Consider the following 230,686-nt stretch of genomic DNA (forward strand, 5'->3'; position numbering starts at 1 on the left):
GAGTAGTAGCTTAAGTTAACCATATCCAGGGAAAAAATGCCTTGACTGAAAGCATTTTTATGGCACTGCTTAAGGGAATTCACCTTTCGAGTTGGCATTGGGAAGACATGATGTCCGAAAAATGTTCCGGTGAAGAGCCGTTATTTTTAATGAAGTGAGTGCAGAAGTTTTTTTGTTCGTGCACTAATAAGGGTGGTACCGCGATACATAAACCTCGTCCCTTTAGGGATTGGGGTTTTTTTGTGTTCATTTTTCAAAGGAAAATAAAGGAGGAAGAACTGATGCAGGAACGTTTACTAGAACTGCAGGAAGAAGCGTTGCAAAAAGTTGCCGCCGCTTCCGATTTAAAAGAACTGAATGAAGTCCGAGTTGCTTATTTAGGGAAAAAAGGGCCAATCACTGAGGTATTGCGCGGCATGGGTAAATTATCTGCCGAAGAACGCCCGAAAATCGGGGCACTGGCCAATGTTGTACGCGAAGCGATCGCCACAAAGATCGAGGAGAAACAAAAAGCGCTTGAAACTGCGGCAATCAATGCAAAGCTAGCAACTGAAACGATTGACGTCACACTTCCTGGACGTCCGGTTAACAAGGGGAATCTTCACCCATTAACACGTGTCGTGGAAGAAATCGAAGACTTATTCATCGGTATGGGCTATACCGTTGCGGAAGGTCCTGAAGTCGAAAGCGACTACTACAACTTCGAGGCGCTTAACTTGCCAAAAAGCCATCCGGCACGTGATATGCAGGATTCCTTCTACATAACGGATGAAATCCTGATGCGTACGCACACTTCACCCGTTCAAGCCAGAACGATGGAAAAACATAAAGGTCAAGGTCCTGTTAAAATCATTTGCCCAGGAAAAGTATATCGCCGTGATAACGATGATGCTACACACTCCCATCAATTCCAGCAAATTGAGGGCTTGGTCATCGATGAGAACATCAGCATGAGCGACCTGAAAGGTACGCTGGACGTATTTGCGAAAAAAGTATTCGGGCAAGACCGTGAAATCCGTCTTCGTCCAAGTTTCTTCCCATTTACGGAGCCTTCCGTCGAAGTGGATATTTCTTGCAAAATCTGTGGTGGTAAAGGCTGCAGCGTATGTAAACAAACAGGCTGGATCGAAGTGCTTGGCGGCGGGATCGTTCATCCGAACGTCCTTGAAATGGCTGGCTTCGATTCCAAGAAATACTCTGGATTCGCATTTGGAATCGGCGTGGAACGGATTGCCATGTTGAAGTACGGTGTGGATGACATCCGTCATTTCTATACGAATGATGTTCGATTCTTAAAACAATTCAACCATCATGAAGCTTAAATTTTTATTTTAAAAAGGAGGACCTACCATGTTTGTGTCATATAAATGGTTACAAGATTATGTTGACCTTTCAGGCATCAATGCTACGGAGCTAGCTGACAAAATCACGAAAAGCGGCATTGAGGTTGAAGGGGTGGAAAAGAAAAGTGAAGGGCTAAAAGGGGTCGTCATCGGGCATGTCATTGAACGTGAACAACATCCAAATGCGGATAAATTGAATAAATGCCAAGTGGATATCGGGGCCGAAAATCCCGTTCAGATCATCTGTGGAGCACCGAATGTCGATAAAGGCCAAAAAGTCGCAGTCGCTACTGTTGGCGCAGTCCTTCCAGGTAATTTCAAAATCAAGAAAGCGAAACTTCGTGGAGAGGAATCGCACGGGATGATTTGCTCGCTTCAGGAATTGGGTTTCGAATCCAAGCTCGTTTCAAAGGATTATGCTACAGGTATCTTCGTCTTCCCTAATGATGTGAAAGTAGGGAAAGATGCATTGGAAGAACTTGGTTTAAGTGATGAAGTGCTGGAACTAGGGCTGACTCCAAACCGTTCCGACGCATTGAGCATGCTTGGTGTGGCATACGAAGTGGCAGCCATTTTAGGCCGGGAAGTGAAATGGCCGGTTGTCGAGAAAGAAGAGGCAGCCGAAAAAGCAACTGATTATATCAGTGTCAAAGTTGAAGCGAAAGAAGACAACCCGCTATACATTGCTAAAATCATCAAGGATGTCAAGGTTGGACCCTCACCGCTTTGGATGCAGACTAGGTTGATGTCTGCAGGTATCCGGCCGCATAATAATGTGGTGGATATCACGAACTACATTTTACTTGAATACGGCCAACCGCTCCATGCCTTTGATTATGACCGCTTCGGTTCAAAGGAAATCGTCATCCGCAGAGCGAAGGATGCTGAAAAAATCGTAACATTGGATGAAGCGGAACGCACTTTGACAACTAACCATTTAGTGATCACAAATGGCATCGAGCCAGTAGCGATAGCTGGTGTGATGGGCGGAGCGGATTCCGAAGTGAAAAATGATACGACGAACATCATTATTGAAAGTGCATATTTTGCAGGTGCAGTAGTTCGTAAAGCTTCCAAGGACCATGGATTACGCAGTGAAGCTAGTGCACGTTTTGAAAAAGGTGTCGACCCGGCCCGTGTACGTGAAGCTGGGGAACGTGCTGCACAATTGATTGCACAATATGCAGGCGGAACAGTCTTACAAGGAGCAGCTGAAGTTGACGAATTGACAATGGAGCCTGCGGTCATTAGCATCACTCTTGAAAAAATCAACACACTTCTTGGAACTAGCATGACCGCATCTGTTGTGGAATCAATCTTCAAACGTCTGCAATTTGGCGTTGAACTTGTCAATGAAACGTTCACGATCACAGTCCCGACACGCCGTGGCGATATTACGATTGAAGCTGATTTAGTCGAAGAGGCTGCACGTTTATATGGATATGATAACATTCCCGCTACACTGCCGATCGGTGCTGCTACCCCAGGCCAATTGACTGACTATCAAATTAAACGGCGGAAAGCACGCCGTACACTTGAAGGAGCTGGCCTTTATCAAGCGGTGACCTATTCACTGACAAGCGAGGAAAAAGCGTCCCAATTCTCATTGGAAGCAAGGGAATCCATTCGATTAGCAATGCCAATGAGTGAAGAAAGAAGCCAGCTGCGTTTAAGCATCGTGCCTCAATTGCTGGAAGTCGTGAAATATAACAACGCCCGCCAAATTGATTCACTGGCACTGTATGAAATCGGTTCGGTATTCTTTAAGCGTGACGAACATGAACTGCCTGAAGAAAAAGAACATATTGCTGGGGCAATCACCGGCCTATGGGAGTCACATCCATGGCAAGGTGAAAAGAAACCAGTGGATTTCTTTGTAGCCAAAGGCGTGATCGAGGCATTATTCGACACACTTGGATTAGCTGATCAAATCAGTTACCGCCAAGCGGAAATCAACGACATGCATCCAGGAAGGACAGCGGAAGTACTATTGAATGGTGAAGTGATTGGCTTTATCGGCCAAGTGCACCCAACGGTCCAAAAAGACTTGGATATTAAAGAAACATACATTTTCGAACTTTCCTTAAAAGCATTGGCCGAAGCCGAAGTAGCGCCGATTGCGTACCAAACCATTCCGCGCTATCCATCAACCACACGCGATATCGCGCTCGTTGTGGATCAAGCTACGAAAGCCGGGGACATTCAGGATATTATTGAAGAAGCCGGTGGCAAACTGCTGAAAGAAGTAAGCATTTTCGACTTATACGAAGGTGAAAGAATGGAGGAAGGCAAGAAATCCATTGCCTACTCACTGAAATACTTTGACCCGGAACGCACTCTAACGGACGAGGACATTACAAAAGCACATGATAAAGTTCTTGAAGCCGTTAAAGAAAAAGCTGGTGCAGAACTAAGAGGATAAAACCAAAAAGACAGTTCCCTGAAATCATGGGGAGCTGTCTTTTGGGATTTAAGAGTTAATAGCGCAAACTCACGAGTATATGGCGTAAACCCGCGAGTAAATGGCACAACTCACGAGAAAAAGGCGGCTGATCCGGAAGGTCAGCCGCTTTCTTCTATTTATGATATTTTTGTTGATATAGTCGCTTCGCTTTTTCTGTGTTGGCGAAGTGGGTTTTCGTGAATTCGTGCAATGAATCGATTCCTTTTTCATGAATCAATCTTGCGGCCGCTTCATCGACTGCAAATCCGGCACCTTTGGGGATTTTGAATCCTGCTTTTTCACTAAGCAAGTCAAAGCGTTTGACGAATGCATATCGGGCAATGATGGATGCCGCTGCTACTCCAAGATGAATGCCTTCCGCTTTTGTGCATAGATAGGTGGCATTAGCCTGGAATAGTTCTTGGCCTTTGAGGTAATTGAAAAATACCTCTGGTTGAGCGAATTGATCAATAAGGACCGCTTCCGCTTGTTCAGGCTGGATTTTTTGCATGAGATGCTTGATTGCTTGGTTATGGAGGAGTGCCTTCATTTTTCCTTGTGACATTCCCTTTGCCTGCAGCGCATTATATTTCGGGTTGTCGCATGTAAGCAGGCTGAAGGGCACTACATCCTTGATCTGTTTGGCTATTTCGATGATTTGTGGATCTTTCAGATTTTTGGAATCCTGGACACCAAGTTCCTTCAATAGAGAGAGTTGCTCCTTTTTTGCATATACGGCTACGACGGTGATCGGGCCGAAATAGTCTCCTGTTCCGACCTCATCGGAACCGATCACTGACATGGTTCCGATATTGGCAGGCGGCGAATATCGATGGGCCTTGACGGATGCAGAGGATGCCGTTTTTTTCTTTGGAGCCGCAGCCGTGGTGCCTTTTTGCCATTTTCCCGCTTCTAGTTCGGCATTCTTACCTTGAAAAAGGACCTTCCCGGATTTATAGGCCGTAACCGTACATAGCGGCGGTTTTGCGGAAAAGATGCTCCCCGGCGGCAGCTTGGCGGCCAAGGATGAAGAATAATGGGATTTCATCGCCTTTATTTGTTCAGGACTGATAAGTAAAACAACATGGGACATAATGGGTTAGCTCCTAACTTCATTTTGTTTATTAGGTGATCTTCTTCCTAAATTCGCTTTCGTTTGACAAATTATTGAAGTTTTTATGCGAGAAATGACGATGTACTCTCTTTCGTGACGAAAAACTTCATGATATGATAGAATTAGGATTGTTTAGATTGGGGGCATCATTTTGTCAGACGATAAACGAAATAAAACAACAGTTGATATATACGGACAACCATATACAATCGTCGGCACAGAAAGCGCAAGTCATATGCGCCTGGTCGCTTCGATGGTTGACGAAAAAATGCGAGAGATCAGGATGAAAAATCCACACTTGGATACAAGCAAGCTAGCGGTGCTAACGGCCGTGAATACCATCCACGAATATATTAAACTAAAAGATGAATTAGACCAGCTTCAACTGGAATTAAAGAGAGAGAAGGACTGAGTACATGCTTGATTTAGCAATTCTGGCCATTCTTTTAATCGGTTTATTAATCGGTTTAAAGCGTGGCTTCATTTTACAAGCGGTTCATATGACAGGGTTCATTGTAGCCTTCATCGTCGCTTATGTATTTTACGGAGATCTTGCTCCCAATTTGAAATTGTGGATTCCGTTCCCAACGATGGGCGATTCCTCGACCCTTAATATGTTTTTCGACACAGTCGGGCTTGATACGGCGTATTACAATGCAATTGCCTTTGCAATCATTTTCTTTGCTGCCAAGATCCTTTGGCAAATGATAGGATCCATGCTCAATTTCATTACCCACCTGCCGATATTAAAGCAGCTGAATCGCTGGGGTGGAGGGATATTGGGTTTTCTCGAAGTCTATCTTATCATGTTTATTATATTATATATAGCTGCCATGCTGCCAATGGATTCCATTCAGAAACCATTAACTGGCTCATTTCTGGCAGAATCGATCGTGAAACATACGCCGTTCCTTTCCGAGCAAGTGAAGGAGCTTTGGTTTCATAATGTAAAACAATCTTAATGTAAGTATAAGAGGGCCTGCCTCCCTTTCTCAAAGTCCTGGATTCCTATACTTTGAACGGGGGAGGCCCCTTTTTATGTAGCAGCATGTAACTTCCCCCTATTTGATTCGAAAGTTAAGAACCTGACTGCTTGTACTTTACCTCCAAGAAAGGTATCTTAAAGAAAGTGAACAATGGACACCCTACTAATTTTTTTGGCGGTGAAATAAATGACAATGAATAAAAAAGATATCATTAAACTATTAGAAAAAATTGCAATATATATGGAACTAAAAGGAGAGAACCCGTTCAAGGTTTCAGCTTTCCGAAAGGCAGCTGGAGCCTTGGAAACGGATGACCGGAGCCTTTCGGCCATCGATGACTTTACCGCTTTAAATGGAATCGGGAAAGGAACGGCATCCGTCATCGAGGAGTATATAAACGAGGGGAAATCGACCGTGCTTGAAGAGCTGCAGGAGCAGGTGCCAAAAGGATTGATTCCGCTTCTTCAGCTTCAAGGTCTGGGCGGGAAGAAAATTGCCAAGCTTCATAAAGAGCTGCATGTCAATGATGTGAATGATCTTAAAATCGCCTGTGAAGAAGGCAGGGTCGCGGCACTAGCAGGTTTCGGCAAAAAAACGGAAGAGAAGATCCTTTCTGCCATTGCAGAGGTAGGTTCAAGGCCCGATCGGCTGCCCCTTGCCTTCATGAGGCCGATTGCGGATGATATTGAAACCGCCCTTGCTAACATGGAATACATCATCCGTTCTTCCAGGGCAGGCAGCATCCGGCGTATGAGGGAGACCATCAAGGACCTCGATTTCATCATCTCGACAGATCATCCAGAAGAAGTTAAGGATCAACTGCTTGCATTAACGGGGATAAAGCAGGTGATTGCGGCCGGTGATACAAAAGTGTCGGTCGTGCTTGATTATGAATATGATATATCTGTTGATTTCCGGATCGTGAAGGATCAGGAATTCATCACGACACTCCATCATTTTACAGGTTCGAAGGATCACAATGTGAGGATGCGCCAGCTTGCTAAAGATCGCGGCGAGAAAATCAGCGAATATGGGGTGGAAGTGACTGAAACCGGTGATGTATTGACGTTTGAAACGGAAGAACAATTTTATAATCATTTTGGACTTCCTTTCATTCCGCCGGAACTGCGTGAAGACGGAACGGAAGTGGAGCATTATGATGCTAATGAACCTCTCATATCTTTAGAGGCCATCAAAGGTGACCTGCATATGCATACCACATGGAGCGATGGGGCCCATACGATTGAAGAAATGATTGAAGCATGCCGTGCAAAAGGGTATCGGTATATGGCCATCACCGATCATTCGCAATATCTGAAAGTGGCGAACGGCTTGACCGCGGAACGTTTACGTGAACAAAAACGCATCATCCATGAACTAAATGAAAAATACGCTGACTTTACCGTTCTTTCAGGGATTGAAATGGATATACTTCCTGATGGGACCCTTGATTATGACGATGAGCTGCTTGCAGAGATGGACTTGGTGATCGCATCAATTCACTCAAGCTTTTCACAGCCTCGGGACACGATCATGGAGCGCTTGAAAACGGCCCTGAATAATCCGCATGTAGATATCATTGCCCATCCAACGGGAAGGATCATCGGCAGACGAACCGGATATGATGTTGATATCGAGATGCTGATCGAACTGGCACGAGAAACGAATACAGCCTTGGAATTGAATGCGAACCCGAATCGATTGGATTTGGCACCCCCCCATCTGCGCAAGGCACAGGAAGCAGGCGTTCCGATCGTGATCAATACGGATGCCCACAGCATCGACATGCTTGAACACATGCCTGTTGGGGTCTCATCAGCCAAAAAAGGCTGGATCAAAGAATCAACGGTTCTTAATGCAAGGGATACGGATGGATTATTGGCGTTTTTAAAGAGAAATGATTAACTATTTGCCCATAAATAAGGAGGAGCTTTAACTCCATGCATAATAAAGCTTTAAAGACATTGGAATTTCATAAAATAAAAGAACAATTAATTTCACACGCATCCTCATCGATAGGAAAAGAGAAGGCAGAGCAATTGATGCCTTCCACGGATTTTGAAGAGGTGTCGAGATGGCAGGAAGAAACAGATGAGTCAGCCAAGATCGTCCGGTTGAAAGGGAATTTGCCATTGGGCGGGATTTTTGATATCCGTCCGCATGCAAAAAGGGCACAGATTGGCGGAATGCTCTCACCGATGGAATTGATGGAACTTGCGAGTACGATTCGTGCCGGCAGGATCCTCAGCCGTTTCTTTGAAGAACTTGCAGAGCAGGAAATTGATGTTCCGCTTTTGGCCGAATATATCGATTCCCTTCATCCATTGATAGATTTACAGCAGGAAATAACGTATGCAGTAAGCGAACATGGTGAAGTGATGGATTCTGCCAGTGACAAGCTTCGTACCCTAAGAAACCAAATTCGGACGAACGAAAGCCGCGTCAGGGGAAAACTGGAAAGCATGATCCGTTCTTCCAATGCATCAACAATGTTATCCGATGCCATCATCACCATCCGGAATGACCGATTCGTCATCCCGGTAAAACAGGAATACCGGAGTGTGTATGGCGGGATCATCCATGATCAATCCTCATCAGGGCAGACACTGTTCATTGAACCGCAAGCGATCGTTCAGCTGAATAATGTCCTCCAGGAAACAAGAGTGAAGGAAACGCAGGAAATAGAACGGATATTGGTCGAACTATCGGAAAAAGTCGGTGCGTACACTCCTGAATTGCTTCATAATGTCAAAGTGCTTGCCCAAATCGATTTCCTTGTCGCCAAGGCGAAGTATGCAAAAGCGATTAAAGGATCCAAGCCGATTCTGAATAATGAAGGACGCGTGAAATTATTCAAAGCGAAACACCCGCTCATTCCAAGTGATGTTGTCGTGGCCAATGATATTTTTCTTGGTGATGAATTTACGACAATCGTCATCACCGGCCCGAATACAGGTGGTAAGACGGTTACCCTGAAAACAATTGGCCTCTGTACGTTAATGGCCCAGTCCGGTCTGCAAATCCCTGCGCTGGATGGATCCGAAACGGCTGTGTTTTCTTCCGTTTATGCCGATATTGGCGATGAACAGTCGATTGAACAAAGCTTGAGTACATTTTCTTCGCATATGGTCAATATTGTCGATATCCTAAAGCATGTCGATTATGACAGCCTTGTTTTATTCGATGAGCTTGGAGCGGGTACCGACCCACAGGAAGGTGCTGCTTTGGCCATTTCCATTTTGGATGAAGTGTATAAGCGCGGGGCACGTGTGATTGCAACGACACATTATCCGGAATTAAAAGCGTATGGGTATGATCGGGAAGGCGTCATTAATGCAAGCGTCGAATTTAATGTGGAAACCTTGAGTCCCACCTATAAACTTTTGATCGGTGTACCAGGTAGGAGTAATGCGTTCGAAATTTCCAAACGCCTTGGTTTGGAAGAAAGCGTGATAAACAGCGCCCGCAGCCATATAGGTGAGGATACGAATAAAGTTGAGAATATGATAGCGTCCCTTGAAGACAGCCGCAAAAAGGCCGAAGAAGAAGAACAGGAAGCCAAGAATCACCTGGAACAGGCTGAAATTCTTCATAAAGACCTACAAAGGCAAATTGGTGAATACCATGAAGAACGGGATGCGATGGTTGAAAAGGCAGCAAAAGAGGCAGCTGCAATCGTTGAAAATGCAAAAAGGGAAGCGGAAGCGATTATTGCCGACTTACGTAAACTGCGACTTGAAAAGCATGCCGATGTTAAAGAGCATCAACTGATCGATGCCAAAAAGCGGCTTGAAGAAGCAGCGCCAAAGGTGAAGAAAACATCAAATAAAGCGGCAAGGCCGCTGGATAAGAGCTTGAAACCTGGAGATGAAGTAAAGGTCGTAAGCTTCGGTCAAAAAGGTCACTTGATCGAGAAGGTTTCAAATAATGAATGGCAGGTTCAAATCGGCATCATGAAAATGAAGGTGAAGGAGTCTGACCTGGAATTCATCAAGGCCACAAAAGTAAAAGAAACAAAGCCCCTCACCACGATCAAAGGCCGCGATTATCACGTTAGCGTTGAACTTGACCTCCGTGGAGAGCGCTTTGAAAATGCAATATCAAGAGTGGAAAAGTACATTGATGATGCTCTTTTGGCCGGTTATTCGAGTGTCTCCATCATTCATGGTAAAGGAACGGGTGCACTTCGGTCCGGGGTCCAGGAATACTTGAAAAACCACCGCTCCGTCAAAAGGATTCGCTTCGGCGAGGCCGGTGAAGGCGGGACAGGTGTTACTGTGGTGGAATTTAAATAAAGGAAAGCGGTCACTCCGGCCATTCTGCCAAGCCGGGTGTCTTGTTACCATTCGGGAGTTGGACCATGGTGAATATGTGGGAAAATGAATATGTATATATAGCTGCTCGTTACAGTGTCGTTATTCTGTGCATGATTGTTTTTTTAGCCATTTTTGAACTTGTCACAAAGTACAAGAACTGGGAGGAAATCAAACAAGGAAACCTTTCTGTCGCGTTGGCAACAGGTGGTAAAATATTTGGGATCGCCTATGTATTCCAACAGTCCATTCTCCATCAGAATTCGCTTCTTACCATGATTGGCTGGGGCGTATACGGATTTGTCCTGCTATTGATCGGTTATTTCATTTTTGAATTTATGACTCCTGGATTTAAAATAGATGAAGAGATACAAAAAGATAATCGGGCAGTTGGATTCCTATCGATGATCATATCAATCGCATTATCTTTTGTCATCGGCGCAGGGATTTCTTAATGTCCTTCATGAGAGGGAGTAAGCTGTGGAGAAACTTGCAAAAGTCTTAATTGTTTGTTGCGGGATCTTTTTTCTGCTTGGAATCATTTATATGACATTCTTTAACTGAAGCGGCCATTATGCCGCTTCTTTTATTTGAGTTCCGATAAAAAAGATTGGGGTATGGAATGTATAATCGTAATGGTCAAATAGACTTTTCATATTGATACAAAAGATTGAAGAATTATCGCTTAATGCTTGACCGGCCATGCAAACGCAAATCTGTGACGGATGTGTATCAGAATTGGAATATATGAATGGGCGAATTTTAAGTGGTGCATCCAATATTCCCTATGGTCGGTATAGAACATATATCTCATCGCAGGGTCGTTATACTCTGAAATTCGGCAATTGTAAGAAAATGCCGATTGTATTATAATGAAAAGAGTATTGAGAATATTCAGAAGGAGGGGGCAAATGAGCAATAAGCCATGGCAAGCTATTTATCCGGAACAGATACCCGCTGTTTTGTCTTATGAAGATAAACCTCTTTATTCTTTTTTAAAGGAATCAGCCGAAGAATTCCCCGATAAAGTATCAATTCATTTCCAGGGAAAAGAATTAACTTTCCGGGAAGTGCATGAATCTGCTTTAAAGTTTGCTGCCTATTTAAAAAGTATCGGCCTTCAAAAAGGTGAACGCGTTGCCGTCATGCTTCCTAACTGCCCTCAGGGTGTCATAAGCTTTTTTGGTATATTGATGGCCGGCGGAGTCGTGGTTCAAACGAATCCAACCTATACTGAACGTGAATTAGAATATCAAATGAAAGATTCCGGAGCGAAAATAATTTTGGCAATGGATATTTTATTTCCCCGTGTAGCTGCAGTGGCATCAAGAACAGATATAGAACATATAATTGTAACCGCTATCAAGGAATATTTACCTTTTCCGAAAAACCTTATCTATCCTTTTATCCAAAAAAAGCAATACGGCATTGTCATCAATGTGGAGCATGAAGGGAATCATCATTTATTTTCCGAAATAATGAAACGAAAGATGACTGAAGAAGCCACTGTGCCGATCGATGTGGATAATGACCTTGCCCTTTTGCAATATACTGGTGGGACAACAGGCTTTCCCAAAGGGGTCATGTTAACCCATAAGAACTTGCTGGCAAATACGAAAATGTGCAATGCTTGGCTTTATAAAAATAAGCGCGGTGAGGAAAGGATCCTCGCGATTCTGCCCTTCTTCCATGTGTACGGTATGACTACAGTCTTGGTTCTTTCCATCATGGAAGGGAACACCATGATCATCATGCCAAAGTTCGATGTCGAAGCGACGCTTAAGACCATCCAAAAACAGAAGCCGACCATGTTTCCGGGAGCGCCAACGATGTATATCGGCCTCTTGAACCATCCGGATATCGCTAAATATGACCTTTCTTCCATCAATGCCTGTATTAGCGGTTCTGCATCATTGCCCGTAGAGGTTCAAGAGCAGTTTGAGAAAATTACCGGCGGGAAGCTTGTTGAAGGCTATGGACTTTCTGAAACCTCACCGGTGACCCATGCTAATTTCATCTGGGATCAGCCGCGTGTAAAAGGAAGCATTGGGCTGCCATGGCCAGATACTGACTCGGTGATTCTATCCCTGGAAACCTTTGAAGAGCTTCCCCCGAATGAAATAGGCGAAATTGCCATAAAAGGACCACAGGTCATGCAAGGGTATTGGAACCGACCGGATGAAACGGAAAACACCTTTAAAAATGGCTGGCTGCTTACAGGAGATCTGGGCTACATGGATGAGCAGGGGTTCTTTTATGTGGTCGAAAGGAAAAAGGATACAATCATTGCAGGCGGTTTCAATATATATCCACGAGAGGTGGAGGAAGTGCTATACGAGCATGAGGCCATACAGGAAGTGGTCGTGGCAGGTATTCCCGACCCTTATCGCGGTGAGACAGTTAAGGCCTATGTCGTACTGAAAAAAAATGCCAGGGCCACTGAAGAGGAATTGAATGAATTTGCCAGAAAGAACCTGGCTTCCTATAAGGTGCCGCGCAGCTATGAATTCCGGGATGAACTTCCTAAAACGACGATAGGAAAGATCCTGAGAAGGGTCCTTATCGAGGAAGAAAAGAAAAAAATATCCGAGGAAAGAAAAGAAGCTTAAACAAGCCCCCCTTTTAACGGAGCAGCGGAAGAGAGCTCCGTGTTTTGCAGAACGGCTGGACAAGCTATGGATGGGGGCTGTACAATGAACATAAGTGGAATGTCAGGACTCTTGAAGTTTTTGCTTGACAGTAAAAGGCCGTCATTTTATGATAGAAATATGAATGATTATTCATTCATTTTTCTGAAAGGGGACATCCAGTGAAAAGCAACAGACCAAAGTATAATCAAATTATTGAAGCGGCCGTTATCGTCATTGCCCAAAACGGTTACTATCAAGCCCAAGTATCCAAAATCGCCAAGCAGGCAGGCGTAGCGGATGGCACCATATATTTATATTTTAAAAATAAAGAAGATATCTTAATATCATTATTCCATGAAAAGATGGGTTCTTTTGTGGAACAGATCGAAGAAGAGATAAAAGGAAAGACCACTGCTTCGGATAAACTGCATGTGCTCATCCAAAGACATTTTAAAAACCTTTCAGAAGACGTGAATTTAGCAATTGTCACTCAGTTGGAATTAAGACAGTCGAATAAGGAATTGCGCCTTAGAATTAATGATGTGTTAAGAGGGTATTTAAATTTAATCGATCAGATCATTATTGAAGGAAAAGAGAACGGCGAATTCCTGCCTGATTTAAATAATTTACTTGCCAGGCAGATGATTTTTGGAACGATTGACGAAACCGTGACGACATGGGTCATGAATGAGCAGAAGTACTCTCTTCCTGACCTTGCATCAGACGTTCACCGCCTGCTGATTGGCGGCTGTGGCCTGAAAAGTTAACGATTTAAATAGGGGATGCCCAGCCATCCTCGAAAGAATCGATTAATCCTGCTTCCCGCTTATTAGGGAAGTGATACATATTGAATTTTCAAAAAAGTTTGACTAGGATGCCTGGAGGGATTGATATGGAATATCTTAAGCTTTCTGTCGAAAATCATGTGGCTTTTATAACGATTGATCATGCACCTGCAAATGCGCTTTCTTCGGCTATCATCGGAGAGCTTTCACAAGCCTTCGATCAAATTGGGGAAGACGAAGCCGTACGGGTAGTCCTTCTTCATGGTGAAGGAAGATTCTTCTCTGCAGGAGCAGACATTAAAGAGTTTACGGAAGTGGAAAACGGGAAAGCTTTCGAGAAGCTGACCAAGAATGGTCAATCTGTATTTGAGAAAATCGAATCTTTTCCAAAACCGGTCATTGCAGCCATCCATGGAGCAGCGCTTGGCGGAGGATTGGAGCTGGCCATGGCCTGTCACATCCGATTGGTCACCGAAAGGGCTAAACTTGGTTTGCCTGAGCTGCAGTTGGGCTTAATCCCTGGATTTGCCGGGACCCAACGCCTTCCTCGTTATGTAGGCATGGCAAAGGCAGCTGAAATGCTGTTTACAAGTGAACCGATTTCAGGTACCCAAGCTGTGCAATGCGGATTGGCGAATCATGCCTTCACGGATGAAGAACTGATTCCAAAAGCTAAAGAACTAGCCAATAAAATCGCCAAGAAAAGCCCACTGGCTTTAAAGTCGGCCATTGAGTTATTGAATTATTCTAAGCATGATTCCTACCATAAAGGTGTGGAAAGGGAAGCCGCCCTCTTTGGCCAAGCATTCGATACCGCTGATGCTCAAGAAGGAATCAGCGCTTTCATTGAAAAAAGGGAAGCTGTATTCAAAGGGAAATGATCTAAATAACTATTTTTATATATCATGCAGGATTTTGATGAAATCTGTAGAACAATACTATATATCAATAAAATTCATAATCTTCAAAACTCAAATCATTCGGGAGGTATTATCGTGAACATTTATGTACTGCTGAAAAGAACATTTGATACAGAAGAAAAAATTACACTATCCAACGGAAAAATTAATGAGGATGGAGCAGAATTCATCATTAATCCATACGATGAGTATGCGGTTGAAGAAGCGATCCAGGTACGTGATGCACAAGGCGGCGAAGTAACGGTTATTTCCGTCGGAACCGAAGAGGCTGAAAAGCAATTACGTACAGCGCTGGCAATGGGTGCTGACAAAGCCGTATTGATAAATATAGAAGACGACATAGAAAATGGCGACCAATTCACGACTGCCAAAATTATAGGTGAATACTTAAAAGATAAAAATGCCGATTTAATCATTGCAGGAAACGTAGCAATCGATGGCGGCTCTGGTCAAGTGGGACCACGCGTTGCCGAAATTTTAGAAATTCCTTATATTACAACCATTACTAAATTGGACATCGCAAATGGAAATGTAAGCGTTATCCGGGATGTCGAAGGGGACTCCGAAACGATCGAAGCATCCCTTCCATTGTTGGTGACAGCTCAACAAGGGCTAAATGAGCCGCGTTATCCTTCTTTGCCAGGAATCATGAAAGCGAAGAAGAAACCGCTTGAGGAATTGGAATTGGATGACCTGGATTTGGAAGAAGAAGATGTTGAGGCAAAAACAAAAACGATTGAAATTTACCTTCCTGCTAAAAAAGAAGCTGGAAAAGTATTGGACGGAGAAATCGGTGATCAAGTTAGCGAACTTGTACAATTATTACGCAGTGAAGCAAAAGTGATTTAATCTTAAACGGCACTTTTCAAAACAACACACACGACAAAAAAGAAAATAGAGCACAGGAGGTTTTTATAAATGGCTAGAAAGTTTCTTGTATTGGGCGAAGTTCGTGACGGTTCACTGAGAAATGTATCATTTGAAGCTATCGGTGCGGCTAAACTTGCTGCAGATGGCGGGGAAATCGTAGGTGTTTTAGTTGGTGACAGTGTTCAAAATTTCGGGAATGAATTGATCCAATATGGCGCGGACAGGGTCGTGGCAGTGGAAAATGATCAATTGAAACAATATACTTCAGATGGATATGCGCAAAGCTTGCTTGCGGTCATCGAGCAGGAAAAGCCAGAAGGGATTTTCTTTGGACATACGGCCCTGGGAAAAGACCTTGCACCTAAATTGGCTGGAAAGCTTGAATCAGGCTTGATCTCGGACGTTACATCCATTGAAGAAGAAGGCGGAAATATCGTTTTCACCCGCCCGATATATTCTGGTAAAGCATTTGAAAAGAAAATTGTTACGGATGGCGTGATATTCGCGACAATCCGTCCGAACAATATCGAACCATTAGCGAAAGACGAGTCCCGCTCTGGCGATGTTTCTACATTAAGTGTGGATATTAAGGATTTACGCACCATCATTAAAGATGTTGTTAGAAAAGCTAGCGAAGGGGTCGACCTTTCAGAAGCGAAAGTAATCATCGCAGGCGGACGGGGCGTGAAAAGTGAAGATGGTTTTGAACCATTAAAGGAACTTGCACAAGTTCTTGGCGGAGCTGTAGGAGCTTCCCGCGGAGCATGTGATGCGGATTATTGCGATTATTCTTTGCAAATCGGGCAAACGGGTAAAGTCGTAACACCTGACCTTTATATCGCCTGCGGAATTTCCGGTGCGATCCAGCATTTAGCGGGGATGTCCAACTCCAAGGTTATTGTTGCCATCAATAAAGACCCGGAAGCTAACATATTCAATGTAGCTGATTATGGAATTGTCGGAGACCTTTTCGAAGTCGTTCCATTACTTACGGAAGAATTCAAAAAACTAAAAGTTAACGCTTAAAAAAAGAGATATTACAGATAAGGGGCAAGACATTTGGCGAAAGCCGATACGTGTCTTGCCCCTTTATTTGGGCTAAGAGGCAAGGACTTCGGCCTGCATATTCATTCTTTTTTTGGACATCCTACCACTGAAGCAAAATATTAGCATCGGTTCGAGCAACAATGGTATACTGTCTTTAGTTATTTGAGTAAATTTGAGGAGGAAATATATATGGCTATTGTAAATGCAACTGACCAAACTTTCACAACAGATACTAGCGAAGGTGTTGTTCTTGTAGATTTTTGGGCTCCATGGTGCGGACCTTGTAAAATGATCGCTCCTGTTCTTCAAGAGCTTGATACTGAAATTGGCGATACAGCAAAAATCGTTAAAGTGGATGTAGATGAAAACCAAGAAACAGCAGGAAAATTCGGTGTGATGAGCATCCCGACATTAATCGTCCTTAAAGACGGTGAAGTGGTGGATAAGGTTGTTGGTTTCCAACCTAAAGAAGCACTTGCTGAACTTATTGCAAAACACGCGTAATAGTAAGATAGCTAAAAAAAGCTTCAAGTCTGCGGACTTGAAGCTTTTTTCACTATCTTGATATATAATGATGGTATAAATGGGAGAACAGGAGGCTGAATGCATGAATCAACAAATAAAGAATAAACTTGCCCTTCTTCCCGATCAACCTGGTTGTTATTTAATGAAAGATCGTCAGGGAACGATCATATATGTAGGCAAAGCGAAGGTGTTGAAAAATCGTGTCCGTTCTTATTTTACGGGATCTCATGATGGAAAAACATTTCGGCTCGTGAATGAGATTGAGGATTTCGAATACATCGTCACCTCATCCAATATCGAGGCTCTTATTTTAGAGTTGAACTTAATCAAAAAACATGACCCAAAATATAATGTCATGCTAAAGGATGATAAGACGTATCCTTTCATCAAGCTGACTGGGGAACGCCACCCGCGACTAATCATTACGCGAAAAGTCAAAAAAGACAAAGGGAAATATTTCGGTCCTTATCCGAATGCGTTTGCAGCCAACGAAACGAAAAAGTTGCTCGACCGCATCTACCCCCTGAGAAAATGCAATACTTTACCAGATCGCGTTTGTCTCTACTATCATCTTGGCCAGTGTCTGGCCCCGTGTGTATATGAAGTAGGGGAGCAGGAATATAAAAAAATGGTGGATGATATCAACCGGTTCTTGAACGGCGGGCATACTGAAATAAAAAAAGAACTGACAGAAAAAATGCTTGTGGCATCAGAAGAGCTCGATTTCGAGAGGGCCAAGGAGTTCCGTGACAAGATTGCCCACATTGATATAACGATGGAGAAGCAAAAAATGATGACGACCGATTTCATCGACAGGGATGTATTCGGTTTTGCCTATGATAAAGGCTGGATGTGCGTTCAGGTATTTTTTGTCCGGCAGGGTAAATTAATAGAAAGGGATGTTTCACTTTTTCCAGTCTACGATGAACCCGAACAGGAACTTCTTACATTCCTAGGTCAGTTTTACGAGATTACGAACCATTTTAAACCAAAGGAAATCTTGCTGCCTGAATCAGTTGATGCCGAAATGGCCGAAGGGCTGCTTGGGGTCAAAACGATTCACCCCAAAAGGGGGGCGAAAAAAGACATGCTTAAATTGGCGAATAAAAATGCCTCCATCGCCCTCCAGGAAAAATTCTCTTTGATTGAAAGGGATGAAGAAAGAACGATCAATGCGGTGGAAAACCTCGGGAACCAATTGGGTATCTACACTCCGCACCGAATTGAAGCTTTCGATAATTCCAATATCCAGGGAAGTGACCCTGTTTCCGCTTTAGTCGTGTTCATTGATGGGAAGCCGGAAAAAAGAGAGTACCGAAAATATAAAATCAAGACGGTCCAGGGACCTGATGATTATGAATCGATGCGTGAAGTGGTCAGAAGAAGGTATTCACGAGTATTGAAAGAAGGGCTGCCGCTTCCGGACTTGATCATCATTGATGGCGGAAAGGGACACGTCGAAGCCGTTCGGGATATTCTGGAAAACGAATTGGGCCTTGACATTCCACTTTCAGGCCTCATTAAGGATGAAAAGCATAGGACATCGCAGTTGATGATCGGAAATCCTCTTGAAATCGTACCCCTTGATTCACGGAGCCAGGAATTCTACCTATTACAAAGAATTCAGGATGAAGTGCATCGGTTCGCGATTACTTTTCATCGCCAGCTACGCGGCAAAAATGCGGTTCACTCCCAGCTTGATGATATTCCAGGAGTCGGGGAAAAACGAAGGAAACAATTATTAAGGCATTTTGGATCATTGAAGAAAATCAAAGAGGCAACAGTCGAGGAGATCATGGAAGCTGGTATGCCAAAAGGGGTAGCCGAGGGAATCGTTAGAAAATTACAAGAATAATCTTGCTACCGATAAATCACTATGCTATGATTAAAAGGAATTTTTAACTAGACAACTTAAAAGTGCTGATAGAGGTGCGGAATTCAAGAGTAAAAACCTGGAGAAGTATGAGCTTCCATGAAAGGTTTTGAAAGGGGATGACGCCGAAGGTAGACAAGACTCATACCTTGTCTTCCTGGTCCGACATTTAATAAATGGCGGATTGTCAGGGTTTATATCCTGGAGAGCTATCTCACTGTGTTTACAGTTTTAGATATGTGATCACAGCAATGAGATATTTCTCATTGCTTTTTTTATTGCCTAAAAAGTAGAGAGGGTGCATGAGGATGGCATTGATCGTTCAAAAATTTGGCGGAACATCCGTCGGTAGCGTAGAAAAAATCAAAAATGTTGCCAATCGGGTAATCGAGGAAGCGGAGAATGGAAATGAGGTAGTCGTCGTTGTTTCAGCTATGGGGAAAACAACGGACCAATTGGTTTCCATGGCCCGTGATATTTCCGGAACCCCGAGCAAAAGGGAAATGGATATGCTATTGACCACTGGGGAACAGGTAACGATTTCCCTGTTAACGATGGCATTGATTGAAGAAGGACATGAAGCCATTTCGTATACTGGCTGGCAGGCTGGCATGCAAACGGAATCCGTTCATGGGAATGCCCGGATTTTAAACATCGATGCTTCAAGGATCCAAGCTCAGCTTCAACAGAAGAAAATAGTGGTCGTGGCCGGTTTCCAGGGTAACGATGTAAATGGGGAGATCACTACCTTGGGGCGAGGCGGTTCCGATACGACGGCGGTTGCGATCGCTGCAGCGCTGAATGCGGATAGATGCGATATTTATACGGATGTAACAGGTGTTTTCACAACGGATCCACGCTACATAAAAGGTGCGCGGAAACTCCAATCCATTTCTTACGATGAAATGCTGGAACTTGCCAACCTGGGAGCGGGCGTCCTTCATCCAAGGGCTGTCGAATATGCAAAGAATTATCAAATTCCGCTTGAAGTCCGTTCAAGCATGGAGAGAGAATCAGGAACGATCATAGAGGAGGAAGCAACTATGGAAGAAAACTTAATTGTACGCGGCATTGCTTTTGAAGACAGTATTACGAGGGTCACAGTTTATGGTTTGCCCCAATCTCTTGGTGCATTATCCACAATCTTCACGACACTTGCGAAAAACCAGATCAATGTGGACATCATCATTCAGAGCATGACCGCCGAGGATACGACCAATCTATCTTTTTCCACAAAAAGTGAAGATACGGAAGCGGCATTGATCGTGCTGGAAAATAATAAAGTGCAATTGGGATTCGACCGGGTTGAAACGGAGAGCGGGTTGGCCAAAGTGTCCATCGTCGGATCTGGTATGGTATCCAATCCCGGAGTGGCTGCCGAAATGTTTGAAGTGATGGCCAATACAGGCATCCAGGTGAAAATGGTCAGTACATCGGAAATTAAAGTATCGACTGTCGTCAATGAAAAGGAAATGGTGAAGGCGGTTGAATCCCTTCATGAAGCATTTAAACTTGGTCAGCATGCAAATGTGCTAGCTTAAGTGCCAGGAGTCCAATAAAAAACAGACTTCCGGTAAAAAGGGTAAGTCTGTTTTAAGGGCTCATTAGATTGGATCTCTGGGATCCCATTGGATGGTGAATATCACTTTTTTTGCGCGGCGTTTGATTTCTTCCGTTGATTCGCTGAGGAATTTCTTTTGCAGTGAAAACTGCTCGGCAAGGAAACCGGCTTCGAGCTGGAAGTGACAATCAGGGTGTAACTCCAGGCGGCGGCTGATTATTTCACCCGTCAGGGATAATTCCATCTCGTGTTTCGTATACTTCAAGATTTCTAGATTGCCCCATCCAGCGCTTTGGAAAAATTCAATAACTTCCTGATCGCCATTCAATGGGAATTTTCTTGCTAATTGTTTACCTGCCCAATAGAGGATTTGATTGGAGTCTTTTCCGAGAATATCGTTCAATAGAACTTCTCTGATTAATTCGTACCCGAAAGCTGGAACTTTGAATTCTTCAGGTTGAATTTCTTCAGTTTGAATCTCTTCTTCTATCGCAGCAGCAATATTTTTTTTCATAATTTATCGCCTCTTTCTGTAAATCTATTATAAACGCATTTCTTTTGCAAATTATACTGTTTTTTATTTATTTAAATAACAATTGGAAAAAAATGAGAAATTATACCGGGATATTAATAGATTAATGAGTAATTTCTCCAAAATATGTGCTTGATAGATAAAAAAAAGTCAAATTAATCCAATAAAATCTATTCTGAAAAAGAGATTTCTTGTATCCGTTTTCTTGACGCACATAGAAGTCAGGAGTAAAATGGACATGTCACATAATTGTAAAGGAAGTATAGAGGAGTTTTTTGACTCTATACTGTATTTTCACGCGGAGATAAAAGGTAGCCACCAGATTATCTTTGCATGATTTTTCACAAATTAAGGGGGGGCACTTAGTGGCAAAGAATCGTGAGTTTGGGAATCGCAGGCTTCATTCACTTCTAGGAGTAATTCCAATTGGTCTATTCCTAATTTTTCATTTATCGGTAAACTTTATGGCAACAAAAGGAGAAGAAACTTTTAATGGGGCAGTTCATTTAATTGAGTTTACGCCCGTGAAAATTTTGGTAGAATGGGTCGTTATCTATCTACCGCTCATTTTCCATGCTGTGTACGGAATTTACATTGCCTTTACAGCAAAAAACAATTTAGGCAGATTTAGTTTCTTCCGTAACTGGATGTTCATGCTGCAACGCCTTACTGGAATCATAACATTGATTTTCCTTGTTTGGCATATATGGGCAACTAGAATTCAGGCAGCTATGGGTGCTGAAGTTAACTTTGACATGATGGCAGATATTTTCTCTAGTCCATTCATGCTTGTGTTCTACATTGTTGGTGTAATCTCGGCAATCTTCCACTTTGCTAATGGATTATGGTCATTTGCAGTGAGCTGGGGTCTGACAGTTTCACCAAGATCGCAAAGAATCATGACTTACTTTACATTGATCGTTTTCGTTCTTCTTTCTTATATCGGAGTTAGCGCAATTTTCGCTTTCGTATAAGAAGATAGAGTTCATTCATAAGTATTAGGAAAAACATAGCTTGGCTAATGGAAATAAGGGAGTGACAGAATTGGGTAAAGGTAAAATAGTTATCGTTGGTGGAGGTCTAGCTGGATTAATGGCTACGATCAAAGCAGCAGAGCTGGGACAACAGGTTGATTTATTTTCTTTAGTGCCTGTTAAACGCTCTCACTCAGTTTGTGCCCAAGGCGGAATTAACGGGGCAGTAAATACAAAAGGTGAAGGGGATTCTCCATATATCCACTTCGACGATACAGTTTATGGCGGAGATTTCTTGGCTAACCAACCGCCGGTTAAAGCGATGTGCGAAGCAGCACCATCGATCATCCACATGTTTGACCGTATGGGTGTAATGTTCAACCGTACTCCGGAAGGTCTTCTTGATTTCCGTCGTTTCGGTGGTACTCAACATAGCCGTACAGCATTCGCCGGTGCAACAACTGGTCAACAATTGCTTTACGCATTGGATGAGCAGGTTCGCCGTTATGAAGTTGAAGGCCTTGTAACGAAATATGAAGGCTGGGAATTCCTTGGAGCCGTTATCGATGATGAGCAAACTGCACGCGGTATCGTAGCTCAAAACCTGACTTCAATGGAAATCAAATCATTCCCTGGCGACGCAGTCATCATGGCGAGCGGCGGCCCTGGAATCATTTTCGGTAAATCAACTAACTCAATGATCAATACAGGATCAGCAGCTTCCATCGTTTATCAACAAGGTGTAAATTATGCAAATGGTGAGTTCATCCAAATTCACCCGACAGCAATCCCTGGAGATGACAAACTTCGTCTGATGAGTGAATCCGCTCGTGGTGAAGGTGGACGTATCTGGACATATAAAGACGGAAAACCTTGGTATTTCCTAGAAGAAAAATACCCTGCTTATGGAAATCTAGTACCTCGTGATATCGCGACTCGTGAAATCTTCGACGTATGTATGAACATGAAGCTTGGCATTAATGGAGAAAACATGGTTTACCTGGATCTATCACATAAAGATCCTAAATTACTTGATATAAAACTTGGCGGAATCATTGAAATCTACGAGAAATTCATGGGTGAAGATCCTCGTAAAGTTCCAATGAAAATTTTCCCTGCCGTTCACTATTCAATGGGCGGACTTTGGGTGGATTATGACCAAATGACTAACATCAAAGGTTTATTCGCTGCAGGTGAGTGTGATTACTCACAACATGGCGGTAACCGTCTTGGTGCGAACTCACTTCTTTCTGCAATCTATGGTGGTTCAGTCGCTGGACCGAATGCCGTTAAATATATTGAAGGCCTTGATAAAACTTCAGAATCCATTCCTTCTTCATTGTATGAAGGGTACGAAAAACAAGAACAGGAGAAATGGAATGATGTCATGTCTCTTGATGGTAACGAAAATGCGTACATCCTTCACAAAGAGCTTGGTGAGTGGATGACACAGCATGTTACTGTGGTTCGTTACAATGACAAGCTGAAAGAAACGGATAACAAGATTCTTGAGCTGATGGAACGTTACAAGAAAATTAACATCAATGACACGGCAAAATGGAGTAACCAAGGAGCAGCATTCACTAGACAGCTGCAAAACATGATGCAATTGGCTCGTGTAATCACAATTGGTGCCTTAAACCGTGACGAAAGCCGCGGAGCGCATTACAAACCTGATTTCCCGGAACGTAATGATGAAGAATTCATGAAAACGACTATGGCAACATTCAAAGGCTTGGATCAAGCACCTGAATTCCATTATGAAGATATCGATGTATCACTGATCGCACCGCGTAAACGTGACTACACAACGAAACACTAAAGAGGGGGAGCAAAAAAATGGTTGAAACTAAATCTGAGACTAAAACAGTCCGTTTTATAATCACTCGTCAAGATACACCGGATTCAGCTCCTTATGATGAGGAATTCGAATTAGCGTACCGCCCGAATATGAACGTAATTTCCGCTCTAATGGAAATTCGTCGTAATCCAGTAACTGTACAAGGCAAGCACACTACAGCAATCGCATGGGACATGAACTGTCTTGAAGAGGTATGTGGTGCTTGTTCAATGGTTATCAATGGTAAACCAAGACAATCATGTACAGCTCTTATCGATCAATTGGAGCAGCCGGTTCGCCTAGCTCCAATGCGTACATTCCCTGTTGTTCGTGACCTGCAAGTCGATCGCAGCCGTATGTTCGACTCATTGAAAAAGGTAAAAGCATGGATTCCAATCGATGGAACGTACAATCTTGGACCAGGACCTCGTATGCCAGAAAAGAAACGCCAATGGGCTTACGAGCTATCTAAATGTATGACTTGCGGTGTTTGTTTGGAAGCTTGTCCGAACGTAAACAGCAATTCAGACTTCATTGGACCACAACCATTATCGCAAGTTCGTTTATTCAATGCACATCCAACAGGTGCAATGAACAAAGCTGAACGTTTAAATACGATCATGGGTGATGGAGGACTTGCAAACTGCGGTAACTCACAAAACTGTGTGCAGTCTTGCCCTAAAGGCATTCCATTGACGACTTCTATTGCCGCGTTGAACCGTGATACTACGATCCAACAATTCCGTAACTTCTTCGGCAGCGATGAAGTTTAATAATGAACATGAAAGAACCTGTATCTTATGATATGGGTTCTTTTTTTTTGTTTTACATACGTAGTCTTGTTTGGTAAAGGGGGTTGAAGGGTGAAAGCGGCACCAAGCCAATGGTGAAGGAATTGGTTAATGATGTGAGCTTGATAAAATTAGCCTGCTTCCGATAGAAAATCCTTTTCATTATCGTTATTTTCTTATAAAATGAGTGAATAGTCATTCAATTCAGAAAGGGTGTGCACAAGTTGGGCAGATTATCATATATCGATAATATAACGGAGTGGATCAATGATTTTTCTTTTAAACATGAGATTAAGGTCCGCTTTTCGGAAACTGATATGTTTGGGCACTTGAATAACACGATTCCTTTTACTTATTTTGAGGAGGCTCGGATTGAGTATTTCAACAGTATGGGGTTCATGAAGGATTGGACTTCGGCTGAATGCGGGGAGATGCCGGTTGTTGCAAATTTACAGTGTGATTACCTGAAGCAGGTGTTTTTCAATGATCAGTTGACAATCCATGTGAAAGCTGACCATATCGGAAATTCTTCAGTGGACCTACATTATATGGGGACCAAACAAGATGGTTCACTTTGTTTAATAGGCAGGGGGACGATTGTACAAGTTTCCAAGACCACCGGAAAACCCGTACCTTGGACGGAAGAGATGAAGCGATCAATGTGGCATACAGAGATGCACATTCCTAAAAATATTTCCATTTAGACAAGTAAAAGAGTCACTCCATTGCCCCAGCCGACATACTATATCTTGACTAAATAGACACCCACTCCGGGTTTTATGCTGGTGAAGGCAAGGAGGGTAACATTACTTGAAGGAGAACGAATTCACTCATAAGCCACTACTCACCAAAAGAGAAAAAGAAGTATTTGAGTTACTAGTACAAGACAAAACAACAAAAGAAATCGCAGGTGAATTGTTTATTAGCGAAAAAACAGTTCGAAACCATATTTCGAATGCGATGCAGAAGCTTGGAGTTAAAGGACGTTCGCAGGCAGTCATAGAACTCCTTCGTATGGGAGAACTGAAGCTTTAATGTGTTAACTCTTAATACGTAAGCCTTATAAATATTTTCTCTCCCGTTTATTGGCAGCATATAAGGAAGGGCAAAGCAACTTGGTTGTTTTGACTTCTTTGGATGCTGCTTATTTTTATGTATGGGGTTTCATTATGATTCCAGGCAATCAATCTTGAAAATCATTTCACTTTCATCCAAAATGGTAGTATGATAAGTTTCATGAAGTGGGGAGCTGTGTGTATGGATGAAGAGAAGCAGGCGGCATATGTAGCCGATATCGAGAAGGAATTGCGCTATGTATCGACATGGCTTAAGCAAAGGGGAAGAGAAATTCTCCATGATTATAAAATTACCATTCCTCAATTCGTGGCTTTGCAATGGCTTTTTGAATCAGGCGACATGACGATTGGCGAATTGTCCACGAAGATGTTTCTCGCCTTCAGCACAACGACGGATCTGATTGACCGCATGGAGAAACATCAGCTTGTTCAGCGTGTCAGGGATGAAAAGGACCGGCGTGTGGTTCGAATTCACCTTCTTGAAGAAGGTGAACGGATTATCGAAGAAGTAATTAATAAACGGCAGCAGTACTTGAGTGGCGTGTTAGTCAATTTTAACGAATCTGACATCAGGTCCCTCAAAGGGATTCTAGCAAAACTACATCAAGAAATGAAAGAAAAATGAGGCGAGTTTTTTGAAACAACCGATAGGTATCATTGATTCAGGGGTAGGCGGCTTGACAGTAGCTAAAGAAGTCATGCGTCAGCTTCCAAATGAAAATATAATTTACTTAGGTGATACAGCAAGATGCCCTTATGGGCCGAGGACTAAAAAAGATGTACAAACCTTCACATGGCAGATGACGAGGTTTTTGATGAAGAAGGATATAAAAATGCTGATCATCGCTTGCAATACGGCCACTGCAGCTGTATTGGATGAGATCAGGGCAATCCTTCCGATTCCCGTTTTGGGTGTCATTCATCCAGGGGCAAGGGCGGCGTTGAAAGTATCTGATTCCTTGCATATTGGCGTCATTGGTACGGAAGGCACGGTAAAAAGCAAAGCTTATGACGACGCGCTTGCTTCCATCAATTCCGATGTGAAAGTAGACAGTTTAGCATGCCCGAAATTTGTCCCAATCGTGGAAAGCGGGGAGTTTCAAGGGGGTATCGTCAATAGGGTCGTGGCACAAACCTTGAACCCGTTGAAGAGAACGAAGATCGACACATTGATCCTTGGCTGTACCCATTATCCACTGCTGGGGCCTGTAATCTCTTCCTATATGGGGGATGAAGTGCAAGTCATTTCCTCTGGGGAAGAGACGGCCCGTGAGGCAAGTGTCATTTTGGATTACTATAAATTAATCAATAAAAGCAAGCTCCGTCCAGTTCATTGCTTTTACACAACCGGTTCAAGAGATATGTTTGGTTCCATCGCATCGAGCTGGCTCGGTATACATGTCAATGACATCGAAACAATTAAAATTGATCACTTATAAGACTTCCATTTGGAAGTCTTTTTTTCGGAGGGAAGAATGAAAATGTTCGTATATATCTGCAAGCCAGGATGGATATACCGCTAGAGAAGATGGAAGCCTGGAATGGCTTTAAGGGACAGAAGGGAATGGGAATTCGATTGTTCCAATCAGGATTTCCTGAAATCCCAATGAAGCTGACAAAGATGCATCAATACGGGCAAGATGCCGGGCTCCGTATAAGAGAGAAAAATAATTGGTCTATTTTCCCCTAGGGCTCGTATAAATAGGAGTACAAACTGTCCTAGGAGTGATTTTATGTCCAATAAATCAAAAGTAACAATGGTTGTGACCATTCTGGCATCTTCTGTTTGGCTTTCGGGCTGCGGATTATTTGGCGGTGAAGAGAAAAAGGAAATCGATCCACCAAAGGATGTTTCATTAGTCGAGGATGAATCTTCATTGAAAGAAACAGAAACGAATGGTGAGGAAAAGCCAGCGACTGATGGAGAAGAAGGCGCCGTTGAATCGAAAACGGTAAAGACGGAGTTATATTTAATCGATAAAAGCGGGTATGTGGTTCCACAGACATTGGAACTTCCTAAATCGGAAGCTGTCGCTAAACAGGCCCTTGATTACCTTGTCAGTAATGGACCGGTCACGGATAAACTTCCAAATGGGTTCAGGGCCGTCATTCCTGCCGATACCCAAATAAGCGTGAACATTAAAGATGGAGTGGCTGTGGCGGACTTTTCGCCGGAGTTCAAGAACTATCAGAAAGAGGATGAACTTAAAATTCTTCAAGCCATTACATGGACCCTTACACAATTCGACTCGGTCGATAAAATCCAAATGAGAATCAATGGAGAAGATATTTCCGAAATGCCGGTCAATGGCACACCGATAGATGAAAACATATCAAGGTCGTCAGGAATCAATATCGATACGAGTGATGTAGTCGACATATCCAATACAAAAGCACTGACCGTTTATTATGTAGGCGGTGACGAGGAGTACACGTATTATGTTCCGGTGACACGCAGGATCAGTGAAACGGTGTCTGATAATGTAACGGCAGTCATTCAGGAATTAACGAAGAGTCCTACGGGTTCTAACTTGCAAACAGGGTTCATGAGCGATGTAGCTTTACTTGACGAGCCTAAAGTGGCAGAAGGTAAGGTCAGCCTCAATTTTAACGAAAATATCCTTGGAAGCTTTAAAGAGAAAAAGGTATCACAAGAAGTCCTGGATGCCTTGGTCCTTTCTTTAACGGAACAGAAAGGAATTGAAAGCGTTGAAGTACAAGTGCAGGGCAGCGCAGATGTTCTTAATGAAGAAGGAAAGAAATTATCCGAACCAGTTGTCCGTCCAGAGAAAGTCAACACAGGCAGTTTTTAAAGAACCATATTATATTAGGAATAGCACAATGAGGCAGCCTGAAGCTGTCTCTTATTTTTTTGCTTCCAGAATTGAATGACCACCTTTAAGAGCCCATGTTGGATAAACTTAATTATTGCATTCGTTGAAAACTAATGCCCCTGCCAGGCAATTTCCGTATCGTGAGAAAGTTTTTACATAAATAATTTTTTAAAAGGGGAAATTACTTTTAATATTGCTATCAATGGGGGGACATTATGGATCAAAAGGTAATTCAGGCTGTACACATCTATGTATTGATCATAATGAATACAGGATTCATGGTACATGTCCTGCTCCTTCCCAATATCTTAACCGCGTCTCAACGCGACGCATGGGTAAGTGTCGCAATAAGTGTTTTTCCCTGTATCGTTTGGACGCTATTTATTTTTTATATTTATAAAAAGCTAGATAAAGAAGATATAATCGCTCTTCTAAAAAAATGGTCTACACCTATTGTTACATATATTTTCACGATAGCATTTGCGTTGTACTTTGTAATGAACGCCTTCATTACCGTCAAATTTACAGTGATTTGGGCAAAAGCTAATTACACTCATGACATACCGAACATCGTAGTCGTTAGCCTATTCACTTTTATTTGTAGTTTTGCAACATATAAAGGAATACGCACCATAAGCACTTTGGCTCTTCTGTTTCTTCCGTTCGTCACTTTTTTCGGGATATTTGTGGGGCTTGGGAATACGCCTAATAAGAATTACGAATTATTGTTCCCGGTATTTGAAAGCGGTTATCGCCATGCTCTAAATGGAATGTTGTATACGAGTGCAGGATATTTAGAAATGATCGTTTTTTTATTTTTGACTCCTTACCTGAAAGATAAGCTAAAAGCCAAGTGGATTCTATTAGTTGGTGTAATTTTAATCATGCTGACGTTAGGACCCCTCATGGGAGCGATTGCAGAATTTGGTTCTGTGGAAGCGGTGAAAATGAGGAATCCAGCATATGAACAGTGGAAGTTGTTAAGGTTTGGCTATTATATTACTCGACTCGATTTCCTTTCCATTTTCCAATGGCTTACAGGTTCCATGATTCGGATAAGTTTATGTTTATATATAGGATATAAATTAATCTCAAATGCAAAACATCAAAAGTGGATACTGCTTTCCTTATATTTAATGATTGTTTTTGGAACGCTCATCCATTGGGATGCCACTTCATTTTTTTATTTTATATACAAATATTTCTTTCCAATCAGTAGTCTGTTTCTCTTGAGTGCTGCAATTGTATTGTTATTCCTTATCATAAAAAAAGGAAAAGGTGAAACATTATGAGGAAGGGAAAATTGAATGGAACTCCTTCTTGCATTGGCCAAATCCAAAAATGGTTCGATCATTCCTCTGATGTTGATTTAAGAACAAAAACATTTGATCCTGAAGGTCGTTATTTGTTGGGGTTTTTATATGCGCCAAACTTAGTGGATATGCAATTTATCAATGAAGTGATACTGCCTACAATATCAAAAGCGATCCAAGAAAATGGGGAGTTAACAATTGATCGATTAAGCCATATTATGGAGATCGGCACGCTAAAAAAAGACTCCGATTTAAAAGCGGAAGTAGAAAGCATTCTTTTTTCAGGAGACCTAATCATCATTAATGAATCTACTAATGAAATTTACTATACACCATTAGCTAATTCCCCTAAGCGAAGTCCGGAAGAATCCAATATAGAATCATCCATTCGCGGACCTAGAGATGGATTTGTTGAGAATATATCGGATAACATGTCTTTAATCCGCCAAAGGTTAAAAACGTCAACACTTAAATGCATTGAATATACAGTCGGGGAAAGAAGTAAAACTAAAATTTTGCTGCTTTATATAGATGACATTATTAATCCCTCGATTCTTTTGGATATTAAAGAACGACTGGATTCATTAAAGGTCGATATCATAGTCAGTAGTTACCAAGTTGAAGAACTCCTATATGATACTCAATTTTCCATATTCCCTTTAATGGATTATATCGGTCGACCGGACTATGTTGTTGAATCCTTGAATCGAGGGCGCTTTGCCATCCTGGTGGACGGGAATCCGACATGCTTGATCGGACCGACCAGCATTAATCAGTTACTGTACGCTGCTGATGACGCACATGCAAGCTTTTTTTACATTAGTTTCATGCGCATCATTCGTATCGTCGCCTTATTTGTAGCGGTTACGTTACCTGGTTTTTTTATAGCGTTAGTTTCCTATCAATTCGACCAAATTCCCTTTTCGCTTCTCGCGACGATTTCAATCACGAGACAGGGATTGCCGATTCCTGCTTCGTTGGAGGCTTTCATGATGATCATATTGTTTGAACTATTTAAAGAAGCTGGTCTTCGCCTGCCTAAAGCTGTTGGTCCTACGGTTTCCGTATTGGGCGGGTTGATCATAGGTGATGCAGCAATTCGGGCAGGGCTGACTTCACCATCCATGCTTGTAATAATAGCTGTTACAGTTCTCGCAAGCTATACGTTAATCAATCAGAATATTGCAGGGAATATCGTTCTTATAAGGTTATTCATATTTGCGTGTTCAGCGTTTTTAGGCTTGTTTGGATTCTTCATGGGGATTTTCCTTGTCTTGATCATTGTGGTTTCCTTGGAAAGTTTCGGCCAGCCTTTTGTGAATCCACTTTCCAAGCCAAATAAATCGGATATGTTAAAGGTCTTATTCAGGCTTCCGTATGGGATGTTAAGGCAACGGAATCAAGCTATACAGTCCACTGATAATGAACCTCAAAAGGAGTCAAACAAATGAGAAAGCTAATTGCAGTCATGGTTATTGGCTGTCAACTTTTACTGACGACAGGGTGCTGGGGAATGAAGAAATTCAAGCCCAAACATACGGATCAGCCCTGGGGATCGATTATAAAGAGGGAGAATTCATCTTATACTTTCAAGCGTTGAATTTTGCGGATATTGCAAAACAAGAGGGGGCGGCTATATTACAAGAGAAATCTACCGTTGTCATTGGGGAAGGTAAAGGGGAAAGTATCGAGGAAGCATTTACCGATTTAGAACAACATGCCGCATTACCGCTTTATATCGGGCATATTAACTCCTTTATTTTAAGTGAGCGTGTAATTAAGAATAAAATGAAGGATTTCATTGAATATGTAGGGAAAGAGCCCTTATTGCGATACAATTCATGGCTGTTCGTTACGGACGAGGATATTAAAAAGGTATTTGACAGTGATAGTTTCTTTAATCTTCCTAACTTATTCACGATCACTCAAAGGCCAGAAACCGTTATTTATGAGAACTATTTCATTTCCCCGTTAAAATTCAGTGAACTGGTTTCAAAGTTTTATCAACCGGTCGGCTCCATTTTAATTCCCTCTTTGGTCATAAATGAGCATCATTTCTCAGAGGGCGGGAAAGGAAAGAAGATACCAACGTTGAATGGCGGCTATGTTTTATCAAAACAACAATATAAAGGATTCGTTAGTAAACAAGATTTGATTGGTTTGAAATGGGTTGAAAATAAGGCGACCGTGATGTTCTTTTCGCTGAACGAACAAAAGGTAAGTGTTGAAATCATGGACCCCAAAACAAACATCGTGGTGTTGGGGCAGCAAAAGAAACCTTTATATGATTTAGAAGTTAGAGCAAATGGAATTCTGAAACAAAATTTAGATAACGTTGATATGGAAAAAATCGAAAAAAAGGTAGAAATAAAAGTTGAGGAAGATATTTTGAAGACATTGGATGCAGGGGGGGGAATCAATACAGACCTTTTTAACATCAGCGAAAAGGCATACAGATACCATGTCAATAAGTGGGATAATAAAATGATTAATTCCTTTGATAAGACCTCAATAAATAACATGAAAATCAATATCCATATTGAACATAGTGAAAATTACAAACGTTAGATTACAAGTTTCGGCTTATTGCAGATGAGGGAGTTGTGTTAGACTTAACTTATCTGGTTGATTCAGCGGCCGTTGTGATCGTGAAAGGCAGCGCTGAATTCATCCGTTTGGAACTGGAGAAGAAGCAGCGTTTACATATAACGAGTTACAGCGAATTCTTTCTTAGCCCCAAAAAAGCTTCATGCTGATCAAATGAAAAAGGGTGAAATGAAAAATGAAGACAGTCATCATTGCAACGAAAAATAAAGGGAAGGCCAAGGAGTTCGAAAGCTTATTCTCTGCAAAAGGATATGAAGTTAAAACACTTCTCGATGTACCGGATGCTCCTGATGTTGAGGAAACAGGCACGACTTTTGAAGAAAACGCGATCCTGAAGGCAGAGGCCATTGCCCATCAGCTAGGCCACTTTGTCATTGCTGATGATTCCGGATTGATTGTAGATGCATTGGAGGGCCGTCCCGGCGTATATTCTGCGCGCTATGCTGGAGAGGCCAAGAGCGATGAAGCAAACACGGAAAAAGTACTCAGGGAACTGGAAGGCGTGCCGAAAGAGGAGAGAACGGCGAGATTTTATTGCGCCTTGGCACTAGCGTCACCTAACCAGGAAACGATTACGGTATCGGGAACGATGGAAGGCTTGATTACAGAACAGCCTTCAGGAACGAATGGATTTGGTTATGATCCCATCTTTTTTGTTGAGGAACAGGGAAAAACAAATGCCGAATTGACAAAAGAGGAAAAAAACAAAATCAGCCACCGTGCCAACGCATTGAGGGCTCTAGATGAAAAACTTGATCTATTTCTAAAAAGGGAAGAAGGAATGTGACGATGAAAGTGCTAATAATGAGTGACAGTCATGGCTTAACTCATGAAATCAGCATGATTGCCGAACGTCATAAACAAGAGGTTGCTGCCATGATCCATTGCGGTGATTCAGAGTTGGAAAGAAATGATCCTCACATGACGCAGTTCTTCGCCGTTCGTGGGAACTGTGACTATGATTCGGCATATCCGAATGATATTGTGGAGAGTATTGCAGGCAAGCGTTTCTTCCTTACGCATGGACACCTCTATAATATAAATATGACCTTGATGAACCTTTCTTATAAAGGTGATGAGACAGGGGCGGATATTATTTGCTTTGGCCATTCCCACGCTGCAGGCTCAGAATTGATTGACGGCAAGCTCTTCATCAACCCGGGAAGCATACGGCAGCCGCGTGGACGAAAAGAAAAAACCTATGCCATTTTGAATATCGGAAATGACCAACTTGAAATCATCTTTTATGACCTTGAAGGAAAAATCGTTGACGAACTAAGAAATGCTTATCGAATGGAATGACTTCATGTATTATAACCAGGAAGCGTTTTTACCCGCTTCCAGGTTCATAAAAAAGAAAAAACTTTTTATGAAAAACCGTTGACTTTCTTATGGTATCCTACTATAATAAGAAGTGTCCTAAGGGAACAGTTAAGGTAATACATAAGTTTTACCGCAACTTATATCATAAACGTCTCAGTAGCTCAGCTGGATAGAGCAACGCCCTTCTAAGGCGTCGGTCGGGAGTTCGAATCTCTCCTGGGACACTAACTTAGTGGATTTAAATCCCGCTACGAAAACCTTCTATATCGTTTAGTGAAACGGTCAGTATAACGGTCATGTAAGATATTACACCGTATATCGATTTATCCTACTAACAATATAGGAGGTTTTTTTGTATGACCAAAAGAAAAGAATTATTAGATGTTGAAGTAGAAATAAGTGATATATGATACCTTCGAATTGTTCGATAAAGTGTATTCCTCATTTTTTTCTGCAAACTTCATTTAAATACCATGATAAATATTGAATTAATGGTAGACGTGTTCTAAAACTCTTCAAAATTAAATATTACTAGTATTGCAATGAGTATTATATTAAGTTATAATAAGAATCACTGTTACGGTCTAAGTTCGAAAAGTGGCCGTTATACTGAACTGAAGAAAAATAGCGATATGTCTCAGTAGCTCAGCTGGATAGAGCAACGCCCTTCTAAGGCGTCGGTCGGGAGTTCGAATCTCTCCTGGGACACTAACTTAAAAAAGTCAAAACCTTCCAAGGTTTTGGCTTTTTTTTTCTTTTTTGAGCTGTATAAGTTAATGTGGGTAATTTCGATGCGTGTCCTTTTATGATGTTCGTATAACGATAAAGAAGATTTTTATTTCATATTTATCGCAGGTGGATGACCTTTAATGTCGAACTTGTTATAAATAAGGAGATGTTTAGATGAATAAAGATCGATTATTCAAGTTCATTCAAACTTCCACTCGGGGCAATTTTTTCTCAGTCGAAATAACCGAAGATGGAACTGAAGTGGTCCAATTAGCCAAGGAGTTAGAAAAAGAAGGAAGAATCAAGTTGAGGGAATGCACACGAAAAGAACAAGGTGTTTATCTGGAAGGACTACTTAAGTTTGTACCTAGCTAATACTCTTGATGAGCGCTGACGGAGGTATTTCATATGACAGAAAAAAGGCATCCGTGATCGGATGCCTTTTTTTTATATCTAATTCTATTTAATTTTTTTGCTTTCAGGTTGCTGGAGTAGTGAAAAAAACAGGAAAAACATTGACATAAATCAAACAAATTAATATTATGTTTATTATATTATAAACTTTATAGGGAAGTGTTTGTTTTATGAAGGGCGCTGAAATGTTTTGGAGTGCATCTCAGGATGAGCTTAAACAAGGGTATATCGAAGGTGAGAATCAATATGTTTGTTTGCTGTGCGGAAATGCAATTGAAAAGGGGATCGTATACCCGAAAGATGGGGTTCTTTATGAAGCGAAGAGGTATATGGGAATTCATATTGAACAGGCACACCGCTCCGTTTTTGAATATTTGATTGATCTCGATAAAAAACTTACAGGTCTGACAGACCATCAAAATCGCCTCCTCCGCCTTTTTTACCAAGGGAAGAATGATGCTGAGGTTCAGGAGGAAATGGGAATTGGGAGTCCTTCCACCATCAGGAACCATCGCTTTGTGTTGAAAGAGAAGGAGCGTCAGGCTAAGCTGTTTTTAGCCCTGATGGAACTTTTGAAAGATAAAGATGAACATGCTCCTGCATTTATCCCGCTTCATCAGAAAGCAAGGATGGTCGATGATCGTTATAACGTTACCGAGGATGAAAAGGTGACTGTGCTGAAAAAATACTTCCCTAAAGGCAGTCAGGATGCATTGAAGTCTTTCCCGCCAAAGGAAAAACAAAGACTGATCATTCTCCAAGAAATTATCAACCGTTTTGAAAAAGAGCGGAAATATGAAGAGAAAGAAATTAATCAAATATTGGGTGCCGTTTATCCTGATCATGTTCTATTGAGAAGATATTTAATAGAATATGGGTTCTTGGATAGAAAGCCTGATGGGAGCCAATATTGGCTGAAGAAATGAAGACTGGAGGAATGAAATATGGATCGTAAAAAAGAATTGAAGCAATTATATAAAGAAACGAAAGTTGAAGCTGGTGTATACCAAATCAGAAATACGGTAAATAATAAAGTCTTTATCGGAAGTACCAGGAATTTAAAGACGTTGAAGGGGAAACAATTTGAATTGGAAGTCGGAACAAATACGAATAAAGTGCTGCAAGGTGAGTGGAACGAATATGGGAAAGATGCTTTTTCTTTTGAGGTACTGCAAGTTTTGAAACCGAAAGAAACAGGATTTTTTGATGCTAAACGGGAATTGAAAAAACTTGAAGAAGAGTGGCTAGAAAAAATACAGCCATACGAAGAGCGGGGATACAATAGGATGAAATCCAACTGACTTATGCGCAGCCCTTAAAGATTCCCTGCTCCTGATTTACTTTTGAAACCATTCATTTTTATGGTAGGAGGGGAATTTGGGGATGGGTATCTAAAAAAAGGGTAGAAACTTAAGGCATTCTTCATTCATATAACGGTGTGTGTATGGGTGGATGTCATAAACCTATTCACGGATCCTTGGTTATTGGTGGTTCCTTTATCCCCTTGCACAAGGGAACTTCGGGTTTGAGTGGAAAGAAAAAAAGAATATAAGGACGGCTGAATTTGGGGGTGTTCGAAACAGCGAGTCATTTATGGCTCTTTTTTTTGCGTGAAGAAAATTAGGGGATCTCGCTTGTTGTTAGTTTTTAAATGGTTTAAGCTAGTAATGAGGGAGCTTTTTAAAAGGGGAAACCCATGGGGGACCTTCACTAAATATTTAATTTTAGGAGTTGCGAATGAAGAAAATAGGATGGACCATAACAGGGATAGGGACAATTGTTGCGCTGGGGGCCTTGCTTTATCCCATGAATGTTATTGATAAAACACTATGTATATATTTATTACTCGGCGGTGCAGGGCTAATGTTTGTCGGGTCTATGATCAGGGCTTTTCGGCTGCTGAAAAGATGATTGGATTTTAAGGTTAGGCAAAATTGTGCGATTAAGGTGATGACATGGAAAAAAACCAATTGAAATATGCCCAGCAGCATCTTGCTAATGAACGCACCTTCTTAGCGTGGATAAGAACGGTGATTGCAATAGTGGGGGTTGGTTTTCTTGCGACAAGCCTGCATTTCACGATTGGTGTGCATCGGGATGCCCGGATTGACTTCATCAGTATCGTGCTAGGGATGTTTGCGTGTGGATTGGGCCTGGTGATTACAGTTCTGGCGACATTCGGTTATCTTCAGAAGAAGCGGCAAATCAATGAAGGGACGTTCCGGCCTTCAAGTGCACATGTAATATTGATCGCTGTTTTTATGGTCATATTGTTATCGATGATCATTTTATATTTTATGTTCATAAAAGTTTAAAACTGTCCTGACTATATAGGACAGTTTTTTTAAACTTAGTCTTACATTATCACGGTAAGATTCCTTCCATTAATCAATGGCAATCAAAAAACGAAAGCTTGAAAATACTGTATTTCATTTTGGGCATGAAAGAATAATTAAAACTTTTCAAAAGCAATTTCATTCAGTATTGTATACGTCAGCCAAGGAATAACTTAGTTTTTACCGTAGGATGTGTATATAAGCTCCAAGGAAAAGTTCGATCAAGTTTTTTCTATTGCCTTCCTTTAATACTATTGATTAGCCACCTTCAGCTTGTGAATAAACTTCACATGGTCAATGCTTGTTTTAGACTCCTGGAAGCCCTTTGCTTTATTCATTTCGATCACGTTTTAAATATTTGTTTAATTTCCATTTTGTGAGATATGATAAAGAGGAACTAAAAGGAGGTCATCAAGATGGTGGATATCAAAAAAGGTGAAAGTTCTTTTTTTGTCGAAGAATCTGGCGAGAAACTAGCGGAAATCACATTCTTTAAATCAGGTGATGGTGAAATCACGGTCGATCATACCGTTGTTTCTGACAAGCTTCGCGGGCAAAAGGTAGGAAATGCCCTTGTTGAAAAGGTAATAGGCTTCGCAAGGGATGAAAAATTGAAAATTGTTCCGGTATGTTCGTTCGTGCAAAAACAATTTGAAAAACATGCAGAATACGGGGATGTATTGGCTAGATGAACCAGAGGGTTGGACCAGGGATGAGTAATATCACCTGTGTTCAGCCCTTTGTCATTTTTTCGATGATCTTCATCCCCGCTATTTGAGACAATCATTACTGGCTAAGTCTCGGGAAAATTTAGTGGAGAAGTTCGTTATCACTTCATAATTTTAATGGGGTATTTGACGGTTTTAAAAATTAAAAATTGAAAAAACTTTTTTTCGTAGAATGTGGTCATGATAGGTATGTAAGCGTATACAACAAATCTTTCAATTTAGAATTATCAAAAAATTTCAAAAAACCTGTTGACTACTACCTTAAATACACGTAAGATAATCACAAATACAAGACATCAAACATAAGCGTTTCGAAAAATATGAATAATGCGAAAAGCATTGAAGAGGATAAGTAGTCTTTTAAAAAGGCAGTCACAGAGAGCCGGGTAGCTGAGAGCCGGTATTGTCCCGAAAGATGAACTCACCTTGGAGTTTCAGCTTGAACGTCAGACTAGTAGGGCTGAACGGGTGCGTACCAGTACCCGTTACCAAAACAGAGAATAGTGTAGGCTATTCAAAGTGCGCATGGAGTTTCATGCGAAAAAGGGTGGTACCGTGGAGTGGCTCATCAAGCCTTTTCACCCCTTTAACTTGCTAAGTGCAAGTACATTTGGGGTGAAAAGGCTTTTTTGTATGCATAAAAAGCTGAAAATTCTGAATGTTAGGAAAACATTCAGTAGAAAAGCGAAGGAGGTTTTTACGAAATGACACAAAAGTCAGTTGTTGCTGATCGGAAGAGTGGAAAGACACATTATAGTGGAGCCGAATTTCTGCTGGATGCATTGAAAAAGGAAAATGTTGAAGTCATCTTTGGATATCCGGGAGGATCTGTATTGCCGATTTATGACAAGCTTTACAGTTCAGAACTTTTTCATATTTTGACAAGGCACGAACAAGGTGCGATACATGCAGCGGAAGGATACGCCAGGATTACCGGCAAGCCGGGCGTGGTCATAGTCACATCCGGTCCAGGGGCAACGAACATTGTCACCGGTTTGGCCGATGCGATGATTGACTCTTTACCGCTTGTGGTAATTTCGGGTCAGGTTGCTACCGGTGTAATTGGTTCGGATGCTTTCCAGGAAGCTGATGTACTTGGGATCACTACCCCGATTACAAAACATAACTATCAGGTAAGGAAGCCGGAAGACCTTCCGCGCATTATAAAAGAAGCTTTTTATATCGCTTCAAGCGGCCGTCCCGGCCCGGTATTAATCGATATACCTAAGGATATGGCCATTATAGAAGGTGAATCGACGGATAAGGAGCCAGAAATGGATCTTCCTGGCTATCAGCCGACGACCAAGCCTAATTACTTGCAGATCAGAAAGCTTGTTGAAGCCGTAAGCGGGGCGAAAAGACCGGTCATTCTTGCAGGGGCAGGTGTCCTGCATGCAAAGGCCTCCCATCTATTAAAGGAATATGTCGAGCAGCAAGGCATTCCCGTCGTCCACACTTTATTGGGTCTTGGGGGCTTTCCGGCGGAACATCCTCTCTTTATCGGAATGGGTGGTATGCATGGCTGCTATGCAGCGAATATGGCGTTATCGAAATGTGATCTATTAATCAATATCGGTGCAAGGTTCGATGATCGATTGACTGGGAATCTAGCGAAATTCGCACAGCACGCAACAGTGGCCCATATCGATATTGATCCTGCGGAAATCGGTAAAAATGTGCCGACAAAAATTCCGGTCGTCGGAAGTGCCAAGGAAGCACTGGCGGAGTTGATTGCACAAAATGGCAAGAAACCGGAAATTGATGTATGGACATCGCAGCTGACTGCATGGAATGAAGAGTTCCCATTGCGTTATACCCGTGAAGAAGGCGTACTGAAACCTCAGCGTGTCATCCAAATGCTTCATGAAAAGACAAATGGGGAGGCCATTGTTACGACGGATGTTGGTCAGCATCAAATGTGGGCGGCACAATACTATCCGTTTAACAAACCGAATTCATGGGTCACTTCCGGTGGATTGGGGACGATGGGCTTTGGCTTACCATCGGCTCTCGGAGCGCAACTGGCGAATCCGAAAGCGACGGTGCTTTCCATTTCGGGGGATGGTGGATTCCAGATGTGCCTGCAGGAACTTTCGGTCATTGCCGAAATGAAGCTGCCAATCAAGATCATCATCGTCAACAACGGGGCACTCGGGATGGTAAGACAGTGGCAGGAACTCTTTCATGATAACCGTTTCTCACACAGTATTTTTCAATCGCATCCCGATTTCGTGAAATTGGCCGATGCTTATGGCATTCCTGGATACAAAGTGACGACGGAGGAAGAGGCAAGCAACTGCCTGGATGAAGCGTTAAAGACTGATGGTCCAGTGCTGATTGATTTCCGTGTAAAACAAAATGAAAATGTCTTTCCGATGGTAGCACAAGGAAAAGGGCTTGATGAAATGGAAGGAGTTTAATCAATGAAGGGAATTCTTAGCCTCACCGTGAACAACAGGCCAGGCGTCCTGAATCGGATTACGAACCTGTTCACGAAAAGAAATTATAACATTGAAAGCATGACTGTCGGACCCTCCGAACAGGATGGCATTTCAAGGATGACCTTCGTGGTCGATGTTGATGACGAAGCTGTCATCGAACAGATCACCAAGCAATTGAATAAGCAGATCGATGTTTTGAAAGTGTTTGATATTACGAATCAATCGATTGTGGCGAGGGAACTTGCACTCATTAAAATAATGGTGACCACACAATCCCGAGCCGAGATTTATTCAGTCATCGAACCCTTCCGAGCGTCAGTTATAGATGTCAGTAAAGATAGCCTGACCGTTCAAATCACTGGGGAATCGGATAAAATCGAAGCCTTCATTGAACTGATCAAGCCATATGGCATCAAGGAATTGGCAAGGACAGGGACAGCCGCTATCCCGCGTGGAATGCAAATTGCACACGCTAAGAGCGCGACAATCGTATAAAACCAAAACAAAAAACCAAAAAAACAATGATGAAAAGGGAGATGTAATTATTATGGCAAAAGTATATTATAACGCAGAGGCAAACGAGAATTTCTTCAACAATAAAAAGGTAGCGGTAATCGGATATGGTTCACAAGGACACGCACACGCTCAAAACCTACGTGACAGCGGTGTAGATGTAATCATCGGAATCAGGAAAGGTAAATCATTCGATAAAGCGGTGGAAGACGGTTTTAACGTTTACACGGTGAAAGAAGCTGCTGAACAAGCAGACGTTATCATGAATCTATTACCGGATGAAACTCAGCCGAAAGTATACCAAGAAGAAATCAAACCGGTATTGCGTGCAGGTCAAGCGTTAATGTTCGCACACGGATTCAACGTCCATTTCAATCAAATCGTTCCTCCTGCAGACGTAGATGTATTATTAGTCGCTCCAAAAGGACCGGGACATCTTGTTCGCCGTACATATGAACAAGGTGCAGGGGTGCCGGCATTATTCGCCATCTATCAAAATGTAACGGGTGAAGCAAAGGAATTGGCACTTGCGTACGCTCGGGGAATCGGTTCTTTAAGAGCTGGCGGTTTGGAAACCACTTTCCAGGAAGAAACGGAAACGGATCTATTCGGAGAGCAGGCAGTACTTTGCGGCGGATTGACTGCGCTTGTGAAAGCTGGATTCGAAACCTTGACAGAAGCTGGATATCAACCGGAAGTAGCATATTTCGAGTGTTTACATGAACTTAAATTAATCATCGACCTTATGTATGAAGGCGGTATGGAAAACATGCGCTATTCCATTTCTGATACAGCTCAATGGGGAGATTTCGTTTCTGGACCACGCGTTGTGACGGAAACTACGAAAGAGTCAATGAAAGCGATCTTGAAAGACATCCAAGACGGTGAGTTCGCTAAAGGATGGATCTTGGAGAACCAAGCGAATCGTCCAGTTTTCAATGCAATCAATAATCGTGAAAACCAACACCAAATCGAAGTGGTTGGCCGTGAGTTAAGAAAAATGATGCCATTCGTGAAACCTCAACAAAAAGAGAAAGAAGTGGTAGCCGTTGCGAAAAATTAATATATTTGAAACTACACTTCGAGATGGGGAGCAATCAGCCGGTGTAAATTTGAATTTTACCGAAAAACTTGAAATTGCTTATCAGCTTGAAAGATTGGGTGTTGATATTATCGAAGCTGGTTTTCCGGCAGCATCCAAAGGGGATTTCAACTCCGTACAGGAAATCGCGCGCAAAATTAAAAACAGCTCTGTCACAGGGCTGGCGCGTGCTGTAAAAGGTGATATTGATGCAGCTTGGGATTCATTAAGGGGCGGCGCAGAACCAAGATTGCATACGTTCATCGCCACTTCGCCCATTCACCGGGAATATAAGTTGAAAATGTCGAAGCAGCAAGTGATTGAAAAGTCCGTTGAAATGGTTAAGTATGGAGCGGCGCGTTTTCCGATCGTGCAATGGTCTGCAGAAGATGCAAGCCGTACAGAACTTGACTATTTGGCTGAAATCGTTGAAGCGGTCATTCAAGCTGGTGCCAAGGTCATTAACATCCCGGATACTGTAGGGTATGCAGCTCCAATCGAATACGGAAACATTTTCAGGTACCTTCGTGAACATGTTCCTTCTATTGATAAAGTTAGTTTATCCGCACACTGCCATGATGATCTTGGAATGGCGACAGCCAATTCTTTGGCGGCCATCGAAGGCGGGGCTACGCAAGTCGAAGGCACAATCAACGGAATTGGAGAACGTGCCGGAAATGTGGCGCTCGAAGAAGTGGCTATGGCACTCTACATCCGTAAAGATTTCTATCAAGCGGGAACGGATCTTGTATTGAATGAAATTAAAAGGACCAGTGATTTGGTCAGCCGCCTTACGGGAATGCAAGTTCCTGCTAATAAAGCCATTATTGGTGCCAATGCATACGCACATGAATCTGGCATCCACCAGGATGGTATGTTAAAAGAAAAAACGACGTACGAAATCATATCACCTGAACTCGTCGGGGTTTCGTCCAATTCACTCGTTTTAGGAAAGCATTCAGGACGCCATGCTTTCAAAGAAAGATTACAAGAGTTGAACTTTACTGTAACGGATGAGGAATTGAACTCGTTATTCGTCCAATTCAAGGAATTGGCCGATAATAAAAAGACGATGACAGATGAAGATATCGTTGCCCTCGTGCTTGAAGAAAAATCGGCGGATATCAGTTTTTATGACATGGTTTCGTTACAGATTTCCCATGGTACACATCAGACGGCGACAGCTACGGTCACACTGAAAAAAGGCGATAATGAAGAGATTCAGGAAGCGGCTACAGGTGCCGGCAGTGTTGAAGCCCTATATAACACGCTTGAAAGATGTTTGGGCGGCGAGATCAGCTTGCTGGACTATCGAATTCAATCGGTTGGCGGCGGAATGGATGCTCTTGCCCAGGTTTTTGTGAAAATTGATTATAACGGAGTGGAAACAAGCGGCCGCGGTCTCGATCAGGACGTCTTGGAAGCATCCGCCAAAGCATATTTGAATGCTGTGAACCGAGTGATCATCATGAAGGAACTAGAAGAAAAAGCAGTATTACTATAGGAAGGGGAGATTTCGATGAAAAGGAATATTGCGGTGCTTCAAGGAGATGGCATCGGGAAAGAAGTAACAAGAGGCGCTGTAGAAATCCTCGAAGCCGTTGCCCAAAGATATGGACACGATTTTGAATTTCAGTATGGTGAGATTGGCGGCGGGGCCATCGATAACACAGGTTCACCCCTGCCGGATGAAACAGTGGAGATTTGCAAAAACAGCGATGCGGTATTATTAGGGGCCGTTGGAGGACCTAAGTGGGATGACCAGCCTGCGCACCTAAGACCGGAACGAGGTTTGCTGAAAATCCGAAAAGATTTGAATCTTTATGCTAACATCCGTCCAATCAGCTATTATTCCAGCTTGTCGGAATCTTCTCCTCTTAAAAAGGAATTCATTGAAGATGTGGATTTCGTGATTGTCAGGGAACTGACTGGCGGCCTTTATTTCGGAAAGCCAAGTGAGCGCGTCGAAAAAGAGGGGAAAGAAGCGGTTGTCGATACACTTTTCTATCAGAAAAGCGAAATGAAGCGCATCATTGAACTTGCTTTTTCATTAGCATCAGATCGCAAGAAAAAAGTAACATCCGTGGATAAAGCGAATGTCCTTGAATCCAGCAGGATGTGGCGTGAGACGGCTGAAGAAATTGCCAAGGACTATCCTGATGTAATTCTTGAACATATGCTTGTTGATAATGCAGCCATGCAATTGATCAAAAACCCGAAACAATTTGATATTATCGTGACGGAGAACATGTTCGGGGATATTTTAAGCGATGAAGCGTCGGTATTGACTGGCTCGCTTGGAATGCTTCCTTCCGCCTCTATTTCAACACAAGGACCAAATTTATATGAACCGATTCATGGCTCTGCCCCGGATATTGCGGGAAAAAACCTGGCCAATCCGATTGGGACGATTTTATCGGCAGCTTCCATGCTGCGTCTATCCTTTGGTTTGGAAGATGAGGCGAAAGCCGTTGAGCAGGCGGTGGAAACGGTCCTTGAATATGGTTTGAGAACTGGCGATATCGCAAATGGCCAACCGAATATTACGTCTACTTCAGAAATGATTGCAGAAATTAAAGCAAATCTTTTAGACCAGGAAGCCATTTCCAACATCATGGGAGCTTACGCATAAACTTCTTTCACGGCCTAATATTAGGCCGTGTTTTTTAAAAAAAATACAAGATTGATCGAGGTGGGATAAAGATGGGAAAGTCGATTATAGAGAAAATATGGGATCGCCATATTGTAAATGAAGAAGAGAATAAACCGGATCTAATTTATATAGACCTTCAATATATTCATGAAGTGACCTCTCCGCAAGCATTTGAAGGATTGAGATTAAAGGGGCGCACAGTCAGGAGGCCCGACCGCACTTTCGCGACGATGGATCATAATGTGCCAACCGTTAATCGTTATTTCATCGAGGATGATATTGCAAGGAAACAATTAGAGGCACTTGAGCAAAACTGTAAGGAGTTCGGTATCCGTCTTGCTGATTTAGACAGCCCGGATCAAGGTATCGTTCACGTTATCGGACCGGAATTAGGCCTTACACAGCCAGGGATGACGATTGTCTGCGGAGACAGTCATACATCCACACATGGTGCGTTTGGATCGATTGCGTTTGGAATCGGTACGAGTGAGGTCGAGCATGTTTTGGCCACACAGACCCTATGGCAAACAAAACCCAAAACATTAAAGCTTGAGGTTAATGGCAAGCTCGGTCATGGCGTGATGGCGAAAGATGTCATTTTATATGTGATTTCTAAATTCGGTGTCGACTTCGGTACGGGACATATCATTGAGTATTGTGGGGAAGTTTTCCGGAATATGTCGATGGAAGAGAGAATGACGGTTTGCAATATGTCGATTGAAGGCGGGGCAAGAGCGGGGCTGGTAGCTCCTGATGAAACAACTTTCTCTTATTTGAAAGGTCGTAAATATTTGCCGAAAGGAGAAGAGTTCGAGCGATGTGTGCAGGATTGGAAGTCACTTTCCAGTGATGAGGACGCTGTATATGACCAAGAAATCATTCTTGATGGCAGTCTGATTTCACCAATGGTCAGCTGGGGGACAAATCCTGGAATGGCTAGTGGAGTGGACGGAAGAGTACCTACCTTCGCAGAAGATATCATGGACCCTAAGGAACTGAATCGGGCCATTGAGTATATGGGTCTTGAGGAAGGCATGCCGATCGCGGAAATTCCCGTACAACATGTTTTCATAGGATCATGCACCAATTCACGCATTGAGGACCTACGGCAAGCCGCGGAGATGATCGAAGGCCAAACTGTTCATAAAGGGGTTCGGGCGATGGTCGTTCCCGGTTCACAAAGCGTCAAAAGGCAAGCGGAAGATGAAGGGTTGGATGAGATTTTCAAATCTGCGGGCTTCGAATGGCGTGAATCGGGCTGCAGCATGTGCCTGAGCATGAATCCTGACGTTGTTCCGGCTGGTGAGCATTGTGCCTCCACAAGTAATCGGAACTTTGAAGGCAGGCAAGGAGCTGGAGCAAGAACACATTTGGTCAGTCCGGCCATGGCTGCAGCGGCTGCCATTCATGGGAAGTTTGTCGATATCAGGAATTTGAAAAGAACTGAACAAGTCCATTAAGAATACGAATTAACCGGAGGTGCAGAGAATGGAACCCATTACTATATATAAAGGAAGAGCGGCAGCGCTTGACCGTAAAAACGTGGATACGGACCAAATCATTCCAAAGCAATTTTTAAAACGGATTGAGCGAAGCGGATTTGGCGAGTTTTTATTCTATAACTGGCGTTTTGATGAAAATGGGCAGGAACGTCCAGATTTTGAATTGAATCAGCCTCATAATCAAAACACGTCCATTTTAATAGCGGGAGAGAATTTTGGCTGCGGTTCTTCGCGTGAGCATGCCCCGTGGTCATTGAAAGACTACGGATTCGATATCATCATCGCTCCTTCTTATGCTGATATCTTTAAAAGTAATTGCATGAAAAATGGCATGGTGCCCATCGCTTTAACCCAGACTGAAGTAAACTATTTAATGGAGAGGGTTTCGGCACCTGATTATGAGTTGACGATCGACCTTCCCAATCAGACATTGAAAGATGGTCAAGGGTTTGAAACAAGCTTTGAAATTCATCCATATTGGAAGGAAATGCTCATCAAAGGCTGGGATGAAATTTCGATAACGCTTCAATATGATAAAGAGATTTCTGCCTATGAATCTCAAAGAAAGGCAGTATCAAGCATGTAATCGCAGAAGGTCATTTCCCGTTATCCTTTCATAATGGAAAGGATACGGGATTTTTTTTTTATCGGGGAAAGGCGAAAAGACGTTCATCAGGCATATAATTTTTTGTGTTTCCTGCTATTACATGCTAAACTGTTTCTCAAAAAGCGAACGGTGAGGCGGAAAATTGGATGGATGATGAGAATAACGAAAAGAAGGCCGGAGAAACCAAAATTATCTCCTTTCCAAATCTCGGTGAAAGGCTGATTGTAAAAGGACTGGATGAGCTTGGAAACAGAAACTTTAAAGCGGCAGCACGGCTTTTCAGCCAAGCCAGGGAGTATGAGCCCGAAAATGATGAAGTTTGCATGGGTCTCGTGGTCTCATTAGTCGAACTTGAGTATTACCAGGAGTCAAAAGAGTTATGCATAGAGATGCTGAATAAAGGCATCGGCGACTATTTTCAACTGATCAATATTTATTTGATGGTACTGCTGCAATTAGGCGAGCATCAGGAAATGGTCACGACGATCGAACTGCTATTTGAAGAAAGCCAAATTCCTTTTGATAAAGAGGAACATTTCGAAAAGATGCTTCAGTTCAGTAAAAGGGCCCTAGAAGATAAAAAAGAGGAGAAGGAAAGACAAAATCAGCAGCTTTCAGCGGAATTGGAAGAGGATGAACTTTTTGAAGGGAAGACGGATAATGAAATGCTTATGGTCATTTCAAAACTCACGAATATCAATATTCGACCATTCATCCCTCAAATCGAAGAATTTCTACAAAAAGATGAGGGACACCCTTTCTTTAAAACGATGCTCCTTAACATCCTAATCGACCAGGAATATAGCGAGGAAGTGTCGTTGAAGAAATTCAACCAATCAAAGTCGGTCATACCTAGGGAATTGAAAAGTTTGAAGGAGACGGACTTCTATAAGAATGTTACCGGACTGACCGAAGAGGAGATCAGTCAGGATAATCCGAGCTTATTTGAAATGGTCCATAGTTTGATTGAACGTCATTCTTTTTTATTGTTTCCTTTTGAACCCGGACCGGAAAGCTTTCCTGCATGGGCAGCAGCCTACCATGCCTTGGCGGAAGAATACATGACCGGGGAAGTTTTCATGGGGGAATTAGCCGACCTTTACCAGGCTGATGAGGAAAGCATAGCGGATATTCTTTCCTATATAAAAGAAATTGAAGAAATTTCTTATCCCATTATTTAAGCTATTGCTGTTGTAACAGATTAATCCTGTGGTATAATGTAGTGGTTGTAATGTATAATCGTCTAATTTTGACGATTTCCCAATATTTTTGGGTATATTTGAAGGATGACTTGTTAACACTTGCAAAGCATATTCATCCAGTGCTTATTATTGAAGTATATAGATTTTTGGAGGGAAACACATGTCTGTAAAATGGGAAAAACAAGAAGGTAATCAAGGCGTACTAACAATCGAAGTTGACGCTGCAAAAGTAAACGAAGGTTTAGACGCAGCTTTCAAAAAAGTAGTGAAACAAGTAAACGTACCTGGCTTCCGTAAAGGTAAAATGCCACGTCAAATGTTCGAAAAAAAATTCGGCGTAGAATCACTTTACCAAGATGCGCTTGATATCATTCTTCCAGATGCATATGCAAATGCTGTCGAAGAAGCTGGAATTCAGCCTGTTGATCGTCCAGAAATCGACATCGAGAAAATGGAAAAAGGCGAAAACCTGATCTTCACTGCAACTGTTACAGTTAAGCCTGAAGTTAAATTGGGAGATTACAAAGGTGTTGAAGTTGAAAAATTCAATACTGAAGTAACTGACGAAGATGTTGAAAACGAATTGAAAACTTTGCAAGAGCGTCAAGCAGAGCTTGTCGTTAAAGAAGAAGGACAAGTTGCTGAAGGCGATACAGTTGTTCTTGACTTTGAAGGATTCGTTGATGGTGAAGCATTCGAAGGCGGAGCTTCAGAAAACCACTCATTGGAAATCGGTTCAAACTCTTTCATCCCAGGATTTGAAGAACAACTTGTAGGTCTTGAAACTGGCGCTGAAAAAGATATCGAAGTTACATTCCCTGAAGAATACCATGCTGCTGAACTTGCAGGTAAACCAGCAGTATTCAAAGTGAAAATTCACGAAATCAAAACAAAGCAACTTCCTGAGTTGGATGATGAGTTCGCGAAAGATGTCGACGACGAAGTGGAAACTTTGGCTGAACTTAAAGAAAAAACAAAACATAAATTAGAGCATGACAAAAAACATGAAGAAGAAAACTTCATTCAAAACACTGTAATTGGTAAAGCTGTTGAAGGTGCAGAAATTGACGTTCCTGAAGCTATGATTTCAAATGAAGTTGACCGCATGATGAATGAGTTCTCTCAACGCATTCAATCTCAAGGTCTTAATTTAGAACTTTACTACCAATTCTCAGGTCAAGACGAGGAAGCTTTAAAAGCGCAAATGAAACAAGAAGCTGAAGGACAAGTTCGTACGAGCCTAACTCTTGAAGCGATCGCTGAAGTTGAAAAACTTGAAGCTACTGACGAAGATGTAGAAGCTGAACTTGCACAAATGGCTACTATGTACAATATGGAAGTTGACGCGATCAAACAAGCTCTTGGAAACTTAGAAGGTATCAAAGGCGATCTTAAAATTAAGAAAGCGATTGACTTCTTGGTAGAAAACAGCAAAACAGTTGACGCAAAATAATTTTTATAAAATAAGTAGATTAAAATATTTCCTTTAAAAAACAAGGCGCGAGTAATCGTGCCTTGTTTTATACATATTGAGAATTAGTGTAAATTTCAAATATCGGTTATTTCCTGATTGATTTTTTTTGGATTTCGGTGTAGATTAGTTCTAATACCGCATATACATATTTATACAGCAAATCCTGCTTTTAAAGATCCAAAGTTTTGGGCATACTGGTAAAGGGCAAATACATATTGATTGATTATTGTACTTATTTAACAACTCGGACCGTGAGCATTTTTGTTACTAAACTTCCAAGAACATGATAAAATGCAAAACATACTAGGGATTTTGGAATGTTTAAGTAGATGTGTGCCTATTTTTTTCATTACGATTGGGTACCGCTATGTAATAGAGTTGGAAGAGTATTTAAAGGGGTGAACGTACATGTTTAAATTTAATGATGAAAAAGGACAGTTAAAATGTTCTTTTTGCGGTAAAACACAAGAACAAGTCCGTAAACTGGTTGCTGGTCCAGGTGTCTATATTTGTGACGAGTGTATAGAACTTTGTACGGAGATCGTTGAAGAAGAGCTGGGCACTGATGAAGAAGTAGAATTCAGAGATGTCCCTAAGCCAATGGAAATCCGTGAAATTCTTGACGAATATGTGATTGGACAAGAACAGGCAAAGAAATCTTTGGCTGTCGCTGTTTACAACCATTATAAACGTATCAATTCCAATAGCAAAGTCGACGATGTTGAGCTTTCAAAAAGTAACATCGCCCTAATCGGACCGACGGGAAGCGGGAAAACCCTTCTTGCGCAAACATTGGCACGATTACTGAATGTTCCTTTTGCCATTGCGGATGCCACTTCATTGACGGAAGCTGGATATGTTGGGGAAGATGTCGAAAACATCCTACTAAAATTGATCCAAGCAGCAGATTATGATGTGGAAAAAGCGGAAAAAGGCATCATTTATATTGATGAAATCGATAAAGTTGCCCGTAAATCGGAAAATCCTTCCATTACACGTGACGTGTCTGGTGAAGGTGTGCAACAAGCTTTATTGAAGATACTTGAAGGAACGGTTGCAAGCGTTCCGCCTCAAGGTGGACGTAAACATCCACATCAGGAATTCATCCAAATCGATACGACCAATATTTTGTTCATCTGCGGCGGTGCCTTTGATGGCATCGAACCGATCATCAAACGCCGTCTTGGTCAAAAGGTCATTGGCTTTGGCTCTGACGTGAAAAAAGATGATGTTGCAGAAAAAGAATTGCTTTCCAAAGTCCTTCCTGAAGACTTGCTTCGTTTCGGATTAATTCCGGAATTCATCGGACGTCTTCCGGTAATTGCGACTCTTGAGCAATTGGATGAAGCTGCTTTGATTGAAATCCTTACACAGCCGAAAAATGCACTTGTTAAACAATATCAAAAATTGCTTGAGCTTGACGATGTTGAATTGGAATTCGAACAGGAAGCGCTAAGTGAAATTGCTAAAAAGGCAATTGAACGTAAAACTGGTGCTCGTGGTCTGCGTTCCATCATCGAAGGCATCATTCTTGAAGTGATGTTCGATCTGCCTTCACGTGATGATGTTGCAAAATGTGTAATCACAGGCAGCACGATTTCGAAAAATGAATCTCCAAAGCTCGTCCTAAAAGACGGAACAACCATCAAAGGACAAGAAAAGAAAACATCTGCTTGATAATAGTGAAAAGCAAGACTGCCGGTTCATCCTGGCAGTCTTTTTTCTTTGTCTTTTTCTCAAAATGTTGTTATTTAGGATAAAAACGCCAAAATTTTCATCGCGAAATTCTTGGATAATTTCTCCCTTCCAAAGGAGATACTAACAGAAATGAAAAACTAGGAGAGTGCAGGAGGGAATACGATGAATTGGACAGGATTGGCGTTGTTTATCCAGCTATTTTTTGGGATCATTATTGGATTGTATTTTTTGAACTTATTGAAAGGCCAGCGGACACAAAAAGTTTCCATTGACCGTGATTCACGAAAAGAGATGGACCAATTACGGAAGATGAGATCGATTTCGTTAACAGAACCATTGGCGGAAAAGGTTAGACCAAGCACATTTAATGAAATCATCGGTCAAGAAGATGGGATTAAGTCTTTAAAAGCTGCTTTATGTGGGCCGAATCCCCAGCATGTGATAATTTACGGTCCTCCAGGGGTAGGGAAAACGGCAGCTGCCAGACTTGTTTTGGAAGAGGCAAAGAAAAATGGCAAGTCCCCCTTTAAGAATTCGGCTGTTTTCGTTGAATTGGACGCCACCACAGCCAGGTTCGATGAACGAGGGATTGCCGATCCGCTCATTGGTTCTGTGCACGATCCAATCTACCAAGGAGCCGGGGCAATGGGACAGGCCGGCATTCCGCAGCCAAAGCAAGGTGCAGTCAGCAATGCTCATGGTGGCGTACTGTTCATAGATGAAATAGGGGAGCTTCATCCAATACAGATGAATAAACTTTTAAAAGTATTGGAGGATCGTAAGGTCTTTCTGGAAAGTGCTTATTATCAAGAGGAAAATCAAAATATTCCCACACACATCCATGATATTTTTAAAAATGGACTACCGGCTGACTTTCGGCTGATTGGGGCAACCACAAGAACGCCAAATGAAATCGCGCCTGCGATACGATCAAGATGCATAGAAGTGTTTTTCCGTGAACTTGACCGGGAGGAAATAATCAACGTGGCCAAGAATGCATCTGATAAAGTGGGGATCTCCATCAGTGAAAAAGGCTTGCAGTCGATTTCGGATTATGCCCGAAATGGCAGGGAAGCTGTCAACATGATTCAGACTCTTGCAGGCATATCAATTAATGAAAACAGGACGTTTATCAGGGAAGAAGATATAGATTGGATGGCCCATAGCAGCCAGCTTACCCAAAGAATGGACAGGAAAATAGAAGCGAATTCCAAAATAGGCCTTGTCAACGGTCTTGCAGTATATGGTCCCAACAGCGGAGCATTACTGGAAATCGAGGTAACGGTCATGGCTGCCTCTAATGAAAAAGGTTCGATAAATATTACCGGCATCGTTGAAGAAGAAAGTATCGGCGGCGGGAGCGGCAAATCGGTTCGCCGCAAAAGCATGGCAAAAGGTTCGATAGAAAATGTCATTACGGTTTTACGGTCGATGGGAGTGCCTGCCGATCAATTCGATATCCATGTGAACTTTCCAGGCGGAAGTCCAGTAGATGGGCCTTCAGCAGGAATTGCAATGGCGACAGGCATATACTCGGCCATATATAAAATCCCGGTTGATCACACCGTGGCGATGACTGGAGAAATAAGCATTCATGGCGGCGTTAAACCGATCGGCGGCGTCATTCCGAAAATCAAGGCGGCTAAACTTGCCGGGGCAAAGAAAGTGATCATCCCAGCCGAAAACATGCAGCCGCTTCTATCCGAAATCAAGGATATAGAAATCATTCCCGTTTCGAATGTAAAAGAAGTGCTGGATCAGGCACTGAAAAAAGAATTGATGTCGGAACAAATCCTTACAACCATGGACCTATCAAAAAAAGAAAGTGTATAAAGGAAATGCCCCGGCTAAAAAATAGAACCGGGGCATTTTAAGGACCATATTGGCCAACTTTACGTAAAAATAAACACGCATTCAGACGTGCTTTTTTATCTAATATTGGAGATAATAATGACAGTCGAAACGTGTTAAGGTAAACGAATAGACACTTCTATATAAATAGGATAGAATTGTTAAAAGGTTGAGAACATGGGTAAATAGTTTACAACGACGATACTAATTAGATGGAGGTGTCAGGAAATGACTGATAAAGAAATCATCGTCCCCCTCCTGCCGCTTAGAGGACTGCTTGTATATCCAACGATGGTACTTCATTTAGATGTAGGCCGAGATAAATCAGTGCAAGCCCTTGAGAAAGCAATGGTGGAAGACCATCTTATATTTTTGACGACACAACAAGATGTTTCGTTGGACGAACCAGGTGAAGAAGATTTATTTAATATGGGAACTTTAACAAAGGTAAAGCAGATGTTGAAGCTTCCGAATGGTACAATCCGGGTCTTGGTGGAAGGGTTGAACCGCGCAGAAGTCATTGAATTTTACGATTATGAGACACATTATGGTGCCAAGATTAAAATATATGAAGACAGTGATGAAAAGGATGCTGAACATCAAGCATTAATGCGCACACTACTGGATTATTTTGAACAATACATAAAAATGTCCAAAAAAATAACCGGTGAAACGTTTTCGTCCACTTCTGATATTGAAGAGCCTGGGCGATTGGCGGATATAATCGCTTCACATTTGCCTCTGAAATTGAAGGAGAAGCAAGAAGTGCTTGAGACCATTGATATGAAAGAGCGTTTAAGCCGTGTAATCGAGATCATCAATAACGAGAAAGAAGTTCTTTTTCTCGAGAAGAAGATCGGCCAGCGTGTTAAGCGTTCGATGGAACGGACCCAAAAGGAGTATTATTTACGAGAACAAATGAAAGCGATCCAAAAGGAACTGGGCGATAAAGAAGGAAAAACAGGGGAAATTGAAGTCCTCAACGAAAAGATTGAAGAAGCGGATATGCCCGAGCACATCAAAGAAACGGCATTAAAGGAATTGGACCGTTATGAAAAAGTTCCTTCGAGTTCAGCCGAGAGTTCCGTCATCCGTAATTATATCGAATGGTTGATTTCGCTTCCTTGGACCAAAGCGACCGAAGATGATTTGAATATTCATAAAGCCGAAAAAATCCTGAACCGGGACCACCATGGTTTGGAAAAGGTGAAGGAGAGGGTGCTTGAGTATTTGGCCGTCCAGCAATTGACCAATTCATTGAAGGGACCGATCCTTTGTTTGGCGGGACCGCCAGGGGTCGGGAAAACGAGCCTGGCTAAATCGATCGCTTCATCCCTGAATAGGAATTTCGTCCGTATATCTTTAGGTGGAGTGCGCGATGAATCAGAAATCCGCGGACATCGCCGCACATATGTAGGGGCGATGCCGGGACGGATCATTCAAGGCATGAAAAAAGCCGGAACGATCAATCCTGTCTTTTTACTGGACGAAGTGGATAAGATGTCAAATGACTTTAGGGGAGATCCATCTGCAGCGATGCTGGAAGTGCTCGATCCGGAGCAAAATCATAATTTCAGTGATCATTATATCGAAGAAACCTACGATCTTTCCAAAGTCATGTTCGTCGCGACGGCGAATAATTTGGGATCGATTCCCGGTCCTCTTCGTGATCGTATGGAAATCATTTCGATTGCAGGTTATACTGAGATAGAGAAACTTCATATAGCCAAGGATCACCTGCTGCCTAGACAGCTGGAAAACCATGGTTTATTGAAGACACAACTGCAAATCCGTGAGGAAGCTTTAACAAAAATCATCCGTTACTATACTCGGGAAGCCGGCGTTCGGAGTCTGGAGCGACAGCTTGCAAGCATCTGTCGGAAGACTGCAAAAATCATCGTGTCCGGAGATAAAAAGCGGGTCGTCATTTCTGAAAAGAATGTCGAGGAGTTTTTAGGGAAGACCATGTTCCATTATGGACAGGCGGAAGTCGAGAACCAAGTCGGTGTGGCCAACGGGTTAGCGTATACGTCTGTAGGCGGCGATACGCTGCAAATCGAGGTTTCCTTATCACCAGGTAAAGGCAAGCTGATCCTGACAGGAAAGCTTGGAGATGTAATGAAAGAGTCAGCCCAGGCTGCTTTCAGTTATGTCCGTTCAAAAACCGAGAAACTTCAGATTGATGCGAACTTCCATGAAAAATATGATATTCATATTCATGTCCCCGAAGGTGCGGTCCCAAAAGATGGCCCTTCTGCAGGCATCACGATTGCAACAGCGTTAATATCGGCCCTTACAAATAGGCCGATCAGAAAAGAGGTAGGCATGACAGGCGAAATTACATTACGCGGACGGGTTCTTCCGATCGGCGGGCTTAAGGAAAAATCTTTAGCTGCCCATCGCGCAGGACTTACGAAAATCATCATCCCGCAAAATAACGAAAAGGATATTGATGATATCCCGGAAAGTGTCCGTAAAGCATTAACATTTGTTCCAGTTTCACACGTCGATGAAGTCCTTGAGCATGCATTGGTAGGTGTGAACGAATGAAAGTGACGAGTTCAGATATTGTCATCAGTGCTGTGAAGCCTGAACAATATCCAAATACCCCAATACCGGAATTTGCCTTGGCAGGACGTTCCAACGTTGGGAAATCCAGTTTCATCAACAAAATGATCAATCGAAAAAACTTGGCGCGAACATCCTCTAAACCGGGTAAGACGCAGACCTTGAATTTTTATATCATAAATGAAGCACTCCATTTTGTGGATGTACCGGGTTATGGTTATGCAAAAGTATCCAAGACGGAGCGTGATGCTTGGGGAAAGATGATCGAAACGTACTTCACTTCCCGTGACCAGCTCCGCGCTGCGCTTCTGATCGTCGATTTGCGTCATCCGCCGACAAAGGATGATATCGCAATGTATGAATTCCTGAAGCATTATGACCTGCCCCGGATCGTTATTGCCACCAAAGCGGATAAAATTCCAAAAGGCAAATGGCAGAAGCACTTGAAAGTCACCCGCCAAACGTTAAATATGGAAAAAGAAGATGAATTGCTTCTATTCTCTGGTGAAACAGGCGAAGGTAAGGAACAAGCATGGGGCGTCCTTAAGAAATATATGTAAAAGAAAAGGGTATTCCGCATCTGGAATACCCTTTTTCATTTGGAATTCGTGAAAATTGCCAACAAAAAATTTCACTTTTTTCGAACCAAAAAATAAATGCCGATTGCCATCAGGGCAAATGGCCAAAACCTTTCGATGTTTGCAGTGGTTGTATCAACAAACCCGAAAGACGTTTTGATTTTATCATAGAATAATAAAGCGATCGAGATGATGAAGATTACCATGCCGTGAAACATTCCAGAATTTGTTTTGCGTGCCCGGAGAATAAATCCCAGCGAGATGATTAAAATAAAAATACCTATATTATCCGGCCAAATATCCAGGTTCTCTACGATGTGGAAGTGAGCCCCGAACCCCAGTAAGATTACGCCTGGCAGGATGGACTCATATTCATTACCGCTATAAGCCTGAATCAGGAAGGCGGCACCAACTATACATAATAAAGTGGGCCAGCTGAAAAAGCCTGGAAAGATTTCGATCTGGGAATGTTCAAGAAAAAAATAGAGCCCGAAACCGATTAAAACGATTCCTGGGAAAATACGCTGCGTTTTCATTTTATCCTCCTATGCAGTTCGATTACTTGAAGTTTTTTGCCATTTTTGATATGGTACTTTTGTACACAATGTCGAAATATGTATGTAACTTACAAAACCCGCTTAGACACCTTTTGTAGCAACTCAGGCGTTTTGGCTGTCTTTTCCATGGTAGCATACGTTTTCATAAACTGTTCATATTATTTGCGTGAAACCATTTTAGTACATGGTATAATAAATTTACATGAAAAATTTTGGGGGTGCAAAACAAAAGGATGCATATTCTAGCGGTTGGTATAAATTACAAAACTGCCCCTGTAGAAATTCGGGAAAAACTATCGTTTAACGAAGCCGAACTTGCCGAGGCAATGAAAGCTCTTAAAAATAAAAAAAGCATCTTGGAAAACATTATTATTTCAACATGCAACAGGACGGAAATATATGCGGTCGGTGACCAGCTTCATACAAGCAGGTATTATATAAAGGAATTTCTTTCGGAATGGTTTAATATCGATAAAGAGGAATTTTCTAAATATCTGTTCATTTATGAAGGCGATGGGGCAGTCGAGCATTTATTTTCAGTTACCTGCGGCTTGAATTCCATGATACTGGGAGAAACTCAGATTTTGGGACAAGTACGTTCAAGCTATCTGTTAGGGCAGAAGGAAGATACGATCGGCACCGTTTTTAACCATCTCTTCAAGCAAGCCCTTACATTAGCTAAAAAAGCTCATTCGGAAACCGAAATCAATACAAATGCCGTTTCCGTCAGCTATGCGGCAGTCGAGCTTGCGAAGAAAATCTTTGGAGGCCTGAGCGGCAAGAATGTCTTGATTCTTGGGGCCGGTAAGATGGGCGAGCTGGCCATTCAAAATCTTCATAGCAATGGCGCGGACAGCATTACAGTCATTAATCGTACCTTCCAGAAAGCGGTCGACCTGGCCGAGAGATTCAATGGTACGGCGAAACAGCTCCAAGAGCTGCAATGCGCTTTAGTGGATGCCGATATCCTGATTACTTCAACTGGATCAAAAGATCTTCTAGTAACAAGAGAAATGATGTCATTCATCAATAAGCTTCGTAAAGGCCGTCCTATTTTCATGGTCGATATCGCAGTGCCGCGTGACCTCGATCCAACATTGGGTGAGCTGGAAAATGTCTTCTTGTATGACATTGACGATCTTGAAGGGATCGTGCAAGCCAATATCGAGGAACGTAAAATAGCTGCCGAGAAAATAGAATTGATGATCGAATCAGAAATTGTGGACTTCAACCAATGGATTAATTTGCTTGGTGTGGTTCCCGTCATTTCTTCTTTACGGGAAAAATCCCTTTCGATACAGAAGGAAACGATGGAAAGCATCGAAAGAAAGCTTCCGCATTTAAGCGAACGTGACAAAAAAGTTCTGAATAAGCATACGAAAAGCATCATTAACCAAATGCTGAAAGATCCGATTCTTTATGCAAAAGAGCTGGCAGATGAGCCGAATGCAAAAGAGCAATTGAATAATTTCGTGAAAATCTTCCATTTAGAGGAATTGATTGAAGACCAGCTGGTCGCGGATGGAAAAGAACGGAACAGCACCAAGCCATCCCTATTGAATCCAGTTCCTGTCCAGTAATGAGGTAGATATGGAATTACTAATGACAAGATTGCATGAAGCCACTGTTTTGTTGTATGCCGTCAGTATGCTTTTATATTTTATCGATTTCCTTAATAATAACCAGAAGGCGAATAGGGTCGCCTTCTGGTTGCTTTCTATTGTTTGGGTACTGCAAACAATTTTTTTGTTTCTTTATGTTTTGAAAACGGGAAGGTTCCCGGTATTGACGATTTTTGAAGGCTTATATTTTTATGCATGGGTCCTCATATCGCTATCTTTAATCATTAACCGATTGCTAAGAGTCGATTTTACGGTCTTTTTTACGAATGTACTAGGTTTCATGGTCATGGCCATCCATACCTTCGCACCTGTTCAGATAGAATCTCAAGTGCTTGCACAGCGCCTGATTTCGGAGCTATTGCTCATACATATCACTTTTGCCATCCTATCATATGGGGCATTCACGCTTTCTTTCGTTTTTTCACTTTTATACTTAATTCAATATGATTTACTGAAAAGGAAGAAATGGGGGAAACGCCTTCTTCGACTCGGCGATTTAACAAAGCTCGAGCAAATGTCTTATGTCCTCGCGGTAATAGGTGTTCCATTATTAGTGGTCTCCCTTATACTGGGGATTCAATGGGCTTATATAAAAGTGCCTGGTGTATCCTGGCTGGACATGAAGATCATCGGCTCTTTCATTTTGCTTATCGCTTACAGCGTGTTTTTATACTTGAAAATTCGGAAACAAATGTATGGAAGGACGCTAGCCTTTCTGAATATTGGATCTTTCATGATTGTGTTAATTAACTTTTTCCTTTTCGGAAGCCTTTCAACATTCCACTTTTGGAATACATAGGAGGAAACTATGAGAAAAATAATTGTCGGTTCTAGACGTAGTAAATTAGCGATTACCCAAACGAATTGGGTTATCGCTCAACTTAAAGAGCTTGGGGTTCCTTACGAGTTCGAGGTGAAGGAAATTGTCACAAAAGGTGACCAAATCCTTGATGTAACACTTTCCAAGGTAGGCGGAAAGGGCTTATTCGTTAAAGAAATCGAACAAGCGATGCTTGATAAAGAAATTGATATGGCCGTACATAGTATGAAAGATATGCCTGCCGTGCTGCCGCAAGGCTTGACGATTGGCTGCATACCGCCGAGGGAGGACCATCGGGATGCGTTGATTTCAAAGAATCATGAAACCCTTTCCGAACTGAAGCCCGGTTCCATCATTGGTACAAGCAGCTTGCGCCGCGGCGCACAAATTTTGGCTAGAAGGCCGGACCTTGAAATTAAATGGATACGCGGTAATATCGATACCCGTCTGAATAAGCTGAAAACGGAAGATTATGATGCCATCATTTTAGCAGCGGCCGGACTATCCAGAATGGGATGGGAGCAGGACATCGTTACGGAATTTTTAGATGAGGATATTTGCATTCCGGCAGTTGGGCAAGGAGCACTTTCCATTGAATGCCGCGAAGACGACAAAGATCTGTTGGCGGAACTTGCGAAATTGACCTGTGAAAAAACGAAAAGAACGGTTGAAGCGGAACGTGCCTTTTTGGATAAAATGGAAGGCGGATGCCAGGTGCCGATTGCCGGATTTGCGGTGGCAAAAGATGATGGTTCCGTTTCATTGACGGCTTTGGTCGCTGCACCGGATGGAAAGGTGATTTATAAAGAAATGGTTGAGGGTGCCGATCCCGAGGCGGTTGGGCATGCTGCTGCCAAACAGATTAGCGAAATGGGCGGTAAAGAATTGATCGATCGCGTAAAAGAAGAGCTTGATCAGTAATGAATCCCGTTCAACCCCTTAAGGATTATCAGGTATTAATCACCAGAGGGAAAGGACAGGCAGATGGTTTAAAAGAGTCGATCGAGAAAAAGGGCGGAACGCCGCTCCTTGTACCATTGCTTGAGTTCACTCTTCCTGATCATATGGATGATGTAAGACAGCGGTTGGAAGATTTGCTTTCATATGACTGGATCATCCTGACCAGTCAAAATGGGGTGGATTTCTTCTTTAAGCTTCTTGGAAACAAGCCTTTAAAGCTTCCGAAAATAGCCGTGATCGGCTCCAAAACAGAAGCGGCCCTGAAACGACATGGATATGAGGCGGATTTCGTTCCGGCTCAGTTTGTTGCCGAAGGGTTCGTGGCGGAGTTCAATACACGGCTTGTTCCGGGGGCTCGCGTGCTGCTGGCAAAAGGAAATCTCGCAAGGGCAGTCATTGCGGAGGCGATCAATGATGCTGGTGCATCCTGTGATGAAGTGATTATTTATCATACAGTGCTTCCCCGAAGCAGTGAAAAAAAACTGGTGCATCTTATAAAGAACCATGAAGTCGACATCATAACCTTTACGAGTTCATCGACGGTCAATCATTTTTTACAAATCATGAAACGCCATGAATTGGATACATACATAGACCGGATCATCATCGCCTGCATCGGGCCGATTGCCGCTAAAACGGCTGAAAAACATGGGCTGTCCGTCGATGTCTGTCCAGATGTTTATACGACGGATGCCATGGTTGCGGCGTTAATACGCTTCATCTCGATTAGAAATAAAAAGGGAGGAACTTTAAAATGAATAACATTCCATTCAATCGCCATCGCCGCTTGCGTGCAAGTGCTGGCATGAGGGCGTTAGTCCGTGAAACACAACTGCATAAAGAGGATTTGATCTATCCGATCTTCGTCATCGACGGGGAAAATGTGAAAAATGAAATCAACTCCATGCCAGGCATCTATCAGCTATCCATGGATAATTTGGGGGCCGAAATGGATGAAGTCGTGAGTCTGGGAATTAAATCAGTCATTTTATTCGGTGTCCCTTTTGATCATGATAAGGACGAACAGGGCACAGGGGCTTTTCATCACAACGGACTTGTGCAAGAGGCAACCCGCTTTATTAAAAAGCAATATCCTGAAGTTATTGTCATTGCGGATACCTGCCTTTGCGAGTATACAAGCCATGGCCATTGCGGAGTCGTTGAAGGGGAAAACATCCTCAATGACGCTTCTCTCGACCTTCTTGCGAAAACGGCAATCAGCCAGGCTGAGGCCGGAGCCGATATCATTGCGCCTTCCAATATGATGGACGGTTTCGTTGCGGCCATCCGTACAGGTCTGGATGAAGCGGGTTATGAAGATATTCCGATCATGTCCTATGCGGTGAAATATGCTTCGGCTTTTTACGGCCCATTCCGGGATGCTGCGAATGGTGCGCCACAATTCGGCGACAGGAAAACTTACCAAATGGATCCCGCCAATCGCCTTGAAGCCTTCCGTGAGGCTGAATCCGATGTTGCTGAAGGTGCGGATTTCCTAATCGTGAAGCCAGCCCTTTCCTACATGGACATCATCAGGGACGTTAAGAATAACTTTAATCTTCCGGTTGTTTCCTATAATGTCAGCGGTGAATATTCAATGGTTAAGGCTGCTGCCCAAAATGGCTGGATTGATGAAAAAGCGATAGTGATGGAAATGCTGACAGGTTTGAAACGTGCAGGTTCCGACTTGATCATTACGTATTTTTCAAAAGAGGTTGCACGCTGGATAAACGAAGATAATCAATGATATAAAAAATATAACCTGTAATGGAAAAAGGGGATTGAATCATGCGGTCATATGAAAAATCGAAAAAAGCGTTTGCCGAAGCAAAAAATTTGATGCCAGGCGGCGTGAACAGCCCGGTACGTGCCTTCAAATCTGTGGATATGGATCCCATTTTCATGGAGCGTGGGAAAGGCTCAAAAATGTATGATATCGATGGAAATGAATATATCGACTATGTTCTTTCATGGGGACCGCTTATCCTGGGTCACACGAATGACCGTGTCGTGGAATCATTGAAAAAGGTAGCGGAATCAGGTACAAGCTTTGGAACTTCTACGCTGATTGAGAATGAACTGGCCAAGTTGGTCATTGAACGGGTGCCTTCGATTGAAATGATCCGGATGGTTTCTTCAGGAACCGAAGCGACGATGAGTGCACTAAGGCTGGCACGAGGCATTACAGGCCGTGATAAAATCCTGAAATTCGAAGGGTCCTATCATGGCCATGGCGATTCATTGCTAATCAAAGCGGGTTCAGGCGTTGCAACATTAGGTCTGCCGGATAGCCCGGGAGTACCGGAAGGCATTGCAAAAAATACGATTACCGTAGCATATAATGATCTTGCTGCAACCAAATATGCGTTTGAACAATTTGGCGAAGACATCGCTTGCATCATCGTAGAACCTGTTGCAGGGAACATGGGCGTGGTTCCGCCACAACCTGGTTTCCTCGAAGGCTTACGAGAAGTGACGACCCAGTACGGGGCGCTATTGATCTTTGACGAAGTTATGACAGGGTTCCGTGTCGGCTATAATTGTGCACAAGGTTATTTTGGCATCGTACCTGACCTGACGTGCCTTGGTAAAGTAATTGGCGGCGGCTTGCCTGTCGGAGCATTCGGAGGCAAGCGCGAATTCATGGAACAAATTGCCCCGAGTGGGACAATCTATCAAGCTGGGACATTGTCTGGTAACCCTCTTGCAATGACGGCCGGCCTTGAAACGCTGAGCCAATTGACTCCGGAATCCTATGATGAGTTCACCCGAAAAGGGGATATGCTCGAAAAAGGAATTGGGGAAGCAGCGGAAAAGTACGGAGTGCCACATACATTCAACCGTGCAGGTTCCATGATTGGACTTTTCTTTACTAATGAAGAAGTCATAAACTATGATACAGCTAAAACATCCGACTTAGAGTTCTTTGCTTCTTACTATAGGGAAATGGCGAATCAAGGCATCTACTTGCCGCCGTCACAGTTTGAAGGTTTATTCCTTTCCACTGCACATAGTGATGAAGATATCGAAAAGACCATTGCAGCGGCAGAAAAGGCTTTTGCCAAATTAAAAAAATGATGCAAGGCTTCATGAACTACCGCTAGATTAGATAATAATAAATTTGAACTGGCTACCATTTTTCCAAAGACTTTTGGAGAAAGGTAGCCAGTTTTTTTGAATTCAATCAGTAAATGGAAGAGACGAATCAAATGTTGAAGGCAGAATGAATTGGTAGAAGATCGGATTAATACGGAGGAAGGTAGAAATAATTGATAGAAGTCCCGAATGAAGATAGCCCGAAGCATCCCGGATTTTTCAGGTCGATTGATACTACCCAGCTTAATTTCAGCCTGAAATTGAATCTCCTTTTTTAAAAGGCTTAGGAAATATAAGGTGTATGGCAAATGAAATATTGGAATAATCAGCTTCTTTCCTTCATAGATTGATATTGGTATAGGTACCGTTTCCTGAAGCTGAAAGGAGGAGTTGTCTTGTCGCAAGAAAATGAATCGTATTTACGATTTTCTTTAGAGGAATCCGTTTGGTTCCAGAAGGGACAGGAAGTGGCTGAGCTATATTCCATTTCCCTTGATCCAAATGTGGCGATTCAAGAAAGTGATCAATATGTTTTTATACGAGGCTCGTTGGATTTAAGCGGTGAATACAAAGGCTCGCAAAATGGTGAAGAAGAGGAGTTCTCGCAGACCTTTTTGCCAAAAGCGGTTCAAAAGGTAGAGAGGCACCTCGATGGACTTAATGAGTTCACACACCGTTTTCCGGTTGATATAACGATTCCGAATAATCGGATTGCCTCATTGGATGAGGTCGATGTCTCGATTCAAAGCTTTGATTATGCCATGCCAGAGCATAACTGTTTGAAATTGCAGGCGGACCTTTTGATAACCGGAATCTATAATGATTCATATGTGGAAGAACGTTTCGATACCGAGCAGGAAGTTGGGGAAACAGAGGAACAGGAAGAAACGGATGGGGAAAATGAATCCTATATCCCATATGCCGCTGCAGTGCCGCCAATCCCGGATTTTCAGCCTGTTTTCCGTGATGAGGAGGAAGAAGAGTTATACGCGCCTTTTTCTGCAGAATCCAAACGAGTTTCTGAAGCAAACGAAGAGGAAGAAGAGGAACCGATTTATTTAAGCGACCAGCATAATGCCCCGGTTTTTGAAATGCCCGTTTCACCATATCCTGAAGAGGAGGAGTGGGAAACGGAAGTGCATAGAGAGGAAGAAGCTGTAGAGGAAGAGGTAATTGGCGATCCGCCTGACTCCACGGAAAAGGTACCTTCAATGGGTGAGGCGAAACTGGAGGAAGTACCAAGCAAGCAGGATTCCATGGAGATTCCTAAGGTGACATTGAGAGAAGAAGTAGTAGAAGAGCCAAATCATGCAACCAAGCATCAAAATGGCCCGGTTTCAAATTTAGAAACCGAGGATGTCATCAGGCAGGGAGAAGATGACGTTGCAGCGGGTCCGATCCTTAATGAGAATGTGAAGGTGGAGCAGGAAGAAGAATCCAATTCGTCCATTAGCGATCTATTCAAAAAGAGGGAAAGACCAGCACCTCCGGCTAAGGAGGGTAAGAATTTCAAAGGCAGGAAACAAGCCGCGGAACGTGATGATAAAGAAACGGCCGATCATGATGAAAAGCAGCCATCCATCATGGATTTATTCGGACGGAAACAAGAAGAAGAACTGGTAAGGATGAAGGTTTGCATTGTTCAGCAAGGGGAAACGCTTGATGATTTGGCTCAACGATATGATGTTACGGTTCAATCGATACTTTTCAGCAATGAATTGGAGTCGAATCAGAACGTCCATGAAGGGCAAGTCATCTATATACCGAAGGCGGTTGCATATAAGAATTGACCAGGACAGAGAGCAGAGCATATGGTCTGCTCCTGTTTTTTAGGTGCCAGAGGAATCGGATCGTTTAGTTTTTTTAGAGAAAGTGAGTGAGTCTCGTGAGGGAAAACGAGAATCAGCAGCCTGCCATTCGGGATCTGGACACGGAGACCGTATTGAAGGAATATGCCATGTATGTACAATATATTGAGGACTTCGGGCGTGTAAAAAAAGTATACAGTGATCGCGGTACATTTGCCTTGAAATCCATGTTACCGCAGAACGGCATTGATTTTATCAAGAATGTTCAAAAATTGTACCATCGCGGCTATAACCGGATCGTTCCCATTTATCAAACGATGGATCAGCGGTACGCCGTTCTCCATAATGGACGTTTGTATTACCTGATGCCCTGGCTCAATAATGAAAGGGACGGGGAGCGCGATGAGAAACATAAGCAAATGTTCAGGGAGCTCGCTCGGATGCATACACTTTCCGTTAAGGAAATACAAGTGGATATCGAGGAACGAGAAGCCCATTATGAGCGGACGCTTGATACCTGGAATAACGAGAAGGACTTTATCGATGAGTATATTGTCAGCTGTGAAAAGAAGTGGTATATGTCTCCATTCGAACTGACGGTTTGTTCTTTCTACACGGATATTTCACAGGCACTGAAATACTCGATCAAGAAGTTTGAAACCTGGTATGAAAAAACGAAGGATAGTGAAAAGGTTCGAACCGTGGTCACGCACGGAAAGGTTTCCATGAAGCATTTCGTTTATGATGAGCGAGGTTATGGCTACTTCATCAATTTTGAGAATTCGAATACGGCTCCGCCGCATTTCGATTTACTGCCATTTCTCGTTAAATCGGCCAGGACCTATCCTGTCAAATGCGATGACTGCGTTGACTGGCTATATAACTATTTTCGTTATTTTCCGTTGAAAGAAGAAGAATTGCTGCTCATGCAAAGTTATCTGGCATTCCCTGGGTCAGCTTTGGAATTGGTGAAGGGTTACTCCGATGGCAGGGGCCATCGTTCAGAGCTTGATAATGTTACACAACTGCAGCGGCAATATTGGCTTTTGAAAAATATTGAATACATGGTGATGAAAATCGAAGAAATCGAACAGCAGAAAAAGGCTGCTGCCGAGGCTGCCAAAGCAGAACAATCACCCCCAAGCTAAATATACATGATTGGATCATCTCCAGTCATGTATATTTTTTTGCTGTAAGGGAATACTTAAATCCAGTCGAAATACAAAGACATGGCTAGGAAAATAAAGGCGATTAGCAGGAGCATATCGAAGAAAGTCGGGAAAATCAGCGTACGTAATCCTTGGAACACGATAAAGGGGACGATGAACTGCTGGCAGACACCGCGGATTTTCTTCACCCAAGGCGGTAAAGTGTAGGGAGAATATCTTCGCTTCATATTATTACCTTCCTTTTTAGGACTTCTTATATTCTATGGGTGGGCAGCGGAAAAGGTGAAACAGCCGTCACATTCACTGTTCCTTGAGGATAAAATAAAGAAAATGAACTTGAATGGCATCAAATGGGATGATTCCTGAGAAAGTAAGCGAAAAGATGATTGACTGGGGCCCCATGTTTTTTGTACTATATACTATATGCATTCAATGATTTTACATATGAATATAAATCAATGCAAAGACCGGAAATAGTAAGATGAAATGCACTTTTCAGAGAGGAAACCAAATTGGTGCGAGGTTTCCAGGCAGCAGCATCCGAAGTCGTCCGCGAGCAGTCTTCGTGAACCTCTTAGTAGCGAAGGCCGGTGAAGAGCCGTTATCCGATTTGAGAGCCGAAAGAGATTGTTATCTTTTTCGGAAAAAAGGTGGCACCGCGAACAACTTCCTTCGTCCTTTTGTGATGATGGAAGTTTTTTTTATGCCCTAAAAGGAGGAAATGATATGGAAGAGAACCAAATTTCTATGCCGACTAAATATGATCCGCAGACGATAGAGAAAGGCCGCTACAAATGGTGGATTGACGGAAAGTTTTTCGAAACGACTGGTGACGATAAAAAAGAACCATATACGATTGTCATCCCGCCGCCTAACGTGACAGGTAAGCTTCATCTTGGCCACGCTTGGGATACGACGCTTCAAGATATATTGACGCGGATGAAGAGGATGCAAGGCTATGACGTTTTATGGTTGCCTGGCATGGACCATGCCGGTATCGCCACTCAAGCGAAAGTGGAACAGAAGCTTCGTGCGGAAGGCGTGAGCCGTTATGACCTTGGACGTGAAAAATTCGTCGAAGAGACATGGAAATGGAAAGAGGAATATGCGAGCCATATCCGTGAACAATGGTCAAAGCTCGGTCTTGGACTTGATTATACACGTGAACGCTTCACTCTTGATGAAGGGCTTTCAAAAGCTGTGCGCGAAGTATTCGTTTCGCTTTATAACAAGGGCTTGATTTATCGCGGCGAATATATCATCAACTGGGATCCATCCACGAAAACGGCGTTATCCGATATTGAGGTTATTTACAAAGATGTGCAGGGCGCATTTTACCATATGAAATATCCGTTGGTTGACGGATCAGGTGAAATTGAAATTGCCACCACCCGTCCAGAAACAATGCTTGGCGATACGGCCGTTGCTGTACACCCTGAAGATGATCGTTATAAACACTTGATCGGAAAAATGGTCCGCTTGCCAATCACAGGCCGTGAAATCCCGATTGTCGGTGATGATTATGTCGATATGGAATTCGGTTCAGGCGCGGTCAAAATCACTCCGGCTCATGATCCGAATGACTTTGAAATCGGGAACCGTCACGATTTGGAGCGCATCCTTGTCATGCATGAAGATGGCTCGATGAATGAAAAGGCTGGAAAATATGAAGGCATGGACCGCTTTGAATGCCGGAAACAAATCGTTAAGGACCTTCAGGAAGAAGGAGTACTTTTCAAAATCGAAGATCACCTTCACTCAGTAGGGCATTCAGAGAGAAGCGGTGCTGTTGTTGAACCATATCTTTCGACCCAATGGTTCGTTAAAATGCAGCCGTTGGCTGATGCATCTGTTGAGCTTCAAAAGGGAACCGATGAGGAAAAAGTTCATTTCGTACCGGACCGTTTCGAAAAAACGTACCTGCATTGGATGGAAAATATCCGTGACTGGTGCATTTCCCGTCAGCTTTGGTGGGGTCACCGCATTCCTGCATGGTACCATAAAGAAACGGGTGAAGTGTATGTAGGTCACGAAGAGCCTGCGGACGCTGAAAACTGGGAACAAGATACAGATGTTCTGGATACATGGTTCAGCTCGGCATTATGGCCGTTCTCGACTATGGGCTGGCCTGACAAGGACAGTGTCGATTTCCAACGCTACTATCCAACCGGCGCGCTTGTGACAGGCTATGATATCATTTTCTTCTGGGTATCGAGGATGATTTTCCAAGCACTTGAGTTCACGGGCGAACGTCCATTTGAAGACGTGCTGATCCACGGACTGGTTCGTGACGAACAAGGGCGCAAGATGAGTAAATCGCTTGGAAATGGTGTCGATCCGATGGATGTCATCGATCAATACGGTGCCGATTCCCTGCGCTACTTCTTATCCACGGGCAGCTCGCCAGGCCAGGACCTTCGTTATAGCACGGAAAAAGTGGAAGCGGTTTGGAACTTCTCCAATAAGATTTGGAACGCATCCCGTTTTGCTTTGATGAACATGAATGGCATGACTTATGACGAAATCGATTTAAGCGGTGAGAAGTCTGTAGCCGATAAATGGATCTTGACGCGTTTGAATGAAACGATTTCAAACGTAACCAGACTTGCGGACCGTTATGAGTTCGGTGAAGTGGGCCGTGTGCTTTACAACTTCATTTGGGATGATTTCTGTGACTGGTATATTGAAATGGCGAAGCTTCCGCTATATGGCGAAGACGAAGCAGCTAAGAAAACGACGCGCTCGATCTTGGCTTATGTACTGGATAACACGATGAGATTGTTACATCCGTTCATGCCTTTCATCACCGAAGAAATCTGGCAGAACCTACCGCATCAAGGTGAGTCCATCACTGTTGCCGCTTGGCCGGAAGTGTATGAAGGGTTGACGGATACAGCTGCAGCCGAGGAAATGAAGCTGCTTGTTGAAATCATCCGCGCCGTCCGTAATATCCGTGCTGAGGTGAACACACCGCTAAGCAAAAAAATCAATTTGATCTTAAAAGCGAAAGATGAGTCCATCCTAGGGACATTAAAGAAAAACAGCAGCTATATCGAGCGTTTCTGTAATCCTGAACAATTGACGATCGGAATCGAAGTCGAAGAACCTGCTCAAGCCATGACAGCTGTCGTAACTGGTGTAGAGCTAATCCTTCCGCTTACAGGACTGATCAATATTGACGAAGAAGTGAAACGTCTTGAAAAAGAACTCGACAAACTTAATAAAGAAGTTGAGCGCGTACAGAAAAAATTGGGCAACGAGGGCTTCGTTAAAAAGGCGCCTGCAAGCGTCATCGAAGAAGAGCGTGCCAAGGAAAAAGACTATAGCGAAAAACGTGACTCCGTAATCCACAGGATCAGCGAACTGAAACAACTGTAAAACAAAAGGATGAACCAGCTTGAAGCCGGTTCATCCTTTTTGTGTGTAATCGCTATTCAAGAAAAATACTCAGTTAGGACGATATTCTTCCTTTTATGAATGTAAGGTACTCCCGTACGATATTCATATCACTTAGTGCACTTAATGTCCGGCTGCCGACGACATCCTCGATTTCGTTGAGCATGGGGCTGCCATCTTCCGCATATATGAAATCGATACCGGCCAGGCCAAAATCAAACGACTCCACTACTCTTTCAACAAGGGCTAATTCAGAAGCAGTCAGCTCATATAGAGAAGCAGATCCTCCCAGTGTATAGTTTGCCTTGAAACTGGATGCGGATTCCCTAAGTACAGCAGCCTTCACTTGTTTCCCAATCACGAAGACGCGGATATCCCTTCCGAATAAGCCTGGTTTTTGAACGATCCAGTTTCCATCATTCAGTTCGGCAAGATCATCGGCATGCTCGATTAAATATACTTGTTTCCCGCCGCGGCCATGTGTTTCTTTAGCAATGAAAGGGAACTCCATGTCATCGGCACTCGGCCTTCCGTTACAATATACGGTATCTGCCATTGGAATCCCCAGTGAGGACAAATATTGATGCGTCTTTGCTTTGTCGTTCGCGATTTCCGATACGAAGGAGGAGTTGAAGCAAGCAATCCCCAGTTGCTCAAGTTGCTTTGTAAAAAAAGGGTCGATGGTCCGGACGATGGCAAAGTCCGGCAATGAAATGGGCTTTGTCCCATGTTCCACATACAACTCGTTGAAACGATGGCCGATTCTAAGGTCTTCCCGAAAGTGAAAGTGTAAATCAAGGTCAAGCTTACTTGCTTCGTCAAGCATCCAATCTATGTATCCCTTATTTTTCAAGGCATCCTCACGGTTATAAATCAACCAGCCTGTTTGGTTTTTCATCAGATGCACTTCCTTTTCCTAATTCTTTCAAGATATAATCGAACATGCTATCAGCGATGTTGATGCCTGTACATTCATAAATATTCAATAAATGCGAATTCGAATTCACTTCGCACAAAAGCGGACCTTCTTCACCGAACAACAAATCGACGCCAGCGAAGTCGGCACCGAGAATCTGCGCACATCGGATGGCAAGATGTGCTTCTTCACTAGTGGGCGTATATGGTGCAGCCTGCCCCCCGGCCGTCATATTAGCTCGGAAGTCTTGCTCGGAATGGCGTTGCATCGCTGCTATGACTTGATCGCCCACGACATTCACACGAATATCACGACCTTTGCTGTGCTCGATGAATTCCTGGAGTATAAATGGTTTGTGGCCAAGATTGCGGATCGTCTTCAGTAACTCATCCTCTGTTTGGATTAAATATACTTGCTCCCCAAAAGATCCGTATGCTTCCTTAACGATAAGGGGATACCCAAGTTCATTGCCGATTTGCATGAAAGCATCCATATGGACCCTTTCAATCCCTTCATACGTAAAAGGGGGAAATATGGTTTTCGGCATCGGTATGCCATAACCGGTCAATGCTTGATGTGTTTTGGCTTTGCTGTCGCAAATATCGATTGCTGTACTGCTGTTATATACTGGAATGCCCAGCAATTCCAAATGGCGCGCCAAATGAATGTCTTTATCCATGAACAGGACAAAATCAGGCAGCTTATCAAAGGCACCTTTTAGCAGTGGCACTCCTTTTTCGATTAAGGGAATGAGATCTGAATTGCGGATAAGGGTTGCCATGATACCTTTCCTTTCAGCAGCCTCTTTAATGAACAAAGCCAAACTCGAAAACTTATCATGCTGTAAATAGCCATTAACGACAATCCAACAGTGGAAATCTGAAGGTTTCATGGTAAAACACTACCTTTCATCTAGGTTAATCGTTCATATATTGATAAAATAATCTTAACGCATAAGAGCGGTATAAAGAAAGAGGAGGCTCAACGATAATGGTTACAACCATGAAAGAAATCAATCATTTTTTTGAAAGGCGCCAAGTTCAATTGGGCATGAATTTCGGCCTATCAAGGATGGAAGCATTGTTAACTGAATTAGGTGACCCGCACAAGCTGCTGAAATATATTCACATTGCAGGATCCAACGGGAAAGGATCAACACTGCAATATATTAAAGAAATCTTGCTTGCCCAAGGCATTCGGGTCGCTTCCTTCACTTCGCCTTATTTAATACGGATGAATGAGCAGCTGAAGATAAATGAGGATGAAATCGATGATAAGGATTTTATTGCTGTCTTCCGGGAGCTTTGGCCGATCATTCAAGAGATGGACACTAAGGGGAATGGTCCCACCCAGTTCGAAATTTTGACTGCGATGGCATTCTCTTATTTTAGCAAAAAGGAAGTGGATTTGGTTTTGATGGAAACCGGTTTGGGAGGCAGGCTCGATACAACGAATGTCATCCAGCCGTTTCTTTCGATCATTACCTCGATTTCTTTGGAACATACGAACATCCTGGGAAACACACTTGGGGAAATTGCTTTTGAGAAGGCGGGCATCATTAAAAGCGGGGCACCTGTCATCAGCGGAGTCACAGCCGGGGAACCAGCAAAAGTAATTGAAGAAAAAGCGTCGTCATTAGGCGTGCCGTATTACCAATTAGGCAAAGACTTTCATGTAGGCAAAATAAAGCAAAGTGAACGAGGGCAAAGTTTCTCCTTTTCGCTTTCAGACAGGTCCATCGAAAATGTGGAAATGCGGATGTTAGGCCGCCATCAAATGGAGAATGCGGCACTGGCCATCGCTGCTGTCACATTAGGAATGGAAAATATCGATGAAAAAAGCATACTTAAAGGAATAGGGGAAGCGAAATGGGATGGCCGCTTTGAAAAAATATCGGATGAGCCATTGGTGATCATAGATGGTGCTCATAATCCTGCCGGCATCGAGGTACTGAAGGAAACGCTTAAAGTGCATTACCCCGACTATAAGTACCGATTTGTATTCAGTTCATTTAAGGATAAAAACTATTCCGAGATGCTTCATGGACTGGAAACGGAAGCGTTGGAAATCATCATTACCGAATTCGACCATGAACGGGCGGCGGATGCGAAAACACTTTATGCAAAGTGCAGTCATCCAAATAAAAGTATAAACACGGATTGGCAGGCGGCAATAACGGAGGGAAGAAGGAAAACAGGAGGAAAAGAGATTCTTGTCATCACAGGTTCCCTTCATTTCCTTTCACTTGTGAGGGAGTTCCTAATCAGAGAAGATGCCTAAAGGGATGTGCCTTTATCGGCGGACTAATTAATTTTATCGAATGCAACGTTCAAATTGCACAAACGCCTAAAATTTAGGAAAGGGGCCTGCGTTCCTTTTCCATGTAAACAGAGTCCCTTGAAAAGAAAAAACTCTAATAGAGGGATTGATAACAAATCACCAAGTATATTTGTTAAAATATGTTTATATATTGATTCTATATGACTGATGAATAGTAGGATCTACTTAATAAAATAACGGGGGGAATGATAGTCATGAAGAACCGAAGTGATTATTACATAGCGGAAGGGACTTTTATATCAGGGTTGCAAAGAAAGGCAATCGAATCCTCATACACTATGTATAAATGATGGTTATCCATATCTATCTCTTTGTTTTGGGCTTAATTTTAGGCTCCTTCTTCAACGTTGTCGGTTTAAGTGTTCCGGCTGGTCATTCATTTGCGAATCGTCGCTCCGCCTGTCCTTCTTGCGGGCGTACATTGACATTCCTCGAGTTGATGCCGGTTATTTCTTATATGTTGCAAGAAGGGAAATGCCGTGGCTGTAAAACAAGGATTTCACCCCTTTATCCGGCAGTGGAAATGCTGACCGGTGTTTTATTTACCTTTGCCCCCATATTCCTTGGCTGGTCGTATGAACTCTTGATTGGCTGGACATTGATTTCATTATTTATGATCATCTTCGTGACGGATGTCGTCTATATGCTCATACCTGATAAAATCCTGCTTTTCTTTACGGTGATTTTTATCGTTCTAAGAGTCCCATTTCCGCTGTCGCCCTGGTGGGATTCAATTGTCGGGGCAGCGGTTGGCTTTAGCCTGCTGTTATTGATCGCTGTCGTGAGCAAGGGTGGCATGGGCGGCGGTGATATAAAACTATTTGCAGTGATTGGCTTTGTATTGGGAATGAAGATGGTGCTATTATCGTTTCTTTTTGCTTGTTTTTATGGGGCATTCCTTGGCATCATCGGATTGCTGACCGGAATCCTAAAAAAGAAAACACTTATTCCTTTCGGACCGTATATCGTTTTTGGGACATTGACTGCTTATTTTTGGGGGGATTCCCTTTTACATTGGTATGTAACTTTTTTAAGATGAGCTTAAAGGGCCATCCTGATGCAAGAGGAATTTGTCAAAAATCACCTGGACAATAGCGAAGTAGGGAACTATCCCCAAATGGCTGCAAGTGAAGATGACATGAAAGAGGAATGTATGTAATTGGTGAGAGACGATAGTGAGTGGTTCATGAACCAGAAGTACCGGTATCTGGAATTCCTGTTTGGTTACCCATATATGAATAGGGAAATTTGACGAAACCTATTAATGACAAGACGACAAAAGTCTTGTTATTTTTTTTTACCTCTATGTTAGGATGAACAAAATGATTTGGAGGGGAGGAAAAAAATTGGGCAAGCCGGAACAAAGCAAGGGTGTAACGATTAAAATAAATGGGGAAGAAAAAGTATTTCCAGATAAAAAGATTGAAAGTCAAGAGGCGGCGGGCAAGGAGAACGAACAGGAACACACAGATGAGAGTTTCGAATGGATACTCCCTGAAGATTCAATCGAAAACAAAATCGTATTGGTTCCGTCACCGCCGAAGAAGAAACTGCCGAAGTTCATCGGGTTTGGCACCAGTTCGCTGAAAAGCTCGGATAAAAGACCGTTCAAGACATTCATGATCGCTGTCATTTGTGCCGTTTTTTTTGGGTCGATTCTCGGCTTGATCGCCGTTAAAACGATCACAAAGGAAAAAGCCGAAGTATCTTCGGTCGAGACCCCGATTCCAACGGAAGCCACTGTGGAGGATAAGAAAGCGGCAGTGACTGAACCAGGAAACCAGCTGAAGACATTCCTTGTACAGGGGGGAGTATTCAGTAGCGAGGATGCAGCAAGGCAAATACAAAAGAAAATCATTGAAAAGCAGGTTCCCGCTGAAATTTTCAAATTGGAAGACAGCTATTATCTATTCTTGGGATCGGCAGAGAGTCTAGCTGCAAGTAAAGAGCTGGCCTTGTTTTTAAAGTCCTATGATGTGGACGTATTTTGGAAGGAAATCAATTTAGAAGCGGCTGGGACAAGCCAGGAAGATGAGAAAACCCTCGAAAAGATGAAAGCAGTTTATGCTTCGTTGGCAGAAACATCAGCAACAAAGCTTCGTGGAAAGGAAGGGACCGTAAACGAAGAAACCTTGAAAAAAAACATGGATGAACTGAAGGCGGTTAAATTATCGCCGGAGTTCTCGAAAATGAACGATGACCTGACTGCTGCCGCTAAGTCGATTGACGAATATGAGACTTCCAAAAATGAAGAAAAGCTTTTCCAGGCTCAAGAAAGTCTGCTTGATTTTTTATTGAATTTCCAAAACTTATCGAGTTAAGGAAAGAAAAAAGGGGGGCTGCCTAATAGGACAAGCTCCCCAATATGAAACCATCTATGACACCTTTTTTATTTTCCGGGAAATACTTACAGGCATTTGTCGATTCCTAGTAAACAATAATTGTGGATTGCAACATTATTTGATAGGATAGATATTGTATCTCCCTATGTAAAGAAAGGTGACTTTTATATTATGCAGCCATTGATTTTAGCTTCTTCATCACCACGTCGTAAAGAACTTCTACAATTTCTTCAAATCCCCTTTGAAAGCATGAATTCCAATGTCGATGAAAGTATTGATGAAAACATGTGTCCTGATGCAGCGGTGAAAGAACTTGCCTCCCGTAAGGCGGAAGCCATCGCAGCAAAGTTTCAGGAAAGCTGGGTGATCGGCTCGGATACCGTTGTTGTCCTTGATGGTGAGATATTGGGTAAGCCGACAAGCCGGGCGGATGGAAAAAGGATGCTGAAAATGTTATCTGGACGGACACATGAAGTATACACAGGTGTTGCCATCCTATTCGGCAAGAATCGCAGAGTATTCGCAGAAAAAACGGAAGTGACATTTTGGGAGCTGCCAGAAGCTGAAATCGAACGTTATCTGGATAGCGGGGAACCCTTTGACAAAGCTGGCGGCTATGGGATTCAAGGATACGGATCTCTTCTTGTCGAACAAATCAAAGGGGACTATTTCTCAGTCGTCGGGCTTCCGGTCTCAAGACTGGCCCGGGAACTTAAAGCGATGCAGGAAGAGTTAGGATAAGATAAGAAGATTTCGTCTGGCATCTTCCCTTTTCCAAGGAAGGGTTGGTCTTTTGAGCGAAAAAATGTTAATACGGGATTACCCGAAAGAAGAGCGGCCCCGCGAAAGGTTTCTCCAGGACGGGCCGCAAAGTCTCTCCAATCAGGAATTGCTTGCTTTGTTACTCAGGACGGGGTCAAGGGAGGAGTCAGTCCTGCAACTATCCGGCAGGCTCATCAATTCCTTCAAGGGCCTGCGCTTGCTAAAGGAAGCCTCTGTGGAAGAACTGACCGTGATCAAAGGGATTGGTGAAGCAAAAGCGATTCAAATCCTGGCCTCTGTCGAACTTGGCAGGAGAATTAACAATTTGAATGATCAAGACCGTTATGTGATTCGATCTCCCGAGGATGGAGCCAATTATTGCATGGAAGAAATGCGGTTTCTATCACAGGAACATTTCGTCTGTCTCTATTTAAATACGAAAAATCAAGTGCTTCAAAAAACCACGGTATTCATCGGCAGCCTCAATGCCTCGATCGTGCATCCGCGCGAGGTCTTTAAAGAGGCTTTCAAAAGGTCCGCCGCCTCTATCATCTGTCTTCATAACCACCCCTCCGGAGACCCCTCTCCCAGCAGAGAAGATATCGAAGTGACGAAAAGGTTAGTCGAATGTGGTAAAATAATCGGGATTGAAGTATTGGACCACATCATCATCGGGGAACATAAATATGTTAGTTTGAAGGAAAAAGGTTATTTATGACACTATCAAAATTTTTGACGATACGATATAATATTGTTTATGATTTTTAAAAGAGGAAACTTTTTCAAAGGGTCTTATTGTCAAAAAACGACAAATTATTATTTGAACTTATAAAAAGGCATTTTTGTTTACGAAAGGGAGATACCATAATGTTTGGAATTGGCGCTAGAGATATAGGGATTGATTTAGGAACGGCGAATACGCTTGTTTATGTGAAAGGAAAAGGTATCGCGGTACGTGAACCATCGGTTGTGGCTGTGCAAACAGATACAAAGCAAATCGTTGCAGTCGGAAACGATGCGAAAAACATGATCGGCCGTACACCTGGTAACGTGGTTGCCCTTCGCCCGATGAAGGATGGAGTCATTGCCGATTATGAAACGACGGCTACCATGATGAAGTACTATATGAAGGAAGCTCAAAAGAAGGGCGTATTCGGCAACAAGCCATATGTCATGATTTGTGTGCCTTCTGGAATTACGGCAGTTGAGCAGCGTGCAGTCATCGATGCAGCCAGACAAGCTGGAGCCCGTGACGCATATCCTATCGAAGAACCGTTTGCAGCAGCGATCGGTGCGGACCTTCCGGTTTGGGAGCCTACAGGAAGCATGGTCGTTGATATCGGCGGAGGAACGACGGAGGTGGCAATCATTTCCCTTGGCGGAATCGTTACAAGCCAATCGATCCGCATTGCCGGTGACGAAATGGATGATGCCATCATCGTTTACATCCGTAAGAACTACAATTTGATGATCGGTGAGCGTACTGCTGAAGCGATCAAAATGGAAATTGGTTCTGCTGGAGATACGGAAGGCGTAGAAAACATGGAAATTCGCGGCCGTGACCTATTGACTGGATTACCGAAAACGATCGAAATCACAGCTGAGGAAATATCCAAAGCATTAAGCGACACAGTTTCTGCTATTGTGGATTCCGTGAAAAACACTTTAGAGAAAACACCACCTGAATTGGCCGCTGACATCATGGACAGAGGCATTGTATTGACAGGCGGGGGTGCTTTGCTGCGCAATTTGGATAAAGTCATCAGTGAAGAAACGCAAATGCCGGTGATCATTGCTGAAAATCCACTGGATTGTGTTGCAATTGGAACGGGGAAAGCGCTGGACCACATTCATTTATTCAAGACTAAATCAAGAGATTCGCGATAAGCATTACTTCTCAAATAGGGCCGGCTCAACAAAAGGTGCAATTTTGAGCCGGTTTTCTTATGCTTTGCTGTTTAATTAAATCCATAGTGTAATTTTAAAACCATAGAGTAAATTTTAGATAGAGGTGTATCACCATGCCACAGTTTTTTAATAAAAAACTCCTTCTCTTGCTCGTTAGTATTATCGTTCTCGTGGCATTGATCGGTTTTTCATTAAGGGAGAGAGAAGAGTTGACTTGGCCGGAGCAATTCCTGAAAGATACGACAGGCTGGGTAGGAAATGTGTTTAATAAGCCAGTATCGGGTATAACAGGTTTTGTAGGGGGCTTAAAAGACCTTCAACATACATACGATGAAAACAAAAAATTGAAAGCCCGCTTGGATGAATATGTATTATTGAAAACGCAAGTCCAAGATTTAAAGGAAGAAAATGAAGAACTTCGCGATAACCTCAAAAAAGAAGATGACCTGCGGAAGTATTCGCCAACTCAGGCGACGGTCATTGGACGTAATCCCGACCGCTGGCATGAAATGCTGACGATCAATAAAGGGCAGCGTAATGGGGTAGAAAAAAACATGGCAGTCATCACGTCCAATGGGTTAGTCGGTAAGGTGAAATCAGCGACGGATTTCACGGCCTCGGTTCAACTTTTAAGTTCGATCGATAAAGCCAACCGTGTCTCAGCCATCGTTCAAGGCGATGATAAAGCATATGGCTTGATTGAAGGATTCGATGATAAAAAGAACCTTTTGCTGATGAAACGGATTCCATATGATAAAAAGATCAAGAAAAATTCATTGGTCATCACATCCGGTTATGGAGGGATTTTTCCGAAAGGCCTGCTGATCGGGAAAGTTGTCGATGTCAAAGTGGATCAATATGGATTGAACCAGACCGCATATATTGAACCTTCGACGGATTTTTATGATATTAATAATGTTATGGTCGTTCAGCGCGAAGTGGACGGTGCACCGAAAGAAAGTGAAGGGGAGGATGAAGCTGAGTGAGATATTTCATCCTTTCTTTTATAGCCTTGGTTTTTTTTGTTTTTGAAAGCATCTTCGCCCAGATGTTCGCTGGAGATGCATTCGGGGCCGATAAAATTGTCGTGCCCCATTTCATGATGATATTCGTTTTTTTCCTGACCATGTACGGGTCCAGGAAAATGGGTATGCTTTATGGGGCTATTCTAGGGTTAACTTATGATGTTGTATATACGGAAATCCTTGGGATTTACATGTTCCTGCTGCCTTTTCTTGCCTACTTGATATCGAAAAGCATGAAAATCCTGCAAAATAATATATTGGTTGCCTGCCTTACTGCACTTGTATTCACGGCAATTTTAGAGGTTGTCATCTTTCAGATGAATATCATCCTATCTTTTGCAGATATGGGATTTGGTGAATTTGCGGAACGGAGATTGATTCCGACGTTATTATTGAATCTAGCGTTCATTATCATCAGCTGCTATCCTTTAAAGAGAATGATTGAAAAGCTTGATTTGCAAAGAGAAACGGAATAACATTCCTGTGTCTTGAGAAGCAGGTGGGAAATGTATTTTCTCTTTTCCGTGTACGTAGAAAAAGGAAATTTGTTTTCCTATGTCGAATTATATTTCATTGAGGTGAAACAAACGTCATGAATAAAAGAATTCAGCAAAATGTGATGATTAAGGGAACAAAAGACGGGTTTATGCTTCATCTCGATGATTCTTGCTCATTTTCCGAATTGTTGAAAGAGTTAGAAGTGAAGCTTTCGGCAAACTATCAGTTTCAAGAAAATGACCCGTCCATTTCCGTAAAAGTACATACAGGGAACCGCTATCTTGATGAACAACAAGAAGAAAAGATTAAAGAGGTCATCCATAAAAAGAAGAAGCTTTTCGTCGATGAGATGATTTCGAACGTCCTGACGAAGGATGAAGCGAAACGATGGAAAGATGAAAACCAAGTGACGACCGTGACCAAGGTCATAAGGTCGGGACAGGTTTTTGAAGTTCCCGGAGACTTACTATTGATTGGGGATGTCAATCCCGACGGAACGGTTCGTGCGGGTGGCAACATATATATCATGGGACAGCTAAAGGGAATAGCCCATGCCGGTTATAAAGGGAATAATGAGGCCATAATAGCAGCCTCCGTCATGAAACCTGCCCAGCTGCGCATTGCCGGGCAAGTGAATTTATCTCCTGACCAATATACGAAATGGGGACATGACTTGGAATGTGCCTTCATGGATGAAGAAGAAAATATCATTATAGAAAAACTGCAAGTCTTAAAGAAATATAGACCTAATTTAAATAGATTAGAAGGGGGTCTCTAATCGTGGGAGAGGCAATAGTTATAACATCCGGAAAGGGTGGTGTCGGGAAAACGACCACCTCCGCCAATTTAGGAACATCTTTAGCTCTTCTAGGCAAGAAGGTTTGCTTGATTGATACGGATATTGGTCTTCGGAATTTGGATGTGATCATGGGATTGGAAAATCGCATCATCTATGATTTGGTCGATGTGGTCGAAGGGCGCTGCAAGATACACCAGGCGCTCATTAAGGATAAACATTTCGAGGATTTGCTTTATTTGCTTCCTGCTCCACAAAATAGTGATAAAACAGTGGTGAATGAAGAGCAGATGAGGAAACTCATAAGCGATATGAAGCCTGACTATGATTATGTCATCATTGATTGCCCTGCAGGCATAGAACAGGGCTTCAGGAATGCCATAGCTGGGGCGGATAAGGCAATCATCGTTACGACTGCAGAGAGACCGGCTGTCAGGGATGCGGACCGTATTATTGGCTTGCTTGAAAAAGAAGAGCATATTGAACCGCCTCAATTGATCATCAACCGGATACGCGGCCATTTGCTGCATGAGGATGAAGAAATGGATATCGATGGTGTTGCCGATTTTCTTAAGATTGATTTGATCGGCGTCATTCCTGATGATGACCAAGTCATTGTGGCAGCGAATAAAAAGGAGCCCATTGCCTATAATCCGGACAATAGAGTTTCGCTTGCCTATCGGAACATTGCGAGAAGGATCCTTGGTGAATCTGTGCCCTTGACTCCAATTGGCAGCGAACCAAAGGGCTTCATGTCCAAATTGAAAAAATTCTTTAGCGTGCGGTAAATCTATATTCTTTTGTCAGGAAGCGGGGAGCATTTGATGCCCTCGCTTTTTTTTATGCTTTTTGAAAGATAAAAAAGGCAAGCCGTATGCTGGCCTGCCTGATTTATATGCTAAAAATGCAGTGCGGGTTATCCGCGTCTTCCGCCTCTGCCGCCGCGTTTTGATTCAGTGCTGCGTTTAAGAGTCGATAAATTTTCTTCACTAGTCTTTAAAAAGCGAACCATTTTATCTTCGAAATTTTCCTTTGGTTGAAAATTACTTTTTGAACGAAAATCTTTAGAACGGCTATCCCCTTGGCGTGGTGGGCGTTTGGTATAAGAAGAGGTTTGCCCTTCGGGTCTATCTATAGCCTTTTTGATGGACAAGGCAGTTTTTCCGTCTTTCTCACTAATCACTTTTACTTCAATTTGGTCGCCTACTTTAAGATGGTCATTTACGTCTTTTACATAGCTATCTGCTACCTCACTGATATGCACAAGACCTGTTGAGCCTCCTGGTAATTCTACAAATGCTCCAAAATTAGTGATACCTGTTACTTTACCTTGTACTTTGCTGCCTATTTCGATTGACATAAAAAAATGTTCCCCCTCAGTAATGTTAAAACCACTTTATTATAACAAATTTCGGGGAACAATATCAATCTCAATTATTCGATTTGCTGAATCGATACCTGAATCCCCTTGGAAATTCATGAGTTTCCGGATGATTTTTCATTGGGGAAATTTTTTTCAGGGATGTGCAGAAAGAAAATCTTTTCTCCGTCATAGTCTGGACAAGTTGCTCATACGTTGTAATATAGCGCTTTGACAAGAGCAGGGGGGAAATCTGGAATGGATGATCGCAGGAAAGATATCCGAAATCGTATCGCCAAGAGACGCAAGTTCAATGATAAACCGGCAGTTGGCAGAAGTTGGACGGAGATCAACAATGAGGAACCATATGGGATTGATTCATATAACGGGTATTCCGAGAAAGATCATCCGCTCTTCAAGAAAGAATATTTTTTCTTTAAAATCCTTGCCAGTGTATGCCTGTTCCTGATTATCGCCGTGATGTTTAAACATCCTTCTGTGCGGCTGGACCCTGCCAGAAGTTTTGTCACGGAGAACATGAACAAGGAATTTCAGTTCGCTTCAATTTCCAACTGGTATGAAAGTGCGTTTGGTAAACCGATCGCTTTTTTACCGAATGAAGCCGATAAGGCAACTGTTGATTCGAATGAAGAATATGCAATGCCAGCCTCTGCGAAGATTACCCAAAACTTCGAGACGAACGGTGAGGGGATCATATTGGAAACGAGCAAAGGTTCAAAGGTCGAGGCAGTCAATGAAGGGGTCGTCATATTTGCCGGTGAAAAGGAGGGGATTGGAAAGACGGTCGTCATTCAGCATGCCAATAAAAGTGAATCATGGTATGGGCAGCTGGAAGGAATTGATGTGAAATTGTATGAGTTCGTTAAAAAGGGCAATGAAGTCGGACAGGTTACACTAAGTGAAGACGGATCCATGGGCAGATTTTATTTGGCGATAAAAGAAAATGATGCTTTTGTCGATCCTAAAAAGGTGATTTCTTTTGAGTGAATATGGGAAATTACTGTTTAAAATCAGGGTGCACCCGACATTGTGGCTTGTCATTGGAATTGCCATCCTCACTGCCCATTTCGTTGAAGTGATGATGCTGTTGCTCATCGTCTTCATTCATGAGATGGGGCATGCTGTCTGTGCCCAGCATTTCAAATGGCGGATAAAGTCAATCCAGCTGCTGCCTTTCGGTGGGGCTGTCGAGACCGAGGAGTACGGAAATAAGAGTCTGAAGGAGGATTTGGCGGTGGTGCTTGCCGGTCCGCTTCAACATGTTTGGCTCATTGGTGCAGCTTTTTTGCTCTATTTCTTTTCTATCATCCCATATGAGCTGTATCAGCCCTTTTTGTATATGAATCTCATGCTGCTGGTTTTTAATCTGCTGCCAATTTGGCCCTTGGACGGGGGGCGGCTGCTATTCATCGGTGTATCCCTATACTGCACCTTTCTGGAGGCGCAGAAACATACACTTCACTTTTCTGCAGTATTCGCTTTCCTGGCCTTTTTGACCTGGATCATTCTGGATCCGCTCAATTTGAACATCTGGCTCATCATCTTTTTCATAAGTCTCTCACTCGTCATGGAATGGCGGCAGAGGTATTATGCGTTCATCCGCTTTCTTTTGCAGCGCCATTACGGGCATACGAATGATTTGGCGAAACTGAAGCCGATCTCGGTGGATTCGCAAGAACCGATTTATAAAGTGCTGGAACTGTTTCAGCGCGGTTGTAAACACCCCGTCATCATCATGAAAAACGGGAAAGAGAGCGGCTCGCTGGATGAAACGGAAATCCTTCACGCCTATTTTTCCGAGAAAATGACAAACGGGAAAATCGGCGACCTATTATATTCTTATTAAATATGTTATCCTTTCTTCAAATTGAGGAGAGGATTTTTTTTGATGAAAAAAATGATCGCGAACCTAGCTTCACGCGAAAAAAGAGTGGCCGTACTGGAGAATGACGTTTTACGTAAACTTGAAATCATGCCGCCTCAAAAGCGCAGTACGGTCGGCAATATTTATCTTGGGAAAGTGACTAAGGTTTTACCTGGAATGGACGCCGTCTTCATTGATTATGGTGCAGAGAAGAATGGTTTTTTACACCGTGATGAAATTCCCTCTTTCCAGCTGACAAAAAAAAGGGATGGGCAAGCGTCCGTCGGTCAATTTGTCCATCAGGGAGAAAAGCTGCTAGTTCAGGTGACACGGGATGAAACGGGCACCAAAGGAGCTAAATTGACAGGGCTGATCGAGTTTTCAACAGAATCCCTCGTATACATACATGGAATAGATTATGTTGGTGTTTCAAAGAAATTAAAAAACGATGATCTTCAAAAGCAGTGGCGGGAAACGGCCTTGCAGTATAAAAATCCAAATGAGGGATTGATTGTCCGCACCTCGATGGAGAACGAAAGTGAATCGGCATTCCTTGACAGGTTAACTGGATTGCGGGAGCTCTATAAAGGGCTTGAAGTTAAGGCTGCTTCCCTCAAGGCCCCGTCCATACTCTATGAGAGGGACCCATACCTTGACATGATCATTTCTGAAATGTCGGGAACGGCGGCAGGGGAACTTGCCATCGATGATTCCGAGGCTTATCGGGAGCTGAAAAAGTGGATACAGGAAAACCGTAAGGAGTGGGCAATATCCCATATATCGGGTCCGAGGAATATTTTTTCCGAATGGAATGTCGAAGCCCAAGTTGAGAAGATGGCCAAGAAAATCGTTTGGCTTGAAAATGGCGGATATTTAATTTTTGAAGAAACGGAAGCTTTCACCGTAATCGATGTCAATTCAGGTAAGTTCACCGGCAAGGTGGCGAAGGAAGCTACATTGTTTGCGGTAAATCAGGCTGCGGCGAAAGAAGTCGCCCGTCAACTGAGATTGAGGAATATCAGCGGGATCATCTTGATAGATTTCATCAATATGGACGATTCGCGGCATGAGAAGGAAATCATCGATATCGTCAAAAAGGAAGCGGTGAGGGATGAGAAGCGAATCCAGGTCATCGGCTTTACGGAATTAGGCATTTTACAAATGACGAGAAAGAGAACCTCCCCCTCTTTAAGTGAAATGATGTCGGTACCATGCCCCGTATGCAGTGGAAGCGGTAAAATCGAGAGCCCGGAAACGGTGGCCTTCCGGTTGGAACGGGAACTGCTGGAACACAGGAAGACGGATGATGAAGCGGTCTGGGTGGAGGTCAGTAAAGCGGTGGCGGACGTGCTGCTTGGCGAAAAAGAATCATATCGGCCGACATTGGAGGAATTGATCGCTAAAAAGATATTCCTATCTTTTATCCCAGGTTCGAGGAATGCCTATTCCATCAAGCGCTTCGGAAGCATACAGGAAATCGGCCGGGCTTTCGAGTGAAGAGCGGGAATTCTAATAAATATATTGACAGCCTTTCCTGTTTCATGTTAGGATTTTAATGTTATGTTTGTAGCACCCGTGCTACAACCGCTCAACAACAGGTTTCAAGCTTTTGCCTTTCCGGTAAAACGCCTGTGATTGGCGAGTCTGAGACATTTAAGGAGGTGCAAGTATGTACGCAATTATCGAAACTGGCGGTAAACAAATTAAAGTAGCAGCTGGCGAAGCGGTTTACATTGAAAAATTAAACGCAGAAGCAGGCGAAACTGTTACATTTGACAAAGTTTTATTCGTAGGTGGCGAAGACGTGAAAGTCGGTGCTCCACTAGTTGAAGGCGCTACTGTAACAGGTACTGTCGAAAAACAAGGTAAGCAAAAGAAAATCACTGTTTTCAAATACAAAGCGAAGAAGAACAATCGTAAAAAACAAGGTCATCGTCAACCATACACAAAAGTTGTTATCGAAGCAATCAACGCGTAAGGGCTGATTCTAGGTGATTAAAGTTGTATTTGATGCTCCGCAGGAACGGATTGCTTCGTTCACCTTAAGCGGACATGCTAATTTTGCTAAAAAAGGTTCTGATATCGTTTGTGCAGGTGTATCGGCTGTTTCCTTCGGGGCAGTCAATGCGATCATGTCCTTAACGGACGTAGAGCCTGAGATTGAGCAAGGGAGAGAAGGCGGCTATCTTCGCTGCGTCATTCCGGGGAATCTTTCGCCGGAATCGGAAGGGAAGGTCCAGCTGCTTTTGAACGGCATGCTCGTATCGCTGCAAACCATCGAACGTGATTATGGTAAATACATGAAAATTATCCTCAACCAATAGGAGGTGGAACAAATGTTAAGATTAAATCTTCAGTTCTTCGCTTCGAAAAAAGGAGTAGGTTCTACAAAGAACGGACGTGACTCAATCTCCAAGCGTCTTGGCGCTAAACGTGCAGATGGTCAATTCGTATCTGGTGGTTCTATCCTTTACCGTCAACGCGGAACGAAAATCTATCCTGGTGAGAACGTAGGCCGTGGTGGAGACGATACTCTATACGCTAAAGTAGACGGTGTTGTTAAATTCGAACGTTTCGGACGTGACCGTAAAAAAGTAAGCGTATATCCAGTTGCACAAGAAGCATAATTGGCATCTTTGAACAGAGGCTGACTCAAAAGGGTCTGATTCCTTCTACAAGACACTATATACCGCGTCATTTTTAATAATGGTATGTGATATAGTGATGAAGGGGTCCGGCCCTTTATTTATACTATAGGAACGAACCAGCATTTTGCAGGAGACTTTAGTCATTAGTATAAGGAAAACAACCTCTGACTTACAAATGGCTCGCCAATAGGCGGGCTTTCTTAAACTTTCAGGGGGAAATTCAAGAATACTCATCCATCCGATTTGGTTAAACCAAATAGACACTCCTATTCAACTATAATATCTCCAATTGGTGCATAAATAAGGCCCATTCTCTTTTTTAGTTCAAATGGCTCTACCATCGTCCAAAGAACTCAGGGTGTGCGGCTGTATTTTTTGGACGGGGGCTTTCATGTGAAGGCATGTGAATCAAGCTTCATTTCCTGTTTGTTGTTTTTTTGATATACTGTACAAATGGAAGTATTCAACATGATAGAGCCGAAAAAAGTTTCTTTATCATAATTGAAGGTGTTAATAATGGATAAAAATTGGACGACTATTGAAACTCTGCGTCAAACCAGGCATGACTGGCTGAATAAAATTCAAATCATCAAAGGGAATCTGGAGTTGAACAGAATCGACCGGGTCAAGGGCATCATTGATGAAATCATTGTTGAAACCCAGAATGAAGCACGCCTTTCCAGTTTGAATTTACCTAAATTCACCGAGATGTTGTTGACGTCGAATTGGAATAATGGATCCTTTTATTGCGAATATGAAATCATTGATGTTTTTGAAGGCTCGACTGAGATGGACGGGCTGATGCATCGCTGGACAAACGATTTCTTTAAAATTCTTGATAAGAATCTGGATCCGTTCTTTGAAAATATACTGGCAGTTTCCATGTGTAAAAAAGAAGTGAGCGATATGCACTGTTCATTTCACATGCAAGGCAGGTTCGTTGATCAATCCCCAGTGATCGAGTTTTTGGAAAGTTCATTGACGGCCGAGCAATCAATTGAAATTCTCGATTGTAATGAGGATGAAATATATTTTAAGATGGATATTAACTTTTAGAGAAGTATACAGCAAGAAATGACTTGCAGAAAACAAGGAAGTGATAGCATGTTTGTCGATCAAACGAAAGTCTATGTAAAAGGCGGAGACGGTGGTAACGGGATAGTTGCTTATCGTCGTGAGAAGTTCATACCTAAAGGCGGACCTGCTGGCGGAGATGGCGGCAATGGGGCCAATGTTGTATTTGAAGTGGAAGAGGGCTTGCGCACATTAATGGATTTCCGTTATCAACGTCACTTTAAGGCACCTCGCGGAGAACATGGCATGTCCAAAAACATGCATGGTGCGGCTGCAAAGGATATGGTCATCAAGGTTCCACCAGGCACGGTTGTCATTGATGATAAAACGAAGGAAGTCATTGCTGATTTAGTTGAGCACGGGCAACGCGCCGTCATCGCCAAGGGTGGCCGCGGAGGCCGGGGAAATTCCCGCTTTGCCACACCTGCCAATCCTGCACCTGAAATCGCTGAGAACGGCGAACCGGGCCAGGAACGCGATATCATCATGGAATTGAAGCTGTTGGCTGATGTCGGTTTGGTTGGTTTCCCGAGTGTAGGGAAATCCACTTTGCTTTCCGTCGTATCCGCAGCAAGGCCTAAAATTGCCGAATACCATTTTACGACGATCGTACCGAACCTCGGAATGGTGGAAACGGAAGATCACCGTAGCTTTGTCATGGCCGATTTACCTGGTCTGATCGAAGGTGCTTCTGAAGGAGTGGGTCTTGGACATCAATTCCTGCGCCATATTGAAAGAACGAGGGTAATCATTCATGTAATCGATATGTCGGGTCTTGAAGGCCGTGATCCATATGAAGACTACCAAACAATCAATAAAGAGTTGGAAGAGTATAACCTGCGTCTGACTGAACGTCCGCAAATCATTGTTGCAAGCAAAATGGATATGCCGGACTCGGCAGATAATCTAGCGGCTTTCAAAGAAAGGCTGGAAGAGGATTATCCTGTCTTCCCGATTTCTGCAGTGACCCGTGAAGGGCTCCGTGAGCTTCTTTATGCCATTGCGGATAAAATCGAAGAAACGCCTGAGTTCCCTCTTGATCATGAAGAAGAGAATACTGGAATCCATCGGGTTCTATATAAACATACATCACAGTCTGAAGAATTTAACATTGAACGCGAATCCGATGGCAGCTTTGCCGTATCAGGATTCAAGGTCGAGCGTCTATTCAAAATGACTGACTTCACCCGTGAAGAGTCCGTACGTCGTTTCGCGAGACAGCTTCGTTCATTCGGAGTCGACGAAGGCCTTCGCCAAAAAGGTGCGACAAATGGCGATATCGTCCGTATCCTTGAATATGAATTTGAATTTGTTGATTGATTGTAAACCTGATGGCAGGCAAAAGGGGGCGTGCGGAGTTTGAATAAGGCCGATCAGAAATTTTTCCTCGTTCGAGAGGATGTCCTTCCCGAAGCGATGAAAAAAACGCTGGATGCAAAAGAAATGATTGAACGGGGAAAAGCAGAATCAGTTTGGGAAGCGGTAAAGCGAGTGGACCTAAGCAGGAGTGCATTTTACAAATACCGTGACACGGTTTTTCCATTTCATACAGTTGTTAAGGAAAAGCTGATTACACTGTTCTTCTATCTCGAAGATCGTTCTGGTACTCTATCGGAGCTCTTACGGCTCGTCGCCTCATCCGGTTGCAACATCATGACCATCCACCAAACGATTCCTTTGCAGGGACGTGCAAATGTCACCTTATCCCTTAATACGGGCGGGATGACGATGGATATTGATGATCTGCTTACTAAACTGCGTAAAATGGAGTTCGTCGAAAAAGTCGAAATCATTGGTAATGGCGCATGAAAACAGCCTGTACATTTCAGATGTACAGGCTGTTTTCATTTGTAAGAGGAAATTAACGATTAAGTATTGTAAAAAATCAGAAAATGGCATAACATAAACAGTAGATTTTCCGTGAGAAGGAGTTTATAATATGACATCAAAAATTGCATTTCTTGGACCAAAGGCAACATTCACGGATTTAGCGGTATCGCGACTATTTCCTAATGATATAAAAATACCGATGAACACGATTCCGGACTGCCTTGATGCTGTTCGGGACGGGGAAGTGAATCACGCGCTCGTGCCGATCGAGAATGCTTTGGAGGGTTCGGTAAATATAACGATGGATTACTTAGTCCATGAAGTCACATTACCGATGAAAGGCGAAGTGACGATTCCAATCCAACAGCATTATATGGTGCATCCGGATCATGCATATCCTGGTTTCAAACCTGATATGGTTTATTCGCATTCCCATGCCATTGCTCAATGCCGCAAATTTCTACATAATGAGCTAAGGGGCATTCCATATGAGTATGTCACATCCACTGCAGCCGCGGCGAAGATGGTGATGGAGAATCCCGATATCAATATTGCTGCGATTGCAAATGATATGGCTGCGGAAGAGTACGGTTTGACGATTGTAAAACAAAATATTCATGATTACGAACATAATCACACCAAGTTTATCGTCGTATCCAACAGTGAAGTCGACTATGAAGGGCATTTGACCGTTGAAGGGGACAAGAAAACGACCTTGATGATTCAGCTTCCTGCCGACCACTCAGGGCAGCTGCACCAAGTCCTTTCCGCTTTTTCCTGGAGGAAACTCAACCTTTCCAAGATTGAATCTAGACCATTGAAAACAGGATTGGGCAATTACTTCTTCATCATCGACATTGAAATGTCCCTTGATGATGTCCTCATACCAGGAGCGATCTCTGAGCTCGAGGCATTAGGATGTACGGTTTCGATCATGGGAAGCTATTCATGCTTTAAAGTCCAAACAGGTGTACCGCAACGATGAATGCTAAATGGTACAACGTCAGCTGAAGTTGTATACAATGAATAAGAAGGGTGCCCCGGGAGTATTTCCGGGGTATTCTTTGTGTTCGTTAAGGTTTGGATTTCGCATGTGTATCAAGTGCCTAAAATGATTGGCTGCCATTTGATGAATGATATTTTTTTGACTTAGAGGAAGATGGGCTGAAGTTTTTCATGATAAAAAGAGCCTATGATTCTGGAAGTAAAACAAACACAGATTGTGATGAACGCAAATACAATAAGTAAATCCCGTTAGGCGCCTGTGGAAATAGGAACAGTCATACATACGTTGATGACTAAATCAGGGAAGCACCTTTTTTATCGAAAATGGGGAGAGAGGGTGGTGGACGGCAGAGATGGATAATCAATTCAAAGAAACTTTCGGTTCTTGGATTCAGGCGATAGGAACTGTCATTTCTGCTATAGCGGGTACACCATCCGATATCTTGGACGAAGAATTTCGTACGAACTTGGATTTGATTGGAAATGAACTTCAAGCAACAGGAAATGCCTTATTGGCGGATGCAGAAGAAACCTGGTCACTGGATAAACTCGGGAATCAATTACAGGCAATCGGAAATTCGACGGTCATCTTAGGATTAGTCATTGAATTCGATGAAGTAACCAAACAGGAATTGATCATCAAAGGTAATTTGATCCAAGCGCTGGGCGGAGGTACCGCTTTGGCGGGGGCATACGAAAATCCGGATGAACCGGAGCAGGCTTTCAATGCTACGGGAAATTTGTTACAGGCGATTGGGAATTCGATGCAAGCGATAGGCGGAATTGAGGAACTTAAAAATAGTGTTTTAGAAAAAGACCAAGAAAAGGATCAAAAGGAAGAAGCGCAAGATAAGGAGGAAGATAAGAAGCAGGAAAAACAAAAATATCAATATCCTGATTTGGAAGAAAAGCCATCTGATGCTGAATTAATCCAAGCGACGGGAGGCTGGGTTCAGGCGGTCGGTTCCGTCATTAGTCTTATCGGGCAGTTGAGAAGTAACCAGGTAGAAAACTCTGGGGAAGGCAGCTCAAATGAAGGCAATTCCGATGATGAGTGAGAATGGCCAATAAAAAAATCCTCAAAAGATATGGCTTTTGAGGATTTTGAGTTTATTCAATCGACTAAAATGCCGGCATCCCTTAAAGCACGCTCCGCTTCGTCGAGCAGCTCTTCAGATGCTGCGCTCAGTGTATGGAGATGGATGCCGCTCGTCAGTTCCGATAAAAAAGATGCGTTCGTTGCCGTCACCCTTGAAAGGAACTGCTGGACTTCCTTCCGGCTGCTGACCATGATGGAAGCGGTTAGGTCGCCGTATACGGGGTGCTCGATTTTGACATCTTTAACCGTGATGCCGATATCCACGAGTAAATATAGCTCTTCTTGGGTCCGCGAAGGATCATGTTGGCAAGCGATAATCCTTTCCGGCTTTTGCGTGCTTCCCGTTTGTAAGTACAAATAGCCTTGGCTCGTGGCAATGATAGGTTCATTCCGCGCTTTCAGGAGGGTTATGTCACCAACGATAACCTGCCGGCTTACATTCGTTATCTGCGAAAGCTCGCTGCCCGTTACAGGCTCCGCGCTTGTTTGCAATAAATGTAAGAGTTTCGTCCGTCTTTCTTCCCCGAGTAATTTCTTTCTTTCCATAAACATTCACCTCTTTAATTACAAACATTCTAACACAGATTGTAGGGTTTTATCGAATGGCAGCTATTCCTTCGATGCATTCCGCCAACTTGTCAATGTCGTCGGCGGTCGTGTTTTTACCAAAGGAAAGGCGGACGAATTGATGGGCTTCCTCTTCGCTTTTCCCAATGGCCATCATCGTTTTTGAAGGATCCTGTTTACCGATTTGACAGGCGCTTCCCGTCGAAACAGCGAATCCCTTCCGGTTTAATTCCAGCATGATGTACTGTCCTTGCAATCCAGCGAAGGTCAGCGCCAGAATGTGAGGCAATTGCTCATTTTTTGCTTCGATGATTTGAAAATCGATTTTTCTTTCCGTAAGCCGTTGGATCAATTGCATCCTAAGTGTGGAAATCCGTTTTCGTTCATCTTCCATGATATCCCCCAATTTCTTGGCAGCGGTTATAAAGGAAGCGATTCCGGGAACGTCCACCGTTCCTGGTCTGAAACCATATTCATGAGTGATATTCGGTACCGAAGGCTTCAACCGATGGATGGCCGGGAAAATGACGGCACCAGTCCCTTTTGGACCATAAACTTTATGACTGGAAACGGATAGTCCATCACATGATGCAGCTATCTTCCCAAGCGGTAATTTAGCAAATGATTGGACACAATCCACATGAAAAAAAGCCTGGTGTTTTCGAACGATTTCACTTATTTGCTCGATGGGTTGAATGACCCCGATTTCCGAATTCACATGCTGGACAATGACCAAGCATGTTTTCTCCGACATACATTCCTGCAGATGTCCCATATCAACCCGGCCATCTTCCAAATGCTGTAAATAAGTAACCTCGAATCCTTCTTGTTCAAGTTTTGCCACGAAATTGGCAAGCGATGCATGTTCAGTTCGGCTTACGATCAATTGGTTCTGCCAGGAAGGTTTCGAAGCGATGAATGTTTCGATGGCAAGCATGTTGCTTTCCGATCCGCCGCTCGTAAAGATGATTCCTTCCTTTTTTATATTCAGCATGTCTGCGAGTTGCTGCCGTGCCATATCCAATAAACGTGCCGCTTCAGAGCCAACATCATGCAAACTGCTCGCATTCGCGAAAAACTTACGGGATGCTTGGCTGAATACGTCGAGAGCCTCCTCATCAATCGGAGTTGTAGCGGCATAATCCAAATAAATCAAGAAATCACTTCCATCCTTTAATCTTAAAAAACTCTTGATAATAGTTTAATAATGTGTAAATATAGTTGTCAAGACACCTGTCGTAAACAGGAGGAATGAAATAATGGTAAAAGCGGAAATCATCGTGATAGGCAGTGGGATTGCTGCCTTGAAAACGGCATTGGAAGCAAGTGAACATAAGCATGTGATACTCATCACAAAATCAAATATCCGTCATGGCAATTCTTATTTGGCCCAGGGCGGAATTGCTGCTGCAATGTCTGATCGTGACCGAGTATCCTTTCATAAAAAAGATACGCTGGCGGCAGGTCAGCGATATAACAAGGTGAAGGCAGTGGAAAAACTCGTCGAAGAGGCACCTTCGGTTATAGCTGAACTTATTGATTCTGGTATGCGATTTGACCATGATGATGACGGAACTCTTTTGCTTGGCATGGAGGGCGCCCACAGCGAACGAAGAATCCTCCATAGTCACGGGGATGCTACAGGAAAGTACATGATGGAACATCTTATAGGGTGCTTGAAAAAATCATCGGTTACTGTGATGGAGAATGTTGCTGCAGTGGAGCTGATCATCGGGAAAGATGATTCTTGCATAGGCGTCAAAACACTTGATAAGGCAGGGGAGCTTGGTGCCTATCATGCGGAACAGACTGTTTTGGCAACAGGCGGCTGTGGTTCCCTATACCATTTCACTTCAAATTCACAAACGGTTTCAGGTGATGGGATCGCACTTGCATTCAAGGCCGGTGCAAAAGTTCGTGACATGGAATTCATACAATTCCATCCGACCCTGCTTTTTGTGAATGGCAAAGCAAAAGGGCTGGTTTCAGAAGCGGTTCGCGGGGATGGAGCGAGATTAGTGACGGAAATGGGAAGGCCGATCATGGAAGATGTCCACAGCTTGAAAGATCTAGCACCGAGGCATATTGTTGCCCAGACGATTTTTTCTTATTTGCAGCGCGGTGAAAAGGTTTTTTTGGATATTTCGATGATTAAGGATTTTAAAAATCGTTTTCCGACTGTGAGCTCATTATGTGAAAAAAGCGGGCTGGACCTTCAAGTGGGGAAAATCCCGGTTGCACCAGGAAACCATTTTCTCATGGGAGGGATAGAAGTGGATGAATCGGGGCAAACCTCTGTACCATCTTTGTATGCAGTTGGTGAAGTGGCATGCACAGGTGTACATGGCGCAAACAGGTTGGCAAGCAACTCCCTTCTCGAAGGATTGGTTTTTGGGAATACACTAGGCCGTTACCTTGCTAAAGTCCCTGCAAGAGCGATACCGGAAGAAAAAGAACGGTCCATGAGTTTCAGTCAAATTTCCTCTCTACCTGATCTCACGACATTGCAGGAAAAATTAATGAACGAAGCGGGTATTGTTCGAAATGCAACGGGTTTAACTCGATTGAAGGGTTATCTTGAAACATTTAATATCGAAAAATTGCTGCATATGGAAGTGACGGCATTATCGTTACAAGAAATAACGAAAATCAATGCCATAATCGTGGCATGGCTGATTGCCGAATCCGCATTGACCAGAACGGAAAGCAGGGGCGGTCATTTCCGCAGTGACTATCCTAACGAAGATGACGCCAAATGGCTTGAAAATTCGGTTATCCTTGCTTGCACGGATGTAAAAAACCGAGTGAAAGGGAGACGAATATATGAATATATTGAAGCTTAAGCTGATGCTGCAACAATTTTTAATGGAAGATATCGGGGAATGCGACGTAACGAGTGATACGATTTTTGATAAAGGTGAACAAGGAACATTGACATTCATCGCGAAAGAAGGCGGGGTTTTTAGTGGGGGGGACGTCATCAAGACGGGATTTACGTTGTTGGATGAGCAAATCGAGGTTTTCCTTTTTGTTCAAGATGGCGAAGTTTTCGAAGAAGGACAGCAGCTTGCGAAAATGACCGGCGATATGGCCTCCCTTTTAAAAGGGGAACGGGTCGTTTTGAATTTAGTGCAGCGTATGTCCGGCATTGCGACACAGGCGCATAAAGCTGCCATGATTTTAGCGGGGACGAAGACGAGAGCTTGTGATACGAGGAAAACTACACCAGGCCTGCGGATGCTTGAAAAATATGCGGTCCGTTCCGGCGGGGCATTCAATCACAGATATGGTCTGTATGATGCAGTCATGATAAAGGACAACCATATTTCGTTCGCTGGATCCATAACGAAAGCGGTTCAAACGGTAAAATCTAAACTGGGACATACGACTAAAGTGGAAGTGGAAACGGAATCACCACAACAGGTGCTTGAAGCAGTTGAAGCCGGTGCAGATATCATCATGTTCGATAACCGGAGCCCCGAAGAAATCAAGCAACTGATTAAATTGGTTCCCGCCCACATCATAACTGAAGCTTCTGGAGGGATCCATTTAGACAATCTAGCCTCATATCGGGAAACAGGGGTAGATTATATTTCGTTAGGCAGCTTGACGCACAGTGTCAGGGCACTTGATATAAGCGCAAAAGTCAAAGAGCGTGAGGGGATATTGAAATGAACATATTGGAGATGGCTAAAACAGCAGGAAATGCCCTGCCTGAAAAGTATAAAACGATGACTAAGGAAGAGATGGAGAATCGGGTCCTTGACATTAAGAAACGATTGGGGAACCGTCTTTATATCCCAGGTCATCATTATCAACGGGAGGAAGTCATTCAATTTTCGGATTCAACGGGGGATTCACTTCAATTGGCCCAGCTTTCCGCGCAAAATCGCGAAGCGGATTATATCGTGTTCTGTGGCGTGCATTTCATGGCTGAAACGGCCGATATTTTGACGGAAGAAGGGCAGACGGTAATCCTTCCTGACATGCGTGCAGGCTGCTCCATGGCGGATATGGCGGATATTGAACAAACGGAACGGGCATGGAGAAAGCTTCAGGATTTATTTGGCGATACGATCCTCCCGCTAACTTATGTGAATTCCACCGCGGCCATCAAAGCTTTTGTAGGGAAAAATGGCGGGGCGACGGTGACGTCTTCCAATGCACAAGGGATGGTCTCGTGGGCCCTCTCTCAAAAAGAAAGAATCCTTTTCCTTCCCGATCAGCATCTTGGGAGGAATACCGCCTTTGACCTTGGAATTCCTTTGAATGAAATGGCTGTCTGGGATCCGCATAAAGGTGAATTGGTCTATGAAGGGGAACTGGAAGATCTTAAGGTACTTCTTTGGAAAGGACATTGTTCAGTCCATGAAAATTTCACTACGGCGAATATTGAAACGCTTAGAGCGGAACAGCCTGAAATGAATATCATCGTTCATCCCGAATGTCGCCGTGAAGTAGTCGCCCTGTCAGATTATGCGGGATCGACATCGTACATCATAAATATGATCGAAAAAGCCGAACCAGGCAGCTCTTGGGCAATCGGCACGGAAATGAACCTTGTCAAGCGACTTATCGCCAATAATCCTGACAAGAACATCATCTCGTTAAATCCGAATATGTGTCCATGTCTTACAATGAACCGGATTGATCTGCCTCACTTGCTATGGGCGCTTGAATCCATTGAAGAAGGGATCATCATCAATCCGATTAAAGTGGAAAAGAACATTGCGGATAATGCCATCCTAGCATTGAACAGAATGCTGGAGCGCGTTTGAGTCAGTGCTTTCTAAAAAATTTTGTAGCATAAGAAAAAGGGGGATTGGACCCCCTTTTTCTTATGTAATCGAAACAGCTTAGAAATTTAAAGGTTATTCGCTTTAAAAGTATTGCCTTCATTCATATCACCCGATTTAAATCCTTTATTGAACCACCGTTTTCTCTGTTCGGAAGTACCATGCGTGAAGCTGTCTGGCACCACGTACCCTTGTGCCCTTTCTTGGATACGGTCATCCCCCACACCACTTGCTGCATTCAAGGCCTCCTCAAGATCGCCTTCTTCAAGTAAATTCTCTCCTTGGACATGATGTGCCCAAACTCCAGCCAAATAATCGGCCTGTAATTCAAGTCGGACAGAAAACCTATTATATACGGTCTCACTGACCTTTGAACGATCGGGCATTTCCTTTTCCGTTGTCCCTAAAAGTGTCTGAACGTGATGTCCGACTTCGTGGGCAATGACATAGGCCATTGCGAAATCCCCGGGTGCCTGGAATTCTTGCTTCAACTCTTGATAAAAGCTGAGGTCAATATATAGTTTCATGTCACCCGGACAATAAAATGGCCCTACAGAAGAAGCTGCCGTCCCGCATGCCGATTCGACACTGCCCGAATACAGGACAAGGTTCGGTTCCTTATATTCCAGTCCATTTTTACGGAATTCTTCTGTCCAGACCTGCTCCGTTTCTGCAAGGACGACTGATACGAACTGCGCAAGTTCCTTCTCTTCATCAGTTTCGACATAAGTGCCGCCATTGTTCGATTCAGTGGAATTCAAGCTGCCTAGCAATTCGCTTGGATTCCCGCCAAGGAGCGTCATGATCAAGACAATCACCAATCCGACCCCTCCGCCGATTCCGGCCATGCCTTTTCCGCTCATTCCTCTTTTGTCCTCGACGTTCGTACTGCCCTGTCTACCTTTCCATTTCATTATTATTCCCCCCAGGGATGTAAGATAAGTACCTGAAGACAAAGCCTTAGGTCATTTACTTTCTTATACCCGGATTTCCCTGAGTTTAGACAGAAGCCTCAAAGAAGCGTCCCAGGAATGGAATTCAAAGGGGTGAATTTCCTTTTTATAGAGTATATTTCCTCTTAAATAAAAGTAGCTTCTATGTCCCTAAATCATTGATTTAATCATAAAAGTCATTTTTCACGCATAAGTTTTCATGATAAAAATAATAGCAATTCACCCACTGCTTCATAGAATATATGGACATATGCACAGGAGGGGTTAACAGCGTGAAAATTCATATAGTCCAAAAAGGCGATACCCTTTGGAAACTCGCCAAAAAATACGGCGTCAGTTTTGAAGAACTTAAAAAAGTGAACACGCAATTGAGCAACCCGGACATGATGATGCCCGGAATGAAAATTAAAATACCAGGGACATCCGGAGCTGTAATAAAAGAAACGGGTAAACCAAATGTGAATATTCAGCCTGGAATGAAAGAATCCCAAATCCAATACCCGCCTCAATCAGCACCTATGAAAGAGCAGCAAATTATGCAAAAACCACCCGTTAAAGAACAGCCGAAATTTCAACAACCGATAAAAGAGCAGCCAAAATTTCAACAGCCGGTAAAAGAGCAACCAATCATTCAAAAACCAGTAAAAGAGCAGCAAATCGTTCCACAGCCAGTTAAGAAAGAGCAGCAGATCGTTCAGCCAAAGCCGATCATTAAAGAAAAGCAAGTAATCGTTCCAAAAGAAGTGCCGGTGCCCATGCCAGTGATTCCGGAGATCGACATCAATAATTATTATATGGTCAACATGACTAATATGAGTGTGCAAAAGCCACCAGCACCACCACCATTACCAAAGAAAAAAGAAGAGCCTGCAGTAACCAAGAAGAAGAAGAAAAAGCCAGCTGTTCAGCCAGCCCAGGAATATAGTGAGCCGGTGGATGATTGTATTCCAGTAACGCCAATCTTGCCTGGAAGCGGTTATTGTATTCAGCCGCCACCTTGGGCACAAATGCAAGGCATGCAAGCACCATATCAAGGCGCACAAGGGTATCAGGCGGCTCCGGACATACAAGGATATCAAATGATGGAAGAGAGCTCTGACTTTTGGGGAGAATCTCCTGACATGCCAATGATGGATCAAGGATTCGTCCAAGGGGCGAGCATGAATGCAACAAGCCAGCAACATTATCCATATCAAGCCTCCGCACCGGTTCCGCACCATTACTATGGAGGGATGAATCAACAAGCTCAAGTAGCAGGTTCATATATGCAACAAGATTATGAGTCACCAGAATCGCCTACTTCATACAATCAAAACTTCCCTCAGCATTATTCCCAGCCTGCCGGTGAGGATGAGGAGGATTGCGGCTGCAATAAGGGGTTACTTGGAACGTATGGGCCGAATGTGAAGGGGCAATATCAAGGGAACAATAAAATGGATGCCAATGCACATCACCATCCAGATTATCACCAATATCAATCCGTCCAATCCCAGCAGCAGGCCCCGTACCAAGGGGTGTCACCGAAAGAGTCTCAGATGGGAATGGAGATGCCATTCCAATATGATGATGAGTCAGAAGAATCATTTGGCGGATTCATGATGATGGGCGGCCAAAACCCAGGTCAGGCAGGCATGATGATGGGCGGCCAGAACGGAGGCCAGCCAGGTATGATGATGGGCGGCCAGAACGGAGGCCAGCCAGGTATGATGATGGGCGGCCAGAACGGAGGCCAGCCAGGCATGATGATGGGCGGCCAGAACGGAGGCCAGCCAGGCATGATGATGGGCGGCCAGAACGGAGGCGGAGGCCAGCCAGGCATGATGATGGGCGGCCAGAACGGAGGCCAGCCAGGTATGATGATGGGCGGCCAGAACGGAGGCCAGCCAGGCATGATGATGGGCGGCCAAAATGGAGGCCAGCCAGGCATGATGATGGGCGGCCAGAACGGAGGTCAGCCAGGTATGATGGGCGGTCAAAACGGAGGTCAGCCAGGTATGATGGGCGGCCAGAACGGAGGCCAGCCAGGCATGATGATGGGCGGTCAAAACGGAGGTCAGCCAGGTATGATGGGCGGCCAGAACGGAGGCCAGCCAGGTATGATGTTCGGTCAAAACGGAGGTCAGCCAGGCATGATGATGGGCGGTCAAAATGGAGGTCAGCCAGGTATGATGGGCGGCCAGAACGGAGGCCAGCCAGGTATGATGGGCGGTCAAAACGGAGGTCAGCCAGGCATGATGATGGGCGGTCAAAACGGAGGTCAGCCAGGTATGATGGGCGGCCAGAACGGAGGTCAGCCGGACATGATGATGGGCGGCCAAAACGGAGGCCAGCCAGGTATGATGCCGGGACAATTTGGCGGTCAGCCGGACATGATGATGGGCGGCCAAAATGGAGGCCAGCCAGGTATGATGCCGGGACAATTCGGCGGTCAGCCGGACATGATGATGGGCGGCCAAAATGGAGGCCAGCCAGGTATGATGCCGGGACAATTTGGCGGTCAGCCGGACATGATGCGCGGTCGGCTCGGTGGTCAGCCGGAAGCTATGTTACCTGGACAAATGGGAGGCCAGCCAGGCCAATTCGGGGGCGTTCGTGCACCTGATACATTTGGGATTCCGACATATGTAGATGAAAGCGATGACTACTAATTATCAAGGAGACAGTGTTTTTAACACTCGTCTCCTCTCTTATTTAAATCGTAAGCCAAAGCATGTCCACCATATTCAAAGCAGTGTCTATTTATTAACTTTTGAAAAGGGTCATCCTATGATCCTTAAAGGATTCGACAGTTTTGAAAAATGGGATCGGCAAAGGGAATTGACTTCTTTGTTAAAACAAAAGGGATTCCATCAAACGTATTATATTCATCAGAATTTAATGCCCTTTCAATTTAAAGGGAAATGGTATGGCAGTATGGACTATTTTCCCCCGAGTAAGAAAAAATTCAGATACTCCAATCATAAGAACCGCTTAGAGGGCATTCAGCTACTGGAAAGATTCCATGATGTGTCGGAACATATCTCCATTAACGCCCCTGTGTTCAATCAATCAAAAAAGTGGAAAGAACGCTTATCATTATTTAAAAAGAACTTTTCTTATGTCCGCCAATATGTTTCCGAAGATATTATCAAGGAATGGATTAGGTGGGGGGAATGGTCGCTAGAGGGGTTTGATAAAAACCAGTCTTTATGGAATAAGGAAAAGAAAGTCATCATTCATGGAGATTGTGCACACCATAATTTCTTGCGGAGAGCGGACGGCACTTTGACGTTAATCGATTTTGACTTAATGGCGAATGCCCCGAGGTGCATTGATTATTTACAGTATGCAAATCGTATTTTGCCTCATTTGGATGATGCGGCCACCGAACTGTGGGAAGTTCCGCAATTGCAAAGGTATCAGTCAGACCTGGCCTTTTTATATGCTTTAACTTATCCTACCGATATTTTCCGTGAATGGAATCGTCTTAATAAAAGTTCATCCCAGCTTCATTCGGTCTGGAAAATGACCGTGGAAGGTTTTTCGAAGCGGATGGAGATGAATGAAAAACTGGCGGAAAGGATAACTTCCCTTAATAGGAATTAAAACGGGTTTTTGGCCGTATCTTACAGAGTACATTTCCCACTCGACACCCATGCTAATTATGAGCGGAATATAGCTCATTCTATTGCAATGGGAGGGTTATTGGTGCAGAAAATAAAATGGGCACATCCGCTTTGTACGGTATTGGCCGCCGTCAGTTTGGTTGGATGTGCTAATAATGATACAGCGGAAAATGAAAATATCACGAATGATACAGGGTACCATGAAAAAGATGCATTGGTACGCAACATCAATTATGAGAATATGGTGCAAGGTTTATACGATAAAGATGATGCATACAGTAAGAGTGACCGTAACTACCATGGACATGAAAGTAAACCGCTTAAGGCAAAATCTTCTTATTATAATTCTTATGAAGGCGCTTTTGCCGATGAAGTAAATGGTATCGCCAAGAAAGTGAATCATGTCATCGATGCCAGGACGATCATCATGAAAGATGAAATGCTGGTAGCCTTGCGTCTTGATGACTACAGCCAAGCAAATGGTGTTAAAGAAAGAATCAAGAAGGAAATCGGGCCCCTTACCAATGGCCGTACCCTTTATGTAACCACCGATGAAGGTGTCTATTTCAGGACGATGACACTTGATAACAATCTTCGGGATGGCGATACGAGGGAAATGATCATTTTGGATGCCAATGACATGTTCGATAACCTTAACATTCACGAAGATCACTTGAAATAATGAATGGGCTGACCCGATTTGGAGTCAGCTCTTTTTGATTTTTTTCTGGTTAATAATCCTTATTTGGGGTCAAACTACATAAAAAGTAAACGCCTTAAGAGGTGAATATATTGATTAATCAACTTAGAATCCAATTTTTCATGTCGCTTTTCATATTGCCGATTTGCTTAACCGTTTTTGCCGAAGAAACCGTTCAAAAGGAATATGATCCTATTGAAAGGAAGGTCATTCTTCAGCGTATGTATCTGGATGGCGAATTAAGTGAAGAGAAATTGACAGAAACAATTTGGTCGATGGAGGACTTTTGGTCAAAATATGAAGGATGGAAAGTGGTCGATCAAAATGAAGAGCAGATTGTCATGAAGAAAATTGAAAATGACATATCTCCTCTTTTAAAAGCGAACGGTTACCTTGGGATGAGGGAAGATGGTACGTTATCCATTTTTATCGGAAGGCCCGAACACGCCAAAATCATTCATACTTTCTACCAAATAGACATAGGTAAACTTGAAGCATACAAGCAGGAGGAACTCCAAAAAGGGATTCCGATCATGAATAAAGACCAATATAAACAGCTCATAAAAGAATATGAGCCATATTCGGTAAACTAGGATGGGATGGCACCAATCCTCCAGACTGTAGATAAACTAGATGAAAATCGGTTTGTCTACATTTTTTTTGGTTTGACAATTTGGACGTTGCCTCCAGGCACCCGCTTTCCCCCTCTGCGGTTCCAATCACCTTGTTAAAATTCAGATAGAACCCCCTTTGACTGTAATAAAACGGGATATCCTTCAATGTAATAGGCTTTGGGCCTGCTAAATAACTTTTAATGAACAACACCCCCTTTTTATGATAAAATGAGAGGTACAGCAAAATCAGGGAGAGAATTCATTTGTATGATTATATAAAAGGCAAGGTCGATTATATTGGGCCTGAATACATAGTTGTGGAAAATGGGGGGATCGGATATCAAGTGATGACACCGAATCCTTTTATTTTTTCCGCTCAAAACCAGAAAGAAATTCAAGTTTTCTTGTATCATTATGTTCGTGAGGATATGGCTGCATTATACGGGTTTCAGACTCGTCAAGAAAAGGCATTATTCACAAAATTATTGAATGTAACCGGAATCGGGCCGAAGGGCGCTCTAGCCATATTGGCTTCAGGCAAAGTTGATCAGGTGGTACAGGCAATCGAAAATGAAGATGAATCATTTTTGGTGAAATTCCCGGGAGTCGGAAAGAAAACGGCAAGGCAGATGATTCTCGATTTAAAAGGGAAACTTGAGAACATTATTCCGGATGCGTTTCCAAACTTGTTTAACGAAGGCGTCACGGCTGCACTCAGTCCAAATGGCTATACGGAGGAATTGGATGAAGCCATTCTTGCATTGAAGGCCCTTGGTTATTCTGAAAAGGAAATCCAAAAGGTCGCCAAGAAATTGCAGGCTGAAGATATGACGACCGAGCAATATATTAAGAAAGCATTGCAAATGATGTTAAGATAAGGAGTGGCGCAATGGAGGAGAGAATATTCAATCAGGAAGCCGATCTGAACGAACTGTCCTTTGAACAAAGCCTGCGGCCGCAAAACTTAAAGCAATATATCGGACAGGATAAAGTGAAAGCGAATTTAAGTGTATACATCGAAGCGGCAAGGATGCGTGAAGAAACGCTCGATCATGTACTTTTATATGGACCGCCTGGTCTTGGGAAAACGACGCTTGCCGTCATCATCGCCAATGAAATGGGTGTAAATATCCGCACGACTTCCGGTCCCGCCATTGAGCGGCCGGGAGATCTGGCGGCCATTTTGAGTGCCCTTGAACCAGGTGATGTCTTGTTCATCGATGAGATTCACCGTCTTCCGCGGGTCGTTGAAGAAGTGCTATATCCGGCAATGGAGGACTTCTGTCTGGATATTGTGGTAGGTAAGGGACCTGAAGCCCGTTCGATCAGGATCGACTTGCCGCCGTTCACCCTCGTAGGGGCCACAACACGTGCAGGCTCATTGTCTGCACCCCTCAGGGACCGTTTTGGCGTTTTGAGCCGCCTTGAATATTATACGGAAAACCATTTGACTGATATCATCATCCGTACAGCAAGAATCATGGATACGGAAATGGATGGTCAAGCAGCGGCCGAGCTTGCAAGAAGGTCAAGGGGCACCCCGAGAATTGCCAATCGGCTTTTACGGAGGGTCCGGGATTTCGCCCAGGTGCGCGGTGATGGTACGATAACGGCCGAGCTTGCCGATTATGCGCTTGAATTAATGCAGGTCGACCGTTTAGGACTCGATCATATTGACCATAAATTACTTAAAGGGATCATTGAAAAATTCCGTGGCGGACCAGTGGGCCTGGAAACGATTGCGGCCACGATTGGCGAAGAAGCACATACGATCGAAGATGTGTATGAACCATATCTGTTACAAGTCGGTTTTCTTCAGCGTACCCCAAGAGGCCGGATGGCAACACAGCTAGTTTATGAGCATTTCGGCATGGAGATGCCTGAATGATGAATATACCAAAGATGGTTATGATACTGGGTGTGATTATATTCGTGATTGGTTTTGCGATGAAATATATTCATCTCGGCAGGCTGCCGGGGGATATTTTTCTGAAAAAGGGGAATACGACGTTTTACTTTCCTATCGTTACATCAATCATCGTCAGTGTTGTGTTGTCCGCCATTTTTTATTTGATCGGCCGTTTTAAATAATGATTACAGCTTGATAGACACGTAAGGAAGTGGAACAGATGAAATTGGATATGTTTGATTTTCATTTACCTGAGGAACTGATTGCCCAAGTTCCTTTGGAAGATAGGGAAGCCAGCAGATTGATGGTGCTGGACAAAGAAACCGGTAAGCTACAGCATGATGTATTCAGCCATATCACGGAATATATCAAACCGGGAGATTGCCTGGTATTGAATGATACGAAGGTGCTTCCGGCCCGGCTATACGGCAGTAAAGAAGGAACCGGTGCAAAAATTGAAGTATTGCTGCTTAAGCAAGAGCATGATGATGTATGGGAAACGCTTGTGAAGCCGGCCAAACGGATTAAAGAAGGCTCGACAATCGTTTTTGGCGATGGTAAGCTGAGTGCCGTCTGTACAGGCGTGCTCGAGCATGGCGGCCGAATCCTTGAATTTAAATATGACGGCATATTTTATGAAATACTGGAGAAGCTTGGCGAAATGCCGTTACCTCCATACATCAAGGAACAGCTGGACGACCAGGATCGCTATCAAACGGTATATGCACGTGAACGGGGATCTGCAGCGGCACCTACCGCTGGCCTGCATTTTACGGAGGATTTACTCGAGAAACTTAAAGGGATGGGTGTGCACATCGCCTTCATCACGCTGCATGTTGGGCTTGGTACATTCCGTCCGGTAAGTGTCGACGATATTGACAGCCACGAAATGCATTCGGAATTTTATCAAATGACGGAAGGCACAGCCAGATTGCTGAATGACGTGAAAGGTAAAGGCGGGAAAATCATTACGGTCGGCACAACGTCCACAAGGACATTGGAAACGATTGCGTCCCGCAATGATGGGGTTTTCAAGGAAGAGAATGGCTGGACGAGCATCTTCATTTATCCTGGTTATGAGTTCAAAGGGATCGATGCGATGATAACGAACTTCCATTTACCCAAATCGACTTTAATCATGCTTATTTCTGCACTTGCAGGCAGGGAGCATGTCCTTCATGCCTATGAAACGGCAGTGGAAGAAAAATACAGGTTCTTTAGTTTTGGAGATGCAATGTTAATTAAGTAATATAAGAGTGTGAAGCTCTTGAAGGGAGTTATTGCGTTGACTGCAATACGATATGAGTTAATCAAAACATGTAAACAGACAGGGGCAAGGCTAGGCCGGGTCCATACGCCGCATGGTTCTTTTGAAACGCCGGCATTTATGCCGGTTGGAACGATGGCTACTGTCAAAACGATGTCCCCGGAAGATTTGAAACAAATGGGGGCAGGCATCATCCTGAGCAATACGTATCACCTATGGCTGCGTCCGGGGCATGAAATAATCAAGGAAGCCGGCGGATTGCATAAGTTCATGAACTGGGATCGGGCGATTTTGACCGACTCAGGCGGCTTTCAAGTTTTCAGTTTGAGCGAGTTCCGCAAAATTGAAGAAGAGGGCGTGCATTTCAGGAACCACCTGAATGGCGATAAATTATTTTTATCTCCGGAAAAAGCGATGGAAATACAAAATGCGCTTGGCTCCGATATTATGATGGCATTTGATGAATGTCCGCCATTTCCGGCGACTGAAGAGTATATGAAGAAGTCGGTAGAACGGACTTCGCGCTGGGCAGAACGCTGTTTGAAGGCACATGAGCGCCCGCATGACCAAGGGCTGTTCGGAATCGTTCAAGGCGGGGAGTTTGAAAATCTTCGCAAACAAAGTGCAAAAGACCTTGTCTCCCTTGACTTCCCGGGTTATGCTATTGGAGGACTATCCGTAGGGGAACCGAAGGATATCATGAACCGCGTCCTTGAGTTTACAAGTCCGCTTTTGCCAACTGACAAACCGCGTTACCTTATGGGGGTCGGTTCACCGGACTCATTGATCGACGGTGCACTCCGCGGTATCGATATGTTTGACTGTGTACTGCCGACGCGAATTGCGCGTAATGGCACGCTCATGACGAGCAATGGGCGGCTGGTTGTGAAAAATGCGAAGTATGCACGCGATTTCGGTCCAATCGATGAAAATTGCGATTGCCATGTTTGCAAGAATTATAGCCGGGCATATATCCGCCATTTGATTAAATGTGAAGAAACCTTTGGGATTCGCCTTACTACTTACCATAATCTTCATTTTCTGTTAAACTTGATGGAACAGGTCAGACAAGCTATTCGAGAAGATCGTCTTGGAGACTTTAGGGAAGAGTTTTTTGAGCAGTATGGTTTCAATGAACCAAATGCGAGAAACTTCTAATTCCATAAATATTTTAATGAACGAAAGGAGTGAATATACAAAATGGGTTCTTTAACACAAATACTTCCGTTGATTTTAATGTTCGTATTGTTCTATTTCTTATTGATCCGCCCGCAGCAAAAACGCCAAAAGGCTACGCAAAACATGCAAAGCAGTTTGAAAAAAGGTGATAAAGTTGCTACTATCGGCGGCATGCACGGAACAATCGATGCAATCGATGACTTGAAAATCGTCATTAAATCACCAGACGGCACAAAACTGACTTTTGACCGTGCAGCAATCCGTGAAATTACGGAAAGCGCACCGAATAAAGAAGTATCCGTATAAAACAAACGAAAACCGGGCCATGTGCCCGGTTTTTTTGCTGTGTTTTTTAATCGGTGCGGGAATCGGAACTCATGTTGACCCCAAGTACGCCGCCCATCATGGCCGTAATCACAAAACAGCCGTAGTATATCCATTGCTTGATGGTGAAAAGGGCATCGTGGCCTAAATATTGAAAAAGGAACACGACCAACAGATAAAGCATCCCAGTGCTCCCGCCAAGGAATAGTCCTTGCTTTTTCCCTTTGCCTCCTGAAATGAATCCACCAATGAACAGCGATAAAAAGGACACGATCATGATCACGTATGTCAGGGATGATTCCGTCAGTGATGTAAAACGAAGAAGGATGGAAACGATTAAACTAGCAATCATCGCTATGGCAAAGATGGAGCCTACGCCATAAATTACGGCGACACTCATTTTTTTAGTTTCGATGGGTATTCCTCCTTTTTGAAAGGCTGATACGTATAGCCTGTTTATGTGTTTGTACAAGCATATTCCCGATATCGAACCTTTAGACCACGTTTAAGGAGCTTCCCGCAAAATTAGAAAAGAATATAGAGTAATTTTTCAGTTCCCAAGCCATGCTATGGATGAAGGATGTGGTATTGAAGTGGATATCCTGGCTATTATTTTTAGAACAACAGTGATCTATCTAGTCATCTTAATCCTTTTTCGAATGATGGGTAAACGGGAAGTTGGGGAATTGAGCATTCTTGATTTAGTGGTATCCATCATGATCGGGGACATTGCTGTTCTATCCTTTGAAGATTTGGATAGACCATTCTTCAGGCAAATCATTCCGATGTTCGTTCTTGCTTTCATCCAAATAATATTGGCTTTCATTTCATTGAAAAGCATTAGATTTCGAAACATCGTGGACGGTACGCCGCAGATCATCATCAATCAAGGAAAAATAGATGAAAAAGCGATGCGTAAGCAACGATATACTTTCGATGATTTATTGACCCAGCTGCGAGAACAGGGAATTAATGATTTAAATGAGGTGCAATTCGCAATCCTCGAATCTACCGGGAAGCTTTCGATCATCAAGAATACTAAAGGCAAAAGGTCTAAAACCAAGGAAACACCTTATCCCCTTATAATTGACGGGGAGATACAGGAGAGGAATCTCGATAGAATTGGCAAAAATCATTTTTGGCTCCGGCACCAGTTGAAAAAGCTGGGAGTAACGAAGATTAAAGAGATTTCGATTTGTGGGTACATAGATGGCCAATTTTATATCGATAAAAATGAAACGAAGAAATGACCGAAGCCTTTTAATGCTTCGGTTCATTTTATTTCCAAGCGAATTTTGATAAAAAGCCGCCCACTACAGGAATCCTGATCAAATCCGCCTTTTTTATACTGCCGGTCATGAGCAGGAAAAATGTGAACAGCAGGATAACGACCGTCACGGAAAACAAAAGCCGTGGGCCAAGCGGCAGTGGGGAGAGCGGGAATTGATAAAGATAATAACCGCCCCATCCTGAGATTAAAGCAAGGACCAAAGCTGATATATAGCTGCGGAAATGAAGTGTGAAAGGAACGACCTTCAGCACGGTTGAAAAATGCAGGAAGGTAACGAGCATCGTACCGACAGCTATCCCGATGGCGGCACCCATGATCCCGAAACTTTCCTTTGACGCAAGCAGCCAGATCACACCGATTTTAAGGATGTTCCCAGCCAGGCTGTTGAACATTGCGGCCTTTGCAAGATCCAGTGCTTGCAGCATGGATTGCAGCGGATATTGAAAGTAATAAAGGATGAAAAAAGGTGCCAGGAATTTAATGAAAACAGCGGCATGCGAAGAGCCATACATGACTTGTAAAATCGGATCGGCAAAGATGAACAGAATGACGATAGCTAAACAGCCTGTGATAAAGGTGATTTTCAGGGCCTGCTGAAGCCTGTGTTCAACGAGTGAAAAGTTTCCGGTCGTACGGGCTTCACTCACTGCCGGGACAAGTGCCGTCGCCAATGATGATGTAACGAAAGACGGAAGCATGAGTAAAGGCAGTGCGTACCCCGTCAGCTCCCCGTATTGACTGGTGGCTGCGGCTGCGGTGACTCCGGCTATTGCCAAACTTTGGGCGACCACTATCGGTTCGAAAAACCACGAAACCGATCCGATCATCCTGCTTCCGGTGGAAGGAAGGGCAATCCCCATCAATTCCGTGAACGTTCCTTTTCCGGATTTGACATTCTTGAAGAAACCCTTTCTGAACTTAAAATGTTTCTTTATTTTAAAGCTGGTCAATAAGTAGAAGAGAGATACAAGTTCACCGATAATCGATGCGAACATCGCACCGGCTGCTGCATATTCAATTCCATATGGCAAAAAGGCCTTCGTCAGGACGGCTATGAAAGTGATTCTGGCCACCTGTTCGATAACTTGTGAGAAAGCGAAGGGCTTCATATTTTGCTTGCCTTGGAAATAACCTCGCAGTACGGATGAGACGGCGATGATCGGTACGATAGGGGCAATCGCCATGAGCGGCCATACCGTCCGCTCGTCAGTGAATAGGTAATCTGAGAGAACCGGCGCGAAAAGCAGCATCGCAGGAGTGAAAATCATCGATAGAGTGATGGTGCAGGCCAAAGAGACGACAAGGATTTTCTTGATTTTCCGCTCATCACCTCTGGCATTGGCCTCAGCCACGTATTTCGAAATGGCGATTGGCAGGCCTAACTGGGTTATATTCACGACGAGAAAGAGGGTCGGTAAAGCCATCATATATAAACCAACGCCTTCTTCGCCGATGAAGCGGGCGATGACAATGCGGTTAATGAAACCAAGAACCCTTGTAATCAGGCTTGCTATTAATAAAATCAGCGTCCCTTTTAAAAATTTGGACATTGAACTCCCTCCCTGCCTTCTCAAAAAAGCGGTTATGCTATACAATTATCTATATGCTTGTACTTGGACAAAGCATGACAAAAGTGTTTGTTTGCGTTCTAACAAATGATCGAAACCCTTCTAAGAAAATGCGCATTTATTTGAGAATCATTTTTACTGGAGGCAAAGTGATGGCAAAAAAGAATCATCCCTATCAAAGGTATTATCTAAAGGTACGTCCATTTTTGAAGAGCAAGCGTGAGGAATTCCAAATGGTCGGATTGAATGCCGTAACGGAGGAAGACATTTGGGGAACCTTAACCAAAAATAAATGGAAGCGGCCTCAGGAAAACATCCACATACATGAACTTGTCGCAGATATCGCGACATTTTCGAGCAACCAGTTCATGACCTTCCAAATGGTTGAAGCATATAAATCTCCAAACCTAATTGAGCCGCTTTCCGAAGAGGAACTGAAGGAACTTTTTAAAGAATAACGCAAAGATATACTTAAATTGACAGCAGTTTGTATATGACTCATAATAGATATGGTCATGCTTTTTTTGGAAAAAGCAGGGAAGCTTTGTCCTTTTTCTCAAGAAGCAATGGGTATGCAGTTATCATTTAAACTAAAAATGAAAGTTTTTTTAACTTCAGGAACAGGCGTATTATAGAAAGGGGCCTACTACATAATGGTAAAAAGAAGCAGGATCGTTGCGTTTTTTCTAATCGCATTATTGATTTTCGCAGCGATGGGGACGACTTCAAAAGGAATCCTAAAGGATATCAAGCTGGGTCTTGACCTTCAAGGCGGTTTTGAAGTGTTATATGAAGTAAAACCGCTGTCTGGGGAAAAGATCACCCCTGATGTCTTACGGGCTACAGTAAGCTCACTTGAGCGGCGTGTCAATGTTTTGGGCGTTAGCGAACCTAACATTCAAATCGAAGGGAAAGACCGGATCCGCGTTCAATTGGCTGGGGTCAAAGACCAAAACAACGCTCGCGAAATCCTCTCGACACAAGCTAAATTATCTTTCCGTGACTACAACGATAAGGAAATGATGACCGGTGCCGACCTTAAAGAAGGCGGCGCGAAACAAACGTTCCAGGATAATAAACCGGTTGTCGAAGTCACATTGAAAGACGTAAATAAATTTAAGGGCATCACTCAAAAAATATCCTCTATGCAAAGTCCGACGAATGTACTTGCAATCTGGTTGGATTTCGAGGAAGGAAAAGATTCCATTAAGGATACAGCCTCACAGGACAATATGATATCCGCTCCGGCTGTCAGTGAAGTGTTCAATACGAAGAAGGTGTACATTACCGGTCAATTCACGGTGGAAGAAGCGAAAGAGCTCGCAGCCCTTCTGAATGCAGGTGCTTTGCCTGTAGATTTAAAAGAAAAGTATTCCACTTCTGTAGGTGCCCAGTTCGGTGCAGGTGCACTGAATGATACCATTTTTGCAGGCATCATCGGAATTGCACTTGTTTTTATCTTCATGCTTGTGTATTACCGCTTCCCGGGATTCATTGCGGTCGTCACTTTAAGCATATACCTTTTCTTGACGCTATTAGTGTTTGATTGGATGAATGCGGTCCTTACACTGCCTGGTATTGCGGCATTGGTACTCGGGGTCGGGATGGCCGTCGACGCCAATATCATAACCTATGAACGGATCAGGGATGAATTGAAACTTGGCAGATCGGTTAAAGCGGCTTATAAAGAAGGTACCAAGAATTCACTTGCCACCATCACGGATGCCAACTTAACGACTTTGCTGGCTGCGGCTGTTCTGTTCTATTATGGAACAAGCTCGGTTAAAGGGTTTGCCACCACTTTGATCATTTCGATTTTAATGAGTTTCATTACAGCCGTCTATGGTACACGCCTCTTCATGAGCCTGTGGGTGAATAGCGGGTTCCTGGACAAACGTGCATCGTGGTTTGGAGTGAAGAAGAAGTACATTCACGATTTATCCGAGAAAATGGATTTAATGTCATTGCCAACACGCTTTGATAAAATCGATTTCGTCAAACACCGGAAAGTTTTTTATGGCCTTTCAATCGGTGTCACCATCATCGGGATCATTTTCCTGCTCGTCTTCAGATTGAATCTTGGGATTGATTTCACGAGCGGTACCCGAATCGAGGTTGCGTCCAAAGACGTCTTGACGACTCAGCAAGTCAAAACCGAAATGGAAAAGGTCGGTATCGACGCGGATGATATCAAGGATGTCAGGCTCGCCGGCCAAGACAATAAAAATGCTGTCGTTCGGACAGTCGGTGTCCTCGATAAGCAGGAAATCGCTGAATTGAAGGACCATTTCAAGAAGGATTACGGAGCGGAACCGAATGTCAGCACCGTATCACCGACTGTAGGAAAAGAGCTTGCTAAAAATGCCATGTATGCGTTAGCCATCGCCTCAATCGGAATCATATTGTACGTATCGATACGATTTGAATGGCGAATGGCCGTACCTGCCGTGGTCGCGCTCATACATGATGCCTTCTTCATCATCACGATTTTCAGCTTGCTCCGGCTCGAAGTGGATATCACCTTCATTGCTGCGGTTCTGACGATCGTCGGTTATTCGATAAATGATACGATCGTAACCTTTGACCGTATTCGTGAAAACTTGCGCTACAGCCGTAAAATCAAAACCGCTGAAGAACTTGAGAACATTGTGAACATCAGTATCAGGCAAACTTTGACGAGATCCATTAACACGGTCCTGACCGTTCTCATCACGGTCATCGCGTTGATGATCTTCGGCAGTGAAGCTATCCGTAACTTCTCGATTGCCCTGTTTATCGGTTTAATTTGCGGCGTGTATTCATCGCTATTGATCGCTTCCCAATTCTGGCTTGATTTGAAAATCAGGGAATTGAAGAAGAAAGGTCCGCTGAATACCGCGAAAGAAAAGAAACAAAGTCTTGAAGGACAAGTTTAATAGGTGAGAGGGGGCTGGCATGGTGCCAGCCTTCTTTTTGTTGGGTCAAACAGGGAATTACAGCCAATTATGAGTTTAAAATAAAATTGAAACTGGTATATTCGTTTTGTATAATGAGTAAGTTGAGGGGTGAATAAATGTTAAAGCCAAAAACCCGGTGGAACTTACGGACTGCCGATGAAAACAAAGTTGCTGTACTAGCTGAAGAGCTTCATATCACACCTTTGGTTGCAGCCCTGCTTGTGAATCGAGGCCTGGAAACGATTGAAAGTGCCCGATCATTTTTATTTGTAAAAAATCAAACTTTTCATGATCCATTTTTATTGAAGGATATGGATAAAGCAGTATATAGAATAAGAGAAGCCATTCAAAATGGAGAAAAAATACGTATTTTCGGTGATTATGATGCGGATGGCGTGACATCGACCACAGTGATGATGACGGCGCTGACGAGATTGGGGGCCGATGTTGACTTTTATATCCCGAATCGGTTTACAGAAGGATATGGTCCGAATCCGATGGCGTTCCGCCTTGCAGCCGAGCAAGGGGTGAAGGTGCTGATAACCGTCGATACCGGAATATCTGCAGTCGATGAAGCGAAACTTGCCGGCGAGCTTGGCATGGATTATATTTTGACCGACCACCATGAACCGGGACCGGAACTGCCTGAGGCATTGGCAATCATCCATCCTAAACTTGAGGACAGTGCCTATCCATTTAAAGAGCTTGCCGGAGTAGGGGTCGCATTTAAGCTGGCACACGCCTTGCTTGGGGAATTGCCTGAGGATTTGCTTGAGATAGCGGCAATCGGCACGATAGCGGATTTAGTGCCTTTACAAGGGGAAAACCGCGTCATTGCCGCCAAAGGCATCGAGCAGTTACGTTTGACGCGCCGCCCGGGACTTGTTGCCTTAATGAAAGTGGCGAATGTTCAGCAGGAAGCATTGAATGAAGAATCGATCGGCTTTGCGATGGCACCGCGGATCAATGCTGTCGGGCGCCTTGGAGATGCCGATCCCGCCGTCGATTTATTGATGTCACAAAGTCTGGAAGAAGCGATTGAACTTGCCAATGAAATCAATGATATCAATAAAGAACGACAGGAAATGGTTGCGGCAATGGCCAAAGAGGCGATTGCTGAAGTCGAGGAGAACTTCCCGCCTGAGTCCAATGGTGTGCTCATTATCGGCAGGGAAGGCTGGAATGCCGGAGTTGTCGGGATTGTGGCCTCTAAACTTGTTGAACGCTTTTACCGTCCCACGATTGTATTGAGCTATGACAGTGAAAAGGGATTAGCTAAAGGTTCTGCTCGGAGCATCGCCGGTTTCGATCTTTTTCAAAGTCTTTCCGCCTGCCGTGAATTGCTGCCGCATTTCGGTGGCCATCCGATGGCGGCTGGAATGACCTTGAAAATTGAAGATGTTCAGGAGCTCAGGGACCGCATGAACTTGATTGCGAAGGAACAACTGAACGAAGAGGACTTCACACCCATTACAAACTTGGACGGGGCAACGACATTAGCTGAAGTATCCATTCAAACGATTCAGGAAATGAGCTTGCTGGCTCCATTTGGGGTTACGAATCCGAAGCCGAAGATTTTGATAGATTCCGTCCAGCTTTCAAGTGTCCGCAAAATTGGTGCCAACCAAAATCACTTGAAGGTCCAGCTGGAAGATGGTGAAAATCACAAACTTGACGGAGTGGGCTTCGGTCTCGGCCATTTTGTCGATGAAATAGCTCCGCACGCTCAAGTCTCGATTATTGGCGAGCTTTCCATCAATGAGTGGAATAATATGAAAAAGCCCCAGATCTTTGTCCAGGATGTCTCGGTAAACCATTGGCAGTTATTCGATTACCGCGGCAAGGGACAGGCAGAGAAGTGGCTTGCCGACATCCCTGTACAAAACCGGAAAATCGTCATTTTCTCGGAAGATATTTATCGCAGATACCCATTTTTGCAAAACCATCCAGATCTTGTTCATATCAAGAATGAACTGGATGCTGAGCAGCTCGACTGCTTCGAAGGTCATTTGGCGTTTATGGACATGCCGCCGTCCAGGGAATATTTGAAACGGGTGATTGCCAATAAGATCCCTTCGCGTATCTACGCTCACTTTTTCCATGAACAGGATCATTTCTTAAGTACGATGCCAACAAGGGATCATTTTAAATGGTTCTATGCCTTCCTTGCCAAAAAGGGTCCGCTGGACGTGAAAAGATACGGTGATGACCTGGCCAAATACCGCGGCTGGTCAAGAGATACAGTGGATTTCATTTCTAAGGTGTTTTTTGAGCTTGATTTTGTTACAATAGATAATGGGTTAATTATGCTCACAACCAATGCGAAAAAACGCGATCTCAGTGAATCTGAATCGTATACAAGAAAGAAAGAGCAATTTGAGCTTGAACAAGAGCTTGTTTATTCTTCCTATCAGCAATTATTCGATTGGTTCAATCATTATTTAGTTCATGAGGCAACAGACCTTGAGGAGGAAACAAAGCAATGGATTTAAAGCAATATGTAACAATTGTGCAAGACTGGCCAAAACCGGGTATTGTCTTCAAAGATATTACAACATTAATGGATAACGGCGCAGCTTATAAATACGCAACAGACCAAATCGTCGAGTACGCACGCGATAAGAATATCGACTTGGTGGTAGGGCCTGAAGCACGCGGATTCATTATCGGATGTCCAGTCGCATACTCATTGGAAGTGGGCTTTGCGCCAGTGAGAAAAGAAGGAAAACTTCCACGTGAAACGATAAAAGTCGAATATGGCTTGGAATATGGCAAGGATGTATTGACAATCCATAAAGATGCCATCAAACCGGGACAGCGTGTCCTGATCACGGATGATTTGCTTGCTACCGGGGGAACAATCGAAGCGACGATCAAATTGGTTGAACAGCTTGGCGGAATTGTAGCAGGGATTGCATTCCTTATTGAATTGACCGACTTGGATGGTAAAGATAAACTGGACGGCTATGATGTTTTGACATTAATGAGCTTTTAATAAACGAGAGCACTCCTACGAGGGTGCTCTTTTTCTGTTTTCACTCATTTTAGCTGGATTTTGTCGAATTTCCAGTGAAAAAATGCACTATTCTTAATAAAATACACGTTTAACTCTTTACATCCTTGCCTTTTTTTTCGATAATAGTAATAATAAAGAGTTTTTCTGCTAATAAGTTTATTTGCACTTTTATCCGTTTAAGCGGATTTATTTTTTTTCGCAAAAATTGTCACGTTTTGCAGAATAAAGGGAAGTGCTACCAATCATACTCAATCCGGATCATATCCGGTGGCAGTTAAAGTGGGGTTAAGGTGATTAAATGGCTAATGATCAAATATTGACTGCCGAGCAGGTTGTGGAACGGGCCAGCTTATATCTTCAGCCGGAAGAAGCTGAATTTATCCATAGAGCGTTTAAGTATGCAGAGTATGCTCACCGAGAACAATTCCGTAAATCGGGAGAGCCGTATATTATTCATCCGATTCAAGTGGCGGGCATTCTGGCTGATCTTGAAATGGACCCTGCAACCATTGCGGCAGGTTTTTTACATGATGTTGTTGAAGACACGGAGATCACTTTGAAGGATATTGAAGAAAATTTCAGTCCTGAAGTCGCCATGCTTGTGGATGGCGTGACCAAATTAGGTAAAATCAAATACAAATCACAGCAGGAGCAACAGGCGGAAAACCATCGGAAAATGTTCGTGGCGATGGCCCAGGATATACGGGTCATCTTGATCAAGCTTGCTGACAGACTGCATAATATGCGGACATTGAAGCATCTTCCGCAGGAAAAGCAGAGAAGGATATCGAATGAGACGTTGGAAATCTTCGCACCGCTTGCCCATCGTCTTGGAATCAGCACGATTAAATGGGAACTGGAAGATACTGCACTAAGGTATTTGAATCCTCAGCAGTATTACCGGATCGTCAACCTGATGAAGAAAAAGCGTGCAGAACGTGAAAAGTATCTGGAAGAAGTCATTGATGAAGTGCGTAAAAACGTTGAGGAAGTCAACATTAAGGCTGACCTTTCAGGCAGACCGAAACATATATACAGCATTTATCGAAAAATGGCTTTGCAGAATAAGCAGTTCAGCGAAATTTACGATTTGCTTGCAGTTCGGATCGTCGTCAATAGCATTAAAGATTGCTATGCCGTTTTAGGGATCATCCATACATGCTGGAAGCCGATGCCTGGCCGATTCAAAGACTATATCGCGATGCCGAAGCCGAATATGTATCAATCGCTCCATACAACGGTGATCGGACCGAAAGGCGATCCGCTGGAAGTGCAGATCCGTACTTCCGATATGCATCGCATTGCCGAGTTCGGGGTTGCCGCGCACTGGGCTTATAAAGAGGGAAAAGATGTCGGGGAACAGCCTTCACTGGAAGAAAAATTGACATGGTTCCGGGAAATTCTTGAATTCCAGGATGATGCGACTAATGCCGAGGAATTCATGGAATCCCTTAAAATAGATCTTTTTTCAGATATGGTATTCATTTTCACTCCAAAAGGCGATGTCATCGAACTGCCATCAGGTTCCAACCCGATTGATTTCGCTTACCGGATCCACTCGGAAATCGGTAATAAAACGATTGGTGCCAAGGTGAACGGGAAAATGGTACCGTTGGATTATAAACTGAAGACTGGCGACATCATAGAAATATTGACATCGAAGCATTCATATGGTCCTAGTCAGGATTGGCTTAAACTAACGCAAACATCCCAAGCGAAAAATAAGATCCGCCAATTTTTCAAGAAGCAGCGCCGCGAAGAAAATATCGAAAAAGGCAAAGAGCTTGTTGAAAAGGAAATCAAGGATATGGAGTTCGACCTGAAGGAAATCCTGACTGCCGAGAATATCAGGCGTGTTGCGGATAAATTCAACTTCCTGAATGAAGAGGATATGTATGCAGCAGTCGGATATAACGGAATAACAGCCCTTCAGGTAGCTAACCGCCTTACCGAAAAATGGCGTAAGCAGAAAATGGTCGAGCAAGAAGCGGATATTTCTGAAGCTGTAGCCGATCTGAAAACCTTCTCCAATACATCTAAAAAACGTGACTCAGGCGTACAGGTTCCGGGGATCGATAACCTGCTAATCCGTTTATCACGCTGTTGCAACCCAGTTCCAGGGGACGAGATCGTTGGTTATATAACCAAAGGCCGTGGAGTTTCAGTTCATAGACAAGATTGCCCGAACCTGGATAGCGGGGATGCCGATCATCGCCTTGTACCGGTTGAATGGGAAAGTACGATTAATGAACGCAAGGAATACATCGTTGAAATTGAAATCAGCGGCTATGACCGTCGCGGCTTATTAAATGAAGTGCTGCAAGCCGTCAATGAAACCAAGACCAACATTTCAGCGGTCTCGGGTAAATCTGACAGGAATAAGGTGGCGACCATTCACATGTCGATTTATATCCATAACATTGCCCATTTACAAAAAGTCGTCGACCGCATAAAACAAATTTCAGATGTTTATTCCGTCAGAAGGATAATGAACTAAGGAGTTTTTATTGCCATGCGAGTAGTATTACAACGTTCCAAAGCGGCAAAAGTCGTTGTCGCAGGCCAAGTAATCGGGCAAATCGACAGCGGGCTCGTCCTGTTGGTTGGTGTCACCCATGGGGATACCAACGATGACGCCGCCTATTTGGCGGATAAGATAGTCAATCTAAGAATATTTGAAGATGAAAATGAAAAGATGAACCATTCACTATTGGATGTGGGAGGTTCGATTTTATCAGTTTCACAATTCACCTTATATGGCGATTGCCGTAAAGGCCGTCGACCTAACTTCATGGACGCCGCCCGTCCTGAAGAGGCGAATGAATTATATGAAGCATTTAACGAGGAACTCCGCAAGAAAGGCGTCCATACGGAAACAGGTCAATTCGGTGCCATGATGGATGTCCAGCTAACTAATGACGGTCCCGTTACATTAATACTTGAAAGCAAAAAATAACCTGCTGCGGCAGGTTTTTTTGTTGGGGTAAGTGAGAAAAGCCAGCTTCGATGTGAAGCTGGCTTTTCTGAACTTTATTTAAAATAACGCGCCAATCCGTTATAGATGGCCGATGTGATTTTTTCTTGATATTCATTCGATGTTAACGTCAGTTCTTCCACTGGATTGCTTAAATAACCTAGTTCAATGAGTGTGGCCACCCGTTTATTTTCACGGATAACATGAAAATTCCCGTAACGTGAACCCCGATTGGGCACCTGCATGGTAGAACCGAGCGAATTGGCCAGTGTAGCCGCCAATGCATGCTGATAGTCATGATAGTAGTATGTTGTTATCCCGCTGGTGATCTGGTCCTTGGTGCTATCATAATGGAGGCTGATGAAAGCATCCGCGTTATGTATATGTGAAGTGCTGACCCGGGAAGGGAGTGGAACATAGGTATTTCCGCTTCTGGTCAGGATCACCTTAGCTCCTGCCGCCTGAAGCTTGTCCCGCAGCAATTCTGCCGTTCGAGTCGTCAGGTTTTTCTCAAGTGTTCCACCGACGCCGATTGTACCGCTATCCCTGCCGCCATGGCCGGGATCGATCACAATGGTTTTATCCTTTAAGTATTTCTCAACGCCAGGCCGTTGGATCTGCTCGGGATTCCCTTCAATCGTCACGATCCATCCAGCCACATAAGCTGTTTTTCCGCCCTTAAGTTTAATGGAATACCAGTCGCCTTCCATTCCTGATGCGGAGAACGTTTCACCTGAATTGACCTGCTTTACAATCTTTGAGTTGCCATCAGGCTCGCTTCTAAGGATTGTACCATCATGAAGGATGGTAATCTTGTTTCCTTTTACATCAACTTTCTTTTCCTTCGCCGTTTGTTCAACATTCTCTTTTTCCAGGTACCAACTCACGACCCAGCCCTTTTTTGAACCGGAGAGCTTTATCTGTGTCATATTTCCCTTTGTTTGCAGGACGGCGTAAGTCTCATCCTTGTTCACCGAACCGATGACCTTACTTGAGAGGGAGGCTTCTTTCCTGACATTTAAACCCGTAGCGGTCACCCTTGCAGTGGCGCCTGCCGTCTCATTTTTTAGGACATCATTATCTTCGCTTACTTGTATGTAAGGTTCAGCTACCCAACCGCGGGCTCCTTGGAAATCAATTTCAGCCCATTCATTTTCAACCCTATAAACGGTCACTGCCGTATTTTTATTCAGCTTTCCGAGCGAGGCACTACTTGTCGATGGTTCCGAACGGACATTGAGCCGGTCCACCAATGTAACCCCGGTTTTTACGGATCGATTCGTTGTTTTTTCCTTCGTTGAATCTTTCTTCGCTGCATTTCCTGATGTGGCGGGAAGCTTCAAGTAGTCAGATGAGACCCAGCCTTCGATATCCGCCGTTTTGGCTTTTATCCAATTTTCATTCTTTTCAATGATGTCAACTGCCGTTCCTTTACTCAAGGACCCAACCGTTTGAAAGGTAGTGCCGGGACCTGTACGGACGCGGACGGAGCTGCCTGTTATCACGCCTTGTCCTGCTTCTTTCTTGACCTGAGTGGAATCAGACCCCGTTTGTTTCTCCACCAGCCAATTGGCAACCCATCCCGTTTTGCCGACGCCGATCCGGATTTCGATCCAGTCTCCATCCTCATTCAGAATGGGATACGATTCCCCTTTTTCCAGTTTTTTTACGATAGGGAAACTGAGGCCTGCACCTTCACGGACATTGACGACTTGGGTCGTCACGATATTTTCTCCTTCATCTTTTCCAAAAGCGTGATGCATGGGGAAAATCGCTGAGAATATCAGCATCAGTGTCAGGCCGAATAAACCCGATTTTTTCTTCATAAGTTGTCTCTCCCTTTTAATGTCTATATGTATGTATTCTCGTTCAATGAAAATTTCCCTCTTTCCTTGTGCAAAAAACATTTTTTTTAGGAAAGAATAGAGCGTATATAACTCTAGGAGGGAACCACATGAAATTCAGCGAAAAAGATCAAACGAGCTTAAGCGGGGGCAATCAAGTACTGGGTGTCGATTTTCACGATTTCATTCAAAAGGAACAAAGCGCAAACCTTGTTGAATTGGCATCCGAATTCGGGGTCAATGTCCGGACAGTGAAAAATTTGAAAAAACGTTTGAACCAATAAAATGCGACAAAATCCTCAGTCTGCCTTGACATTTGATGTTAACGTCCGTATGATTATAAAATATCAGACTTATTACTGCAATAACCAATGATGGAGAAGAGTAATTAAGAAACACATGAAAAGAGAGGAAATGCCGAGGCTGAAAGCATTCCACATGATGACTTAATGAAAGAACCCTCCGTAGGCTTCACTCCGAACGGATTTACTTAATAGGAGATGGACGTAAAACAGGCGTTAACTGTTCTTGAGCGGGGGCACTTTTTTTGTGCTTCAACTAGGGTGGCACCACGGGATATCCAAACTCTCGTCCCTTGTAACGGATTAGTTACAAGGGGCGGGAGTTTTTTGTTTGGAAAAAATCAGTATAGCGCCGTAATAGAAATGGCGTCTTGCTTTAAAGGAGGAAACACACATGTCTATTCAGATTCCTAGAGGTACCCAGGATTTATTGCCTGGCCAAACGGAAATTTGGCAGTATATCGAGAACACAGCGCGTGAGATTTGTCACCGTTACCAATATAAAGAAATCCGCACACCGATTTTTGAGCATACGGAATTATTTCTACGTGGTGTAGGGGATACAACCGATATCGTACAAAAAGAAATGTACTCATTTCAAGATCGCGGTGAAAGGAACCTGACCCTTCGTCCGGAAGGCACCGCATCGGTTGTACGGTCATATATCGAGAACAAAATGTTCGGGTGGGCCAATCAACCGGTCAAGCTTTATTATATCGGGCCGATGTTCCGTTACGAACGTCCGCAAGCAGGCCGGTTCCGCCAGTTCGTTCAATTCGGCATCGAAGCTTTAGGTAGCAAGGATCCCGGAATCGATGCAGAGGTCCTGTCACTTGCGATGAACCTTTACAAGGAACTTGGTTTGAAAAAGCTGAAACTTGTGATCAACAGCCTTGGTGATAAGGAAAGCCGGACAGCGCATCGCAATGCGTTAATCAAACATTTCGAACCACGCATCGGCGAGTTTTGCGGCGATTGCCAAAACCGCCTCGAAAAAAATCCTTTGCGTATCCTGGATTGCAAAAAGGATCATGATCACGAATTGATGAACACGGCTCCTTCCATCATTGAATATTTAAATGATGAATCCCGTATTTATTTTGAAAAGGTGAAACAGCACTTAACCGATTTGGAAATCGATTTCGTCGAAGATCCGACACTAGTGCGGGGCTTGGATTACTATAATCATACCGCATTTGAAATCATGAGTGATGCAGAAGGCTTTGGCGCCATCACTACCCTTTGCGGAGGCGGCCGTTATAACGGGCTGGCTGAAGAACTTGGCGGACCGGAAACACCGGGAATCGGCTTTGCACTTAGCATTGAACGCCTGATTGCTGCCCTACAAGCAGAAAACATCGAGCTTCCGATCAAAAAGGGAATTGACTGCTATCTTGTCTCATTAGGTGAAACGGCCAAGGATTATACCGTCAAACTTGCCCATCAATTGCGGAATGCCGGTTTCACTGTCGAAAAAGACTATCAAGACCGTAAAGTGAAAGCACAATTCAAATCAGCCGACCGCCTCGAAGCAAGATATGTGGCGACACTCGGGGATGATGAATTGGCAAATAATAAAATCAATGTGAAGTTCATGGAAACCGGTGAACAAGTCCAAATGGATCTTGCTACATTCGTTGAACAATTCAAAAAGCTACAGGCTTAAGGGGGAAATACCATGTTTGGCAGAACATACTTCAATGGTGAAGTGACAGAAGCAGCTATTGGTGAAAAAGTAACATTAAAAGGATGGGTACAAAAACGCCGGGATTTGGGCGGGGTCATCTTTATCGACCTTCGTGACAGAAGCGGAGTCGTCCAAGTCGTTTTCAATCCTGACATCTCGGCAGACGCGCTGGCCACAGCCGAAAAAATCCGTAATGAATACGTCCTTGATATCCAAGGAACGGTCATCAAACGTGATGAAGCGAACTTCAATCCGAACGTAACAACAGGGACGGTCGAAGTTCAAGCTGAAAACGTTACAATTTTAAACGAAGCAAAGACCCCTCCATTCATCATTGATGAAAGAACGGATGTATCAGAAGACATCCGCTTGAAATATCGTTATTTGGACCTGCGTCGTCCAGCGATGTTCGAAACGTTGAAAATGCGTAACCAAACAACAAAAGCGATCCGTGATTACCTGGACGGAGAAGGCTTCCTTGATATCGAAACACCTATCTTAACGAAAAGTACACCTGAAGGAGCACGTGATTATTTAGTGCCTAGCCGTGTACACGAAGGTGAGTTCTATGCACTTCCGCAGTCACCGCAAATCTTCAAGCAGCTATTGATGGTATCCGGTTTCGAACGTTATTATCAAATTGCCCGCTGTTTCCGTGATGAAGACTTACGTGCTGACAGACAGCCCGAATTCACGCAAATCGATATTGAAACAAGCTTCATGAGCCAAGAGGATATCATTAACACCGCTGAAAACATGATGGCTAAAGTGATGAAAGACGTAAAAGGATTGGATGTAACACTGCCATTCCCTAGAATGACATACAATGAAGCGATGGGCCGTTACGGTTCCGACAAACCGGATACACGCTTCGGAATGGAACTGAAAGATGTTTCCGAAATCGTCAAGGACAGTGATTTCAAAGTGTTCACAGGCGCTGTCGAAAGCGGCGGACAAGTGAAGGCGATCGTCGTTAAAGACGGAAATGCGGATTATTCCCGTAAAGATATTGATGGATTGGCTGAATTTGCAGCGATTTACGGTGCAAAAGGCCTTGCATGGCTGAAAGTGGAAGAAGACGGCGTAAAAGGGCCGATCGCGAAATTCTTCGCAGAAGATCAAGAGCAATTAGTATCCGCAGTCGAAGCAGAAGTGGGCGATCTAATCTTATTCGTCGCGGATAAGAAAGGCATAGTCGCCGATGCACTTGGAGCACTTCGCAACAAGCTTGGTAAAGAAAGAGGCTTGATCGATCAAAGCAAATTCAACTTCCTATGGGTGACGGACTGGCCATTATTTGAATATGACGAAGATGAAGGACGCTACTATGCAGCACACCATCCATTCACAATGCCATTCCGTGAAGACATGGACAAATTGGAATCAGACCCAGCAAGCGTCCGTGCACAAGCATATGACCTTGTCTTGAACGGCTACGAACTTGGCGGTGGATCACTGCGGATATTCGAACGCGACGTTCAGGAAAAAATGTTCAAAGTACTTGGATTCACCGAAGAAGAAGCAAACGCACAATTCGGCTTCCTGATGGATGCATTCGAATACGGAACACCTCCACACGGCGGGATCGCCCTTGGACTGGACCGCATGGTCATGCTGCTCGCGGGCCGCACGAACCTTCGCGACACCATCGCGTTCCCGAAAACAGCAAGCGCAAGCGACCTGCTCGTTGACGCACCAAGCACTGTAAGTGACAAGCAATTGGCTGAACTTAACCTAAGACTAGCTGCACTTAAAAAGTAATTCATTTGGCAAAAATATGAAAAAATACCTAGGTGTTTTTTCTTGAAACAGAGTTAAGCATTATGATATGATGTCTTCAATAAGTAAGAGTCCTGATGTGTTCGTTCTTTAACCTATAAGTTTTGACCGAACACTTATAGTTACCGGGAGCACTAGTTTCCTGGCCGCGTAAAAGCCTCCTTCGAAGAGGACTTACAAACGCGAGGAACCGAGCACCCACCTGCGGAGAGCGGGTTCAAAACAAAGGCGTAAACGGCACAATTGGGACTTTTACACTTTACAAAGCAACTCATGTTAAACAACATGGGTTTTTTTGTGCGTCAAAAAAGTGAATCCACGAGTAAATACCCCAAACTCACGAAAAAACTAAAAAACCATCGAATAAACTTCAAATATTCTCAATTAAGTAACATTCCGCAATATAGATTCGTAAATTATAGTAAGGTTGAGCAATAGTCAGCCAAGGATAGAAAGTAGTGAGGGCTTTGAAAGATTTATTGTATGCAAAGAGGATGGAAATGCTTCAATTGGTGGAGCGGCTAGTGAATATAGATAGTGGTTCTCATACGAAAAAGGGTATTGATGAAATTGGATCGATTTTAAAAACGAAATTTGAAAGTCTGGATTTTATTGTGAATACCGTTGAGCAACAGAATTATGGCAATCAGCTGGTCATCCAGCATCGTGATGCGCAACAACCGCATATTCTGGTCGTCGCCCATATGGATACGGTCTTTCCGGAAGGCACAGCGCAAAAACGTCCTTTTAATGTGAAAGGAAGTCGGGCATACGGTCCTGGCGTAGCGGATATGAAGTCCAGTTTGGTTGAGCTTTTTTATGCGATCCTTTGCTTGAAACAGACGGGGCAGACAGGCTATAAGCATATCCAAATCGTTCTTAATAGTGATGAGGAAATCGGATCTCCTTCGTCCGCTTCGCTCATATCGGAAAAAGCGGCCAATAAGAAGTTCGCGTTAATTCTTGAACCGGCTAGGACGGATGGATCGCTTGTCACGGCAAGAAGGGGCTGCGGTCAGTTTAAAGTGGATATCGTCGGGGTGGCCGCCCATTCAGGAATCGAACCGGAAAAGGGACGAAGTGCAATTGAAGAATTGGCCCATAAAATCATCGCCTTACACCGATTGAATGATCAACAGAAAGGAATCAGCGTCAATGTCGGCATGATTGAAGGAGGGTCCGCTGTCAATACGATCGCTTCCCATGCGGCTGCTTTTGTGGATGTGCGGATTTCGGAAAAAAGGCAGGAAGGCATCATTCTCAAGCAACTGAAAAAAATCTGTGCCGAAACCTATATTTCAGGAACGAAAACGACATTAAGCGGGAAAATGGACCGGTCTCCCATGGAAAAGAATGAGAAAACGAACTTGCTTTTAGAGACGATCCGTCAGGCTGGGAAGGAAATCGGCATCGAAATCACGGATACGGCCACGGGTGGAGGTTCGGATGCTTCCATTACGTCAGATTTGGGAATCGCGACAGTGGATGGACTCGGGCCAATTGGAGGCAATGCACATAGTGAAGAGGAGTATTTGGAAATTCCAAGCCTGACGGAAAGGACCCTTCTATTGGCAACCGTCATTCAAAAATTATCAAAAATGACCTAGTGCACCAATTCCGATTAGACTGCTCATATTTCGCTTGTCATTAATGATGTTTATGATATATTGTTAATTGGGAAGCTAAATAAGAACAGAATTTATTGGAGTTGAATATATATGCTGCATCAGTTTTCACGAAATGAATTGGCAATAGGCAAGGAAGGAATCGATATACTGAAAAACACGACCGTTGCTGTCCTAGGTGTTGGAGGCGTTGGTTCATTTTCAGCCGAAGCATTGGCACGTACAGGGGTAGGACGTATTATTCTTGTGGATAAAGATGATGTCGACATCACAAATGTAAATAGGCAGATCCATGCCCTATTATCAACAGTCGGTCAACCGAAAGCCGAATTGATGAAAAACCGCATTCAAGACATTAACCCCGACTGCGAAGTGATCGCGCTTAAAATGTTCTACACGGAAGAGACGTTTGAAGAATTCTTCAGTTATGGCCTGGACTATGTCATTGATGCATCGGATACGGTCATTTATAAGATCCATGTGATGAAGGAATGCCTGAAACGGAATATCAAGGTGATTTCAAGCATGGGGGCCGCTAATAAGATGGACCCGACGCGTTTTCAAATTGCCGATATTTCCAAAACGCATACCGATCCGCTTGCCAAGGTCATTCGTACTAGGTTGCGTAAAGAGGGCATAACAAAGGGAATTCCCGTTGTTTTCTCCGACGAGAGCCCTATTGTCATTCGTGAGGATGTCCGGAAAGAGGTCGGCAATGATGAGGCAAAAATCCGTAAAGCGCAAATGCCTCCGTCCTCGAATGCTTTCGTCCCATCCGTTGCGGGCTTGATTGCAGCAAGCTGGGTGGTCAATGATATATTGAAAGACATTGAAGTTCGCCGTGTAAACGATTGATAAAAAGCAACTGACTCTATAATGGGTCAGTTTTTTTTTGTCGAATAGTAGATATTCCTTTTAATAACTTTTTTATCCATATCATATAGACGGGGTCGAAAGAATGAGATAAACTATTTTCAGAATATTATTTTTATTCAGATATTCTATTCGTTTAAAAAGAACACACAAAACAAGGGGGTTTCAAATGAAGAAGAAAAAGCTAGCAGGAGTGTTTCTATCACTTTCATTGGTTGCAGGGGCGCTGGCAGGTTGTAGCGGCGACTCGAAAACTAGCAGTTCAGGCGGAGGTTCATCCAAATCGGGTGACACGATTAAAATTGGGGCCAACCTTGAATTGTCCGGAGGTACGGCATCATTCGGCCAATCGGCCGCAGATGGTTTGAAACTGGCCATCGATGAGATTAATAAAGAAGGCATCGACGGTAAAAAACTGGAAATCGTTAAGGTTGATAATAAATCAGATGCAGCGGAAGCTACAAGCGGTTCGATCAAGTTAGTCAGCCAGGACAAGGTTGTGGCTGTAGTCGGATCTGCAACAAGCACGAATACATTGGCACAGGTTCAAGTCGCTCAAGATAATCAAGTTCCTCTACTCACACCAACTGCAACAAATCCCGACATTACAAACAAAGCTGGAAAATTAAATGATTATGTGTTCAGAACTTGCTTCATCGATCCATTCCAAGGTACGGTGGCAGCCAATTTCGCATCTGACGAAATAGGGGCAAAGACGGCTGCGATCTATGTGGATAGCGCAAGTGATTATTCTAAAGGACTGGCCGCGGCTTTTAAAAAAGCGTTCACTGCCAAGGGCGGTAAAATCGTGGCAGAAGAAGCTTATGTAACGAAAGATACTGATTTCCGCTCTACATTGACACGTATCAAATCAGCAAAACCGGAGTTCGTTTTCCTTCCTGGTTATTATGAAGAAGTCGGATTGATCTTGAAACAGGCACGTGAAGACGGCATAGACCTTCCATTCATGGGCGGGGACGGCTGGGATTCCCCGAAGGTCGTTGAAATCGCCGGAGCGGATGCTTTAAAAAATACCTATATCACGAATCACTATTCCCCGGAAGATGAAGAGGCCAAAATCCAGGATTTCGTTGCAGCCTTCGAAAAGGAATACGGTAAAACACCGGATGCCTTTGCCGCACTTGGCTATGACACTGGGTACTACCTGGCCGATGCCATCAAGAGATCTGGAGATGCTTCCCCTGAAAAAATCAGACAAGCATTGGAAGATGTCAAAGATCTTCAATTAGTTTCCGGAACACTGAACCTTGATGAAAACCATGATCCGATCAAATCGGCGACCATCCTGGAATATGTAGATGGCAAACAAACGTTCAAGACAAAAATCAATCCATAATACCTTACGTGGATAGGGGGCAAGTTCCCCCTATTCTATATTCACTTAAAAAACACCTTAACGGGGAGAGTGCAATATGGAACTGATTCAGCAATTGGTAAATGGGATTTCACTCGGAAGCATTTATGCTTTGATCGCGCTTGGTTATACGATGGTATATGGAATCGTCAAGCTCATAAACTTCGCCCATGGAGACGTATTCATGGTCGGTTCATTTGTAGGGTTTTACGCCATTACCGTAATGGACTTATCCTTCATCCCGGCTTTATTGCTTTCGATGGTCACATGTGCCGTCTTTGGCGTTTTAATTGAACGCATTGCTTATAAACCCCTTCGTAATGCAACACGGATTGCGGCCTTGATAACGGCCATCGGTGTTTCCCTTCTCATAGAAAATGGGCTGATTTACATCCGGGGCGCCCAGCCGGAAGCCTATCCAAATAATGTCCTTCCGATGGATAAACTCGATATATTGGGAGTTTCCATCAGCAGTCAATCGATATTGATCTTATCTGTTTCCATCATATTGATGATCATCCTACAATTCGTTGTCCATAAAACCAAAATCGGCAAAGCGATGCGCGCCGTTTCATTCGATTCCGAAGCGGCAAAGCTGATGGGAATCAATGTGAATAATACGATTTCAGCCACGTTCGCCATAGGTTCTGCACTGGCAGGGGCGGCTGGTGTCATTTTTGGAATCTACTATATTAAAATCGAACCATTGATGGGTGTCCTTCCTGGCCTTAAAGCATTTGTTGCAGCCGTCCTGGGCGGCATCGGCATCATTCCGGGAGCGATGGTCGGCGGTCTGCTGCTTGGAGTGATCGAAGCTTTGGTCAGTGCAGCCGGTTACTCATTATGGCGCGATGGTGTGGCTTTCGTCGTACTTATCTTGATTTTGATTTTCTTGCCGCAAGGACTGTTCGGTAAAAATAAAAGAGAAAAAGTATAGGGGAGACATGGCGATGACTACTTTAAAGAATTCAAAGGGTTTTTGGCTCTCGATCGTGCTCGCACTTATTTTTTTCGGAATCATGCAGTACACCATTACAAACGGTATCCTTAATCCATTTTATATCAACACGCTCATGTTCATCGGCATCAATATCATGCTGGCGACAAGCCTTCATTTAATCATTGGAATAACAGGACAGTTCTCGATCGGACATGCAGGTTTTTTAGCGGTGGGGGCCTATGCTTCCGCAGTCATCACCATGAAGCTGGAACTTCCTTTCATCCTGGCTATTGTGGCAGGGGGCGTCATCGCCGCAGTTGCGGGTATGGTGATCGGAATTCCCAGCTTGCGTCTGAAGGGGGATTATTTGGCGATCGCTACGCTTGGATTTGGGGAAATTGTCCGGATCGTCCTTTTGAATATTGACTATGTAGGCGGGGCAAGCGGGATGCAGGTATCCCATCTGACCACTTGGCCATGGGTCTTTGCCTGTGTCATGATCACCATCTTAGTCATAAGGAATTTCACCAATTCGACTCACGGGCGTGCATGCATATCCGTAAGGGAAGATGAAACGGCGGCGGATGCGATGGGAATCAATACGACCTATTATAAAGTGGCGGCTTTCGTCATCGGAGCTTTTTTTGCCGGAATTGCCGGATCGCTTTATGCCCATAATTTTTATATTATCCAGCCATCGAATTTCGGTTTCCTGAAATCCTTCGATATACTGATTTTCGTCGTACTTGGCGGTCTTGGCAGTCTTTCAGGCTCGGTTTTGGCCGCAATCCTCCTGACGATCGTGACGACATTCCTTCAGGATTATCCGGAAACGAGGATGATCATCTACAGTCTTGTCCTGATCCTGATGATGATTTTCCGCCCGCAGGGTTTAATGGGAACAAGAGAAATCACATCATTGTTCAAACATAACAAAACGAAAGGGGGCAAAAAGGATGGAAGCCACAATACCGTTGCTTAAAGTAGATTCGGTAGGTATCCGTTTTGGCGGATTGAAGGCGGTATCCGATGTGAACGTCGAATTATTTCCAGGGGAACTAGTAGGCTTGATCGGACCGAATGGAGCTGGGAAAACGACCTTCTTCAATTTATTGACGGGTGTGTATGTCCCGACAGAAGGAACGATTGCCTTGAACGGGGAAAATCTTAATAAGCAGCCGCCATATAAAATTACCCGGAAAGGGATTTCGAGGACCTTTCAAAATATTCGCCTCTTCAGTGAGCTATCCGTGATCGATAACGTGAAGGTTGCTTACCACTCGCTTGCCAAGCATGGAATTGCAAGCTCCATATTCCGGGTGCCGGGACACTTTTTTGGGGAAAAGGAAATGAATGAAAAGGCACTGGAATTTTTGAAGATATTCAACCTTGACCACTTTAAGGATGAAAAAGCGAAGAACCTTCCATACGGACAGCAAAGGCGGCTGGAAATTGCCCGTGCTCTTGCCGCCAATCCGAAACTTCTTTTACTGGATGAACCGGCAGCCGGGATGAACCCGCATGAAACGAAAGAATTGATGAACCTCATCGCTTTTATCCGGAGGGAATTCAATCTTACCGTTTTGCTCATCGAACATGATATGTCATTGGTCATGGGGGTATGCGAACGAATTTATGTCCTTGATCATGGACAGCTTATCGCTCATGGAAAACCGGAAGAAATCCGCAACGATCCAAAAGTTATCGAGGCATATTTAGGGGAGGAGGTTTCCTGATGCTGAAAATAGAGGACATCAATGTTTATTATGGAAATATCCAAGCGTTAAAAGGGGTTTCCATGGAGATAAACGAGGGGGAGATCGTGACTTTGATCGGGGCGAACGGAGCGGGAAAAAGCACGTTGCTCAAAACGATATCCGGCCTGTTGAAACCAAAGCAAGGAAAAGTTCTGTTCGAAGGCAATCCGATCGGAGGGAAAGCTGCCCAGTCCATCGTGAAAATGGGCATATCCCATGTACCTGAAGGGCGCCGTGTCTTTGCTAACATGACGGTTGCCGAAAACCTGGAGCTTGGGGCCTATTTGCGAAAAGACAAAGAGAACATTAATAAAGACATGAAAAACGTCTATGAGTTATTTCCGAGACTGCTGGAGAGAATCAAACAGCAGGCTGGCACGCTTTCAGGCGGAGAACAGCAGATGCTTGCAATGGGCCGGGCTTTAATGGCAAAACCGCGTTTATTATTGCTCGATGAACCGTCGATGGGCCTTGCACCGCTTTTGGTAAAGCAAATATTCAACATCATCCAGGAAATCAGTGAGTCCGGCACGACGATCCTTTTGGTCGAGCAAAACGCCAACCTTGCTCTATCCATTGCAGATCGGGCTTATGTCGTTGAAACGGGCCGAATCGTCCTCTCGGGCAATGCCGATGAGCTCACTTCAAGTGAAGAAATAAAAATGGCCTATTTAGGAGGCCATTGAACCGCCGTTTGGCAGTTTGAGTGTGTAGACAAAAGGAGTATTATGTTGTTAAGTAGCATTGTTGTTTTTCAGGCATTAAATAGGGGAACGTCCGATATTTGGACGTTCCCCTTCTTATTCCATTAAAAGCTGCGTTTCGCTGCCCAAGCTCCTTGCATTTTACTTAGGAATACAATTTGCCCAATATGATATGCGTCGTGCATGGCTAAACTCTTCAATTCAAGCACTAATGAATGATCTTCTCCTGGGACCTGTCTATACAAATCTTCATGTTCTGATTTTGCTAGTATTTTTCCAAGTTCACGATGAACATAAAAGTATTCTTGTTTTGTTTCCTTCCAATTTTCTAACGTCTCAGTTGGTAATCGAAATGTAGAATCATTATTATCTGCCTGTGGTTCATTCGCTGTTTCACCAAGAAATCGCACTAGGAATCTTTTTTCATAGAAAAGTAAATGACAAACTAATTCCCAAATGGAATTCATTGCCCCGTCAGCCGGTTTCCAAATTGCCTGTTCAAAAGTGATATCCTCTAGCACTTTTTCAAGTGGTGGAAACCAGTCCTCTTCATCTAAGCAGCTTGCCCATTGCTGTAACAAAAGTGTTTTTACATCCATTTTCTATCCCCCTCATTTAATTTCCTTTGGTCAAAATTCATTTGCGCATGGCAGATAGCTCACTAATTAAAGTGTCATGCCAATTCCTTGTTCAATTTGCATTTGGAAAATTCTGATAATATCAGTTTATCATACGTTGTGTTAACTAAGAAAGAACAACTATCTAAAACAAACGCCATTTGGCGGCTTTTTGATTGATATGCATAATATGCAGGGAGATAAAAGCAGGGGATATTCATGCATGATTTTATACATCCAGTATAGTATTATTCAATTTTGATATAGGAATTAAGACTAAAAAACAACAAAAAAACTGGGTTTAATTCCCTATCAATATACTTGTATTTTGGTAAAAATGTAATTAATAGGATGAGGAAAATAAGAAAATGAATAAATTTTTTTCAGCAATAATTAAAGAATTTACAATATCAATATAATTAAATTATCAGTTTTTTCTGATTATATCTGCTGTTTTCTCAATATTTAAAATATATAAAGATAAAAATGATATAGTACTCCCTGTGAAAAATATCCTATTTACCGAAATCTTCTCACAATTATTGTATAGACGGAATGAAAATTATGCGGTAAACTATTTTTCGAAATATTAATTTAATTTGAAACATTTCATCTAATCAAATTTTTCTGAGGCATCTTGAATAAATATGCATGCATCAGAGCTTGATTACAAAATGGGGGGATTATTTATGAAAAAGAAAAAGTTAGCAGGTGCATTTCTTTCTCTAACACTTGCTGCAGGAGTGCTGGCTGGTTGTTCCGGCTCGGGTTCATCAGAAAAATCAAGCGGGGATGGAGATACGATCAAGATCGGTGTCAACCTTGAATTATCTGGCGGAGTAGCCTCATATGGACAATCGATTGCAGAAGGCCTGGAGCTTGCTACTGCAGAAATCAATAAAGAAGGCATTGATGGTAAAAAAATCAAACTAATAAAAGTCGATAATAAATCTGAAGCATCTGAAGCGACAAGCGGAGCGATCAAGCTGACATCACAAGATCAAGTTGCGGCGATCGTCGGTGCAGCGACAAGCACGAACTCGATTGCACAAGTGCAGATTGCCCAAGATAATAAAGTGCCGGTCATCTCACCATCTGGTACAAGCCCTGAAATCACTTTCAGCAAGGATAAATTGAACGATTACATTTTCCGGACAAGCTTCATCGATCCGTTCCAAGGGACGGTAGCTGCGAATTTCGCCACTAAAGAAATCAAAGCGAAAAGTGCAGCCATCTATATTGACAGCGCAAGTGATTATTCAAAAGGGTTAGCCGCAGCCTTTAAAGAACAATTCGAAAAAAATGGCGGTAAGATCGTGGCTGAGGAAGCTTACATTGCGAAGGATACTGATTTCCGTTCCACATTGACTCGTTTGAAATCGGCAAAACCTGATTTCATTTTCCTTCCTGGTTACTATGAGGAAGCTGGTCTGATCGTGAAGCAGGCACGCGAAACTGGTCTTGACGTTCCATTCATGGGCGGCGACGGCTGGGATTCTCCTAAGCTAGTTGAAATTGCCGGTGCAAAAGCTCTAAATAACACGTTCATCACGAACCATTATTCTTCAGGTGACCCTGATGAGAAAATTCAGAATTTTGTGTCAGCGTTTAAAGCGAAGTACAAAGATAAATCCCCGGATGCATTTAACGCTCTAGGATATGACACAGGATACTTCCTTGCAGACGCGATTAAACGTGCTGGTTCAGCGGATTCAGAAAAAATCAAAGAAGCGCTGGAAAAAACGAAGGACCTTGAGCTTGTAACAGGTACATTCACATTGGATGAAAAACATAATCCAATCAAATCGGCTACCATCCTTGAATTTAAAGAGGGAAAACAAGTATTCAACACAAAAATCAATCCTTAATTTCGGAGAAAAACTCCAACATTTCGCCGGCCCTTCGTCAATATGAAGGTGCTGGCGAATTCTCATTTTCAAAGCATACCAGGTCGCTGAACTTCCCCATTATGGAATGAAAAGAGTCTGGACTAATCACTCATAAAATTAGATTTTCAAGGAGAGTCGAACATGGAATTGATACAACAGTTAATAAACGGGGTTTCACTAGGAAGTATTTATGCCCTTATCGCTCTCGGATATACGATGGTTTACGGGATTGTTAAATTGATAAACTTCGCACATGGCGATGTATTCATGGTCGGCTCCTTCGTTGGGTTTTACTCGATAACGGTTCTTGATCTGTCATTCATTCCCGCCCTATTAATCTCGATGACGGTCTGTGCGCTGTTTGGGGTTTTGATCGAGCGTATCGCGTACAAGCCATTGCGTAATGCAACACGTATTGCGGCACTTATCACTGCGATCGGTGTTTCCCTTTTGATCGAATACGGATTCATCTACGTCCGCGGTGCACAGCCGGAAGCTTATCCGAATGATGTATTGCCGACAGAAAAGTTCGATATTTTTGGAGTTTCCATCAATAGTCAATCCGTTTTGATTTTTGGAGTGGCAGTCGTTCTAATGATCATCCTACAAATCATCGTTCATAAATCAAAAATAGGAAAAGCGATGCGTGCCGTTTCCTTCGATGCGGATGCAGCTAAGCTGATGGGTATTAATGTCGATAACACGATTTCTGCCACCTTTGCAATCGGTTCCGCATTGGCTGGGGCAGCAGGCGTCATTTTCGGTATTTACTATATTAAGATCGAACCGCTCATGGGTGTGCTTCCGGGATTGAAGGCATTCGTTGCCGCCGTACTTGGAGGGATCGGGATTATACCGGGCGCGATGGTCGGTGGCTTATTGCTAGGTGTCATCGAAGCTTTGGTCAGCGCCGCCGGTTACTCATTATGGCGTGATGCTGTAGCCTTCGTCGTACTGATTCTTATCTTGATTTTCATGCCACAAGGCTTATTCGGTAAAAACAAAAAAGAAAAAGTATAGGGGAGACAAAGCAATGACTACAATTAAGCGAGCAAAAGGTTTTTGGCTCTCGATTTCACTATCATTGATCTTTTTCGCCGTAGTTCAAGTGTTAATCGGCGGCGGATCGCTAAATCCTTTTTATCAAAATACGCTCATGTTCATCGGAATCAATATCATTCTGGCAGCGAGCCTGCACTTGATCATCGGGATAACCGGGCAGTTCTCCATCGGGCATGCCGGATTCCTGGCAGTCGGTGCCTATGCTTCAGCCGTTATGACGATGAAGCTGGAAATGCCATTTTATGCGGCATTGATAGTCGGCGGTTTGGCGTCAGCATTGGCCGGATTGATCATCGGAATTCCAAGCTTACGCTTAAAAGGTGACTACCTGGCGATTGCGACCCTCGGTTTTGGGGAAATCGTCCGGATCATGCTTTTGAATATCGATTATGTCGGCGGGGCGAGCGGCATGCAGGTTTCCCATTTGACCACTTGGCCGTGGGTATTCGCTTCCGTCATCGTTACGCTCATCGTCATCCGGAACTTCACTAGCTCGACCCATGGCAGGGCCTGCATATCGATCCGCGAGGACGAGACGGCTGCCGATTCGATGGGAATCAACACGACGTATTACAAAGTTGTCGCGTTTGCCATCGGTGCTTTTTTTGCCGGTATTGCCGGAGGGCTTTACGCTCATAACTTCTATATCATCCAGCCATCGAACTTCGGATTCCTGAAATCATTCGATATTTTGATCCTAGTGGTACTTGGCGGCCTTGGAAGTCTTTCCGGTGCCGTATTGGCCGCGATATTACTGACGGTAGTCACGACATTCCTGCAGGATTATCCGGAAACGCGTATGATCATCTACAGCCTTGTGCTTATCGTGATGATGCTCTATCGTCCGCAAGGTTTAATGGGGACAAAAGAATTAACATCCATGTTCAAACGTAAAGGAGGAAGCAGCCATGAAAAAAATAAAAACACCGCTGCTTAAAGTCGATTCAGTCGGCATCCAGTTCGGGGGGCTTAAAGCCGTTTCTGATGTTAACGTCGAGTTATATCCAGGAGAACTGATTGGCTTGATCGGGCCGAACGGCGCTGGAAAAACAACTTTCTTTAATTTGCTGACAGGAGTTTACGTCCCGACGGAGGGCACCATTTCCTTGGAAGGTGAGAACTTAAGAAAACTGCCTCCATATAAAATCACGCAAAAAGGAATCAGCCGGACATTCCAGAACATTCGCTTATTCAGTGAACTATCCGTAATCGATAATGTTAAAGTGGCCTATCATTCGCTTTCGAAGCATGGCATTTTAAGTTCGATCTTCCGCATGCCGATCCATTTTAAAGGCGAAAAGGAAATGGATGAAAAGGCGATTGAATTCCTGAAGATCTTCAACCTTGATCAATATAAGGATGAAAAGGCGAAGAACCTGCCATATGGTAAACAAAGGCGTCTGGAAATCGCCCGCGCACTTGCAGCCAACCCGAAACTGCTTTTGCTGGATGAACCGGCTGCAGGGATGAATCCCCAGGAAACGCACGAACTCATGAACCTGATTGCCCTCATCCGTGAGAAATTCGATTTGACCGTTTTATTGATAGAACATGATATGCCGCTCGTCATGGGTGTTTGCGAACGCATATATGTACTCGATCACGGACAACTGATCGCTCAAGGAAAGCCAGAGGAAATCCGTAACAATCCAAAAGTCATCGAGGCCTATCTGGGCGAGGAGGTTTCATAATGTTAAAAATCGAGGACATCAACGTCTATTATGGAAACATTCAAGCCTTGAAAGGGGTCTCGCTTTCTATTAATCAAGGCGAAATCGTGACCCTTATCGGGGCGAACGGAGCCGGGAAAAGCACGATGCTGAAAAGCATTTCCGGCCTATTAAAACCAAAACAAGGGAAGATCATCTATGAAGGGCAATCCATCGGCGGAAAAGCAGCACAATCCATCGTGAAAATGGGCATCTCCCATGTCCCTGAAGGCCGGCGTGTCTTTGCTAACATGACGGTTGAAGAAAACCTTCAGCTTGGTGCTTATTTACGCAAAGATAAGGCCGGCATCAAGCAGGATATGGAGAAAGTCTATGAATTATTCCCGCGTTTGCTAGAGCGCCTGAAACAGCAATCCGGAACCCTTTCCGGCGGGGAACAGCAAATGCTCGCAATGGGCAGGGCCCTCATGGCCAAGCCCCGGCTCCTGTTATTGGACGAGCCATCGATGGGACTCGCTCCATTATTGGTGAAGCAAATCTTTAACATCATCGAAGAAATCAACAAAACAGGTACGACGATCCTGCTTGTCGAACAAAATGCCAACTTAGCCCTATCCATCGCGGACAGAGCCTATGTTGTCGAAACCGGCCGAATCGTCCTATCAGGAAAATCAGAGGAACTGACCGCAAGCGAAGAAATCAAGAATGCCTATTTAGGTGGACATTAAACCGTTTTATAGAAATGGACTGCAGGCAAACCCGAGGAAATCGGGTTTGCCTGCAGTTTTTTTTGAGGAATTGTTGATTTCAGAAATCCCCTCCCTTTCCGCTGACTGTCTGCCGAGCCACATCAAAGCAAGCGGCTGTGGTGTCTCGGCAACCCAGTAATTCGGCAGGAGTGTCGCAAATTTACTCAATCTAGTGTTTCATCCTTATAAAAAGTAAAATGCATGAATTCGGGGGGAGATACTTCGGCACCCTTTTTTGGACAAAAGTGTTTTTATCTGAATAAGTTGATTGGAACGGAAGGTACGAGACTCCTGCGGGAAAAGCGAGTCAAAGGGAGACCCCACAGCCACATACGCGAAGCGTCGAGGAGGCTCCCGGACCGCCCGCGGAAAGCTAGTGCCTGGAGCGGAAATCAAAGTTTTTTGTATTTTAAATAAGTTATCTTTACTAGATAAAAAGGTTAGTAAATCCAAATCAGACGGTATACAATCTAGTTAGGAATAATAGTAGAATTGGTTCATGATATAACCTCATCGATAGCTATTCTTAATCATATTTTTGGAGTGATTGTATGCACAAACTTATTCAGGTTTTATTGCCGGTATTACTGCTGTTTATGATTCTGCCAATCTATCAGCCAAATGCTGCATCTGCAGAAGAGACCCCGCAATCTGATGGTGTCATCGTCAAATATAAAGAGACGGACGATGAGCCGATCAATGAGTTGATAGAGAAGGTGGAGGTTCCTAAAGGGGAAACGACCGACAACGTGATCGAGGAACTCGAAGAACAGAAGAATGTCGAATATGCAGAACCAAACTATCTTTTCAAGAAGATGGAAAGCCCGAACGATCCAGCTTACATAGACCAATGGCATCATAAAAGGCTTGGTACGAGTGCAGCGTGGACAAAAACAATGGGATCGAAGGAATTGATCGTGGCAATCATTGACGACGGCATCGACCGCAACCACGAAGATTTAAAGGGGAAGATCGTCAATGCCTATGATACGATAAAAAATCGGAAGCATATCGTACCAAAAGGGGCGCATGGAACGCATATCGCAGGCATCATTGCCGGTTCTGCGAACAACGGCATAGGCGGAACGGGCGTTGCCCCGAATGTTAAATTAATGCCGATCAATGTCTTTGATGGAGAGTATGCCGATACGGCAGATATCATTGAAGCGATACATTATGCCGTTCAGCAAAAGGCAAACATCATCAACATGAGTTTAGGAGACACCAGTTATTCGGAGGCCTTGAATAAGGCCGTCCAGGAAGCCTATAAAAAAGGCGTACTGATCGTCGCCGCTGCCGGGAATGAAGGGGATATGGGGAAAAAAGTACAGCGTGTGTACCCAGCCGCATTCAGCCACGTCATTTCCGTTGCTGCCACTGACTCAAGGGACAGGCGTCCCAGTTATTCCAACTACCATTCAACAGTCGATATCGCGGCCCCAGGGGATGATATCCTTTCAACCTTGCCATATGGTAGATACGGCTGGATGAGCGGAACATCGATGGCCACGCCGATGGTGGCGGGTGTAGCGGCACTGATTTGGTCCAATGAACCCAAACTCAACAAAACGGAGGTCGAATACCGCCTCTATGATTCAGCGGTGGACCTAGGTGCAAAAGGGAAAGATATATACTATGGAAACGGGCGGGTCAATGCCAAAAAAGCACTCGAGATGAAGACGCTGACCAAACCGGCCGTGACCGCGATATCCGATAAGGACACCAAAATCAATGGGAAAATCCCAACTGATTTTAAAACGGGGACCGTCTCCATTTATACAGCTAACAAACAACTCGCCACAGTGAACATCAACGGCGAAAAAACGTTTACGGCGACAATTGCAAAACAAACGGCCGGCACGATCATCTCTACTAGGCTAATCGATAAATCGGGAAATAAAAGTATACCCGTTTCATTTAAAGTGGCAGATAAAACGGCTCCTGCAAGGCCGTCCGTAAATACGGTAGGTGACAATACCGTTAAAGTAACCGGCAAAGCGGAAGCGGGATCATCCGTCACAGTAAAAGCCGGCAGTACGATTCTAGGCAAAGCAAATTCCAACAGCGCAGGGAATTTCACCGTAACGATGTCAAAAAAACAAAAAGCCGGAAAAGTCCTATCCGTTACAGCAACCGATAAAGCAGGAAATGTCAGCTCAATCAAAACCGTGACCGTCGCAGACAAAACAGCACCAAGTAAACCGACAGTCAACACGGTAACGACAAAAACGACAAAAGTAACAGGCAAAGCAGAAGCCAACTCCACGGTATTCATCAAAGCATCAAAAAAAGTGATCGGCTCTGCCACAGCAACGGCAAAAGGCACATTCTCGGTTAAAATCCCGAAGCAAAAAGCCGGGCAGAACCTATATATCCATGCCAAAGACAAAGCGAAAAACGTAAGCGAATCAAGAAAAGTAACCGTCAAAAAGTGATAGAAAAACAAGAACAGCTCCCATACTCAAATTGGGGGCTGCTCTTATATCAATCTCTATTTCCGTACATCAATTCCGTGCTACGGCTGTAAAGTTCAATGATATTGCCGAAAGGATCTTCACCATATAGTAAATAATAGGGCTTGTTCTCCCAAGTATTCCATATATCGCTTCGCTTTCTTCCGCCAGAAGCAGCAATATCATCAGCCAGCTTTTCGATATCATCCGCTATTAAGCAAATATGGAAAAAGCCCTCATAACTGCGACTCTCACCTTTAGGCATCCTCGGCTCCACAAACTCAAAAGCTCAATCCCCACTCCATTATCCGCCATCAAATGGGCATTACGCATCTTTTTTAACATCATCACCAAGAAGATCATTCGTCATATTATGTTTATTCTCCGCACCTGCATTAAACGAATAGGGACCCGCCAATAACCTGAATCCCAACACCTGCTCATACCACTTGATCGCAGCATCAAAATCAGATACAGCCAAGCCTATATGAGTAATTGACGTCATATGTATCCCCCCTGATAATAAAATACCCTAGTAATGTTAGGGGCAAACGGCATCTTTTTGGACAAAAAAAAGAAGCAATAGCCAATATTGCTTCTGGTTTACATATATCGACTTCATGAAATTCTTTAAATCTCACCCTCTTCAAGCCTCCTATTATACTCAACTTTACTAATTAATCCCTTGGCATTACAAGTAAGGCAATCTGTATAAATATCGTAAGCACCTGTACCTGCACAAACATGGCATTTAACATGAGTTTCCGGTATATCCTTATGCATGAATGAAAAAACTTTTCCAATATACTGAAGAATAATCATTCCCAAAACTCCTTTTTTTTCTATCATACAACTAAAAAGAGCGAAGGAAACAGGGAATACAATAACATTACTTAAAACAAATAAAACCATAACATAGTTTACATGGGGTTAAAAAATGGGCTGACAAAAAAAGAACATCCATAAAGATGTCCTTTAATATGTCATTACTTCATTTTTCTTAAAATCCATACGTAAGCCACTATTGAAATCCCCACAGAGACTGCTGCCATTATGTAAATGCTTATATACCCGAAAAGATAGCCGATTTGTCCGAAGAGGATGGCACCGAAACCGATTCCAAGATCAAAGAAGGAATAGAAAGTGGCATTGGCCATGCCTTTTCTATTTCGGGCAGCGTGTTCAAGAGACCACGCTTGAAGAGCCGGTTGGACAGCACCGAATCCAATGCCATAAAGTATTGCTGCCAAATACAGAATCATGTTACTTGGCAGCCAGGCTAGCAACAGCATCGCCACTGCGATAAAAACAGTGGACGGAATGAAGACAGCTTGATGTCCTTTTTGATCATAGATCTTTCCAGCAAACATACGTGTGAAAATAAGCGCTAAAGCGTAAAGAAAAAAGTATCCTTGAATACCTGTCAGACCTTTTTCGATTGTATAAAGCGGTAAGAAGGTAGCAGTCCCGCCAAAAGTTACCGTAATGAAAAAAACAAGAACGGACGGGGCGACAGCGCTTTTTTCATAAATGTCATTCCTATTAGTACTAACTGGGGCAGGAACATGATCCACTTTTTTATACGTAATGGTTGAAGCCATGATCCAAGCTGCAAGAATTAATACTCCGCAAAATAAAAACAAATGTTGAAAGGTTAAAACATCCGCTAAGAAAAGACCGAATGAAGGACCAAAAGCCATCGCCAAATTACCCGATAAAGTGAAGTATCCCATTCCCTCACCCCGACGCTTTGCCGGGATAAGGTCGGAGGCAATCGTACCTGATGCCGTGGTCGCATATCCCCAGCCAATCCCTTGTACGATCCTTATGGCGCATAGAAGGAAAATACTCATCATAAATCCAAACGAACCAATCGATACAGCCAAAAGGGCTAGACCGAACAAGAAAACAAAACGCCTGCCTTTTATTTCCAAGGCCTGTCCAGCAAAAGGGCGGACAATCAGGGCAGAAAATAAAAACATCCCAGCAACCAACCCAATATACCGTTCATTCCCGCCAAGCTCCTTTACAAAAAGCGGAAGGGTCGGGGAAGTAATCTGAAAGGATAAAAAAACAAAAAAGTTAGCCAAGAAAATCATAATAAAATCACGCGACCAGATTTTATTAACAACCGGAAGCTCTTCTTTTAACAAAGGTACACCCATAACAGCCATCCTCCTTAATTGATAGTAATTATCATTCTCATTTTACTAAAGTTATGGAGAACAATCTATAAAAATTAAGTGATCATCTTAAATCTAAGTAATATTGACTAATAGTTAGCCCGTAAAAAATTTAGTAGAAACAAAAAATCGGGATGGAGTTCACTTTATATTCAGGAAACACAACACTCATGGTTTTATAGCGGATTTTCCATTAAAACATGTTCCTGCCTAAACAGAACCTTATGTAGAGCGGAAATAACTTAGAGTAAAAAACAACCATGCAGTTCTAATGGAAATTAATTAACAAGAGGATTATGGTAAAACTGTCGGATATTTGGGAGAGTTGTTAAGAAATCGTGTCATTATTATGAAATTTTAATTAAGGACCTTTTATTTACCATATATAAGGTATATTATTTGGGAAATGAGAGATTAAAGGAGTTAATTATGGGTAGATTTACAGAGGCTGTAATGGAGAGGGTAGAAGATTCTCTACATAATAGGAAGAAACCTATGGTTGTTAAATTAAATTCCGAACAACTTGATGAATTTATACGAAAATTCCCTGATGACGGAGAGTTTTTTGGTTTAAGCTATCACATTCAAGATGATAAGACGGTCACTTTTAACTATAATTCAGAGGGCAGACTTCTGGAAGTATTGAATTTGGTTAAGTGATTGCTGTTTTGAGTATCCAGTAGAAATGCTGGATTTTTTTGAAATAAAAAATCTTAATGAAATTTAGTGCGATCAAAGTCGAATGATGTAGAAGATAAAACAGCATCTGTGCAACCGACAGTAAATTTTGAAGCAGTACAAACGACAATAGTAAATGGCAAAGCGGAATAATCGTGGCTTTTACTCCAGAAACTCAAAAACCTCAATCCACACTTGATTATCCACCATCAAATGAGCATTACGCATTATTTTAACAGTATCACCAAGAAGATAAATCTTCATATAATGTTCATTCTCCATACTTGCATCAAACGAAGGAACCCGTCAATAACGTGAAACCCAACACATTCTCAGACCATTTAATCGTAGCATCCAAATCACACTGCCGATCCAATATAAGTAATTGCTGTCATATGTATCCTCTCTGATAATAAAATACCCTTTCAAGGTGAGGGACAAACGGGCACCGTTTTGGACAAAAAAAAGAAGCAATAGCCAATACTGCTTATAGATTACATATCGACCTCATGAAATTCTTTAAATCTCAGCCTCTTCAAGTCTCTTATTATACTTAATTTTACTTATTAATGCCTTGCATTGCAGGTAAGACAATCGGAATAAATATCGTAGGCATCTGTACCTGCACAAACACGGCATTTAACATGGGTTTCCGGTATATCCTTTTGCATGAATGAAAAAACTTTTCCTATATGCTGCAGAATAATCATTCCCAAAACTCCTTTTTTTCTATCATACAACGAAAAAAAGAGAAGGAAACAGGGAATACAATTACCTTACTTAAAACAAATAAAACCACAACATAGTTTACATGGGGTTAAAAAATGCGTGATAGGTGTATTGTTTTTTTTGTTGGGAACTTTTAAAAATAGACCTTGTGCTTTTTGAGAATACGATAACTGTTCTATAAGATCATTTCATTTTTTCATAATGAAGGACAAAAAACGTAGAAACTAGGTGCGGAAAATTTTTAATAGATGTACCAAGTTATTAAGTAAGTTATTAAGACACGCAGAGAGAAGTAATATAAAAAGCCCCTGATTCCAGAACAGGAGCTTAACCTTTAATAGCTATTAGATATCATGGAATGGACAATGGGGGGTGATAGAGTCGAGAATAAAAGTTTAGTCATTAATTAACTCTCTAGTCCAAGTTATACTTTTTTTCTTAATACTTGCAGGCGTTCCAACAGCTAAACTATTCGGTTCAATGCTCTTGCTAACCGTGGCACCAAACCCTATTACGCTGTTATTACCAATGTAAGCACCTTTCCAAATTCTACAACTGTTCCCCAACCATACGTGGTTACCAATATATATATTAGATGCTTTATTTGTTCTTTTATTATTTTCTAAAGAAATTATACTATGTGAATCAGTAGTTCTTATTTCTATATTGCTTGAAAGCATGCAATCTTCACCTAATTCAATATATTTTCCCTCCCCGGAATATATTTTTGCTCCTCCTATGGTCGTTTTGTCCCCAATCTTAATCTTTCCTGATGTTTGTGTAAATGATATATTAGTATTATTAACTTGGCATTTTTTACCAATTGATAAATCGTGATCATTACCAATAATTAATATAGAACAATTTCTTAAATCTGATAGATTTCCAATTTTTATAGAGTTATTGTTCCCCACAATTTCTATTTTTGTTTTTAATAAATAAGCCCCTTGAAAAGATACCTTATTGTTAATTCCTTTATTTTTTAGTTTAACTCCGTAACAATTATATATTCTTGATGCTAATTTATTAAACGTACTATTATTTCGAAAATTTTTTAGTGATTTTGTTATCAAAATAGACATCCCCTTATTATTGAGTTATTTTAATTATAACCACAAAAAGATAAAACTGTTGATAATTTATTGATATGGATAAACTTTTGCCAAGTTTCGAAAATGCAATATGAGGGATTATTGCTTTCTTCTTGATTTGTAGTGTACTAAGCTATTAGTATTATTATTACTACGCTCTTTCTTTCACATACTATATGTATACTAAAAGTCGAAAACTATAGAAGTGTGCTTGTTTTTTTCTTTTGATTAAACTGTTGTCCATAATAAAACCCACTAAGAATTAAATTAGTGAGTTTTTATGCATTAATAGTATCTTGGGGTATCGTCATAAATTACAAGACCCGAAATCACAAGACTAATTGGATTATTAGTATTATTTTTAATAGTTAGTCCTCTACTATCTCTATAAAAACAAACTTTTCCTAAAGCGTCGGTTTTAGAGAATATGTTATCACCATTCATTATGATTTCCCCTAGTACATGTTTGTGAATAAAACTACACCTGTCACCGTGACTGTGCTTTATTGCAGTTAATTCAGAATACTTATAATAGCCATCAACATCGAATAGATGAAATGGTTCTGATGGATTTAATAAAATGTCGCCGTTAACTTTTATTAAGCATTGTTGATCAATTAGTTTGGTAGCATCTTTATTTATAGAAGTTTTTTGCAAGGGGACTGCTTCATAGAGAAAATTAATATTATTTGTTATATATTCCCTTGTGATTTTAGAGTTCTGTGAAACGTATACCTTCGATGGGGGAGATAAATTATCGTTTTGTTGAACAGTTTTAACATCAACAACTACATTTTTTGATGCTATACCTATCTCAATGGCATCTTTTGATGAATGTCCAGAAATAATGTTATTTGATAAATTCAATCCGTTTATTGAATCGATAGTAAAAATTGCCTTCAATCTTTCACTACTTTGATATCCAATTTCTGTTGGATTCGTTACTGTTTGTTTAAATTCATTGTTTATAATTGTGACATTATTAAATACATAGTTCCCAACACCTATGTTTTCAATAACTGATTTATTGGTAGCGAACCTAATTGCAGGGTATTGGTATGGACCTAAATTTGTATTTAAGGTTTTACAATTTTCAATTAATATATCATACATTACAGGTTTCACAATCCAAGAAGTACCATTGCCCGTAGTTGCTTCTATTTTTTCGTTTACGAATTGTATGAAATTACGATTGTAGTTAGATGCTAAAATATTTTTTATGGTTACACTTTTCAAATAAGAATGTGCAGTTAAAAAACAATTAGATGAAATAACACTTGGTGAATCCGAACCTCTTGCGGTAATATTTTCGATTACCACGTTTTCGCAATCATACAGCATTACGCCATGATCTCTCTCTTTATTAACCCCTCGAATCATATTTCCGTTCGATAATCTAAATCCCTTTCCGATGTTCTGAACGTTATTAGCGAGATTTAGATATCCTGCAAAGTGGTAACCTTCACAATCTTTGTTAGTAAAGTTTGAAACTGCTATGTTCTCACAGCAGTTGAAATAAGCAGTTCTTTCACATGCTCTTTCACAGTATACACTGGAAATGATCGCGTCTTTAACTTGTTCGAACATAAATAAATTTGAACCATTAGCTTGAGAATATTGTTCTTTTTGTTCTGGAGTATTAATTAAAGAAATATTATTGAAATATAAATTTGAATGGCTATTTTCAGAAGTTATTTGTTCTAGCATATTACCTGTGCTTGTTATATAAAATCCAGTTTGAACATTATTGAAGTGTATTGAATTGAAATAATTATTTATGGGACCAAAACCACGTAAAGTAAAACTCGTCCTAGCACCACTTATATTGATATTATTAAAATATGAGTCTTTAATATATCCATAAATTAAAGTTGAACCTCGGGTATCTCCTGAAGGGCTAGCATCAGTAAAATATTTAATATTATCAAATGAACAATTACTTATAAATACATCACTACGAAATAGGGCTCTAGTATTAGTAGTATTAGTAACAGAAGAATTTGATTTTATTGTTGCTTTTGATAATACAAATCCATCCTCCATTATAATTGATACGTCTTTTGCAAATTCTATCGTTGTATCCTTTATACTCTCACCGACTATTCCTTTTATTTTTATGTTTTGAGGAAGCTTATTTATAATGTAATGCCCTTTTGGAAAGTAAAGGATATTGTTTTGAGAAATCGCTTGTAATATAGCTAAACTATCGTCAGAAACTCCATTACCAATAGCACCAAACGTTTTGACATCAATCACAACATATCCTCATTTATAAGTAAATAAGAAACTCTGCTCTTTTTTTTTGTAAACATAAAACCATTCCTTTTTCTAATAATTATTTGATTTAATATACAATATTAAAAATACTCTTCATTTGCTTGTACTTTCTTATGATTTCAAACCTTAAATTATAAATGACTGATTTTTAAATTCCTCGATTTAATTCAACCATTACTAAAGTCAAAGAAAATTCAGTTTGGAAGTTATAACTAGTAATTACATATGAAAATAGCTTGAGAAAACAGGGAAAGGAGATAGGAGATAGGAAGAAATAACAAGAGAGAGAAGCGATAGTACAAAGTTCGAATTGTGAAAATAAGGATAGTTAAGAAGCGATATTCATGAACACTAAAATATTTTTTATACAAAATCTGATATATTTTTTTAGTAAACATCATATCAACGCCACAAAAAGTGTTGCTGGGTGATGTAGAAATTTTTTTGTAAATGCTGCAAAAAAAAATAAAACCAGAATATTGAATTAAGTGGATTATGTAGGACAAAAAAATGGAAGTATTTGAGTAATAAAGAGGGGATTAGCTAAGCTAAATTTACATTTAAGTTGAGTTGGAAATATTGAAAGTAGTATATAGGAGACATAAAGAATCTGGTTAATGGTACTAGATTACATTTATCTATTAATAAAAAAGGAAAAGGGGGTAAATTCTCTTTTCCTCCTTTAGGTTAAGGGTGTCAATTAAAGATCAAAATGAAGTAGTATCATACAGAAGAACATTTTTTAACTTGAATAAATTCACGTATTTCCTCTTTTGAAATACCAGCCCTCATAAGATCCTGCAAAATATCCATCCACTCATCATCCATGTCTACTTGATCATACAGCAAAGCATCAACCTTTATACAAAGGATTCTGGCGATTTTTTCCAAAACTAAAATAGTAGGGTTTGTTTGAAGGTTTCTTTCCAGGGAGCTTATATAGGATTTGGCAACGCCAGATTTTGTGGAGAGTTCACTAATTGACATTTTCCTTTCTTCCCTAAGCGACTTAACTCGGTAACCTATCATTTGACCACACCTAACCATTAAAATGAAAAATATAAATGATTTAAAAACTATTTCTTACAGTTTACACATTTTTCTTTTATTTTTAATGATAACTAGGCACTAAAATACTTGATAGAATAATATATATAATCGGATTTTCCTTTTTTGGTAGGCATTTAGTTAGGTGGGTTTGTGGTAAATTTTGTTAAAATACACAAACACCTAACAAAATATGGTAGTGGGTGTATACTTAGGTTAAATAAAATTTCAGGGAAAAATATTCTGGAAAATGAGTTATTTACATGCCATTAATCCATTATTTGATATTTAGAATTTTTTTCCTTTGTATTGCCGTTTTCTTTTTTGTAAAATTACTTTTGCATTTGTAAAGTATTCTTTCATTGTAAGTTTCATGTAAATTTCCTTGAAAATACATATAAATAGGTAATATTATGGTATAATGCAATAGGTCATTTTTAACATATCAGGAGGATGAAATGGAAGAAACTATTAGTATTAAAGATATTTTTAAAACTTTAAAGAAACGTTGGAAGTTAATCATGCTGCTGACATTAATTGCCGCGTTGATTAGTGGCACGATTTCTTATTTCTTATTAACACCTGTTTATCAATCTTCAACCCAAATCCTGGTTAATCAGAAACAATCGGAAAACCAATTGGACTCTAACCAAATCCGATCAAATATTGATATGATCAATACATACAGTGTGATCATTAAAAGCCCTGCCATTTTGGAGAAAGTCATTGATAAGCTTGAACTAGAGCAAAGCGTAGATCAACTTAGTGAAAAAATCACGATTAATAGTCAAGAAAATTCACAAGTTTTCTCCTTAGCGGTTCAAGATAGTAATCCCTCAGAGGCAGTAGAAATTGCAAACACAGTTTCTGAAACTTTCCAAAAGGAAATCAAGGATATCATGAACGTCGACAATGTTAGCGTACTAGCCAAGGCAGAAATAAAGGATGATCCAACTCCTGTAAAACCTAATCCATTATTGAATATCGCAATTGCGGTTGTGGTAGGATTGATGGCTGGAATGGGCTTAGCATTCATACTAGAGTTTATGGACAATACGATTAAGGACGAGGATGATATTGAGAGACTCCTAGAATTACCTATACTTGGATCGATTCAAAAGATTACACAGGTACATAATAAAGGATAATCCGGATAAGATGCAGTATGAAAGGAAGCGGGATTTTTGAGAAGTAAAGATAAAAAACAGGTGAACTTGATTGCACAGACAAATCCTAAGTCACCTATTACTGAACAATATCGATTAATTAGAACGAACATTCAATTTTCCTCAGTTGATAAAGACATACAAACTATTGTGGTGACTTCATCAGAGCCTAATGATGGTAAATCGACCACAGCTGCCAACCTCGCTATCGTATTGGCACAGGAGGATAAAAAAGTTGTGCTTGTGGATGCAGACTTAAGGAAACCATCGGTTCATTATGCCTTTAGCCTTAGTAATATAGAGGGGCTTACGAGTGTGTTAACTAAGAAAATGAGCATAGAAAAAGCACTCATGAAAACGAATGTGCCTAACCTGGAAATTTTAACGAGTGGACCGATACCGCCCAACCCTTCGGAATTATTGAATTCCAAAGCGATAGAAACAACGATTGATGTATTAAAAGGAATGTATGATTATATCATTTTTGATACACCGCCGGTTCTTGTGGTGCCGGATTCTCAGATCGTAGCCAATAAATGTGATGGCGTGATCATGGTAGTGGCGAGTGGCAAGACAAACAAACAAAGTGCAGTTAAAGCAAAGGAGCTTTTAGTGAAAGCTAATACATCCTTGCTTGGAGTTGTTTTGAATGGTGTTGAAACGGATAACAGCAATTATTATTACTATCAATCTTAATAAAATAAAACAATTTTCGACAAAATAACACCCTGTTTAATGGCAGTTTTATATGCTACTATTAGTCAGGGTATTAATTCCTATCTGAATTCTTAGTGATTAAGCCTATTATCCCATGAAGGAAGTGTGTGAAAATTGATTGACATACATTGTCACATTCTCCCAGGAGTTGATGATGGATCCGCTGACATGAAGGAAAGCTTGAGCATGGCAAAGAAAGCGGTAGAAGCAGGAATCACCCATATTTTTGCCACGCCACATCACTTAAATGAGAAATATGTAAATGTTAAAAGTAACATCATTGACCGTACAGTGCGACTAAATGAGAGTTTACAACAAGAAAACATTCCCCTAACCATTCATCTCGGACAAGAAGTTAGAATACACCGGGACATATTTACTTCACTTGAAAAGGAAGAAATCCTAACGCTGGACGATAATGACACGTATTTACTGCTAGAGCTCCCGACTGGGAGGGTTCCTACATACACACAAGAAGTGATTTATGAGTTGCAGCTGAAAGGAATCTCGCCGATTATCGTACATCCAGAGAGAAATAAGGAATTGATAACGAATCATAAACTATTATTTGAATTGGTCCAGGAAGGAGCGTTAACTCAACTTACCTCTGGCAGTATCATCGGAAACTTCGGTAAAGGTATTCAATCATTTTCAAAAAAGATAATTGAACATAATTTGGCTCATTTTATTGCAACAGATGCCCATAATATAGGCTCTAGAGGGTTCACGTTACAACATGCCTATGAAACAATCACAAAGGCATATGGAATACAACGTACATTTTATTTTAAGGAAAATGCTGAACAGCTATTAAAGAACCAAAATCTTACTGTTGAAAAACCAGTGCCATTCAAAAAGAAAATTTTAGGAATCTTTTAGATTGATTGTCAGGAAACGCTTTCATTATTATAAAAAAAATTTGCCTTCGTGTAAAGTTTTAGGGTTTATTGTTACTGAACGACCAATAGTTCGACTACAAAAAGCCCTTAGATTATAAGAGTATTTATAAAAATAGAAAAAAACATAAACAGCATATTTCATTCTTATATTAACAATGATAAGCATGTGAAATAGAATACAATACATGAAAACAGAATGTAATAGAGAGTAAATCAAACAATATTAAAAGGGGGAAATGTGGTTGGCCTACCGAAAACGATTAACACTTCTGGCCCTATTAGACTCATTAATAGTATTATCGGCCATTTATGTAAGTTATTTATTCTTATATCCGTATTTGGAAATATTTAAATTACCAACGCTCTTAGTCACATCAGTTTCTCTATTACTTAGCCATCATTTCTTTGCTTCTATTTATAAACTGTATAAGAAGGCCTGGGAATATGCAAGTATTAGGGAGTTACTGTCCATTGTCAAAGCCGTAAGCCTATCGGTAATTACTGTTATCTCCATCCAGTTAATGGTTTTTCAAGATGTTTATGTAAGAGCAATGGCATTGACGTGGATGATGCATGTCATCCTAATTGGCGGATCCCGTTTTTCATGGAGAATGCTGCGTGACCGCTTGATAAATAATCAAAAAGAAACCAGGAACACATTGGTTATTGGGGCGGGATCTGCTGGAACCATGGTTGTACGTCAACTTCTTAATAATCATGATACGGAACTTAAACCAGTCGCGTTCATTGATGATGATCCGAAAAAAGATAAGCTAGACATCTTAGGAATCCCGGTTGTGGGTAATTCTAAACATATTCCTGAAATGGTGGGGAAATTCAATATTGATAATATTGTCATTGCGATTCCCTCTTTAAGTAAGAAAGAATTGAAGGTCATCTTTGATGAATGTGTAAAAACGAATGCAAAAACGCAAATCATGCCGATGATCGAAGATATTATGTTAGGGAAAGTAGCCGTTAATCAGTTTAAAGAAGTGGAAGTAGAAGATCTTTTAGGAAGAGAACCCGTTGAATTGGATATAACCAGTATATCTGAATATGTAACAGGCAAGACAATCCTGGTTACTGGGTCTGGGGGCTCAATCGGTTCGGAGATTTGCCGTCAAATATGCAGATTCTCACCGGGCAAACTTATTCTTTTAGGACATGGGGAAAATAGTATTTATCAGATTGATATGGAACTGAAAAAGTTATATGCCGATCAAATTGAAATCATACCTGTTATCGCAGATATTCAAGACCGAGATAGGATTTTTGAAGTGATGGAAACCTACAGACCTGATGTTGTTTACCATGCTGCTGCACACAAACATGTTCCACTTATGGAATACAATCCTCGTGAAGCAGTTAAGAATAATGTTTTTGGTACAAAGAATGTTGCAGAAGCGGCAGATACTTTTGGTGTAGGTGCTTTTGTGATGATTTCATCTGATAAGGCTGTAAACCCAACAAATGTTATGGGATCAACCAAGCGCATTGCTGAAATGATCATACAGCAGTTAGCTAAAAATAGTTCAACAAAATTTGTTGCGGTTCGTTTCGGAAATGTTTTAGGCAGCAGAGGGAGTGTCATTCCTTTATTTAAAAAACAAATTCAAGCCGGTGGGCCAGTAACGGTCACCCATCCAGATATGACAAGGTATTTTATGACTATACCTGAAGCGTCCAGATTGGTCATTCAGGCAAGTTCTTTGGCTCGAGGTGGAGAGATTTTCGTTCTTGATATGGGTGAACCTGTTAAGATTGTTGAATTAGCAACAAACCTTATCCAGTTATCAGGTTATTCCATAGAGGATATTGGGATTGAATTCTCAGGAATACGTCCTGGTGAGAAAATGTATGAAGAGCTATTAGGGGAGAAAGAGGTTCATAGTGAAGCTGTGTTTCCTAAAATCTTTATAGGAAAAGCAGTACTGGAACAGGAAGAGGAAATTCATTATCTATTAAACTCATTTGACGATTTTTCCATAACAGAACTTAAAGAATTTGTTATAAATTTAGCAAATCGAAGAAAGAACAAAACTTTCTCAGCAGCAGTAAAATAGCCATAAGGAGGACTAACAAGTGAAAAAAATCACAAAAGCAATCATTCCGGCAGCCGGATTGGGTACGCGTTTTTTGCCTGCTACAAAGGCAATGCCAAAGGAGATGCTACCAATTGTTGATAAACCAACGATTCAGTACATAGTGGAGGAAGCTGTTGCATCAGGAATCGAAGATATTATAATAGTAACTGGAAAAGGAAAACGTGCAATTGAAGATCATTTTGATTTCGCTCCTGAACTCGAACAAAATCTAATGGCAAAAGGAAAAGTAGAGTTGCTCAATAAAGTACAATATTCCACTAACCTTGCTAATATCCATTACATTAGACAGAAAGAACCAAAAGGATTAGGTCACGCTGTATGGTGTGCACGTAAATTCATTGGGGATGAGCCATTTGCCGTACTTTTAGGTGATGATATTGTTCAAAGTGAAACGCCTTGCTTAAAGCAGTTGATTAATCAGTTTGAGGAAACAAACAATTCAATTATCGGAGTTCAAACCGTATCTAAAGAAGAAACAAACCGCTATGGGATAATAGATCCAGCTTTTCAAGATGGACGACTTTATCAAGTTGAAAACTTCGTTGAAAAACCAGTCTTAGGAACTGCTCCCTCCAATTTGGCAATAATGGGAAGGTATATTCTCACTCCTGAAATCTTCAGTATGCTTGATCAACAGGAAGCTGGTGCAGGAGGGGAAATTCAATTAACGGATGCGATTCAACAGTTGAACCAAATACAGCAAGTTTTTGCATATGATTTTGAAGGTAAAAGGTATGATGTTGGAGAAAAAGCTGGATTTGTGAAAACTACGATTGAGTTTGCTCTTCAAAATGAAAACATTAGAGATGAAATCATTGCTTATTTAAAAGAAGTAGTCCAAATTGGTGAAGGTACATTAGTTGAAAATTAAAATATTTATATTTAATCCGTGAATTTCAAATGAATAAAAAGAAGGAGTAATATAATGAAAAAAGTTTTAGTAACAGGTGCAGCTGGATTCATAGGTTTTCATCTTTCAAATCGCTTATTAAAAGAGGGTTTTAAGGTAATTGGCATTGATAATTTAAATGATTATTACGAAGTGAACTTAAAATACTCTCGGCTTGGATTACTCCAAGGACATGAAAACTTTACTTTTGAAAAGGCTGCATTAGAAGACAAAGAAGCAGTAGATTCGGTATTTTCTAATTACAAACCTGAAATTGTAGTTAACTTAGCTGCGCAGGCTGGGGTACGGTATAGTTTGGAAAATCCCCAAGCATATATTGAATCTAATATAGTAGGGTTCACTAATATTCTTGAAGGTAGCCGTCACCACAAAGTGGATCATTTGATTTATGCATCATCAAGCTCTGTATATGGCGCAAATACAAGTTTACCATTTTCAGTACATGATAATGTAGACCATCCAATTAGTTTATATGCTGCTACTAAAAAAGCTAATGAATTGATGGCTCATACCTATAGTCACCTTTATGGTATTCCAACTACCGGTTTAAGATTCTTTACTGTATATGGTCCATGGGGCCGACCAGATATGGCGTTATTCTTATTTACTAAAGCCATTATCACTGGCGAACCAATCAAGGTATTTAATAACGGTAATATGATGAGAGACTTTACATATGTTGACGATATTGTTGAAAGTATTTATCGTTTAACATTAAAAACACCGGAGCCGAACCTTGAATGGAACGGAAAAAAACCAGACCCCGGAACAAGTTATGCACCATATAAGGTTTATAACATTGGTAATAATAACCCAGTGAAATTAATGGATTTCATTGAGGCAATCGAAAGTAAACTAGGTATTGAAGCTAAGAAGGATTTCTTGCCTTTACAAGCAGGGGATGTTCCTGAAACATATGCAGATGTAGAGGATTTGTTTAGGGATATAAACTTCCGTCCAAAAACTTCTATTGAAAATGGTATTAGTAATTTTATAGATTGGTATCTAGAGTATTACAAGATTAACAAACAATGATTTATTTGATTTTCGAAAGGGTGTTTACGTGAAAGTTTATCCAATAATCAAGAGGTCCTTAGACTTTATACTTTCATTTACTGCAATGTTTTTTCTCTGGCCAATCTTTATAATTTTAGCAGTAATAATAAAAATAGACTCTAAGGGACCGATATTCTTCAAGCAAAAACGTGTAGGAAAAAACAAAGAGCATTTTCATATACTTAAATTTAGAACAATGAGGTCAGATACACCAAAGGATATGCCTACTCATTTGTTACAGAACCCAGATGCATTTATAACTAAAAGTGGAAAGTTTTTAAGGAAAACAAGTCTTGATGAACTACCTCAGATTATTAATATTCTAAAAGGAGATATGAGCATTATAGGCCCTAGACCTGCTCTATGGAATCAGTATGATTTAATTATCGAAAGAGATAAGTATGGCTCTAATGACATATATCCTGGCCTGACAGGTTGGGCTCAAGTAAACGGTAGGGACGAGCTACCTATAGAAGTTAAAGCGTCATTTGATGGAGAATATGTTGAAAAAATGAGTCTTTCATTTGATATAAAGGTCTTTATTAAGACAGTATTTAGTGTGCTTAGAAGTGAGGGAGTTAAAGAGGGGAGTAGTGAAGTAAAAACTGAACTTAAGAAAAAAATTAATAGTTAAAGTATTGTAGGGGGGAATTATGCTATTAGTTACAGGTATTACAGGGCATACAGGTAGGTATTTTCTACAAGAACTAGTGAAAAATAACTACAAAGACCCAATAAGGTGTATTGTAAGAAAAAATAGTAATGTTGAGTTATTAAAAAGAAGTGGTCTTGATATTGAAATAGTGGTCGGTGACTTGAACGATGAAAATTTCACAAATGAAATTATGAAAGATATTCACACAGTAATGCATATCTATAATATTCATCATTCTCCTAGTATAATACAAGCGGGTATTGCTAATAAAATAAAAAGAGCAATCTTAGTCCATACCACGGGTATTTATTCTAAATTTAAAGATGCTTCAATTGAATATATAAAGATAGAGAAAGAAGTAATAGAATTAGCCAAACAAAGTAGATTGAATTTAACTATATTGAGACCTACAATGATTTATGGTGACATGTGTGATCATAATATGAGTAAGTTTATAAAAATGATAAATAAAATGAAAATATATCCATTAATCGATAGTGGGAAAGGGTTAATTCAGCCTGTAAATGCTAGAGACTTAGGACAAGCATATTATAATGTTTTAATGAACCCTGAATTAACAAGTAATAAGCAATACAATCTGTCTGGGGATAAGCCAATTAGCATAAAAGTAGCACTTTCTATGATAAGCAATAAATTAAATAAAAAAACATTATTTATTCCTGTTTCATTAAAGTTAAGTTCTTATACTGCAAGCGTAATCAAAATTCTATCTCTTGGTAAAATAGATATAGTTGAAAAAGTCCTACGGATGGGAGAGAATCGGGCTTATAGTCATGAGTTAGCCACAAAAGACTTTAACTATACTCCAATGGATTTTGAAAAAGGAATAGAAATGGAAATAAATGAGTTTAATAATTAAGAGAATAAATAACACTAAAAATGAAAGTTGGCCTCTTTTATGAAAGTTATGATTTTATCAAGTTACGCTCCTACTTTGTTCTATTTTAGAGAAGATATGATGAAAGCAATGATTAATAATGGCCATGAAGTGATAGCAGCTGCTCCTGAACCAGTGGAAGAATGGGGGCATAAATTCAAAGAGCGTAATATAAAATATGTTTCTATTCAAGGAATAGAGCGTACTGGGACGAATCCAGTAAAAGATATTAGTGGTTTTTTTTCAATTCTTAAACAAATAAAAAAGGAAAAGCCAGATAAAGTTTTTGCTTATCAAGCAAAAACTATTATTTACGGTTGTTTAGCAGCTAAACTCGCAGGAGTAAAAGGGATTTATGCCCTAATGGGCGGGCTTGGTTCTGTATTTCGTAATAATGGCCAAAAAAGTTTTGCAAGAGATATTCTTAAAATAGAGTATAAATATGCTTTTAATGTCTGCGATAAAGTCTTTTTTCAAAACAAAGATGATTGTAATGAGATAATTAAGGCGGACTTATTAAAAAAGAATAAAATAATTATGATTAATGGCTCAGGTGTTAATTTAGATAAGTTTACAGAAAAAAACATTCCTGATAATCCAGTATTTTTATTCGTAGGAAGAATCATAAGGGATAAAGGAATAATTGAATACACTGAAGCTGCAAAAATAGTGAAAGAAAAATATCCTGAAGCAAGAATTCAGATATTAGGCTATTTTGATACAAATCCAACTGCAATTAAAGAAGAAGAGATTTATGAATACGTAAATAAAGGAGTAATTGAGTATTTAGGATCTTCTGATGATGTAAGGCCGTTTCTTGAAAAATGCTCAGTATATGTTTTGCCTTCTTATCATGAAGGAACACCTAAAAGTGTACTTGAAGCGATGGCTACGGGTCGCCCTATAATAACAACAGATGCTCCTGGTTGTAGAGAAACAGTAGTTAATAATACTAATGGTTTCTTAGTTCCAGTAAAAAACGCCAATAAGCTTGCTGAAAAAATGATTTGGATGATCGAGCATAAAAAAGAAGTTGAAAGAATGGGACAAGAAAGTCTCAGAATCTGTAAAGAAAAATTTGACGTAAACAAAGTTAATGAAGTGATATTAAAAACTATGGATTTATAAAATAAAATATTTCTAAAAGGGAAGGTAATCAATGAGTTTATATGAGGAAATAAAACAAAGAAAAGAAAAAATATCAGTTATTGGACTTGGTTATGTAGGTATGCCACTAGCGATATCATTTGCGAAAGTTACAGATGTTATCGGTTTTGATATTTCAAAAGAAAAGGTACAAAATTATTTAAATGGAATTGATGTTACTAAAGAAGTTGGAAACAAAGCGATAGAAGAAACTAAAGCATTACTTACATGGGAAGAAAAGAATTTAAGAGATTGCAAGTTTCATATAGTTGCTGTCCCAACTCCAATAAATTCAGACAAAACACCTGATTTAAAGCCTGTAATTGGAGCTAGTAAGACAGTTGGAAGAAACCTTACTAAAGGATCAATAGTTGTATTTGAATCGACTGTATATCCTGGTGTAACAGAAGATATATGTGTGCCTATATTAGAAGAAGAATCAGGATTAAAATATGGTGTGGACTTTAAGGTTGGTTACTCTCCAGAAAGAATTAATCCAGGTGATAAAGTACATAGACTTGAAACTATTGTAAAAGTTGTTGCTGGGATGGATGAAGAGTCACTAGGTGAAATTGCTAATGTTTACGAAATGATAATTGAAGCTGGGGTGTATAGAGCTGAAAGTATTAAAGTAGCAGAAGCAGCTAAGGTTATTGAAAATTCTCAGAGAGATATTAACATTGCCTTTATGAATGAGCTATCTATTATTTTTAATAAGATGGGGATAGATACGAAATCAGTTTTGGAAGCAGCTGGTACAAAGTGGAACTTCTTGAATTTTTCTCCGGGTCTTGTAGGTGGACACTGTATTGGTGTTGACCCATATTACCTGACCTATAAAGCAGAAGAAATGGGATACCACTCTCAAATTGTTCTTTCTGGTAGAAAAATTAATGATGATATGGGCAAGTATGTTGCTGAAAATACAGTGAAAAATTTGATTAAAGCTGATAAGCAAATTAAAGGTGCAAAAGTAGCTATTTTTGGCATTACTTTCAAAGAAAACTGTCCTGATGTAAGAAATACAAAAGTGATAGATATAAAATTGGAATTAGAGGAATATGGTATTGATGTAAAAGTAGTAGACCCATTAGCAGATAAAGAAGATTTATGGCATGAATATAGAATTAATCCTTGTGATATTAATGAAATAAAAGAAATGGATGCTTTGATTTTTGCAGTACCTCATGAAGAATTCAAATCTTTGAATATTAAAGATATTAGGAAAATGTATTGGAATCATAAACCGGTTTTAGTTGATGTTAAAGGAATGTTTAATAGAAAAGAAGTGGAGAGTGAAAACTTTTTATACTGGAGACTCTAACTAATTATTTGTTTAACGATCTTTTGGTGAATTATATTAAAATTGGTTTTAAAGTATTAACTTATACTACAATTATCTTTTTTTAGGGGCCATTGTAATATGGCCCTATCTTAATTTGACTATTGATTTAAATAGTCAATATTGGGTTTTAAATTATTTTTTATGAAAATCAAAAGGAAAAGTTTGAAAAAAGGAGAGTTTATATGAAAGTACTCCATATTATTAATAATCTAGGTTCTGGTGGTGCAGAAAAACTAATAGAAGAATCTTTGCCATTATTTAATAAGATTGAAGGAGTAAAAGTAGATGTTTTACTACTTACAGACGATAATAATGTTTTTCAGAATAACTTAAATGAATTTAATGTAAATGTATTACCTTTAAAAAAAGTATATAGTCCATTAAATATATTTTATATAAGAAATTTTATTATTAAGGGGAAATATAATATTGTTCATACTCATTTATTTCCAACAAATTATTGGACATCGATTGCTTCAAAATTAATATTTAAAAATAAACCTTCGTTTATTACTACAGAACATAATACACATAACAGAAGACGAGAAAAATTCTATTTTAGATATTTAGATAGAATTATATATTCAAATTATTCTAGAGTAATTTCTATTAGTCAGAAAACTCAGGAAAATTTAACATCCTGGTTGGACTCTAAACAAAAAAGTTTCGAGAAATATCTCGTGATTGAAAATGGAATTAATTTCGAAAAATTTCACAAATCAAAACCTTATCTTAAATCACAAATCAATGAAAAATTCAATGAAGAAAAAATATTAATATGCATGGTAGGGAGCTTTTCAAAACAAAAAGATCAAATTACGTTAATTAAGGCAATGAAAGGTTTATCAGAAGATGTACATTTATTGTTAATAGGAGAAGGATCTTTAAAAGCTCAAAATGAATATTTGGCAAAAGAATTAGGAATAGAACATAGAATACACTTTTTGGGATTTAGAAATGATGTTGCCAGAATTTATAAGACTTCAGATATAGTTGTACTCTCTTCAAAGTGGGAAGGTTTTGGATTAGCTGCAGTTGAGGGAATGGCTACTGGAAAGCCAGTAATAGCAAGTGACGTTACAGGTTTAAAGGAAGTGGTAGAAGGAGCGGGGATTTTGTTTAAGAAAGGTGATAGTTTAGATCTAGCTGAAAATATTAATAATCTAATTATCAATGGGGAAGAATATAACAAGGTTTCAGATAAGTGTTTAAAAAGAGCTAGTAATTATAGTATTGAAAAAATGGTAGAAGGTTATATGAATTTATATTTAAAGGTATGACACTACAAATTAAATTATATTTTTGAATGGCTAAAAAGAATGGTTGCATTTCTATATAATACTTTAAATGACAGGTTAAGAGATGAGTAAAAAGAAAAATAAGGAGAAATTCAATGTACAAAAAAGTTAAAATACTACATTATGTCCCTGGGTTTGATCATGGTGGGATAGAATCACGATTGATTGATTGGTATAAAAACATAGATAGGGATAAAATACAATTCGATTTAATCAAATTAACGCCAGATACAGAAAATCCCCTTATAGTAAAATTTAAAGAATTAGGAGGTAAGGTATATACTCTACCAAAATTTTCACCTAAGACATACTTCAAATACCAGAAAGAGTTAAAAAAGTTCTTTAATGAACATGATTATAATGCAGTACACTGTCATTCACCAATAACAGGACACTTTGTTCTCCAAAGAGCTATGAAAAGTGGCATTCCTATAAGAATTCTGCATTCAAGAACAACTCAATTTAATAGTGATAGTTCTTTCATACCTATTAGAAATTATTTGAAAAAATTATCGACTATTTATGCAACAGACTATTTTGCCTGTTCAAAAGAAGCTGGTACTTGGTTATTTGGTGAGAAAGCTATACTAGATAAGAAAGTTAAAATCATAGATAATGGAATAGAGGCAGAAAATTTTATTTTTAATAATAATACTAGAATGAAACTTCGAGAGAAATTAAAACTAAATAATAACTTTGTAATTGGAAATGTTGGGAGATTTTCAACTGTTAAAAATCATTCCTTTATGATTGATATTTTTAATGAGATATGCAAAGTAAATAAGAATTCTATATTAATGCTTTTAGGTGACGGGCCAACTGAAGAAAATATCAAGGCAAAGGTTAAAGAATTAAACTTGGTTGATAAGGTACTGTTTTTGGGTAGGCAAACGGACGTTGAAAAATATTTGCAAGCTATGGATGTGTTTTTATTTCCATCTCAATTTGAAGGTTTTGGTACAGTTGCTATAGAAGCACAAACTGCTGGTTTAAGGTGTATAGTATCCGATGGAGTACCTTTTTCAGTTGATGTTACTGATTTAATTGAACATTTACCATTGTCCATTGGTCCTGAAAAATGGGCTGATAATATATTACAATATTCAAAAGGTTACAAGCGCAATAATATGTATGAAGAAATAGTTAGAGCAGGGTTCGATGTTAAAAGTACTATAAAGTTCTTAGAGAAGTTTTACTTATCTGATCTTTGAGTGTATATTAACCTAGGTTAATATACAGAAAAAAAGCACCAGCATTTTATACAGGTTATCTTAATTGGATTTTTTTATTTATGGAAGAAAATCTCAAAAAAATATACTCAAAGCGTAAATTTTGCAAATTGCTTAAAGGATTTAATTATGTGGGCTGGAAAATAAAAAATGAATTATAAACAAAAATTATGATTTAGCTGTTTTGCGATGGAGGATTATATGTTGCGTTTTCTATACTTTATAAATTTCAATTTTTTAAACAAAAATAATGGTAATAGGTCTATTAAGAAAATTAAATATATTATACTAAGAAAGATTGCAAATCTTTGGGTAAACCTTCTCTATAGATTACCATTTAAGTATAAAACGATAGGTATTAATAATAATGTTAAAAGACAAAATAAAGTTATCGTTTCCCTTACAACATTTCCAGCTAGAATTGACGTTATCTGGATAGCTATAGAATCACTTCTAAGACAGACATATAGACCAGATGAAATAATATTATGGTTAGCAAAAGATCAATTTAATGGGTTAGATAACTTACCTAAAAAATTAATTGAACAACAAAAAAGGGGATTGAGCATTCGTTTTTGTGATGAAGATTTAAGGTCACATAAAAAGTATTACTATGCTTTTAAGGAATATCCAAAAGACATCATTATAACAGTAGATGATGATGTTATTTATCCAAAAAATACGCTGGAGGTCTTAATAGAGCTAAATAAAATTTATCCCAACAATATCTGTTGTAATCGAGCTCATTTAATAAAAATGAAAAAAGATAAAACGATAGAAAGTTATAAAAAATGGACTCATAATCCTACTGGTTTTATAGGCCCTTCAAAATTATTATGCCCTACAGGTGTCAGTGGTGTACTTTATCCCCCAAATTCAATTGATTTAGAAGTCTTTAATAAAGATAGTATTAGGAGTCTATGTTTCTATGCAGACGATCTTTGGCTAAAAATAATGTCATTGAAAAATAATACTAGTGTAATTAAATCATCCAACTTTTCCTATGATCTTTTTACAATTGAGTCTAGCCAAAAGGAATCTCTAGGAGAGATTAATGTTGCTGGAAACAAGAATGATGAGCAACTTAAGTCAGTATTAAATAAGTATAATGTACCTTTTGATTGAGTTTTCATGAAAATCAACAATAGTGAGATACCCTCATTATTGTTGATTTTGATATTAACTTGTGTGTTCAAATGATATTTTTTCTCTGCTAAGGTTATTGATGTCTAGGAAGAGATTAAAAAATTAATTATAATTAACATCTTTTCTAAAGAAATATATATCAATAGGTTAGATAAGTTAAATTTTCAATTTCACTAAGGCAGAATATACTGTTTAATATTTAAGTGATCTAATTTAATTAAGAAGAAATGAGAAATAAAAGTTACTAACGGTGCAAATGGTCACGACTGTTTTTCGGGTAGGAGATAAAACACATGAATAACAATTTAATTAAAAAATTTCTTTCTTTTTCATATGGTAGTTTTTTAGGTCTTATTATTGGATTTATTACAACGATGATAACAACAAGAATATTGCAGCCAGAGGAATTCGGTAAAGTTTCGATGTTTACTTTAGCAATTAATATATCAATGATATTTGCTATTTTTGGCACGGATCAAGCATTTGTCAGGTTTTTTTATGAAGAGGAAAAATCTAAAAGAGGCGGTTTACTATATAATTGTTTGAAACCAGTCTTCTATTTAACTTTATTTTTACTTCTGACATTTTTATTCTTCCAAAAAAAATTATCTCTAATGTTATTTGGGGAGTACAATAGTATAGTTGCAGTAATGTTGGCGTTGGGGATTGTAGTACAGATTCTATACAGGTATGCTTCCTTGGTAATTAGAATGCAACAAAAGGGGCATTTATTTTCTTTAATTGAGTTATTAAATCGTATATTTACATTCATTTTAATTATAATGTTTTACTTAATAATGGGCCCTACTTTTGAAATAGTTGTATATTCAACAGTGTTTACCTTTTTATTACTTACTATTTATCTAATATATAATCAAAAGAATATCTGGAGTTTTAAGTACTTTTCAGAGAATTCTTTAAAGCATAATAATAAAGATATACTTAAATATAGTTATCCACTAGTCTTAACAACTCTAATTACATGGCTTTTTGAAGCGTTTGATAAAATTGCTTTAAGACAATGGGCGGATTTTCAAGAATTAGGGTTATATTCTTCCGCTTTCAAAATTGTAGCTCTACTTACAATTTTCCAGAAGGTCTTCGCAACTTTTTGGACCCCAGTAGCATATGAATCTTTTGAAAATAACCCCAAAAACACGATGATTTATAGTAACGTATCAAAAATAGTTACTTTCTTAATGTCTATTGTAGCAATAGTAACGATCATGGCTAAAGATTTAATTGTAGTTTTACTTGGGCCCGAATATCAAGAGGCTAGTAAAATTCTTCCTTTTCTAGTTTTTATGCCATTGATGTATACAATTTCTGAAACAACTGTATTAGGTATAAATTTTTATAAAAAGCCTAAATGGCATATTGTAATAGCGGGTGTTTCTTGTATATGTAATATAATAGGGAATTGGGTATTGGTTCCACAATTTGGAGGGTTAGGAGCTGCACTTTCTACAGCTTTCTCTTTTCTTGTGTTTTTTATGTTAAGAACACATATTTCTCTAAAATATTATAAAGTGAATTATGGACTAGGGAAGTTATATACCTCAATTGTAATTGTTACTATAGTTAGTAGTCTTGCAACTTTTAATGATAGGTTTTTATTTAATTTGGTTTTTGGAGCTATTTGCATTATTTTTTTAGTTTTTCTATATATTAAAGATATAAAGTATATATACGCATTAAAGCGGACTTAATATCCGGTAATATTAGCCGGATATTAAGTCCTAAATAATAATGTTTGAAGTTCGTCGTAAGTTTTCAGATTTCTTTTGTGAAAAGACGATATTTGTTTGCTAAAACTCTATGGGGTATAAACACAACAAGGAACTATAATATAAGTGGTTCTGTGGAACGTGATTAATTTTGAGTATTGTATTTAGATTTTTGGTGGATAGCTTCTTATATAAAATTTATTAAGTACGAAACAAGATGATAAATTAGGATTCTAAAAAGGAATGGTACAATGTTTTTTCTATTAAGTTTACTCAACGTACTTTTATATTTAATAATTGGAAAGACAGCAGTGATTTTTTCATTTATTTCAATAATTATCTTATATAGAAGATATAAAGGGGGAACATTGAGGGCATTTTTGCCAATAATAATATTCACATCGGCATTTTATAATATTAATCTAGTATCTAATTTTTCATTGATGGAATTGTGTTTGATTATATATATTTTAATTATATTTATAAATACTTTATGTAAAAACTATAAAGTAAATATATTAGTTTTCTTACTTGCTTTATCCTCTATCGTATTTATTTTAATAGGTGTTATTTTATCACTAGATCCTATAGAGAGTTTTAAGAATACATTAAATTTAATTCTTTTTATTTTAGTTATACTAGTTACATTTCTATATGTTGATAATAATCCTACGATTAAAAAAGAAGAGGTACATAGTTATACAAACATGTATTTATCAGTTTGTATTTCTTTGGCAATTGGTTTGGTTTTTCAATATTTGTCTTTTGGTATATTCAATATAAAATTGGGGGAAATTTTTACTTATTCCGAAAGAACGATTTTCAATCTATATTTTATTCCAAAAAGTACACTTTCTGCATTCGTTTGTAGCGGCGCTATTATAATGTTAATAAGATTATATAAAAATTTCGAATTGCGAAGTTTTATAGTTTTTAGTTTATTATTATTCGCAAATATTATAAACACTTCTCGAACTGGCTTAGTTGTATTAATACTAGTTTTTACTTTATATGTAATTATGAATACTAAATATATTTATAAAAATTATAAATCTTTCCTATTAATATTTATATTAATAATAAGTTTTTTTGGAGCTTCTCAATTGCTTTTAGAAAGTAGAACATCTACAGCTTTACTTGATGATAATGGAAGATTTGATTTAATATTTAACTCTAAGGAAGTAATATATGATAATTTAATTTTAGGTATAGGTTCAAGCTGGCCCGATTTACATAAGTATGGGATTACTATGGAAATTCATAACTTTGTAATTCAATATCTACTACAAATGGGAATCATAGTTACAATATCTCTATTATTTTTATTATTTTACATTCTAACCAAGATTTTATATTCAGATTACTTTTATGTTGTTTTATTTGTTTGTCTAGTGGGGGCATTTTACACTTATTGGCATAATTCCTTATTTATTAATCCTATAATAATAATTGGAATCATCTGTACAAAAAGAAATTATAAGTTGTTATAAATCTATATTAAAAAATAATATAATGTAGTTATTGTTAACTTTATTCAACTTTAATATACTTATGATCAATTCTATAAAGTGTAAGTGTAATACTTCATCATGAAATTTGCATAATAAGATAGGTCGAAATCAAATAGACCTAGTTATAAACTGATTGAGGGAGGAACTCGTATTTTAATGTTTTCTTGATAAATAGTTCCATTCCTTATTTGATTTGTATCAAATAATTTTTTCCGTTGGGAGTATGGAGGATAATTGTACTCTTTCGCAATATAGTATAATGTCTAATTATACTATTGTTGTTTTAGTAAGATAGCTACTTAATGGTGTTAAAATTAAAAAGCTTGTCTATATTAGATATTCTATACTAAAAACTTGATATTTCATTAGCATTACAGGACAATTTTCTGATTGGGATCCAACTTGTACAGAAAATTGTCTTGAGATTTTTTAGTTATAGCATCTTATATTCTAGTTATTGAGATGACCAAATCAGGTTTTTCAGACTAAGATTAGGCATCAAGGAGATTTTAGAAATACTATTAAAAAAATAAACCTTTTTTTATTTAGTAAAGTTTTATTTTATTCACTCAAGTATTAACTCTTAATCCACTTTCCATATATATTAGTTACAAACCAAGAAGTATCGTTAGCTTTTTTAACTGTTACTTTACTACCCATACTGGATAGTGTCAAAGTTGTTGAATCAAATGGAAAGAATGATTGGCCATCTTTACACTTTATAATATAAGAAAAATTTTCTTCGTTGATAAATGTGATTTCTTCATTGTGCATTTTAGTTGCATCTAATATTTTTGTAACCGGAGTTTGTGCTCCTTTGTTTGAAAAAATAGTATAAAAATCGTCATCGAACATAACGGGACCTGATTCTGTATCTACTAATTTATGAACTTTATTTTGATCAATAACCATGCAACTTTCATCTAACATCTGAGCGAACTTGATAGTGCCATTTATTTTTTTTGTATTACATAAAATGAAATTTTTTGCTGGGTTTTTGTTTGTAATGTCATTTACTATGATTGCCTTCTTTAATGGATCCTTCCTTGAATGAAATAAGATTAAATCATTAAATTCTACTCCACCTAAATGATAAGTGTTTGGTGTTGATGAATTATTTGGGTCAAATAAAGATATAGCAGCATTACTTTCTAAGTATTGCCCCTTTTCAACATTAGGATATAATAATTTAAAATTATTAAAAGTTATTTTTAATCCAACATCATACCATCTATATAGGCGTATACCGTTTTTGAGATTATTTTTTGTTTGACAATTATTTAAGATTATTTCTCCTTTTAGGTTTTTTATGGCAACCCGATTAAAATAGTTTCCACCCTGATTTCCTGTGAAATTACTCATTAATGTTTCAAATCCATATAATCCACCTTCGGTTATGACATTATTCATTGTTATTGAAACGTTTTTTATTGGTGATTCATCCTTATCACCAAATAAAAGCCATAAACAAAAGAATACTCCCCGTTTACCGTTACTCTTTAAAATAATATTATCAAAGACTATACCTTCTAAAAACATGGTATCATTGTCAGGTTCAAAATCTATACCTGCTTGTGGGTCTGCACCTGTTGAGTTATTGAATTGACTGTTCTGCACATATAACCCTTTAACACTACTCACTGTTAGTCCATTTCTTCTATTGTCATCACAGATTACATTATTAATCCATGTGTTTCCCGAGAATCTAGTACCTTGCATAGGAACAGCACCGATATATATTCCATCTCCCCAACACTCGATTACTTTCGCGTTTTGTATTTTTACGTTAGTAGTACCTTGTAATGTAATTCCGTGCCCCCACTCTCCTGAAGTTCCTATATGACTATATTTATCACCTATTATAGAAAGGTTTAATAATGTAACATTAGAAACATCTTTAATGAATAATATATTATATTCTTTTAACCTAGATGGATTTTTAATAAAAATAGCACCTTCTTCAAATTCTAATATTGAATTACTTTTGACAATAATATCCTCTTCAATGTGATATTTTCCAGTTTTAAAGATAAACTTTCCATTTCCGTTAAATAATAAGTTATTGATATTCGTACTATCATTACTAGTGCCAGTGGGTTGTATTACCTTTACTGAATTTGGGTAATTATTTTCTTTTGATTTCTCGTTAATATCTTTTAATATATCTAATCGTTGGAATATCAAGTTATCCCCCTCCTTTTTGACTGTATAGCCAAAAAAGAAACCAAAAATTAAAAGTAAACTAGTCCATAGAAAATTTCTTCGTTTCAAGCTCTTTCTCTCCCTTTTATTTTGTTTTATTAACTATGTAGATTTGAGGATAGCTAAATAAAAAAAATTCAATTTAATCTAATGATATACCTTCTTCTATTAAACACTTAGTTTTAGTTTTTTTGTTAAATGAATGATAAAAAGTTAAAAGTTCTAATATTGAATTATTTATTTTTCCTAATTAATATATTATAGCTTAAGGTTTATGATGAAGGATTTTAGATTATAATCCAATATTCCTTAATCCGAAAGCTTGAAAAATATATTGAGACATAATTTAAACTCATGCTATGATTACAAACAGAGTTATAATGGGGTAGTTTAAGGGGACAAAATAGATAACTGAATTTAGTAATATTGACTTATTAAACTTAATCTAGCAATCACTTATACTCATTTTTCACTAGGTATTATAGTATATTTGAATACCTTGAAATCTCTAGTTTTAATTTTAATTTTAAGAAATAGATCTGTTTTTATAAAAAGGAGAAGATGATGAATAATAATTACGAGGTCGATTTGTCTATTTTACATAATGAATTAATATTATTACTGGAATTAACTAATGGAAATGATACAGTAACGATTGAAGAAGAATTACTTTTAAATATAGACTGGAACAAATTTCTACAGCTGGCAAGGCATCATCGAGTTTTCCCATTAATTTATTCAAAGATAAATAAGATAAATAACGAATTTATTCCTTCTCATGTAGTTCAAACTCTATATCAAGATTATAAAATAAATACTATAAAAATGCTTCAACTAAGTGGGGAAATGGGGGAAATAAGCAAATATTTTTCTGAGAATTCTATAAATCTCCTTTATTTAAAAGGTCCAGTAATTGCTAATGAAATATACGGTGACATTTCTCTTAGAACTTCTAAGGATTTAGATATTCTTGTTGAAAAGAAAAATTATAATAGAGTTGAAAAACTACTTTTAAATCTTGGATACGAGAAGGAAGAACATTCAAAAACATTTATTGATTGGAAATGGAGGAAACACCATGAGGCATTCTTTCATCCAGAAAAGAAAATTCAGATTGAAATTCATTGGCGACTTCATCCTGCACCCACTAAAGAACCGAGTTTTAATGAAATGTGGAAACGAAAAAGAGAGAGTAAATTGACTGGTCATCCAGTCTATTATCTAGGAAAGGAGGATTTATTTTTATATTTAGTTGCTCATGGTTCCAGGCATGGATGGTTTCGACTTCGATGGTTGGCGGATATCGACCAAATGGTAAGAAAAGATGAAAGTACAAACCAAGATAAAATAATTATAAAAAAGTTTCAATATTACCATTTGGGAAAACAAAACGATCTTTTAATAGGACAAGCACTAATACTAGCCTCTCTATTGTTAAAAACCCCAATTAGTAAAGATAAACATACATATACAACAGGGAAAAAATCTAGAAAGTTAGCAAATTTAGCTATAACTAATATAGTAGAAATAGGGAATACAGAATTTGATTATATAAAAGAGAATATGAATAATGCCCAAGGAAATCATTTTTGTTCAAAAATTCGAAAATCTCTCTCTTTTAACCTTTATAAATTTTCAATAAAGTCAAAAATACAGAAGGTAATTTTTATTCTTACATTATTAACTCCTAGTTCTAAAGATATAGATACAATAAGGCTGCCTAAACCCCTATTTTTTTTGTATTATCCTTTACGTCCATTTTTGCTGATTTGGAGAAAGATTAGTAAAAATGTTAATTAGGGTTATGAGGTAAAAACGGGATGGGGAATACTATATGAATTTACATTTTAAGTCTTAAAAGTGAAATGTTGAGGTAGTGAAATAATTTAGACAAAACACCAAATGGGTATGCATATTCATACCCATTTGGTGTTTTCTTAAGAAAAAAATTAATCTAGCCCTTCAGTGGAAAAAGCTTTTCTTTAATTAATTGACTATCCTAGTTAAATCGAATCATATTAATGGTTTTTAATAATAAGCTTACTTAAAGGATATAATTGGAAATGTAGAATAAACCCAAAATTATTGGATCTTTCTTCATTTACGTTTTATATTTCTAAACAAAATGTTCTCACATGAAGAACCATTTTTTGCTTTAAAAACTTGTTGACATAGTCATAAATAGGTGGTAATTTTAGCTTATGTAATTCGTTATAAAGAACAGGGCGTTCTCAAATGAGATATAATGGTTGTCAATATTATACCGATTGTAAAAATCATCAGAAGATAAACAGTAGTACATTTAAAATAGAATATTATTCAAAGTGAATTTATTTATATAAAAAATTGTATATCCAGATCAAAGATATTTGTTGATGAATTCATGAAGAAAGGATGAATATAAATGCCTCTATTTCTAATGAAAGAAGTATGGACACCTTTAAAATTAGTTGGTGTGAAATTTTTTAAGTCAGATGATAGTAGTATTTTCATCAAGGTAATGAACCAACGGAGGAGAAAGATCAAGTAATAATAGTAATTATACTGTATTTTTATCTTGAAAATGTGAATTTATTGGTGGTGGATTTAACACCAACCATACATAAAGAAACGATCAGGAGGAAAACATGAGTGCTATAGCCGGTATTTATCATTTTAATGAAGAGCCTATGAATCTTCAATATTGCCATAATTTGATGACGGCTTTACAAAAGTACCCTTCTGATTCAGTCCAAATGTGGCATTCAGAAAAGGTTTTTCTCGGTTGTCATGCTCAATGGATCACGCCTGAATCTGTTGGGGAGCAGCTCCCGCTATATGATTTTGAAAGACAATGTACGATTACTGCTGATGCCATTATTGATAATCGTGATGAGTTATTCCAGAGGTTACAAGTGAAGCCATCCGATCAAAAGGGCATGACGGATAGTGAACTGATTCTCCTCTCCTATTATAAGTGGGGGGAAGATGCTCCCAAATTCTTAGTAGGGGATTTTGCTTTTGTCATTTGGGACGAAAAGAAACAGAAGTTGTTTGGGGCAAGGGATTTCTCAGGAAGCAGAACCCTTTATTACCACCAAAATCATCAGAAATTTACCTTTTGCACTACCATGGAACCGCTCTTGTCATTACCTTTTATTGAAAAAAAGTTGAATGAGCAGTGGCTTGCTGAGTATTTGGCTGTATCGGGAATGATTGATGCAGTGGATTCTTCATTAACGCCGTATACAACCATAAATCAGATCCCGCCATCTCATAGCTTATCAATAGAGAACAATAGGGTAAATTTAAAACGATATTCCTATTTAACTCAACGGGCTAAGTTAAAACTTAAATCTACTGAAGATTACATAGAAGCATTTCAAGATGTCTTCAAGGAATCTGTTACATCTAGATTAAGAACGCATCGGAAAGTTGGCGCCCAGTTGAGCGGTGGGTTGGATTCCGGGGCTGTTGTTGGCTTTGCTGTGAATCAATTGCAGCGGGAAAACATGGCACTTCATACATATAGTTATATTCCTCCCGAAGATTTTAAAGATTTTACTCCTAAATACTTATTGGCTGATGAGCGGCCTTTCATCAAATCGACGGTAGGATATGTTGGCGGCATTATTGATCATTATTGTGACTTTAAGGGGAAAGATTCCTATTCTGAAATGGAAGAATTTCTCGACATCATGGAGATGCCTTATAAGTTTTTTGAAAATTCTTTCTGGTTGAAAGGGATGTTTGAAAAAGCGAATGAGGATGACATAGGTGTTTTGCTTAATGGAGATAGAGGAAACTTTTCAATTTCCTGGGGATTCCCGTTGGAATATTACTCCCTTCTATTAAAAAGGCTAAAGTGGGTTCGACTATATCAAGAGTTGGAACAATATAGAAATAATGTTGGCGGATCTAGATTGCGAAAGGTGAAAACAATTGCGAGAATCGGCTTTCCAATCATTGATCGGATCTTCCCTGAAGGCACTCCATATAAAATTCCTTCCTTAATCAATCCAAGATTTGCAGAAGGAATTGGCGTATATGACAAATTTAAAGAATATGGCATGGATGAAACAGGCTGGTATTCGAATTCGGATATTTTTAATGAAAGAAAAAAGCATTTTGAAGATATCTTTCAATGGAATGCTGGGAACACGCTTTCCACCAAACTCTCATTAAGATATAAGTTGTGGAAGCGAGATCCGACGAATGATATCCGTGTTATTCGCTTTTGCTTATCTCTCCCGGAAAGTCAATATGTACAGAATGGGATGGATCGTACCCTGATTCGAAATGCTACAGTGAATTTCTTACCCGATAAAGTAAGGTTAAACCAACGATACAGGGGTGTGCAAGGTGCTGATTGGGTTCACAGAATGCTGCCCAAATGGGAAGCATTCACAGATGAGTTGGAGCAGATGAGAGCAGATAAAAAAGCATTAGAATATCTAGATATTCAAGCAATTAACAAAGCACTAATAAAGATTAAAGAAGGGGCTAGGCCAGAGTACGCCCCTGATCCTGATTATAAGCTTTTAATGCGTAGCTTAATCGTATATCGATTTTTAAAAAAATTTCATTAAAAGGAGGTGATTAGTATGAAAAAGGAATGGAAAAAGCCTGAATTAGAAGTTCTTGATGTTAATCAAACAATGCTTGGAACAGATGGTGATTACACAGATGCTGCATTTCCAGCAGGCACGCCTAAAGGTGACATAACTTTTAGTTAAACTTTGTACGCAACAAAGTCTGTTAGGTTTCCCCTAAGCCCCTATTTATCCAGTTAATAGGGGTATGACTTCAAGAAGTATTAAACATTAGACCTATTAAGAGACGTTATTTATGTACGGGGGTTTTTATATGATCGGTATCAAAACAAGGACTGTTTATGAAGCGTATGGTTTAACCGTCTCAAGTGATATAGCTTTGCCTGAATTGCTTCCTATTAATATAATGGATGATAAAACGGATATCGCTATCGAAAAAGCTGATCTTCATACATTATGGTCAGAGCATTCAGTTCCTGATGATGATTTTGTCATTAAGAAAGACTGGATTATGTTCCATGTTTCCAATACGGCCATTTTCTTGATCCAAGGCGGTAATAGAATAGAATTTTGTCCAATTGATGCGGCACAAGAAGATGAGATTCGGCTTTATATCCTCGGAACTTGCATGGGTGCCATTTTGATTCAAAGAAATATCCTTCCTATACATGGAAGTGCGGTAGCCATAGATGGAAAGGCATATGCGATTGTTGGTGATTCTGGTGCTGGTAAATCCACTCTTGCTTCAGCTTTTTTAAAAAGGGGCTATAAGCTCATGAGTGATGATGTCATACCAGTAACATTGAATAATGAAAATATACCCATTGTAACACCTTCGTATCCACAACAAAAATTATGGTTGGAGAGCTTAAATCATTTTGAAATGGATTCAAATAACTATCAGCCACTCATTGTTAGAGAAGATAAATTCGCTGTTCCTGTTCAAGATCAATTTATTACCGAACAACTCCCGCTTGCTGGTGTATTTGAATTGATCAAGGGTGAAAATGCCGAGATTGAAATTAAGCCAATACCATTTCTTCAAAGATTTTATAAACTGTATCATCATACATACCGCAATTTTTTTATTCAAAGATCTGGTTTGATGGACTGGCATTTCAACACTTCTGCCAAAATGATTAAGAAAATTGAGTTTTTCCAATTACGTAGACCAACGAATCGTTTCACGGCTCCGGACTTATCCGAAATAATTTTACATGCATTAAAAAGGGAGGAAAGTGTTCATGAATATCAATAAACTTGATACAAAAAATCTATATAGTCAAAGTCCAGGAAACATAGTAAGTGACATGGATGGGGAAAAAGTCATGTTAAGCGTTTCTAACGGTAAATACTATAATTTAGGTGAACTGGGCGGGGAAATCTGGGAGCTGATGAAGGAACCCATTACGATTCAAGCGTTAGTTACAACCTTACAGTCCCAATACAATGTCGATCAAACCGATTGTAAAGAGCATGTCACGGACTTTTTAAGTCAATTGCTGGAACAAGGCTTAGTCAGCATCCATTCCTAGTATCATGAATCTTTAGTCTAGGAGGCTAAAACAATGAATATCGTTAAGAAAGCTCAGACTTTTTTAAAATTAAATCTCAAGACAAAGCTGCTGTATATCGAAGCCTTTTTACATTTAGGCCGAGCCCGCTATCTTAAAAGCATTTCCTTTGCAAAAGTTGCCCCAACACTTGGTGAACAGATGAAAGAGTCATCATATGAATTGAATGCAGCGGATAAAGAGAGTTTAGCAAATGTATCGCGGGCTATAAAAATTATGAGCCGCTATACCATTTGGGAAAGCCAGTGTCTAGTAAAGGCAATGGCGGCTATGAAGATGCTCGAAAAACGAAAGATTGATAGCACTCTTTACTTAGGTACAGCAAAAGATGAGAATGGAGGGCTCATTGCACATGCATGGCTGCGCAGTGGACCTTTTTATATAACGGGAGCTGAAGTGATGGATAGGTTCACTGTTGTTTCTATGTTCTCTAAAGAGAATGTAATTAAGGGTCTTAAAGAACAAGAGTCTAGTTAACGGTCTTAACACATTCAATTTTAACCCAATAAACCCTCCAAGGTCCAGGAGTCCACGCCTCATTACCTCACCCATACTTTCTTCATTGTGAATAATACTCTTAGAAAAGTGAATACCCAATACCTTTCCTTCCATTTTCGCGCTTTACCACCGGTAACATGGAGGAAAACGACTAAATATGGACTGTGAATGGAGGATATGGTGATGAAGCATCTGTTACTTTTTACAAAACGAATACATGACTATTCGGGAAAAATATTATATATCAATCTTGTTTGTATGATACTAATAGGTTTTTTGGAAAGTGTAGGGATTTTCTTATTGGTTCCATTGATTGGATTGACCGGTGTAATGGATATAAAAACGGATGAAGTGCCTTTCTTAAGCTGGGTTAATGAATTATTCATCGGAATGCCGGAAACGCTCAGCCTTTTAATAATACTTGGCGCTTATGTGTTATTAATGGTGGGGCAAAGTATTTTTAAGCGGAATCAAACAATCTTGGGAGTGAAAATCCAACAAGGTTTTGTTAGAAAGTTAAGGGACGAGGCGTATGGAAGTCTTCTGCAAGTCAATTGGGGATTTTACTTGAAAAAGAGGAAATCCGATATTATCAACATCATGACAAATGAAACCTTCAATGTAAGTGCAGGGATAAATTTGTTTTTACAGTTCATTTCCTCCCTTATTTTTACTTTCATTCAAATCGGCATAGCTTTTTATTTATCTGTTCCAATGACGAGTTTTATAATAGCCTTTGGGTTCATTCTCATTTTATCGTCACGGAAATTTGTGAAAAAGTCTCAGTCTATTGGGAAGGAAACCTATCAATTAACACAAACCTATTTAGCGGGCATGACAGATCACCTTAACGGAATGAAAGATATAAAAAGTAATTCACTAGAGGAATCTCATTTGAATTGGTTTCTGTCTTTAAGTGAGAGAATGGAAAAAAACAGAATCAAGTTAACGACTTTAAATACTACCTCCCAAATGATCTTCAAAATTGTATCTTCAGTCTTAATTGCCATTTTTGTATTTTTTTCGATAAAGATGTTCATGGCCCAGCCAGCACAATTAATGCTGATTACGGTTATTTTTTCGAGATTATGGCCAAGGTTTACTAGCATTCAATCTAATTTAGAGCAAATAGGATCTACGCTACCATCTTTTAAAGCGCTGTCGGATTTACAAAACCAATGCAGAGATGCAAGAGAGTTATATGAATGCGATTATAAAAATATCAAGCCTATTGAAATTGAACAAGGGTTGGATTGCCGTAATGTTTATTTTAGTTATGATCAAAATAAGGACACCTATGCACTTAAAAATATACACATACACTTACCATCCAACCGCATGACCGCTATTGTAGGGAGATCTGGGGCCGGTAAAAGCACCTTAATCGATATATTAATGGGATTGAATCATCCTGATAGGGGCGAAGTCAGAATAGATGATATCCCCCTTACTAATGACCGACTATTATCGCTGCGCAGGTCCATAAGTTATATCCCGCAGGATCCTTTTCTCTTTAATGCAACAATAAGGGAAAACCTGCTGATCATTGACCCAGATGCAAGTGAGGAATCCATATGGGAGTCTTTGGAGTTCGCAGCAGCCGCTGATTTTGTCAGTAAGCTTCCACAAGGTCTGGATACACTCATCGGTGATCGGGGTGTCCGACTGTCAGGGGGGGAAAGGCAGCGTCTAGTATTAGCCAGAGCGATTTTACGTAAACCGGCCATCCTGGTTTTGGATGAAGCGACAAGTGCATTGGATACCGAGAACGAAGCGAAGATTCAATCGGCTATTGAAAGATTAAAAGGAAAAATGACCATCATCGTCATAGCTCACCGATTATCGACGATTCGCAATGCCGATCAAGTTTTGGTCATGGATCAGGGAGAAATCATTCAGGTCGGTGAATATAACCAGCTAGCGAATGAAAAAAGAGGGATGTTTAGCAATTTACTAGGTATCCAAATGGAATCAAGTGTGTAAATTTTTATTGAAGTTCTCGAACCAGTCAGGTTACAGCCATATTATGGTTTGTAATGCTGGCTTTTTTTCTTAGGGGAAATATTTTAAATCTGAATCAATGAGCGTACTGATTGAAAATATTATATTTTTCTGGAATAACAATTGCGAGATTAGTATAGCGGTTATCTCTCTGTTTTTAATTAAAGTACTTTAAATAAAACGCATTATACCAGTGTTTTCCCAATCTAATGTCGCTTTTTGATGAACGATGTTGAAAAATGACATAAAAAAACGAATAATATTATGAGCTATTATTACGTTTTTAAGTATAATTAACATAAATATAGTTTTAATTAAGGAGAAATTTTTTAAGGGCATGATGGTTTATTTAGTACCATGTAACTAGGGAATCGAAAGACTTTTTCAAGAGATTTATTAATTTATTAATCTTGGAAGAATAATAAAAACTAATGTGAAATATTCTTGAGAAAGGCAAACCTATTGAAAAGTAGGGACGCAAAATTACAGGTCTAAGGCTTGCTAAATGCTAAGACGGCTGTGTTACCACAAGTTGGGTGGGATTTGTCATGGAAGCTAAAAAAGAATGGGAAGAATGGGTTTACCTTATGTTAGAGGCTAAAAATCTAGGATTATCTATTGAAGATGTGCGAGAGTTCATCAAGGGAAAATGAACTGGAAAAAGCAAATCAGGGGATAAAAATTACGTTAGGGAAGGCTGTTAAACAGTCTTCTTTTTTATTTTTATTATCGGAAAAATTGCCGTAAAGGTATCTATAATAAAGAACATGGGGACAATAATAAAAATACAACCTAATTGAGAGGGATTTTTATTATGGATGTACTAAATGCTTTTATGAAGGGGTTATTATGGGGCACTTTATTAAGTGTACCGTTATGGTTGTCATTTTTCGGTTGGATAAAAATAATCATGAATTTTATAAAGTAAGCGCTTAATTAAAATTTTACCTAGGCAGGATATAACATGATAATCATAGAATTTAGTTAATATACATAATGCGTTAGTCATAACCTTCTATACGTTTAAGAAATATAGCCTATAAAAAAATAGTTAATAATACTTAAATATTATTGGTTATGTGCCGATACATTATAGAGATCAAGCAAAGGGACTTCGCAAAGGGCGATGTCAGATAGCTGCCATCAAAATAGAAGGAGATTATTTGATGACAAAAAACAAATTCATTACGTTCGAGGAAGTTTATGAAAAGAAACAAAGAAGCAAGAAAATTTTTGTTGGGACTTATTTTACTATTATTTTAATTTTAATTTCATTAATGACTTTTTTTATGGGGCAATCATAATTTGTGGTATCGAAGGGGCTGAGGAATCGGTCCTTTTTTATTTTTTATCCACTCATATTGACTAGTAGTATTCACTCCTACTGAATATTTCGAAAATGTTAATTTTCAGTAACTTTTCGTTTATATAGTAGATTCCGCTTGCCAATCCCTACTATAATAAAAGAGCTATATTCCTTATTTTGAAAAAAGATTTGGGACAACTTATGAAATGGTGGAGTGGGAATTTCAAATGGATTTTTTTGATATTTTAAAAGACACTTTTGCAAAAGGTGAGTTTGGACAAGATGTTACTGTAAATGAACTTGTGGAGGAGATTAAGGAGAAATTAAGCGGGATCATTGAACAACCTGATAGTATATGATTCGTAAGATACTTCATCCATATTCTGATCGTTTCATGGGCGATGGTCATCTTCCTTTTTTCCTCGCAGACGTATGAGGAGCAAAGCATAACCCCTTTTATAGCACAGTTCAATACTCCATATTGGAATGATAAGCTATTTCATTCTTGTATGGAGGGGGCAGGGACTCTAGTCCTTGGCCGTACCCTTAGCAAGACGACATGCTGGACACGTTAGCGGTTTGCTAAGAATCTTCTTTTCTCTTTTCTTGTTTCGTTAAAGAAGGTGGCATTCAATTCGATACATATAATTTATGAGCATGTTTATTACATGCTTTTTTTCGTTTTCTTAATATATAAGAATGATAACCTGTGAAAAACTAAGATTCTTATAGGCGTCTTTTGGCGGGTATTCTTCTGGTATAGAAGCTTGTATTATTTTTCATGGACGAGTGGTTTAAAAAGCTTTCGAAGCTGCAATTTCCGATTCTGGAAGATTAAGTGCAACATCGTCGCCTTATAATTTTATTGAATATGAATGTTAAGACTTTTCCGAATGATGTAGGCCGATTCTAAATAAGGTGAAGAACTGGAGTCTGGATAAGGTTGGAAGGCAGCATAAATCGGCCTATGAAATACCAGAGTTACACAGGTCTTCAATTATCGCTATAGGGCGTTTACTTTGAAACAAGATTGCCATGTCGTAAGAGAAAAAGGCGAATGCTGTTTGTTATGTGATATAAGTTTAAATAGATTCCTCTCCTTTTTCATGTTCAAGTTTATTTTATTGAAAAGGGAGAGGCGCTGCTCTCGTATAATGCCGAATGGATTTACTTCTCATGAAACATATTTCATTCTTGAACGATCACTGATGGCTTTCAGAATAAACATTTTGTCCTGTGTGCTTAGCATAGCCCAGCTGCCTGCTTTGATTTTCATTTAAATACACTCCTTTTGTTTAGGTTGATTTATGATTGTTGATGAATGTTGGTTGTGGAATTCCGGGTCCAAAGAATAATTGAGTCTAGTGATGAAGGGGCAAGGGGAGATGGAATATTCTGCTCATATTAGATTATACCGTCTTTTAATGCCTAATAAACAACAAAAATTCCAACAAATCTCTACATTTGGTGTTCGTTTTTTGTCAGAATATTGGACGGGGAAAATGAAAAAGCTGTCAGGATGCGGGTCCGGACAGCTCTTACATTTTTCTTATTTAATGGATAATTGTTCTTTTAATTCGGATTGAACCTTTTCTTTTTCTTCATCCGACACGATATTATAGTAGACTCCGTCGATTTTCGTTCCATTTCCTGGAATAGTTGCTTGGGTAATGCTTTTGCTTGCTTCCCTATAGTTCTTTTGGATGTCCATCATGTCATCAAACGTCAAATTCGTCTGGATATTTTTACTTAATGCATCGAATACATCATCGTATTTCGTCAGGGATGAAAGGCTTGCACCTTCCTTGATGACAGCCTCTATGATGGCGCGTTGTCTGGATTGACGGCCATAATCACCATTCGGATCTTCATATCTCATTCGCGAATATTTAAGCGCATCTTCTCCATTTAGATTAATGCTTCCCTTTGCAAAATGGACGCCTTCATAAGTGAAGTCCAGATCGTTTTGAACGGTCACGCCGCCGACTGCGTCAACGATATCCTTAAAGCCTTCCATATTGATCTTCATATAATAGTCGATTGGGATATCAAGGAAGTTTTCAACGGTATCCATGGACATTTTCGCGCCGCCGAAGGCAAATGCATGGTTGATTTTATCCTGTGTACCATGGCCGACGATCTCGGTCCGTGTATCACGCGGAATGCTTAGCATTTTGACCGATTTCTTTTGTGGATTGACTGTCAAGACGATCATTGTATCTGAACGGCCTTTGTCGCCATCACGTTCATCGACGCCAAGCATGAGCATCGAGAATGGCTCCTGGTCTGATAGTGCAAGGTCTTTCGTTCGTTTATCCGTGGTACGGTCTATTGGTGTATGCATCGTGTCAACGGTTTTTGTCAGTGAATTCCATACGGAGTAGGCAAAGGCTCCCCCAGCTAGAATGAAAAGTAGGACAATTATCCCAACTACCTTCAGCCATGTCCGTTTCTTTTTCTTCTTTTTTTCATGTCTCATATTTTACTTCCTTCCTCTTTTTCTAACCACTTCATCTATTATATTTAATTTCATAGTAAAAGAATAGTATATTTTACTATTTTATAATACCTTTTACATATTTTGGTGTGTCATTTGTTAATAAGTTAAACAAAATGAGGGGATAGGACGTTTGATCGATTAAAATTTTAATTTAGTTACTGATTGAGAAAATTGCACTTTTTTCGTTGTTGGTTATGTAATTTGGCCTAGGGTTTACTTTTTTGTTTACATCCAGAAATATTGTGCCGACGGTAAGTTTTGTCATTACCATGTTTATGTGTGTTTATGATGATCTCGAAAGGATTCAGCGACTGATTGTGTCACTTTATTTTATAGGAAGTTGAAAAATTGGGTTGGCCATACAAATATCAAAAACAGTACCTGCTTTTAGCGGTTCGTCATAAAGATTCCGAGGTCATTTTTTTACAAGGAGAAAAGTGTTTCAATCTAATGAATATGACCAGTCAAAATGGATTTGCTTAATTTTTAAAAATGGATGGAGTGTTCCTTTAAAATGGGTGATAAGGAAAGTCCCTATTAGAAAGAAGGCGCATATATATGCAGTACGGATATCCCTAAAGAATAAATGAATATGGGAGGCTAAAGAATAAATGGAATATTCAACGGAAAGTTCAGCATACGAAAGTGATGTAACCGAAAGCCCAACAAACGAGAGTGAATCAGTCGAAAGCTCATCGTACGAAAGTGAATCAGTCGAAAGTGAATCAACCGAAAGCTCATCGTACGAGGATGAATCAACGGAAAGCTTAGCAGAGGAGGATGAATCAACGGAAAGCTTAGCGGACGAGGATGAATCAGCGGAAATTTTAGCAGACGAGGATGAATCAGCGGAAAGCTTAGCAGAGGAGGATGAATCAACGGAAAGCTCATCGTACGAGGATGAATCAGCGGAAATTTTAGCAGACGAGGATGAATTAACGGAAAGTTCTGCGGACGAGAGTGATTCAGCGGAAGGCTAATCTGGTTTAACAAATATTTAATTTAGAAGATTCCTTTAAAATTGGGTGATAAGCAAAGTCCCTTTTAGATATGCAGTACGGATATCCCTAAGGATAATATATATTGGAGGCTAAAGAATAAATGGAAAATTCAACGGAAAGTTCAGCGTACGAAAGTGATACAACGGAAAGCTCAACATACGAGAGTGATACAACGGAAAGCACAACATACGAGGGTGAATTAACGGAGAGCTCATCGTACGAGAGTGAATCAACGGAGAGCTCGTCGTACGAGAGTGAATCAACGGAAAGCTCATCGTATGAGAGTGAATCAACCGAAAGCTCATCGTACGAGAGTGAATCAACGGAAAGCTCATCAGATGAAAGCAGCTCAACGGAAAGTTCAGCAGATGAAGGGAGTTCAACTGAAATCCTTACCGATGCCGCAGATGAAACGGAAAATTCTACTGAGGCTGAAGAGACTGGCAGTCCTCGTCGTGTGAATGTATTTAAAAAAATGTGGCTGGAAAATATGATCAAAGCTTCGAAGGGTATCTATAAAGAAGAAGAGTGACCACACAGGTACAGCAACTAAAATGTTGTTGTGCCTTCTTATGAAAAGGGACATGCCGCTAGCAGCGGTGATTGACATATCGTCTTACTAAGTACGTGCATACATTAACCTGAATGAAAATGCTGAAAAGATTTCGACCGGGACAGATTGGCCAAGCCAGGATTCAAAGGGAATGCAGCCTAAGCGTTCCGGTTTCTAAAAAGAACTTGCCGGAGCGTTGGACTGACAGTTGTACATACTGCCTGTGAATGATTTTAGCGATATAAGTTGTTTTTACGGTCACCAAATGATATCTAAATGGTCAATAAAACTAGAACTCCCTGGGTTTATTCATCTAGTTGGGATTTTAATAGAAGTAAGTTTCGAAATTAGGAATCTTGAATGTGCCGAAATGGAATGTAGCTGTACACTTTTCGATGAAAGTTGGCAATGGTGATGGTGGATGCTGAAGGGGAGGCGTTTTTTCTCAATAGGGGCATGTTAAAAGTTTTCATTTTCTATAAAAAAACTCCGGATCTGAAGTGATCCGGAGTTATTTTTTCTTCTCGATATTTTCATAGACCGAGGCAAGGGCTTGTTCAAATTTCCCGCTCTTTTTCGGTTTGTAATATTTTTTGCTGCGCAGTTTGTCCGGTAAGTATTGTTGCTTCACCCAGCCATTCTCGTAGTCATGCGGATAAAGGTAGCCGATGCCTCGTCCGAGATCTGCGGCCCCTTTGTAATGGGCATCCTTAAGATGATCCGGTACATCTCCGCTATGGCCGCTGCGAATGTCGGATAGTGCTGCATCAATGGCGGCAATGGCCGTGTTTGATTTGGGTGATAGGCATAGCTCGATCACTGAGTTGGCAAGTGGAATCCGGGCTTCGGGGAAACCGAGTCGTTCAGCGGCTTCGACTGCAGCGAGGGCCCTGGGACCAGCCTGCGGATTGGCAAGGGCTATGTCTTCGTAAGCGATGACTACCAAGCGGCGGGCAATGCTGACAAGATCACCGGCTTCGACCAAGCGCCCCAAATAATGAAGGGCTGCATTCACATCACTGCCGCGAATAGATTTTTGGAAAGCCGACAGAACATCATAATGGGCATCTCCATCCTTGTCATGTGAGAAGCTTTTTTTCTGCATGCATTCCTCGGCAATTTGCCGATCTATATGAATGGTTCCGGATCCATCGGGTTCGGTGGAAATGACGGCGAGCTCAAGAGCGTTAAGGGCACTGCGGACATCTCCGTTCGAAGCGGTCGCGAAATGGGTAAGTGCATCAAGTCCGACATCGGTTTTATGCGCACCAAGCCCCCGTTCTTCATCATGAAGTGCCCGTTCCAGGGCTTTGGTTATATCATTGGTTTCCAATGATTTGAGCTCGAAAATCTGGCACCGGCTTCTGATGGCCGGATTGATGGCATGATAGGGATTGCTGGTCGTTGCACCGATCAAAGTGATCATCCCGTTTTCAAGATAAGGCAATAGGAAGTCCTGTTTCGCCTTATCAAGTCGATGAACCTCATCAAGCAGCAGGATCACTTTCCCGGACATCTTGGCCTCCGCTGCGACGATTTCCATATCCTTTTTATTATTGGTCACCGCATTCAGCGTCCGGAAAGCAAACTTCGTGCTTCCGGCAATCGCACTTGCAATCGATGTCTTGCCAATTCCCGGCGGACCATACAGGATCATGGAAGAAAGCTGTTTGGCTTTCACCATCCTTGCGATAATTTTTCCTTCACCGACCAGATGCTCCTGCCCGATGATCTCATCAATCGACCGAGGCCGCATCCGGAAAGCAAGCGGTTTTATATTCATTGCGCACCTCTCCTTTGTATATAAAATATCACAACTGATGGGGGAAATGCGCTGATTATGCTGTAAAAGAAGTCGAATTCGATTATGGAAGTTCCTTTGGGGATATAATTTATGCTGTAAGGTTGATAAATCGACCTATCCTTCTTATGAGGGAATTAAATAGACTCTGCCTTTAATCTGGCCGAAATGTGAGCATCCAGGGAAATATCCAAATAGGTACGGCAAATCCGCTTTCTTGATCGCCGCTCAGGGGGTACATGCACTTTCTCATTTTTCCTACCTCTCCAATTAGGATAATTTGACAAATGGAGGGCGGGTGAATGCATTTCCGGCGGGAATATGCTATAATTTCATAAGAATTTAGAAACGGATAAATAATTTGAGGTGTATATGTATGAAGATATCTACTAAAGGCCGTTATGGTTTGACGATCATGATCGAGCTTGCTAAACATTACGGGGAAGGCCCGAAGAGTTTGAAATCGATTGCCCAGACGCATAATCTGTCGGAGCATTATTTGGAGCAGTTGATTGCGCCGCTTCGTAATGCGGGGTTGGTGAAGAGTGTCCGCGGTGCGTATGGCGGGTATATCCTGTCTAAAGATCCTCAGGAAATTACTTCGGGTGATGTCATTCGTGTATTGGAAGGGCCGATTACCCCTGTTGAAGGAATTGAGGATGAGGAGCCGGTTAAGCGCCAGCTTTGGATCCGGATTCGCGATGCTGTGAAGGATGTATTGGATAATACGACGCTTATGGATTTGGCGAGCTATAAGGATACGGGTGAAATCGATTCTTATATGTACTATATTTAAGTGATTAGCAATGCGCCTATTATGTAGGCGCTTGCGTTTTTTAATGGAGGCGACAAAAAAGTGGACAGAATATATTTAGATCATGCTGCGACATCACCGATGCATCCGAAGGTGATCGATAGGATGATGACAGTCATGAGCCATGACTTCGGAAATCCGTCGAGCATTCATGCTTTCGGGCGGGAGGCGCGCCATGTTTTGGATGAAGCGCGTTCGAGTATTGCGACGAGCATCGGAGCTGGGCGTAATGAAATCATTTTCACGAGCGGTGGAACCGAGGCTGATAATACGGCGATCGTTGGTGTTGCGAATGCTTATAAAGAAAATGGAAAGCACATCATCACGACGGAGATTGAGCATCATGCGGTTTTGCATACATGCCAATACCTTGAGAAGTCTGGCTTTGAGGTCACATATTTACCTGTGAATGAAGCGGGGCTTATTTCAATTGCCGATTTAAAGGCCGCATTGCGGGACGACACGATTTTGGTTTCGGTCATGTTCGGCAATAATGAGGTTGGAACGATCCAGCCGATTGCTGAAATTGGACAGCTGCTCAAGGGGCATCAGGCCATTTTTCATACGGATGCGGTTCAGGCATATGGTTTGATCTCTATTGACGTTCGTGAGCTGGGTGTGGATTTGCTGAGTGTATCCGCGCATAAAATCAACGGTCCCAAAGGAATCGGCTTTCTTTATGTGCGTGAAGGCTTGAAGCTGAATCCGCAATTATATGGCGGGGAACAAGAACGCAAGCGCCGTGCTGGTACGGAGAGTGTTCCGGCCATTGCCGGTTTTTCAGAAGCCGTGTCCATTGCACAAAGCACGATGGAAAAGAAAAAGGAGCAATACAAGCGATTTAAAGACGTATTGCTTGCCGTCTTTGATGAGGCGGATGTAAAATATGAAATTAACGGATCTATGGAACAGTCACTGCCGCATTTGCTGAATGTCAGTTTTCCGGGTACGAATGTGGAATCGATGCTCGTCAATATGGACTTGGCAGGTGTTGCTGTATCGAGCGGATCTGCTTGTACTGCCGGATCAATCGATCCGTCGCATGTGCTTGTGGCGATGTTCGGGAAAGATTCGGAGCGGACGAAGAATTCGATTCGTTTCAGCTTCGGTCTGAACAATACGGAAGAGGAAGTAAGGCAGGCGGCTGAAACCACCGTGAAAATCGTTAATAGATTAGTGGGAAGATAATTCCCGCTTTAAATAAATGAGGTGACAGAATGAAAAAAGCACCACAGGACACCCGCGTCGTCGTGGGAATGTCAGGAGGCGTGGATTCTTCTGTGTCAGCCCTGCTATTGAAGAATCAAGGCTATGATGTGGTCGGGATTTTCATGAAGAACTGGGATGATACAGATGAAAACGGAGTTTGTACGGCAACGGAAGATTACAATGATGTAATTGCCGTATGTAATCAAATCGGCATCCCTTATTATGCGGTCAATTTCGAAAAGCAGTATTGGGATAAAGTTTTCACTTATTTCCTGGATGAGTATAAAGCGGGCCGTACCCCGAATCCGGATGTAATGTGCAATAAGGAAATCAAGTTCAAGGCCTTTCTTGAACATGCCGTAAGCCTAGGTGCCGATTATGTGGCTACAGGACATTACGCACAGGTTGAATACCGTGATGGCGAATACAAAATGCTTCGCGGTGTCGATAATAATAAAGATCAAACGTACTTCTTGAACCAGCTTACTCAGGAACAGTTGGAAAAAGTCATGTTTCCGCTTGGACATATTGATAAGAAGGAAGTCCGTGAAATGGCGAAGGAAGCGGGCCTTGCCACGGCAACGAAGAAGGATTCTACAGGGATCTGTTTTATCGGTGAACGCAATTTCAAAGAGTTTTTAAGCAATTACCTCCCAGCTCAGCCCGGTGATATGGTCACGATGGATGGCAAGGTCATGGGCAAGCATGACGGTTTGATGTATTACACCATCGGTCAGCGTCACGGTCTAGGGATCGGCGGCAGCGGCGAACCTTGGTTTGTTGCGGGAAAAGACTTGAAACGCAATGTTTTATATGTGTGTCAAGGTTTTGATAATGATGTGCTGTATTCCAATTCCCTTCGTGCAGTGAACGTCAGCTGGGTAGCGGAACATATACCGGCCGGTGAATTTACATGTACGGCAAAGTTCCGGTACCGTCAAGAGGATAGCGGTGTGAAGGTGAAGGTATTGGAGAACGGTGATGTCGAAGTCATCTTTGACGAGCCAGTCCGCGCGATCACGCCTGGACAAGCAGTCGTATTCTATGATGGTGAAGTGTGCCTTGGCGGCGGTACGATTGATGAAGTATTTAAAAAAGGTGAAAAACTGACTTACGTAGGGTAAAATAAGCATGTCCCCAGCTGTGTTTGCGGTTGGGGACTTCTTTTGGATTGCGGGTGTACCGCCTGAATTCGACCATTGGCTTATGCTATACTTTTTAATATAAAAATGGAGTGTGAATGGATATGGATAAGAATCAACAAGGAATTGAATTTATGCAGCAAGGGAAATACGAAGAAGCGGCGAAAGTTTTTAATGAGGCGATCGAGGAAAATCCGAATGAGCCTGTTGCGTACATAAACTTTGGGAATGTATTGACTGCCGTGGGAGAAACGGAAAAAGCGGTCAAATTTTACAAAAAGGCGATTGAGCTGGATGAAAATGCAGCGGCCGCTTACTATTCATTAGGAAACTTATATTATGAATCCGATTCTAAACTAGTCGAAGCGAAGGATATGTTTGAAAAGGCAATCCGTTTAGGACTGGATAACAGCGATGCTTACTTCATGCTTGGATTGACATTGATGGCGTTAGATCAACCGAAGTTGGCGATGCCTTATTTACAGAGAACGGTGGAGCTGAGCCCTGAGGACGTTGATGCGAGATTCCAATATGCGCTTTGTCTTGCCAATGCGGAATTGTATGATGAATTGATCAATCAACTGAATTTAGTAGTGGAACAGGATCCGGGCCATGCGGATGCTTATTATAATTTGGGCGTTGCGTTTGCAGGGTACCGTGAGGATGCGCAAGCGGCGATGGATTATTTTGATAAGGCTTTGGAAGCACAGCCAGACCATATGCTTGCTGCGCATGGAAAGAAACTGTTGGAAGAAATGAATGCCGAGTAAATAAACGGCATATGCATGGAAAGGTGGGGAGAAGCGTTGAGCCAGCAAGATTCGTTGGATTTGTTTTCAGAAGAGAAAAAGTTCATGAAAGGAAGTCATTTAGTGACGATCTTTCATAATGAAGAAAACATGTACTCGGTTGTTAGAATTCGCGTGCATGAAACGAATCTGAATTATGAAGAGAAGGAAGCGGTCGTGACAGGTTATTTTCCAAGGATGCATGAGGATGAGATTTATATTTTTTATGGGGCCATGAAGGAACATCCTCGTTTTGGCCTTCAATACCATGTCGAGCATTTCCGCAAGGATCTGCCTCAATCCAAGGAAGGAATCGTCAGTTATTTATCCGGTGACCTTTTCAAGGGCATTGGGAAAAAAACGGCTGAAAGCATTGTTGAGACACTGGGTGAAAAGGCAATATCAAAAATTCTGGCTCAGCCTTCGCTACTTGATGATATCCCGAAGCTATCCGGAGAAAAGGCAAAGGGGCTCTATGATACATTGGTCGAGCATCAAGGTCTGGAGCAGGTGATGATTGCCTTGAATCAATATGGCTTCGGTCCCCAGCTGTCGATGAAGATCTATCAAATGTATAAGCAGGATACGATCACGATGGTTCAGGGAAATCCGTATAAGCTCGTTGAGGATATTGAAGGGATTGGTTTTGGACGGGCGGATGAGCTTGGGCACCAGCTGGGCATTTCCGGCAGCCATCCCGATCGGATCAAGGCTGCGTGCTTGTATACGCTTGAATCACAATGCCTTCAGGACGGAAATATCTACATAGAAGCCGAGCAGCTATTGGAGGCCGTCAAACGTCTGCTGGAAGAAAATAAACGGGACCGCATTGAGTTCACGGACATTTCCTCGGAAATAATCGAATTGACGCAAGAGGGGAAAATAGTTGTCGAGGATCAACGAATTTATCCGCCTTCGCTATTCTATTCGGAAAAGGGAATCGTGATGAACATCAAGAGACTGCTTGCCCAAACCGAGTATGAGGACCAGTTCCCGGAATCGGAGTTCTTGCTGGCACTTGGGGAGCTGGAAGAGCGGCTGGGTGTTTCCTATGCACCGGCCCAAAAGGAAGCGATCCAGACAGCCCTGCAATCACCCATGTTGATCTTGACGGGCGGACCTGGTACCGGTAAGACGACAGTCATCAAAGGCATCGTTGAGCTATATGCAGAGCTGCATGGCGTATCCATGGACATTAACGATTATAAAAAAGAAGGAAGCGATCCATTTCCATTCGTACTTGCTGCCCCTACTGGCCGTGCAGCGAAACGAATGGCCGAGTCGACTGGGCTCCCTGCTGTCACGATCCACCGTTTGCTCGGGTGGAACGGGAGTGAAGGCTTTTCCTATGATGAGGATAATCAGCTGGATGGCCGCATCGTGATCATCGATGAGGTTTCCATGGTGGATACGTGGCTGGCCCATCAATTATTTAAAGCTCTGCCGGAAAATGTCCAAGTGATATTGGTTGGTGATGAAGACCAGCTGCCATCTGTTGGCCCTGGGCAGGTTTTAAAGGATTTGCTTGCATCGAACTGTGTACCGACAGTCAGCCTGGAACATATTTATCGTCAAGCTGATGGCTCATCGATCATTGAATTGGCCCATGAAATCAAAAAAGGCAGGCTTCCGGATGATGTTGCGAAACAGCAGGAAGATCGCTCGTTCATTCGCTGCCAAACAGGCCAAATCCCCCAAGTGATCGAGAAAGTGGTTGCCAATGCGAGGACGAAAGGCTTCACGGCCAAGGATATACAGGTGCTGGCTCCCATGTATAGAGGGCCTGCGGGGATTGATGCCCTGAATAAAATGCTTCAGGAAGTGTTCAATAGCAATGCGAACGAAAAGCGGCGGGAAATAAAATTCGGAGATGTGATATATAGAACGGGGGATAAGGTGCTTCAACTGGTGAACCAGCCAGAGGAGGGTGTCTTTAATGGCGATATGGGTGAAATCGTGTCCATCTTGTTCGCTAAAGAAAATACCGATCATGTCGATAAAGTAATCATATCGTTCGAGGGCATCGAAGTGACTTACACGAAACAGGACTTGAACCAGATTACACATGCCTATTGCTGCTCCATCCATAAGTCGCAGGGAAGCGAATTCCCCATTGTCATTTTACCGGTAGTGAAAAGTTATTATCGGATGCTACGCCGTAATTTATTGTATACGGCGATAACCCGCAGTAAAAATTTCTTGATCCTTTGCGGTGAAGAAGATGCATTCCGTATAGGGATCGAGCGTAATGATGAGATGCGCCGGAAAACGACTTTGCGTGAAAAGCTGCAAGAGATATTGAGTGAAGAAGAAATGCCTGTGGAAAAGGGTGAAGTACATCAACCATCAAGTTATCTTGATATTCTCATGCATGCCGATCCGATGATCGGGATGGAGAATGTTACGCCATATGATTTTATGTAGCTGGTTCTATTTGATGAATTTTGTTTAAAGTTCATGGTTTTGGTGGAACTATAGAATATAACTTATATGTGGAAGAGCAGGGGGGATTTGATGAAAAAAGGTTGGATTATAGGGATAGTCATTGTCGTTTTACTGGTCATTTATGGGGCATCTTCGTACAACGGCCTTGTAAGTGCCAGTGAAGACGTCGACAATAAATGGTCACAGGTGGATAATCAATTAAAACGGAGAGCCGATTTGATTCCGAATCTTGTCGAAACGGTGAAGGGGTATGCTTCGCATGAAACGGAAGCCATTAAAGCGGTGAGCGATGCACGCTCGAAGCTGGCTGGTGCCAATTCGACCGAAGATGCGATTGCAGCCGATCAAGAATTGAGCGGGGCCTTGAGCCGCCTTTTGGTGGTTGTGGAGAACTATCCGGATTTAAAGGCCAATGAGAACTTCAAGGGTCTCATGGATAGTTTGGAAGGAACGGAAAATCGGCTGACGGTAGCCCGGAAAGACTATAATGATGAAGTGACCAACTATAATAAAATGATTAAACGCTTTCCGAAGAATATGATGGCAGGAGCGTTCGGATTCGATGCCAAACCATATTTCGAAGTGACCGATCAAGAAAAAGAAACGCCAAAGGTTGATTTCGGGAGCGATAAATAATGAAAAAACTCGCTGTGTTTGCGCTATTCTTCATTCTCACGTTCAGTTTAGCAAACGTGGCCGCAGCACAACCTAACATTCCTGAACCAGTTGGGGATATATATGTTCAGGACTTTGCCGGAGTCCTGAGTGAAAAGGAAAAATCCGAGCTCATCGAACTTGGGAAACGATTGGATGATGCCACAAAAGCACAAATTTCCGTTTTGACGGTTGATTCGATGGAAGGATCTGAAATCGAGGAGTACTCGGTCGAGGCATTGAGAGCATTCAAGCTTGGGGATGCCGAGCTGAACAATGGAGTCCTCATAGTGCTGGCCATGGAAGAACAGAAAATCCGTATTGAAGTGGGGTACGGATTGGAAGGTGCCATTACCGATATCAAATCTGGACAGATTTTGGACAATGTGGCCATCCCTGAGCTGAAAGAGGGTAGATATGATGTTGCCCTGACGGAGACCTATAAGGCCGTATATAACGATGTCACGAAAGAATACAACCTGGGTGACGAGTTTTATCAAGATCTCTCCGTTCAGCCCGAGTCGGAAACCTTTCAGCCATCAGGTTTACAGATTTTCCTGATCATCATCGTTGTCATCATCGTATTCATCCTCGATGCCAAGTTCTTTAAAGGATTCTTCCTACAAACGCTAATCAATATCCTTTTGATATTCATCAGTCGCGGTGGCGGCGGAGGCCGTGGAGGCGGAAGCGGCGGTCCACGGGGCGGCGGAGGAGGAAGTTCCGGTGGCGGAGGTGCCAGCAGGGGATGGTAAAGCAGTGGGTCTGACCGGGAAACCGGTCTTTTTTTTATGCATTCCCTGTATTTCCGGAAGTTGGACCAACAATGGAAAACCTTTCAGCACATCTATTTTCTTTAGGAAAGAGATAATAAAAATGTTCGGAAAGGCGGGATGACCTTGCGGACGTTTTCTTTATTGAAAGGAATGCCGGTTTTTACAATCAAAGGAGACAGAATCGGCACGGTCCACGATTTATCAATTTCTGAAAGGGGACAGGTAACAGGGCTGGTCGTTCATCAACAAGCATTGTTCAAAAGGGCTTTTCATTTGAAACTTGACGATATTTCTTCATTCGGTCCAGACGGGATCGTGATCAGGCAACAAGATTCCACCTTAAATAAAGTGCCTGCGGATTCCATTTGCCTATCGAAGGACGAGTTATTGGGACGCATGCTTTTTTCGGAAATGGGCGAAGAACTCGGTTTACTGCAGGATGTATATTTCAAGGAGAAAATGGGCACGATTATAGCGTATGAAACAACGGATGGGTTTTTCTCTGAGTCGACAGTGATACAATCAAAACAGCCGCCTGCATTAGGGAAGGATACCATCATTGTTTCAGTTTATGAACAGTGAGGTGTCCATTTTGGAAATTAAATGTCCGAATTGCCGCAGTAAAGATGTTGGGAAGATTGGCGTAAATCAATATTATTGTTGGAATTGCTTTATTGAAATGACTCTATCCGAAGGGCTCATTAATACGCATCAGGTCGAGGAAGATGGAAGTTTAAGCTCATTGGACGATTTGTTTGAGGAAAACGACCGCCGCTTCAGTATGTAATTAACGGAAGAGGTGTTTGCAATGGCTAGACGTTCACGCAATACGCTAATGAATATGGGTTCGGACTTGATGAACTCGAAGATGGTCAAACGGAACATGAAGAAAATACGCAAAAGATTAAAATCATTATTATAGCAGGAATGGGTGTCCTGAATTAATGAGGGCACTCTTTTTTATGTATGAAAACCTTCCGCCTTTCGAAGAATAAATGAGCGGGAGGTGTTTATTGTGAGTATTCGTTTAAAGTGGTTTTATCGCCTGGGTTTTTTATTGCTCTTATTTTTCGTTATCTATATTTTTATGAAACTTAAGCCCATGTGGGGACCTGCCGTAACTGTATGCGTGACAGTACTGCTGCCTTTTTTGATCGGTGCGTTCATCAGTTACTTGCTGCACCCTGTAGTGGAATATTTAAATGAGAAAGGGATGAGTCGCTGGCTTTCGATTACGATCATCTATTTGTTGTTTTTCGGAGGGATCGGCTTTGCTGTTTATAAAGGGATTCCCGTGATCGTCAGCCAGGTTCGCGAGCTGTCGGAAAGCGTGCCGGAACTGGTTGAACAGTACCAGGGCAGGATTGATAAGCTCAATCATCAAACGGCGGCATGGCCGTTCGGCATTCATGAGAGATTCGAAGAAGGCGTCACCTTATTCGAAGGCTGGCTGAAGCGCATTCCTGAAAAGGCAATGGAGTATGCAATGAAGATGATTGATTTCATCGTCCTGATTGCGTTGATTCCATTCATTGCTTTTTATATCCTGAAAGATTTCACCGTGCTAAAAAAGATGGCATGGTATATGACCCCGAAAAAATGGCGCAAGCAGGGACGGGCATTCGTTCGTGATGTGGATGCGTCGCTTGGCGGCTATATCCGCGGACAAATCATCGTTTGTGTCGTGATCGGTTTGATTTCCTCGCTGCTCTTCTGGATCGTCGGAATGGAATATCCGCTTCTATTGGGGGCGATAATCGGGATAACGAATGTCATCCCGTATTTCGGGCCGATTATCGGGGCCATTCCTGCAGTGGTCATCGCCGCGACCATGTCGGTTAAAATGGTGTTGATCATCGCGGCGATCGTGCTCGTACTTCAATTTCTTGAGGGAAATATCCTGTCGCCGTTAATAGTCGGTAAAAGCCTCCATATGCACCCGCTGTTCATCATGCTTGCGTTATTGGCCGGAGGTGAAATAGGCGGTATCGTGGGCATGGTTATTTCGATTCCCATCTTGGCTGTGCTGAAAGTTTTTGTACTTCATGCCCGCGTTCACTTTAGAAAGAAGCCGCCGCTTATTGACAAATAAAAGTCTTGTGAATATAATCCATTACATAAGATAATTCGTTGAAGGATGAAGTATGCTGAAAACCATCTAAAAGAGAGGGGTCCCCCAGGCTGAAAGGGACTGCCAGGTGAAGAGCAGCAGAAAGCTAGTCCTGAGAGCAGCTAATACCTGCCGTCATGCCGCGTTAAGGCTTTTATGAAGGTGATGGGCCTGGGTGAATTCCTGCGTCCATAATCAGGGTGGTACCGCGAGTCAACTCTCGTCCCTGTTTTTGGGATGGGGGTTTTTTGTGTGCTCAAAATTACATAATTTTAAAAGGAGGATATATATATGAAGTATTTAACTGGTGCTCAAATCCGCCAAATGTATTTAGATTTTTTTAGTGAAAAAGGCCATACCATCGAACCAAGTGCGTCATTGGTTCCCCATGAAGATCCATCATTGCTTTGGATCAATTCCGGGGTGGCGACGTTAAAGAAATATTTTGATGGACGGGTGATTCCTGAAAATCCAAGGATTACAAATGCCCAAAAGGCCATCCGTACGAACGATATTGAAAACGTGGGGAAAACGGCACGTCATCATACGTTTTTCGAAATGCTCGGAAACTTCTCCATTGGTGAATACTTCAAAGAAGAAGCCATCACATGGGCTTGGGAGTTTTTGACGGATGAAAAATGGATTGGCTTCGACAAAGAGAAATTGGCTGTCACGATCCATCCTGAAGATGATGAAGCATTCGAACTATGGAATAAGAAAATCGGCGTTCCTGCTGAAAGGATCATTCGCCTGGAAGAAAACTTCTGGGATATCGGGGAAGGTCCAAGCGGCCCGAATACTGAGATTTTCTATGACCGCGGGCCGGCATATGGCGATGATCCGAATGACCCGGAACTATATCCAGGCGGGGAAAATGAACGTCATCTAGAAGTCTGGAACCTTGTGTTCTCTCAATTCAACCATAATCCTGATGGTTCTTACACACCGCTTCCAAAGAAGAATATCGATACTGGCATGGGGCTTGAACGTATGGCTTCCGTCGTGCAAGATGTGGCGACGAACTATGATACAGATTTATTCATGCCGATCATCCGGGCAGTCGAAGAGATTTCCGATGTGAAGTATGGTGTTGATACAGAAAAAGATGTTGCATTCAAGGTCATTGCCGACCATATTCGTACGGTAGCATTTGCAGTAGGTGACGGGGCTCTTCCATCCAACGAAGGCCGCGGTTATGTATTGCGCCGTTTACTCCGCAGGGCGGTTCGATATGCTAAGCAAATCAACATCCATCGTCCATTCATGTTCGAGCTTGTGACGGTCGTGGGCGAAATCATGAAAGACTTCTACCCTGAAGTCCTTAAAAATAAAGAGTTCATTGCAAAAGTAATCAAAAATGAAGAGGAACGCTTCCATGAAACTCTGAATGACGGACTGTCCATCCTTTCTGAAGTCATTAAAAAGGAAAAGGAAAAAGGCGGTACAACCATTCCGGGCAGTGATGCATTCCGTTTATATGACACATACGGTTTCCCGATTGAGTTAACGGAAGAATATGCAGAAGAAGAAGGCATGACGGTCGATCAAGCCGGATTTGAAAAAGAGATGGATGCACAGCGTGAACGTGCCCGTTCAGCGCGTCAAGATGTGGATTCGATGCAAATCCAAGGCGGGGTATTGGGCGATATAAAAGTTGAAAGTGAATTTGTCGGCTATGATCAAGTAGCTGTCGAAGCCAAAGTTGCTGCCATCGTAAAAAATGGCGAGCTTGTAACGGAGGCACAAGAAGGCGAAGAAGTTCAAGTGATCCTGAACAAGACTCCTTTCTACGCGGAAAGCGGCGGACAAATAGCCGATACAGGAACGATGGCCAGTGAATCCGCAAAGGTTGATGTCCATGATGTCCAAAAAGCTCCTAATGGCCAAAACCTGCACCGTGTAACAGTTACTGCCGGCACATTAACAGCAGATTCCGATATCGTTGCTGCGGTAAATCAAGAAAACCGCATCCATATCACGAAAAACCATACTGCGACACACCTTCTGCACCAGGCGTTGAAGGATGTGCTAGGTACACATGTCAACCAAGCTGGTTCACTCGTACAGGCTGAGCGCCTTCGCTTCGACTTCTCTCATTTTGGCCAGATAACGGCGGAAGAGATTGAAAGAATCGAAACGATTGTAAATGAAAAGATTTGGCAAAGCTTACAAGTGAATACGGACTATAAAAACATCGATGAAGCCAAGGCTATGGGCGCAATGGCCTTGTTCGGCGAAAAATACGGGAAGATTGTCCGTGTCGTTCAAATAGGCGATTACAGTCTAGAACTTTGTGGCGGTGTCCATGTCCCGAATACAGCGGTAATCGGCTTGTTCAAAATCGTTTCCGAAAGCGGAATCGGTGCAGGGACTCGCCGTATAGAAGCGGTAACGGGTGCCGGGGCATACAAATTGATGACTGAGCAAATCGGTGTCTTGAAAGACGCGGCTGCTAAATTGAAAACGAACTTGAAAGACGTACCATCAAGAATTGAAACGGTACTGGCTGAAGTGAAGGATCTTCATCGTGAGAATGAAAGCCTTACTGCAAAATTAAGCAATATCGAAGCAAGCAGCCTAGTTTCTAACGTAAAAGAGATAAATGGTGTTCAAGTATTGGTGGCAAAAGTTCAAGCTACCGACATGAATAATCTGCGTGCCATGGCGGATGATTTGAAACAAAAGCTCGATTCTGTCATCATCGTATTAGGTTCGGCCCAAGGTGATAAAGTCAATTTGATTGCCGGGGTGACCAAGGATTACATCGATCGCGGTTTCCATGCCGGGAAATTGGTCAAAGAAGTTGCTTCCCGTTGCGGCGGCGGCGGTGGCGGACGTCCTGATATGGCCCAAGCCGGCGGTAAAGACCCTGAAAAATTGGATGCAGCACTTAATTTTGTTGAAGAATGGGTCTTATCGATTTCATAATCAATGGAAAGTGTTGTACAATGTAGGTAATAGTGGATTCTGGACGCTGAGGAGAGGTGCATGTTAATGAGTTCCTTTGATAAAACGATGAAATTTAATTTTCCCGAAGAACCATTCGAAAGAGATGTACAAGAAGTATTGTCTCAAGTATATGTTGCACTTCAGGAAAAAGGTTATAACCCGATAAACCAGATTGTCGGTTATCTATTATCTGGTGACCCGGCCTACATCCCGCGCCATATGGATGCTCGGAACATTATTCGTAAACTTGAACGCGATGAAATCATCGAAGAATTGGTTAAGTCGTATCTTAAGAACCATCGAGAGGAATACTAATGCGCACAATGGGACTTGATTTGGGTTCAAAAACCATCGGCGTCGCCTTGAGTGACGCGATGGGTTGGACCGCACAAGGATTGGAAACGATCAAAATTAACGAAGCTGGAAATGACTTTGGCTTTAAACGCCTCAATGAAATCATAAAAGAGCATGATGTTTCTAAAATTGTCCTCGGTTTACCTAAAAACATGAATGGGACTGTTGGACCGCGAGGCGAGATCAGCCAAGATTTCGCTAAACGATTAGAAAACAAATTCAAGCTGCCGGTGTTTCTCTGGGATGAACGGTTGACAACTATGGCGGCTGAACGTGTCCTTCTTGAGGCGGACGTGAGCCGAAGCAAACGCAAGAAAGTCATTGATAAAATGGCAGCTGTCATGATCCTGCAAGGATTCTTGGACAGACAAACAAATTCAATATGAGGTGAATACTAATGGAACACGGTGAAAACAACATTACAGTAGTAGATGAAAACGGAAACGAGCAGCTTTGCGAAATCCTTTTCACATTCGATTCAGATAAATTCAACAAATCTTATGTACTTTACTATCCGATGTCTGCAGACGATGAAGAGGAAGAAATTGAAATCCACGCTTCATCATTCGTACCAAGCGAAGATAATAAAGATGGTGAACTTACACCGATCGAAACAGAAGAAGAATGGGATCTTGTCGAAGAAATGTTGAATACATTCCTTGACCAAGAAGAAGCGGAAGAAGAATAAGATTTAAAAAAACCGGCCTCTAAAGGCCGGTTCTTTTTTTAGACAAAAGGAAGAGCGGATGCCTGGAAAGGAATTCAAGTTCAAATTGTCCAAGCCGTTAAAAAGGTCGTTTTTTTCATTTGTGTTCCAAAGACTCCTTATCTTTTCTTTGCGAATAAAAGCATAAAAGTAGCGAGCGGACCCAAAAATAATGATAGCAAGAACCAATTCAACGCGTTCTATTTTTACCTTGGGCAAGTCCGGCGTTTATGAGTGCCAATGTCCCCCAACCTACAAAATAAGAATTATCCAACTCCTTCACACCTTTCTTTTTCTCAAATGATTATGGCATTCCTACATGAATATGTGTGTCATTGCCCGAAATGCCTATAAACAATTAGCGCGTATTGTTTTAAGCGGAAGAAATAAGATATCACTATTTTCCTATTAAATCACACCAGTATATTGACAAAACTAGTGCGTTTTTGCCATAAATAGAGTATTGATGAATGGAGTTTTGCAAAAAACATGTAATTATTTGTTGATTTTAGTATAATGTTCGAAGCGAAGATTAATTAGAGAAAGCATCATCTAGAAACCATTCTGTGGTTGGTGTGTGTTTGCAGGGGGAATGAAAATGGATGAAAAAGATAAAAATCTATCTAAAAAGGAACATATCCGAATGAAATTGTTAGAACAGCAAGGAGAAGCCAAGCTGGTTCGTAAAATCATCATGATTACGATTGCTTCGCTTATTTTACTAATTGGGGTAGTTGGTCTTGTAGGCTTTTTATATATCAACTCAGCCATGAAGCCAGTCGATCCGGATGATGACACCATCAAAAAAGTGAAAATTCCAATCGGTTCTTCGGTAAACGGAATTTCAACACTGCTTGAAGAGCAGGGGATAATCAAGGACGCACGCGTATTCAAATATTATATTAAATTCCGCAATGAATCCGGTTTCCAGGCAGGTGAATATAAATTATCACCTTCCATGCCAATTGAAGATATCGTCACTAGCATCAAAACCGGGAAACTCATGAAGGAAGCTGCAATGAAGATCACGATTCCTGAAGGGAAGCAGCTTATCCAAATTGCCGATATCATCGCTGTAAAGACGGGTGAAGATCCGAAAAAGGTCTTTAAGAAATTGAATGATAAGAAGTTCGTAAATTCCATGCAAGAGAAGTTTCCGCAGCTTTTGACCTCGGAAATTGAAAATGAAAAGGTTTTATATCCGCTTGAAGGATACCTTTTCCCGGCTACTTATGATTTTTATGAGGAAAAACCTACCCTGGAATCGATCGTCATCGAGATGCTGAAGAAAACCGAAGAAACATTGCAGGCTTACGAGAGCCAAATGGACAAGAACGATTATTCGGTACACCAGATGCTGACTTTCGCTTCGCTTGTTGAAGAAGAGGCGACGGCTCAAGTCGATCGCGGAAAAATAGCTTCCGTCTTTTACAATCGCATGGAGGAAGGCATGCCGCTTCAAACGGATCCGACCGTTTTGTATGCGAAGGGTTCACATAAGAGCAGGGTGTATTATAAAGACCTTGAGGTGAAATCCCCTTATAATACGTATAAGAACAAGGGGCTGCCGCCAGGCCCGATTGCCAATGCCGGAACGACATCGATCGATGCGGTACTGAAACCTGAGAAAACGGATTATCTGTACTTTTTGGCAACACCTGAAGGGGAAGTCCTTTACTCTAAGACCTTGGATGACCACAATAACAAAAAGGCAGAGCATATTTCCAATAAATAAATAAAAATAGCAAGGAGACTGTAGGGGGAGAGATATTACTTTCCCCTTGTTTTTATGGTAGAATAGTACAAGTGAATTTTTGATCCGATTCTAAATCGGTGACGTAACTCGGCGAATGCCGGGTTTTATTTTGAAAGATAAGGAAATGTAGATCGTCAAGCATACTTGTTTCAGCTCCTTGTGAAGAAATGGTCCAATCAATTTTTTCATGTTACTGACCAAGCGCTTTTGTTTTCCTTATAAATGGAGGAAACGTTTTGAACGGAAAAATAGAACAATATCTTCATTCCTTAATTCCGGAGCGTACGGGTTTGCTTAAGGAGTTGGAAGATTTTGCGATGGAAAATAATGTGCCGATCATGGAGCCTGAGGGCATTGAGGTGCTGCTTCAGATTTTAAGGCTTCATCAGCCAAAGGCGATATTGGAAGTTGGTTCGGCAATAGGCTATTCGGCCATCAGGATGGCTGAGACCCTTCCGGAAGCCCGAATCGTCACACTTGAACGGAATGAAGCCCGTATCGAGCAGGCAAGGGCTAACTTCAAGAAAGCGGGACTGTCGGAAAGGATCACCCTCATTGAAGGGGATGCCCTTGAAGCGGGACCGAAAGTGATGGAACACGGTCCGTTTGATATCATCTTCGTTGATGCAGCTAAAGGGCAGTACAAGCGATTCTTTGAACTCTTTGAACCATTCCTTGCCGATGCTGGCATTATCATTACTGATAATGTTTTATTCAAAGGCTTGGTTGCCGAAAACATTGAAGAAATGGAAATGACGAGAAGAAAGCGAGCTCTTATTAAAAAAATCAGAGACTTTAACATCTGGTTACATGACCATCCCAACTTCGATACCGTAATTTTGCCGATTGGTGATGGTGTGGCCATCAGTAAACATAGAGGTGACAAAAATGAAAAAGCCTGAATTACTTGTGACTCCGACAAGTGTCGATCATATATCAGAACTCATTGATGCTGGCGCTGACGCCTTTGTCATAGGTGAACAACGTTATGCGCTAAGGCTGGCAGGGGAGTTCAAACGTGAAGATGTAGAGAAGGCGATTGAGATTGCACATGCCGCGGGCAAGAAAGTGTACGTATCCATGAACTCCATTTTCCATAATGAAAAAGTGGACGAGCTTGAAGGGTACGTCGCGTTCCTTCAAGAGGCTGGTGCCGACCGGATCATATTCGGTGATCCCGCAGTCTTGATGGCTGTTCGCGCCGCGGCACCTGATATGCCCCTGCACTGGAATACAGAGATGACGGTAACGAACTGGTACACATGTAATTATTGGGGGAAACGCGGTGCTGTCCGTGCCGTTGCTGCCCGTGAGATAAGTCTGGACGAGATAGTGGAAATGAAGGAAAATGCCGAGGTGGAGATCGAAGTCCAAGTGCATGGCATGACATGCATGTTCCAATCGAAGCGTACGCTCCTTGGTAATTACTTTGAATACCAAGGCAAGGCATTGGAAGTGGAGAATCGGAAGGAACATAGAAATATGTTCTTGCATGATAAGGAACGTGAAAATAAATATCCGATTTATGAAGATGAAAATGGTACACATATCATGAGTCCGAATGATATGTGCATGATCGATGAACTTCAGGAATTGATTGAAGCGGAAATCGATTCACTGAAAATCGAAGGATTATTGCAAACACCGGAATATATCATTGAAATGACAAAGTTATATCGGGAAGCGATTGACGTATGTGCAGAAGACCCTGACCGCTATGATGATGTGAAAGCGGAACTTTTTGAAAAAGTCAAAGCGATTCAGCCGGATAACCGTGAGTTGGATACAGGATTCTTCTTTAAAGAATCGGTTTATTAAAGAAAAGGGTAAGAGAAAGAGGAGGAATAGCCTTGAATGCTATTGCTGATAAAATTTCCAAGATCGTTGATGGAAAGAGAGTCATTGTAAAAAAACCGGAATTGCTGGCTCCTGCCGGCAACCTTGAAAAATTAAAAATTGCCGTCCATTACGGCGCGGATGCCGTGTTCATCGGCGGTCAGGAATATGGCCTTCGTTCCAATGCCGGCAACTTCACGTTTGAGGAAATGAAGGAAGGCGTCGAATTCGCTAATAAATATGGTGCTAAAGTATATGTAACCACAAATATCTTCGCACATAATGAAAATATAGATGGTCTGGATGAATACCTGGAAGGTCTTCAGGAGGCTGGGGTTCATGGTATCATCGTCGCCGATCCATTAATCATCGAAACCTGTAAAAGGGTCGCTCCGAACGTCGAGATCCATTTAAGCACGCAGCAATCATTATCAAACTGGAAGGCTGTTCAGTATTGGAAAGAAGAAGGCTTGGAGCGGGTTGTTTTGGCACGTGAAACGAGTGCTGCTGAAATCCGTGAAATGAAGGAGAAGGTCGATATCGAAATCGAGGCTTTCGTTCATGGGGCCATGTGCATTGCCTATTCTGGTCGCTGCACCCTTTCGAACCATATGACGGCTCGTGATTCGAACCGCGGCGGCTGCTGTCAGTCTTGCCGTTGGGATTATGATTTATATGAGTGGGATCAAGACGGGGAAAAGGCTTTATTCGATAAAGAAGATGCTCCATTCGCAATGAGTCCAAAAGACTTGAAGCTGATTGAATCACTGCCAGGCATGATTGAAATTGGCATAGACAGCTTAAAAGTCGAAGGAAGAATGAAATCGATTCATTATATTGCAACGGTTGTCAGCGTCTATCGTAAAGTGATTGATGCGTATTGTGCAGATCCCGACAATTTCAAGATTAAACAAGAATGGCTGGAAGAGCTTGATAAGTGTGCGAACCGTGAGACGGCATCATCGTTCATGGAAGGGGAAATTCCTGGGTATAAACAGCAAATGTTCGGGAATCATACCGTAAAGACTCGCTTCGACTTCGCAGGATTGGTGCTTGATTACAACGAGGAAACTCAAATCGTCACCATGCAGCAACGTAATTTCTTCAAGCCTGGGGATGAAGTCGAGTTTTTTGGACCGGAAATCGAAAACTTCACTCAAAAAATCGGTACGATCTGGGATGAGTCAGGTAAGGAGCTGGAGGCAGCCCGCCATCCGCTTCAAATTGTCCGCATTCAAGTAGATAAAAGAGTTTATGTGAACAATATGATGCGGAAGGAGAATTGATATGACAAGAAAGAAACCAGTGGTCATCGGAGTTACCGGAGGTTCGGGATCAGGTAAAACAAGTGTTACCCGTTCCATTTTTGAATTTTTTCAAGGACATTCCATCTTGATGATCGAACAAGATTATTACTATAAAGATCAAAGTCATCTTCCTTTTGAAGAGCGCTTGAAAACGAACTATGATCATCCGCTTGCATTTGATAATGATTTGTTAATCGATCACATCAATGCATTGCTGCGCTATGAAACGATAGAAAAACCCGTCTATGATTATTCGATCCATACGCGTTCGGAAGAAGTCATCACAGTTGAGCCCCAGGATGTCATCATCCTTGAAGGGATACTTGTGCTCGAGGATGAGCGGCTCCGGGATCTGATGGATATGAAGCTTTATGTTGATACGGACGCAGATTTGCGGATCCTTCGTCGGATGACCCGTGATATTAAGGAACGCGGCCGTTCCATAGATTCCGTCATCGAACAATACATCAGTGTCGTCCGTCCGATGCATAATCAGTTCATAGAACCGACGAAGCGTTATGCCGACATCATCATTCCTGAAGGCGGTCAGAACCATGTGGCGATTGACCTTATGGTGACAAAAATTCAAACAATCCTTGAACAAAAGTCTTTTTTGTAATAACATAGCATAAATAATGATAGGTGCCATTTTCCTCCGTTTATTTAAATAATCCCATTTATTTATTGGGAAAGACTGGACAAATGTTGGAAAACGCAATACTCTATTCTTGATACAGATCGAACCGGCTGCACACCGCAGTCGGTTTATATACTAAGGAACGGATTGTTTCTTAGTATCGAAGCGCGTACTTTTTAAGGCGCGCCATTATATATTCTGACTCGATTTAAGGGTTAAGCACTATATAGTACATAAACTTGTCACAGCGAAAGCTTGCTGTAAAGAATTTGAAGGAGTGAAGGGTTTTGGCAATTGAAAAAGAATATCCAATGACTAAAGAAGGTAAGTTAAAGCTTGAACAGGAACTGGAACAGTTAAAAACGGTTAAACGTAAAGAAGTGGTGGAAAGAATCAAGATTGCCCGCAGTTTTGGGGACCTTTCCGAGAACTCAGAGTACGATTCCGCAAAAGAAGAGCAGGCTTTCGTTGAAGGACGCATTACAACAATCGAAAACATGATCCGTAATGCAAAAATCATTGAAGGCGATGATTCGAATACAGATACAGTTTCATTAGGTAAATCGGTTACATTCGTGGAACTTCCAAATGGTGACGAAGAAACATATTCCATCGTAGGGAGCGTTGAAGCGGATCCATTCGAAGGGAAAATCTCCAATGATTCCCCGATCGCGAAAAGCCTGATAGGGAAAAGGGTCGGCGACAAGGTATCGATCATGACACCTGGCGGCGAAATGAGCGTGAAGATTGTATCCATCGACTAAATAAAAGCAAAAGAGGGTGTCCATAGGGCATCCTCTTTTTTATCAAAAAAGTGCAGCGTTAAATTTGTTCTAAATTGTTTAAAAATTCGCACCTCGTCAACAATGGTTACGAGGTGTATTTTATGAAAAAGAAACGAATGAAGTTGCTGGCTCTTTTTTTGACCACTTTCATGCTGATGCTCATAGGCAGGCTTGCCTACATCCAACTTGTATCGACTGAATCTTTTTCAAAGCATGACGTGAACCTGTTAGAAGCAAGCGTGAATCAGCGTTCACAGATCTTAAAGATCGATGATGGACGCGGAAAGTTTTATGACAGGAATGGAGAACCGCTTGCACATGAAGAAATCCCGACGCTCGTCCTATTTCCATTTTTAAAAAAAATGACATGGCCCATAGATGAAGTGGCCTCGATAATAGGCAAATCGGAAGCGGAGTTAAAGCGGGCGATAGAACAAGCGGATGAACCATTCGTATTTGGCGGAGACAAACCGATCGAGTTGACGTCCAGCCAATCGAAGGCAATCAATGAATTGAAGATACCCGGGGTCTTTGCCGTGAATGAGAAATTATATCATGATCAAACCCCTGCAGCGCAATTGATCGGAACGACGAATATATCAGATGCGGAAAAGAAAAAACGTTATCCGGACATGAATTTATCTCCTGAAACGAAAATAGGCAATACGGGACTGCAAAGGACCTTCGATGAGTTCTTGCTTTCCGCTGGTGAATCGAAGCTCGTTTTTCACGTGGACGCCAGTGGAGGCCCAATGTTCGGCGTCGATGTTAAATATGTGGAACCTGCAAATCCGCTTTACCCGGTGAAGGTCGTGACGACGATCGATAAAGAAATTCAGGAGCAAGCGGAGAAGCTCGTCGATGAACGCGGGATAAAAAAGGGCGGTCTCGTCCTGATCGATATTGAAAAAAGTGAAATCGTCGCAATGGTATCCCGTCCGGCGCTTAATGTAAAAGATCCGAATGGAGAAGGGGCCGTCAACATGATGCTGACCCAAAAAACGCCGGGTTCCGTCTTTAAAACGGTCACGGCAGCAGCGGCCATCGATTATGAAGCGGTTAGTCCCTCAAGGACTTTTAATTGTAATTTGACGATAGACGGCAAAACGGATAAACAGAGGGAACTGGGCATGCTTAATTTTGAAAATAGCTTTGCCCAGAGCTGCAACAGGACGTTTGCCGAATTGTCACAGGAAATAGCCGAAAAGGATCCGGAATTTTTGGACAAATATGCAAAAATGTTAGGTCTTGTTGGTGAATCGGGCTGGCAAGGGGACGTCTATCACACTGAAGTCACTCAATTGCATCATGAACAAGCCGGAAAGGTCTGGCATGATGACGAATTAAAAAAAGATCCTAAAATGATTGCCAAAACAGCAATTGGCCAGCAGGATGTCCAAACGACACCGCTCGCGATAGCGAATATGATGGCAACGATTGCCCGCGGCGGCCAGAAGGAACAGGTCAAAGCCGTTTCCAGGGTCGAATTTAACAATGGTACGACCGTAGTCGATTTTCCCAATCAAAATATTGGCGGCGAGAAACTGTCTCCATATACAACGATGAAGATGCAGCATCTTCTTAGGAAGGTCGTGACGGAAGAGAAAGGGACGGGCGCTTCCTTGAGGGATTTGCCTGTGGAGGTCGCCGGCAAGTCCGGAACAGCTCAGACCAATATCGAAAAAGGGCAGCTGAATAAATGGTTTGCGGGCTACTTTCCATATAAAAATCCTAAATATGCTCTTGTAACCGTAAGTTTTGAAACGAAGGAAAACAGTTCCAGCATGACGCCTCTTTTTTCAGATATTGTAAAAGTCCTGTACTCCAAGGACCAGGACAAAAACGAGAATTGACGAAAAGTGTAGGAAACCCTTCCCTTCTATCTCTGGCTAAATCATGTTAAAATGAGGCAGTAAGAAATGGTAAGGGAGGAATGGACCTTGGGCTCACGTTTTAATCAGAGAGATCAAAAAAGAAAAGTAAATAAAATATATAATATTGCAATCACCATCGTTTCCATTTTAATCGTCATTGTCGCAGTCTCGATTTTCTTAAGTGATGATGGCACAGATTCAAAGAAAGCCACGACTGAACCAAAGCAAATCGCCGATACAGATTCGGGGAAAGTGGCGGACAAGCCTGCTGGCAAAGAAGAAGAAACGGATTCTGAGAAGGAAGACGCAGTAGGCGATAGTGAAGCAACAACAGAAGAAGAAAATGCAGTAGAAGAAGATAGTAAAGCAACGGAAGAAGATGCAGAAGAGAAGGCTGAAGATGGAGCAGATCCAGAAAAAGCGGGAGATGCCGAACTTGTGGAAATGGAAGGCAGCGGAGATGGCAATGTTGCGGCAACCTATACGAGTGAGAGCTGGAAACCTGTAGGAACTGAACAATCCGGGGAGCACACTACAAGCTTTGACAAGGGCTCGGTCGATTGGAATGAAATGAGTAAAGCCATTGCAAGCGGGGCTGGAATCGATGAAAGCAGCATGAAGCTATGGTGGCTGCAAAACGGCGGTTCGTCAAGCACGGCAATCGGTACCGTCTCTGAAGGCGATAATCCTAAAACCTACCGCGTTTATATTGAATGGGTGGACGGATCAGGTTGGAAACCTGTAAAAGTCGAAGAGCTGAAGACAAACGATAAAAGATAATGGTCAACTGTATTAACGAAAAACCCCCGAAAGGAATTCCACTTTTCGGGGGTTTTTCATGGTCATCACTTTTTTGCTTTAAAGTGGACGACTGCGCTATAAAAACGTCTGCCTTCATCACTTACGTACATTTGGTGTGATACCGATTCAACCTGAAGCATGATCGCTTTATTGATTTCAATTTGTGATTGGATTTTTTCTTCCAGATTCTTAATGCTTTCCGCCTCGAAAAATTCTATTTTATCTTCGAATAAATTCAAGTCGAGTTGAAAACTCATGACATTTCCCCTCCAACATTTAGATACTGTTAGTTTAACACCATTTTGGGCGAATCTGAACCGAATCAATGATTTGCCTAAAAACAAGAACTGTTTCTGTGTTTATTTCATATTATGCTTATAGGTTTTATTATCTTATTATAAAAGGTGATTAAAAATGGGCAGAGAATTTATAGATTTATTTGAAGAATGGTCGAAAACGTATGATGATACGGTTGGTGGACACGATATGGAGTATCGGGAAGTTTTTAAACATTATGATAACATATTGGATAGCGTCACGGATCGGGTTCATGGCCATGTGCTGGAGTTCGGGGTAGGTACCGGGAATTTGACGGAAAGGCTTTTGAAGAAAGGCCTGAAGGTATCGGGAATAGAACCTTCACCTGCGATGCGGGAAATAGCGGTAAGCAAGCTGGACGGAAAGACAGAAATTGTGGATGGCGATTTCATCGATTTTCCGGAGCCGGAACAGGTTGATTCGATCGTGAGTACGTATGCGTTTCATCATTTAACAGATGAAGAAAAAGAAAAAGCGATAGCCAACTATGGAAAGTTACTGAATACTGGTGGTAAAATAGTGTTTGCGGATACGATGTATCAATCAAAGGAAGCGCATGAACAAGCGATTCAAGATGCAAGGCAGGCAGGCTTTCATAATTTGGCGAACGATTTGCAAACGGAATACTATACTACGATTCCTTTTTTGGAAAAAGTGCTTGAAGCAAATGGATATAGGGTGAATTTCGAGCGCTGCAATCAATTTGTCTGGATTATGGAGGCGGAAAAATTATAGGAAGAGGTTTTTACTAATGAAGGTAGCCATAATCGGAGCAATGGAAGAAGAAGTTACGATTTTACGTGATAAATTGGAAGGCTTGGAGCAGGTGACCATTGCCGGTTCCGAGTTCAATACAGGCAAACTGAATGGTGTCGAGGTCATTTTGCTTAAATCGGGAATCGGTAAAGTGAATGCAGCAATGTCCACTGCGATCCTGTTAGAAAAATTCAAACCGGATGCGGTCATCAATACTGGATCTGCCGGCGGTTATCATCCAGCACTTAATGTAGGGGATGTGGTCATATCCTCGGAAGTACGCCACCATGATGTCGATGTGACGATTTTCGGATATGAGTACGGTCAAGTCCCTCAGCTGCCTGCAGCTTTCACTCCGGATGAGAAGCTTTTCGCAATAGCGGAAGAAGCGGCTAAAGAAATCGAGGATATACAAGTGGCAAAAGGGTTGATCGTGACGGGGGATTCTTTCATGAATGATCCTGACAGGGTTGAATTCGTAAGAGGGAAATTCTCCGATTTATATGCGGTGGAAATGGAAGCGGCAGCCATTGCACAAGTAGCCTTCCAATTCAAGACACCGTTTGTCATCATTCGTTCTCTTTCGGATATCGCAGGTAAGGAGTCCAATATTTCCTTTGATAAATTCCTGGAAACTGCGGCTCTTCATTCAGCGGCACTGATTTTGAAAATGGTTGAAAAAATGAAATAAATGGTAAGTGATCAGCGGAAGCTTTTCTGCTGATCATTCTTTATTGCATAATTCTTATTAAGTTGGTAGGATAACTATGAAAGGATGTCCTAATATGAAAGTCTTTCAAAACATTCATGAGTTGATAGGAAAAACACCGATGATGGAAATCACCCATTTCCCTCTTCCGGATGAGGTCCGTATCTTTGCCAAACTGGAATACTTTAATCCGGGGGGCAGTGTGAAGGATCGGCTTGGCCAAGAACTGTTAGCCGAAGCGTTACAGACAGGAAAGGTGAAAAAGGGCGGGACGATCATCGAACCGACTGCTGGAAATACAGGGATTGGCTTGGCGTTGGCTGCGATAAACAGTGGAGTGGACGTGATATTTTGCGTTCCGGAGAAATTCAGTGCCGAGAAACAGGAATTGATGCGTGCCCTTGGCGCGAATGTGATCCAGACCCCGACAGAGGAAGGAATGACAGGAGCAATCGCAAAGGCTAAGGCGCTGCTGGCTGAAATTCCGGGATCATATTGTCCCCAGCAGTTCGCCAACCCATCCAATCCTGATGCCTATTATAAAACGCTGGGACCTGAAATATGGGAACAGATGGAAGGCGATGTGGATATGTTTGTAGCCGGTGCCGGGACGGGCGGGACATTCATGGGAACATCGCGATTTTTAAAAGAAAAGGATGCTGCTGTCAAAACGGTCATAGTCGAACCAGAAGGATCGATTTTAAACGGCGGCAAGGCAGGACCCCATAAAACAGAGGGGATCGGGATGGAATTTTTACCTGCCTATATGGATGAAACGTATTTTGACCAAATCCATACGATAAGCGATCGTGACGCTTTCCATATGGTAAAGGAATTGGCGATTAAAGAAGGCCTCCTTGTCGGCAGTTCTTCCGGTGCGGCATTTGCAGCAGCCATGAAAGAAGCAGCAAAGGCTCCAAGGGGGACGAATATCGTCGTCGTTTTTCCGGATTCCAGTGAGCGATACTTAAGCAAAAAAATTTATCAGGGAGGTTTATAAAATGAGAAAAAAAACACAATTGATCCATGGCGGCATTTTTGGCGATGAAAAAACAGGAGCGGTTTCGGTGCCCATTTATCAAGTGAGCACCTATAAACAGGATGGTCCGGGGAACCATCGTGGATATGAATATTCCCGTACGGGCAACCCAACCCGCCATGCCCTAGAGGAATTGATCAAGGATCTCGAAGAAGGAAAAAGAGGTTTCGCCTTCGGATCAGGAATGGCAGCGATGACCGCGGTCATGATGCTGTTCAGCCAAGGTGATCATGTATTGATGACCGATGATGTTTATGGAGGGTCTTTCCGGGTCATCACTAAAGTGCTTAACCGTTTCGGAATCGAAGCTACGTTCATCAATACGAGTGACATAGAGTCGATCGAAAAAGAGATAAAGGACAATACGAAGGCATTGTTCATTGAAACACCGACGAATCCATTATTGAAAATCACCGATTTGGAAGAAGTATCGAAAATAGCCAAAGAAAACGGCATCCTCACCATTGTGGATAATACCTTCAGTACGCCATACTGGCAAAATCCGCTTTCACTTGGAGCTGATATCGTGCTTCATAGCGCCACGAAGTACCTGGGGGGACACAGCGATGTTGTAGCGGGTCTTGTCGTGGTGAATGATGAGAATCTTGGCAATGACCTTCATTTCATCCAAAACTCTACAGGAGGCGTGCTAGGGCCCCAGGATTCATGGTTGCTTATGCGTGGCATTAAGACGCTGGGAATCAGGATGGAAGAGCATGAAAAAAATACATCTGAAATCGTCCGTTTCCTATCCGGGCATAAAGATGTTTCGAAAATCTATTACCCAGGTCTTGAAAACCACCCAAATCACGATATCGCCAAAAAACAATCGCGTGGTTTCGGCGGTATGGTTTCATTTGATGTCGGCAGTGCCGAAAAAGCCGAATCGGTTTTGAATAAAGTGAAATTCTTCACGCTTGCGGAAAGTCTGGGGGCAGTGGAGAGCTTAATTTCCATTCCGGCCTTGATGACACATGCTTCCATTCCGGCTGAGCGACGTGCAGAGCTTGGAATAACGGATGGGTTGATTCGTATTTCAGTGGGTCTGGAAGATGTTGAAGACTTATTGGAAGACTTGGAACAAGCGCTGCAAGGATAATCGGAGAGGAACCGCTTCATAGCTGACTGCCATTATTTACACCCTGTCATTTGGAATAAATATGGTAGAATGAGATATCGATATCTTAATAGCTTGAAAGAAGGTGGAATGGCATGAAAAACCGCAAAAAACAAACGGTTGCACTGCTGCGTTCGAAAATGGTCGATTTTAAACAATTTGCGATCACTTTGTTATGTGTGGGTTCGTTCTTCTATTTAGGAACCATCCTTCCCTCTGGCGACAAAGCGTTGATTGGCACATATGTCTATATGGGAGCGACAATAACGTTCCTGGGCATGTCCATAGTTTTTTTCTCATTATCCAAAAAATACAAAAAGATCTTGGCCGAAATGGATGACCAAGACTCTTTACAATAATAAAAGCAAACCTGATTCTTGAATGGAATCAGGTTTTTTTGTTTTTCTAACGCTTTTGCCTGTATAGGGGCAGATGTATCATGCTATTTGCCTTTTTAGGTGAAAATGGCCCTTGAAAATGGGGAAAAAGGTGGAAATTTCAAAAAAATAGGCAAAAACCGTTTACAAAAATCATATTTGTGGATATACTTACCAAGTAATAAAAAATATTCCAAAGGAGGTCGAAGAAAATGAAATTGTATCTATATGGAGTCGCCACGATTAGCCGGTCCGTTTCAATTGACAATCACATAACATTCGACCTGTGCCAAGCGGAATATTTCTAAAGCAATTTGGCTTTATTAATCATTCAGACATTGCGGCCGCAGGGAGAAGTGTTTTATCCTGCGGCCTTTTTATATTTTCTAAAAAACCCGCCGCAGGAGGACGTAACTTTCTGCGGCCTTTTTATGCCTTTTTGTTGGGCCGCTCCCTTAAAGGAGGTGATATTATGACACTGAATATGCTTTTTTTCACAATCACGATCAAAATGAAAAAAATGACTGCAGAGGAATGTTTGCAGCAGGAGAGAATCCACAAGATTCGAGAAGAACATCTGGATAAAGCGTTGAAACATCGTCCTTTTTTCTAAAAAATATATATATGAGGTTGGTATTCCGTTCATAAAAAAATTAAGAAAGGTGGAGGTTAATATGGTGAACTTGTTATACGTAAAAGGAGAGAAGCGTTGTTATTGGCAGGAGAAGGATACCGGCTAACGGATCTGCCGGTGCAACCCAAGTATTTGTCATGGTTTGTATATATGTAAGCGGAAAAGGCATTGGAGACGAAGGTGTGGTATATGGCGCTGCTTAACTCGGAACTGCAACGTTGGAAAAGAATATGTAAATGGAAAACTCGGCACTCGGGCCGAGTTTTTTCTTTGCCTGAATCAGCAGCAAGGACCTGATCCTCCAAAACCAAATCCACATCCCGGCAACCACCAAAACCCGAAAATGAGCAATAAAATCAGGAGGACAATAAACAGGCCATAACCAAAGCCGTAACCGGACCCGGACCCTGCATAACAAGGAGCAGGAGCCGGATAACCATAGCTGCATCCGTATGGTCCATAGTCATATCCCATCGAAAAACCCCCTTTCCGTTAAAAATTCCCTATCATTATATGAACCTTTTCCTTCGTTCGTTTGGGAATACATCCAGGCTGGTTTGAACATTTAACACGATTCATGATTTCTTTTAGTGGGACAGACACGAACAAGCCCACAGTTGCATAGGTATGAATAGGGAAGCCAAAGAAACGGGGGATGAAACCAATGCCCGGAATACTTACAGTTGTCGGTTATATTATCAAAGAATTTTACTTATTCGTTTCCTATGTGAAAAACAACGCTTTTCCCCAGCCCTTGTCATCTCAGGATGAAAAGAGATATCTGAAGCTAATGAGCGAGGGAGACGGTGATGCCCGTAACATCCTGATCGAACATAATCTCAGGCTTGTTGCCCATATCGTCAAGAAATTCGAGAATACGGGCGAAGATACAGAGGATTTGATTTCGATTGGGACAATTGGTTTGATAAAGGCCATTGAGAGTTATTCGGATGGGAAGGGGACTAAGCTGGCCACATATGCGGCGCGATGCATTGAGAATGAGATCTTGATGCATTTACGGGCGACTAAGAAAACGAAGAAAGATATTTCCCTGCATGATCCGATCGGTCAAGATAAAGAAGGAAATGAAATCAGTTTAATCGATGTACTGAAATCGGAATCGGAAGATGTCATCGATACGATTCAGCTCAATATGGAAATTGAAAAAGTGAAAAAGTATATTGATATTTTGGATGAACGCGAAAAGGAAGTCATTGTAGGCAGGTTCGGACTGGATTTGAAAAAGGAAAAAACCCAGAGGGAAATTGCTAAAGAGCTTGGCATTTCCCGCAGTTATGTATCGAGGATCGAAAAACGTGCCTTAATGAAGATGTTCCACGAATTTTACAGAGCAGAAAAAGAAAAGGAAAAGAAAGCCAAAGGATAGGAATGGTGAAGGCAAAGAGAGTGCGGGGAATTTCCCCGCACTCTTTTTTCAATATTTATTTCTGAGCATATCTGCAAATGCGTGATAAATCTCGATTCCCTGAAAAAGGAACATGCGTGAAGCTGTTAAAGATAAGACCCCTATCATAATAAATCGAAACCACATATGAATCACTCCTCCATTTTATTTTTTATAAAATGTCAGAGCATGGGGCTACGTAATTCGCCTGGAAAAATACCGGACTGAGATATCGTCGGCGAAGATTTGAGTGAAAATAAAGAAAACTCAAAATGGAACATTCGAAAAAGAGAATGATGATAAGTGTTTGCCAGGAACCTAATGAAGGCACGAAAGGCTGTTTCTTGTCGGCCTTATCCCAATGGTGAACATCGGTATGTTCCTCAATGGTCAGCTGCTGTGCATGATGATGGAACTGTACGGGCAGTGTCCAAAGGAGCAGGATGATGGCAGACATGTGAATGAAAAATTTCATATGAATCAACCGCCCCTTTCCCCAAGAATATATTCATCATAACATGCTTTTAATCCGGGATATAGAAAAAAGTTCTGAAAAAAGACTGAAAATTCCTTTTAGTTAGAAAAATATTGCGTTTACCTCTATAATGGGATTAGTGATAAAAAGGGGGCAATGCATGATGGGATATTCTTTGACATGGGATTTGGATATCTTTTTTAAAGGAGGAAGCTCTTCTAAGGAGTTCCTGACTTTTTTAGATGAAATGAACGACGAGGTAAAAGAATTAGACCGGATTGTAAGCAATATCAATCCAGAAGGAAATGATGAGAGCGGTTTAATCCAGGCATTTGATCTTTTTAAAAATACAAATATGAAATCTTCACAGGCAAGTGCATTCATCGGCTGCCTGGAAGCTCAAAATGCACAGGATAAAAAGGCTGGTCAGCTGCGGATCAAACAAATGAAGATAGTCGCTTCACTAAAAATGGTGTTAAGCAAACTGGATGAAAAGTTGATACATCTTGATGATGGTTTTTTTGAAAAGATCCTTGAAAAAGAACCATTGAATGAATTGAAATTCGTATTGAATGAACGTCGGGAAAAGGCAAAGGAAAAGCTTTCCGTGAAGGAAGAATCATTGATCACCCAATTGGCCATGGACGGTTTCGAAGGTTGGAGCCAAATGTATGATACGATCGTCGGTTCAATGACCATCCCTTATAAGGGTGAAAATCTTTCTGTAGGCCAAGCGGCAAATAAATTTTCCGATCCTGATGAAAGGAACCGGAAAGAATTATTTACTGCATGGGAACAGGCGTGGGAGGAAAAAAGTGACCTTTTTGCCCGGACTTTGAACCATTTGGCCGGATTCCGTCTCAGTGTGAATGATAAAAGGGGCTGGGATGATATTTTGAAAGAGCCTCTTGAAATAGGGAGGATGAAAAAAGAAACCCTCGAAAGCATGTGGAATGTAATTGCCGATCATAAGGAGCCGCTTGTGAGGTTTTTAAAAAGGAAAGCGGAGTTACTGGATTTGGATCAATTAAGCTGGGCGGATTTGGATGCGCCGCTCGCTGTTACAGCGGAGTCCAAAGTTATGGATTATCAAGAAGGTGCAGACTTCATCATACAGCAATTCTCTAAGTTCGGCTCTCAATTAGCAGACTTCACCCAAAAGGCATTCGAAGACAGCTGGATTGAAGCGGAGGACAGACCAGGTAAGAGACCAGGCGGTTTTTGCACCGGGTTTCCATTAAATAAGCAGTCAAGAATTTTCATGACGTATTCGGGCACTCCATCCAATGTATCGACATTGGCCCATGAATTGGGACATGCCTTCCATTCATATGCGATGAGGGAGATCCATCCATTGAATCGGTCGTATGCAATGAACGTAGCTGAAACCGCCTCTACTTTTGCTGAAATGGTCGTTGCGGATGCAGCTGTGAAGGAAGCGGCCAGCGAGGAAGAAAAGCTGGTGCTTTTAGAAGATAAAATTCAGCGTTCTGTGGCATTATTGATGAATATCCATGCCCGCTACTTATTCGAAACAAGGTTTTATGATGAGAGGAAGCAAGGGTATGTCAGTGCCGAACGGTTGAATGAACTGATGGTCGAAGCCCAAAAAGAAGCTTATGGCGATGCTTTAAGTGATTATAATCCAACGTTCTGGGCTTCAAAGCTCCATTTTTATATAACAGGTGTACCATTTTATAATTTTCCGTACACATTCGGCTACTTATTCTCATTAGGCATATACGCGAATGCCCTGAAAGAACCGGCAGGATTCGAAGAAAAGTATATCGCTCTATTAAAGGATACCGGTTCCATGAAGGTCGAGGATTTGGCGGAGAAACATTTAGGCGTCGATTTGAAGACCCGGGATTTTTGGGAAGAAGCGGTCAATGCCTGCATGGAGGATGTGGAAGAATTCCTGCGTTTGACCGATCCCCTCGTCAAAAAGGCTTAAAACGGGTTTTTCGGATGGAATAGGAACGAAAAAAGCGGATGTCCGATTTAGGACATCCGCCTTTCTTATTTAAACTTTCTTCAGTTTAAATGGACTGACCATAAGTAATGATAATATAATCATGAGGGATAAGAAAAAGACCGGATGGAAATACGGGATGGCTAGATAACTTAAAGTAGCGATGCAGCCCGCAACCGTAATCGGCACTCCTGTAAAATATCCATTGCTTTCACTTATATTGAAACGGGCGAGACGAAATGCGCCACAGCCAATATAGAAAACCGTGAAGAGTGTGCCAGGTGCCCCGAATTCTATTAATATTCCTTGGTATAATAATAGGGCAGGTGCTACGCCAAAGGATATGATGTCACACATCGAATCAAGTTGCTTACCCAATTCCGATTCAATGTTGAATTTCCGTGCAACCATACCGTCGAAGCGATCTGCAAGGGCAGCCAGGAAAATTAATAGCAGGCTTAAATTCAATTGGCCGTGCATTACGGCGATTATCGCAAATCCACCAAGGGATAAATTAATTAGTGTAAGTATATTTGCTGTTTGTGCTTTCATTTTTTTAATGGTTTGATCTAGGGCGTGTAATAAAAACATCTTTTCCCTCCTTTCAAATGAAACAAATTAAAACAATATATAGTAAACATAAGCATTTATTATATAATAATATTTTATTTAACACAATTTATGCAAGTGATTTTTAGAATAATTTTACAATTTGGAGTGGTTTTATTTGTTTCAGTCTTTGTATCGCATTCTTATTGAACTGACGAATGGTCAGTATTCATCAGGTTTATTAAAGCATTTTAGCCAATCTCGTTGGAGCAGGCCCTTAATTTTACTTTATGTAAAAACATTCAACCTTAATCAACAGGAATTTGGTAAGGAGGTAAAAGCTTATACTAACCTGCACGAGCTATTTACCAGGCAGTTAAAGGCGGATGCCAGGCCAATTACGGCAGTTCCTTCTGCGGTAGCTTGTCCTGTGGACGGTGTTCTTGAGGATTCAGGGGAGATACGCGCTGATAAAAATATCGTCGTTAAGGGAAAGGTATATTCAATGGGGGAAATGCTCGGGGATGAGCTTTTTTTGGAAAAGTACTTAGGGGGCAAATATCTCGTGTTATACTTAAGCCCGAGTCATTACCATAGGATCCATGCACCAATCAAGGGTTCCGTGGTCAAACGTTGGACCCTTGGAAGGAAATCGTACCCCGTTAATAAATGGGGGATGAAATATGGAAAAGAGCCTTTATCAAAAAATTACCGGACAATAACTGAACTTCAAAATGAAGCGGGAAGTCTGGCAATGGTGAAGGTCGGGGCCATGTTCATCAATTCGATCGTCATTACTGATGAATCGGTTGAATTGGAAAAAGGACAGGAATTTTCTTATTTCAGCTTTGGGTCCACAGTGGTGCTTCTTTTTGAAAAAGGAAGTTTTGAACTTGAAGGAAACATCTCCATTCCCGCGGATGTCCGTGTGGGTGAAACAATCGGATTCATGAGAGCCGTCTAACTTCAAATGAAAATAAGAGGCTGACATTTGATGTCAGCCTATGTATTTCATATTAAAAGATTGATCGGATTTTATGTGTCAGGGATCTTCGATGGATTTCCGATTCTATGAGGCGGATGAAATCGGTACTCAACTTTAAATTCTGTGCTTTAAAATAGGATTCAAGCAACAGGTCATCAGATAGTTTTTGCATCAGAACGCCATTTGCGGCTGCTCACCTCCAGTAAGGATTACGGGGAATAATTTGGTGCTTGCTTGCATATATTGATAAGTCTTCCTTGATGTACCCCTACTGTATCAGAAATAAACGTGGAGAACAATCGTTCTGTTATCCACAGTTGGAAGTGGATAACTTGTGGTTAAGTTGTTTACAAGGTGAGCGGAATGGTGCACATCAGTATGGAAAATGTTAGTAAAGTTATCCACAGATTGAATAAATGAAATTTTTGTCGAAATCTTTTATGAATAATTAGTTCTTTGGTTCTGGTCAGCCTGCAAATTTCCCATTATTTACTGAAAAATGCCTTTCCATATCAGAAAACATACATTATGATGTTTCTTTACCGTCAGCACTTATTTCCTAATTTTTTTTGAAACTGTGCTGAAAATTCGATATGATGGAGACGGTAAATTTTAACGAAAATATAGAGGTGTCAATATGCTTAAATTATTTTTGCCGAGTGAACATGTTAAAAGCATTTTTAATATAGATCCTCAAGAATTGAAAAAAAGAGGGGTTAAAGGAGTCATTACCGATTTGGATAATACTCTCGTTGAATGGGACAGGCCGACTGCCACCCCCGATTTAATCAAATGGTTCGACAATATGCGTGATCATGGGATTTTAGTGACGATTGTATCCAATAATAATGAAAATCGGGTTCGGGCTTTTTCCGACCCGCTTCACATTCCGTTTATCTTCCAGGCCAGAAAACCGATGGCAAGAGCTTTCCATAAAGCCCGTAAAGAAATGGGATTGAAATTGGAAGAAACGGTGGTTATCGGCGATCAGTTATTGACGGATGTATTGGGAGGGAACAGAGGCGGGTTTCATACGATCTTAGTGCTCCCTGTAGCACAAACAGACGAATTCAGAACAAGGATCAATCGTTATTTTGAAAGAAAGATCATGGCGTTTTTTAAACGAAAAGGAATGCTAGAATGGGAGGATCACAATTGAACAATCATCAAGAATTAGTGTGCATCGGCTGCGGTGTGAAGGTCCAGACTGAAGATCCGAAGGAATTGGGCTTTGCCCCTAAATCAGCTCTGGAAAAGGAGACCATCGTTTGTCAGCGCTGCTTTAAATTGAAACATTATAACGAAGTTCAGGATGTTTCCTTAACAGACGATGACTTCCTGAAAATCTTGAATAAAGTAGGCGAAACCGACTCTTTAATCGTCAAAATCGTCGATATTTTTGATTTCAATGGAAGCTGGCTCCCTGGCCTGCATCGATTTGTAGGAAGAAATGATGTTCTTCTGATTGGAAATAAGGTTGATTTATTGCCTAAATCCGTAAAAACGAACAAGTTGATCAATTGGATGAAGCAATCGTCCAAGGAATTGGGTCTTAACCCTGTTGATGTCCTGCTTGTCAGTGCGGAAAAAGGAAAGCATATACTTGAAGCGGCTGATGCGATTGAGCGGTATCGCAAAGGTAAAGATGTTTATGTGGTGGGCTGTACGAATGTAGGGAAATCGACTTTCATCAACCGTCTTATTAAAGAAGTGAGCGGAGAAAGTGATATCATCACGACTTCCCACTTCCCTGGGACTACCTTGGATATGATCGAAATTCCCTTGGATGATGAACAGGCCTTGATCGATACACCAGGAATCATTAATCATCATCAAATGGCTCATTATGTTGACAAACGGGACTTCAAGGTGATCATGCCGAAAAAGGAAATCAAGCCGAGAGTGTACCAACTGAATGAAGCGCAAACGTTATTTTTCGGAGGGTTGGCCCGGTTGGACTATGTGTCAGGCGGAAGGCGTTCATTGACCTGCTACCTTTCGAATGAATTGAATATTCACCGTACGAAACTGGAAAATGCCGATGAATTGTATAAAAACCATGCCGGGGAATTACTTACACCTCCAAGGCCTGAACAAATCGAGGAGTTTCCGAAGCTGATTCCACATGAATTCTCCTTGAAAGATGGTAAAATGGATATTGTGTTTTCCGGTCTTGGCTGGGTGACGGTCAATGAGCCAGGAGCGAAAATCGTTGCACATGTTCCAAAGGGCGTCAATGTGATCGTTCGCAAATCATTAATCTAAATATAGGGGTCGTCTAGTCTATGAAAAAGATATATGGGGTAATGGGAGATCCAATTGCACATTCGATGTCACCGGACATTCATAATGATGCATTTGAAAAAGAAAATATAGAAGCGGTTTATCATCATTTCCATGTGACGAAAGAAGGTTTGAACGATGCCGTTAAAGGCATGAAAGCCCTTGGTATAGAAGGGTTTAACATCACGATTCCTCATAAGACTTCCATCATCCCTTTCCTTGATGAAGTGGATGAACTGGCCCTTGCAATCGGGGCTGTAAATACGGTTGTTAACAAAAATGGTCGGTTTATAGGGTATAATACAGACGGAAAAGGATTTTTCAAATCTTTATGCGATGAAATATCAGGTGACATCAAGGCTAAAAAAACGTTAGTGATCGGAGCGGGCGGTGCTGCGCGTGCGATTTATTTTACCCTCGTAAAAGAAGGGGTAAAGCAAGTTGATATTGCAAACCGGACAAAGGAAAGAGCGGCCCAGCTTGTTTCTGATTGCCCTTATGATAAAGTATCGAAGGCACTCTCGATTATCGAAGCGGAAGAAAGCTTATCACAATATGATTTAATCATCCAAACGACTTCTTCAGGAATGAGTCCGGAATTGGATCATTCACCGATAAAGGTCGACCAGCTTAAAACCGGTGCAATTGTCAGTGATATCATCTATAACCCTCTGCAAACCAAACTGCTGCGTGAAGCGGGGGAAAAAGGGGCGGAAACGCAAAATGGTTTGGGGATGTTCATCAACCAGGCCGCGCTCGCATTTGAGATATGGACAGGCATTATGCCGGATACAGCAAGAATGACAGATATTGTCTTGAACAAACTAGGAGGTAACACATGTTAACTGGAAAACAGAAAAGATTTTTACGATCAAAGGCCCATCACCTCAATCCAATTTTTCAAGTTGGTAAAGGCGGAGTCAATGATAATCTCATCAAGCAAATTGGTGAGGCGCTTGAAGTACGTGAATTAATCAAGGTCAGCATCCTGCAAAACTGTGAAGAGGACCGCGATGATGTGGGACTTTCTTTGTCAAAAGGTGCGCGGGCGGAATTGGTTCAGATTATCGGCAACACAATTGTGCTGTATAAAGAATCAAAAGAAAACAAACAACTTACATTACCTTAAGGAACCTGTCTATGAAAAAAATTGGAATTCTTGGCGGTACATTCAATCCTCCGCATATCGGGCATTTAATTATAGCGAATGAAGTGCTGGATGCCCTTGAGCTAGATGAAATCCGGTTCATGCCAAATCACGTTCCTCCACATAAGGAAAAATCGGAGGAAGTAACCGATATGGACAGGCTGGCCATGTTGGAAAACGCGCTAGCCGGAAACCCATCTTTTTATATTGAGGGTATTGAAATAGAAAGAAAAGGCACATCTTATACGTATGACACAATAAAATTGCTGAAAGAACTTGAGCCAACCAATGAGTTCTATTTCATAATTGGCGCAGATATGATTGAGTACTTACCAAATTGGCACCGTATCGACGAGCTGGTGCATATGGTCCATTTCGTTGGGGTGAAGCGCCCTGGATATAACGAAAAGACCGTATACCCAATCACGATGGTGAAAGTCCCCCAGATGTTCATTTCGTCTTCCATGATACGAAGGAAGTTAAGAACGGGGAAAACCGTGAAATATTTAATAGCAGATCCAGTGGTGAAGTATATTAAAGGGAATGGTTTATATGAATCGTGAGAAAGCATTGGCGCTGGTCAAAGAACAAATCACCGAGCGCAGGTACATTCATACCTTGGGTGTGGTCGGGTCAGCTATTGAACTTGCTGAAAGGTATGGTGCCGACGTCAAAAAAGCCGAACTGGCAGCCATTTTCCATGATTATGCAAAATTTCGTCCGAAAGAGGAAATGGAGCAAATAATAATCGCTGAAAAAATGGACCCGGCATTACTTGAATACAATATGGAGCTATGGCACGCTCCTGTCGGGGCTTATCTGGTGAAAAGGGAAGCTGGCATTCAGGACGCTGAAATCTTGGATGCGATTGCCTATCACACGTCTGGCAGGGTTGGCATGAGCCTATTGGATAAAGTCGTATACCTTGCTGACTACATTGAGCCGGGACGTTCTTTTCCCGGAGTCGACGAAGTCAGGCAGACGGCAAAGCAAAATTTGGATCATGCTGTCATCCAGGCTTTAAGGAATACAGTTGTTTTTTTAATGAAAAGAAATCAGGCAATTTACCCTGATACATTTAAGACATATAATGATTTGATCATGAATTTGAAGGAGAAGATGTAATGACTGAACGTGAACTTCTAGTAATTGCAGCAAAAGCGGCGGATGATAAAAGAGCGGAGGATATCGTGGCATTGAACATGCAAGGTATTTCCCTTGTAGCGGATTACTTTTTGATCTGCCACGGAAATTCCGAAAAACAAGTACAAGCAATAGCTCGTGAAATGAAGAGCAAAGCTGATGAATCCGGAATCGTTGTAAAACGTCTTGAAGGTTTTGACGAGGCGAAATGGGTGCTTGTGGATCTTGGCGATGTAGTGGCACACATTTTCCATAAAGATGAAAGAAACTACTATAACCTTGAACGTTTATGGGGAGATGCACCTTTTGAAGATCTAGAGAGTGAACTGACTTCATGACGTACGAACGCTTTGCCTATGTATACGATGAATTGATGAAGGGCGCACCTTATGAAAAATGGCTGATGATCCTTACGGCGAAGCTGGAACAGTATGGAATTGGCGGAAGGAAAGTCTTGGATTTAGCGTGTGGAACCGGGGAAATGACCGTTGAATTGGCGCAACACGGATTCGAAGTCACCGGTGTGGATTTATCTGATGAAATGCTTCTTGTTGCTAATGAAAAAGCGGTTAAGCTTGGATTATCGATTCCGCTTTTCCAGCAGAATATGGCAGAACTCGAAGGACTTGGCCAATTTGATTGTGTCACGATTTTTTGTGATTCGCTGAACTACCTCCGCGATGAGGAAGATATAGTCAGGACGTTTAGTCGGGTTCATGAGCATTTGAAGGATGGCGGATTATTTTTGTTTGATGTCCACTCCATTTATAAAATGGAAGAAATCTTTCGTGATAATACGTTTGCTGTCAATGGTGAAGAAGTATCCTATATATGGGACTGCTTCCCAGGAGAAGAAGCTTACAGTGTGGAACATGATTTAAGTTTTTTCGTAAGGGACGATGAAAGCGGTCTGTATGACCGATTTGATGAGTTGCATTATCAACGGACCTATCCGGTTGAACAATATAAAAAGTGGTTGGAGCAAGCAGGTTTTACGGTTTCTGAAATTTTGGCGGACCTTGAAGACGCACCGCTTGTAGCGGAAACCGAAAGAATCTTATTTGTAGCCAGTAAATGATAAAGAGGTCAGGAGCCCCGTTCGTACTGTACGAGTGGAGGTCTGACCTCTTCTTTTTTTTGCCTTTAGAAGGAGTTAAAGATATTGATTACGAATATTAATAAGGATGGCCGAATTGCTTTTCAACTTCGTGAAGGTCCTCTGCAAACTTTTCATGTGTCGCTTGAAAAAGATGATGGAACATTTCCCCGGTTTCAGCTTCTAAAACCTTAATCCCCTCACCTGTAATACCGCCCTTTACACAAACCTTTTCCTGTAGTGTCGGCAATGTATATACCCCTTTACCGAGCAGTTCCCCTAAGCCAACCAGCATATTCTCAGTCAAAGTCGTAGCCGTTTCTTTATCTATCTTCGTCGTTTGGCAAGCCGCGTCAATAAAAGCTTGTGCTAAATAGCTGAAAAAGGCAGGACCGCAGCTGACGATATCGGAAGCTACCCTGGTGATATCATTTTCGATGATGACCGGTGCCGATATGGCGGAGGCCAAATCAAATAAAGCTGACACTTTCTCCTTACTGCAGCTCTTGCTGAAACTCAGTAACGATACTCCTGAACCAACACGGTTCGTTATGCTCGGGATAAAACGGGCACAAGGGGCGTTCACGGCGGATTCAAGCTGGGAGACCGATAGCGGGCTTGTGATGGAAATAACCAGCTGATCCCTTTTTATATGATGTTTGATGTCCTGTAATAGGCTGTTAATTTGCAATGGTTTTACACAGAGAAAGATAAAGTCCGCTTGCTGGACGATTTCGGCTGCGCTTTCCGCAACCTTGATGCCAGGGTGTTTTTCTTTCAGCACCAATGCTTTGGAAAGCGTGCGATTTGTAATGATTAGTTCCGCCGGATTCAATATTTTTGCCTCCAGCCATGCCTCGATTAAAATGGTACCCATATTTCCGGTTCCGATAACACCGATTTTTTTCAATTCCGATCAACTCCTCTCACTTAAAACGATTGATACTCCTAAAAACACTATGTATTTTTAATCTGTCCTATGACAATGTATCGTGCGAAATCCAACAAGGAGGTAAAGAAATGGAAGGGATTTTTAAGCGGAAATGGATGATGATAACCGTTGCCGTGGCATTTGTGGCAGCGGGCCTTTACTTATTTGTGCAACAAGGGGAGGATCCGGCTGATACGGAAGACATATTTTCCATTCCTGAAAAAAAGGCTGAAAGTAAACAAAATGAAGATGAAACGCCCGCCGAACCTGAAATCATTAAAGTGGACGTTAAAGGAGCGGTCAAGTCCCCAGGCCTATTCACTGCACAGGCAGGTGACCGGGTGATCGATTTGATTTCGGCAGCGGGCAGTTTTACGGACAATGCTGATAAGGATAAAGTGAATTTTGCCCAAATCGTCGAAGATCAAATGGTCATTTATGTTCCGGAAATAGGTGAGGAAGACGAGGGGAAATTAGAGAATATACAAGTCGGGTCATATGGTGATGCCGTTTCTGGTGGGACATCAGGAGGATTGGTGAACTTGAATACAGCTACACAGGAAGATTTGGAAACCTTGACGGGAATTGGACCATCCAAAGCGAATGCTATCCTGGAATACAGGGAAACGGTAGGGAAATTCAAGGAGGTCGATGACTTGAAGAAGGTAACGGGAATCGGCGATAAAACATTTGAAAGGTTACGGGATTCCATCTCGGTGAAATGAATGATTGAATATGCTACACAAATGGACTGGAAGAGGGTAAAATTGAAGAAAATCATTCTAGTGGTAAGGGGATAAAACATGAACAGAATTAGTTGGGATCAATATTTCATGGCGCAAAGCCATTTATTAGCTTTAAGAAGCACATGTACACGCCTCACTGTAGGGGCGACCATCGTCAGGGACAACCGAATCATCGCTGGGGGATATAATGGGTCGATTGCGGGAGGGACGCATTGTATTGATGACGGCTGTTATGTAATAGATAATCATTGTGTCAGAACGATACATGCAGAAATGAATGCACTTTTACAATGTGCAAAATTTGGGGTGCCTACTGATGGGGCGGAAATATATGTGACGCATTTTCCGTGTCTTCAGTGCTGTAAATCACTCATCCAAGCTGGCATAAAGGCTGTTTATTATGCAGAGGATTACAAAAATCATCCATATGCCCTGGAATTATTCAAACAGGCTGGTGTCAAGACCGAGAAGGTTGAAGCAAAAGGGGCCATCGATGTTAATGGAAAACAAAAAAAGGATTTTGTATTCTCATTGCTAGCTCAACTTGAACGGACAGACCTGAAAAAAGAAGATTTAATGGAGTTGGAAAAGCAGGCCAAACAGATTTTTGAAAATTAAATAGGACGGGGGGCAGGCATGGCTAGACATCTTATCTTACTAGCCGTTTCGGCTACATTTGGTGTTACGGCCCATTCTTTTTTTAACGTCAGGCTGCTGATCATTATCCTTATTTTTCTCTGTTTCCTTTATTTTTCGGTGGGGTTAAGCGTGAAGGCCCTTAGTTTTCATTTGGTGATCATGGGGATATTTCTAGGGGCTGCCTCCTTCTCCGATCACCGAAACAAAACTGCCTATCATGGAACGGAAAGTCGATTTATCATCACATTCACCGACCAACCGAATATAGATGGAAATTCATTAAAAGGATTCGTGCGCGGTGAGAAAGGTGAACGGCTAGTGTTTCGTTATAAGATCACGACCGAGTTGGAACAGGAAAAGCTGAGTCGGTTTCTGAGAATCGGTTTATCATGTCCGGCAAAAGGGACATTGCAAATTCCCGACAAAAACAGGAATGAAAACAGTTTCGATTACCAGCATTACCTTTTCCGCCAAGGCATCCATTGGATATTCAAAGCGGATGCCATTTCCTTTGAAGAATGCAAAAAGACTGGAACCTCGCTTCCAGTTTCGATTCGTAATTTGCGCCTGAAGGGAATTACGTATATTAGGGAACACTTTCCGGAAGAATCGAGCGGTTTTGTCACAGCTCTCATATTCGGCGACCAGACATATATAGATGAAGGCGACCTTACTAATTACCAGCGGTTGGGTCTGGTTCATTTACTGGCGATTTCCGGTCTCCATGTCAGTTTTTTAACGGGGATGTTATTTTATTTCGGCATCAGGGTTGGGATTATTCGGGAAAGAATGATCGTGGCCATCTTAATCTTCCTTCCGGTTTACATGTTACTTTCAGGTGCCAGTCCTTCTGTGGTGAGATCCTGTTTAATGGCTATGCTTTTCTTCCTGCTCCTGCTATTCAAGAAGCGGGTATCGGCGGGTGCCGCAATCGGATCGACCTATATGGCATTATTGTTTTTTCGGCCTAATATGATCTATGATATAGGTTTTCAGCTTTCATTCGCAGTCACTTTCTCCATTATTATGTCTTCAAGCATTTTCATACAATATCCTAAGAAAACAACGCAGCTATTCATCATCAGTTCCATCTGTCAATTGGCAGCCCTTCCGATTTTGCTTTTCCACTTTTTTGAAGTATCCTTTCTGGGCATGTTTCTCAACGTATTGTACGTTCCGCTTTATTCCATCATATTGCTGCCACTTTCACTGATTTCCCTCCTTATTCATTTATTGCTGCCTCCCTTGGGGCAACCCCTCATATCATTATTGAATTTCACATTCGTACTCTGCAATAAAGCCGCGGATGCAGCATCCGATTTGCCGCTGGCTTCCATTCCGTTTGGAAAACCACCTTTCATCATGATGGCATTACTTGTCATTTCCCTTTTAGGGTTATATCTGACTTGGGATGTATCATTTGAAAAAAGTAAAATCTGGTGTGTAATAATGATGGTTCTTTTGCTTTTTCAATATAATTTACAAAGGTTCTCTCCTTTTGGTGAAGTGCAGATCATCGACGTTGGACAAGGTGACTCCATTTTAATTATCCTGCCGTTCAATCGCGGCAATTATTTGATTGATACGGGCGGGCAAATTACATTTCCAATCGACCCATGGGCAAAAAAGCGAAAGAAGTTCAACACCGCGGATGATATCATTATTCCATTATTGAAAAGTAAGGGAATCCACCAATTGGACAAACTCATTTTAACCCATCCGGATGCAGATCATATGGGAAGTGCAAATGAATTGATCCAAAATTTTAATGTTGGGGAGATCATCATTGGAGGCTGGAGTGAAGAGCATTATAGGGATATGGATTTTGTGTCCATGGCAAGAGATAAAAAAATGAAAATGACTGTCTTGAGAAGGGGGGACCATTGGGTGGCAGACGGAGCGCCGTTTGCCGTGCTAAGTCCATATGAGAAAGAAGAAAATAAGAATGATTCATCCATAGTTCTATTCACGGAGCTTGGGGGATTGTCATGGTTATTAACTGGTGATATGGGAGAAGAAGGCGAAAAGGAACTATTGAGCACATATCCGCAGCTGAAGGCGGATATCTTGAAGGTTGGACACCATGGCAGTAAAACTTCTTCTACCTCGGCCTTCCTCGAAAAGCTACAGCCGAAAGCGGCGATCATTTCAGTTGGAAAAGATAATCGCTACGGTCACCCTCATGGGGACGTCATTGGGAATCTGGAGGGAAATGGCATAAAGGTGTTCAGGACGGACGAGGATGGTTCTATTATTTACAAGTATTATAAAAGCAGTGGAACCTTTCGGAAGACACTACCATAGTATGTAGAAAATCAAAAAGAAAGAGACTGCAGCGGCAGCCTCCATCAGGAAAAATAAGTGCATGTAGTTAAAGAAATCAGGATCCGACAGCTTTAATGACGACAGCTATGGTGAACATGGCTGCGAAAAACACAAAAGAACCGATGAATCCTATAGCGGAATCAGCGACGTCATCTGTTTTTGACTGAACATTCTTTTCGAATTCGTTCATTATTTACCCCTCCTATTTCTGCTAATAGTATAAAACATTACCAAAAAAAAATCTACAGGCTTCATTCCCTCATTTCCTTTACTGACAAGAGTTGACACAAATAGTTTGGGATTTTGAGGTCAAAATAAAAGTACAAACAAAGCAAGCGAAAGAGAAAAGCTCATTTCTTGTTCTGCATGAATACTCTACCCGCTTTCAAGGGAGATTACCCGGGCCTTTCTTGAAAGTGTTCATATAGATCCGGAACTGGCCCTTTTTAAGGGCTAGTTCCCTTTATAGCTTGTCAAATGGTCCATCCACCTATACCATTAGAGAAGAATACATAGTAAAGAGGCGGATTCTATTGGTATTAGATGTTTGGAAAAGTATAAAAAAAGGGCAATTCGCGCCAGTATACTTGTTATATGGGACAGAAGCCTATCTAATTAATGAAACAAAGCAGCTATTGATCGAGAATGTCCTTCACGAAGATGAGATGGATTTTAACTTTGCTCAATTTGATTTAGAAGAGACGCCTGTAGAAACTGCGCTTGAAGATGTCGAAACTCTCCCGTTTATCGGGGAAAGACGCCTTGTTTTCATGCAAAACCCATTTTTTTTGACAGCTGAAAAAACGAAGTCAAGAGTTGAACATAATGTGAAAAGACTGGAAGCGTATTTGGCTGACCCGGTCCCTTATTCCATTGTCGTATTGACCGCACCTTATGAGAAACTGGATGAACGGAAAAAAATCACCAAGGAACTGAAGCGTAAGGCGGTTCTTGTTGAAGCGAAGAAGCTTGGTGAACATGAGTTAAAAGGGTGGGTGAAGGAGAGGGTCGAAGCTTCTTCAGTCCAAATAGATGAGCAGGCTACAGAGCTTTTACTTGAACTTGCAGGAACGAATCTGATGATGCTGACCAATGAACTGGATAAAATGGTGCTTTATGCAGAAGCTGATAAACACATTACAGTCGAAATCGTGGAAAAGCTGGTCGCTAAATCCCTTGAACAGAATATCTTCACGCTTGTTGATCATGTGTTACAGCGAAAGATGGAGAGTGCCATGACGATACTGCACGATCTTCTCAGGCAGAATGAAGAGCCCATCAAAATCTTGAGTGTCATTGCAGGTCAGGTCAGGCTCATGTATCAAGTGAAGGAGCTTTCCCGTCAGGGCTATAGCCAGCAAAAAATTGCGGGTCAACTGAAGGTGCACCCCTACAGGGTAAAGCTGGCACTCGAAAAGACGGGGAAATTCCAGGAAAGCGAGCTGTTGAGCATCATGAACGACTTAGCAGAAGCGGATTATAAAATGAAGACCGGCCAAGCAGACAAGGCAATCACGCTTGAGCTGCTTCTTATGAAAATGAGATGATAAAAAAAGGTGGCGGATATCCTGTCACCTTTTTTTATGCAAAAAACGGCACAAAAAAAACGATCCGGTTGGATCGTTTATTTTTTGTCATTATGCGTTAAGAGCGTTAAGTCTTTTCGCTAAACGAGATTTTTTACGGGCTGCCGCATTTTTATGGATTAATCCTTTAGATGCAGCTTTGTCTAATTTCACAGCAGCTGTTAAAAGAGCTTCTTTAGCAGCTTCAACGTTTTCACCAGCTAATGCAACTTCAGCGTTTTTCACTGTAGTACGCATAGATGATCTAACAGTAATGTTATGAACGCGTTTTTTGTCGTTAATTTTTACACGTTTAATAGCAGATTTAATGTTTGGCATTCCGTTCACCTCCTACAAAGAAATCGAGATTATATGAACTCGACTTTTCAAATCCATATCAAATAGCACAAGTGATATTCTATCAGACTGCTCATAAATATGCAATACTTCAGATTGAGAATCGAAAAGGAATTATAATTTCGGGAATAAATTCATCTCGTCATCACTCATTGTACCAAAAAAATGAATAATAAAAAAGCAAAAATGACAGAATGTTTAAGAGAGACTATTGAAAATACTAGATTAGATACAATTCAAACATCAGGAGGCCGTTATGGAAAATAATTTGGACCTTAGTGAATACGGAATTCGTACAGATTTGGCGATAGAAGCAAAGGAAATCGCCCTTGAACATAAAGGTGTTGTTGAGGAAGTTGATGTATCCCGTATCGAAGGGGTCATTATTAAGGAAAAAGAAGTGGATGATCTGAAGGTATCCTTGGTCGAGGTCACGGCTGAGGGGGAAAAAGAAATCGGCAAGAAACAGGGCAGTTATTTGACCATCGAAGTGCAGGGCATCCGCCAGCAGGATACGGAAACGCAGCAACGGGTGGAGAAGGTGTTCGCCAACGAACTGGCTTACTTCTTGAAACGGAATAAAATCACCAAAGAAAGCAGCTGTTTGGTTGTCGGTCTAGGTAATTGGAATGTTACTCCCGATGCTCTGGGGCCAGCCGTCGTTGAGAACCTTGTAGTCACAAGACATTTGTTCGAATTGCAGCCGGAGTCCGTCAAGGAAGGCTATCGGCCGGTCAGTGCGATTTCACCGGGGGTGATGGGGATTACGGGAATCGAGACGAGTGACATCATTAAAGGAGTCATCGAAAAAAGTAATCCTGATTTCCTGATCGTCGTTGACGCATTGGCTGCCAGGTCGATCGAACGGGTGAATTCCACGATTCAAATTACGGATACAGGCATCCATCCGGGGTCTGGGGTTGGAAATAAACGAAAAGAATTGAGCCAGGATTCACTCGGAGTTCCTGTTATTGCAATTGGAATACCTACCGTCGTGGATGCCGTATCAATTGCCAGCGATACGATCGATTATATTTTGAAGCACTTTGGCAAGGAACTGAATGAAGGGGACAGGCCATCACGATCGTTGGCACCCGCTGGATTCAGTTTTGGGAAGCGCACGAAGCTGACAGAAGAGGATATGCCAGGTGAAAAGGAGCGCCAAACCTTCTTGGGAATGATAGGTGTCCTCCCTGATGAAGAGAAACGGAAATTGATTTATGAAGTGCTGTCACCGCTTGGTCAAAATTTAATGGTTACACCGAAAGAAGTCGATGTTTTCATTGAGGATATGGCCAATTTGATAGCCAATGGTTTAAATGCAGCCTTGCATCATTCAATAAATCAGGATAATACCGGCTATTACACCCGTTAA

Annotated in this window: 217 protein-coding genes, 2 tRNA genes, 1 other RNA gene, 1 pseudogene, 2 riboswitches and 5 other annotated features (1 of these 228 running past the window's edge); of the genes and pseudogenes, 188 read left to right on the forward strand and 33 right to left on the reverse strand. The window is 41.6% G+C overall.

Going from position 1 to position 230,686, the window contains the following annotated elements; genetic code table 11:
- Window positions 1-225 (forward strand) — a binding site (T-box leader) (it extends 17 nt beyond the left edge of the window).
- Window positions 226-281: 56 nt separating this feature from the next.
- Entirely contained in the window at window positions 282-1,322 is a 1,041-nt protein-coding gene (gene pheS, locus ACQKNS_RS12475; RefSeq protein ID WP_427643268.1) for a phenylalanine--tRNA ligase subunit alpha, read from the forward strand.
- A gap of 28 nt (window positions 1,323-1,350) precedes the next feature.
- Window positions 1,351-3,765 carry a phenylalanine--tRNA ligase subunit beta gene (gene pheT / locus ACQKNS_RS12480; protein WP_427643270.1) on the forward strand — a complete coding sequence of 805 codons (2,415 nt, stop codon included), beginning with the start codon at window positions 1,351-1,353 and terminating at the stop codon, window positions 3,763-3,765.
- Window positions 3,766-3,919: 154 nt separating this feature from the next.
- On the opposite strand, the gene rnhC is transcribed toward pheT, so the two are convergent.
- Window positions 3,920-4,879, reverse strand: coding sequence for a ribonuclease HIII (gene rnhC / locus ACQKNS_RS12485; protein WP_427643271.1), 960 nt, complete (start codon window positions 4,877-4,879; stop codon window positions 3,920-3,922).
- 172 nt (window positions 4,880-5,051) lie between these two features.
- On the opposite strand from rnhC, the gene zapA reads away from it, so the two are divergent.
- From zapA to ACQKNS_RS12550, 13 genes are all read left to right on the forward strand, one after another.
- Window positions 5,052-5,312: a cell division protein ZapA gene (gene zapA, locus ACQKNS_RS12490; protein ID WP_034309021.1), complete on the forward strand. Its 261-nt coding sequence runs from the start codon at window positions 5,052-5,054 to the stop codon at window positions 5,310-5,312.
- 4 nt (window positions 5,313-5,316) lie between these two features.
- On the forward strand, window positions 5,317-5,862 hold the full coding sequence (locus tag ACQKNS_RS12495) for a CvpA family protein (RefSeq protein ID WP_427643273.1): 546 nt from the start codon (window positions 5,317-5,319) through the stop codon (window positions 5,860-5,862).
- A 210-nt stretch (window positions 5,863-6,072) separates the two neighbouring features.
- Complete coding sequence (gene polX, locus ACQKNS_RS12500) at window positions 6,073-7,791, forward strand: DNA polymerase/3'-5' exonuclease PolX (RefSeq protein WP_427643275.1); 1,719 nt, start codon at window positions 6,073-6,075, stop codon at window positions 7,789-7,791.
- Between the two features lie 35 nt (window positions 7,792-7,826).
- Entirely contained in the window at window positions 7,827-10,181 is a 2,355-nt protein-coding gene (locus tag ACQKNS_RS12505; RefSeq protein WP_427643277.1) for an endonuclease MutS2, read from the forward strand.
- A 65-nt stretch (window positions 10,182-10,246) separates the two neighbouring features.
- A complete protein-coding gene (locus ACQKNS_RS12510; RefSeq protein ID WP_230301750.1) occupies window positions 10,247-10,654 on the forward strand; it encodes a DUF350 domain-containing protein in 408 nt (135 codons plus the stop codon).
- A 456-nt stretch (window positions 10,655-11,110) separates the two neighbouring features.
- The gene (locus ACQKNS_RS12515; protein WP_427643278.1) at window positions 11,111-12,808 is read left to right on the forward strand and encodes a long-chain-fatty-acid--CoA ligase; all 1,698 of its coding nucleotides are present in this window, start codon (window positions 11,111-11,113) and stop codon (window positions 12,806-12,808) included.
- Window positions 12,809-13,008: 200 nt separating this feature from the next.
- Window positions 13,009-13,596, forward strand: coding sequence for a TetR/AcrR family transcriptional regulator (locus tag ACQKNS_RS12520; protein ID WP_427643280.1), 588 nt, complete (start codon window positions 13,009-13,011; stop codon window positions 13,594-13,596).
- Between the two features lie 125 nt (window positions 13,597-13,721).
- Entirely contained in the window at window positions 13,722-14,495 is a 774-nt protein-coding gene (locus tag ACQKNS_RS12525; protein WP_427643282.1) for an enoyl-CoA hydratase, read from the forward strand.
- 114 nt (window positions 14,496-14,609) lie between these two features.
- Entirely contained in the window at window positions 14,610-15,383 is a 774-nt protein-coding gene (locus ACQKNS_RS12530; protein WP_352919368.1) for an electron transfer flavoprotein subunit beta/FixA family protein, read from the forward strand.
- A gap of 69 nt (window positions 15,384-15,452) precedes the next feature.
- Window positions 15,453-16,430, forward strand: coding sequence for an electron transfer flavoprotein subunit alpha/FixB family protein (locus ACQKNS_RS12535; protein WP_098370029.1), 978 nt, complete (start codon window positions 15,453-15,455; stop codon window positions 16,428-16,430).
- A 210-nt stretch (window positions 16,431-16,640) separates the two neighbouring features.
- Complete coding sequence (gene trxA / locus ACQKNS_RS12540) at window positions 16,641-16,955, forward strand: thioredoxin (protein WP_034308995.1); 315 nt, start codon at window positions 16,641-16,643, stop codon at window positions 16,953-16,955.
- A gap of 103 nt (window positions 16,956-17,058) precedes the next feature.
- Window positions 17,059-18,831: an excinuclease ABC subunit UvrC gene (gene uvrC / locus ACQKNS_RS12545; RefSeq protein WP_427643284.1), complete on the forward strand. Its 1,773-nt coding sequence runs from the start codon at window positions 17,059-17,061 to the stop codon at window positions 18,829-18,831.
- Between the two features lie 61 nt (window positions 18,832-18,892).
- Window positions 18,893-19,069: riboswitch (Lysine riboswitch) on the forward strand.
- A gap of 88 nt (window positions 19,070-19,157) precedes the next feature.
- Entirely contained in the window at window positions 19,158-20,390 is a 1,233-nt protein-coding gene (locus ACQKNS_RS12550; RefSeq protein ID WP_427643286.1) for an aspartate kinase, read from the forward strand.
- Window positions 20,391-20,453: 63 nt separating this feature from the next.
- On the opposite strand, the gene ACQKNS_RS12555 is transcribed toward ACQKNS_RS12550, so the two are convergent.
- A complete protein-coding gene (locus ACQKNS_RS12555; protein WP_427643288.1) occupies window positions 20,454-20,924 on the reverse strand; it encodes a YslB family protein in 471 nt (156 codons plus the stop codon).
- 383 nt (window positions 20,925-21,307) lie between these two features.
- On the opposite strand from ACQKNS_RS12555, the gene ACQKNS_RS12560 reads away from it, so the two are divergent.
- From ACQKNS_RS12560 to yihA, 35 genes are all read left to right on the forward strand, one after another.
- Window positions 21,308-21,916 (forward strand): succinate dehydrogenase cytochrome b558 subunit, encoded by a 609-nt coding sequence (locus tag ACQKNS_RS12560; RefSeq protein ID WP_076364864.1) that lies wholly within the window; start codon window positions 21,308-21,310, stop codon window positions 21,914-21,916.
- A 70-nt stretch (window positions 21,917-21,986) separates the two neighbouring features.
- The gene (sdhA, locus tag ACQKNS_RS12565; protein WP_427644200.1) at window positions 21,987-23,738 is read left to right on the forward strand and encodes a succinate dehydrogenase flavoprotein subunit; all 1,752 of its coding nucleotides are present in this window, start codon (window positions 21,987-21,989) and stop codon (window positions 23,736-23,738) included.
- A 17-nt stretch (window positions 23,739-23,755) separates the two neighbouring features.
- Window positions 23,756-24,529, forward strand: a complete 774-nt coding sequence (gene sdhB / locus ACQKNS_RS12570; protein WP_034308984.1) for a succinate dehydrogenase iron-sulfur subunit — start codon at window positions 23,756-23,758, stop codon at window positions 24,527-24,529.
- A 242-nt stretch (window positions 24,530-24,771) separates the two neighbouring features.
- Window positions 24,772-25,251: an acyl-CoA thioesterase gene (locus tag ACQKNS_RS12575; RefSeq protein ID WP_427643290.1), complete on the forward strand. Its 480-nt coding sequence runs from the start codon at window positions 24,772-24,774 to the stop codon at window positions 25,249-25,251.
- Between the two features lie 106 nt (window positions 25,252-25,357).
- Window positions 25,358-25,582 (forward strand): helix-turn-helix domain-containing protein, encoded by a 225-nt coding sequence (locus ACQKNS_RS12580; RefSeq protein ID WP_028392149.1) that lies wholly within the window; start codon window positions 25,358-25,360, stop codon window positions 25,580-25,582.
- Between the two features lie 222 nt (window positions 25,583-25,804).
- Window positions 25,805-26,248 carry a MarR family winged helix-turn-helix transcriptional regulator gene (locus tag ACQKNS_RS12585; RefSeq protein ID WP_283915332.1) on the forward strand — a complete coding sequence of 148 codons (444 nt, stop codon included), beginning with the start codon at window positions 25,805-25,807 and terminating at the stop codon, window positions 26,246-26,248.
- A gap of 10 nt (window positions 26,249-26,258) precedes the next feature.
- Complete coding sequence (gene racE / locus ACQKNS_RS12590; RefSeq protein ID WP_427643292.1) at window positions 26,259-27,062, forward strand: glutamate racemase; 804 nt, start codon at window positions 26,259-26,261, stop codon at window positions 27,060-27,062.
- A 294-nt stretch (window positions 27,063-27,356) separates the two neighbouring features.
- Window positions 27,357-28,436, forward strand: a complete 1,080-nt coding sequence (locus ACQKNS_RS12595; protein ID WP_427643294.1) for a GerMN domain-containing protein — start codon at window positions 27,357-27,359, stop codon at window positions 28,434-28,436.
- A gap of 236 nt (window positions 28,437-28,672) precedes the next feature.
- Window positions 28,673-29,749: a GerAB/ArcD/ProY family transporter gene (locus ACQKNS_RS12600; RefSeq protein ID WP_427643296.1), complete on the forward strand. Its 1,077-nt coding sequence runs from the start codon at window positions 28,673-28,675 to the stop codon at window positions 29,747-29,749.
- Window positions 29,746-31,221 (forward strand): spore germination protein, encoded by a 1,476-nt coding sequence (locus ACQKNS_RS12605; RefSeq protein WP_427643297.1) that lies wholly within the window; start codon window positions 29,746-29,748, stop codon window positions 31,219-31,221. Before ACQKNS_RS12600 ends, ACQKNS_RS12605 begins: the two co-directional genes overlap by 4 nt.
- Window positions 31,193-32,338: a Ger(x)C family spore germination C-terminal domain-containing protein gene (locus tag ACQKNS_RS12610; protein ID WP_427643298.1), complete on the forward strand. Its 1,146-nt coding sequence runs from the start codon at window positions 31,193-31,195 to the stop codon at window positions 32,336-32,338. The genes ACQKNS_RS12605 and ACQKNS_RS12610 overlap by 29 nt, the downstream gene beginning before the upstream one ends.
- Window positions 32,339-32,373: 35 nt before the next feature.
- Window positions 32,374-32,526: a hypothetical protein gene (locus ACQKNS_RS12615; RefSeq protein ID WP_427643300.1), complete on the forward strand. Its 153-nt coding sequence runs from the start codon at window positions 32,374-32,376 to the stop codon at window positions 32,524-32,526.
- A 26-nt stretch (window positions 32,527-32,552) separates the two neighbouring features.
- Entirely contained in the window at window positions 32,553-33,164 is a 612-nt protein-coding gene (locus ACQKNS_RS12620; RefSeq protein WP_427643301.1) for an XTP/dITP diphosphatase, read from the forward strand.
- Between the two features lie 2 nt (window positions 33,165-33,166).
- Window positions 33,167-33,679, forward strand: a complete 513-nt coding sequence (locus tag ACQKNS_RS12625; RefSeq protein WP_427643303.1) for a metallophosphoesterase — start codon at window positions 33,167-33,169, stop codon at window positions 33,677-33,679.
- 171 nt (window positions 33,680-33,850) lie between these two features.
- Window positions 33,851-33,924, forward strand: a tRNA-Arg gene (locus ACQKNS_RS12630).
- A gap of 410 nt (window positions 33,925-34,334) precedes the next feature.
- Window positions 34,335-34,408: transfer RNA gene (locus ACQKNS_RS12635), tRNA-Arg, on the forward strand.
- A gap of 195 nt (window positions 34,409-34,603) precedes the next feature.
- On the forward strand, window positions 34,604-34,804 hold the full coding sequence (locus ACQKNS_RS12640) for a hypothetical protein (protein WP_427643305.1): 201 nt from the start codon (window positions 34,604-34,606) through the stop codon (window positions 34,802-34,804).
- 209 nt (window positions 34,805-35,013) lie between these two features.
- Complete coding sequence (locus tag ACQKNS_RS12645; protein ID WP_427643307.1) at window positions 35,014-35,769, forward strand: DUF2087 domain-containing protein; 756 nt, start codon at window positions 35,014-35,016, stop codon at window positions 35,767-35,769.
- A gap of 18 nt (window positions 35,770-35,787) precedes the next feature.
- Window positions 35,788-36,144 carry a GIY-YIG nuclease family protein gene (locus ACQKNS_RS12650; protein ID WP_283932017.1) on the forward strand — a complete coding sequence of 119 codons (357 nt, stop codon included), beginning with the start codon at window positions 35,788-35,790 and terminating at the stop codon, window positions 36,142-36,144.
- 436 nt (window positions 36,145-36,580) lie between these two features.
- Window positions 36,581-36,754 (forward strand): hypothetical protein, encoded by a 174-nt coding sequence (locus tag ACQKNS_RS12655; RefSeq protein WP_427643309.1) that lies wholly within the window; start codon window positions 36,581-36,583, stop codon window positions 36,752-36,754.
- Between the two features lie 44 nt (window positions 36,755-36,798).
- Window positions 36,799-37,158, forward strand: coding sequence for a YidH family protein (locus ACQKNS_RS12660; protein ID WP_427643311.1), 360 nt, complete (start codon window positions 36,799-36,801; stop codon window positions 37,156-37,158).
- A gap of 437 nt (window positions 37,159-37,595) precedes the next feature.
- Window positions 37,596-37,871 carry a GNAT family N-acetyltransferase gene (locus ACQKNS_RS12665; RefSeq protein ID WP_427643313.1) on the forward strand — a complete coding sequence of 92 codons (276 nt, stop codon included), beginning with the start codon at window positions 37,596-37,598 and terminating at the stop codon, window positions 37,869-37,871.
- A 366-nt stretch (window positions 37,872-38,237) separates the two neighbouring features.
- Window positions 38,238-38,496, forward strand: a binding site (T-box leader).
- A gap of 115 nt (window positions 38,497-38,611) precedes the next feature.
- Complete coding sequence (ilvB, locus tag ACQKNS_RS12670; RefSeq protein WP_427643315.1) at window positions 38,612-40,327, forward strand: acetolactate synthase large subunit; 1,716 nt, start codon at window positions 38,612-38,614, stop codon at window positions 40,325-40,327.
- A 3-nt stretch (window positions 40,328-40,330) separates the two neighbouring features.
- Window positions 40,331-40,843: an acetolactate synthase small subunit gene (gene ilvN, locus ACQKNS_RS12675; RefSeq protein ID WP_427643317.1), complete on the forward strand. Its 513-nt coding sequence runs from the start codon at window positions 40,331-40,333 to the stop codon at window positions 40,841-40,843.
- A 52-nt stretch (window positions 40,844-40,895) separates the two neighbouring features.
- A complete protein-coding gene (gene ilvC, locus ACQKNS_RS12680; protein ID WP_098370048.1) occupies window positions 40,896-41,924 on the forward strand; it encodes a ketol-acid reductoisomerase in 1,029 nt (342 codons plus the stop codon).
- Window positions 41,911-43,446 carry a 2-isopropylmalate synthase gene (locus ACQKNS_RS12685; RefSeq protein ID WP_427643319.1) on the forward strand — a complete coding sequence of 512 codons (1,536 nt, stop codon included), beginning with the start codon at window positions 41,911-41,913 and terminating at the stop codon, window positions 43,444-43,446. The genes ilvC and ACQKNS_RS12685 overlap by 14 nt, the downstream gene beginning before the upstream one ends.
- A gap of 15 nt (window positions 43,447-43,461) precedes the next feature.
- On the forward strand, window positions 43,462-44,574 hold the full coding sequence (gene leuB / locus ACQKNS_RS12690) for a 3-isopropylmalate dehydrogenase (RefSeq protein WP_427643321.1): 1,113 nt from the start codon (window positions 43,462-43,464) through the stop codon (window positions 44,572-44,574).
- A 71-nt stretch (window positions 44,575-44,645) separates the two neighbouring features.
- Entirely contained in the window at window positions 44,646-46,055 is a 1,410-nt protein-coding gene (leuC, locus tag ACQKNS_RS12695; protein ID WP_427643323.1) for a 3-isopropylmalate dehydratase large subunit, read from the forward strand.
- A gap of 28 nt (window positions 46,056-46,083) precedes the next feature.
- Window positions 46,084-46,683, forward strand: a complete 600-nt coding sequence (leuD, locus tag ACQKNS_RS12700) for a 3-isopropylmalate dehydratase small subunit (protein ID WP_427643325.1) — start codon at window positions 46,084-46,086, stop codon at window positions 46,681-46,683.
- Between the two features lie 167 nt (window positions 46,684-46,850).
- Window positions 46,851-47,885 (forward strand): tetratricopeptide repeat protein, encoded by a 1,035-nt coding sequence (locus ACQKNS_RS12705; RefSeq protein ID WP_427643327.1) that lies wholly within the window; start codon window positions 46,851-46,853, stop codon window positions 47,883-47,885.
- A gap of 181 nt (window positions 47,886-48,066) precedes the next feature.
- Window positions 48,067-49,359 carry a trigger factor gene (gene tig, locus ACQKNS_RS12710; RefSeq protein WP_427643329.1) on the forward strand — a complete coding sequence of 431 codons (1,293 nt, stop codon included), beginning with the start codon at window positions 48,067-48,069 and terminating at the stop codon, window positions 49,357-49,359.
- A 429-nt stretch (window positions 49,360-49,788) separates the two neighbouring features.
- On the forward strand, window positions 49,789-51,057 hold the full coding sequence (gene clpX / locus ACQKNS_RS12715) for an ATP-dependent protease ATP-binding subunit ClpX (protein ID WP_057276653.1): 1,269 nt from the start codon (window positions 49,789-49,791) through the stop codon (window positions 51,055-51,057).
- A 183-nt stretch (window positions 51,058-51,240) separates the two neighbouring features.
- A complete protein-coding gene (gene lonB / locus ACQKNS_RS12720) occupies window positions 51,241-52,911 on the forward strand; it encodes an ATP-dependent protease LonB (RefSeq protein ID WP_427643331.1) in 1,671 nt (556 codons plus the stop codon).
- 246 nt (window positions 52,912-53,157) lie between these two features.
- Window positions 53,158-55,479, forward strand: coding sequence for an endopeptidase La (lon, locus tag ACQKNS_RS12725; RefSeq protein WP_427643332.1), 2,322 nt, complete (start codon window positions 53,158-53,160; stop codon window positions 55,477-55,479).
- Entirely contained in the window at window positions 55,476-56,057 is a 582-nt protein-coding gene (yihA, locus tag ACQKNS_RS12730) for a ribosome biogenesis GTP-binding protein YihA/YsxC (RefSeq protein ID WP_260285331.1), read from the forward strand. The genes lon and yihA overlap by 4 nt, the downstream gene beginning before the upstream one ends.
- A 71-nt stretch (window positions 56,058-56,128) precedes the next feature.
- On the opposite strand, the gene ACQKNS_RS12735 is transcribed toward yihA, so the two are convergent.
- Window positions 56,129-56,611, reverse strand: coding sequence for a LiaF transmembrane domain-containing protein (locus ACQKNS_RS12735; protein ID WP_427643333.1), 483 nt, complete (start codon window positions 56,609-56,611; stop codon window positions 56,129-56,131).
- A gap of 254 nt (window positions 56,612-56,865) precedes the next feature.
- Here ACQKNS_RS12735 and hemA point away from each other — a divergent pair, with 254 nt between their 5' ends.
- From hemA to ysxE, 8 genes are all read left to right on the forward strand, one after another.
- Window positions 56,866-58,212, forward strand: a complete 1,347-nt coding sequence (gene hemA, locus ACQKNS_RS12740) for a glutamyl-tRNA reductase (RefSeq protein ID WP_427643334.1) — start codon at window positions 56,866-56,868, stop codon at window positions 58,210-58,212.
- A gap of 10 nt (window positions 58,213-58,222) precedes the next feature.
- A complete protein-coding gene (locus ACQKNS_RS12745) occupies window positions 58,223-59,053 on the forward strand; it encodes a cytochrome C assembly family protein (protein ID WP_427643336.1) in 831 nt (276 codons plus the stop codon).
- A 9-nt stretch (window positions 59,054-59,062) separates the two neighbouring features.
- The gene (hemC, locus tag ACQKNS_RS12750; protein WP_427643337.1) at window positions 59,063-59,995 is read left to right on the forward strand and encodes a hydroxymethylbilane synthase; all 933 of its coding nucleotides are present in this window, start codon (window positions 59,063-59,065) and stop codon (window positions 59,993-59,995) included.
- A complete protein-coding gene (locus ACQKNS_RS12755; RefSeq protein WP_427643339.1) occupies window positions 59,995-60,792 on the forward strand; it encodes a uroporphyrinogen-III synthase in 798 nt (265 codons plus the stop codon). The genes hemC and ACQKNS_RS12755 overlap by 1 nt, the downstream gene beginning before the upstream one ends.
- Window positions 60,789-61,781, forward strand: coding sequence for a porphobilinogen synthase (gene hemB / locus ACQKNS_RS12760; protein ID WP_427643341.1), 993 nt, complete (start codon window positions 60,789-60,791; stop codon window positions 61,779-61,781). The genes ACQKNS_RS12755 and hemB overlap by 4 nt, the downstream gene beginning before the upstream one ends.
- Window positions 61,782-61,822: 41 nt before the next feature.
- Window positions 61,823-63,112 carry a glutamate-1-semialdehyde 2,1-aminomutase gene (gene hemL / locus ACQKNS_RS12765; protein ID WP_098370061.1) on the forward strand — a complete coding sequence of 430 codons (1,290 nt, stop codon included), beginning with the start codon at window positions 61,823-61,825 and terminating at the stop codon, window positions 63,110-63,112.
- A gap of 413 nt (window positions 63,113-63,525) precedes the next feature.
- Window positions 63,526-64,920 carry a stage VI sporulation protein D gene (spoVID, locus tag ACQKNS_RS12770; RefSeq protein ID WP_427643343.1) on the forward strand — a complete coding sequence of 465 codons (1,395 nt, stop codon included), beginning with the start codon at window positions 63,526-63,528 and terminating at the stop codon, window positions 64,918-64,920.
- A 95-nt stretch (window positions 64,921-65,015) separates the two neighbouring features.
- On the forward strand, window positions 65,016-66,086 hold the full coding sequence (gene ysxE / locus ACQKNS_RS12775) for a spore coat protein YsxE (protein ID WP_427643345.1): 1,071 nt from the start codon (window positions 65,016-65,018) through the stop codon (window positions 66,084-66,086).
- A 56-nt stretch (window positions 66,087-66,142) separates the two neighbouring features.
- Here ysxE and ACQKNS_RS12780 read toward each other — a convergent pair whose 3' ends face one another.
- Window positions 66,143-66,334, reverse strand: a complete 192-nt coding sequence (locus tag ACQKNS_RS12780; protein ID WP_427643347.1) for a hypothetical protein — start codon at window positions 66,332-66,334, stop codon at window positions 66,143-66,145.
- A 227-nt stretch (window positions 66,335-66,561) separates the two neighbouring features.
- Window positions 66,562-66,790: a binding site (T-box leader), on the forward strand.
- Window positions 66,791-66,833: 43 nt separating this feature from the next.
- On the opposite strand from ACQKNS_RS12780, the gene ACQKNS_RS12785 reads away from it, so the two are divergent.
- The gene (locus tag ACQKNS_RS12785) at window positions 66,834-69,485 is read left to right on the forward strand and encodes a valine--tRNA ligase (protein WP_427643349.1); all 2,652 of its coding nucleotides are present in this window, start codon (window positions 66,834-66,836) and stop codon (window positions 69,483-69,485) included.
- 73 nt (window positions 69,486-69,558) lie between these two features.
- On the opposite strand, the gene ACQKNS_RS12790 is transcribed toward ACQKNS_RS12785, so the two are convergent.
- Complete coding sequence (locus tag ACQKNS_RS12790; RefSeq protein ID WP_427643350.1) at window positions 69,559-70,401, reverse strand: ATP-grasp domain-containing protein; 843 nt, start codon at window positions 70,399-70,401, stop codon at window positions 69,559-69,561.
- The gene (locus tag ACQKNS_RS12795; RefSeq protein WP_427643352.1) at window positions 70,370-71,311 is read right to left on the reverse strand and encodes an ATP-grasp domain-containing protein; all 942 of its coding nucleotides are present in this window, start codon (window positions 71,309-71,311) and stop codon (window positions 70,370-70,372) included. Before ACQKNS_RS12795 ends, ACQKNS_RS12790 begins: the two co-directional genes overlap by 32 nt.
- Window positions 71,312-71,409: 98 nt before the next feature.
- Between ACQKNS_RS12795 and ACQKNS_RS12800 the strand changes: the two genes are divergently transcribed.
- From ACQKNS_RS12800 to minD, 10 genes are all read left to right on the forward strand, one after another.
- Window positions 71,410-72,699 carry a bifunctional folylpolyglutamate synthase/dihydrofolate synthase gene (locus ACQKNS_RS12800; RefSeq protein WP_427643354.1) on the forward strand — a complete coding sequence of 430 codons (1,290 nt, stop codon included), beginning with the start codon at window positions 71,410-71,412 and terminating at the stop codon, window positions 72,697-72,699.
- Between the two features lie 346 nt (window positions 72,700-73,045).
- Window positions 73,046-73,798, forward strand: a complete 753-nt coding sequence (locus tag ACQKNS_RS12805) for a prepilin peptidase (protein ID WP_427643356.1) — start codon at window positions 73,046-73,048, stop codon at window positions 73,796-73,798.
- Between the two features lie 307 nt (window positions 73,799-74,105).
- The gene (locus tag ACQKNS_RS12810) at window positions 74,106-75,080 is read left to right on the forward strand and encodes a hypothetical protein (RefSeq protein ID WP_427643357.1); all 975 of its coding nucleotides are present in this window, start codon (window positions 74,106-74,108) and stop codon (window positions 75,078-75,080) included.
- Between the two features lie 192 nt (window positions 75,081-75,272).
- Window positions 75,273-75,842 (forward strand): Maf family protein, encoded by a 570-nt coding sequence (locus ACQKNS_RS12815; protein ID WP_427643359.1) that lies wholly within the window; start codon window positions 75,273-75,275, stop codon window positions 75,840-75,842.
- A gap of 64 nt (window positions 75,843-75,906) precedes the next feature.
- The gene (gene radC, locus ACQKNS_RS12820) at window positions 75,907-76,581 is read left to right on the forward strand and encodes a RadC family protein (protein ID WP_053537324.1); all 675 of its coding nucleotides are present in this window, start codon (window positions 75,907-75,909) and stop codon (window positions 76,579-76,581) included.
- Window positions 76,582-76,730: 149 nt separating this feature from the next.
- The gene (locus tag ACQKNS_RS12825; RefSeq protein WP_034308871.1) at window positions 76,731-77,750 is read left to right on the forward strand and encodes a rod shape-determining protein; all 1,020 of its coding nucleotides are present in this window, start codon (window positions 76,731-76,733) and stop codon (window positions 77,748-77,750) included.
- 134 nt (window positions 77,751-77,884) lie between these two features.
- Window positions 77,885-78,757 carry a rod shape-determining protein MreC gene (gene mreC / locus ACQKNS_RS12830; RefSeq protein WP_427643360.1) on the forward strand — a complete coding sequence of 291 codons (873 nt, stop codon included), beginning with the start codon at window positions 77,885-77,887 and terminating at the stop codon, window positions 78,755-78,757.
- Entirely contained in the window at window positions 78,754-79,272 is a 519-nt protein-coding gene (gene mreD / locus ACQKNS_RS12835; RefSeq protein ID WP_427643362.1) for a rod shape-determining protein MreD, read from the forward strand. Before mreC ends, mreD begins: the two co-directional genes overlap by 4 nt.
- Before the next feature lie 116 nt (window positions 79,273-79,388).
- Entirely contained in the window at window positions 79,389-80,072 is a 684-nt protein-coding gene (gene minC / locus ACQKNS_RS12840) for a septum site-determining protein MinC (protein WP_063232834.1), read from the forward strand.
- Between the two features lie 2 nt (window positions 80,073-80,074).
- Window positions 80,075-80,878 carry a septum site-determining protein MinD gene (gene minD, locus ACQKNS_RS12845; RefSeq protein ID WP_034308862.1) on the forward strand — a complete coding sequence of 268 codons (804 nt, stop codon included), beginning with the start codon at window positions 80,075-80,077 and terminating at the stop codon, window positions 80,876-80,878.
- 128 nt (window positions 80,879-81,006) lie between these two features.
- Here the strand turns inward: minD and ACQKNS_RS12850 are convergent, their stop codons facing one another.
- On the reverse strand, window positions 81,007-81,450 hold the full coding sequence (locus tag ACQKNS_RS12850) for a S1 domain-containing RNA-binding protein (protein WP_192205955.1): 444 nt from the start codon (window positions 81,448-81,450) through the stop codon (window positions 81,007-81,009).
- Between the two features lie 258 nt (window positions 81,451-81,708).
- Here ACQKNS_RS12850 and ACQKNS_RS12855 point away from each other — a divergent pair, with 258 nt between their 5' ends.
- From ACQKNS_RS12855 to ACQKNS_RS12905, 11 genes are all read left to right on the forward strand, one after another.
- Window positions 81,709-82,458 (forward strand): peptidoglycan DD-metalloendopeptidase family protein, encoded by a 750-nt coding sequence (locus ACQKNS_RS12855; protein WP_427643363.1) that lies wholly within the window; start codon window positions 81,709-81,711, stop codon window positions 82,456-82,458.
- A complete protein-coding gene (locus ACQKNS_RS12860) occupies window positions 82,451-83,317 on the forward strand; it encodes a M50 family metallopeptidase (RefSeq protein WP_427643365.1) in 867 nt (288 codons plus the stop codon). The genes ACQKNS_RS12855 and ACQKNS_RS12860 overlap by 8 nt, the downstream gene beginning before the upstream one ends.
- A gap of 42 nt (window positions 83,318-83,359) precedes the next feature.
- Window positions 83,360-84,832, forward strand: coding sequence for an Rne/Rng family ribonuclease (locus ACQKNS_RS12865; RefSeq protein ID WP_427644202.1), 1,473 nt, complete (start codon window positions 83,360-83,362; stop codon window positions 84,830-84,832).
- Between the two features lie 75 nt (window positions 84,833-84,907).
- Window positions 84,908-84,991, forward strand: a sequence feature (ribosomal protein L21 leader region).
- A 13-nt stretch (window positions 84,992-85,004) separates the two neighbouring features.
- Entirely contained in the window at window positions 85,005-85,313 is a 309-nt protein-coding gene (gene rplU / locus ACQKNS_RS12870; RefSeq protein WP_034308849.1) for a 50S ribosomal protein L21, read from the forward strand.
- A gap of 13 nt (window positions 85,314-85,326) precedes the next feature.
- Window positions 85,327-85,659: a ribosomal-processing cysteine protease Prp gene (locus ACQKNS_RS12875; protein WP_192205951.1), complete on the forward strand. Its 333-nt coding sequence runs from the start codon at window positions 85,327-85,329 to the stop codon at window positions 85,657-85,659.
- A 12-nt stretch (window positions 85,660-85,671) separates the two neighbouring features.
- Window positions 85,672-85,962, forward strand: a complete 291-nt coding sequence (gene rpmA / locus ACQKNS_RS12880) for a 50S ribosomal protein L27 (protein ID WP_061143474.1) — start codon at window positions 85,672-85,674, stop codon at window positions 85,960-85,962.
- Between the two features lie 537 nt (window positions 85,963-86,499).
- Entirely contained in the window at window positions 86,500-87,039 is a 540-nt protein-coding gene (locus ACQKNS_RS12885) for a Spo0B domain-containing protein (protein WP_427643367.1), read from the forward strand.
- A gap of 48 nt (window positions 87,040-87,087) precedes the next feature.
- Window positions 87,088-88,377, forward strand: coding sequence for a GTPase ObgE (obgE, locus tag ACQKNS_RS12890; RefSeq protein ID WP_427643368.1), 1,290 nt, complete (start codon window positions 87,088-87,090; stop codon window positions 88,375-88,377).
- 39 nt (window positions 88,378-88,416) lie between these two features.
- Window positions 88,417-88,866 carry an ACT domain-containing protein gene (locus tag ACQKNS_RS12895; protein ID WP_098370079.1) on the forward strand — a complete coding sequence of 150 codons (450 nt, stop codon included), beginning with the start codon at window positions 88,417-88,419 and terminating at the stop codon, window positions 88,864-88,866.
- 130 nt (window positions 88,867-88,996) lie between these two features.
- The gene (gene pheA, locus ACQKNS_RS12900; protein ID WP_427643372.1) at window positions 88,997-89,872 is read left to right on the forward strand and encodes a prephenate dehydratase; all 876 of its coding nucleotides are present in this window, start codon (window positions 88,997-88,999) and stop codon (window positions 89,870-89,872) included.
- 373 nt (window positions 89,873-90,245) lie between these two features.
- Window positions 90,246-90,950 (forward strand): DUF6944 family repetitive protein, encoded by a 705-nt coding sequence (locus ACQKNS_RS12905; RefSeq protein WP_427643374.1) that lies wholly within the window; start codon window positions 90,246-90,248, stop codon window positions 90,948-90,950.
- Window positions 90,951-91,006: 56 nt separating this feature from the next.
- Here the strand turns inward: ACQKNS_RS12905 and ACQKNS_RS12910 are convergent, their stop codons facing one another.
- Both ACQKNS_RS12910 and ACQKNS_RS12915 read right to left on the reverse strand, forming a co-directional pair.
- Window positions 91,007-91,537 carry a transcription repressor NadR gene (locus tag ACQKNS_RS12910; RefSeq protein ID WP_427643376.1) on the reverse strand — a complete coding sequence of 177 codons (531 nt, stop codon included), beginning with the start codon at window positions 91,535-91,537 and terminating at the stop codon, window positions 91,007-91,009.
- A 49-nt stretch (window positions 91,538-91,586) separates the two neighbouring features.
- A complete protein-coding gene (locus ACQKNS_RS12915; RefSeq protein ID WP_427643378.1) occupies window positions 91,587-92,714 on the reverse strand; it encodes an IscS subfamily cysteine desulfurase in 1,128 nt (375 codons plus the stop codon).
- Window positions 92,715-92,817: 103 nt separating this feature from the next.
- Here ACQKNS_RS12915 and nadB point away from each other — a divergent pair, with 103 nt between their 5' ends.
- From nadB to nadA, 3 genes are read left to right on the forward strand one after another with little or no spacing between them, the layout of a single operon-like run.
- Window positions 92,818-94,401 (forward strand): L-aspartate oxidase, encoded by a 1,584-nt coding sequence (nadB, locus tag ACQKNS_RS12920; protein WP_427643380.1) that lies wholly within the window; start codon window positions 92,818-92,820, stop codon window positions 94,399-94,401.
- Window positions 94,382-95,233 (forward strand): carboxylating nicotinate-nucleotide diphosphorylase, encoded by an 852-nt coding sequence (gene nadC, locus ACQKNS_RS12925; RefSeq protein ID WP_427643382.1) that lies wholly within the window; start codon window positions 94,382-94,384, stop codon window positions 95,231-95,233. Before nadB ends, nadC begins: the two co-directional genes overlap by 20 nt.
- Window positions 95,230-96,336 (forward strand): quinolinate synthase NadA, encoded by a 1,107-nt coding sequence (gene nadA, locus ACQKNS_RS12930; RefSeq protein ID WP_427643384.1) that lies wholly within the window; start codon window positions 95,230-95,232, stop codon window positions 96,334-96,336. The genes nadC and nadA overlap by 4 nt, the downstream gene beginning before the upstream one ends.
- A gap of 86 nt (window positions 96,337-96,422) precedes the next feature.
- Here nadA and ypfJ read toward each other — a convergent pair whose 3' ends face one another.
- On the reverse strand, window positions 96,423-97,268 hold the full coding sequence (gene ypfJ / locus ACQKNS_RS12935) for a KPN_02809 family neutral zinc metallopeptidase (protein ID WP_427643385.1): 846 nt from the start codon (window positions 97,266-97,268) through the stop codon (window positions 96,423-96,425).
- A gap of 311 nt (window positions 97,269-97,579) precedes the next feature.
- Here ypfJ and safA point away from each other — a divergent pair, with 311 nt between their 5' ends.
- The 10 genes from safA to yajC all read left to right on the forward strand — a co-directional run bounded on the left by safA (window position 97,580) and on the right by yajC (window position 106,887).
- The gene (gene safA / locus ACQKNS_RS12940) at window positions 97,580-99,955 is read left to right on the forward strand and encodes a SafA/ExsA family spore coat assembly protein (protein ID WP_427643387.1); all 2,376 of its coding nucleotides are present in this window, start codon (window positions 97,580-97,582) and stop codon (window positions 99,953-99,955) included.
- Window positions 99,945-100,892, forward strand: coding sequence for a phosphotransferase (locus ACQKNS_RS12945; RefSeq protein ID WP_427643389.1), 948 nt, complete (start codon window positions 99,945-99,947; stop codon window positions 100,890-100,892). Before safA ends, ACQKNS_RS12945 begins: the two co-directional genes overlap by 11 nt.
- 102 nt (window positions 100,893-100,994) lie before the next feature.
- Window positions 100,995-101,594, forward strand: a complete 600-nt coding sequence (locus tag ACQKNS_RS12950; RefSeq protein WP_427643390.1) for a YhcN/YlaJ family sporulation lipoprotein — start codon at window positions 100,995-100,997, stop codon at window positions 101,592-101,594.
- A 101-nt stretch (window positions 101,595-101,695) separates the two neighbouring features.
- Window positions 101,696-102,205, forward strand: a complete 510-nt coding sequence (locus ACQKNS_RS12955; protein ID WP_427643392.1) for a BofC C-terminal domain-containing protein — start codon at window positions 101,696-101,698, stop codon at window positions 102,203-102,205.
- Window positions 102,206-102,489: 284 nt separating this feature from the next.
- Complete coding sequence (ruvA, locus tag ACQKNS_RS12960) at window positions 102,490-103,104, forward strand: Holliday junction branch migration protein RuvA (RefSeq protein WP_427643393.1); 615 nt, start codon at window positions 102,490-102,492, stop codon at window positions 103,102-103,104.
- Between the two features lie 11 nt (window positions 103,105-103,115).
- On the forward strand, window positions 103,116-104,114 hold the full coding sequence (ruvB, locus tag ACQKNS_RS12965; protein ID WP_048683716.1) for a Holliday junction branch migration DNA helicase RuvB: 999 nt from the start codon (window positions 103,116-103,118) through the stop codon (window positions 104,112-104,114).
- Window positions 104,111-104,317 (forward strand): DUF2905 domain-containing protein, encoded by a 207-nt coding sequence (locus ACQKNS_RS12970; protein WP_034308809.1) that lies wholly within the window; start codon window positions 104,111-104,113, stop codon window positions 104,315-104,317. The genes ruvB and ACQKNS_RS12970 overlap by 4 nt, the downstream gene beginning before the upstream one ends.
- A gap of 38 nt (window positions 104,318-104,355) precedes the next feature.
- Window positions 104,356-105,384, forward strand: coding sequence for a tRNA preQ1(34) S-adenosylmethionine ribosyltransferase-isomerase QueA (queA, locus tag ACQKNS_RS12975; RefSeq protein ID WP_076364998.1), 1,029 nt, complete (start codon window positions 104,356-104,358; stop codon window positions 105,382-105,384).
- Window positions 105,385-105,420: 36 nt separating this feature from the next.
- Window positions 105,421-106,560: a tRNA guanosine(34) transglycosylase Tgt gene (gene tgt / locus ACQKNS_RS12980; RefSeq protein ID WP_427643396.1), complete on the forward strand. Its 1,140-nt coding sequence runs from the start codon at window positions 105,421-105,423 to the stop codon at window positions 106,558-106,560.
- Window positions 106,561-106,602: 42 nt separating this feature from the next.
- Complete coding sequence (yajC, locus tag ACQKNS_RS12985) at window positions 106,603-106,887, forward strand: preprotein translocase subunit YajC (protein ID WP_192205936.1); 285 nt, start codon at window positions 106,603-106,605, stop codon at window positions 106,885-106,887.
- A gap of 46 nt (window positions 106,888-106,933) precedes the next feature.
- Here the strand turns inward: yajC and ACQKNS_RS12990 are convergent, their stop codons facing one another.
- Window positions 106,934-107,377 (reverse strand): TIGR04086 family membrane protein, encoded by a 444-nt coding sequence (locus ACQKNS_RS12990; protein WP_427643398.1) that lies wholly within the window; start codon window positions 107,375-107,377, stop codon window positions 106,934-106,936.
- Between the two features lie 97 nt (window positions 107,378-107,474).
- On the opposite strand from ACQKNS_RS12990, the gene ACQKNS_RS12995 reads away from it, so the two are divergent.
- The gene (locus tag ACQKNS_RS12995) at window positions 107,475-108,155 is read left to right on the forward strand and encodes a DUF421 domain-containing protein (protein WP_427643400.1); all 681 of its coding nucleotides are present in this window, start codon (window positions 107,475-107,477) and stop codon (window positions 108,153-108,155) included.
- A 28-nt stretch (window positions 108,156-108,183) separates the two neighbouring features.
- Here ACQKNS_RS12995 and spoVB read toward each other — a convergent pair whose 3' ends face one another.
- On the reverse strand, window positions 108,184-109,746 hold the full coding sequence (spoVB, locus tag ACQKNS_RS13000; protein ID WP_427643401.1) for a stage V sporulation protein B: 1,563 nt from the start codon (window positions 109,744-109,746) through the stop codon (window positions 108,184-108,186).
- Window positions 109,747-109,916: 170 nt separating this feature from the next.
- Here spoVB and ACQKNS_RS13005 point away from each other — a divergent pair, with 170 nt between their 5' ends.
- The 6 genes from ACQKNS_RS13005 to dtd all read left to right on the forward strand — a co-directional run bounded on the left by ACQKNS_RS13005 (window position 109,917) and on the right by dtd (window position 118,672).
- Window positions 109,917-110,222, forward strand: coding sequence for a post-transcriptional regulator (locus tag ACQKNS_RS13005; RefSeq protein ID WP_427643403.1), 306 nt, complete (start codon window positions 109,917-109,919; stop codon window positions 110,220-110,222).
- Window positions 110,223-110,417: 195 nt separating this feature from the next.
- On the forward strand, window positions 110,418-112,679 hold the full coding sequence (secDF, locus tag ACQKNS_RS13010) for a protein translocase subunit SecDF (protein ID WP_427643405.1): 2,262 nt from the start codon (window positions 110,418-110,420) through the stop codon (window positions 112,677-112,679).
- Between the two features lie 137 nt (window positions 112,680-112,816).
- On the forward strand, window positions 112,817-115,192 hold the full coding sequence (gene recJ / locus ACQKNS_RS13015; protein WP_427643407.1) for a single-stranded-DNA-specific exonuclease RecJ: 2,376 nt from the start codon (window positions 112,817-112,819) through the stop codon (window positions 115,190-115,192).
- Window positions 115,183-115,695 (forward strand): adenine phosphoribosyltransferase, encoded by a 513-nt coding sequence (locus tag ACQKNS_RS13020; RefSeq protein ID WP_034308789.1) that lies wholly within the window; start codon window positions 115,183-115,185, stop codon window positions 115,693-115,695. Before recJ ends, ACQKNS_RS13020 begins: the two co-directional genes overlap by 10 nt.
- A gap of 319 nt (window positions 115,696-116,014) precedes the next feature.
- Complete coding sequence (locus tag ACQKNS_RS13025; RefSeq protein ID WP_063232898.1) at window positions 116,015-118,213, forward strand: RelA/SpoT family protein; 2,199 nt, start codon at window positions 116,015-116,017, stop codon at window positions 118,211-118,213.
- A 15-nt stretch (window positions 118,214-118,228) separates the two neighbouring features.
- Complete coding sequence (gene dtd / locus ACQKNS_RS13030) at window positions 118,229-118,672, forward strand: D-aminoacyl-tRNA deacylase (RefSeq protein WP_427643409.1); 444 nt, start codon at window positions 118,229-118,231, stop codon at window positions 118,670-118,672.
- 74 nt (window positions 118,673-118,746) lie between these two features.
- Here the strand turns inward: dtd and ACQKNS_RS13035 are convergent, their stop codons facing one another.
- Window positions 118,747-120,516, reverse strand: coding sequence for an SH3 domain-containing protein (locus ACQKNS_RS13035; RefSeq protein ID WP_427643411.1), 1,770 nt, complete (start codon window positions 120,514-120,516; stop codon window positions 118,747-118,749).
- 128 nt (window positions 120,517-120,644) lie between these two features.
- Here ACQKNS_RS13035 and ACQKNS_RS13040 point away from each other — a divergent pair, with 128 nt between their 5' ends.
- The 11 genes from ACQKNS_RS13040 (at window position 120,645) to ACQKNS_RS13090 (ending at window position 131,558) form a co-directional block, all read left to right on the forward strand.
- Complete coding sequence (locus ACQKNS_RS13040) at window positions 120,645-120,818, forward strand: hypothetical protein (protein ID WP_053535815.1); 174 nt, start codon at window positions 120,645-120,647, stop codon at window positions 120,816-120,818.
- A 78-nt stretch (window positions 120,819-120,896) separates the two neighbouring features.
- Window positions 120,897-121,133 (forward strand) — a binding site (T-box leader).
- A 97-nt stretch (window positions 121,134-121,230) separates the two neighbouring features.
- A complete protein-coding gene (hisS, locus tag ACQKNS_RS13045) occupies window positions 121,231-122,502 on the forward strand; it encodes a histidine--tRNA ligase (RefSeq protein WP_427643412.1) in 1,272 nt (423 codons plus the stop codon).
- 12 nt (window positions 122,503-122,514) lie between these two features.
- A complete protein-coding gene (aspS, locus tag ACQKNS_RS13050; RefSeq protein ID WP_427643414.1) occupies window positions 122,515-124,284 on the forward strand; it encodes an aspartate--tRNA ligase in 1,770 nt (589 codons plus the stop codon).
- A gap of 86 nt (window positions 124,285-124,370) precedes the next feature.
- A non-coding RNA gene (gene ssrS, locus ACQKNS_RS13055) (6S RNA) lies at window positions 124,371-124,556 on the forward strand.
- A gap of 204 nt (window positions 124,557-124,760) precedes the next feature.
- A complete protein-coding gene (locus ACQKNS_RS13060; protein ID WP_427643416.1) occupies window positions 124,761-125,909 on the forward strand; it encodes a M20 family metallopeptidase in 1,149 nt (382 codons plus the stop codon).
- A gap of 111 nt (window positions 125,910-126,020) precedes the next feature.
- Window positions 126,021-126,782 carry a tRNA threonylcarbamoyladenosine dehydratase gene (locus ACQKNS_RS13065; RefSeq protein WP_427643418.1) on the forward strand — a complete coding sequence of 254 codons (762 nt, stop codon included), beginning with the start codon at window positions 126,021-126,023 and terminating at the stop codon, window positions 126,780-126,782.
- A gap of 187 nt (window positions 126,783-126,969) precedes the next feature.
- A complete protein-coding gene (locus ACQKNS_RS13070) occupies window positions 126,970-128,157 on the forward strand; it encodes an ABC transporter substrate-binding protein (protein ID WP_427643420.1) in 1,188 nt (395 codons plus the stop codon).
- Between the two features lie 76 nt (window positions 128,158-128,233).
- The gene (locus ACQKNS_RS13075; protein WP_427643422.1) at window positions 128,234-129,112 is read left to right on the forward strand and encodes a branched-chain amino acid ABC transporter permease; all 879 of its coding nucleotides are present in this window, start codon (window positions 128,234-128,236) and stop codon (window positions 129,110-129,112) included.
- Window positions 129,113-129,125: 13 nt separating this feature from the next.
- Window positions 129,126-130,097: a branched-chain amino acid ABC transporter permease gene (locus tag ACQKNS_RS13080; RefSeq protein ID WP_427643424.1), complete on the forward strand. Its 972-nt coding sequence runs from the start codon at window positions 129,126-129,128 to the stop codon at window positions 130,095-130,097.
- Complete coding sequence (locus ACQKNS_RS13085) at window positions 130,072-130,851, forward strand: ABC transporter ATP-binding protein (protein WP_427643426.1); 780 nt, start codon at window positions 130,072-130,074, stop codon at window positions 130,849-130,851. Before ACQKNS_RS13080 ends, ACQKNS_RS13085 begins: the two co-directional genes overlap by 26 nt.
- Entirely contained in the window at window positions 130,851-131,558 is a 708-nt protein-coding gene (locus tag ACQKNS_RS13090) for an ABC transporter ATP-binding protein (RefSeq protein WP_427643427.1), read from the forward strand. Before ACQKNS_RS13085 ends, ACQKNS_RS13090 begins: the two co-directional genes overlap by 1 nt.
- Before the next feature lie 122 nt (window positions 131,559-131,680).
- On the opposite strand, the gene ACQKNS_RS13095 is transcribed toward ACQKNS_RS13090, so the two are convergent.
- On the reverse strand, window positions 131,681-132,175 hold the full coding sequence (locus ACQKNS_RS13095; RefSeq protein WP_427643429.1) for a DinB family protein: 495 nt from the start codon (window positions 132,173-132,175) through the stop codon (window positions 131,681-131,683).
- 707 nt (window positions 132,176-132,882) lie between these two features.
- On the opposite strand from ACQKNS_RS13095, the gene ACQKNS_RS13100 reads away from it, so the two are divergent.
- The 5 genes from ACQKNS_RS13100 (at window position 132,883) to ACQKNS_RS13120 (ending at window position 137,542) form a co-directional block, all read left to right on the forward strand.
- Window positions 132,883-134,061 carry an ABC transporter substrate-binding protein gene (locus ACQKNS_RS13100; RefSeq protein WP_283931989.1) on the forward strand — a complete coding sequence of 393 codons (1,179 nt, stop codon included), beginning with the start codon at window positions 132,883-132,885 and terminating at the stop codon, window positions 134,059-134,061.
- A gap of 162 nt (window positions 134,062-134,223) precedes the next feature.
- Complete coding sequence (locus ACQKNS_RS13105) at window positions 134,224-135,102, forward strand: branched-chain amino acid ABC transporter permease (RefSeq protein WP_076365042.1); 879 nt, start codon at window positions 134,224-134,226, stop codon at window positions 135,100-135,102.
- A gap of 13 nt (window positions 135,103-135,115) precedes the next feature.
- Window positions 135,116-136,081: a branched-chain amino acid ABC transporter permease gene (locus ACQKNS_RS13110; RefSeq protein ID WP_427643432.1), complete on the forward strand. Its 966-nt coding sequence runs from the start codon at window positions 135,116-135,118 to the stop codon at window positions 136,079-136,081.
- Entirely contained in the window at window positions 136,053-136,835 is a 783-nt protein-coding gene (locus ACQKNS_RS13115; protein ID WP_034308746.1) for an ABC transporter ATP-binding protein, read from the forward strand. Before ACQKNS_RS13110 ends, ACQKNS_RS13115 begins: the two co-directional genes overlap by 29 nt.
- Window positions 136,835-137,542, forward strand: a complete 708-nt coding sequence (locus ACQKNS_RS13120; RefSeq protein ID WP_427643433.1) for an ABC transporter ATP-binding protein — start codon at window positions 136,835-136,837, stop codon at window positions 137,540-137,542. The genes ACQKNS_RS13115 and ACQKNS_RS13120 overlap by 1 nt, the downstream gene beginning before the upstream one ends.
- A 6-nt stretch (window positions 137,543-137,548) precedes the next feature.
- On the opposite strand, the gene ACQKNS_RS13125 is transcribed toward ACQKNS_RS13120, so the two are convergent.
- Window positions 137,549-137,731 (reverse strand): hypothetical protein, encoded by a 183-nt coding sequence (locus ACQKNS_RS13125; protein ID WP_427643435.1) that lies wholly within the window; start codon window positions 137,729-137,731, stop codon window positions 137,549-137,551.
- 383 nt (window positions 137,732-138,114) lie between these two features.
- Here ACQKNS_RS13125 and ACQKNS_RS13130 point away from each other — a divergent pair, with 383 nt between their 5' ends.
- Window positions 138,115-139,998: a S8 family serine peptidase gene (locus ACQKNS_RS13130; RefSeq protein WP_427643437.1), complete on the forward strand. Its 1,884-nt coding sequence runs from the start codon at window positions 138,115-138,117 to the stop codon at window positions 139,996-139,998.
- A 49-nt stretch (window positions 139,999-140,047) separates the two neighbouring features.
- On the opposite strand, the pseudogene ACQKNS_RS13135 reads toward ACQKNS_RS13130, so the two are convergent.
- The 3 genes and pseudogenes from ACQKNS_RS13135 to ACQKNS_RS13145 form a co-directional block, all read right to left on the reverse strand.
- Window positions 140,048-140,521 (reverse strand): annotated as a pseudogene (locus ACQKNS_RS13135) (VOC family protein).
- Window positions 140,522-140,646: 125 nt separating this feature from the next.
- Window positions 140,647-140,838: a hypothetical protein gene (locus ACQKNS_RS13140; protein ID WP_048681418.1), complete on the reverse strand. Its 192-nt coding sequence runs from the start codon at window positions 140,836-140,838 to the stop codon at window positions 140,647-140,649.
- A gap of 164 nt (window positions 140,839-141,002) precedes the next feature.
- The gene (locus ACQKNS_RS13145; RefSeq protein WP_427643439.1) at window positions 141,003-142,181 is read right to left on the reverse strand and encodes an MFS transporter; all 1,179 of its coding nucleotides are present in this window, start codon (window positions 142,179-142,181) and stop codon (window positions 141,003-141,005) included.
- Window positions 142,182-142,628: 447 nt separating this feature from the next.
- Here ACQKNS_RS13145 and ACQKNS_RS13150 point away from each other — a divergent pair, with 447 nt between their 5' ends.
- Entirely contained in the window at window positions 142,629-142,859 is a 231-nt protein-coding gene (locus ACQKNS_RS13150) for a hypothetical protein (RefSeq protein WP_427643441.1), read from the forward strand.
- Window positions 142,860-143,443: 584 nt separating this feature from the next.
- Here the strand turns inward: ACQKNS_RS13150 and ACQKNS_RS13155 are convergent.
- The 4 genes from ACQKNS_RS13155 to ACQKNS_RS13170 form a co-directional block, all read right to left on the reverse strand.
- A complete protein-coding gene (locus tag ACQKNS_RS13155; protein WP_427643443.1) occupies window positions 143,444-143,587 on the reverse strand; it encodes a hypothetical protein in 144 nt (47 codons plus the stop codon).
- 414 nt (window positions 143,588-144,001) lie between these two features.
- A complete protein-coding gene (locus ACQKNS_RS13160; protein ID WP_427643444.1) occupies window positions 144,002-144,679 on the reverse strand; it encodes an acyltransferase in 678 nt (225 codons plus the stop codon).
- 303 nt (window positions 144,680-144,982) lie between these two features.
- A complete protein-coding gene (locus ACQKNS_RS13165; protein WP_427643446.1) occupies window positions 144,983-146,953 on the reverse strand; it encodes a glycosyl hydrolase family 28-related protein in 1,971 nt (656 codons plus the stop codon).
- 744 nt (window positions 146,954-147,697) lie between these two features.
- A complete protein-coding gene (locus ACQKNS_RS13170) occupies window positions 147,698-148,021 on the reverse strand; it encodes a helix-turn-helix domain-containing protein (RefSeq protein WP_427643448.1) in 324 nt (107 codons plus the stop codon).
- A gap of 458 nt (window positions 148,022-148,479) precedes the next feature.
- Between ACQKNS_RS13170 and ACQKNS_RS13175 the strand changes: the two genes are divergently transcribed.
- The 15 genes from ACQKNS_RS13175 to ACQKNS_RS13245 all read left to right on the forward strand — a co-directional run bounded on the left by ACQKNS_RS13175 (window position 148,480) and on the right by ACQKNS_RS13245 (window position 165,811).
- Window positions 148,480-149,169: a YveK family protein gene (locus ACQKNS_RS13175; RefSeq protein ID WP_427643449.1), complete on the forward strand. Its 690-nt coding sequence runs from the start codon at window positions 148,480-148,482 to the stop codon at window positions 149,167-149,169.
- Window positions 149,170-149,205: 36 nt separating this feature from the next.
- A complete protein-coding gene (locus ACQKNS_RS13180) occupies window positions 149,206-149,883 on the forward strand; it encodes a CpsD/CapB family tyrosine-protein kinase (RefSeq protein WP_427643451.1) in 678 nt (225 codons plus the stop codon).
- A gap of 135 nt (window positions 149,884-150,018) precedes the next feature.
- Window positions 150,019-150,783, forward strand: a complete 765-nt coding sequence (locus tag ACQKNS_RS13185; protein ID WP_427643453.1) for a tyrosine-protein phosphatase — start codon at window positions 150,019-150,021, stop codon at window positions 150,781-150,783.
- Window positions 150,784-151,045: 262 nt separating this feature from the next.
- The gene (locus ACQKNS_RS13190) at window positions 151,046-152,869 is read left to right on the forward strand and encodes a polysaccharide biosynthesis protein (protein WP_427643455.1); all 1,824 of its coding nucleotides are present in this window, start codon (window positions 151,046-151,048) and stop codon (window positions 152,867-152,869) included.
- A 19-nt stretch (window positions 152,870-152,888) separates the two neighbouring features.
- Entirely contained in the window at window positions 152,889-153,782 is an 894-nt protein-coding gene (gene galU, locus ACQKNS_RS13195; protein ID WP_427643457.1) for a UTP--glucose-1-phosphate uridylyltransferase GalU, read from the forward strand.
- Window positions 153,783-153,836: 54 nt separating this feature from the next.
- Complete coding sequence (locus ACQKNS_RS13200) at window positions 153,837-154,856, forward strand: NAD-dependent epimerase (protein ID WP_427643459.1); 1,020 nt, start codon at window positions 153,837-153,839, stop codon at window positions 154,854-154,856.
- A 28-nt stretch (window positions 154,857-154,884) separates the two neighbouring features.
- On the forward strand, window positions 154,885-155,511 hold the full coding sequence (locus tag ACQKNS_RS13205; protein WP_427643461.1) for a sugar transferase: 627 nt from the start codon (window positions 154,885-154,887) through the stop codon (window positions 155,509-155,511).
- Between the two features lie 19 nt (window positions 155,512-155,530).
- Window positions 155,531-156,412, forward strand: coding sequence for an SDR family oxidoreductase (locus ACQKNS_RS13210; RefSeq protein WP_427643463.1), 882 nt, complete (start codon window positions 155,531-155,533; stop codon window positions 156,410-156,412).
- 39 nt (window positions 156,413-156,451) lie between these two features.
- Complete coding sequence (locus ACQKNS_RS13215) at window positions 156,452-157,558, forward strand: glycosyltransferase family 4 protein (RefSeq protein ID WP_427643464.1); 1,107 nt, start codon at window positions 156,452-156,454, stop codon at window positions 157,556-157,558.
- A gap of 31 nt (window positions 157,559-157,589) precedes the next feature.
- Complete coding sequence (locus tag ACQKNS_RS13220) at window positions 157,590-158,900, forward strand: nucleotide sugar dehydrogenase (RefSeq protein ID WP_427643466.1); 1,311 nt, start codon at window positions 157,590-157,592, stop codon at window positions 158,898-158,900.
- A 203-nt stretch (window positions 158,901-159,103) separates the two neighbouring features.
- On the forward strand, window positions 159,104-160,201 hold the full coding sequence (locus ACQKNS_RS13225; protein ID WP_427643468.1) for a glycosyltransferase: 1,098 nt from the start codon (window positions 159,104-159,106) through the stop codon (window positions 160,199-160,201).
- Between the two features lie 113 nt (window positions 160,202-160,314).
- Window positions 160,315-161,430 (forward strand): glycosyltransferase family 1 protein, encoded by a 1,116-nt coding sequence (locus tag ACQKNS_RS13230; RefSeq protein WP_427643470.1) that lies wholly within the window; start codon window positions 160,315-160,317, stop codon window positions 161,428-161,430.
- Window positions 161,431-161,649: 219 nt separating this feature from the next.
- On the forward strand, window positions 161,650-162,573 hold the full coding sequence (locus ACQKNS_RS13235; protein ID WP_427643472.1) for a glycosyltransferase: 924 nt from the start codon (window positions 161,650-161,652) through the stop codon (window positions 162,571-162,573).
- Between the two features lie 314 nt (window positions 162,574-162,887).
- A complete protein-coding gene (locus ACQKNS_RS13240) occupies window positions 162,888-164,303 on the forward strand; it encodes a lipopolysaccharide biosynthesis protein (protein WP_427643473.1) in 1,416 nt (471 codons plus the stop codon).
- A gap of 386 nt (window positions 164,304-164,689) precedes the next feature.
- Window positions 164,690-165,811 (forward strand): O-antigen ligase family protein, encoded by a 1,122-nt coding sequence (locus ACQKNS_RS13245; RefSeq protein WP_427643475.1) that lies wholly within the window; start codon window positions 164,690-164,692, stop codon window positions 165,809-165,811.
- A 597-nt stretch (window positions 165,812-166,408) separates the two neighbouring features.
- Here the strand turns inward: ACQKNS_RS13245 and ACQKNS_RS13250 are convergent.
- On the reverse strand, window positions 166,409-168,103 hold the full coding sequence (locus ACQKNS_RS13250; protein WP_427643476.1) for a hypothetical protein: 1,695 nt from the start codon (window positions 168,101-168,103) through the stop codon (window positions 166,409-166,411).
- Window positions 168,104-168,598: 495 nt separating this feature from the next.
- On the opposite strand from ACQKNS_RS13250, the gene ACQKNS_RS13255 reads away from it, so the two are divergent.
- The 9 genes from ACQKNS_RS13255 to ACQKNS_RS13295 all read left to right on the forward strand — a co-directional run bounded on the left by ACQKNS_RS13255 (window position 168,599) and on the right by ACQKNS_RS13295 (window position 178,304).
- A complete protein-coding gene (locus tag ACQKNS_RS13255; RefSeq protein ID WP_427643477.1) occupies window positions 168,599-169,834 on the forward strand; it encodes a nucleotidyltransferase domain-containing protein in 1,236 nt (411 codons plus the stop codon).
- A gap of 827 nt (window positions 169,835-170,661) precedes the next feature.
- Entirely contained in the window at window positions 170,662-172,602 is a 1,941-nt protein-coding gene (locus tag ACQKNS_RS13260; protein ID WP_427643479.1) for a lasso peptide isopeptide bond-forming cyclase, read from the forward strand.
- Window positions 172,603-172,617: 15 nt separating this feature from the next.
- On the forward strand, window positions 172,618-172,749 hold the full coding sequence (locus ACQKNS_RS13265) for a paeninodin family lasso peptide (protein ID WP_141489635.1): 132 nt from the start codon (window positions 172,618-172,620) through the stop codon (window positions 172,747-172,749).
- 130 nt (window positions 172,750-172,879) lie between these two features.
- Window positions 172,880-173,824, forward strand: a complete 945-nt coding sequence (locus ACQKNS_RS13270; RefSeq protein ID WP_427643481.1) for an HPr kinase/phosphorylase — start codon at window positions 172,880-172,882, stop codon at window positions 173,822-173,824.
- Entirely contained in the window at window positions 173,805-174,101 is a 297-nt protein-coding gene (locus ACQKNS_RS13275; protein WP_427643483.1) for a lasso peptide biosynthesis PqqD family chaperone, read from the forward strand. Before ACQKNS_RS13270 ends, ACQKNS_RS13275 begins: the two co-directional genes overlap by 20 nt.
- Window positions 174,102-174,134: 33 nt before the next feature.
- Window positions 174,135-174,617: a lasso peptide biosynthesis B2 protein gene (locus ACQKNS_RS13280; protein WP_427643485.1), complete on the forward strand. Its 483-nt coding sequence runs from the start codon at window positions 174,135-174,137 to the stop codon at window positions 174,615-174,617.
- A gap of 204 nt (window positions 174,618-174,821) precedes the next feature.
- The gene (locus ACQKNS_RS13285) at window positions 174,822-176,621 is read left to right on the forward strand and encodes an ABC transporter ATP-binding protein (RefSeq protein WP_427643487.1); all 1,800 of its coding nucleotides are present in this window, start codon (window positions 174,822-174,824) and stop codon (window positions 176,619-176,621) included.
- 460 nt (window positions 176,622-177,081) lie between these two features.
- Window positions 177,082-177,169: riboswitch (cyclic di-GMP riboswitch) on the forward strand.
- 18 nt (window positions 177,170-177,187) lie between these two features.
- On the forward strand, window positions 177,188-177,292 hold the full coding sequence (locus ACQKNS_RS13290) for an anti-repressor SinI family protein (protein ID WP_427643489.1): 105 nt from the start codon (window positions 177,188-177,190) through the stop codon (window positions 177,290-177,292).
- An 880-nt stretch (window positions 177,293-178,172) separates the two neighbouring features.
- Window positions 178,173-178,304 carry a hypothetical protein gene (locus tag ACQKNS_RS13295; protein ID WP_258249672.1) on the forward strand — a complete coding sequence of 44 codons (132 nt, stop codon included), beginning with the start codon at window positions 178,173-178,175 and terminating at the stop codon, window positions 178,302-178,304.
- A 1,190-nt stretch (window positions 178,305-179,494) separates the two neighbouring features.
- Here ACQKNS_RS13295 and ACQKNS_RS13300 read toward each other — a convergent pair.
- Entirely contained in the window at window positions 179,495-180,424 is a 930-nt protein-coding gene (locus ACQKNS_RS13300; protein ID WP_427643490.1) for a LytR family transcriptional regulator, read from the reverse strand.
- A 632-nt stretch (window positions 180,425-181,056) separates the two neighbouring features.
- Between ACQKNS_RS13300 and ACQKNS_RS13305 the strand changes: the two genes are divergently transcribed.
- Both ACQKNS_RS13305 and ACQKNS_RS13310 read left to right on the forward strand, forming a co-directional pair.
- The gene (locus tag ACQKNS_RS13305) at window positions 181,057-181,425 is read left to right on the forward strand and encodes a hypothetical protein (protein ID WP_427643492.1); all 369 of its coding nucleotides are present in this window, start codon (window positions 181,057-181,059) and stop codon (window positions 181,423-181,425) included.
- Window positions 181,426-181,546: 121 nt separating this feature from the next.
- A complete protein-coding gene (locus ACQKNS_RS13310; protein ID WP_427643493.1) occupies window positions 181,547-181,978 on the forward strand; it encodes a hypothetical protein in 432 nt (143 codons plus the stop codon).
- A gap of 532 nt (window positions 181,979-182,510) precedes the next feature.
- On the opposite strand, the gene ACQKNS_RS13315 is transcribed toward ACQKNS_RS13310, so the two are convergent.
- Entirely contained in the window at window positions 182,511-183,782 is a 1,272-nt protein-coding gene (locus ACQKNS_RS13315) for a replication-associated recombination protein A (protein ID WP_427643494.1), read from the reverse strand.
- A gap of 394 nt (window positions 183,783-184,176) precedes the next feature.
- Here ACQKNS_RS13315 and cymR point away from each other — a divergent pair, with 394 nt between their 5' ends.
- The 22 genes from cymR to ACQKNS_RS13425 all read left to right on the forward strand — a co-directional run bounded on the left by cymR (window position 184,177) and on the right by ACQKNS_RS13425 (window position 206,722).
- Window positions 184,177-184,596, forward strand: coding sequence for a cysteine metabolism transcriptional regulator CymR (gene cymR, locus ACQKNS_RS13320; protein WP_076365115.1), 420 nt, complete (start codon window positions 184,177-184,179; stop codon window positions 184,594-184,596).
- A 60-nt stretch (window positions 184,597-184,656) separates the two neighbouring features.
- The gene (locus tag ACQKNS_RS13325; protein WP_427643496.1) at window positions 184,657-185,802 is read left to right on the forward strand and encodes a cysteine desulfurase family protein; all 1,146 of its coding nucleotides are present in this window, start codon (window positions 184,657-184,659) and stop codon (window positions 185,800-185,802) included.
- Window positions 185,803-185,831: 29 nt separating this feature from the next.
- On the forward strand, window positions 185,832-186,947 hold the full coding sequence (mnmA, locus tag ACQKNS_RS13330; RefSeq protein ID WP_427643498.1) for a tRNA 2-thiouridine(34) synthase MnmA: 1,116 nt from the start codon (window positions 185,832-185,834) through the stop codon (window positions 186,945-186,947).
- A gap of 122 nt (window positions 186,948-187,069) precedes the next feature.
- Window positions 187,070-187,735 (forward strand): tetratricopeptide repeat protein, encoded by a 666-nt coding sequence (locus ACQKNS_RS13335; protein ID WP_427643499.1) that lies wholly within the window; start codon window positions 187,070-187,072, stop codon window positions 187,733-187,735.
- 36 nt (window positions 187,736-187,771) lie between these two features.
- Window positions 187,772-190,177: an SF1B family DNA helicase RecD2 gene (gene recD2 / locus ACQKNS_RS13340; protein ID WP_427643501.1), complete on the forward strand. Its 2,406-nt coding sequence runs from the start codon at window positions 187,772-187,774 to the stop codon at window positions 190,175-190,177.
- Between the two features lie 87 nt (window positions 190,178-190,264).
- Entirely contained in the window at window positions 190,265-190,834 is a 570-nt protein-coding gene (locus ACQKNS_RS13345; RefSeq protein WP_427643503.1) for a LemA family protein, read from the forward strand.
- Window positions 190,834-191,607: a TPM domain-containing protein gene (locus ACQKNS_RS13350; RefSeq protein WP_427643505.1), complete on the forward strand. Its 774-nt coding sequence runs from the start codon at window positions 190,834-190,836 to the stop codon at window positions 191,605-191,607. The genes ACQKNS_RS13345 and ACQKNS_RS13350 overlap by 1 nt, the downstream gene beginning before the upstream one ends.
- A gap of 144 nt (window positions 191,608-191,751) precedes the next feature.
- Window positions 191,752-192,210 carry a PRC-barrel domain-containing protein gene (locus ACQKNS_RS13355; protein WP_427643506.1) on the forward strand — a complete coding sequence of 153 codons (459 nt, stop codon included), beginning with the start codon at window positions 191,752-191,754 and terminating at the stop codon, window positions 192,208-192,210.
- Window positions 192,200-192,415: a hypothetical protein gene (locus ACQKNS_RS13360; protein WP_063233024.1), complete on the forward strand. Its 216-nt coding sequence runs from the start codon at window positions 192,200-192,202 to the stop codon at window positions 192,413-192,415. Before ACQKNS_RS13355 ends, ACQKNS_RS13360 begins: the two co-directional genes overlap by 11 nt.
- 228 nt (window positions 192,416-192,643) lie before the next feature.
- On the forward strand, window positions 192,644-193,720 hold the full coding sequence (locus ACQKNS_RS13365) for an AI-2E family transporter (RefSeq protein WP_427643507.1): 1,077 nt from the start codon (window positions 192,644-192,646) through the stop codon (window positions 193,718-193,720).
- A 309-nt stretch (window positions 193,721-194,029) separates the two neighbouring features.
- Window positions 194,030-196,666: an alanine--tRNA ligase gene (gene alaS / locus ACQKNS_RS13370; RefSeq protein ID WP_427643509.1), complete on the forward strand. Its 2,637-nt coding sequence runs from the start codon at window positions 194,030-194,032 to the stop codon at window positions 196,664-196,666.
- A 66-nt stretch (window positions 196,667-196,732) separates the two neighbouring features.
- Window positions 196,733-197,002, forward strand: a complete 270-nt coding sequence (locus ACQKNS_RS13375) for an IreB family regulatory phosphoprotein (RefSeq protein ID WP_034311358.1) — start codon at window positions 196,733-196,735, stop codon at window positions 197,000-197,002.
- Complete coding sequence (ruvX, locus tag ACQKNS_RS13380; protein ID WP_034308633.1) at window positions 197,002-197,427, forward strand: Holliday junction resolvase RuvX; 426 nt, start codon at window positions 197,002-197,004, stop codon at window positions 197,425-197,427. Before ACQKNS_RS13375 ends, ruvX begins: the two co-directional genes overlap by 1 nt.
- 11 nt (window positions 197,428-197,438) lie before the next feature.
- On the forward strand, window positions 197,439-197,729 hold the full coding sequence (locus tag ACQKNS_RS13385; RefSeq protein WP_427643511.1) for a DUF1292 domain-containing protein: 291 nt from the start codon (window positions 197,439-197,441) through the stop codon (window positions 197,727-197,729).
- Between the two features lie 616 nt (window positions 197,730-198,345).
- Window positions 198,346-199,482 carry an endolytic transglycosylase MltG gene (gene mltG / locus ACQKNS_RS13390; RefSeq protein WP_427643513.1) on the forward strand — a complete coding sequence of 379 codons (1,137 nt, stop codon included), beginning with the start codon at window positions 198,346-198,348 and terminating at the stop codon, window positions 199,480-199,482.
- Window positions 199,483-199,739: 257 nt separating this feature from the next.
- Window positions 199,740-200,405, forward strand: coding sequence for an O-methyltransferase (locus tag ACQKNS_RS13395; protein ID WP_133352886.1), 666 nt, complete (start codon window positions 199,740-199,742; stop codon window positions 200,403-200,405).
- Window positions 200,392-201,321, forward strand: a complete 930-nt coding sequence (locus tag ACQKNS_RS13400) for a peptidase U32 family protein (RefSeq protein ID WP_427643514.1) — start codon at window positions 200,392-200,394, stop codon at window positions 201,319-201,321. The genes ACQKNS_RS13395 and ACQKNS_RS13400 overlap by 14 nt, the downstream gene beginning before the upstream one ends.
- A 32-nt stretch (window positions 201,322-201,353) precedes the next feature.
- Complete coding sequence (locus tag ACQKNS_RS13405; protein WP_427643516.1) at window positions 201,354-202,625, forward strand: peptidase U32 family protein; 1,272 nt, start codon at window positions 201,354-201,356, stop codon at window positions 202,623-202,625.
- A 1-nt stretch (window position 202,626) separates the two neighbouring features.
- Entirely contained in the window at window positions 202,627-203,265 is a 639-nt protein-coding gene (udk, locus tag ACQKNS_RS13410; RefSeq protein WP_034308619.1) for a uridine kinase, read from the forward strand.
- Window positions 203,266-203,570: 305 nt separating this feature from the next.
- Window positions 203,571-204,047 carry a transcription elongation factor GreA gene (gene greA / locus ACQKNS_RS13415; protein WP_076365139.1) on the forward strand — a complete coding sequence of 159 codons (477 nt, stop codon included), beginning with the start codon at window positions 203,571-203,573 and terminating at the stop codon, window positions 204,045-204,047.
- A gap of 122 nt (window positions 204,048-204,169) precedes the next feature.
- Window positions 204,170-205,921 carry a peptidoglycan D,D-transpeptidase FtsI family protein gene (locus tag ACQKNS_RS13420; protein ID WP_427643518.1) on the forward strand — a complete coding sequence of 584 codons (1,752 nt, stop codon included), beginning with the start codon at window positions 204,170-204,172 and terminating at the stop codon, window positions 205,919-205,921.
- Between the two features lie 87 nt (window positions 205,922-206,008).
- Window positions 206,009-206,722, forward strand: a complete 714-nt coding sequence (locus ACQKNS_RS13425) for a YrrS family protein (RefSeq protein WP_427643520.1) — start codon at window positions 206,009-206,011, stop codon at window positions 206,720-206,722.
- A gap of 65 nt (window positions 206,723-206,787) precedes the next feature.
- On the opposite strand, the gene ACQKNS_RS13430 is transcribed toward ACQKNS_RS13425, so the two are convergent.
- Entirely contained in the window at window positions 206,788-207,000 is a 213-nt protein-coding gene (locus ACQKNS_RS13430) for a DUF2536 family protein (protein ID WP_289350454.1), read from the reverse strand.
- 157 nt (window positions 207,001-207,157) lie between these two features.
- Between ACQKNS_RS13430 and ACQKNS_RS13435 the strand changes: the two genes are divergently transcribed.
- The 6 genes from ACQKNS_RS13435 (at window position 207,158) to ACQKNS_RS13460 (ending at window position 211,672) form a co-directional block, all read left to right on the forward strand.
- Entirely contained in the window at window positions 207,158-207,796 is a 639-nt protein-coding gene (locus ACQKNS_RS13435) for a class I SAM-dependent DNA methyltransferase (protein WP_427643521.1), read from the forward strand.
- 16 nt (window positions 207,797-207,812) lie between these two features.
- Complete coding sequence (mtnN, locus tag ACQKNS_RS13440; protein WP_427643523.1) at window positions 207,813-208,508, forward strand: 5'-methylthioadenosine/S-adenosylhomocysteine nucleosidase; 696 nt, start codon at window positions 207,813-207,815, stop codon at window positions 208,506-208,508.
- 94 nt (window positions 208,509-208,602) lie between these two features.
- Entirely contained in the window at window positions 208,603-209,526 is a 924-nt protein-coding gene (locus tag ACQKNS_RS13445; protein ID WP_427643525.1) for a PLP-dependent cysteine synthase family protein, read from the forward strand.
- Window position 209,527: 1 nt separating this feature from the next.
- Window positions 209,528-210,664 (forward strand): bifunctional cystathionine gamma-lyase/homocysteine desulfhydrase, encoded by a 1,137-nt coding sequence (locus ACQKNS_RS13450; protein ID WP_427643527.1) that lies wholly within the window; start codon window positions 209,528-209,530, stop codon window positions 210,662-210,664.
- Window positions 210,665-210,777: 113 nt separating this feature from the next.
- Window positions 210,778-211,041: a YrhC family protein gene (locus ACQKNS_RS13455; RefSeq protein ID WP_427643529.1), complete on the forward strand. Its 264-nt coding sequence runs from the start codon at window positions 210,778-210,780 to the stop codon at window positions 211,039-211,041.
- Window positions 211,042-211,531: 490 nt separating this feature from the next.
- Complete coding sequence (locus ACQKNS_RS13460; RefSeq protein WP_076365157.1) at window positions 211,532-211,672, forward strand: YrzI family small protein; 141 nt, start codon at window positions 211,532-211,534, stop codon at window positions 211,670-211,672.
- 300 nt (window positions 211,673-211,972) lie between these two features.
- Here the strand turns inward: ACQKNS_RS13460 and ACQKNS_RS13465 are convergent, their stop codons facing one another.
- The gene (locus tag ACQKNS_RS13465) at window positions 211,973-212,167 is read right to left on the reverse strand and encodes a YjcZ family sporulation protein (protein ID WP_427643531.1); all 195 of its coding nucleotides are present in this window, start codon (window positions 212,165-212,167) and stop codon (window positions 211,973-211,975) included.
- A 190-nt stretch (window positions 212,168-212,357) separates the two neighbouring features.
- Between ACQKNS_RS13465 and sigK the strand changes: the two genes are divergently transcribed.
- Window positions 212,358-213,080, forward strand: a complete 723-nt coding sequence (gene sigK, locus ACQKNS_RS13470) for an RNA polymerase sporulation sigma factor SigK (protein WP_048682796.1) — start codon at window positions 212,358-212,360, stop codon at window positions 213,078-213,080.
- A 190-nt stretch (window positions 213,081-213,270) separates the two neighbouring features.
- On the opposite strand, the gene ACQKNS_RS13475 is transcribed toward sigK, so the two are convergent.
- Window positions 213,271-213,573, reverse strand: a complete 303-nt coding sequence (locus ACQKNS_RS13475; RefSeq protein WP_427643533.1) for a hypothetical protein — start codon at window positions 213,571-213,573, stop codon at window positions 213,271-213,273.
- Window positions 213,574-213,736: 163 nt separating this feature from the next.
- On the opposite strand from ACQKNS_RS13475, the gene ACQKNS_RS13480 reads away from it, so the two are divergent.
- On the forward strand, window positions 213,737-215,527 hold the full coding sequence (locus ACQKNS_RS13480) for a M3 family oligoendopeptidase (protein ID WP_427644204.1): 1,791 nt from the start codon (window positions 213,737-213,739) through the stop codon (window positions 215,525-215,527).
- A gap of 69 nt (window positions 215,528-215,596) precedes the next feature.
- Here ACQKNS_RS13480 and pssA read toward each other — a convergent pair whose 3' ends face one another.
- Entirely contained in the window at window positions 215,597-216,136 is a 540-nt protein-coding gene (gene pssA / locus ACQKNS_RS13485; RefSeq protein WP_098185704.1) for a CDP-diacylglycerol--serine O-phosphatidyltransferase, read from the reverse strand.
- A gap of 136 nt (window positions 216,137-216,272) precedes the next feature.
- Between pssA and ACQKNS_RS13490 the strand changes: the two genes are divergently transcribed.
- Window positions 216,273-217,058: a phosphatidylserine decarboxylase gene (locus ACQKNS_RS13490; protein WP_427643535.1), complete on the forward strand. Its 786-nt coding sequence runs from the start codon at window positions 216,273-216,275 to the stop codon at window positions 217,056-217,058.
- A 52-nt stretch (window positions 217,059-217,110) separates the two neighbouring features.
- On the opposite strand, the gene ACQKNS_RS13495 is transcribed toward ACQKNS_RS13490, so the two are convergent.
- Window positions 217,111-217,251: a sporulation histidine kinase inhibitor Sda gene (locus tag ACQKNS_RS13495; RefSeq protein WP_427643537.1), complete on the reverse strand. Its 141-nt coding sequence runs from the start codon at window positions 217,249-217,251 to the stop codon at window positions 217,111-217,113.
- Between the two features lie 465 nt (window positions 217,252-217,716).
- On the opposite strand from ACQKNS_RS13495, the gene ACQKNS_RS13500 reads away from it, so the two are divergent.
- Genes ACQKNS_RS13500 through ACQKNS_RS13535 form a run of 8 tightly spaced genes read left to right on the forward strand, consistent with a single transcriptional unit; the run spans window position 217,717 to window position 222,730 of the window.
- Complete coding sequence (locus tag ACQKNS_RS13500; protein ID WP_427643539.1) at window positions 217,717-218,238, forward strand: YqeG family HAD IIIA-type phosphatase; 522 nt, start codon at window positions 217,717-217,719, stop codon at window positions 218,236-218,238.
- Window positions 218,235-219,344, forward strand: a complete 1,110-nt coding sequence (yqeH, locus tag ACQKNS_RS13505) for a ribosome biogenesis GTPase YqeH (RefSeq protein WP_427643540.1) — start codon at window positions 218,235-218,237, stop codon at window positions 219,342-219,344. The genes ACQKNS_RS13500 and yqeH overlap by 4 nt, the downstream gene beginning before the upstream one ends.
- Window positions 219,345-219,364: 20 nt before the next feature.
- Window positions 219,365-220,207 carry a shikimate dehydrogenase gene (gene aroE, locus ACQKNS_RS13510; protein ID WP_427643542.1) on the forward strand — a complete coding sequence of 281 codons (843 nt, stop codon included), beginning with the start codon at window positions 219,365-219,367 and terminating at the stop codon, window positions 220,205-220,207.
- Window positions 220,201-220,491 (forward strand): ribosome assembly RNA-binding protein YhbY, encoded by a 291-nt coding sequence (gene yhbY / locus ACQKNS_RS13515; RefSeq protein WP_427643544.1) that lies wholly within the window; start codon window positions 220,201-220,203, stop codon window positions 220,489-220,491. Before aroE ends, yhbY begins: the two co-directional genes overlap by 7 nt.
- A gap of 11 nt (window positions 220,492-220,502) precedes the next feature.
- Window positions 220,503-221,072, forward strand: coding sequence for a nicotinate-nucleotide adenylyltransferase (locus ACQKNS_RS13520; protein WP_427643546.1), 570 nt, complete (start codon window positions 220,503-220,505; stop codon window positions 221,070-221,072).
- Complete coding sequence (gene yqeK, locus ACQKNS_RS13525) at window positions 221,062-221,634, forward strand: bis(5'-nucleosyl)-tetraphosphatase (symmetrical) YqeK (protein ID WP_427643548.1); 573 nt, start codon at window positions 221,062-221,064, stop codon at window positions 221,632-221,634. The genes ACQKNS_RS13520 and yqeK overlap by 11 nt, the downstream gene beginning before the upstream one ends.
- The gene (gene rsfS / locus ACQKNS_RS13530) at window positions 221,634-221,990 is read left to right on the forward strand and encodes a ribosome silencing factor (RefSeq protein ID WP_427643550.1); all 357 of its coding nucleotides are present in this window, start codon (window positions 221,634-221,636) and stop codon (window positions 221,988-221,990) included. The genes yqeK and rsfS overlap by 1 nt, the downstream gene beginning before the upstream one ends.
- Window positions 221,987-222,730, forward strand: coding sequence for a class I SAM-dependent DNA methyltransferase (locus tag ACQKNS_RS13535; RefSeq protein ID WP_427643552.1), 744 nt, complete (start codon window positions 221,987-221,989; stop codon window positions 222,728-222,730). Before rsfS ends, ACQKNS_RS13535 begins: the two co-directional genes overlap by 4 nt.
- 97 nt (window positions 222,731-222,827) lie before the next feature.
- Here the strand turns inward: ACQKNS_RS13535 and comER are convergent, their stop codons facing one another.
- Entirely contained in the window at window positions 222,828-223,658 is an 831-nt protein-coding gene (gene comER / locus ACQKNS_RS13540) for a late competence protein ComER (protein ID WP_427643554.1), read from the reverse strand.
- A 110-nt stretch (window positions 223,659-223,768) separates the two neighbouring features.
- Here comER and ACQKNS_RS13545 point away from each other — a divergent pair, with 110 nt between their 5' ends.
- The 3 genes from ACQKNS_RS13545 (at window position 223,769) to ACQKNS_RS13555 (ending at window position 227,368) form a co-directional block, all read left to right on the forward strand.
- On the forward strand, window positions 223,769-224,404 hold the full coding sequence (locus ACQKNS_RS13545; RefSeq protein ID WP_427643555.1) for a helix-hairpin-helix domain-containing protein: 636 nt from the start codon (window positions 223,769-223,771) through the stop codon (window positions 224,402-224,404).
- Between the two features lie 78 nt (window positions 224,405-224,482).
- Window positions 224,483-225,043, forward strand: coding sequence for a ComE operon protein 2 (locus ACQKNS_RS13550; RefSeq protein ID WP_427643557.1), 561 nt, complete (start codon window positions 224,483-224,485; stop codon window positions 225,041-225,043).
- Between the two features lie 18 nt (window positions 225,044-225,061).
- Complete coding sequence (locus ACQKNS_RS13555; RefSeq protein WP_427643559.1) at window positions 225,062-227,368, forward strand: DNA internalization-related competence protein ComEC/Rec2; 2,307 nt, start codon at window positions 225,062-225,064, stop codon at window positions 227,366-227,368.
- Window positions 227,369-227,444: 76 nt separating this feature from the next.
- Here ACQKNS_RS13555 and ACQKNS_RS13560 read toward each other — a convergent pair whose 3' ends face one another.
- Complete coding sequence (locus ACQKNS_RS13560) at window positions 227,445-227,579, reverse strand: YqzM family protein (protein WP_034308559.1); 135 nt, start codon at window positions 227,577-227,579, stop codon at window positions 227,445-227,447.
- Between the two features lie 343 nt (window positions 227,580-227,922).
- On the opposite strand from ACQKNS_RS13560, the gene holA reads away from it, so the two are divergent.
- On the forward strand, window positions 227,923-228,936 hold the full coding sequence (holA, locus tag ACQKNS_RS13565) for a DNA polymerase III subunit delta (protein ID WP_427643561.1): 1,014 nt from the start codon (window positions 227,923-227,925) through the stop codon (window positions 228,934-228,936).
- 90 nt (window positions 228,937-229,026) lie between these two features.
- On the opposite strand, the gene rpsT is transcribed toward holA, so the two are convergent.
- Window positions 229,027-229,293, reverse strand: a complete 267-nt coding sequence (gene rpsT / locus ACQKNS_RS13570; protein WP_207437127.1) for a 30S ribosomal protein S20 — start codon at window positions 229,291-229,293, stop codon at window positions 229,027-229,029.
- A 274-nt stretch (window positions 229,294-229,567) separates the two neighbouring features.
- Between rpsT and gpr the strand changes: the two genes are divergently transcribed.
- A complete protein-coding gene (gpr, locus tag ACQKNS_RS13575) occupies window positions 229,568-230,686 on the forward strand; it encodes a GPR endopeptidase (RefSeq protein ID WP_427643563.1) in 1,119 nt (372 codons plus the stop codon).

Origin of the sequence: Peribacillus sp. NPDC094092 (genome assembly GCF_050279365.1) — a bacterium.
Lineage (GTDB): Bacteria > Bacillota > Bacilli > Bacillales > DSM-1321 > Peribacillus.

Excerpts from the sequence above, each read along its gene's own strand:
- pheS (WP_427643268.1), top strand. The coding sequence starts at position 282 with ATGCAGGAACGTTTACTAGAACTGCAGGAAGAAGCGTTGCAAAAAGTT.
- pheT (WP_427643270.1), top strand. The coding sequence starts at position 1,351 with ATGTTTGTGTCATATAAATGGTTACAAGATTATGTTGACCTTTCAGGC.
- rnhC (WP_427643271.1), bottom strand. The coding sequence starts at position 4,879 with ATGTCCCATGTTGTTTTACTTATCAGTCCTGAACAAATAAAGGCGATG.
- ACQKNS_RS12495 (WP_427643273.1), top strand. The coding sequence starts at position 5,317 with ATGCTTGATTTAGCAATTCTGGCCATTCTTTTAATCGGTTTATTAATC.
- polX (WP_427643275.1), top strand. The coding sequence starts at position 6,073 with ATGACAATGAATAAAAAAGATATCATTAAACTATTAGAAAAAATTGCA.
- ACQKNS_RS12505 (WP_427643277.1), top strand. The coding sequence starts at position 7,827 with ATGCATAATAAAGCTTTAAAGACATTGGAATTTCATAAAATAAAAGAA.
- ACQKNS_RS12510 (WP_230301750.1), top strand. The coding sequence starts at position 10,247 with ATGGTGAATATGTGGGAAAATGAATATGTATATATAGCTGCTCGTTAC.
- ACQKNS_RS12515 (WP_427643278.1), top strand. The coding sequence starts at position 11,111 with ATGAGCAATAAGCCATGGCAAGCTATTTATCCGGAACAGATACCCGCT.
- ACQKNS_RS12525 (WP_427643282.1), top strand. The coding sequence starts at position 13,722 with ATGGAATATCTTAAGCTTTCTGTCGAAAATCATGTGGCTTTTATAACG.
- ACQKNS_RS12535 (WP_098370029.1), top strand. The coding sequence starts at position 15,453 with ATGGCTAGAAAGTTTCTTGTATTGGGCGAAGTTCGTGACGGTTCACTG.
- trxA (WP_034308995.1), top strand. The coding sequence starts at position 16,641 with ATGGCTATTGTAAATGCAACTGACCAAACTTTCACAACAGATACTAGC.
- uvrC (WP_427643284.1), top strand. The coding sequence starts at position 17,059 with ATGAATCAACAAATAAAGAATAAACTTGCCCTTCTTCCCGATCAACCT.
- ACQKNS_RS12550 (WP_427643286.1), top strand. The coding sequence starts at position 19,158 with ATGGCATTGATCGTTCAAAAATTTGGCGGAACATCCGTCGGTAGCGTA.
- ACQKNS_RS12555 (WP_427643288.1), bottom strand. The coding sequence starts at position 20,924 with ATGAAAAAAAATATTGCTGCTGCGATAGAAGAAGAGATTCAAACTGAA.
- sdhB (WP_034308984.1), top strand. The coding sequence starts at position 23,756 with ATGGTTGAAACTAAATCTGAGACTAAAACAGTCCGTTTTATAATCACT.
- ACQKNS_RS12585 (WP_283915332.1), top strand. The coding sequence starts at position 25,805 with ATGGATGAAGAGAAGCAGGCGGCATATGTAGCCGATATCGAGAAGGAA.
- ACQKNS_RS12595 (WP_427643294.1), top strand. The coding sequence starts at position 27,357 with ATGTCCAATAAATCAAAAGTAACAATGGTTGTGACCATTCTGGCATCT.
- ACQKNS_RS12600 (WP_427643296.1), top strand. The coding sequence starts at position 28,673 with ATGGATCAAAAGGTAATTCAGGCTGTACACATCTATGTATTGATCATA.
- ACQKNS_RS12605 (WP_427643297.1), top strand. The coding sequence starts at position 29,746 with ATGAGGAAGGGAAAATTGAATGGAACTCCTTCTTGCATTGGCCAAATC.
- ACQKNS_RS12610 (WP_427643298.1), top strand. The coding sequence starts at position 31,193 with ATGAACCTCAAAAGGAGTCAAACAAATGAGAAAGCTAATTGCAGTCAT.
- ACQKNS_RS12620 (WP_427643301.1), top strand. The coding sequence starts at position 32,553 with ATGAAGACAGTCATCATTGCAACGAAAAATAAAGGGAAGGCCAAGGAG.
- ACQKNS_RS12625 (WP_427643303.1), top strand. The coding sequence starts at position 33,167 with ATGAAAGTGCTAATAATGAGTGACAGTCATGGCTTAACTCATGAAATC.
- ACQKNS_RS12640 (WP_427643305.1), top strand. The coding sequence starts at position 34,604 with ATGAATAAAGATCGATTATTCAAGTTCATTCAAACTTCCACTCGGGGC.
- ACQKNS_RS12645 (WP_427643307.1), top strand. The coding sequence starts at position 35,014 with ATGAAGGGCGCTGAAATGTTTTGGAGTGCATCTCAGGATGAGCTTAAA.
- ACQKNS_RS12650 (WP_283932017.1), top strand. The coding sequence starts at position 35,788 with ATGGATCGTAAAAAAGAATTGAAGCAATTATATAAAGAAACGAAAGTT.
- ACQKNS_RS12655 (WP_427643309.1), top strand. The coding sequence starts at position 36,581 with ATGAAGAAAATAGGATGGACCATAACAGGGATAGGGACAATTGTTGCG.
- ACQKNS_RS12660 (WP_427643311.1), top strand. The coding sequence starts at position 36,799 with ATGGAAAAAAACCAATTGAAATATGCCCAGCAGCATCTTGCTAATGAA.
- ACQKNS_RS12665 (WP_427643313.1), top strand. The coding sequence starts at position 37,596 with ATGGTGGATATCAAAAAAGGTGAAAGTTCTTTTTTTGTCGAAGAATCT.
- ilvB (WP_427643315.1), top strand. The coding sequence starts at position 38,612 with ATGACACAAAAGTCAGTTGTTGCTGATCGGAAGAGTGGAAAGACACAT.
- ilvN (WP_427643317.1), top strand. The coding sequence starts at position 40,331 with ATGAAGGGAATTCTTAGCCTCACCGTGAACAACAGGCCAGGCGTCCTG.
- ilvC (WP_098370048.1), top strand. The coding sequence starts at position 40,896 with ATGGCAAAAGTATATTATAACGCAGAGGCAAACGAGAATTTCTTCAAC.
- leuB (WP_427643321.1), top strand. The coding sequence starts at position 43,462 with ATGAAAAGGAATATTGCGGTGCTTCAAGGAGATGGCATCGGGAAAGAA.
- leuC (WP_427643323.1), top strand. The coding sequence starts at position 44,646 with ATGGGAAAGTCGATTATAGAGAAAATATGGGATCGCCATATTGTAAAT.
- leuD (WP_427643325.1), top strand. The coding sequence starts at position 46,084 with ATGGAACCCATTACTATATATAAAGGAAGAGCGGCAGCGCTTGACCGT.
- ACQKNS_RS12705 (WP_427643327.1), top strand. The coding sequence starts at position 46,851 with ATGGATGATGAGAATAACGAAAAGAAGGCCGGAGAAACCAAAATTATC.
- tig (WP_427643329.1), top strand. The coding sequence starts at position 48,067 with ATGTCTGTAAAATGGGAAAAACAAGAAGGTAATCAAGGCGTACTAACA.
- clpX (WP_057276653.1), top strand. The coding sequence starts at position 49,789 with ATGTTTAAATTTAATGATGAAAAAGGACAGTTAAAATGTTCTTTTTGC.
- lonB (WP_427643331.1), top strand. The coding sequence starts at position 51,241 with ATGAATTGGACAGGATTGGCGTTGTTTATCCAGCTATTTTTTGGGATC.
- lon (WP_427643332.1), top strand. The coding sequence starts at position 53,158 with ATGACTGATAAAGAAATCATCGTCCCCCTCCTGCCGCTTAGAGGACTG.
- yihA (WP_260285331.1), top strand. The coding sequence starts at position 55,476 with ATGAAAGTGACGAGTTCAGATATTGTCATCAGTGCTGTGAAGCCTGAA.
- ACQKNS_RS12735 (WP_427643333.1), bottom strand. The coding sequence starts at position 56,611 with ATGAAAACGCAGCGTATTTTCCCAGGAATCGTTTTAATCGGTTTCGGG.
- hemA (WP_427643334.1), top strand. The coding sequence starts at position 56,866 with ATGCATATTCTAGCGGTTGGTATAAATTACAAAACTGCCCCTGTAGAA.
- ACQKNS_RS12745 (WP_427643336.1), top strand. The coding sequence starts at position 58,223 with ATGGAATTACTAATGACAAGATTGCATGAAGCCACTGTTTTGTTGTAT.
- hemC (WP_427643337.1), top strand. The coding sequence starts at position 59,063 with ATGAGAAAAATAATTGTCGGTTCTAGACGTAGTAAATTAGCGATTACC.
- ACQKNS_RS12755 (WP_427643339.1), top strand. The coding sequence starts at position 59,995 with ATGAATCCCGTTCAACCCCTTAAGGATTATCAGGTATTAATCACCAGA.
- hemB (WP_427643341.1), top strand. The coding sequence starts at position 60,789 with ATGAATAACATTCCATTCAATCGCCATCGCCGCTTGCGTGCAAGTGCT.
- hemL (WP_098370061.1), top strand. The coding sequence starts at position 61,823 with ATGCGGTCATATGAAAAATCGAAAAAAGCGTTTGCCGAAGCAAAAAAT.
- ACQKNS_RS12780 (WP_427643347.1), bottom strand. The coding sequence starts at position 66,334 with ATGAAGCGAAGATATTCTCCCTACACTTTACCGCCTTGGGTGAAGAAA.
- ACQKNS_RS12785 (WP_427643349.1), top strand. The coding sequence starts at position 66,834 with ATGGAAGAGAACCAAATTTCTATGCCGACTAAATATGATCCGCAGACG.
- ACQKNS_RS12790 (WP_427643350.1), bottom strand. The coding sequence starts at position 70,401 with ATGAAAAACCAAACAGGCTGGTTGATTTATAACCGTGAGGATGCCTTG.
- ACQKNS_RS12795 (WP_427643352.1), bottom strand. The coding sequence starts at position 71,311 with ATGAAACCTTCAGATTTCCACTGTTGGATTGTCGTTAATGGCTATTTA.
- ACQKNS_RS12800 (WP_427643354.1), top strand. The coding sequence starts at position 71,410 with ATGGTTACAACCATGAAAGAAATCAATCATTTTTTTGAAAGGCGCCAA.
- ACQKNS_RS12805 (WP_427643356.1), top strand. The coding sequence starts at position 73,046 with ATGATGGTTATCCATATCTATCTCTTTGTTTTGGGCTTAATTTTAGGC.
- ACQKNS_RS12815 (WP_427643359.1), top strand. The coding sequence starts at position 75,273 with ATGCAGCCATTGATTTTAGCTTCTTCATCACCACGTCGTAAAGAACTT.
- radC (WP_053537324.1), top strand. The coding sequence starts at position 75,907 with ATGTTAATACGGGATTACCCGAAAGAAGAGCGGCCCCGCGAAAGGTTT.
- ACQKNS_RS12825 (WP_034308871.1), top strand. The coding sequence starts at position 76,731 with ATGTTTGGAATTGGCGCTAGAGATATAGGGATTGATTTAGGAACGGCG.
- mreC (WP_427643360.1), top strand. The coding sequence starts at position 77,885 with ATGCCACAGTTTTTTAATAAAAAACTCCTTCTCTTGCTCGTTAGTATT.
- minC (WP_063232834.1), top strand. The coding sequence starts at position 79,389 with ATGAATAAAAGAATTCAGCAAAATGTGATGATTAAGGGAACAAAAGAC.
- ACQKNS_RS12850 (WP_192205955.1), bottom strand. The coding sequence starts at position 81,450 with ATGTCAATCGAAATAGGCAGCAAAGTACAAGGTAAAGTAACAGGTATC.
- ACQKNS_RS12855 (WP_427643363.1), top strand. The coding sequence starts at position 81,709 with ATGGATGATCGCAGGAAAGATATCCGAAATCGTATCGCCAAGAGACGC.
- ACQKNS_RS12865 (WP_427644202.1), top strand. The coding sequence starts at position 83,360 with ATGAAAAAAATGATCGCGAACCTAGCTTCACGCGAAAAAAGAGTGGCC.
- rplU (WP_034308849.1), top strand. The coding sequence starts at position 85,005 with ATGTACGCAATTATCGAAACTGGCGGTAAACAAATTAAAGTAGCAGCT.
- rpmA (WP_061143474.1), top strand. The coding sequence starts at position 85,672 with ATGTTAAGATTAAATCTTCAGTTCTTCGCTTCGAAAAAAGGAGTAGGT.
- ACQKNS_RS12885 (WP_427643367.1), top strand. The coding sequence starts at position 86,500 with ATGGATAAAAATTGGACGACTATTGAAACTCTGCGTCAAACCAGGCAT.
- obgE (WP_427643368.1), top strand. The coding sequence starts at position 87,088 with ATGTTTGTCGATCAAACGAAAGTCTATGTAAAAGGCGGAGACGGTGGT.
- pheA (WP_427643372.1), top strand. The coding sequence starts at position 88,997 with ATGACATCAAAAATTGCATTTCTTGGACCAAAGGCAACATTCACGGAT.
- ACQKNS_RS12905 (WP_427643374.1), top strand. The coding sequence starts at position 90,246 with ATGGATAATCAATTCAAAGAAACTTTCGGTTCTTGGATTCAGGCGATA.
- ACQKNS_RS12910 (WP_427643376.1), bottom strand. The coding sequence starts at position 91,537 with ATGGAAAGAAAGAAATTACTCGGGGAAGAAAGACGGACGAAACTCTTA.
- nadB (WP_427643380.1), top strand. The coding sequence starts at position 92,818 with ATGGTAAAAGCGGAAATCATCGTGATAGGCAGTGGGATTGCTGCCTTG.
- nadC (WP_427643382.1), top strand. The coding sequence starts at position 94,382 with ATGAATATATTGAAGCTTAAGCTGATGCTGCAACAATTTTTAATGGAA.
- nadA (WP_427643384.1), top strand. The coding sequence starts at position 95,230 with ATGAACATATTGGAGATGGCTAAAACAGCAGGAAATGCCCTGCCTGAA.
- ypfJ (WP_427643385.1), bottom strand. The coding sequence starts at position 97,268 with ATGAAATGGAAAGGTAGACAGGGCAGTACGAACGTCGAGGACAAAAGA.
- ACQKNS_RS12945 (WP_427643389.1), top strand. The coding sequence starts at position 99,945 with ATGACTACTAATTATCAAGGAGACAGTGTTTTTAACACTCGTCTCCTC.
- ruvB (WP_048683716.1), top strand. The coding sequence starts at position 103,116 with ATGGAGGAGAGAATATTCAATCAGGAAGCCGATCTGAACGAACTGTCC.
- ACQKNS_RS12970 (WP_034308809.1), top strand. The coding sequence starts at position 104,111 with ATGATGAATATACCAAAGATGGTTATGATACTGGGTGTGATTATATTC.
- queA (WP_076364998.1), top strand. The coding sequence starts at position 104,356 with ATGAAATTGGATATGTTTGATTTTCATTTACCTGAGGAACTGATTGCC.
- yajC (WP_192205936.1), top strand. The coding sequence starts at position 106,603 with ATGGGTTCTTTAACACAAATACTTCCGTTGATTTTAATGTTCGTATTG.
- ACQKNS_RS12995 (WP_427643400.1), top strand. The coding sequence starts at position 107,475 with ATGGATGAAGGATGTGGTATTGAAGTGGATATCCTGGCTATTATTTTT.
- spoVB (WP_427643401.1), bottom strand. The coding sequence starts at position 109,746 with ATGTCCAAATTTTTAAAAGGGACGCTGATTTTATTAATAGCAAGCCTG.
- ACQKNS_RS13005 (WP_427643403.1), top strand. The coding sequence starts at position 109,917 with ATGGCAAAAAAGAATCATCCCTATCAAAGGTATTATCTAAAGGTACGT.
- secDF (WP_427643405.1), top strand. The coding sequence starts at position 110,418 with ATGGTAAAAAGAAGCAGGATCGTTGCGTTTTTTCTAATCGCATTATTG.
- recJ (WP_427643407.1), top strand. The coding sequence starts at position 112,817 with ATGTTAAAGCCAAAAACCCGGTGGAACTTACGGACTGCCGATGAAAAC.
- ACQKNS_RS13020 (WP_034308789.1), top strand. The coding sequence starts at position 115,183 with ATGGATTTAAAGCAATATGTAACAATTGTGCAAGACTGGCCAAAACCG.
- ACQKNS_RS13025 (WP_063232898.1), top strand. The coding sequence starts at position 116,015 with ATGGCTAATGATCAAATATTGACTGCCGAGCAGGTTGTGGAACGGGCC.
- dtd (WP_427643409.1), top strand. The coding sequence starts at position 118,229 with ATGCGAGTAGTATTACAACGTTCCAAAGCGGCAAAAGTCGTTGTCGCA.
- ACQKNS_RS13035 (WP_427643411.1), bottom strand. The coding sequence starts at position 120,516 with ATGAAGAAAAAATCGGGTTTATTCGGCCTGACACTGATGCTGATATTC.
- ACQKNS_RS13040 (WP_053535815.1), top strand. The coding sequence starts at position 120,645 with ATGAAATTCAGCGAAAAAGATCAAACGAGCTTAAGCGGGGGCAATCAA.
- hisS (WP_427643412.1), top strand. The coding sequence starts at position 121,231 with ATGTCTATTCAGATTCCTAGAGGTACCCAGGATTTATTGCCTGGCCAA.
- aspS (WP_427643414.1), top strand. The coding sequence starts at position 122,515 with ATGTTTGGCAGAACATACTTCAATGGTGAAGTGACAGAAGCAGCTATT.
- ACQKNS_RS13065 (WP_427643418.1), top strand. The coding sequence starts at position 126,021 with ATGCTGCATCAGTTTTCACGAAATGAATTGGCAATAGGCAAGGAAGGA.
- ACQKNS_RS13070 (WP_427643420.1), top strand. The coding sequence starts at position 126,970 with ATGAAGAAGAAAAAGCTAGCAGGAGTGTTTCTATCACTTTCATTGGTT.
- ACQKNS_RS13075 (WP_427643422.1), top strand. The coding sequence starts at position 128,234 with ATGGAACTGATTCAGCAATTGGTAAATGGGATTTCACTCGGAAGCATT.
- ACQKNS_RS13080 (WP_427643424.1), top strand. The coding sequence starts at position 129,126 with ATGACTACTTTAAAGAATTCAAAGGGTTTTTGGCTCTCGATCGTGCTC.
- ACQKNS_RS13085 (WP_427643426.1), top strand. The coding sequence starts at position 130,072 with ATGGAAGCCACAATACCGTTGCTTAAAGTAGATTCGGTAGGTATCCGT.
- ACQKNS_RS13090 (WP_427643427.1), top strand. The coding sequence starts at position 130,851 with ATGCTGAAAATAGAGGACATCAATGTTTATTATGGAAATATCCAAGCG.
- ACQKNS_RS13095 (WP_427643429.1), bottom strand. The coding sequence starts at position 132,175 with ATGGATGTAAAAACACTTTTGTTACAGCAATGGGCAAGCTGCTTAGAT.
- ACQKNS_RS13100 (WP_283931989.1), top strand. The coding sequence starts at position 132,883 with ATGAAAAAGAAAAAGTTAGCAGGTGCATTTCTTTCTCTAACACTTGCT.
- ACQKNS_RS13105 (WP_076365042.1), top strand. The coding sequence starts at position 134,224 with ATGGAATTGATACAACAGTTAATAAACGGGGTTTCACTAGGAAGTATT.
- ACQKNS_RS13110 (WP_427643432.1), top strand. The coding sequence starts at position 135,116 with ATGACTACAATTAAGCGAGCAAAAGGTTTTTGGCTCTCGATTTCACTA.
- ACQKNS_RS13115 (WP_034308746.1), top strand. The coding sequence starts at position 136,053 with ATGAAAAAAATAAAAACACCGCTGCTTAAAGTCGATTCAGTCGGCATC.
- ACQKNS_RS13120 (WP_427643433.1), top strand. The coding sequence starts at position 136,835 with ATGTTAAAAATCGAGGACATCAACGTCTATTATGGAAACATTCAAGCC.
- ACQKNS_RS13130 (WP_427643437.1), top strand. The coding sequence starts at position 138,115 with ATGCACAAACTTATTCAGGTTTTATTGCCGGTATTACTGCTGTTTATG.
- ACQKNS_RS13140 (WP_048681418.1), bottom strand. The coding sequence starts at position 140,838 with ATGATTATTCTTCAGTATATTGGAAAAGTTTTTTCATTCATGCATAAG.
- ACQKNS_RS13145 (WP_427643439.1), bottom strand. The coding sequence starts at position 142,181 with ATGGGTGTACCTTTGTTAAAAGAAGAGCTTCCGGTTGTTAATAAAATC.
- ACQKNS_RS13150 (WP_427643441.1), top strand. The coding sequence starts at position 142,629 with ATGGGTAGATTTACAGAGGCTGTAATGGAGAGGGTAGAAGATTCTCTA.
- ACQKNS_RS13155 (WP_427643443.1), bottom strand. The coding sequence starts at position 143,587 with ATGATTATTCTGCAGCATATAGGAAAAGTTTTTTCATTCATGCAAAAG.
- ACQKNS_RS13170 (WP_427643448.1), bottom strand. The coding sequence starts at position 148,021 with ATGGTTAGGTGTGGTCAAATGATAGGTTACCGAGTTAAGTCGCTTAGG.
- ACQKNS_RS13175 (WP_427643449.1), top strand. The coding sequence starts at position 148,480 with ATGGAAGAAACTATTAGTATTAAAGATATTTTTAAAACTTTAAAGAAA.
- ACQKNS_RS13200 (WP_427643459.1), top strand. The coding sequence starts at position 153,837 with ATGAAAAAAGTTTTAGTAACAGGTGCAGCTGGATTCATAGGTTTTCAT.
- ACQKNS_RS13210 (WP_427643463.1), top strand. The coding sequence starts at position 155,531 with ATGCTATTAGTTACAGGTATTACAGGGCATACAGGTAGGTATTTTCTA.
- ACQKNS_RS13215 (WP_427643464.1), top strand. The coding sequence starts at position 156,452 with ATGAAAGTTATGATTTTATCAAGTTACGCTCCTACTTTGTTCTATTTT.
- ACQKNS_RS13220 (WP_427643466.1), top strand. The coding sequence starts at position 157,590 with ATGAGTTTATATGAGGAAATAAAACAAAGAAAAGAAAAAATATCAGTT.
- ACQKNS_RS13225 (WP_427643468.1), top strand. The coding sequence starts at position 159,104 with ATGAAAGTACTCCATATTATTAATAATCTAGGTTCTGGTGGTGCAGAA.
- ACQKNS_RS13230 (WP_427643470.1), top strand. The coding sequence starts at position 160,315 with ATGTACAAAAAAGTTAAAATACTACATTATGTCCCTGGGTTTGATCAT.
- ACQKNS_RS13235 (WP_427643472.1), top strand. The coding sequence starts at position 161,650 with ATGTTGCGTTTTCTATACTTTATAAATTTCAATTTTTTAAACAAAAAT.
- ACQKNS_RS13240 (WP_427643473.1), top strand. The coding sequence starts at position 162,888 with ATGAATAACAATTTAATTAAAAAATTTCTTTCTTTTTCATATGGTAGT.
- ACQKNS_RS13255 (WP_427643477.1), top strand. The coding sequence starts at position 168,599 with ATGAATAATAATTACGAGGTCGATTTGTCTATTTTACATAATGAATTA.
- ACQKNS_RS13260 (WP_427643479.1), top strand. The coding sequence starts at position 170,662 with ATGAGTGCTATAGCCGGTATTTATCATTTTAATGAAGAGCCTATGAAT.
- ACQKNS_RS13265 (WP_141489635.1), top strand. The coding sequence starts at position 172,618 with ATGAAAAAGGAATGGAAAAAGCCTGAATTAGAAGTTCTTGATGTTAAT.
- ACQKNS_RS13270 (WP_427643481.1), top strand. The coding sequence starts at position 172,880 with ATGATCGGTATCAAAACAAGGACTGTTTATGAAGCGTATGGTTTAACC.
- ACQKNS_RS13280 (WP_427643485.1), top strand. The coding sequence starts at position 174,135 with ATGAATATCGTTAAGAAAGCTCAGACTTTTTTAAAATTAAATCTCAAG.
- ACQKNS_RS13285 (WP_427643487.1), top strand. The coding sequence starts at position 174,822 with ATGAAGCATCTGTTACTTTTTACAAAACGAATACATGACTATTCGGGA.
- ACQKNS_RS13290 (WP_427643489.1), top strand. The coding sequence starts at position 177,188 with ATGGAAGCTAAAAAAGAATGGGAAGAATGGGTTTACCTTATGTTAGAG.
- ACQKNS_RS13295 (WP_258249672.1), top strand. The coding sequence starts at position 178,173 with ATGGATTTTTTTGATATTTTAAAAGACACTTTTGCAAAAGGTGAGTTT.
- ACQKNS_RS13300 (WP_427643490.1), bottom strand. The coding sequence starts at position 180,424 with ATGAGACATGAAAAAAAGAAGAAAAAGAAACGGACATGGCTGAAGGTA.
- ACQKNS_RS13305 (WP_427643492.1), top strand. The coding sequence starts at position 181,057 with ATGGAATATTCAACGGAAAGTTCAGCATACGAAAGTGATGTAACCGAA.
- ACQKNS_RS13310 (WP_427643493.1), top strand. The coding sequence starts at position 181,547 with ATGGAAAATTCAACGGAAAGTTCAGCGTACGAAAGTGATACAACGGAA.
- ACQKNS_RS13315 (WP_427643494.1), bottom strand. The coding sequence starts at position 183,782 with ATGAATATAAAACCGCTTGCTTTCCGGATGCGGCCTCGGTCGATTGAT.
- cymR (WP_076365115.1), top strand. The coding sequence starts at position 184,177 with ATGAAGATATCTACTAAAGGCCGTTATGGTTTGACGATCATGATCGAG.
- mnmA (WP_427643498.1), top strand. The coding sequence starts at position 185,832 with ATGAAAAAAGCACCACAGGACACCCGCGTCGTCGTGGGAATGTCAGGA.
- ACQKNS_RS13335 (WP_427643499.1), top strand. The coding sequence starts at position 187,070 with ATGGATAAGAATCAACAAGGAATTGAATTTATGCAGCAAGGGAAATAC.
- ACQKNS_RS13350 (WP_427643505.1), top strand. The coding sequence starts at position 190,834 with ATGAAAAAACTCGCTGTGTTTGCGCTATTCTTCATTCTCACGTTCAGT.
- ACQKNS_RS13360 (WP_063233024.1), top strand. The coding sequence starts at position 192,200 with ATGAACAGTGAGGTGTCCATTTTGGAAATTAAATGTCCGAATTGCCGC.
- alaS (WP_427643509.1), top strand. The coding sequence starts at position 194,030 with ATGAAGTATTTAACTGGTGCTCAAATCCGCCAAATGTATTTAGATTTT.
- ACQKNS_RS13375 (WP_034311358.1), top strand. The coding sequence starts at position 196,733 with ATGAGTTCCTTTGATAAAACGATGAAATTTAATTTTCCCGAAGAACCA.
- ruvX (WP_034308633.1), top strand. The coding sequence starts at position 197,002 with ATGCGCACAATGGGACTTGATTTGGGTTCAAAAACCATCGGCGTCGCC.
- ACQKNS_RS13385 (WP_427643511.1), top strand. The coding sequence starts at position 197,439 with ATGGAACACGGTGAAAACAACATTACAGTAGTAGATGAAAACGGAAAC.
- mltG (WP_427643513.1), top strand. The coding sequence starts at position 198,346 with ATGGATGAAAAAGATAAAAATCTATCTAAAAAGGAACATATCCGAATG.
- ACQKNS_RS13400 (WP_427643514.1), top strand. The coding sequence starts at position 200,392 with ATGAAAAAGCCTGAATTACTTGTGACTCCGACAAGTGTCGATCATATA.
- udk (WP_034308619.1), top strand. The coding sequence starts at position 202,627 with ATGACAAGAAAGAAACCAGTGGTCATCGGAGTTACCGGAGGTTCGGGA.
- ACQKNS_RS13420 (WP_427643518.1), top strand. The coding sequence starts at position 204,170 with ATGAAAAAGAAACGAATGAAGTTGCTGGCTCTTTTTTTGACCACTTTC.
- ACQKNS_RS13430 (WP_289350454.1), bottom strand. The coding sequence starts at position 207,000 with ATGAGTTTTCAACTCGACTTGAATTTATTCGAAGATAAAATAGAATTT.
- ACQKNS_RS13435 (WP_427643521.1), top strand. The coding sequence starts at position 207,158 with ATGGGCAGAGAATTTATAGATTTATTTGAAGAATGGTCGAAAACGTAT.
- mtnN (WP_427643523.1), top strand. The coding sequence starts at position 207,813 with ATGAAGGTAGCCATAATCGGAGCAATGGAAGAAGAAGTTACGATTTTA.
- ACQKNS_RS13445 (WP_427643525.1), top strand. The coding sequence starts at position 208,603 with ATGAAAGTCTTTCAAAACATTCATGAGTTGATAGGAAAAACACCGATG.
- ACQKNS_RS13450 (WP_427643527.1), top strand. The coding sequence starts at position 209,528 with ATGAGAAAAAAAACACAATTGATCCATGGCGGCATTTTTGGCGATGAA.
- ACQKNS_RS13455 (WP_427643529.1), top strand. The coding sequence starts at position 210,778 with ATGAAAAACCGCAAAAAACAAACGGTTGCACTGCTGCGTTCGAAAATG.
- ACQKNS_RS13460 (WP_076365157.1), top strand. The coding sequence starts at position 211,532 with ATGACACTGAATATGCTTTTTTTCACAATCACGATCAAAATGAAAAAA.
- ACQKNS_RS13465 (WP_427643531.1), bottom strand. The coding sequence starts at position 212,167 with ATGGGATATGACTATGGACCATACGGATGCAGCTATGGTTATCCGGCT.
- sigK (WP_048682796.1), top strand. The coding sequence starts at position 212,358 with ATGCCCGGAATACTTACAGTTGTCGGTTATATTATCAAAGAATTTTAC.
- ACQKNS_RS13475 (WP_427643533.1), bottom strand. The coding sequence starts at position 213,573 with ATGAAATTTTTCATTCACATGTCTGCCATCATCCTGCTCCTTTGGACA.
- ACQKNS_RS13480 (WP_427644204.1), top strand. The coding sequence starts at position 213,737 with ATGGGATATTCTTTGACATGGGATTTGGATATCTTTTTTAAAGGAGGA.
- pssA (WP_098185704.1), bottom strand. The coding sequence starts at position 216,136 with ATGTTTTTATTACACGCCCTAGATCAAACCATTAAAAAAATGAAAGCA.
- ACQKNS_RS13495 (WP_427643537.1), bottom strand. The coding sequence starts at position 217,251 with ATGCAAAAACTATCTGATGACCTGTTGCTTGAATCCTATTTTAAAGCA.
- ACQKNS_RS13500 (WP_427643539.1), top strand. The coding sequence starts at position 217,717 with ATGCTTAAATTATTTTTGCCGAGTGAACATGTTAAAAGCATTTTTAAT.
- aroE (WP_427643542.1), top strand. The coding sequence starts at position 219,365 with ATGAAAAAGATATATGGGGTAATGGGAGATCCAATTGCACATTCGATG.
- yhbY (WP_427643544.1), top strand. The coding sequence starts at position 220,201 with ATGTTAACTGGAAAACAGAAAAGATTTTTACGATCAAAGGCCCATCAC.
- ACQKNS_RS13520 (WP_427643546.1), top strand. The coding sequence starts at position 220,503 with ATGAAAAAAATTGGAATTCTTGGCGGTACATTCAATCCTCCGCATATC.
- yqeK (WP_427643548.1), top strand. The coding sequence starts at position 221,062 with ATGAATCGTGAGAAAGCATTGGCGCTGGTCAAAGAACAAATCACCGAG.
- rsfS (WP_427643550.1), top strand. The coding sequence starts at position 221,634 with ATGACTGAACGTGAACTTCTAGTAATTGCAGCAAAAGCGGCGGATGAT.
- ACQKNS_RS13535 (WP_427643552.1), top strand. The coding sequence starts at position 221,987 with ATGACGTACGAACGCTTTGCCTATGTATACGATGAATTGATGAAGGGC.
- ACQKNS_RS13545 (WP_427643555.1), top strand. The coding sequence starts at position 223,769 with ATGGAAGGGATTTTTAAGCGGAAATGGATGATGATAACCGTTGCCGTG.
- ACQKNS_RS13550 (WP_427643557.1), top strand. The coding sequence starts at position 224,483 with ATGAACAGAATTAGTTGGGATCAATATTTCATGGCGCAAAGCCATTTA.
- ACQKNS_RS13555 (WP_427643559.1), top strand. The coding sequence starts at position 225,062 with ATGGCTAGACATCTTATCTTACTAGCCGTTTCGGCTACATTTGGTGTT.
- ACQKNS_RS13560 (WP_034308559.1), bottom strand. The coding sequence starts at position 227,579 with ATGAACGAATTCGAAAAGAATGTTCAGTCAAAAACAGATGACGTCGCT.
- rpsT (WP_207437127.1), bottom strand. The coding sequence starts at position 229,293 with ATGCCAAACATTAAATCTGCTATTAAACGTGTAAAAATTAACGACAAA.
- gpr (WP_427643563.1), top strand. The coding sequence starts at position 229,568 with ATGGAAAATAATTTGGACCTTAGTGAATACGGAATTCGTACAGATTTG.